The sequence below is a fragment of the Devosia sp. P3_B2 genome (genome assembly GCF_056402875.1).
Map to the genome: position 1 here is coordinate 1 of NZ_JBFUGO010000006.1, position 220518 is coordinate 220518.

Consider the following 220518-nt stretch of genomic DNA (forward strand, 5'->3'; position numbering starts at 1 on the left):
CGGCGAGGCGTGAGCCTCTTTCATCTGCGGACTACCGCTACGGGGCAAACGCCTCGCCGGTCCCGCTTCGTTCCCTACCGGGAACGGCTCTTTGAAACTCCGAAGCCCCTGGGGCTGTCGGACCTGTTCGCTTGTCGTGATCTCACCCCAATCCTGAGACGCTGCGGCCCCGTCACCGGCCACCCCACTCCGCTCCCGGTTAGCTCCGAGTTAACCCTAACCCCCTAGGATCAGCCTTCGATCGGCGCGCCGTCTGCCGCCGGTTCAGCGTTCCGTTTGTAGAGTGTACCAGACGATGCCGGCACAGCACCTGCTCGAAGACGCCCGTCGAGAAACCGCCCCCGCCATAGCGATTCGCATCCCCGTCCGATTGATGGGCGCGATCATCCTCAGCCTCGTGGCCATCGTGCTGGTGTCCCTCGCCACCTGGCAGGTGGATGATCCGAGCTTCTCCTATGCCTCGGGCGAGCCGGCGCGGAACTGGCTCGGCTTTCCCGGAGCCGTCATCGCCGACATGGCGTTCCAGGTCTTCGGCCTGGGCGTGCTGACCCTCCTTGTTCCGCCCTCACTCTGGGGTTGGGGGCTGATTCGTCATCGCGTTCCCTCGCGCATGGGCCTGCGCCTCCTCGCCTGGGTCGCGGCGACCCTCTTGAGCTGCGGCCTCTTCGCCTTCATCGTCGCGCCCGAAAGCTGGCCGCTGCCTACCGGCCTCGGCGGCCTCGTCGGCTCGAGCTTCACCAATCTCGCCATCCTCGCCACCGGCGCCACGCCGCAGCCGGTCACCGCAATCCTCTTCGCCATCATCATCGCCGCGCCGACGCTCGCCCTGTTCTGGATCGCCATGGGCCTTGGCAAGGTCACCCTGCCCGAGCTGCCCAAGGGCAAGGCCCGCGCCAAGACCGCCGGCGGCAAGGCTGCCGCCGCGGCCCCCGTCGACGATGACGGTCCCGACCGCGATTCGATCTTCGACGTCATGCTCGGCGCCGCAGTGCATCTCGGCTTCTCGGCCCGCACCGCCTTCCGCCGCGCCCGCGCTGGTATCGCCGAGCGCCGGGCCGCCGAGGCGGAAGCCGGAGCGTGGCGCGGCGAGGCGGTTGAGCCAAGCCTCCACGGTCGTGCCCCGTCCGCTGCACCGGCCGTTCGCGCCGAGCCCGCCCTCACTGTCGAGCGCCGCTCGATCGTCGCGGCGCACGAAGAGCCGCCGTTCGACGACTATCCGCCCGAGCCCGAAGAAGACGCCGATATCCCGCGCTGGGAGATGCAGACCCCGCTGCGTGGCCCGATGGCCGCTTCGCGCAGTCCCGCCCCGATGCCGCACGTCCCGGCCGCCCATCAGGCGGCCCCGGTGGTGTCGCCGCGCGTCGCTGCCCCCGCTCCCCGTCCGCAGCCCGGCACCCGCGCCGCCCGCGAAGCCCAGGGCTCCTTCCTCGACGAGCCGCACGGTTTCGAGCTGCCGGAGCTGAGCCTGCTCACCCCGCCCAAGCACAAGGGTCCGAGCCCCGAGCATGCGCCCGAGCGTCTCGAGGCGATGGCGCGCAAACTCGAATCCGTGCTGGCCGATTTCGGCGTCAAGGGCGACATCATCAATGTCCGCCCTGGCCCGGTCGTCACCCTCTACGAGCTCGAGCCCGCGCCCGGCATCAAGTCGAGCCGCGTCATCTCGCTCGCCGACGACATCGCCCGCTCGATGAGCGCCATTTCCGCCCGCGTCGCCGTCGTCCCTGGCCGCAACGCCATCGGCATCGAGCTACCCAACGAGCAGCGCGAGACTGTGTACCTGCGCGAAATGCTGGCCTCGACCGACTTCGAGAAGATGAAGGGCAAGCTCCCCATCTGCCTCGGCAAGACCATTGGCGGCGAGCCGATCATCGCCGATCTCGCCCGCATGCCCCACCTGCTCATCGCCGGCACCACCGGCTCGGGCAAGTCGGTAGGCATCAACACCTTCATCCTCAGCCTGCTCTACCAGATGACGCCAGAGCAGTGCCGCCTGATCATGATCGACCCCAAGATGCTGGAACTGTCGATCTACGACGGCATTCCGCACCTCCTCACTCCCGTGGTGACGGATCCCTCCAAGGCCGTGGTCGCCCTCAAATGGGCCGTCCGCGAGATGGAGGACCGCTACCGCAAGATGTCGAAGATCGGCGTCCGCAACATCGACGGCTTCAACCAGCGCGTCGGTGAGGCTGCCGCCAAGGGCGAAGTCATCACCCGCACCGTGCAGACCGGCTTCGACCGCGAAACCGGCGAGGCGATCTTCGAGAGCGAGGAGTTCAACCTCCAGCCGCTGCCGTTCATCGTCATCATCATCGATGAGATGGCCGACCTGATGATGGTCGCCGGCAAGGAAATCGAAGGCTCGGTGCAGCGTCTCGCGCAAATGGCCCGCGCCGCCGGCATCCACGTTATCACCGCCACCCAGCGCCCGTCGGTCGATGTCATCACCGGCACCATCAAGGCCAACTTCCCCACCCGCATCTCGTTCATGGTGACCTCGAAGATCGACAGCCGCACCATCCTCGGCGAGCAGGGTGCCGAGCAGCTGCTGGGCAATGGCGACATGCTCTACATGGCCGGCGGCGGCCGCATCCGGCGCCTCCACGGCCCATTCGTCGCCGATAGCGAAGTCGAAAGCGTCGTCAATCACCTGAAGTCGCAGGGCGCCCCGGACTATCTCGATGCCATCGTCGCCGACGAGGACGAGATGGACGAAGGCGGCACGGCCGGCGGTGATGGCGACGAGTACGGCGGCTCGGGCGACGAGCTCTACGACAAGGCGGTCAACGTCGTGCTGACCGACAAGAAGGTCTCGACCTCCTACATTCAGCGCCGCCTCGCCGTCGGCTACAACAAGGCCGCAACGCTGATCGAGCGCATGGAAAAGGAAGGCGTCATCTCCGCCCCCAACCACGCCGGCAAGCGCGAGATCCTCGTCGGCAACAACTCCGACGGCTACTGACGCGATCTCTCTCACCCTCCCCCGAACAGCGGGGGAGGGCCTCGCCATCGCCGATCAGGCCGAGGGCACCCGCCGCGTCTACAGCCTCGACACCACTCCGCTACGGGACATCGACGATTGGCTGGAGCGCTTCCGCGGCTTCTGGACCCAGAAGCTCGCCTCGCTCGCCACCGAGATCGCCCGTGGCAAGAAGGAACGCTCCGAGGGTTCCTGACCGGCCGGAACCTTCCACCTGTTGCCGCAATTCCTATCTAGAGGCATGCTCACAATTCGCGACCATGAAGGAACGTCACCAGGATGATCCGCCGCAGTTTTCTCGCCTTCGCCGCCGTGCTCGCCGCCTTCCCTGCCGGTTTTTCAGCCTTGGCGCAGGAACAAGGCGCCGCGCAGCCGCGCGCGCTCACCGATGCCGAGCGGCAGCTGATCACCGAGATCAACGAGCACAACTCCGCGATCAAGACCATGGTCGGCCGGTTCCTCCAGATCGATACCCGCGGCCAGCGCATCGAGGGCACCTTCTTCCTCGAGCGGCCAGGCAAGATCCTGTTCCGCTACAATCCGCCCTCCTACGAGCAGATCGTCTCCATCGGCCGCGGCTTCTATGTCGTCGATCGCAAGGAAAAGACCCAGTACGCCTACCCCCAGGACAAGGTACCGCTGCGCCAGTTCCTCGATTCTAAGATCGATCTGTTCAAGGCCAATATCGTCGCGGTCGCCCAGTCCGACGACTATTTCTCACTGACCCTGCAGGACGATACCCCGGCTGGCGTTGTCCGCGTCGCGCTGGTCTTCGATACCGAGAGCAAGGACATGAAGCAGTGGACGCTGACCGAGCCGTCCGGCGCCGAACTGACCTTCTCGCTCTACGATGTCGACAAGGACGTCGACATCCCAAAGTCCTATTTCTACATCGATCCGACCTTCCGCGCCGTCTCCGCGCCCAAGGAAAGCTGACCCGAAGCTGAGCTGAAACGAGGGAGGCAGCGGGCGCCGTTTCAGGCTTTACGCTGTCCCCTCCCCTCGGCATAAGAAGCGCCTCTCCCAAACCAAGGCGCCTTCCTCATGCCGACGAGCTTTGCCACCTGGAACATCAACTCGGTTCGCCTGCGGCTGCCGCTGGTGCTCGATTTCCTGCGCCAGTACCAGCCTGATGTCCTGTGCCTGCAGGAGATCAAGTGCCTCGACGACCAGTTCCCGCGCAAGGATTTCACCGCCGCCGGCTATCCCCACCATGCTGTCCATGGCCAGAAGGGCTATCACGGCGTCGCCATCGTCTCGAAATACCCGCTGACCGACATCTCGAGCCGCGTGTTCTGCGAAATCGAGGAGAGCCGCCACGTCTCGGCGCTGGTCGATCTCGGCCCCACCTCGCCGATCGGCAGCATGACCGTTCACAATTTCTACATCCCGGCCGGCGGCGATGAGCCCGATCCCGAGATCAACCCCAAGTTCAAGCACAAGCTCGGCTTCCTCGCCGAGCTGAAGGCCTGGTTCGGCGAGGACCATTTCAAGGAACGCCAGCTGATCTGCGGCGACTTCAACATCGCCCCGCTCGAGCATGACGTCTGGAGCCACAAGCAGCTGCTCAACGTCGTCAGCCACACCCCCGTCGAGACCGAGGCGCTCAACGCCCTGCTCACTGGCGGCCATGGCTGGGTCGACGTCGTGCGCAAGTACTTCCCCGCTGAGGAGAAACTCTATTCCTGGTGGAGCTACCGCGCCAAGGACTGGGAGGCGGCCAACAAGGGCCGTCGCCTCGACCACATCTGGACCACCGCCGATGTCGCCGCCCACACCGCTGGTGCCGAGATCGTCAAGCCGGCCCGCGGCTGGAGCGAAAAACCCTCCGACCACGTCCCCGTCATCGCCCGTTTCTCCTGAGGTAACCGAATGCCCCGCCAGCTCGTCAGCTCCGGCTCCTACCTCGAACCGGTGATCGGCTTCTCCCGCGCCGTCCGCGTCGGCAACATAGTCGTGGTCGGCGGCACCGCCCCGATCAAGGCGGAAGGCGGCACCGCAGCCGTCGGCGACGTTTACGGCCAGACCAGGCGCTGCCTCGAGATCGTCGCCAAGGCCTTCGCCGACGCCGGCGCTCGCCTCGAAGACGTCACCCGCACCCGCATCATCCTCACCGATATCGCGCTGTGGAAAGACGCCGCCCGCGCCCACGCCGAAGTCTTCGGCGTGATCCGCCCGGTCACCACGCTCATGCAGGTTGCCGCTTTCGTCGACCCCGACTGGCTGGTCGAAATCGAAGCTGAAGCCGTCATCGCTGACTGATTCACGTGGAACAAGAGTGGCGGCAGGTTCCGACGCCTACCCCTTGCGGAATCGCCCCCGCGTCTCCTCGATCGCTCCGAGATAGCTGGTCAGCTCCCGCCGGATCCGGTCTGCCGCGCGGGCCGCAAGCTCCGGATACTGGTTCGCCAGCTTCATGAACGCGGTGCGCGGCACGAACAGCGTCTCCACTGCATCGACCGCCTTGATGGTCACCGGCCGGGGCTTGGCCACCACCAGCGCCATCGTTCCCAGCACCGCGCCGACATCATGGATCAGGTACGGATTGTCCTCGGCCCCGTCCTGGGTGCTCGACACCGTGCCCGAGACCAGCACATGCGCGCCCTCCGGCTGGTCGCCGGACGCATAGATGACGCTGCCGGGGCGGAACTTCTTCCGTTCCGAGGCGAACGCGAGCAATCGCCGCTGTTCGGCGTCGCAGATTTCGAAGAAATCCGCGCGTCCCAGAATCGTCGCCGCGTCGTCGAGTTGCATCCCGCCCCATTCCCGGACCGTTGTCACACTCCGGACGCTTACGCGCCCGGTTGTGCCCCGGCCCCCGATATAGAGCATTTCTTGCCGCTGTCAGGAATCGATTTTGCCGCGTCCAAGGCGAGAGCAAAAGTTATGCACCGACGACGCCCACCCTCCAGCCGTCAGCTATTGCACCGCGCCCGCGACATCTCGCGCAGCTATCGGCATATCGAAGACCAGCGGCAGCTCCGCCACAACCTGGCCCTTCGGACTAAGCATAGCCGTGGGCCCCCACGCGACTCGTCCATCCCGCTCGCCGGTCACGTCTGCCGATACAAAGGCCCGTCTCCCGGCAGCGCTCGCACCGCACCGCATTGTGCACCGCCCTGAACGCCTCTGCCTTGGCCCGTGGCATCATGTTGTTGGCCGAGCAGACGATCAACTCCGCGCCGAGGTCGAGCAGCTTCCTCGCGGCCTCGGGAAAGTTCGTGTCGTTGCAGATGTTTATACCGAACCGCAGCCCATCGACCGTGAAGATCGGCGTCTCGGTTCCGGCCTCGAAGGCGGCCTCGCCAGCGAGCAGATGCACCTTCCGGTACCGCCCGACCAAGCGGCCTCGGTCGATCACCACGGCCGTGTTGAACAGCCGCCCCTCATCGACCTCGATCAGGCCGAGAACGATCATCGGCCCAGTCTTGGGCAGACGGTCGACGACAGCCCCGAACTCTGGCGAACGAAGGTCCAGCGCAACGCGTCGCGCCGCTGACTCGTCGGTGAGATACCCCTGCAGGAAGCCCTCCGGAAGGCACAGCAACCGCGCCCCCTCGGCCTCCGCCCGCACGGCGAAGTCGACCATCGACGCCACTGCAGCATCGATGTCTTCCCGATACTCCAGTGTCTGGGCGGCGGCGATTCGCACAGTCTTGATCATGCCGTTGCTAATGCACACGATTCCGCATCATTCGCCAGTTCGGCGGCGAGTGAACGGAATCGAGCACAAAGGCACGAGGCCGATGCAACGGCCCGTTCTGGGGGGATTTGTCGCCGGTGCCCCTACGGCACCAGCCGATAGCCGCCGTCTTCCGTCACCAGCAGCCGCGCATTTGACGGATCGCGCTCGATCTTCTGGCGCAACCGGTAGATATGCGTCTCCAGCGTGTGCGTTGTGACCCGGTTGTTGTAGCCCCACACTTCCTTGAGCAGTATCTCGCGGGTGATGGTCTTGGGGCCCTGCCGGTAGAGGTACTTGAGGATCGAGGTTTCCTTGTCGGTCAACCTCACCTTGGCCCCATCCGGCGCCTCGAGCAACTTCGCCGCCGGCTGGAAGCTGTAGGGCCCGATGGTGAACACCACGTCCTCGCTCTGATCGTGCTGGCGCAGCGAGGCGCGGATACGCGCCAGCAGCACCGAGAACCGGAACGGCTTCGTCACATAGTCGTTGGCGCCCGATTCCAGCCCTAGGATCTCATCGGAATCGCTGTCCTGCGCGGTGAGCATGATGATCGGGCTCTTGAAGCCCTCGCGGCGCATGATCTTGACCGCCTCGCGGCCATCCATGTCCGGCAGCCCCACATCGAGCAGCATCAGGTCGACATGCGCGCCGCGGACCTTGCCGAGCGCCTCGGACGCTGATTCCGCCTCCACCAGATCGAACTCGCGATAGTGCGTCAGTTGCTCGATCAGAGTCTTCCGAAGGTCGGCATCGTCGTCGACAATCAGGATGCGCCGTCTATTCATGATGTTACCCCAAGCCATAGGCTTTGAATTCCTGAGTTATTCTGGGGCCTTGTGACCGGCCAATCAAAACGGCGTGACACCGTCGTGAGGGGAGAAACGTGATTTGACATGACTAGGTTTCACCCCGTGCGCGCCTATGGTGAAATAATCTCTAGCCACGTCATCCTGACGGGAAGCTGACAATTCGCTGACAATGCGCAGAGGCTCGTGGACCGGTTTCCCGTCGCAAGAGCGTGGCCCCGATCAGCCCGGGAGCTAGACGGGCAGCAACAGCACCAGCAGCCCTAGTCCGCCGCAGATGGCGAGCGTCCTCAGGATGCCAAGCCGGAGCCGGAACAGGCAAGCGACAGCGACGAGGCAAAGCCCTACCGCGATCCAGTTGATCGATCCCCAGTCAGGGCTCGCTATCGTCACCGGGCCGGCGTGTAACACCCCTACGTCGCGGAAAATCACGTGTAGCCCGAACCAGATAGCGAGGTTCAGGATCACGCCAACCACGGCTGCGGTGATCGCGCTTAGCGCCCCCGACAGTGCTTTGTTCGAGCGCAGCCCTTCGACATAGGGCGCCCCGAGGAAGATCCAGAGAAAGCAAGGAACGAACGTCACCCAGGTGGTGAGCGCGCCGCCGAGCAGCCCGGCGAGCATCGGGCTGAGCCCACCGGGATCGCGGTATGCGGCCAGAAACCCGACAAAGCTCAGCACCATCACCAGCGGCCCCGGCGTGGTTTCCGCCAGCGCCAGGCCATCGACCATCTCGCCCGGCTGCAGCCAGCCGAAATTCTGCACCGCCTCCTGCGCCACGTAGGCCAGAACGGCATAAGCACCGCCAAAGGTCACCACCGCCATCTGCGAGAAGAACGTCCACAGCACCGCAAAGGTGCTGGACCAGCCAACTGCAGGGACTATCAGCGCCAGGGGCGCAACCCACAGCGCCACCCAGGCCACAACCGTGCCAGTCATCCTCGCCGGCGACGGATGGCCGGCAACGAAGCCGGCCCCGATGACCGAGGGGTGGTCCATCGCGGCCGCCCTATGCCCGGCGGGGGCGAAGATCGCCAGATTGGCGCGTGTCCCCACATATCCGACCAGCCCGGCGAGCAGGACCACGACCGGGAACGGCACGTTGAACGCAAACAGCGCCAGGAAGGCAACGATCGCGATGGTGAGCATCACCCGGTTCCTGATCGCCCGGCGGCCGACGCGGATGACCGCCTCGATGACGATCGCCAGCACCGCGGCCTTCAGGCCGAAGAACAGGCTCGCCAGCCAGCTCGTCTCGTGAAAAGCCGCATAGAGCGCCGATAGCGCCATGATGACGATGAAGCCCGGCAGCACGAACAGGACGCCAGCGATCACCCCACCCTTCGTGCCGTGCAGCAACCAGCCGATATAGGTCGCAAGCTGCTGCGCCTCGGGTCCGGGCAGCAACATGCAGAAGTTGAGCGCATGGAGAAACCGGCCCTCCGCGATCCAGCGGCGCTCCTCCACCAGTTCCTTGTGCATCAGCGCGATCTGCCCCGCCGGCCCACCGAAACTCAACAGGCCGATCCTGGCCCAGACGGCCGTAGCCTCGCCCAGCGTCGGGTGGCTCGGCGCGAGTTCGAGTTCGGTCGCGATGGTCATTTTGCGATCTTCCCGCTCTGGTGCGTTTCGTCACCGAACGCCGGTACTGCAAGGATATTACGGCGCCAAATCATCCCGCGCCCCGAACAGAGCGCTACCCACTCGCACATGCGTCGCTCCCATGGCGATCGCCGTCTCGAAGTCGCCGCTCATCCCCATCGACAGCTTCTCAACCCCGGCATCACGCGCCAGCGACGCCAGGTGGGCAAAGTACGGGCCCGGCGGATCGGCCTCCGGCGGAATGCACATCAGTCCCACCACATCGAGGCCATGCAGGTCCCGGCAGCGCCCCACGAAAGCCGCCGCGTCCGCCGGCGCAATGCCCGCCTTCTGCTCCTCCTGCCCGATATTGACCTGCACGAACACTGGCAGGCGCCGGCTGGCCCGCTTCATCTCCTCAGCCAGGATGCCCGCCAGCTTGTCGCGGTCAACCGTCTGGATCACGTCGAACAGCGCCACCGCCTCGCGCGCCTTATTGGTCTGCAGCGGCCCGATCAGGTGCAACTCTATGCCGTCATAGGAAGCCCGGAGTTCTGGCCACTTTTCCTTGGCCTCCTGCACACGGTTTTCCCCGAATACCCGCTGCCCCGCGTCAAGAAACGGCCGGATTGCTGCGGCATCGAAGGTCTTGGAGACGGCGACGAGTTCCACGCTATCCGGCGGCGGACCGAACCGCTGGTGCGCGCGCTCGATCCTGGACCTGATGTTTTCGAGCCTTTCAGCGGCGTTCTGCATAGCGCTTCTGTTGACCGGTTAACGGAATTCTGATGAAGGTCCGGTAGCCAAAAAACCCCACGAACGCAACGCAATCTGCGGCTTAAGGACTGTCCCGAAGTGACTGGTAGAACGACCGAACGCTACAATCCGCGTGTCGAAGAGCCACGCTGGCAGAAGGCCTGGGAGGACAACAAGTCCTTCGAGGTCAAGCACGACGACAGCCGCAAGCCCTACTACGTGCTCGAGATGTTCCCCTATCCGTCCGGGCGCATCCATATGGGTCACGTCCGCAACTATACCATGGGCGACGTCCTCGCGCGCTACATGCGTGCCATGGGCCGCAACGTGCTGCACCCGATGGGCTGGGACGCCTTCGGCCTGCCGGCCGAAAACGCCGCCATGCAGAACAAGGTTCATCCCAAGAGCTGGACCTACGCCAATATCGCCGCCATGCGGAAGCAGCTGAAGTCGATCGGGCTGGGCATCGACTGGAGTCGCGAGTTCGCCACCTGCGACGTCGAGTACTATTCCAAGCAGCAGAAGCTGTTCCTCGATTTCCTGCGCGAAGGCCTCGTCACCCGCAAGAAATCCAAGGTCAACTGGGACCCCGTCGACATGACCGTGCTCGCCAACGAGCAGGTGGTCGATGGCCGCGGCTGGCGCTCCGGCGCCGTCGTCGAGCAGCGCGAGCTGAACCAGTGGGCCTTCAAAGTCTCCGATTTCGCCGAGGACCTGCTGGAAGCGCTCGACACCCTCGACCACTGGCCCGAGAAGGTGCGCGTCATGCAGCGCAACTGGATCGGCAAGTCCGAGGGCTTGCGCCTGCTGTTCGAGCTGACGGCAGAGTTCCGGCAGCAGTTCACGTCCATCGAGGTGTTCACGACCCGGCCGGACACGATCTTCGGCGCCTCTTTCATCGCCATTTCGGCCGATCATCCTCTGGCCGCCGCCCTCTCGGATAGCCCCGAGATCGCGGCTTTCATCGCCGAAACCCGGCGCCACGGCACTGCCACCGAGACCATCGACAAGGCCGAAAAGCTGGGCATTTTCACCGGGTTGCACGTGAAGCACCCGACCAAGCCCGGTGCCACGCTGCCGGTCTATATCGCCAACTTCGTGCTGATGGACTACGGCACCGGCGCCATCTTCGGTTGCCCTGCCCACGACCAGCGCGACCTGGACTTCGCCCGCCGCTACGACCTGCCGGTGATCCCCGTGGTCCTGCCCGACGGCGCCGACGCCGATAATTTCGAAGTCGACTCAGAGGCTTACAACGGACCCGGCCGGATCTTCCATTCGGGCTTCCTCGATGGCCTCGAGATCGACGCCGCCAAGAAAGCGATCGCCGAGCATTTCGCCGCCCGCGTCGTCGACAACCGCCCGCAGGGCACCGTCGAGGTGAATTACCGCCTGCGCGACTGGGGCGTCTCGCGCCAGCGCTACTGGGGCTGCCCGATCCCGGTGATCCATTGCGAGAACTGCGGCGCCGTCCCGGTGCCCGACAAGGACCTGCCCGTCGTCCTCCCCGAGGACGTGAGCTTTGATCGCCCCGGCAATCCGCTCGATCACCACCCGACGTGGAAGCATGTCGCCTGCCCGCAATGCGCCGGCCCGGCGCAGCGCGAAACCGACACCATGGACACCTTCGTCGATAGCTCCTGGTATTTCGCCCGCTTCACCGATCCGCACGCCGCCACCCCGACGGTTCCGGGCATCGCCAACACCTGGCTGCCGGTCGACCAGTATATCGGCGGTGTCGAGCACGCGATCCTCCACCTGCTCTATTCGCGCTTCTTCACCCGCGCCATGAAGCAGACCGGCCACCTCAACATCGAGGAGCCGTTCAAGGGCCTGTTTACCCAGGGCATGGTGGTGCACGAGACCTATCAACTCGGTTCCGGTCCGAATGGCGAATGGGTTTCCCCCGCCGACATCCGGATCGAGCAGGTCGACGGCGAGCGCCGCGCCAGCATGCTGCAGACCGGCGAGACCGTTGTCATTGGCTCCATCGAAAAGATGAGCAAATCCAAGAAGAACGTCGTCGATCCCGACGAGATCGTCTCGACCTACGGCGCTGATACCGCCCGCTGGTTCATGCTGTCCGACTCCCCGCCGGAGCGCGATGTGCAGTGGACCGAGGCCGGCATCGAAGGCGCCAGCCGCTTCCTGCAGCGCGTCTGGAAGCTGGTCGGCGACTTCCTCGACCTCGAGGACGACATCGCGGCCCGCCTGACGGGTACTGGAGATGCCGGCGTGCTGGACCTGCGTAAGGTCGTCCATCGCGCCGTCAACAATGTCGGCGGCGAGATCGAAGGCCTGCGCTTCAACCGCGCCGTGGCCCAAATCTACGAGCTCTCCAACGCCATCGCCAAGTTCTCGCAATCGGTCGCCAGCAGCGTGTCGCCGGCACAGCGCGACGCCCTACGCGAGGCGGTGGAGCGCCTGGTACAGCTCGTCGCCCCGATGATGCCGCACCTCGCCGAGACCTGCTGGGCCGCGCTCGGCAAGACCGGCCTGGTCGTCGACGCCGGCTGGCCGGTGGCGGATCCGACGCTGTTGGTCGAGTCCACCGTCGTCCTCCCCGTCCAGGTCAACGGCAAGCGCCGCGGCGAGATCACTGTCCCTGTCGGCGCCGCCAAGGAACTGGTCGAGAAAGAGGTCTTGTCACTCGAGGCAGTTGCCCGCATGCTGGAAGGCAAGCCGCCCAAGAAGCTGGTGATCGTCCCCGACAGGATCGTCAATGTGGTCGTCTAAGTCGCTGCTGCGTCACGCGTTTGTCGCGCTGAGCCTGCTCGGCGCGACCGCGCTTGCCGGCTGCACCGGGCTGACCCCGGTCTATGGCGAGCGTGGCATCGGCACCGAACGGCATGCGCTGAACTATTCGAAGCCCAATAGCCGCGCCGAGCAGATCATCTACCAGGAACTGGCCCTGCGTTTCGGCCGCGCCACGGATCCGGCAAGCCCCACCGTCCGCATCACTACCTCGGATACGACGCGCAAGCTGACGCGGTCCGGCGTCACGCGCCCCGCCGAGCAACGCGAGGCGACGGTCACTGCCAAGATCGAGCTGGTCGCCGCTGACGGCTCCATCGTCCTGTCCACCACCCGCTCTGCCGCCGCGCTCTACACCACCGACAGCCAGGCGCTCGCCGCCTCCGAAGCCGAGCGCGAGGCCATCGAGCGCGCCGCGCGCGAGCTGGCGGAGACCGTGCGCCTCACCCTCCTCGGGGCGCTCGCCCAGTCGGCCACCTGATGGGGGCGCTGAAGGCGCACGAAGTCAGCCGCTTCGTCGACCGGCCGGACCTCGAGGCTGGGATAATCCTCGCCTACGGCCCCGATGCCGGCCTCGTCCGTGAAACCGGCCAGCGCCTCGCGCGACGCTACGCCGGCAACGATGCCGACAGCATGAACCTCGTCATCCTCGACGGCGCCGAGCTCGATGCCGACCCGTCGCGCCTCGCCGTCGAGGCCAAGACGACCTCGCTGTTCGGCGATCGCCGCGTCATTCGCGTCCGCAGCGCCGGCAAGTCGCTGGTTATGCCGCTCACCGAACTGCGCGACAATCCGGGCTCTATCATCATCCTCGAGGCGGGCAACCTCCCCCCCAAGGATCCGCTCCGTGCCCTGGTGGAGGCTGCGAAACTCGGCCGGGCGTTGCCCTGCTACCCCGACAATGACGAATCGCTCGGCCGCCTGATCTCCGAGACCTTCTCCAAGGCCGGCATCCGCGCTGACCAGGACACCGTCGCCGCTCTCCGCGACACGCTTGGCAACGACCGCGAGATCACTCGCCGCGAGCTCGAGAAGGTCGTTCTATTCGCCGCCGACTCCAAGCTATTGACACGCAACGACATTCTGACGCTCTGCGCCGACAATGCCGCCCTCGTCCTCGACGAAGTCGTCGACGCCACCGGCACCGGCCATGCCGCTGATCTGGACACCGCGCTCGAGCGCGCCATCGCCCAGAGCGTCAACTCGCAGCAGATACTCGCCAGCGCGCTGAGCCATTTCACCACGCTCCGCCGCTGGCGCGTCGAGGTCGACAGTGGCAAGTCCCCCGGCGCTGTGCTCGACAACGCCCGCCCCAAGCCGCACTTCTCGCGCCGCTCGTCGATCGAGCGCCAGCTGCGCCTCTGGACCGACGACGCGCTGAGCGCTGCGCTGGATCGCCTGCAGCTCGCCGTCGCCGACAGCCGCAAGCGCTACGGGCTCGCCGACACCGTCAGCCGCCGCGCGCTTCTGGCAATTTGTACAATGGCGGCAGAGCGTTAGCTCAATGTTTCACGTGGATCAGCGGTGCCAACGTCAGTGTAGCTGGCGTATTCCGTCATCCCGGATAGGCAGGAATGAACGACGTCTGAACGACGGAATCCGCTGGAAATCGATGGCTTCGACGCGCGAAGTTCCAACGATGGACCAGCGTTAGGCCATGAACTTCTGCCAGTCGACGGTGCTAAACCCCGTAGCCGGTCAGCTTCATGCAGATGCCGTCGAGCTGCTCCAGGGTCCGGTAGCGGATCTCCAGCCGCCCGCCCTGGTCCTTGTGGTCGATCGCGACGTGCAGCCCCAGCACATCGGACAGCCGCTTCTCGAGCGCCGCGGTGTCTGCGTCCTTCTGCTCGGCCGGTGCCGGCTTCTTCTTCGGCGCGTTGATCTCGCGCTGCGTCATGGCTTCCGCCTCGCGCACCGAAAGCCCGCCACCGACGATGCGCTTCGCCAGCGCCACCGGATCTTCCGCCGTGATCAGCGTACGGGCATGGCCGGCCGTGAGTTCGCCGCTCGCCAGCATGCCGCGCACGTCGTCTGGCAGCTTCATCAGGCGCAACGTGTTGGCGACGTGCGAGCGGGACTTGCCGATCACCTGCGCCAGGTCGTTCTGGGTGTAATCGAACTGCTCGATCAGCTGGGCGTAACCCATTGCTTCTTCGAGCGGATTTAAGTCGACGCGCTGCACGTTCTCGATGATCGCGAGCTCGAGCGCTTCCTTGTCGTCGACGTCGCGGATGATCACCGGCACGTCGTTGAGCCCGGCCCGCTGCGACGCGCGCCAGCGGCGCTCGCCGGCGATGATCTCGAACTGATTCGGATCGGTGGTCGGCCGCACCAGCAGCGGCTGCATCACGCCCTTCTCGCGGATCGAGCTGGTCAGCTCTTCCAGCTGGTCCGGATCGAAATCCCGCCGCGGGTTGGCGCGGTTGGCGATCAGGAAGTCGACCGGCAGGCGCTTGCTGCCGCTATCGGCGAGCCGCGCGCCTTCCATGGTCGCCATATCGCCGATCAGCGCCGCAAGGCCTCGCCCGAGCCGTGAAGGTTTCTCGTTCATTCCAACTTCCTCATGCGGCCATGAGCTGGCGCTCACGCCGGATAACTTCGGTAGCAAGGCGCAGATAGGCCTGGCTACCGGCACATTTCAGGTCATAGAGCAGGGCCGGCTTGCCATAGGACGGCGCCTCGGAAAGACGGACATTGCGCGGTATGACGGTGTCATAGACCAGCGACCCCATCTCGGAACGCACATCGGCCAGCACCTGCTCACTGAGGTTGTTGCGACGGTCGAACATCGTCATCACAACACCCTGTATCGACAGGCGCGGGTTCAGCGTGGTGCGAATTTGCTCAATGGTTTGAAGCAGTTGGCTCAGGCCTTCGAGCGCGAAGAACTCGCACTGCAGCGGCACCAGCACGGCATCCGCGGCCACCAGGGCGTTGATGGTCAAGAGGTTTAGCGACGGCGGGCAGTCGATCAGCACGTAGCTCACCGACTGGCCGTTGATCGTCAGGTCGCTCATTGCCCTGAAGGCGTCGCGGAGCCGGAACGCCCGGTCCGCCTGCTGCGCGATGGTCAGCTCGACGCCGAGCAGGTCCAGCGTCGAGGGCACGATGGCCACGTTGGGTACGCTGGTCATCACGGCCGCGGCCGCCACCTTGGCGTCGCCCATCAGCAGATCGTAGCTGGACACATCGCGGCCGGAACGCGAGATTCCGAGTCCCGTCGAGGCATTGCCCTGCGGATCGAGGTCGACGATCAGCACCCGCTCGCCGATCGCAGCGAGCGCGGTTGCCAGGTTGATCGCGGTAGTGGTCTTGCCGACCCCACCCTTCTGGTTGGCGAGGGTCAGGATTCGAGGAGCCAAGGCACGGCCTCCGAGCGTTTCCGCTAACTATATGGTTTTCCGTCGCAAATTGCTGATTTCCAGCAATACGCCGGCCTCGTCGGTGGCGCTCTTGGTTATTACCACGTCGAACTCCCACGCCAAACGACTTTCCGCGAGCTCCACAGCATGATCCCGCCCCTTGTGCAGGATCGCGCGGGTTTCGGGCCCAAAGAAGGGGTGGATAAGTTCCAGCAGCGTCGGCAACGCCGCGAGCGCGCGTGAGGTGATGACGTCGAAAGATGTTTCACGTGAATCAAAACTGTCGGTCCGCCCGGCGTGCACGTCGGCGGAAAGCCCCAGTTCGCGGGCAACTTGGCGCAGGAAGGCGACCTTCTTGCCGATCGGCTCGACCATGGTGATGTGGGCCTGCCCGCCCTTCAAGGCGATGGCCAGTGGCAGGGCGGGCAGGCCTCCGCCTGATCCCACGTCGAGGAAACGCTCATCCGTCGGCCGCAGGAGGGGCAGAACCTGCAGCGAATCCAGGATGTGGCGCGACCACAGGGCATTCTCTGTTTCACGTGAAACAAGATTCTGCACCGCGTTCCATTTCTTCAGCAGCGCAGCAAACGATTCCAGATCCTTGCGCACCACGGCTTCCGGCCTGACGAAGCCGCCGGAATAGGCGGTCAGATCGCCCATCAGCCGGCCTGGCGTAGGCTACCCCGGCGAACCACCGACAGGATGAGCGTGATGGCGGCGGGCGTGACACCCTCGATGGCCTGGGCCTGCGCAATGGTCGCCGGCCGCCTTTGCTCCAGCTTCTGCCGCATCTCCATCGACAGGCCCGGCAGGGCGGCATAGTCGAGCCAGTCAGGGATCTCCCGGCTTTCGTCGCGCTTAACTGCCGCAATGTCGGCCTGCTGACGCTGCAGGTAGACGGCGTATTGCGCATCGACCGTCAGCTGCTCCACGATGGACGGCGACAGGTCGGCAATCTCCGGCCAGAGCGGCACAAGGTTGGCTGCTTCGACGTCCGGATAGGACAACAGCTCGAATGCGCTGCGCTCGTGCCCGTCAGCATTCACCGCCAGGCCAGCCTTGCGGGCGGCTGTCGGCGTCGTCCGCAGCCGATCCAGCGTTGCACGGCCGGCGGTCAAGGCTGCCGAGCGCGTCTCAAAGTGCTGCTGGCGTTCTTCGCCGACCAACCCCGCCTCGGTCGCGATCCGTGTGAGGCGCTGGTCGGCGTTGTCGCTGCGGAGGTGCAGGCGGAACTCGGCGCGTGAGGTGAACATTCGGTAGGGCTCACTTACCCCCCGCGTCACCAGGTCGTCGACCATCACGCCGAGATAGCTTTCGGTCCGCGACAAGTGGAATGCGTCATCGCCGTTGCTGGCAAGGCCCGCGTTGGCGCCGGCGTACAGCCCTTGTGCTGCCGCCTCTTCATAGCCGGTGGTCCCGTTAATCTGTCCCGCGAGGAACAGACCCGGCAGACGCTTCAGCTCGAGAGTCGGGCGAAGTTCGCGGGGATCAACATAATCATACTCGATCGCATAGCCGGGCCGGATGATCCGGACATTCTCCAAGCCCGGCATCGACTTGAGGAAAGCCTCCTGGACCTCAGCGGGAAGGGAGGTCGACAACCCGTTGGGATAGATCGTGTTGTCGTCGAGGCCTTCGGGCTCGAGGAAGATCTGGTGGCTGTCGCGATCGGCGAAGCGGACAACCTTGTCTTCGATCGACGGGCAGTAGCGCGGACCGCGGCTCTGGATCCGGCCGGAGTACATCGCCGAACGATGCAGATTTTCTGAGATGATCCGATGCGTATCGGACGTCGTGCGGGTGATATAGCAGCTGATCTGCGGCGTGGTGATCGCCGTGGTCAGCGACGAGAACGGCTCCGGCGGATCGTCGCCGCGCTGCTCTTCAAGCCCGGAGAAGTCGATCGATGTCGCATCTAGACGCGCCGGGGTGCCGGTCTTCAGCCGCCCGAGGGTGAGGCCAAGCGCCTCGAGCCGGGTCGAAAGGCCGAGCACCGGCTTCTCGCCGACGCGGCCGGCAGGCGTGGCTTCTTCGCCTCGGTGGATAAGGCCACGGAGGAAGGTCCCGGTGGTGAGAACGACAGCCCTGGCGCCAAAGCGCCGGCCATCGAGCAGCACCGCACCGGCGATACGGCCGTCCGTAACAACGAGGTCGTCGACCTCACCTTCGATGACGGTCAGGTTGGGCTGCGACAGGATCGCCGCCTGCATCGCCTGCCGGTAAAGCTTGCGATCGGCCTGGGCCCTGGGGCCGCGGACAGCGGCACCCTTGCGGCGATTGAGGACGCGGAACTGGATGCCGGCAACGTCGGCCACCCGGCCCATCAGCCCGTCCATCGCGTCGATCTCGCGGACCAGATGGCCCTTGCCGAGGCCGCCGATCGCCGGATTGCAGCTCATTTCGCCGATGGTGGCGAACTTGTGGGTGATCAACGCAGTAGGAACGCCGAGACGAGCCGAAGCCGCCGCGGCTTCGCAGCCGGCGTGCCCGCCTCCAACAACAATGACGCCGAAGTCGCTCATCTCGCAGATCCCTGGAAGGCGGCGGTCTAGTCCAATGTTTCACGTGAATCAACAGCGCCGGGTGCAGGGCCGCGTTTCACGTGAATCATTTACCGATGCAGAAGGCCGCAAACAGATGGTCGAGGACGGACTCTGCGTCCATTCGGCCGAGCAATCGCTCCATGGCGGTGGAGGCTCGCCTCAGATCCTCCGCAGCCAGTTCAGGATCCTCAAGGCGCTCAGCGGCCTCAGCTAGGGCCGTCACGGCCGCGAGCAGCGCCTCGCGATCCCGCTCGTGGCTGACTATTAGTTCCGACGGCTGAACTGAACCGGCGCCTGAGGCCTCATAGAGCTTCTCCAGAAGAGTTTCGATGCCCTCGCCGGAGGCAACTGAGACGCTGAGCTCGGCGCCTTCGACTGTCCCCAGATCACTCTTGGTCCCAACGACCGCGATCGGAGGTCGCCGCCATGGCTGCTCTTCGAACTCCGGAAAGTCCGGGGGGTGGACGATCGCAACGTCCGGCGCCTGCAGCCATAGCACCTGGTCAGCCCCGATCAGTGCCTGCTTCGCGCGCTCGACCCCGATAGCTTCTGCCTTCGACGTCGTATCGCGAAGGCCAGCGCTATCGATGAGGATGATGAGCTGACCTTTGACGTCGAGCGGCACTTCCTTGAGGTCTCGCGTCGTGCCGGGCTCGTCTGATACGATAGCCACATCGGAGCGGGAGAGGGCGTTGAGAAGGCTCGACTTGCCGGCGTTTGGTGGGCCGGCGAGCACAACGCGAAAGCCGCTGCGGAGGATTCGACCCTGACCGCGAGTGGCGAGCACGCCGCCGATTTCACGGCCCAGGGCCTCAACATTGGAGCTGAAGCCTTCGGGAAGCGTTCCGACATCGCCTTCGTCGGAGAAGTCCAGTTGAGCCTCGATCTCGGCCCGAAGGTCGAGCAGGCGCTCTCGCCAGCCCTCCACTTGCCGCGTCAGACCGCCTTCCATGCGGGCGTAAGCGAGGGACCGCTGGTTCTCGGTCTCGGCCTGGATCAGATCGCCAAGCCCTTGAGCTTCAACGAGATCGAGCTTGCCGTTCTCGAAGGCTCGCCGGGTGAACTCGCCAGCGTCCGCGAGCCTGATACCGGGTTGTGAGGTCAGTCCCCGAAGGGTTGCCCGCACCACGGCGGGCGAGCCGTGTAGCTGGAGTTCGGCGCAGTCCTCCCCGGTGAAGCTGTGCGGGCCGGGCATCCAGGCGACAAGCCCTCGATCCAGCGTCTCTTCGCCGATCCGAATGTCAGCAAGCTTCAGGTGTCGCGGAGCGGGAAGGGCACCGAGCATGTCGATCAGGACGCTGCCGGCCAGTGGGCCGGAGAGACGGATGACCGCTACCCCGGACGGCAGGGCGCCGGAGGAGAGTGCGACGATGGTGTCATCGGTACGCATGACAACCACAGCGCATCGGGCGATGGGAGAGATGGATCCCGGCCTTCGCCGGGATGACGCCGGTGGGGAGGGGATACTCGGGTGAGATGGCTGGCATCCAAACGGAGATCCCCGCCTTCGCGGGGATGACATCGTGGATGTGGATCGTCCGGTGCGTGAACACCCGGCCCAGCTGTCTTAGGTGTTCATCGAGTCGAAGAAGTCGGAGTTCGTCTTCGTCTGACGGATCTTGTCCATCAGGAACTCCATCGCATCGACCGTGCCCATCGGGTTGAGGATACGGCGCAGGACGTACATCTTCCTGAGGATATCCGGCTCGACCAACAGCTCTTCCTTGCGGGTGCCGGACTTGGTGACGTCCATCGCCGGGAACACGCGCTTATCGGAGACCTTGCGGTCGAGGACGATTTCCGAGTTGCCGGTGCCCTTGAACTCTTCGAAGATCACTTCGTCCATGCGCGAACCGGTATCGATCAGCGCGGTCGAGATGATGGTCAGCGAGCCGCCGTCTTCGATGTTTCGAGCGGCGCCGAAAAAGCGCTTGGGGCGCTGCAGCGCGTTGGCATCCACGCCACCGGTCAGCACCTTGCCGGACGACGGCACCACGGTGTTGTAGGCGCGGCCGAGGCGAGTGATCGAATCGAGCAGAATCACCACGTCGCGCTTGTGTTCGACGAGGCGTTTCGCTTTCTCGATCACCATCTCAGCGACCTGGACGTGGCGGCTGGCCGGCTCGTCGAAGGTCGAGGAGATCACCTCGCCCTTCACCGAACGCTGCATGTCGGTGACTTCCTCCGGGCGCTCGTCGATGAGCAGCACGATGAGGTAGCACTCCGGGTGATTGATGGCGATCGACTGTGCAATATTCTGCAACAGTACGGTCTTACCGGTACGCGGCGGCGCAACGATCAGCGCGCGCTGGCCTTTGCCGAGCGGCGCCACCAAATCCATGATCCGGGCGCTCTTGTCCTTGACCGTCGGGTCGGGGAGCTCGAGACGCAGCCGCTCATCGGGATAAAGCGGCGTCAGGTTGTCGAAGTTGATCTTGTGACGGACCTTCTCGGGGTCCTCGAAATTGATGGTGTTGACCTTGAGCAGCGCAAAGTAGCGCTCGCCTTCCTTGGGAGACCGGATCTGGCCTTCAACCGTGTCGCCGGTGCGCAGCGAGAAGCGGCGGATCTGCGAGGGGGAGACGTAGATATCGTCCGGGCCCGGGAGGTAGTTCGCGTCCGGCGAGCGGAGGAACCCAAAACCGTCGGGCAGGACCTCCACCACGCCTTCGCCGGTGATGTCCACTTCACGTGCCGCCAGCTCCTTGAGGATGGCGAACATCAGTTCCTGCTTACGCATCGTCGAGGCGTTCTCGACCTCGTAAGTCTCGGCGAATTCAAGCAATTCGGCAGGCGTCTTGGCCTTGAGCTCGCTGAGCTTCATATTTTCCATTGCGCGGAAGACCCTTGGGCAAACGTAAGTGGCGGGGATGTACGGAGAGGGGGGTTCGCCCGGAAAGCGCCGGGGAGGCGCCCATCGATCAGGCAGTGCGCTTCAGATAGCTAAAACCTTCGCCACATTCAAGCGGAATGCGGATTCACGTGGAACAATGGCTGCTAAGCGGAGCGCATCAGAATGGCTTCACCACCACCGAAATGACGATGACGATGGCGATGACGAAAGGGATTTCGTTGATGGCGCGGAAGAACTTTGCCGGTCGGGTGTTGCGGTCATTGGCGAAGTCGCGCAGCAGCCGGCCGTAGAAACCGTGGATGCCGCTGAGCAGGATCACCATCACGGCCTTCAGCCACATCCAGCCCTGGCTGAAATCGACGATGCCGAAGCCGAAGGCCAGCCACAGGCCGAACACCCAGGCCGCAATCATCGCCGGCGTCGTGATGCCGCGATAGAGCCGCCGCTCCATCACCTTGAAGGTCTCGGACTGGACCGAGCCCTGCTCGGCGTCGGCGTGATAGACGAACAGCCGCGGCAGGTAGAGCATCCCGGCCATCCAGGCGATCACCGAGAGGATGTGCAGCGCCTTGACCCATGGATAGAAATCCATCGCCTATGCTCCCCGCGCCACTGCGATCAGCCGCTCGACATGCGCGATCGGCGTTTCCGGGACGATGCCGTGCCCGAGGTTGAAGATGTGCGGGCGATCGCGGAAGCCGGCGACGATTTCGCGGATGCGATTGTCCATCTGCTCGCCACCGGCGAGTAGGCGCAGCGGATCGAGATTGCCCTGCACGCCGAGACCGGCCGGGAGTTCAGCGGCAAAGCCGAGCGGTGTCGCATAGTCGAGGCCGAGGACGTTGACGCCGGTCGCCTTGGCATAGGCCGGCAAGTTCCCCGCAGCGCCGCGCGGAAAACCGATCACCGGTGCTCCCGGGATGAGTTTCCGCAGCCCTTCGACGATCCGGCGGTTCGGCTCGATTACCCAGTTGCGGAACGCTATCTCGTCGAGGTTCAGCGCCCAGCTCTCGAACAGCTGCACCACATCGGCACCGGCCTGGAGTTGCGCCGCGAGGTAGTCGATGCTGGCCTCGACTAGGATGTCGATCAGTTGCGCGAATGCCGCCGGTTGGGTCAGCGCGAACACCCGGGCCGCCGCCTGGTCGGAGGAACCGCGTCCGCCGATCATGTAGGTGGCAACCGTCCAGGGCGAGCCACAGAAGCCGATCAGGGTCTTGTCGGGGGTGAGGCCAGCTCGAACCCTCCTGACCGTCTCGATGATAGGGCTCAGCTTCTCCAAAGCCCCTTTGGGATCGAGCCGTGGGATCGAGTCTGCCGTCACGGGCTCAAGCAGGGGGCCTTCGCCAGCTTCGAAGCGGACGTATTGGCCCAGGGCATCCGGGATCACCAGGATATCGGAGAAGAGGATTGCTGCGTCGAGATCGAAGCGCCGCAGGGGCTGCAGCGTCACTTCCGAGGCCAGTTCCGGGTTGTAGCAGAGATCGAGAAAGCTGCCGGCTTTGGCTCGCAGCTCGCGATACTCGGGCAGATAGCGGCCGGCCTGGCGCATGATCCAGATCGGGAGCCGCTGCTGGCGCCGTCCGAGCACCGTCTCAAGCAGTGGTTTGAGCACCGGTGTCTGGGTCATCGTCCAACCAATCCTAAAGACTCTAGATTCTTAATCATCATTATCATGGCGGTGTTTTGCAGGAATTCACGGCCGCCCACAACGAGATACGCGGCGACAGAAGCGCGCGGCGGTGACACTGCCGGAGCCTGTGAATCATCGGCGGTGAAGAGAAGAGGGGTGCCTCGGGAGTCGCGCCGTTTACTAAGTCTTAACCATGTCACAATGGTTGACGATCCGTTAACGGGGCTGTGGATGGACGGTGCTTCACGCAACCGGTTATCCCCACAACTCACCTTAACCCTTTGTTAACTCTCCCGCGGGGTCGGCCTGTTGAGCGATCTCGTCCCAGCGGGGAGAACTCGGGCGTTGCGCCGCGGCGGCCCGTTGTCCACCGCCGCTGCACTTGAGCGAACAAGGACAGTGTGGAAAACCCGGACCATGCTGATCCTTGCTTCCCAGAGTTCTGCGCGAAAAGCCCTGCTGGCGGGCACCGGGCTCCGATTCGAAACGAGTCCAGCGCAAATCGACGAACGGGCGCTCGAAGCGGGTGTGCTGGGGAAAGGCGGTGACGCTCGATCCGTGGCGTGTCACCTCGCAGAGGCGAAGGCCATCGCGGTTTCAACGGCCCGGCAGGGGGCAGTCGTCATCGGTGCGGACCAGGTGCTGGCGCTTGATGGGGACCTTCTGCACAAGCCCGAGACCCTTGCCGTCGCGGCGAACCAGCTAGATCGGCTGGCAGGGCACACGCATTTCCTCCATGCCGGTGTCGCCCTGGCCCGCGGAGGCCGCCTGCTCTGGTCCGCGACGGACACGGCATCGCTCACCATGCGCCGCTTCGATGCGGTGGAAGGCGACGCGGTCCTCGCGCTTGAAGGGCCCGGAGTGCTCGGTTCGGTCGGTGGCTATCGGCTCGAGGGCCCGTCGATCCGGCTGTTCGAGCGGATCGAGGGTGACTATTTCACCATTCTGGGGCTGCCGCTGTTGCCCTTGCTGGCCGCGCTGCGTCAGCATGCCCCTGAAACCCTCGCTCAGTGATTCACGTGAAAAAAGCCTTCGTCATCGGCCACCCGATCAAGCATTCCCGCTCGCCGCTGATCCACGGCAGCTGGATCGCTGAGCATGGTATCGATGGCGGCTACGAGGCGATCGACGTCGCCCCCGAGGAGTTGCCGGCTTTCGTCGAGCGCCTGCGCCAGGGCGAGTTCGCCGGCGGCAACGTGACCATACCCCACAAGGAGGCGGTGTTTGCCCTCTGCGACAGCGTCGACCCACTGGCGACCACCATCGCGGCGGTGAACACGCTCGTCGCCCGCGACGGCAAGGTGCATGGCTTCAACACCGACTTCATGGGTTTTCTCGGCAATCTCGACCAGAACGCCCCGGGCTGGGCGGAGGGGCTGAACCGCGCCATCGTGCTCGGCGCCGGCGGTGCGGCCCGCGCTATTCTCGTCGCGCTGCGCGAACGCGGGGTTCCCGAGATCGTGCTGCTCAATCGCACGCCGGAGAAGGCTGAAGCCCTGGCGAGGGAGATTGCCGGCCCGTTCCTTCCCGGCAGCCTCGCGGACTACGCCCAATACGCACCCGGGGCCGGCCTCGTGGTGAACACCAGTTCCGTCGGCATGCACGACACCCGTTTCGACGATCTCGACCTCCGGCTGCTGCCCAAGACAGCGCTGGTCACCGACATCGTCTATGTCCCGCTCGTGACGCCGCTGCTGACCGACGCCCGCGCGCTCGGTCTCCGCACCGTCGACGGGCTCGGGATGCTGCTGCATCAGGCGGTCCCCGGCTTTGAGGCCTGGTTCGGCGTCCGCCCCGAGGTGACCCCGGCGCTGCGCGCCAGAATCGAGGCGACGCTCTGATGCTGAAGCTCGGGCTCACCGGATCGATCGCGACGGGCAAATCGACGGTGCTCAAGGCCTTCGCCGATCTCGGCATCCCGACCTTTTCGTCCGACGAGGCGGTGCATGACCTTTACCGCGGCGCGGCTGTCGCGCCGGTCGAGGCAGCTTTTCCCGGGGTTACGGTGGACGGGGTCATCGATCGCGAAAAGCTCAGTCGGCATCTGGTTGGCCATCCCGGGCGGTTGCAGCAGCTCGAGGCCATCGTGCATCCGCTGGTGCGGGCGAGGATAAGGTCGTTCCTCGCCGAGGCCGAAGCTCGTGGTGAAGCGATTGCGGTGGTCGATATCCCGCTGCTGTTCGAGAACGGCGTCGATTGGGGGCTCGATGCCGTCATCGTCACCATCGTCGATGCGGCCGAGCAACGCCGGCGTGCCCTGGCTCGTCCCGGGATGACGGTGGAAAAGCTTGAGGCCATCCTTGCCCGTCAGCTAACACAGGCTGAAAAGGTGAAACGCGCCACCTACATAATCGACACCGCCGACACCATCGAAGCGACCCGCCAATCGGTTGCCGACCTGGTGCAGAGGCTGCGTCAGGAAGCCAAAGCCCGCCAATGAGCCGCGAAATCGTCCTCGATACCGAAACCACCGGCCTATCGCCGGTGACGGGCGACCGCATCGTCGAAATCGGCTGCGTCGAGCTGATCAACCACATCCCGACCGGCCGGCATTTCCACGTCTATCTCAATCCCGAGCGTAACGTGCCGGATGAAGCATTCCGGGTGCATGGGCTGTCGACCGAGTTCCTGCGCGACAAGCCGCTGTTCAGCGCCGAGGCCGACGCCTTCCTCGAGTTCATCGGCGATGGCACGCTGGTGATCCACAACGCCCCGTTCGACATGGGCTTTCTCAACTTCGAGCTCGAAAAGCTCGGCAAGCCCAGCCTCACCAATGAGGTGATCGACACCGTGATGGTGGCGCGCGAGCGCCATCCGGGCGCGCGCGTCAGCCTCGACGCGCTCTGCAAGCACTATGGCATCGACAATTCGAAGCGCGTGTTGCACGGCGCGCTGCTCGACAGCGAGATCCTCGCCGATGTCTATCTGGAGCTGATCGGTGGCCGGCAGGTGGCGCTGGCGCTGGTGGCCGAGACGCATATCGAGAGCGGCATCACCGTGACGATGGCGCCGGCGCGCCAGCGGCCGGTGCCGCTGCCGTCACGGCTGACCGACATCGAATTCGCCGCCCACCTGAAGCTCGTCGGCACGCTCGGCGCCGACGCCTTGTGGAGCAATTATCCCACCGAACTCGCGGCGGCCGAGTAGGCCCGCTTAGTTGGTCGGCGTGCCCGGAGCGGCCTGCTGCGCCTGCAGGTTGCGGACGTTCTGGATGTAGAGCGCGTTGAAATCCACCGGCTCCATCATCAGCGGCGGGAAGCCGCCGAGCTGGACGATGGTGGCGAGCACATGGCGGGCGAACGGGAAGATCATTCGCGGGCACTCGACCATCAGCAGGGCCGGCAGCTGCTGCTCGGGCACGTTCCTCACCCGGAACACGCCGCCATAGACCAGCTCGACGTTGAACAGCACGGTCTTGTCGCGCTCGGCCTTGGCGTTGAGGTTGATTTCGACGGCGTAGAGATCGTCGGCCTGCTTCTTCACCCCGACATTGATGCCGACGGTGAAGTTGGGGTTCGAACCGCCCAACAGCACCGAACCGGGCGCGCCCGGGTTCTCGAAGCTCAGGTCGCGGGTGTACTGCCCGACGAGGCTGTAGCTGGGCGCCGTGCTGGCGTTCGCGGGTGCCGGCGCGGCCTCGGGCGGGGTCTGGTCAGCCATAGTCGAAAATCCTCGAGCTTTCGGTCGGCCGGGTGGCTAGCACCTTTGGCACTCAGCCACAAGCGCGGTGGCCTTCAGCGCGGCCGCCACTCGTCCGAATCGAGGTCGATCGTGCCATCGTCGACACGCCGTTGCGCAAAGCCGGGACCGGCCCCGGTGGTCGAGGTGACGACCGTCACCCGGGACTTGAGAAAGGCGTAGATTGCCGAGCGCACCGGCGGGATCAGCAGCAGGATGCCGATGAGGTCGGAGAAATAGCCCGGCAAAAGCAGCAGCAGTCCCGCGACCCCGACCATCATCGCGTCGGCCAATGCTCGCGCCGGCAACTGCCCGCGCCCCACCGTCGAGCGGATCTCGTTGAGCAGCGACAGTCCCTGCATGCGGATCACCAGCGAACCGATGATCGCCGTCACCACTACGCCCGCCAGCGTCGGCCACAAGCCGATGGCGTTGCCGATCACCACGAAGAACGCGATCTCGACCAGCGGCACCAGCAGAAAGATCAGGAACAATAGGCGGCCCAATGGGTAACCCTTTCGAAAGCGCTGCGTCATAAAGGCCCCGCCGGGCTCCTCAGCCAAACGTGAACTGGTTTCCGGCTGAGCGTTTCCCTATATATAGGTCACATTTTTGGCTCCGCGAGCCGGACGCCCCCTTTCCCCTGGCGCGAGTAGCACGTCCGATGGATGAATTCTTCGATATCCCCACGCTCATCGTCATTGGTCTGGCGATCGTTGTGCTGTTCCGCCTGCGTCAGGTCCTCGGCACCCGTACCGGTCGTGAGCGTTCCCCGCTGGAGCGCCAGCGTGAGGCGGCGCCGGTGAAGGCCGGCGACGACACGGTGGTGCAGATGCGCCCGCGTCCGGTTCCAGAGACCGACGAGGATCAGGCCCGGGCGGCGCGCAAGCTCGAGACCGAGATCACCCAGTTCTCGCATGGCGACGACAAGGTTGCGGCGGGCCTCAATGCGATCGCTGACGCCGACCCGAACTTCGGGCCCAAGAGCTTCATGGAAGGCGCCAAGTCCGCCTATGAGATGATCGTCACGGCGTTCGCCGCCGGGGACCGCCAGACCCTGAAGAACCTGCTCGAAAAGGACGTCTATGACGGCTTCGAGCGCGTCATCAAAGATCGCGAGGCCGCCGGCCACAAGATCGACTTCACCTTTGTCGGGCTGCCCAAGGTCGAGATTTCGGAAGCCGAAGTAGACAAGCGGGCCGCCAGCGTCACCATCCGCTTCCACGCTGAAGTGGTCTCGGCCACCCGCGACAAGGACGGCAACCTGCTCGAAGGCAATGCCGACCAGGTCACCAACATCGCCGACGAATGGACTTTTGCGCGCAACCCCAAGGCGCGCGATCCCAACTGGAAGCTCGTCGCCACCAGTCAGCTCGAATAAGAGGCCACGCTCGGGGGGCGATGCGATGGCCAAGCGCCGGTCGGATGGAAAGGGCCAGCTCCCCGACTGGCACCTTTGGCTCGAGGTGTCGCAGACGGTTTCGCCGCTGCGGCCGCCGCGGCAGATCGTGAACCTCGACACCGAACCGCTGCCCATACCTACGCCGCCGCCGCCCAAGCGCCACCGCCTGCTGCCGGCCATGCCGGCATATCAATCCGACGGCCGGCCGGCCAAGCAACCGCGCGCCGGGATCGAACCCAACCTGAAACAGCGGCTGCAGCGGGGGCGCGAAGAGATCGATGGGACGATCGACCTGCATGGCATGCGCCAGGTTGAGGCGCACGCAGCGCTCACCCGCTTCATCCAGGCTCGGGCAGCGCGCGGCGATCGAACCTTGCTGGTGATCACCGGCAAGGGGCTGAAGAAGCTCGGCGACGACGCAGCGGTGATCGTCGAACGCGGGGTGCTTCGCGCCATGCTGCCGGTATGGCTCAGTGCGCCAAACCTCGCGCCGCTGGTCGCGGGCTGGGATACGGCGGCGCAAGGCCATGGCGGCGATGGCGCCTTCTACGTGCGGTTACGACGGGAGCGGGATTATCGATGACTCCACTCGGGCTGAAGCTTCGCCAGATGCGTGACGAACGCGGCGTGACGCTGAAGGACATGGCCAAGGCGCTGCGCGTTTCCAGCGCCTATCTCAGCGCCCTCGAACATGGCCGCCGCGGCAAGCCGACCTTCGCGCTGATGCAAAGGATCATCGCCTATTTCAACGTCATCTGGGACGACGCCGAGGAACTGCAGCGCCTTGCGGAGATGAGCGACCCCAGGATCACCATCGACACTGCCGGAATGCCCCCCGAGGCCACCGAACTCTCCAACCGCCTCGCCCGCGATATTGCCAAGTTGGCGCCGGAAGATCTGGCTTATCTCAGCACCGAAGTCGCCCGTCGGGTGAAGTAGGCGACGCCTGCCTGGGTGCTTTGGGCCATGGCGACAGTTGCGCCGTGAAAGGTGCCGTGCGCTATAGTTTACGGCTTGCTGATTGACACTAAGTAGTTGGAGTAGCAGCCTTGGAGACAAACTAACGCAGGTCTTGCGGCGAAACGTTAAGGTTTGGTCCACACAATCGTCACCATCCGCTGGATGTTGGAAGAGGGTGGCATGCGCGTCTCGCAACTGTTCTGGGACAAGCAGTCCCAATGGTCGGAGGCAGACGTGTCTCTCGACCGGGCTGGTCTGGTCTTCTATTTCGGCACCCGCCAGATGCTCGCCGATGGCGGGCTTTACGACAGTCTTCGGTCGCGCTTTCCCGACGCGCACCTGCTGGGGTGCTCGACCGGCGGGCAACTCGCCGGGCTCGACGTCAGCGACGATACGGCCTGCGCCCTGGCACTGGACTTCGCGGCGACCGACCTGCGCGTCGCCCGCGCCGAGATAAAGGGCTCCGCCGACTCACGTGCGACCGGCGCCGCCATCGGCGCTGCGCTCAAGGGCGACCGCCTGGCCGGCGTGTTCATCCTGTCGGACGGACTGCGCGTCAATGGCAGCGCGCTGGTTGAAGGCGTCGTCAGCGAAGTCGGGCGCGACGTGCCGGTCAGCGGCGGCCTTGCCGGCGACGGCGCTGATTTTGCCCAGACCCTCGTGGGTTGTGACAGTCCCCCGGCGCCCAACACCATTGCAGCGGTTGGCTTTTATGGCGATGCCATCCGCATCGGTCACGGCAGCGCCGGCGGCTGGGATGTGTTCGGGCCGATGCGCCAGATCACTCGCTCCGACGGCAATGTGCTGTACGAGGTCGACGGCAAGCCGGCGCTCGATCTCTACAAGCTCTATCTCGGACCGGAGGAGAGCCAGAACCTGCCCGGCTCGGCGCTGCTGTTCCCGCTGCGCATCTTCGATCCCAAACACCCCGAACGCAGCGTCGTTCGCACCATCCTTGCCGTCGATCACGAGTCGGGCTCGATGACATTTGCCGGAGATATGCCCCAGGGCTGGTCGGCTCAGCTGATGCGCGGCAGCTTCAACCGGCTCTGCGCCGGCGCGGCGGAGGCGACGCAGCGCGCCGTGCTCAATGCGCATCCGCAGCCCGATGCACAAAGCGCCGCTATCTTCGTCAGCTGCATTGGGCGGCGCTTGCTCATGGGTCAACGCATCGACGAGGAGATCGAGGCGGCTACCGCTGAGCTGGCGGAGAGCTGTGTGCCGGTCGGCTTCTATTCCTACGGTGAGATATCGCCGCACGAGGTCTCCGGCTTCTGCCAGTTGCACAACCAGACGATGACCGTGACAGTACTGGCAGAGCAGGCGGCCTGATTTGCGTAAGCTGTTTGATCGGCAGCTGGAAAAATCGACGGACGCCGCCGGGCGTGTCGACCTGGCGGCGCTCGAACGGCTGGTGACGGCTGCCTACGAAGACGCCGAGCTGGACCGCACGCGCACCGATCGATCGATCGAGCTGATGGTGGGCGAGCTCACGGCGTTCCAGGTCGGGCTCGAGGCAGAGATCGAGAACCGGACCGCGCAGCTGCGCCAGAGCCAGAAGAAGCTGCGCACCCAGAACACCCGCTTCCTCACGGCGCTCGAGAACATGGCGCAAGGCCTCGCGATGTTCGACAGGCAGCGCCGACTGGTGGTCTGCAACCGACAATATCTCGACATCTACAATCTGCCGCGCCGGTTCGGCCGCGTCGGCACGTCGCTTGTTTCGATCCTCAGGGCCCGCATCGCCGCCGGAACTTCCGCTGGCAGCGATCCGGCCGCCTATCTGCGCGAGCGGCTGGTGACGGCGGCGGACGGCGTGAGTTCGACGACGACGCACCATCTCAACAATGGGCGGGTGCTGTCGGTCACCCACCGCGCCATGGGCGATGGCGGCTGGGTGACCATGCACCGTGACATCACCGAGCTGCACAACATGCAGGCCGAGCTCACGCACCAGGCCTATCACGACTCGCTCACCGAGCTGCCGAACCGCAACCTGCTCTACCAGCTGCTCGGGCAGGCCATCGATACACTGCCGACAGGCGGCAGCTTTGCGGTGCTCTGTCTCGATCTCGATGGCTTCAAGGCGATCAACGACTCGATGGGTCACGCCGCCGGCGACAAGCTGCTGAAACAGGTGGCGGCTCGCCTGCGCGAGTGTGTCGGAGACGCCGGAACCGTCGGCCGCATGGGTGGCGACGAATTCGCCGTGCTGCACCCCGACGGCACCCCCGAAAGCGCGCTGGTGCTGGCCAAGTCGATTCTCGAGGCGATCCGCCGGCCGTTCGATATCGACGATCACGCCGTGCTGGTCGGCGTGAGCATCGGCGTCGCCATGGCGCCGCGCGATGGCCAGAGCGCCGACAAATTGCTGAGGAACGGCGACCTGGCGCTCTACTCGATCAAGCGCGGACGACGCGGCGGATACCGCTTCTTCGAGCCGGACCTGCAGCGGACGCTCAGTGAGAGCAGCCGCATCGAGCGCGACCTCCGCCGTGCGCTGGCCAACGGGGAGTTCGAACTGTTCTACCAACCCATCCTCAACCTCGACTCGCAGACCATCGCCGGCTTCGAGGCATTGCTGCGCTGGCGCCACCCGATCGAGGGCATCATCCCGCCGGCCGAGTTCATTCCGCTGGCTGAGGAACTCGGGCTGATCGTGCCGATCGGGGAATGGGTCATCCGCCAGGCCTTCGCCGAGGCGGCCAGCTGGCCGGCAAGGATGCACGTTGCCGTCAATGTGTCGTCGGTGCAGTTCGGCCGTGGCGACCTGGTCGGCGTCGTGATGGATGCGCTGCGTGCCAGCGGCCTCGCCGCCGATCGGGTGGAGATCGAGATCACCGAGACGCTGTTCCTCGAGAACAGCCAGCAGAACCTCGATACCCTGCACCGGCTGCACGCCCTCGGGCTCAAGGTGGCGCTCGATGACTTCGGCACGGGCTACTCGGCGCTTAGCTATCTGCTGGCTTTCCCATTCGACAAGATCAAGCTCGACGGCTCGTTCGTCGGCGCGCTGGACAACCGGCAGGGTGCCCTGATCATCATGCGATCGGTCGCCGATATCGGCCAGCGCATGGGCATGGTCACCACTGCCGAAGGGGTCGAGACCCCCGAACAGCTCAAGGATGTCCAGCTCCTCGGCTACACCGAAGCACAGGGTTTCCTGATCTCGGAGCCGATGAGCCGCCAGGCGGTGCGCCAGCTGCTGCACCTCGCCTTCGACACCACGCCGGAATCGCCCGTGCAGCAGGAGCTCTCGCTCGCGGCCAAGACTGCGAGCAACGCCCGCCGGCCCTGACCGACGCTGCCACTTCGCGGATTCACGTGGAACACACCAGCGAGTGGACAGCCTCCGGCAACCGGACTATGCGCTAGCCGATATTTTGCTGACCTGTTCGGACGAGTTTCATGCTGCGCCGGTTCTTTGCCTATTACGCACCCTATAGGCACCTGTTCTTTCTCGATTTCGGCTGCGCCGTACTGGCCGGCGTTCTTGAGCTGGGCTTCCCACTGGCGGTGAAGCTGTTCGTCGATGACTTGTTGCCGGGCCAGAACTGGGGGCTGATCGCCGGCACGGCTGCGCTGCTGCTGGCGGTGTACGCGCTCAACACAGCGCTCATCGCTATCGTCAACTATTGGGGCCATGCGCTCGGCATCTCGATCGAGAGCGACATGCGCCGGCAGGCCTTCGATCACATCCAGAAGCTCAGCTTTCGTTATTTCGACAACAACAAGACCGGCCAGCTGATCACCCACGTCACCAAGGATCTCGAGGAGGTGGGCGAGGTTGCCCACCATGGCCCGGAAGACCTGTTCATCGCGGTGATGACCTTCATCGGCGCCTTCATCCTGATGTTCACGGTGCACTGGCAGCTGGCGCTGATGACCACCATCATCGTGCCGCTGATGACCTGGCTGGTGAGCCGCTACGGCTCTCGCATGACCCGCACCTGGCAGCAGCTGTTCCGCCAGGTCGGCGACTTCAACACCCGCGTGCAGGAGAGCGTCGGCGGCATCCGCGTGGTCAAGGCCTTCGCCAACGAGGACTATGAGCGCGGCCTGTTCGCCAAGAACAACGAGGGCTATCGCGCCACCAAGCTCAGCGCCTACGCCATCATGACCGCGTCGATCGCGCTCAGCTATTTCAGCACCCGCTTCGTGCAGCTGGTGGTGATGGTCGCCGGCACCTGGTTCGTCATCAAGGGCGACCTGAGCTATGGCGGCTTCATCGGCTTCCTGCTGCTGGTCAACGTCTTCTTCCGCCCGATCGACAAGATCACCTCGGTACCGGAGAGCTACCCCAAGGGCATCGCGGGGTTCCGCAGGTTCACCACGCTGATCGACACGGAGCCTGATACTGCAGATCGACCAGGGGCGAAGCCGGTCGAGAGCCTCAAGGGCGACATCGTCTACAGCAATGTGAGCTTTGCCTATTCGGGCGATCCGGCGTCAAAGGACAAGGTGCTCGACGGGCTGAACCTCACGATCGCCGCCGGTGAGACCGTGGCCTTTGTCGGCCCGTCCGGCGCCGGCAAGACCACCATCTGCTCGCTGCTGCCGCGTTTCTACGATGTCACCGCCGGCGCCATCAGTATCGACGGCGTCGACATCCGCGACATGACCCAGGCCTCGCTGCGCAGCCAGATCGGCATCGTGCAGCAGGATGTATTCCTGTTCGGCTCGACCATTCGTGAGAACGTCGCCTATGGCCGTCTCGGCGCCAGCGACGAGGAAATCATGGATGCACTGCGCCGCGCGGCGCTGGACGAGTTCGTGCTGTCACTGCCGGACGGGCTCGATACGCCGACCGGCGAGCGTGGCGTAAAGCTGTCCGGCGGCCAGAAGCAGCGCCTCGCCATCGCGCGCATCTTCTTGAAGAACCCGCCGATCCTCATTCTCGACGAAGCGACCTCGGCGCTGGACACCGCGACCGAGTACGCCATTCAGCAGGCGCTCGCCGCACTGTCGGAGGGGCGCACGACGCTCGTCGTAGCGCACCGGCTCGCCACCATCCGCAATGCCGATCGTATCGTGGTGGTGAGCAGCGAGGGTATCGTCGAGCAGGGGACGCATGCCGAGCTGATCGGCAGGGCGGGCGCTTATGCGCGGCTGCACGGCGCACAGTTCGGCGGCACCACCGCAGCAGAATAGCAAAGGCCGGGATCGCTCCCGGCCTTCTCAATTCGTCGTTCTGTAGCCTTACAGCACGAAGCGGCTGAGGTCGGTGTCGGCCGCCATCTTGCCGATGCGGTCCTGCACATAGGCAGCATCGATCCGAATCGTCTCGCCGGCCTTGTCGGGCGCGTCGAACGAGATGTCCTCGACCAGCCGCTCGAGGATAGTGGCGAGCCGGCGGGCGCCGATATTCTCGACCGTCGAGTTCACCTGCACCGCCGCGTCGGCGATCGCTTCGATCGCGTCCGGGGTGAAGTCGAGGGTCAGGCCCTCGGTCTTCATCAGCGCCACGTACTGCTTGATCAGGCTGGCATCGGTGTCGTTGAGAATGCCGATCAGGTCCTGCCGGGTCAGCGCCTTGAGCTCGACGCGGATCGGCAGGCGCCCCTGCAGCTCGGGCAACAGGTCCGAGGGTTTTGCGACGTGGAAGGCGCCCGAGGCGATGAACAGGATGTGGTCGGTTTTCACCGGTCCGTACTTGGTGGAGACCGTGGTGCCTTCGATCAACGGCAGCAGGTCGCGCTGTACGCCCTCGCGGGAGACGCCACCACCGTAGCCGCCTTCGCGGTTCACGATCTTGTCGATCTCGTCGATGAAGGCGATGCCGTGGTTCTCGACCAGGTCGACGGCCTCCTTGTTCAGCTGGTCCTGGTCGAGCAGCTTGTCGGCTTCCTCGGCGAGGAGCGGCTGATGCGCGTCCTTGACCTTCACCTTGCGCTTCACGCCGCGGCCGCCAAACGCCTTGCCCAGCATGTCCTGGATGTTGATCACGCCGATATTGGCGCCCGGCATGCCGGGGATGTCGAAGCCGCCGGGATTGCCGGTCGGCTGCATCTCGATCTCGATTTCCTTGTCGTCGAGCTCGTTGGTGCGGAGCTTCTGGCGGAAGCTGTCGCGGGTCGACGGCGAGGCGGACGAGCCGACCAGTGCGTCGAGCACCCGCTCTTCGGCATTGTGGTGAGCCTGCGCCTGCACCTCGCCGCGCTTCTTGTCGCGCAGCAGCGAAATGCCGGCCTCGACCAGGTCGCGGATGATCTGTTCGACGTCGCGGCCGACATAGCCGACTTCGGTGAACTTGGTGGCTTCGACCTTGATGAACGGCGCCTGGGCGAGCTTGGCCAGCCGGCGACTGATCTCGGTCTTGCCGACGCCGGTGGGCCCGATCATCAGGATGTTCTTGGGCGTCACCTCGGCGCGGAGGTCATCGGGCAGCTGCTGCCGGCGCCAGCGGTTGCGCAGCGCCACGGCGACGGCGCGCTTCGCGTCATGCTGGCCGACAATGTAGCGATCGAGCTCGGAGACGATCTCGCGCGGGGAGAAATTGGTGTCACTCATAATCCGTCACTTTCCGCTGCCCTCATCGAGGCGCAGCACCATGAGATAGTCATCGTAGAAGACGCCATCGACCTTCAGGCCGCGCGGGTCTTCGCCGTATGTCACAAAGCCGTGCCGCTCGTAGAGCCGGCGGGCCGTTGGGTTGTCCTGCGTCACCGCGAGGTGCAGCTGCAGGACGTGGTTGCGGGCTTCCGCGATCACCGCGGCGATCAACAGGTCCGCGCCGCCTTTGCCCCGTGAGCCGGGGCTGAGATAGACGCCAACCAGGTGGCCGCGATGCGCCGACTTCAGCATCGCCTCGCGATAGAAGCCGGCAGTGCCGACCAGCGCCTCCGCATCGAACAGGCCGAACACGAAGCCCTTGTCGAGGCGGTCGACCCAGGCCGAAGCCGGCTTGTCGATCTCCTCCGCGAGGCTCGAGCCGAACGAGGCGGGCGAGTTCTGCAGCCCTTCGATCCGGAGCGACCGGTAGGCTTCGGCGTCTGCAGCGGCGAGCCGGCGGGTGGTCCAGCTCACGCGAAATCTCCGTCGGCGTTCCGCGCCATCATCAGCGCCGGGCCGTATTCCGAGTGCCGCGTATCGAAGCTCTCGAACCCGGCTTTCTCGTATGCCCGGATCGCCGCCGCATTGGCCGGATCGGGATCGATGATCACCCGGATGGCGCCTTCCTCGAACAGTAGCTCGACGAACGCCTCGATCAGCCGCGGGCCGTGGCCTTTGCCGATCAGCTCGGGCACCCCAATGAACTGGTCGATCCCCAGCGTTCCGGTCGGCTGGTCCTGGTACGGGTGGCCATCTTCGAGATGCGGATCGTAGCTCTGGATGTAGCCGATCGGCTTGCCATTGAGCTCGACGATGAACGGCTCCACCGAGATGCTATCGATGTGGCCTTCGATCGACTTCAGCGCTTTGCCCAGGTCGTTGTCCCACCATTTCGCCACGTGCGGCTCCGCCAGCCAGCGCGCCAGGAGCGGCAGGTCGGCTTGCGTCACGGGCCGGAAGCCGTAGCGGTGGGCGTCAGACGGTTTCAATCGTTTCGACCGTCACGTTCTCGTTGGTGTAGATGCAGACCTCGGCCGCGATCTTCATCGCCTTGCGGGCGATCTCCTCGGCATCGAGCTCGGTGTTCTCGCTGAGCGCCAGGGCCGCGGAATAGGCGTAGTTGCCGCCTGAGCCGATGGCGATGGTGTTGTGGTCGGGGGTCAGCACGTCGCCGGTGCCGGTGAGCACCAGGGTGACGTCCTTGTCGGCGACGATCATCATCGCTTCGAGCCGGCGCAGGTAGCGGTCGGTGCGCCAGTCCTTGGCGAGCTCGACCGAGGCGCGCATCAGCTGGTCGGGGTACTGCACCAGCTTGGCTTCCAGCCGCTCGAACAGCGTGAACGCGTCGGCGGTGGCACCGGCAAAGCCGCCGATTACCTTGCCGTCGGCGAGGCGCCGGACCTTCTTGGCGGAATGCTTCATCACGGTGTTCCCGACCGAGACCTGTCCGTCACCGGCCACTACCACCTTGTTGCCCTTGCGGACGGCGACGATCGTCGTGCCGTGCCAGCCGGGGAACTCGTTGTCCTTCGACATGTTGGGAAAAACTCCAGAACTGTTGGACCCTATTTAGGCACGGGTCGAGGGAATGCAAACCTGGCTAGCCGGTTGGGTAGTTTCCCGGAGGTTACCTGGGTCGCGCCGCTCACGACGTGCGGCCCTCTTTCACCGCATCTTCACCCCTCAGGCGCTATCTGCTAAAGCCGCCGCGCCAGACAGGGACTGCAGCCATGCGCACCGCCGAGATCAAGAGGAAGACCAATGAGACCGACATCAAGGTGTCGGTGAACCTCGATGGGTCCGGTAAGCACGACATGCAGACCGGCATCGGCTTTCTCGATCACATGCTGGATCAGCTGTCCAAGCACTCGCTGATCGACATGAGCGTCGTCGCCAAGGGCGACCTGCACATCGATTTCCACCACACCGCCGAGGACGTCGGCATTGCACTGGGTGAAGCGATCAAGCAGGCGCTGGGCAACAAGCGCGGCATCCGTCGCTATGCCTCGTCCGACCTGCCGATGGATGGGACGCTGACCCGCGTCGCGCTCGACGTCTCGGGCCGGCCGTTCCTCGTCTGGAAGGTCGAGTTCACCCGCGACAAGGTGGGCGAGATGGACACCGAGCTGTTCCGCGAGTGGTTCCAGGCCTTCGCCATGAATGCCGGCATCACGCTGCACGTCGAGACCTTCTACGGCGACAACAACCACCATATCGCCGAGAGCGCCTTCAAGGCGCTGGCCCGGGCATTGCGCTCGGCCGTCGAGATCGACCCGCGCGCTGCGGATGCGATCCCTTCGACCAAGGGTACGCTCTAGCGCTTAGCCCTTCGGCCGACCCTCGTCGTCGGTCTCCATCCCGAGCAGCGGCATCACCTCCACCGCGTGGCAGGGAAAGATCGACATGTGCGGGTGGCCCTCGAACATTTGCGCCGCCGCCTCCAGCGACGGCGCCCGAACCACCACAAACACCGTTAGCTGGTTGACAGCGTCAGCCACGCCGTCGTCGGAGACGCGCTTGGTTTTGCCCAGCGGTCCGCCCTGGTAGACGATCGAATCCTTGTGCTTTTCGTCCCAGGCTTCGAGCGCCGGCAGGCCGATCGCGTCCTTGGCTCGCCGTTCCTCCTCGGATAGCGCGTACCAGGCCTGCCATTTCGGCCCGGCCTTGTCGCTGTAGAACACCGCGAGATACTTACCGTCGGCCATTTCGCGCCTCCCGGCGAGATCAGCTGAAGCCGTGCGTGGCGCCCGCGCCGATGAGGACCGCGGTGAAGACCGCCATCAGCACGAGCAGCCCGACGGCGAGCCAGCCGATGAAGATGCCCTGGCTGGGCTTGGAACCCATGGTTCCGTCGCCATGCGGATCGGGTGAATCGTGCGTCATGGAGCTCTCCTCGAAGCCTGTTGAACGAACGGCATGGCAGGCGGTCGGTTCCCTCATCTTCCAACCGTGCGGGTTTTGCTCTAAGGCGAACCCGCAACCACGCCGATCCAACGAGGATAACCGTGACCCTCTATTCCGTCTACGAGCGCCCGAACGATGCGCCCACTGCGGTGGCCGATCGCTTCTCCTGGTCCGCAGCCCTGCTGCCGCCGGTGCATGCGCTCGTCCACGGGCTCTGGCTGCTGCTCACGGTTTGGGTGGTCGGCACCGTGGCGATCATCGCTTCGAGCGTGGTGATCGGTGGTGAAGCGGCATTCTGGATCTACGCGCTGTTCGCCACCCTGATCGGTTTCGAGGCTTCGAGCTTCCGCCGGGTGAAGACCGGCAAACGTGGCGGCCTCTATCGCACCGAGATCGTCGCCGCCGGTGAAGACCTGGCACTGGTCGACTACCTGAAGCGGCAGACCCGATGAGCACGGTCACCATTATCGATTACGGCTCGGGCAACCTCCGCTCGGCCGCCAAGGCCTTCGAGCGCGCCGCGCGTGAGACAGGGACCGCCGACGAGATCCTCGTCACCGACGACGTCGAAGTCGTCCGCCGCGCCGATCGTATCGTCTTGCCCGGGGTCGGCGCCTTCGCCGATTGCCGCGCCGGGCTCGATGCCGTCACCGGCATGGTCGACGTGTTGGAAGAGCGGGTGATCAAGGGCGGCGTGCCGTTCCTCGGCATCTGCGTCGGCATGCAGCTGATGGCCACGGAAGGCCGCGAGAAGGCGATCACCAAGGGCCTCGGCTGGATCCCCGGCGCTGTCGTGCGGCTCGAGCCGAAAGGCGACCTCAAGGTGCCGCACATGGGGTGGAACACGCTGACCATCCGGCAGCCCCATCCGCTGCTATCGGGCATCCCCGACGGACCGGATGGGCTGCACGCCTATTTCGTCCACTCGTACCATCTGGCGGTGGACCGCCCCGAGACGTTGATCGCCACGGCTGACTACGGCCAGGACGTCACCGCCATCGTCGGGCGCGACAACATGCTGGGCACCCAGTTCCACCCCGAAAAGAGCCAGAGCCTCGGCCTGACCCTGATCGGCAACTTCCTGAGGTGGAAGCCATGATCCTGTTCCCGGCCATCGACCTGAAGGACGGCCAGTGCGTTCGCCTGAAGCTCGGCGATATGGACCAGGCCACGGTGTTCAACGACAACCCTGCAGCGCAGGCGAAGTCATTCGAGGACCAGGGTTTTGAGTACCTGCACGTCGTCGATCTCAACGGCGCGTTCGCGGGCAAGAGCGTCAATGGCGAGGCGGTGCAGGCCATCCTCGACACGGTGAGCTTTCCGGTGCAGCTCGGCGGTGGCATCCGCTCTATTGCGCATATCGAGGAGTGGCTCGACCGCGGCCTCTCTCGCGTCATCCTCGGCACCATCGCGGTGCGCGATCCGGCGCTGGTGCGCGAAGCAGCGCGGTTGTTCCCCGGCCAGGTGGCGGTCGGCATCGATGCGCGCGGCGGCAAGGTGGCGGTGGAGGGTTGGGCCGAGACGTCCGAGCTGACCGCGATTGAACTGGGGCAGCGCTTCGAGGGCGCTGGGGTCGCCGCGATCATTTACACCGACATCGACCGCGACGGCATTCTGAAGGGCATCAATTGGCCTTCGACGCTGGAGCTGGCGGAAGCCGTGTCGATCCCGGTGATCGCCTCAGGCGGGCTCGCCTCGATGGACGACATCCGCACCATGACCGAACCACGCTACCAGATCCTCGAAGGCGCCATCTCCGGCCGGGCGCTCTATGACGGGCGCATTGATTCACGTGAAGCAATAGCGCTGCTGAAGCAGCGGGCCGCCTGATGGCCGAGCTCAAGAACAAGCCGGTGCTGGTCGAGCGGGTGCGGCTCTGGTGGTATCCAGTGGCGCTGGTGCCCATATTGGCGCTGTTCTACGCCGGCTTCTCCGGCATCCTGCCTACGCTGTTCGGCCTTGCTGGACTGTTCGCATTCTTTTTCTGGGTGTTCTCCTTCGGCTTTGCGATCTACGCCCGGCTGAAGCGCCCGCCCTCGGATCCGCGCCAATGAGCCTCAAGACCCGCATCATTCCCTGCCTCGACGTGAAGGACGGCCGCGTCGTGAAGGGCGTGCAGTTTGTCGATCTGGTGGACGCCGGCGACCCGGTGGAAGCCGCCATCGCCTATGACGCCGCCGGCGCCGATGAACTCTGCTTTCTCGACATCACCGCCAGCTCCGACAACCGCGAGACCATCTTCGACGTGGTGGCGCGTACCGCCGAGCATTGCTTCATGCCGGTGACGGTGGGTGGTGGCGTCAGGAAGATCGAGGATATCCGCAAGCTTCTCCTGGCAGGCGCCGACAAGGTGGCGATCAACACCTCGGCGGTGAACGATCCCGACTTCGTCGCCCGGGCCGCCGACAAGTTCGGCGACCAGTGCATCGTCGTCTCGGTTGATGCCCGCCAGCGCCAGGTTCGCGCCCCCGGCCAGCACAACATGGACGAGTGGGAAGTCTTCACCCATGGCGGCCGTAACCCGACCGGCCTCGATGCAGTCGAGTTCGCCGCGCGGATGGTCGAGCGTGGCGCCGGGGAACTGCTGGTCACCTCGATGGATCGCGACGGCACCAAGTCCGGGTTCGACCTGAAACTCACCCGCGCCATCGCGGACGCTGTGCATGTGCCGGTGATTGCCTCGGGCGGCGTCGGCTCGCTCGATGACCTGGTGGATGGGGTGAAGGAGGGGCACGCGTCGGCGGTGCTCGCCGCCTCGATCTTCCACTTCGGCACCTACACGGTGGGCGAAGCCAAGGACTACATGGAGCGCCACGGCATCGCCATGCGTCACGACCTCAATCCGGGAGCCACGAAATGAGCTTCACCCTCGAAGCGCTGGACCAGCGCATCGCCGCCCGCGCCGGCGCCTCGCCGGAGGAGAGCTACACCGCAAAACTCCTCGCTGGCGGCGTCGAGCGCTGCGCCAAGAAGTTCGGCGAGGAAGCGGCCGAAATCATCATCGCCTCTGTGACCAAGGACAAGAAGGGCACCGAGGGCGAAGCGTCCGACGTGATCTATCACCTCCTGGTGCTGCTCCGCGCCGCCGGGGTACCGCTGGCCGACGTGATGGCGCAGCTCGAGCGCCGCACGGCGCAATCGGGCCTCGAGGAGAAGGCGTCGCGCGGGAAGGCCCAAAGCTAATGGGGGTCAAGAAGCTCGAGCTCGCCCCCTACCACTATTTCACCAAGGCCGAGTGGAGCGGCTTCCGCGCCGACGAGCCGATGACGCTCGACGCCGCTGACGTGAAGCGGCTGCGTGCTCTCACCGACCCGATCTCGTTCACCGAGGCCGAGGAGATCTACCTGCCGCTGAGCCGGCTGATCTCACTCTATGTGGAAGCGACCCAGGAACTACACCGGGCGTCGACCAAGTTCCTCGGCGCTGATGGCCGGAAGGTGCCCTACATCATCGGTGTTGCGGGTTCGGTAGCGGTGGGCAAGTCCACGACCTCGCGTATTTTGAAGGCGCTGCTCAGCCGCTGGCCGAGCTCCCCCAAGGTCGACCTCGTCACCACGGATGGGTTCTTGTATTCGAACAAGCAGCTGGACGAGCTGAAGCTCGCCGAGCGCAAGGGGTTTCCGGAGAGCTACGATCGCGGCGCGCTGATCCGGTTCCTCTCGGACATCAAGTCGGGCAAGCCCGACGTAAAGGTGCCGGTCTACTCGCACCTCGTCTACGACGTCATCGATGGCGAGTTCATCACCATCGACCGGCCCGACATCCTGATCGTCGAGGGGCTCAACATCCTGCAGCCGGGCGAAATGCCGAAATCCGGCAAGCCGATCCTCTTCGCCTCCGACTTCCTCGATTTCTCGATCTTTATCGATGCCGACGAGAACGACCTGACCACCTGGTTCATGGAGCGCTTCAGGCGCCTGCGCGAAACCGCGTTCGCCGACCCCAAGAGCTTCTTTCACCGCTTCACCAAGATGAGCACGGAGGAAGCCGAAGCCTTTGGCATGTGGGCGTGGAAAGAGATCAACCTCCCGAACCTACGCGACAACATTCAGCCGACGCGGAGCCGGGCGGATTTGGTGCTGACCAAAGGGCCGAGCCACGCGATTGAGCGGGTGGCGCTGCGGAAGGTTTAGTGTGCTTGGCTGCCCCTCACCCCGAGGGTTAGGGTGAGGGGCGCCCCGCGCGCCTAAATCCCAATCCCCTTCTCGGCCGCCAGCGCTTGCAGGTCCGCTACCGGCCGGGCGCCTATATGCGAAATCACTTCGCTGGCCGCGAGGCATCCGGCCTGCAGCGCAGTGCGGTAGTCGCGCTCGCGGGCGATGGCCAGGAGGAACCCTGAGGCGAACAGGTCGCCGGCGCCGGTGACGTCGACCACTTCGGGCACCGCATAGGCCGGCACGGTGATGATCTCGCCCTCATGCACCACCATTGCGCCGTCGGCGCCCATGGTGATGGCAGCCAGTTCGGCGTCCCTGGCGATCGCCTGGACGGCGCCGTGGAGGTCGGTCTGGTACAGCGACTTCAGCTCTTCGATATTGCCGAAGACGATGTCCATGGTCTTGGACCGGATCAGGTCGAGGAACTCGTCGCGGTAGCGGTTGACGCAGAACGGATCGCTGAGCGTGAACGACGCAGCGCGCTCATGCTTGTGGGCGTAGTGCGCGGCCATGACGAACGCCTTCTTGGCCTCGGTCGGGTCCCAGAGGAACCCTTCCATGTAGGTGACCGTGGCGCCGCCGATCTCGTCTTCCTTGATGTCGGCGGTGGTGAGCTGGTGGCAGGCGCCGAGATAGGTGTTCATGGTCCGCTCGCCGTCCGACGAGAGGAGGATCATCGAGCGGGCCGTCGCAGGACCATCCTTGAGGCGGGAGACGCCGTAGTGCACGCCTATCCGTGCGAGGTCATCGGCGAACACGTCGCCGAGCGGATCGTCAGCGACCTTGCCCACGAACGAGGCCTTGCCGCCCAGCGAGGCGACGCCGGCTGCCGTATTGGCGGAGCTGCCGCCCGAGATCTGCCGCTTGTTGTCTGGCATCCGGTCGTAGAGGTAGGCCGAACGGTCGGCATCGACCAGGTGCATGATGCCTTCCGACAGGCCCTCGCGTTCGAGGAAGCCGGGATCGATGGGCGCAATGACGTCGACGATGGCGTTGCCGATGGTGAGAACGTCGAACCGGGTCTCGGCCATCGGCGATCCTTCAATGAATGGTGCGAAAAGAACCGCGCCGGAAATAGAGGAGATTGCGCTCTGGCGCAACGCCAACCTCAGGCCGGGCGCGGCTTTCCGAAGCGCTGCGCGTGCCGGCGGGTCAGCGCCTTGACCAGCGGCTCGGCATTGGCAGCGGAGACGCCGAGCAATTGCTCATCGAGCAGCAGCATCGAGAGTCCATGGACAAAGGCCCAGGCGCTGATCGCTGCCTCGCCCGGGGCCTCCGGATCTTCCTTCGCCGCGGCAACTGCGAGGCTTTCGTAGGCCGCGTCGGCTGCGCGCCGCAAATCCTTGTCCTCGAACTTGCCCAGTTCTGACGAGAACATCAGCTTGTAGAGCCGCGGGTAGCGCAGCGCGAACTGCACGTAGGCTTCGGCCATCGCCCCAAACTGCTCGTCTTGCGGCAGGCCGGCCTTTGCCGCCTCCACGGATTCGAGGAACAGTGCGAACCCTGCGGCGGCGACTGCCTGGATCAATGCCTGCTTGTCGCGGAAATGCCGGTATGGCGCTGCCGCCGAGACGCCGACCCGCCGCGCCAGTTCGCGCATGCCCAAGGCTTCCGTGCCGCCTTCCAGCAGTAGTTCCAGTGCCGCCTCGACCAGCGCCCGGCGCAGGTCGCCATGATGATAGCGGTCGGAACTCTCGGATGTTGACATTGCTCACATGCAGGCTTATCTCGGTGCGAACAGTGTTAACATGCTGCCTCGCACAGGTCGAGGCGCGTTTGTCCGAACCGGGAGCGACATGATGACCGACCTGATCCTCGCCATTGCCCACCACCTCGCCGTCTTCACCCTGGTGGCGATCTTTGCCGCCGAGTTTGCGCTGTTGCGGCCCGGGATCGAGGGCAAGCGCCTCGGCCAGCTCGGCGCACTCGATGGCGCCTATGGCGCGACGGCCGGTCTCGTCATTATCGTCGGCATCATCCGGGTGATCTTCGGGCCGGCGGGGTGGGAGTACTATGTCGGCAACTGGGTGTTCTGGGCCAAGATGATCGCCTTCGCCGGCGTCGGCCTGGCGTCGATACCGCCGACTATGGCGATTGCACGGTGGCGGAAGGCGGCGAAGGCGGATGTGGGGTTCGCGCCGGTTGCGGCCGAGATATCGGCGGCACGCCGGTTCCTGTTCCTGCAGGCGGGGTTGCTGGTGTTCATCCCGAGCTTCGCCGCGGCGATGGCGCGGGGGTATGGGGTTTAGCGGGAACTCGACAGACTGGCTGTATCAATTGCCCTTCGGCGCGGGCGTCTTCGGCTCGAACCGGCACCACTCGCGAATGATGCAGCGCCAGCAATCGGGTTTTCGCGCCTTGCAGATGTAGCGGCCGTGGAGGATCAGCCAGTGGTGGGCGTGCAGCAGGTACTGGTCCGGCACCACCTTCAGCAACCCGGTCTCCACCGCCAGCGGGTTGTCGCCCGGCGCCAGCCCGGTGCGGTTGGCGACGCGGAACAGGTGCGTGTCCACCGCGATCGTGGGTTGCCGGAACGCGATGTTGAGCACCACGTTCGCCGTCTTCCGCCCGACGCCGGGCAGGGTTTCCAGCGCCTCGCGATCCTCGGGCACTTTTGAGTCGAACTTCTCGATCAGCTGCTGGCTCAGCGCGAAGACATTCTTTGCCTTGTTGCGAAAGAGGCCAATGGTCTTGATCTTGTCCTCGATCTCAGCGACGCCAAGCCCGACCATCTTCTCGGGCGTATCCGCCAGCTGGAACAACAGCTTGGTCGCCTTGTTCACGCCGGCGTCGGTCGCCTGGGCCGAAAGCACCACCGCTACCAGCAGCGTGAAGGGGTTGACGTAGTCAAGTTCGCCCTTCGGTTCGGGCTCGGCCGCCGCAAAAGCGCCGAAAATGGCTTCGACATCTGACGTTGGTAGGCCCTTTGGCAGTCGCTTCACTTTTTGCTGCGCCATTTCCGTCATCCCGATTCTGAGGCTATACTGATGCCCAAGATGACGACCCAAACGCAAGCGAGGCCGCTATTCGCGGCAAAGCTGACGCCCCATCGATCGCTGGGACGCAAGGGTGTTCGCGTTGTCGTGGTGCTCTTTGCGGTGCTGGCCACCATCCCCGGCATGGTCTTCTTTTCGATGGGCGCCTGGCCGATCGTCGGCTTTCTCGGCCTCGACATTGCGTTGATCTGGTGGGCGCTCAGCGCCTCGCAGCGCGATGGCAAGCGCTACGAGGAAGTGACGCTGTGGCCTGATCAGCTTGAGCTGAAGCAGGTCGACGGCACCGGCAAGGAAACCCTCAGCCGGTTCAACCCCTATTTCGTCAAGCTGGTGGTCGATCGCGATTTCAACGAGCGCACCGTCGCGTTGCATCTGAGGACCCGCGACCGCGACGTCGCGCTCGGTCAGTTCCTCAACCAGGACGAAAAGTCGAGCTTCGCCAAGGCTTTCGGCACCGCGCTGAAGCGCGCGCGGGTTTAGGCACAAGAGCGTCAAAACCGGGTCGCAACCGGCGGCGGGCGCGCCTATGTTCCGCTCATCATGAGCAAACACCAGAACATCATCGCCAACTCGGACTACGAGACTGTCCAGGCCGCGATTGCTTATCTCAGCGAGACGCTGCCGGACGAAACCGATCTGCCGCGTTTTGCCCGTGCCCTCGGGCTGACCGAGCGGCAGCTCACCGACCTGTTCCGCCGCTGGTGCGGGCTGAGCCCCAAGAGCTTCGCCCAGGCCGTGGCGCTCAATCACGCGAAAAAGTTGCTGGCCGACCAGCAGAGCGTTCTCGACACCACTTACGAGGTGGGCCTGTCGTCGACCTCGCGCCTGCATGACCTGTTCGTCACCCACGAGGCCATGCCGCCAGGCGCCTTCCGGGCGAAGGGCGGGGGCCTCGAGATGATCTGGGGCGCCGCGCCGTCGCCGTTCGGCACCGCGGTGCTGACCATGACGGAGTACGGGCTCTCGGGCATCGGTTTTGCCGACGAGAACATGTCGATCGAGGAAGCCTTCGAGGACCTCGCCAATCGCTGGCCCAACGCTCGCTATCGCCGCGACGACAAGGCCGTCGCGCCGATCGCCGCCCGGGTGTTCGACCCGAGCCGCTGGAACCCGGAAGAGCCAGTCCGCGTCGTCCTAATCGGCACCGATTTCGAGGTGCAGGTGTGGGAGACGCTGCTGCGCATCCCCGTGGGCAAGGCCACGACCTACCAGCGGGTCGCCAACCACATCGGCCGGCCGACTGCGGCGCGGGCGGTGGGGGCCGCGGTGGGAAAGAACCCGATCAGCTTCGTGGTGCCGTGCCACCGCGTGGTGGGCACCAGCGGTGCGCTGACCGGCTACCACTGGGGTGTGCCGCGGAAGCGCGCGATCCTGGGGTGGGAGTCGGGGGTTGTGGGGGCGTAGACCCCTCATCCGGAGCTTCGCGCCACCTTCTCCCCGACGGGGAGAAGAATATGCTGTGGTTCGATCTGGGCACCCATTCCTCTCCCCGTCGGGGAGAGGGTGCACCGGCGTAGCCGGGACGGGTGAGGGGTCTAGACCGTCACCTTCTCCGCCAGCTTCCCGTCCGCGCCGATCCGATAGACCACCGGCTCGCCCGTCGCCAGTTCCCGCTTCAGGATCTGCTCGGGCGTCAGCTCCTCGATCGCCATGACGATCGAGCGCAGCGAATTGCCGTGGGCGGCGACCAGCACGGTCTTGCCGGCCTTCAGCAGCGGCGCGATGCGGGCGTCGTAATAGGGCAGGGTGCGGGCCGCGGTGTCCTTGAGGCTTTCGCCGCCGGGCGGGGGGACGTCGTATGAGCGGCGCCAGATGTGCACCTGCTCCTCGCCCCACTTGGCCCGCGCGTCGTCCTTATTCAGCCCGTTCAGGTCGCCGTAGTCGCGCTCGTTGAGGAGCTTCGAGCGATTGATCGTCACCTCGGTGACGCCGGTCTCCTCGAGGATCAGGTCGAGCGTGTGCTGGGCGCGCTTCAGCGCCGAGGTGAAGTAGCTGTCCGGCACGTAACCGGCGGCCTTCAGGCGCTTTCCGGCGCTGCGGGCTTCCTCGATCCCCTTCTCGGTGAGATCGGGGTTGCGCCAGCCGGTGAACAGGTTCTTCAGGTTCCATTCGCTTTGGCCGTGGCGAACGAGGATCAGCGTTCCAGTCATCGTCAAAACCCTTGTCAGTTGAAGCCGAGCACGTCGGCCATGTTGTAAAAGCCCGGCTTCTGGCTGCGGGCCCAGAGCGCGGCGCGCACTGCGCCGTCGGCGAACAGCGCCCGGTTGTCGGCGATGTGGTTGAGTTCGATCCGCTCGCTGGGGCCGGCGAGGATCACGCGGTGCTCCCCGATGACGTTGCCGCCGCGCAGCGTCGCAAAGCCGATGCTGCCTTCCTCGCGCGGGCCAGTATGGCCGTCGCGTACGCGAACCGAATGCGTCTTGAGGTCGAGGTTCCGCCCACGGGCTGCGGCTTCACCGAGCATCAAGGCGGTGCCCGAGGGGGCGTCGACCTTCTTGTTGTGGTGCATCTCGAGGATTTCGATGTCGAAGCCCGGCAGCGCGGCCGCCGCCTGCTTCACGAGGCCCATCAGCAGGTTCACGCCGAGGGAAAAGTTGCCGGCCTTGACGATGCGCGCGCCCGAGGCTGCCTCGTGGATCGCCGCGTCGTCCGCTTCGCTGCAACCCGTTGTGCCGATGATGTGGACTAGGCCGCGCTTCGCCGCTTCCTTCGCCAGCGCCACGGAGTTGGCCGGCGCGGTGAAATCGACGATGGCATCGGCGCCGTTGAGCGCCGCTGCAATGTCGTCGACGACTGTGACGCCCAGCGCCTCGATGCCGGCCAGCTCGCCCGCATCCTTGCCGATCACCGGCGCCCCGGCGCGATCGAAGGCCGAGACTACGGTAATCCCGGGCGTCGAGGCGATGGCGCGGATATTGGCTGCGCCCATCTTGCCGCCTGCGCCGGCGATGGCGACCTTGAGGTCAGACATGCTTGCTCCTACGGAACTCGTGCCGACGCCTATAGCCCAGCCGCCGCGCTCATGCCAGCCGGGTGCCACCCGCCATCTCGGCGAGAATCGCCTGCGCCGCACTCAATGGATGGGCCGCGGCGGTGATCGGGCGCCCGACCACGAGGTGGCTTGCCCCGGCGGCCAACGCTTCTGCCGGGCCAGTGACCCGCTTCTGGTCGCCGTGCGCGCTGCCGGCCGGCCGGATGCCGGGGGTGACGATGGCCATCTTCGGCCCGACGATCGAGCGCACCATCTCGGCCTCATGCGGCGAGCTGACCAGCCCGCCAATACCGGCGTCACGCGCTTGTTGTGCTCGCAGCGCGACGAGCCCGGCCGTGTCGCGGGCAAAGCCGGCCTCGGCGAGGTCCGCGTCGTCCATCGAGGTCAGCACCGAAACGCCCAGCACGCAGAGGTCCGATCCGGCCGCGCCGCGCACGGCCGCGCGCATACATTGCGGATAGGCGTGGACGGTGACCATCGTCGCGCCGGTTTTCGCGATCGCCGCGACGCCCTTTTCGACCGTGTTGTCGATGTCGAGCATCTTGAGATCGAAGAACACGCGCTTGCCTGCGGCGAGCAGGGCCTTGCCGAGGTTCAGCCCGTCGCCGCCGTAGAACAGCTGGTATCCGATCTTGTAGAAATCGACGGAGTCGCCGAGTTGCGTGATCAAGCGTTCCGCCTCGTCTCGGGTGTCGAGATCGAGTGCGACGATCAGTGTGCCTGCCATCAGATGTCTCCGGATTTTCCGGTCAGTGCCACAGCCGGCCGAATCGGGCAAGTAGAAATGCCCGCTTGCGCGCGATGTTATGGCCCCATAGCGTCCGCCCAACTCAATGGAATCATTAGACCAATCATGCAGCAGCAGGCGTTTTCCGCCGTCGTCGCCTGGGTGCGACTCGAGCGTGCCACCGAGGCCTTCCACGCCGACCTGAAGAAGCGGTTCGGCATCACCGGGCTGCAGCTTTCGGTGCTCCGCATCTGCGCCGAGCGCCCGCAGCTGCCGCTCGCCGCGCTGCGCAAGGCGCTGGTGATGCATCCGGCGACACTCGGCCAATCGATCGACGAGCTGCGCCGCATGGACCTGGTGACGGTGAAGACCGACCCGCGCGATCGCCGCGCCCGGTTGGTGGGGCTGACCGAGGCAGGGACCGAGTTGCTGTCGAAGGCGCCGCTCGCCGGTCCGACCCGGCTGCGCGAGGTCGATCACGACGTGGCCCGGCTCGATCGGCTGAAGCTGGCGCTGGAGGATGCGGTGGAGCTGTTCGGGTTGGGCGAGTGGACGCCGGGGCGGAAGGATGGCCCGTAGGGAGGTAATCGTCGGGCACTGAACTCTCGGTGATCCTCCCCCGCGTGGCGGGGGAGGGGCCCAGCAAAGCTGGTGGAGGGGGCGGCCATAAACACCGGCGCTTCCCGTCGCCCCCTCCACCCGTTCCACGGGGGAGGATCACCGAGGTCCTGTGCGTGCGCGGAGTTCAGAGCCCGTCGATCGTCGCCGGCAGGTCTTCCATCGGGATCCAGTCGGTTAGCAGCTTCCGGTCGCTGAGCCGCACGACGAACACATTGCCGCCGCCCGGATTGCCGATCCGGCGCTGGTCTTCCGACCGTGCGATGGTGAGGTTGCCGAGGTGGCACTTCAGCAGCGTGCCGACGGCGCCATGTCCGGTTAAGGCGATTGGCAGCCGCGGATCGTGGCCGGCCAGCACCTCGTTGAACGCGCCGACCACACGCTTCTGTGCGGCCCGCGCGGTCTCCCAGCCCTCGACCGACTCATCGGGGCGCGCGAACAACGCGTCGGCCAGTTGCTCGAACCGGGCCGCGGGAACAAAACCAGTACTGCTGCGATCGTTCTCGCCGAACTTATCCCCGCTATCCACAAGCGCGCCACAGCCGGTGGCGAGAATCGCCGCCAGCTCGAGAGCCTTGGTTTCCGTGCTCGAGACGATCCGGGTCAGGTCATTCACCAGTGGATGGTTCGCAAAACGTTCTGCCCGCGACCGTCCCAGCGCCGAGAGCCCCCAGTGTGGCGTCGGCACCTTGGGGTCGATCACCACCTCGGGGTGAGTAACGTATAGTGCGTACACCGGTCAGATGCCGCCGCGCGAGAAGTGGGTGAGTTCGCGCACCATCTGTCCGACCTTCCACTTGATGTTGGCCTCGTTCGGCTCGCCGTTCTCGTCGAACACAGCGGGATAGGGCCCGAGGCCAAGCAGCGTCGGCACCACCAGTGCGCCGATCTTGCTCAGCGAGTCGCGCAAGTGCGACAGCGCGAAGATCGTGGCGTACTTGCCGTCGCTCATCCCGCCGATGCCGAACACCGCGTGCTTGAACGGGTTCGGCTTCTCCCGGCTCACCCAGGACACCACATTGGCGATCAGCGGGGTGATCCCGCCATTGTATTCGGGGCTGATGATGAGGACGATGTCGTGGCTGCGGAACATCTCCGCAAGGCGCTTCGCCGCCTCCGGCGTTTCGCCGGCATCCTCGATGTCCTGGTTGAAGATCGGCATCTCGAAATCGTGGAGATCGAGATCGGTGACGATCACGCCGGCTTCGCGGAGCTTTGCCGACATGTGCCGGCGGAGCGGCTCGTTGATGGCGTTCTTGCGGAGCGAGCCGCAGATGGTGATGGCGGTCTTGGGGGGAGAGGTATCGGTCATGGCGGCGGACGCTAGCGGGCGTTGGGCGTTGGTGGCAAGCGTGACCGAGGGCTCGAGCGTCAATTCTTGGGACGGGAGAAGATGTTGATGATGGCTCCGTCAGGATCGCGAAGCAGCATCGAGCGGTTGCCCCAGGGCATGGTGGTTGGCTGCTGAACGATCTCTGCCAGCGCCGCAGTCCGCGCCAGCAGGCCGTCCACGTCATCGACCTGCAGCTCGATCATCAGCGACCTGTTGGCCCTGGGAACGATCGCCCCGCCATTCACTCTTTCGATGATCTCGCGCGACGAGATGGTTAGCGTACAACCATCAAGCCGGATTTCGGCGAAGCCGGGAGCGAGCCTAGTCGGCTGCACACCGGTCAGCGCGGCATAAAAATCGACGAGCACATCGAACTGATCGGTGACGACCCGCACGGAGGCAAACTTCATCTGGAGCACCTTGGGCTGAGGAGAACGGCACCAGTCCTAGACCGGGCGGATGCCAGTTTCTGTCAGCAGCCAACGCGCGAAGCGTCGCCGGCGGTCCAGGTGTCAGTTCTCGAACAGGCTCTTCAGCTTGGCGAAGAAGCCTTCGCTGGTGGGGGAGTTCTCGCGGGTCGATTCGCGTTCGAACTCCTCGAGCAGCTCGCGCTGGCGCTTCGACAGGCTCTGCGGCGTCTCGACGTCGAGCTGCACGTAGAGATCGCCAAAATCCTTGGAGCGGAGGATCGGCATGCCCTTGCCCTTGAGGCGGACACGCTGGCCGGGCTGGGTGCCGGTCGAGACTTTCACCCGGGCGCGAGCCGCGTCGAGCGTCGGCACTTCGAACTCGCCGCCGAGCGCCGCGGTGGTCATGGCGATGGGCACGCGGGCGTAGAGGTCGGCGCCGTCGCGCTGGAACAGGTCGTGCGGCTTGATCGAGATGAAGATGTAGAGATCGCCCGGCGGTCCGCCGCGCAAGCCTGCCTCACCCTCGTTGGCGAGCCGGATGCGGGTGCCGTCCTCGATGCCCTTGGGGATATCGACGCTGAGCGTCCGGTTCTGCTGGCGGCGGCCCTGGCCACCGCAATCGGTGCAGGGCTGCTCGAGGATCTGGCCGCGGCCGTTGCAGATCGGGCAGGTTCGCTCGATGGTGAAAAAGCCCTGCGCCGCGCGCACCTTGCCCTGGCCGTTGCAGTGCCGGCAGGTCGACATGCCGGTGCCGGGTTTGGCGCCGGAGCCGTCACAGGTTTCGCAGGCGGCGAGCGTCGGCACGTCGATATCGACGGTGCGGCCGGCAAATGCCTCCTCGAGGCTGATTTCGAGGTTGTAGCGCAGGTCCGAGCCGCGCAAGCGGGACTGGCCGCCGCGGCCGCGGCCGCCCATGAAGTCGCCGAAGATGTCCTCGAAAATATCGGACATCGACGAGGTGAACTCGGGCCCGAACCCGGCCGGACCACGCCCGCCGTTCTCGAACGCCGCATGCCCGAAGCGGTCGTAGGCGGCGCGCTTCTGCGGGTCCTTCAGCGTGTCGTAGGCTTCGCTGATTTCCTTGAACTTGTGTTCGGCGTCGGCGTTGCCCGGATTCCGGTCGGGGTGGAACTGCATCGCAAGCTTGCGGTAGGCGCCCTTGAGCACCGCTTCGTCGGCGCCTTTCGGGACCCCGAGCACTTCATAAAAATCGCGTTTCGCCAATCGGCCTTGTCCTTGGTTGCCTGCGCCCCGCATCAGGCATCCGGCCTAGATAAGTACTCTGGTGCGAGACGGCAACACTATCGAGGCCTGCGGGCTCGACGCACGTGCCCGCTGTGGCTTTTCCACCAGTCCGATGTAGGTGAACTGCTAGCCGCCGAATGCCGCGACCAGGTTCCGGCTCAACTGGCCCTGCGCGAACATCGCCTTGTTGACGATGCGATAAAGCCCGAAGAAGCCGTGCGTCACCCCTTCGTAGAGCGTCATGTCCACCCAGACGCCGGAGCGGCGCAGCGCATCGGCCAGCGCCTCGCCTTCCGAGCGCAACGGATCGACTTCGGCGAGGATGATCGTCGCGGGCGGCAGACCGGCAAGGTCGACCCGCCCGGCAATGTTCATCCGCGCGTCATGCGCGTCGTCCTTCTTGCGGAACAGCTTTCGCGCCGCCCATTCGAGCGTCGCGGTGGAAAAGGGGAAGCTCTCGGCGTTCTGGAGGTGCGAGGGCAGGTCGAACAGCATAGCCGCCATCGGCGTCACGAGACCGAGGTGGATCGGCAGCGGCTTCTCCTCTGCCCGCGCCCTGAGCGCCACGTTGACCGCCAGGTTCCCGCCCGAGCCCTCGCCGACGATCGCCGCGCGCTTCGGATCGCCGCCCAGTGATTCGGCATGCTCGAGGAGCCAACTCCAGGCCGCATAGGCATCTTCGTGCGCCGCCGGGAAGCGGTGTTCCGGGGCCTGCCGGTAGTGCGCCGAGACCACGACCGCGCCGGTGCGGGCCGCGAGGGATCGCGGGGTCGCATCGTAGTTGTCCACATCGCCCAAGACGAACCCGCCGCCATGGAGGAACAGGATCATCGGCCTCAGGCCCATGACGATGTCGTTCTGCGGCACGTAAATGCGGGCGCGGATGTCGTCCGTAGGACCGGGGATCAGCCGCATCTCCATGCCGACGCCCATGTCGTCCACCTGATCGCGGAGGATCCGGCGCAGCGCCATGTCGAGCGTCGGGAGGGCCCGCGCTTCGGGCGAACGGCACTCATCGATGCGCTTGCCGCCCATCGATTGCAGGACCGTGAGCACATGCCGCATGTCGGCATCAAGCCGCTCGGCCGGCTCCATATCGGTCGCCGCCGCGTGAAGTCCGCCGTTCTCGGCGAACCTCCTCACCTCTACCGATGACATACAAAATCCTCTCGAGAGTCGCCGCCCAAACCTCGGAATCCCCGGCCCTGGGTAATCCTTGGTCCCTTACGGGCGCCCCGCTGCTGACGGTCGCGGCGCCCACTTTCGAACGGCAGCGAGTCTAGTTGCCGATGTGAAGACATTTAGGCGGGGGTGCGGCAGGATTTAGAAAAAGCCGGAATCGGGCGATGCCGGTCAAATAAAACAAAGACCCCGGATCGCTCCAGGGCCCTAAAAGATAAGCTGATTCACGTGAAACGCGAGGCCTATGCCACTCGCCGGAGTGGCTTATGCCACCTGTTCGCGGGTGATGCCGTGCGCGGCGAGCTTGGCGGCAGCGTTGGCCACCGCTTCCACCGAGAACTTGTCGGCATGGCGCACGACGATCGCTTCGCCGCTGAGTTCGGCCCGCTGGTGCTCGACGAGGCTGTCGAGGCCTTCGGTCGGGTTGGGGTCCATCGCCCAATCGCCGAGGCAGCGGATCGCGCCGTACTTCTTGTGCTTGGTGCGGGTACCGGCGAGCCGTGTGGTCTTGCCGCTGGCTTCGGTCTTCACCTCTTCGGCGTAACTGACCGCGGTCCAGAACTCGCGCTCGAGCGGGTCACGGAACGGCAGGCCGGCGAGTTCGGCGATCCGCATGCGGATCTGGAACGCGTAGTCGTCGTGCCCGAGCCGGCGGGCGTTGGCCATCAATTTCCGGAGCTTTTCCGGTTCGGAGAATTTGCTGAGATCTGGGAACATTCATATCCCTATCACATCGGCAAACAAAAAGGGCCCGGCAATCGCCGAGCCCTCGAATCAATCTTGCGGGGTCGTTAGGCCGACTTCTTGTCGTCCTTGACCTCTTCGAACTCGGCGTCGACGACATCGTCGTCGGCCGGGTTGTCGCCGCCTTCGGCCTTGGCCTCGGCTTCCGCCTGGCTCTGCTTGTACATCGCCTCGCCCAGCTTCATCGAAGCTTCGGCCAGCGTCGCGGATTTCTCCTTGATCGCATCGGCGTCGTCGCCCTCGAGCACGGCCCGCAGATCGGTGATCGCCGTCTCGATGGCAGTCTTTTCTTCGGCGGTGACCTTGTCGCCGTAGTCCTTCAGCGACTTCTCGGTCGAGTGGATCAGCGACTCGCCCTGATTTTTCGCCTCGACCGCCTCACGCTTCTTCTTGTCGGCGTCGGCGTTCTGCTCGGCTTCCTTGACCATGCGCTCGATATCGGCGTCCGAAAGGCCACCCGAGGCCTGGATGCGGATCTGCTGCTCCTTGCCGGTGCCCTTGTCCTTGGCCGACACGTTCACGATGCCGTTGGCGTCGATGTCGAACGTGACTTCGATCTGCGGCACGCCGCGCGGCGCCGGGGGAATGCCGGCGAGGTCGAAATTGCCGAGCAGCTTGTTGTTGGCGGCCATCTCGCGCTCGCCCTGGAATACGCGGATGGTCACCGCGTTCTGGTTGTCCTCGGCGGTCGAGAAGGTCTGGCTCTTCTTGGTCGGGATCGTGGTGTTGCGGTCGATCAGGCGGGTGAACACGCCACCCAGCGTCTCGATGCCGAGGCTGAGCGGGGTCACGTCGAGCAGCAGCACGTCCTTGACGTCGCCCTGCAGCACGCCGGCCTGGATGGCGGCACCCATCGCAACGACCTCGTCAGGGTTCACACCCTTGTGCGGCTCCTTGCCGAAGAACTGCTTCACCGTCTCGATGACCTTGGGCATACGGGTCATGCCGCCGACCAGCACCACTTCGTCGATCTGCGCAGCCGAAACGCCCGCATCCTTCAGCGCCTGCCGACAGGGGTCGACGGTCTTCTGGATCAGGTCGTCGACCAGGCTCTCGAGCTTGGCGCGCGTCAGCTTCAGCGTCAGGTGCTTCGGACCCGAGGCATCGGCGGTGATGAACGGCAGGTTGATTTCGGTCTGGGTCGAGCTGGAGAGCTCGATCTTGGCCTTCTCAGCCGCTTCCTTCAGGCGCTGCAGCGCAAGCTTGTCGCTCCTGAGGTCGATACCCTGGTCCTTCTTGAACTCGGCCGCGAGGTAATCGACGAGGCGCATGTCGAAGTCTTCGCCGCCGAGGAAGGTGTCGCCGTTGGTCGACTTCACCTCGAACACGCCGTCGCCGATTTCGAGCACGGAAATATCGAAGGTACCGCCGCCCAGGTCATAGACCGCGATGGTGCCGGTGTTCTTCTTGTCGAGCCCGTAGGCGAGCGCTGCCGCCGTCGGCTCGTTGATGATGCGGAGCACTTCCAGGCCGGCGATCTTGCCGGCGTCCTTGGTGGCCTGCCGCTGCGAATCGTTGAAGTACGCCGGAACGGTGATCACCGCCTGTGTGACGTTCTCGCCGAGATACGACTCGGCGGTTTCCTTCATCTTGGTGAGGATCATCGCCGAGACTTCCGAGGGAGAGTACTTCTTGCCCTCGACCTCGACCCAGGCATCGCCGTTGTCGGCGTTGACGATCTTGAAGGGCACGAGGCCCTTGTCCTTTTCCACCATCGGGTCGTTGTAGCGCCGGCCGATCAGGCGCTTTACCGCGAACAGCGTGCCTTCCGGGTTGGTGACCGCCTGGCGCTTGGCCGGCTGGCCGACGAGCCGCTCGCCGTCCTTGGTGAACGCAACCATGGAGGGCGTGGTGCGTGCGCCTTCCGCATTCTCGATGACCTTGGGGGTCGCGCCGTCCATGACTGCGACGCAGCTGTTGGTCGTACCCAGGTCGATTCCGATGACTTTACCCATTACCTACTGCCTCTTTCCTGGCGAACCCGGATGAAACCCCATCCGGCAGTTCCTGATCCCTCGTCGGGTGTCCGGGTTCCCGCGTTGAAACTGACCCGTCGCCGGGCCTTGAGCGCTATATAGGAGGGGGTTTTTGGGGGTGCAAGCGCAGTCCGGGCACAAAGTCCCGGCTTTCGGGTGGAACACACCACGTAGGAGGTGCTTCAGCGGCCCCGATTGTACAGAAACCAACGGTGGAGAGCGCAGCTACGCTACGCCCTCCGGCAGGCCTTACGTCGCGTCGCTCAGCGTGTATTCGCCCAGCTCGCAGAGGTCGACGCCCGGCTCGATGAACTCGGAATCGTCCTCCAGCACGAATTTCATGTCGTAGACGCACTGCTCGCGGCCATCGCCGATGGTGACGTCGACGAAGTTGCCGGCCGGCAGGTACTTGTCGGCGAACACGTCTTCTTCCCAGCTGTCGACATCGGCCGGGGAGGTGAAGAGGCTCTTCACCGCATAGGACGAGTTGTTGGTCAGCTTGAAGGTCAGGTCTTCGGCCAGCGCCGCGCCAGGCAGCGCGACCAGCAGCGCCACGGCGCCGCCCAGGATCGACAGTTTCAATTTAGCCCCCAGTTCTGGCGCGCGGGAGTCGCGGCGCCGGACTTTCGCTTAGCATTTTAGTCCGATAAGCCTCAAAGGCCTGATATTGCCGTGGTTAGAGAAATCTCACCATCGGCGGCGCGGTGGTGCGCCGACGCGGCTTGTCGTTGCGGCCCCGGTTATGGTCTAAGAAGCGCTCGTTGCCGCCTCTCGTTGCCGTCTTGGGGAACACGACCATGCTGAGGTTCCTTGTCATCGCCCCGCTCCTCGCGGCCGCATTGCTCCCCCTCGCCGCGATGGCGCAGGAGGTGCCGTCCGAGGCGCAGATGGACATGTGGTGCGGCACCGCATTCGAGTTGATGACCCGCGACGCACCGGCCGACGCCACGCCCGAGAAGCTGGCCTCGGCCAAGGTCTATGCCGATGGCGGCCAGTTGCTGCTGCAGCGCGCCATCCCGATCTACCTCGAAGCCGGCTATACCGATGAGGCACTGGCCGACTATCGCCAGGACCTCGAAAATTCCATCGGCCGCGTGGTCAACGGCTCGGCTCGCGCCAATGACGACGCTGCTTTTTCATTTCAGGATTGTTCGGCCCTGATCGGCCAATGAGATAGACAAGACCCGCATGGCCTTTACCCCGCGCTCCGACGACCTCTTCCTCGTGGTCGACCTGCAGTATGATTTCCTCCCCGGCGGCAAGCTTGCCGTTGCCGGCGGCGACGAGATCATCATCCCCATCAACCGGCTCGGCCGTCGCTTCGAAAACGTCGCGATGACCCAGGACTGGCACCCGCGCGGCCACATCTCGTTCGCCTCGACCCACCCCAGCGCCACGCCGTTCGAGGTGATGGAGCTGCCCTACGGCCCGCAGGTGCTGTGGCCCGACCACTGCGTCTGGGACACCCACGGTGCCGAATTCTCCGCCGATGTCGAGCTGCCCCACACCCAGCTGGTGATCCGCAAGGGCTACCACGAGGTGGTCGATTCCTATTCCGGCTTCCAGGAGGCCGACAGGAAGACCAAGACCGGCCTCGAGGGCTACCTGCGCGAGCGAAAATTCAAGCGGCTGTTCATTGCCGGTCTGGCCACCGATTTCTGCGTAAACTGGACGGCGGTCGATTCGGCCCATGCCGGCTTTGAGACCTATGTGATCGAGGATGCCTGCCGCGCCATCGATACCGGCGGCTCGCTGGCCCAGGCCTGGGCCGACATGACCGCCGCGGGGGTCAAGCGGATCGTCGCCGGGGACATCGCCTGAGGGTTGAGATGCGAAGGGTCGTTCTGGGGTTGCTGCTGATCGGACTGTGGAGCCTGCCGGCCATCGCCGCCGAGCCGTCACCTGCCGCCGACCGGCTGCTCTGGTGCGGCAGCGCCTTCTTCTGGCTCGCCACCGACGCCTACGATTCGGGCGAGGACGCCGAAGCCCAGCAATACGAGGCCTGGTCCGACGACCTCGCCGGCCGCGCCGACATGATGCTGGAAGCGGAAGGCAACGACGACAACGCCATCACCGCGCTGCGCGACGCCTATGACAGCCGCGTCGTCGACGAGATGGGCAAGCCCGGCGCGAAGTATGATGTGACGACGTGCCCGGACCTGGTGGTTTCGGCAGCGAACTGAACCATCGGGGGAATTCATATGCGCCTGGCCGTCCTAGCCGCCGTTTCCGTGGCTCTCCTGATTGCTGCCACTCCTTCACTTGCGAAGTCCGCGCCCAAGCAGACCGAACGCGCGCTCTATTGCGGTTACAGCTTCCTGCTCGAGGCCGCCGACCTGCGCGCAGCAGGCAAGAATGCGGCCGCCCGAAAGGTCAAGGAGGAGGGTGAGCTCGACATCAAGTTCGCGGTAGCGCGCCTCCACTGGGAGGATTTCTCTGAGGCGGAGATCAGCAAGCTGAAGCAGAAGTTCGAGACGCAGGTGGCCAAGGACCGAGCCAAGGGTAAGCTCAAGTTCCAGGGGGCCCAGTGCACCCCCGACGCAGTCATGAACGCCTGAGCCGCTACGCCCTACGCCGCTGTGCAAACACAGACCTGCCGCCGGCTGCCCGCCGTCAGTGCACCCCGGTTGAAATCCCCATACCGTTCCACTAGCCGCAGCCCGCCCGAGGCGAGCAGCAGCGGCAGCTCCTGCGGAAAGATCTGCCGTAGTTCGAGCGGGGTGTGGCGGAAATCCTTGCGGTCGACTGTGGACCAGTACCAGTCGGCGCGGCTCACCTGGGTGATCGGATCGTAGGCAATCGTCTCCTCAACGGTGACGTCACCTAGACGCGGGTGCGCGAACGTGCCCAGCAGCTCACGCCGCCCAGCCGGCAGGCTGAGCAGGCGCTGGCTCGGCACGAACACGTCGAATACCAGCCGCCCGCCCGGCGCAAGATGCTGGCGGATAGCCGAGAAGGCTCGGGCGAAGTCGGCGCGCGAGTGGAGGTGCATCAGCGAGTTGGCGGCAATAACGATCGCGTCGAAGTGCCGGCCGAGCACGAAATCACGCATGTCGAGCTGAAGGAACTCCGCCGACACACCGCGTTCGGTCGCGGCGGCTCGGGCCCGCGACAGCATGGTTTCGGACAGATCGCCCCCGGTCACCAGCGCTCCGCTTGCCGCCAGCGGCACTGTGAAGCGGCCCGACCCGCAGGCGAGTTCGAGCACGCGCTGCCCCGGTCCTCCTGCCGCTTCGACGTAGAAGCGCTCCATCGCGGCAACCGGCGGCGCCACGAGATCGTAGAGATCGGCGTCGTCGTAAAGGCTGTCCATCGCGCTCCTCCTTCGCAACCGGGCAACAAAAAAGGGCGCCGGAGCGCCCTTCTCGACATCACCAGAAAGGTGAGATCAAACGCTCTTGTCCACTGCGCCTTCGGCCGGGGCGCCGGTTGCGCCGCCGCCCTTGGCGACGCCGACCATGGCCGGGCGCAGCACGCGGTCGCCGATAGCGAAGCCGGCCTGCACCACCTGCACCACGGTGCCTTCCGGCCGCGACGGATCGGGGACCTCGAACATTGCCTGGTGCTTGTGCGGGTCGAACTTCTGGCCTTCCGCCTCGATCGGCTTGACGCCGTGCTTGGCGAGCAGCCGCTGCATCTCGCGCTCGGTCATCTCGATGCCTTCGATCAGCGAGCGGACCGTCGGGTCGGCGCTGTCGCGGGCCTCGGCCGGCAGCACCATCAGGGCGCGGCTCAGCGAATCGGTGGCCGTCAGCATATCGCGGGCGAACCCGGCGATGGCATAGGACCGCGTATCGCCGATCTCGCGCTCGGTGCGCTTACGCAAGTTCTCCATCTCCGCGATGGTGCGCAGCAGCTTGTCGCGCATGTCCTGGTTCTCGGCCTTCAGGGCCTCGATCGGATCGGGCGTCGCTGCCGTCTCGGCGGTCTTTTCGTCTGGCGTGTTGCCCTGGGTTTCGGTCGCGGTGGAAGCGGCCTTGTCGTCCTCGGGCTTGCTCGTATCGTCGTTCATTGGGACCTTGGATTTTGTCGCTGATCGCGTTTGCCCCGCATATCGGCCAATGAGCGATAAGATTCAAGCCTAGGAAAGGTTCCGGTACGGTCTCAGCCCTTCCGGGCCATCATGGCGGAGACGACATTGGCGGTATAATCCACCACCGGCACGATGCGCGCATAATTGAGCCGCGTCGGCCCGATGACGCCCAGGACGCCCACGACCTTCTGGTTTGCATCCTTGTACGGGCTGAGGATCACCGACGAGCCGGAGAGCGAGAACAGCTTGTTCTCCGAGCCGATGAAGATCTTCACCCCCTGCGCCGTCTCGGTATCGCCGAGCAGCTCGATCAGTCCATCGCGGCTTTCGAGTTCGTCGAACAGCTGGCGCACCCGGCTCAGTTCCTCGGACGCCATGGTGTCGTTGATGAGGTTGGCCCGGCCGCGCACGATCACCGTCGGTGGCGAAGCGCTGCCCGAGCCCGAGAGCGTCGCGAGCCCGGCATCCACCAGCTTGTGCGTCAGCTCGTCCAGCTCATGCACAGTGGCTTCGCGCTGCGCCTGCAGCGCCTTGCGGGTCTCGTTCAGCGTCTTGCCCACTGCAAAATGCGCCAGGTAGTTCGAGGCCTGCGTCAGCGCGCTTGCCGTCAGCCCCGGCGGCAGCGGCAGCACGCGGTTTTCCACCGAGCCATCCTCGCCCACCAGCACCACCATGGCGCGCTCGGCATCGAGCCGGATGAACTCGATGTGCTTCAGCACCAGGTCGGACTTTTGCGCGATCACCACGCCGGCGCCATGACTTAAGCCGCTGAGCAGCTGGCTCGCCTCGGTGAGCAGGTCCTCGACCTGCCCATGTACGGCCGGCCCCTGGAACTGCTTGGCGATCGCCGCCTTCTCGTCCTCGTTGACCGCGCCGACTTCCAGCATCGCGTCGACGAAGAACCGCAAGCCCTGCTGCGTCGGCAGCCGGCCGGCCGAGGTGTGCGGTGAGGCGATCAGCCCCAAATCCTCGAGATCGGCCATCACGTTGCGCACGGAAGCCGGGCTCAACCCGACGCTCAGCATCCGCGCCAGGTCGCGCGACGCCACCGGCGTGCCGGTGTCGAGATAGCGCTCCACCAACTTGCGGAAGATGTCCTGGCTGCGGGCGTTGAGCACTGCGAGCACGTCTTCGGGAGCTTTTGCGCGATCTGCCATGTTCACCATTTAGGCGGAAAGGCCTGTGTCGCCAAGCGACCGCTGCTTGTTCGGGGGGACGGTCAGGGTTAAGAGGCGGTTAACAGCATTTCCAAGAACGAGTGATTTGACCATATGCGCCCTTCCGGACGCCAGCCAGACCAGATGCGGGCCGTAACGCTCGAACGCAATGTCGCCCCCAAGGCCGAAGGCAGCTGCCTCGTCAGCTTCGGCTCGACCAAGGTGTTCGTCACCGCCTCGGTCGAAACCACGCTTCCCTCCTGGCGCCGCAGCTCCGGCATGGGCTGGGTCACCGCCGAGTACGGCATGCTGCCGCGCGCCACCGGCTCGCGCACCAAGCGCGAGGCTACTCAGGGCAAGCAGAGCGGGCGCACCCAGGAAATCCAGCGGCTGATCGGCCGCAGCCTCCGCGCCGTCGTCGACATGCAGGCACTGGGCGAGAATCAGATCACGCTGGACTGCGACGTGCTGGAGGCCGATGGCGGCACCCGCACCGCCTCGATCACCGGCGCCTATATCGCACTGGCCGACGCCATCAAGTGGCTCGAGGCCCGCGGTCTCACCAAGGGCCCGGTGCTGCGCGATTCGGTCGCCGCCATCTCCTGCGGCATCTATCGCGGCAGCCCGGTGCTCGATCTCGATTATCTCGAGGACGTCGAGGCCCACACCGACGCCAATTTCGTCATGACCGGCACCGGCAAGTTCGTCGAGATCCAGGGCACCGCCGAGCAGGCGCCGTTTAGCCGCGACGAGCTCAACAGCCTGATGGCGCTGGCCGAGCAGGGAATCGGCGAACTCACGGCCCTGCAGAAGGCGGCCCTTTCCTGATGGTGGCGAAGCTCACATTGCGGCGCGGCGACCGGCTGGTGCTGGCGACCCACAATGCGGGCAAGCTCGCCGAGTTCAAGGAACTGCTGGCGCCGTTCGGGCTCGACCTCGTGTCGGCCGGTGAACTCGGCCTGCCGGAACCGGAAGAGACTGGCACCACCTTCATCGAGAACGCCCGCATCAAGGCGCATGCCGCCGCGGCCGCTGCCAACAACATCGCGCTGGCCGACGATTCCGGCCTCTCGGTCAATGCCATCGGCGGTCAGCCCGGCGTCTACACCGCCAACTGGGCCGGCTCCAGCGCCCACGGCGGCCGCGACTACATGGTCGGCATGCGCCGCGTCGAGGACGCGCTGCAGGCCGTGGGCGCCACCACGCCGGGCGAACGCCGCGGTGCCTTCAACGCCACGCTCTGCCTCGCCCACCCGGATGGGCGCGAGGTGATCTACGAGGGCAAGGCCGAAGGCATGCTGGTCTGGCCGCCGCGTGGCGACAAGGGTTTCGGGTTCGATCCGGTCTTCATGCCCGACGGCTACGACATCACCTTCGGCGAGATGTCGTCCGAGGCCAAGCACTCCTGGTCGCCGGGCAAGGTTGGGTTGTCCCACCGCGCCCGCGCCTTCGCCAAGTTCGTCGACGATGCACTGGGAGGCGGCGTTGAGCACTGAAACCTTCGGCCACAACTCCGTCGATCCGCGCTCCAACGGCCTGTTCGGTGTGTACGTGCATTGGCCCTTCTGCGCCGCCAAGTGCCCCTACTGCGATTTCAACTCGCACGTGCACCGTGGTGAGTTCGACGAGCAGACCTACGTCGAGTCCTACGCGGCCGAACTGGCGCATTTCGCCAAGCAGACGCCCGGCCGTACGGTGCAGTCGATCTTCTTCGGTGGCGGCACCCCGTCGCTGATGGACCCGCGCTCGGTCGAAGGCATCCTCAACGCGATCTCCAAACATTGGGTCATCGACCCGCGCGCCGAGATCACGCTTGAAGCCAACCCGACCTCCGTCGAGGCCGATCGCTTCCGCGGCTATCGCTCCGCCGGCGTCAACCGCGTCTCGCTCGGGGTGCAGTCGCTGCGCGAGGGGCCGCTGGCCGAACTGGGCCGCCGCCACACCGTCGATGAAGCCATCGCCGCGGTGCGACTGGCGCAATCGATCTTCCCGCGTACCAGCTTCGACCTGATCTATTCCCGCCCGCGCCAGACGCTCGACGAGTGGCAGGACGAGCTGACCGAGGCGCTGTGGCTGGCGCAGGGGCACCTGTCGCTCTACCAGCTCACCATCGAGATGGGCACGCGCTACTACGACCTGTTCCGCGCCGGCAAGCTCAAGATGCCGAGCGAGGACCTGAGCGCAGATTTCTACGAGATGACGCAGGAATTGACCCACAATGCGGGCCTGCCAGCATATGAAATCTCAAACCATGCGCGCCCCGGCCAGGAGAGCCGCCACAACCTGATCTACTGGCGCTATGGCGAGTATGTCGGCGTCGGCCCCGGCGCCCATGGCCGGCTGTTGATCAACAACCAGCGCCATGCCACGGCGACCGAAAAGATGCCGTTCGACTGGCAGAAGCGGGTGCAGTCGCGCGGCCACGGCATGGTCACCGACGACATCCTGACCTGGGAAGAAGAGGGCGACGAGCTCTTGGTGATGGGCCTCCGCCTGCGCGAAGGGATCGATCCGCGGCGCTTCCAGAAAATCTCCGGTCGCGCCATTTCCGAGCGCCAGATCAACGAGTTGAAGTCGATCGGCTTCGTCGAGACCCTGCCCAACGGCTTCATCCGCGTCACCGACAAGGGCTGGCCGGTGCTCGACGCGGTGGTCGCCGACCTAGCGGCCTAGCACCCACTCAAAACTCTTCGTCCAGAGTTCGGGCGGGATCTCGGCTTCCAGCGTCTTCACCAGCTTCGAGATCGGCACGGCGCGGAGCGTGTCCCGCCACGCCTGGTCGGCTTCCCACATCACCCGCGAGACGGCGCAGGGCTTTGACTCGCAATAACCCTCCGGCCGGCACGGGTTGTTCTGGCGGATCTGGGTGCACACGAAGGTGGAGCCCGGTCCCTCCACCGCCTCAACCACTTCGAGGAAAGAGATATCGGCCGGCGCTTTCGCCAGTCGGTAGCCACCCGATGGTCCCAGCGTGCTCTCGACGATGCCGGCATTCGACATCGCCTGCAGGGCCTTCGAGAGATATTCCTTCGGCACGCCGTGGAACTCCGCCAGCACCTTGGTCGCGAGGTACCGGTTCGCCGGAAGACCGGCGAGGATGGCGCAACAGTGGAGCGCCCACTCTACCTGGCTCTTGAGCTGCATCTGGCTGGGCCTGCCTTTGTCGATACGAGTGCGGCACGGGGGGCCGGAACCTGTCTTAGAGCCGACTTCGTTCCAATTCCAACTCCCCGTGTGTGCACGTCAGGTTCGCGGCGCGAAAGCTGTCTTCAGCCAAGTTTCGAAGCCGGTCGGCGTCTTCTGATAGGCGCCCTGCGGCACGAGCGACTTTTCGCTGAGTTCGGTGCCGAAATACTTGGCGTGCGGATCGCCGACCACCGTGCGCTTGTCGCCGGCCGCCGCGAGGTAGCGCTGCACCAGCGTACTCAGCGGAAACGCCTCTGGCCCACCGATCTCGCTTGTGCCGTTGAGCGGCGCCCTGAGGGCGATCTCGGCCACCGCGACCGACAGGTCGATCGCCGCCACCGGCTGCACCAGCCCCGAAGACAGCGTGATGCTGTCGCCTTCGCCGGCGGAGTTGGCGATTCCCTTGAGGAACTCGAAGAACTGCGTCGAGCGGAGGATCGTGTACGGAACCCCGCCGGCCTTGATCACCGCTTCCTGCGCCACCTTGGCGCGCATGTATCCGCTCTCCGGCAGCAGGTCGGTGCCCACGATCGATAGCGCCACATGATGCTTCACGCCGGCGGCCAGTTCGGCGGCGACCAGGTTGCGGCCGGAGGTGGTGAAGAAATCCAGCACCGCCTGGTCCTCGAACGAGGGCGAGTTGGAGAGATCGACCAGCACGTCGGCGCCCTTGAGCACCTCGGCCAGGCCCTCGCCGGTCAGCGTGTTGACCCCCGACGCCGGCGAAGCGGCGATCGCCTCATGGCCCTTTGCCGCCAGCCCGCTCACCACCCGTGAGCCGATAAGCCCGGTTCCGCCGATCACCACAACCTTCATCGCTATCTCCTAATTGAGGACATTACGCATCCTTAAGGACAATAGATATCCGTAATCTGAGACGCTGTAAACCCATGATCCTGCGGCCGGTGTCAGTCCGGGTCTTGCTAAGCCCTGAGGCGGGTCACCGGCGCGGGCTGTTCCGCATGGAACAGTGTGCTCACCGATTCGCCGCTGTTGATCCGTCGCATCGCCTCGGCCAGCGCCGGGGCAATCGACAGCACGGTGAGCTTGGGCACCCGCCGCGCTTCGGCGATCGGTAGCGTGTCGGTGCAGACAATCTCCAGCACATCCGGCTCCGCCGCCAGCCGCGCGATCGCCGAGCCGGCAAAAATGCCGTGCGTGCAGGCGATGCGCACCGAGCGAGCGCCGTGCGCCCTGAGGTGCTTGAGCAGCTCGATCATCGAGCCGCCATTGGCGATCTCGTCGTCGAGGACGATCACGTCGCGGCCCGCGACGTCCCCGATCAGCGCGGTGATCCGCACCTCGGTGTCGCTGATCCGCTCCTTGGCGCCTGCCGCTACCGGAACGCCGAGTCGTTTGGCGAAGGCGGCGGCGTTCTTGGCGTTGCCGAGATCGGGCGATACCACCACCGCGTTGCTGATGTCGTAGCGCTGGAAATACTCGGCGAGCTCGCTCCGCGCATGCAGGTGATCGACCGGCACGCTGAAGAAGCCGTGCACCTGCGGGGAATGCAGCGTCATCGTCAGTACCCGATTGGCGCCGGCGGTCTGCAGCAGGTCGGCGACCAGCCGGCCGCCGATCGAGATGCGCGGCGCGTCCTTCTTGTCGGAGCGGGCATAGGCGTAGTGCGGTATCACCGCCGTGATGCGGGCCGCCGAAGCGCCGCGGGCGGCATCGAGCATCAGCAGCAGTTCGACCAGGTGGTCCTGCACTGGGGCGCTCAGCGTCTGGATCAGGAACACGTCCTGCTCGCGGCAATTGGCCTGCAGCTGCACTTCGATGCAGTCGTTCGAGAACCGCTTCACCCGGGTCGGCAGCAGTGGCACGCCGAGTTGCGCGCAAATCGCGGCCGCGAGTTCGGGATGAGAGCTACCACTGAAAATGGCAATCTGGCTCATCACGGCGCTCCTCGCAGGGTGGGGATCGAGGCCGGCAGCTTATGGCAAAACGGTGTGCCAGCGGCAAGCGATGATGGTCGGGCCTTCTTCGGCAAGCGGCCCGTCCGTTCAGGAAGCATTAAGCACCCGCGGGCTTGCCGCATCGCCCCCATTTCGGCACATTGCGCCCGACTTCGTAAACCGCTTTACTAAGGTGCTGCACCCCCGGATGACCCATTGATGCGCCAGCCTGATGACCTGATCCTCAATGCCGAGGACGAAGTCGCCATTCGCCAGCATTTGACCCTCGTGGCGCTGGCCAAGAGGCCGGCGGACCTGGTGATCGAGGTTGGCCGGCTGCTCTCGGTGCACTCGCGCCAGTGGCTGACGGATCAGGAAATCGTGGTGTCCGGTCGACGCATCGCCTTCATCGGGCAGCGCGGCAGCTACAAGGGCGAGGTAGCGGCGCGGGTCAGTTACGCCGACCTCTCGGCCGTGCCGGGGTTCGGCGAGGTGCACAAGCACATCGAATCGACCCACATCACCCCCGAGTTCGAGGCGGCGCTGGTGCTGCCGCGCGGCAATACCTGGACCTGCGAGGCGAGCCACGAGTTCGCTAACGTCAACGGCCCCAAGAACCAGGAGTTCTGGCAGAAGTCCCGCGTTGCCGGCTCGCCGCTGAAGATCTTCATCCAGCCCGGCTCGGCCGTGCCGCCCAGTGCCTGGGAAGAGTCGGGCGGCTATTACGGCTACGAGGAGCAGCGCGAATTCCTCGCCCACGACATGGGCACGGTCAGCCTCGACGAGGTGATGGACTGGCCCTCGGTGTGGAACCCCGAGAACCCCGGCTATATCCGCATGTGGGGGATGATCGGCGCCACCATGGAGATGCGCGGCGTGGTCGAGGGGCACGGTTCCGGGCTGATCGACCCGCATGATCTCTCGGCTTTCGCCGCCGCCGGCATCTCGTCGGACCATGAGGTCTGGGCGCTGGAGGAAGCGTGGGAACGGTTGAGCCACGGCATTTTCACCGAGCTGCGGCCGTTCTCCTATGACGTCATACTGCCTGGGCTGATCGAGCGGCTGGAGGACTGGTCGAACATCGCCTTCACCACCGACGACCGCTCGGCGTCGGAAACGCTGCAGCTCGGTGCCGCCGACTACAATGTGCGGCACGCCATTTCGTATGGCCTTGCGCCAGAGATCGCCATTCAGTGCGCCACCATCAATCCGGCGCGGCATATGCGGATCGACCAATGGGTCGGCTCGATCTCGCCGGGGCGCTATGCCGACATAGTATTGCTCGACGACGTGCAGACGCTGTCGATAAAGCACGTCTACGCCGATGGCCGGCTGGTGTCGGACGGCAAGTCGTTCCTTGGCGAGGCGGCCCCGATCGAATGGCCCGACTGGGCGCGGAAGACCATGAATATCGGGCGCACGCTGCACGCCCACGACTTTGCCATCAAGGCCGAGCCGGGCCGCCACACGATGCAGGCGGCGATCCTTCGCCCGTTCCACTGGAACGAGGACTTTCTGGTCGAGACCCTGCCGGTGGCCGATGGCCTGGTGCAGCGCGACACCGAGCGGATGATCACCAAGTGGGCGCTGGTCGATCGCTATCGCGGCGATGGCGCGGTAGCGAAGATGTTCTGGACCGGCTGCGGACCGGCCGACCCGGATACGGCGCTGGCCTCGTCGGTGGCGCATGACAGCCACAACGTCTGGTGCATCGGCTCGTCCGATGAGGCGATGGCCAAGGCGGTGAACCGGCTGCAGGAGATCGACGGCGGCTGGGTGCTGGTGCACAAGGGCGAGGTGGTCGCCGAGATGCGCTTCGAGATCGGCGGGCTGATGACGGCGCGCTCGGCCGAGGCGTTCGACAAGGACATGCAGGCGTTCTATCGCGCTGCCGAGGCGGTGGAGTGGATGTATAAGCCATCGGCTCTGAACCTCTGGAAGCCCGGTTTCCCGGAGTTTTTGAAGTTCGCGACGCTCACCTGCTCGCCCTGGCGCTGGGTGCTGGTGGCGCCGAGCGAGCTGGCGCCGGAGGGTTTTGTGAACGTGCAGAACGGCGAGCAGCACAAGGTGGTCTGGTGACGGGTCTGCGAGGCCGCTCGATCCGCGGGACGTTTGCCCATGCGCCGGTCCGTGGACAGCTGGAAGTGCTTGAGGATGCAGTGATTTCCATCGGAGCCGATGGGAAGATCGTTGCCATCGCGAGCGCCGAGGACGGGGTACCGGACGGGACGATCGAAGTGCCGGAGGGCCAGCTGATCCTCCCCGGCTTCGTCGATCTCCACATCCACGCGCCGCAATATCCGCAGCTCGGGCTGGCGCTGGATGAGCCGCTTGAGGTGTGGCTGGGCAAGTACACGTTTCCGCTGGAGGCGAAGTACGCGGACCTCGATTTCGCCCGCGAGCGCTACGAGACGCTGGTAGCCGATCTGCTCGCCTCGGGCACCACCACGGCGCTGTACTTTGCCACGGTGCACCGGCAAGCCACTGAATTGCTTGCGGAAATCTGCCTCGATCGGGGTCAGCGGGCGCTGGTTGGCAAGGTGGTGATGGACGACCCGGCGAGCTGCCCGGACTATTATCGGGATGCATCCGCGGAACAGGCCATCGACGAAACACGTAGCGTTATCAATTACATACGAGCAATGCCCGACAATGATCGGGTGCTGCCGGTGGTGACGCCGCGCTTCATTCCGTCATGCACCGACGTGGCGCTGGCTGGGCTCGGCGCGCTAGCGGCAGAGTGCGATTGTCACGTCCAGACCCATTGCTCGGAAAGCGACTGGGCCCATAACTATGCGCTTGATCGCTATGGCAGAACCGACACCGACGCACTCTCCCATTTCGGCCTGCTGACGCGCAAGACCGTGCTCGCCCACTCCGTGTTCCTGACCGACATGGACATGGAGGCGGTGCGCGCCGCCGGGGCAGGGGTGGCGCATTGTGCGCTGTCCAACATGTATTTCGGCAATGCCGTGTTCCCGCTGCGCCGGGCGCTGGAGAAGGGCCTGCATGTCGGGCTCGGCACCGACATTTCCGGCGGGCCCTCGGGCTCGATGCTGGAAGCCTGCCGCGCCACGGCGCAGGCGTCGCGGATGCTCGAAGATGGGGTGGACGCGAAGGATTCACGTGAAACGCGAGGCGTGCCGAACTCGCGGGTCGATATGCTCACCGCCTTCCACCTCGCCACCGCCGGCGGTGGTGTTGCGCTCGATCTGCCCATCGGTATTTTCCGCCCCGGTTATCACTTCGACGCGCTGATTATGGACCCGGCAGCGGAGGCGGGGACTATTCGGCTGTTTGGCGCCGAACCTGTTGAGCGGGTTGAGCAAATTCTCTACACCGCGAGCCGGCCGAACATCGCCGCGACCTTCGTCGGCGGCGATCTGGTCAGCGGAGCTGACATATATAGCCGCTAGTTTGCCCCAGACTTGAACGCATCCTGAACGAGAAATCATGCCGAAATCCGTCTATCTCGCCGGCCCTGAAGTGTTCCTGCCGAATGCGCGCGAGATCCTTGATCTGAAGATCGCGCTGACCCGCGAGGCGGGACTGGTTCCGGTGTCGCCCGGCGACCTCGAGTTTCCCCCGACCAACAGCAAGTGGGAGCTCGGGCTGGCGATCAGCGCCATCGACGAGAAGCTGATGCACTCGGCCGACGCGATCATCGCCAACCTGACGCCGTTCCGGGGGATTGCCGCTGACACCGGGACGTGCTTCGAGCTCGGGTTCATGTGCGCGCAGGGGAAGCCGGCGTTTGCCTATACCAACGTGAAGGCGGACCACGGCGAGCGGACGCGGGCGCACTTCAATGGCGAGTGGTACGCCGATGCCGATGGCAAGCCGCGGGGGCCGGATCACATCCTGATCGAGGATTTGGGGTTCATCGACAACCTGATGCTGCATGGCGGGGTGGTCAGCCGCGGCGGGGCGGTGGTGGTGGGCGACGCGCCGGTTGGGGCGGAGCTGACGGATATGACGGCGTTCAAGCGGGTGCTGGCTATTGCGGCGGAGCGGTTGGGCCACTGACCTTCGAGCGTGTGGCCACCCCCACCCTTGATCCCTCCCCACAAGGGGGAGGGAGACGACTGAGATATCGCTGCTTGCGCCTCCCTCCCCCTTGTGGGGAGGGACTGAGGGTGGGGGTGCCCCCACGCGCCGATCGAGCGCTACTTCAACCCCCGCAACGCCAGTGCCCGTTGCGCCCGCACCGAGAACAGCACCAGGGCTGCGATCGTCACGACGAACGGGATCATGCGGATCAGTTCGGCCGGGATGTCGTTGAACAAGCCCGGCATCACCACCGCTAGCGCCTCGAAGGCGCCGAACAGCAGGGCAGCGAGTAGCGCCCCAACCGGGTGGCGGGCGCCGAGCAGCACGGCGCCCAGCGCGATGAAGCCGCGGCCGGCGGTCATGTCGCGGGTGAAGCCGACATAGTTGAACATCGCGAGCTGCGCGCCGCCGATGCCGGCGAGGGCGCCGGAGACGACGAGGCTCAGGGTGCGCACCTTGTTGACCGGGATGCCGGCGGCCTCTGGCGCGGCCGGGTATTCGCCGACGCCGCGTAGCCACAGGCCCCAGGGCGTGCGGTAGAGGAAGTACCAGACCGCGAAGACGAGGAACGCCGCGAGCCAGCTCAGCACCGAGTGGCCGGAGAGGAACGATTTGAGGATCGGGCCGATACCGGGGATGGCGCTGAGGAAGCTGAGATCGACCGCCGGGACGGCCTTGCTCTGCAGGTTGATCGAGGTGCCCTTGTCGCCGCCCGTGGCGATGGCGAGGGCGAACACCGTGCCGCCTGCCGCGAGGATGTTGATGGCAAAGCCGACGAGGATGATGTCGGCCTTCAGCCGGTAGGCGAAGAACGCCATGACCAGCCCGAGCACGGCGCCAGCGCCGAGGCCGGCGGCGACCGCCACGTACCACGGGGCATAGACCGAGACGATCACCGCGGTTAGGCAGCCGATCAGCATCATGCCCTCGAGCGCCACGTTGAGCGCGCCCGAGAGATCGGCGATCAGCCCGCCTAGCGTCGCCAGCAGCAGCGGCGTGGTGGTGCGGATGACGGTGACGAAGAAGGTGGCCGAAAAGACCGTGATGATGAGTTCCATCATTTGGCGGCACCTCCGGCAGCGGCAGGCGCAACTGATGGCGACGGACTGCGCTTGAACAGCCGCGTGACAAAGTTGAGCGAGAAGGACGAGCTGACGAGCAGGATGATGATCGCGGTGACGACGCCGATCACCTCGGCCGGAACGTCGGTACGGATGTTCATCAGCTGCGCGCCTTGTCTCAGATAGCCGTAGAACAGTGCCACGATCGGCACGGCCAGCGGCCGGCTGCGGGCGACGATGGCGACGAGAATGCCCTCGAAGGCGAGGCCGCCCTCGAACAGCACGGTCAGCTTGCCGTAGCCCTGCCCCTGGACGAACATCGAGCCGAGCAGGCCACCCAGCGCGCCGGAGGCGGTCATCGCCGAGACCATGATGAAGGTCGCCTTGATGCCGGAATACTCGGCGAAGCGGGCGTTGTGCCCGACGAGCCGCAGCTTCAGGCCCCAGCTGGTGCGGTAGAGCGCGAACCACACCACGAACACCGCGACGAGCGCGAAGACCAGCCCGAGGTCGAGCCGGGTGACGTTGAGCCCGTCGAACTTGATCAGCTGCGGGAACACCGCGCTGTCGGGGAAGTCGTTGGTGGTCAGGACGCCAGGCTGCGGCTTGGGCAGGCTGACACGGACGAGGAAGTTGCAGAGCTCGACCGCGATGTAGTTGAGCATCAACGACGAGACGATCTCGTTGGCACCGAGCTTGGCCTTGGCGATGCCGGGGAGGAACCCGTAGATCGCGCCGGCCAGCATGGCGGCGGCGATGCCGAGCGGGATGCCGGCCCAGCTGGCGCCGAGCGGCGACAGCGCCACATAGCTGGCGGCGAGCGCGCCGATATAGACCTGGCCCTGCACGCCCATGGCGAACTGCCGGGCCTGGAACACTAGGCTGAACGCAAGGCCGGTGACGGTGAGCTTGGCGACATCGTCCAGCCACAGCCCGATAGTGCGGGGCTTCGATGCCGGGGCCGTGAGCAACTGGGTGATCGCGTCGATCGGCGCCTTGGAGGTGAGTAGCACGACGATGAAGGTGACGACGAGCGCGATGACCAGCGCGCCGACGGCGCGACCGACTTCGCGTCGTATCGTCTTCCAGCGCGACCGGCGATCGACGGCGGGGATATTGCTCATTTGAGGGCCGCCTTCATTTCGTCTGCGGTCTGGGTCGAGAGCCCGAGCATGTATGTGCCGAGCGTTTCCGGGGTCAGGTCGGGCGTGTTGAGGAAGGCCGCAACGATCTTGCCGCGATACAGCACCACCAGCCGGTCGCTGAGCGCCAGCAACTCGGAGAGATCGGCCGAACTCAACAGCACCGCAGCGCCCTTGTCGCGGGCGTCGGTAATGGTGCGCCAGATGAACTGCGTAGCCCCGAGATCGACGCCGCGGGTGGGCTGGTTGACCAGGAGGAGTTTCGGCTGCTCGCTGAGTTCGCGCGCCACCACCACCTTCTGCATGTTGCCGCCCGACAGCGTGCCGACGGCATAGCCGGGCCCGCCCACGCGGATCGAGAACTGCTCGATCAGCCGCTGCGCGTTGGCCTTGATCGCCCTGAGGTCGAGCAGGCCGTTACGCACGTAGCGCTTATCGTTGAGCCGGGTCGCAACGAGGTTCTCCGCTACCGTCGATCCGGTGGCGAGGCCTTCGGCGATGCGGTCTTCGGGGATCGAGGCGAGGCCGAGGCCGCGCCGTTCGAGCACGGTCAGCGGGTTGGCATTCTGGTTGGCGACGACGATGTCGCCGGCCGCCACGTGGCGGAGCCCGGAAATCGCCTCCAGCGTTTCGGCCTGCCCGTTGCCTTCGACGCCCACTAGCCCGACGATCTCGCCGGCATAGACGTTGAGATCGAGCCCGGCCACCACTTCGGTGCCGCGCGCGTTGACGACGCGGAGGCCACTGACCGAGGCGACGCGTTCGGTCTGGTCGGTGGGCTTGCGATCGACCCGGAGGCTCACTTCGCGGCCCACCATCAGGGCGGCGAGGCTCTTCTCGGTGACTTCCTTGGTCTTCACCTGGCCGACGGTCTTGCCCTGCCGCATCACCGTGATGGAGTTCGAGATCTCCAGCACTTCGGGCAGCTTGTGGGCGATGAAGATCACCGTCTTGCCCTGCGCCACCAGCGAGCGGATGGCGATGAACAGCTCCTGCACTTCCTGCGGCGCCAGCACGGCGGTCGGCTCGTCGAGGATCAGGATGCGGGCGTTGCGGTAGAGCGCCTTGAGGATTTCGACGCGCTGCTGCTGGCCGACCGGGAGCGACCCGACCGAGGGAAGCGGGTCGACCTTCAGGCGGAATTTGTCGCTGAGCGCCTGCACCTCGGCAATCGCTTTGGCGCGATCGAGCCGGATGCCGGCCTTGGGCTCGGAACCGAGCACCACGTTCTCGTAGACGGAAAAACTCGGGACTAGCGAGAAATGCTGGAACACCATGCCGATGCCCGCATCGATCGCCTCGCGCGGGTTGGCGAAATGCACCTGCTTGTTGTCGAGCAGCAAGGTGCCGGCGTTCGGCTGTTCGATACCGAACAGGATCTTCATCAGGGTGGATTTGCCCGCGCCGTTCTCGCCGACCACGGCATGAACTTCGCCCGGCTCGATAACGAGGTTCACCCCGTCATTGGCCACTACACCGCCGGGATAGGTCTTGCCGATCCCGATTGCTTCCAGAAGCGCCATGCTGCCCCGCTTTGCGCCAGATATTCAAAGAGTTGGGCCCCGCGTTGCCGCGGGGCCCGTTGCATCACTTCATGTCGGTGGCGACTTCGATCTCGCCGGCGACGATCTTGGCCTCGAGCGCATCGACTTCGGCGCGCACGTCGGCCGGCACGAGCTTCTCGTACCAGGCGTTCTTGGCGATCCCCACGGCGCCGTCCTTGATGCCGAGCAGCTCACGCGAGCCGTACGGCGCAGTGCCGTCGAGCGTGCCCTGCAGCGCCAGGAACAGCGAGTGGCCGACCTTCTTGAGGACCGAGGTGAAGATCACATCGGCCTGAGCCGGATCGGAGGTCGAGAAGATCGTCGCCTGGTCGCTGTCGACGCCGACGGCGAGCTTGCCCGAGTCCTTGACCGCCTGCAGCGAGCCGATGCCGGTACCGCCAGCGATCGGGAACACCACGTCGGCACCCTGGTTGATCTGGGCGAGCGCGATTTCCTTGCCCTTGGCAGGGTCGTTGAACGCACCGGCCACGGCATTGAGGATGTTGATCGACGGGTTGGCGGCCTTGGCGCCCTGGTCGAAACCGGTCTTGAAGTCGGTGACGGTCGGGAATTCCATGCCGATGATGGTGCCCAGGATCGCGGACTTCGAGAGCTTGGCGGCGGCGTAGCCGGCGAGATAGCCGGCGGCGGCAGTGGTGTACTGCACGCCGAGGACGTTCTTGCACTCGCACTTGGTGTAATCGGGCGAGTCGTCGAAATCGATGAACTTCACGTCCGGATATTCCGGCGACAGCTCGGCGATATAGCCGGTCATGTCGAAGGTGCCGGCGATGATCACGTCGTAGCCCGAGTCAGCGGCGTCGGCGAGGCCGGCCTGCCATTTCGAGCGGTCATAGCCCAGCTCGATGATCTTCACCGTCACCGGCAGCTCGGCCTCGGCCTGCTTCATGCCTTCGGCGGCGTCATCGAAGAAGCTCTTGTCGCCGAGCGTGCCGTGCAAGACGAGCGCGACCTTGAGCGGGTTGTCCTTGGTGTATTCTGCGGCGGCGACGGGCATTGCCGTCGACGCCATCATCGAGGCCGAAAGCAGGATACCTGCTGCGGCTTTACCGAGAGTCGAGATCAGAGACATGCGCACTCCTGTTTGCGTTTGTTCTAATTCTTGGGGGAATAGGCGGCGGATACGGCGTAGAGAGCGTCGACTTTAGCGATATCGACCTCCTCGACGAACGTAATCTTGGGGGTGCCGAGGCGCCCGGAAGGATCGACCAGCGTCATGCCGCGGGTGATCCCCGGCGCGAGCGCGACGCTCGACGAAGCGACGGTCGACTTGGTGACCATCGAGGGGTCGAGCACCACGGCGGCGGCCAGCGGATCGACATAGAGGAAGCGATCGGGCAGGCCCCGGCGGATGCCGTTCTCGCGGGCGTGCTTCTGCAGCGCTTCGTTGAAGGTCTTGAGCGGCGAGGCCGGGATGCCGGCGAACAGCGCGTCGATCTTTTCGCCCACCATGAAGTGGGTGAGGCAGGGCTCCCACGGGATCACCACCGTCTCGATGCCGGCGGTCAGCACCACATGCGCGCCCTCGGGGTCGGCATAGATGTTGAACTCGGCGGCCGGCGTGGTGTTGCCGCGGCCATAGACGTTGCCGCCCATGATGGTGAGCGTGCCGATGCCGGGAAGGATTGACGGATCGAGGCGGAGCGCCAGCGCCAGGTTGGTCAACGGCCCGATCATCAGGATATCGACCTTCTCGCCCTTGGCCGCGGCGGCGCGGAAGGTGCTGATGAGCACGGCGACGCCGTCGTCGGAGGTGTGGATGTCCTGCTTGGCGGGACGCGGCGCGCCTCCGAGGCCGTCATCGCCGTGGACGTATTTGGCATCGATGATCGGCTGGGTCAGCGGCCGGTCGGCGCCGCGATGCACCGGGATCGAGACACCCAGCTGCGCGCAGACGGCGAGGAGATTGGTGGTCGCCTGGTCGCGGCCGACATTGCCGAACACCGTGGTGATCAGGTCCGGCACCTTGCCGTTGGCAACGAGGAGGATCAGCGCCTGGGCGTCATCGACGCCGCCGTCGCTATCGAAAATGAACTTACGCTTGGTCAAGCCACTACTTTCTTGTTCTTGCTATCGCGGGCCGCTTCGACGCGGCCCCAGAAATCGGCATAGGTCGCCGAGTAGGTCTGTCGGATGTCGGCAAAGGGCCGGCGCGTCAAGCTCTTGTCGCTGACCAGCTGTTCCCCGGCCACCCACAGGTGGCGGAGGTCGCGGCCGCTGCCGGAATAGATCAGCAGCGTTTCCGGATCGGGCGTTTCCGAGTAGCCGGCTCCGCTGAGGTCGAACGCTGCGATATCGGCGGCCTTACCGACTTCGAGGCTGCCGATTTCGTGCTCGAGCCCAAGCGCCTTGGCGCCCTCGATCGTTGCCATGCGCACGAGGTCGCGGCTCGACAGCGGCTGCGCCACGCCTTCGCGGTGACTGGCGACGAGCCCCGCGACGCGCATTTCGGAGACCATGTCGTAGGAATTGTTGGCGGCGACGTTGTCGGTGCCCAGCGCAACGGTGACGCCGGCCGCACGCAACTCCACCGCCGGGCAGATGCCCTCACGGCCCGAGCGCAGGCCGGCCGAGGCATTGTAGGAGACCGACGCATGCGGGGCGCGGGCGAACACCGCGATGTCCTCGGGGCTGAGGTCGAGGCAGTGGGCAGCGTGGATGCGGCCGTTGAAGAAGCCGATCTTTTCGAGCGCCACGGCGGCGGTGGTGCCGTAGCGGCGTTCGGTTTCCTCGTTATCCTCCGGACCGCAGGCCATGTGCAGGTGGAGGCCGACGCCATATGCGTTGGCGACTTCCACCTCTGCCAGCAGCAGATCCTCGGAATTGTCGACATAGGGGGCGTGCGGGCCGAACCACGGGATGATCCGGCCATCGGCGGAGCGCTGCTGCTCGAGGAAGGCGGTGGCCTTGGCGAGTTCGGCTTCGCCGCGCGCCTTGTCGCCCAACTGCACGATGCCATAGGCGATGACCGAGCGGAGGCCGGCGGCCTTCACTGCGTCGGCAATCTCCTCGGCGAAGAAATACTGGTCGCAGAAGGTGGTGGTGCCCGAGAGCGCCATCTCGGCGCAGCTCAGCGCCACGGCGGGGCCGATATCGGATGACACCAGCGACAGCTCCGGCTCGCGGATCGAGTTGTACCAGCCATCCATGGTGAGGAGGCTCTGGCCCTCGGAGCGGCCGCGGAACAGCACCATCACCGAGTGGGTATGAGCGTTGACGAGGCCCGGCATGACGAGGTGCCCGGTCAGGTCGAACACCTCGTCGAAGCCGGACGGGTTGGGAGTGCCGTCGCGAGGCCCTACACCGCTGATCCGACCGTCGCGGATGGCGACGAAGCCACCCTCGAACACCCGATTTTCAGCGTCCACGGAAAGAACTGTCGCTCCGTGGATAAGCGTTGAACCCATTTGACCCCCGTCCGGTAAACCGGTTTACATGACGATCTAACGACACCTAAATCCCGCTTGTCAAATGCATTCGCGGGAGGAGCTATGCGCCAGAAGTGAGCCTCAATCCGTTCCAGGCGGACCCCGCCATCGCCGCCCGATTTGCCCTAGAGAGCGCCGAGATCGGCGACCGGCTCGCCGCAGAAGTCGCGGCGCTGGTCGCAGCAAAGGCGCGCCGGCCGGAAGATAACCTGGGCGGCATACTGCTCGCCTCCGAGGTGGCGATACTGCGCCAAAGCTTCGGGCTCGAAAGCGTCGAGGAACTGATGCTTCTGGCGCTTGCTCCGGCACGCGGCATCGCCCGGCCGCCGATTTCAAATTTCTTCGTCGGCGCGGTCGGCCTCGAGCGCGAAACCGGCAACTTGGTGCTCGGCGGCAATGTGGAATTCCCCGGCACGCATCTGGGCTTCACCATCCATGGCGAAGGGTTCGTCTTCACCCGCGCCGCCTCGCGCGGCACGACGATCGAGACCATCGCCATCGGCGAGGCGCACCCCTGCGCCCACTGCCGGCAATACATCTCGGAATTCGCGGGCAGCCGTGAACTGACGCTGATCGACCCGCTCGGGCATCGGCTGACCATGGCCGAGCTTTATCCATGGCCGTTCGATCCGGACTATCTCGGTGAACGCGGTGCTGCTGCTGGAGCCTTCGACGGTACGCTCGATCTTGCCGCCAACGACTGGCCGGCGACTGTCGCCGACCGGCTGCTTGATGCCGGCCGCCGCGCCCATGCGCCCTACAGCAAGTGCCCCGGCGCGGTGGTGCTGGCGCTGCGGGACGGGCAGATGGTCTCGGGCTTTTCGGTCGAGAGCGTCGCGTTCAACCCGACCATGGGGCCGCTGCAGGCGGCGATGATCAACCTCATTGCCCATGGGTACGAGGCGGCCGACATCGCCGAAGCGGCATTGGGTACGCGGCTCGGCGGCAATGTCGACTACAGCCTCAGCGTCACCGAACTGCTCGGCAAGATTGCGCCGACTGCCCCGCTCAACATTCTCGGATGGGCCTGATGCTCGACGCCGCAAGCGCCAGTTGGGAAGACGTCGCGGCCGCCATCGCCGAGGGGCTGATTGCGGTGCTGCCGGTGGGCGCGGTGGAGCAGCATGGTGCGCATCTGCCGCTGCTGACCGATACGGTGCTGGCGAGCGGCGTGGCGCGGCGGATCGCCGAGGGCTGCGATGCGCTGTTGTTGCCGGCCGTTGCCTATGGCGACGCATGGACTGCGGAGGATTGGGCTGGGACGCTGTCGCTTTCGCCGGAAACGCTGCGAGCCACCGTCACTGATATTGGCCGCGGGTTGCAGCGGATGGGCGTCAAAGGGCTGATTACGGTCAACGGCCATTTCGGCAATCGCGAGCCGATCAATCTGGCGGCGCGGGCGCTGAGCGAGGCGGGTTTCCCGGTGCTACATCTCGATTATCCGCGGCTCGAGGCGCTGGCCGCTGAGCTGATGGAGAGCGAGCCGGCCGGGCCGGGCTTCTATCATGCCGACGAGCTCGAGACCTCGATGATGCTGGCGCTGGCGCCGGACACGGTGCGGATGGAGCGGGCGGCGCCGGAATACCCGGAGTTCCCTGAGCTGTTCGGGAGTGAACCGATGAAGCTCTCGGCCTTCAACAAATCGGGCGTGTTTGGCGACCCGCGGCCGGCAACGGCGGAGAAGGGCGAGGCGATGATCGAGGGGATCGCGGCGGAGTCGCTACGGCTGATTGGCATTTGGAAGAAGAAGTACGGAATTTGATGCTCTTGCGCGTGTTGACCCCCACCCTTGGTCCCTCCCCCTCAGAACGGGGAGGGAGACGCTTGCCGCGGCGCTGGTGTGTGGGCCTCCCTCCCCCTTCTGAGGGGGAGGGGACAGGGGTGGGGGTCGGCACGCCATGACCGTGCAATTGCCCCCCGACCTCCTCATCACCGCCTCCGACGAAGTCAAAATCCGCCAGGACCTGCTGCTGGTGGCGCTGGGCAAGCGCCCCGCCGACCGGTCGTTGCGGGTTGGGAAACTGCTCGACGTGCATTCGCGGACCTGGATGCACGACCAGGAGATCGTGATGCGCGGCAAGCGCATCGCCTGGGTCGGGCCGGCGGGCGAGTATCAGGGGCAGGTCAAGGAGCGCTTCCACGAGCCCAAACTGGCCGCCGTCCCAGGCTTCGGTGAGGTGCACAAGCATATCGAGAGTTCGCACCTGACGCCGGAATGGGAAGCGGCGCTGGTGATGCCGCGCGGCAATACCTGGACCTGCGAGGCGAGCCACGAATTCTCCAATGTCGATGGCCCGCACAATCTCGAATTCTGGCTCAAGGCGCGGCTAGCGGGGTCGCCGCTTAAGATCTTCCCGCAGCCTGGTTCCGCCGTGCCGCCCACCGCCTACGAGTGGGGCGGCGGCTATTTCGACCATGACGAGCAGCAAAAGTTCATGGCGGCGAGCCCCATGGTCACCGGGCTCGACGAGGTGATGGACTGGCCGGCGGTGTGGAACCCGGAGAACCCGTCGCATGAGCGGCTGTGGGGGATGATCGAGGCGACCTTTGCCGCCCGTGGCGTGGTCGAAGGGCACGGTGCCGGGCTGCGCTCGCTCGGCGAGATCAACGCCTTCGCCGCGGCGGGGCTGGCCTCCGACCACGAGATGATGTCGGCCGATGAGGCGTGGGACAAGCTGCGGCACGGGCTGTTCATCGAGATCCGCATCCACTCGATGACCGAGATCGTCACCGGGTTGCTGCAGAGGGGACTGGTCGACTGGAGCCAGGTGGCGTTCGCCACCGACGACCGCAGCGCTACGCTGACGCTGGAGACCGGCGCTACCGACCACAATATCCGCACCGCTATCGCCGCCGGGCTGCCGGCCGAGATCGCCATCCAGTGCGCGACGATCAACCCGGCCCGGCACATGCGGCTGACGCCCTGGGTGGGCTCGATCTCGCCCGGCCGCTTTGCCGATCTGGTGCTGCTCGAGGACGTGACGGCGCTGAAGATCGCCAAGGTCTGGGCCGATGGGGCGCAGATCTCCGAGGGCACGAAGTTCATCGGCAAGGTGCCGGATATCGCCTGGCCGGAATGGGCGACCAGGACCATCAACATTAAGCGCGAGATCACGGCGGCGGACTTCGCCATCAAGGCGGCGCCGGGGCGGCAGACCATGCAGTCGGCGGTGATCCGGCCGTTCCACTGGCATCCGGATTTCTACACCATGGAGCTGCCGGTGGTGGACGGCGAGGTGCAGCGGCTGGAGAGCGAGAACCTCACCAAGTTCGCCATCGTCGACCGCTTCTCGGGTGAGGGGAAGGTTGCGAAGATGTTCTGGCGCGGCTGCGGGCCGCGCGATCCGGACACCGCCGTCGCGTGCTCGGTGGCGCACGACAAGCACAATATCTGGACCTGCGGCTCGTCCGACGCCGCCATGGCGCTGGCGGTCAACACGCTCAGGCAGACGCAAGGCGGCTGGGCGCTGGTGCACAAGGGCAAGGTCACGGCAACAGTGCGGTTCGAGATCGGCGGGCTTATGAGCAAGCGCCCGGCGGCGGAACTCGATGCCGAGATGCAGGCGCTCTACCGCGCGGCGGAACAGGTCGACTGGATGTACGAGCCGACCTTCCGCCCGCGCTGGAACCCCGGCTTCCCTGAACGGCTGATGTTTGCGACGCTGACCTGCGCGCCGTGGACCTGGGTGTTGGTGGCCCCGTCGCCGCTGGCGCCGGAGGGCTTCGTGAACGTCTCGACCGGAGAGGTGCATCCGATTGTATGGTGAAAACCGCAGAAAACGGGTTACGAAACCGCTTTACTAAAGCGCTTGCGCCGATCTAGCTTAAACGGGCGAGTGGGGGTGCAATGGCGACTATCCATGATGTAGCGCAGGATGCCGGGGTGTCGCCGACGACGGTGTCCCGCTATCTGAACAACCGTATCGAACTGCCGCCGTCGACCGCTGGCCGGATCGACGCGGCGATCGCCAAGCTCGATTATCGGCCCAACCTCCTCGCCAAGCGCCTCTCCACCGGCAAGACCGAAGCGGTTGGCCTCGTCACGCCGGAAATCCGCGAGCCGTTCTTTGCCGAACTCGCTTCGGCCTTCGAGGACGAGGCGGACCGGCACGGCTACACCGTGTTCATGAGCTCGACCCGCTCCGACCGCGACCGCGAGATCGCTTCGCTCGAGCGGCTGCACGACCGGCATGTCGATGGCCTGCTGATGATGACCAATACTGCCGATGACGGCACGCTGGCGGCGCTGATCGGCAAGCGCAAGAACGTGGTGATCGTCGACGAGGATATCCCCGGGGTGAGCGTGCCGCGGCTGTTCGTCGAGAACACCGAGGGCGCCTATGCGGCGACCAAGCACCTGATCGAAGCCGGCCATCGCCGCATCGCCTATCTCGGCGGCCCTCATGGGTTGCTGACGGTGACCGAGCGGCGCGAGGGCTTCATGCTGGCGATGAACGAGGCTGGGATCGCGGTGCGGCCCGAATATGTCGCCATCGGCAGTTTTGCGCCGGAGCTGGCGCGTGCCGCGACGCAGAAATTCCTCGAGCTGCCAATGCCGCCGACGGCGATCTTCGCCTCCTCCGACTACCTCGCCATCGGCGCGGTGATGGGGTTGAAGGAGGCCGGCGTCAGCGTCCCCGACCAGGTTTCGCTGATCGGCTTCGACGACATGGCGTTCGGCGCGCTGCTGACGCCGCCGCTGACCGCCATCCGCCAACCGGTGGAGCAGCTCGGCCGCCAGGGCTTTTTGACGCTACTGGCGCTGCTGAACGGCGAAGCGCCGCCGATGCTGACGCGGCTGCCGGTCGAACTCATCCGGCGCCAATCTGTCGCCGCACCAAGCACGAAGGACTTCATAGCGTGAGCAAGCGCGTACTGATCGCCGGGGAGTCATGGGTCACCCACTCGATCCACACCAAGGGCTTCGACAGCTTTACCACCACCGAATACAACGAGGGCGTCCGCTGGCTGAAGGCGGCGCTGGAGGGTGGCGGTTGGGAGGTGACGTTCCTCCCCAACCACCTCGCCGCCCGTGACTTCCCGCAGACCGCAGAGACGCTGGCCGCCTATGACGTGGTGATGCTCTCCGATATCGGCGCCAACACGCTGCTGCTGCACCCCGATACGTTCGTCCGCTCGGTGCCGCTGCCCAACCGGCTGACCTCGATCAAGGACTACGTGCTGAACGGCGGCGGGCTCGTAATGATCGGCGGCTATCTTACCTTCCAGGGCATCGACGCCAAGGGCCAGTACGCCGGCTCGGCGGTCGAGGACGTACTGCCCGTGACGATGTACCGCCACGACGACCGCAAGGAGAACCCGCAGGGCGTCGTCGCGCATGTTGGCGATGCCGGGCACCCGATCACCAAGGGGATCACCGGGGAATGGCCGGCGTTGCTCGGCTACAACGAGGTGGTGGCGAAGCCCGATGCCGAGGTGCTGGTGCGGGTCGGTGGCGACCCGCTGATCGCAGTGGGCGAGTTCGGCAAGGGCCGTTCCGCGGTGTTCACTTCGGATTGCGGGCCGCACTGGGCGCCGCCGCCCTTTGTCGATTGGGCCGGCTATGCGCCGCTGTGGAACAACATCGCGAACTGGGTGTCGGGCAAATGACGCAAGGGGGCATCAAGGTCAAGCAGGCGCCCGATCCGTGGCAGCGCACCACCACCGAGAACGGTTTTCCGGCCGATGAGGTGATCTCGGCGCTGCAGAAATCCATCCGCCGCGGGCTCACCGAGAACGCGCTGCTGCTCGGCTGGGAGATGTATCTCACCAGCCCCGAACTCGAGCAGAAGCTGTGGGACCGGCTGGCCGTGATCTCGGTCGAGGATGTCGGCTTCGGCAATCTTGATGCGCCGGTGCTGGTCGATACGCTTTATCGCACGCACCAGCGCTTCGACCGGCCGACGCATGACCGGTTCCTGTTCGCCGCGCATGCCATCCGCGTGCTGGCGACGGGCAAGAAGGATCGCACCACCGACGACATGGCCAACTGGGCCAAGCACGCCATGGCCTTCGGCGAGCGGATGCCGGAGATCCCGGATTTCGCCGTCGACATGCATACCGGCCGCGGCGAACAAATGGGCCGCGACTACCTTTACTTCATGACCGAAGCCAGCAAGGTTTCCCCCGAGATCGAGAACAAGGACCAGACCTACCGGGACTGGATCCTTGCGGCATTGAAGGCGGGCAAGCTCAGCTAAAGGGCGCGCGCTACTGGGAGGGGATGTCATGGCGCGTGCGGCTGTCGCAGTGCTCGGGATTTTCGTGGCGGATCTGGCGTTCCGGGCGCCGCGCCTGCCGTTGATGGGCGAGACCATCCTGGGCCAGGGCTTCAAGGACGGGCCGGGCGGCAAGGGCTCGAACCAGGCGATTGCCGCGGCGCGCGCCGGCGGCGACGCCCGGATGATCACTCGTATCGGCCGCGATACCTTTGGCGAGATGGCGCAGAAGACCTGGGCGGCGGATGGGATCGACACCTCGGCGGTAGCGATCGATGATGAGTTGCCCACCGGCGCAGCCTTCATTTTCGTCTCCAGCGAAACCGGCAACAACGCCATCATCGTCGAAAGCGGCGCAGCGGCGAAGCTGTCGCCCGCGGACGTGGCGGCAGCGGAGCCGGTGATTGTGGGCAGCAAAGTGCTGATGACGCAGTTCGAGCAGCCGATCGAGACGGCGATCGCCGGGCTGACCTTGGCGCGGAAGCACGGCGTCATCACCATTCTCAACCCGGCGCCAGCGGTGCAGGTCGACGACGCCATCTATGCGCTCTGCGATTACGTCACGCCGAACGAAACGGAAGCGGCGACGCTGACCGGGCTGAAGGTGGAGACCGAGGCCGATGCGCTGGCGGCGGCCAAGGAGTTCGTCCGTCGCGGGGCGAAGAATGCCCTCATCACGCTGGGCGAGAAAGGTGCGCTGCTGCATGGCGCTGATGGCACGCACATGGTGCCGGCGTTCAAGGTAGCGAAGGTGGTGGAGACCACCGGGGCCGGCGATGCGTTCAACGGCGGCTTTGCAGTGGCGCTGGCCGAGGGTATGTCGCCGGTAGATGCGGTGCGTTTCGGCTGCGCCACGGCTGGGCTGTCGGTACAGAAGCCGGGCACGGCGCCGTCGATGCCGACGCGGGCAGAGATCGAGGCGATGCTGAAGGGCGGCTGAGGCTCCTGAATCCAGCCGAATGCTTTCGGGTTCGTCTGGTCGAGCCCGGCGGCGCTTGACGCCGGGGCCGATGCGGAGTTGGCGTCGGGCTCCTGCAAACCGGACCGCCGATCATGACCCTACTCGCCCCGACCCCGCCGATGGGCTGGAACAGCTGGAACAGCTTTGCCACCACCATCACCGAAGCGCAGGCGCTCGAGACGGCCAAGATCATGGCCGAACAGCTGCTGCCCTTCGGCTACGACGTCTTTACCGTCGACATCCAGTGGTACGAGCCGGAAGCGCAGAGCTACAACTACAACACCAAGCCGGTGCCGACGATGGACGGCCATGGGCGGGTGACGCCGGCGCTGAACCGCTTCCCCTCGGCGGCGCACGGTGTCGGTTTCGCCGAGCTGGCGCGGCAGGTGCACGCACTCGGGCTGAAGTTCGGCATCCACATCATGCGCGGCATCCCGCGCCTCGCGGTCGAGCAGAACCTGCCGGTGCTGGGCACCTCGGTGCGCGCCGCGGACATCGCCGATACCGACAGCATCTGCAGCTGGAACCCCGACATGTACGGGGTGGATATGACCAAGCCCGGCGCGCAGGCTTACTATGACAGCATATTTGCGCTCTATGCGTCCTGGGGCGTCGACTTCATTAAGATGGACGACATGAGCCGCCCCTACGATGCGCGTGCCGCCGAGATCGAGGCGGCGCACCACGCCATCGCGCGAACGGGCCGGCCGATGGTGCTGTCGCTGTCGCCCGGCGAGACGCCGGTGTTGCGCGCCGAGCACGTGCGGCAGTACGCGCAGATGTGGCGGATCAGCGATGATTTCTGGGACGAGTGGGCGATGGTCGAGGCGCAGTTCGTCCGGCTCGAGAACTGGAACCCGTGGCGCCGGCCGGGCGCCTGGCCGGATGCCGACATGCTGCCGCTCGGGCGGCTGGCGCTGGGTGATCGCGACACCAACTTCACTTCGGCCGAGCAGAAGACGGTAATGACGCTCTGGGCCATCGCCCGTTCGCCGCTGATCATGGGCGGCGACCTGCGCCACCTCGATGCCCCGACCCTGGCGCTGCTCACCAACCGCGACGTACTGGCGGTGAACCAGCACAGCACCGACAACCAGCCGCATTTCGTCATGGACGGCACCCGCGTCTGGACCGCTCGCGCCGAGAACGGCGATGCCTACCTGGCGCTGTTCAACACCGGCAAGGCAGAGCGGGAGATCGGCTTCAAGCTGGCGCCGCTGGGGATCAAGAGTGCTGCCGTGACGGACCTGTGGACGGGCAAGCAGCTCGGCCAACACACGGGCAGCTTTGCCGCGACCCTGCCGAGCCACGGCGCCGGCCTCTACCGCTTGGCCTAGGGCTGCTGCCCGGCGAGCGGGGGCTCGCAGGCAACACGGGGAAGCGAGTATGCCACGCCGCAACCAGAGAGCGTCAGGCGTCCAGCTTCTCCAGCAACCCCAGCAGCACGTCGGCCGCCGGCATCGGCAGCACCGCGTCGATCTCGGTGGGAGCAGGCCTGCCAGCGCGCTGTTCGCCTCGCTCGTCGGGCTGCTGGCAACAGCTGAACGGTAGGTCCGCTCGCAAACGAAACCCCGACCTCTGGCGAGGCCGGGGTCCGGCACCCCTCCCTTACGAAATCCTTACGCCCCACCCCAGCCTTCGCAATCGAACGCTGACACGCTGAAGGTCCATACGGAACTCCCGTTTCAATCGTCGGAGTTCGACATGCTCGACCTTGTTTACCTGGCGCTCGGCGCCGGGGTCCTCGCGGCTCTCGGGTTTTATGCCCGCGCCATCGGCAAGCTTTGAGGCGGCCGATGTTTGAGCTTGTTCTCGGTCTCGCCGTGGTCGTGGGGCTCGCGATCTATCTGGTCGTGACGCTCGTCGCCCCTGAGCGGTTCTAGCGGAGTTTAGTGATGACCCTGATGGGATGGCTGCAGATCGGCCTGATGGTCGCTGCGGTCGCGCTGGTGGTGAAGCCGTTGGGCCTCTACATGGCGCGTGTGTTTTCCGGCGAGCGGACTTTCCTCTCGCCCGTGCTCGGGCCGGTGGAGCGCCTGTTCTACGGCGTTTCCGGTGTCGATCCTAAGAAGGAGCAGGGCTGGCTCGGCTACACCCTCGCCATGCTCGCCTTCTCGATTGCCGGCTTCGTTTCGCTCTACCTGATCCTCCGGTTCCAGGACCTGTTGCCGCTCAACCTGCAGGGTTTTGCGGGCGTCGGGCCGGACTTGGCCTTCAACACGGCCGTGAGCTTCGTCACCAACACCAACTGGCAGTCCTATATCGGCGAGGCGACGATGAGCAATTTCAGCCAGATGGCTGGGCTTGCCGTGCATAACTTCGTCTCCGCCGCCACCGGCATGGCCCTCGCCATGGCGCTGACGCGGGCCTTCATGCGCTCTGGCGCCACGACGGTGGGCAATTTCTGGGTCGATCTGACCCGGGCGACGCTCTACGTGCTGATGCCGATCGCCATCCCCACCACCATTGCATTCATGGCGCTCGGCCTGCCGCAGACGCTCGACGGCTCGGTGGTCGCGACCACCCTCGAGGGCGCGCAGCAGACCATCGCGCTGGGGCCGGTGGCGAGCCAGGAGGCGATCAAGCAGCTCGGCACCAACGGCGGCGGCTTCTTCAACGCCAATGCCGCGCACCCGTTCGAGAACCCCAGCGCCATCGCCAACTTCATCAACATCTTCGCGATGCTGATGGTCACCTCGGCGCTGGTCTACACGTTCGGCGAGATGGTGAAGAGCCGCCGCCAAGGCTGGGCCATCCTTTCCACCATCGCCATCCTGCTCATCGTCGGCGTCGGCCTCGTCTACTGGGCTGAAACGTTCGGCAACCCGATCCTACAGACGCTCGGCATCGATCCCGCCATGGGCAATATGGAGGGCAAGGAAGTCCGCTTCGGCCAGGCGCTGAGCGCCCTCTATGCCGCGGTCACCACCGGCATCTCCAATGGCGGCGTCAACGGTATGCTCGGCTCGTTCACCGCCCTCGGCGGGCTGGTGCCGCTGTTCCTGATCCAGTTGGGCGAAATCCTCCCCGGCGGCGTCGGCTCGGGTCTCTACGGCATGCTGGTGTTCTGTGTGCTGGCGGTGTTCGTCGCCGGCCTGATGGTCGGGCGCACGCCCGAGTTCCTCGGCAAGAAGATCGAGGCCCGCGAGATGAAATACGCCATGCTGGCGGTGCTCATCCTGCCGCTCTCCATCCTCGGCTTCACCGCTATCGCCGCGATCCTGCCCTTTGCTGTATCCTCGATCGGCACCGGCGGTCCGCACGGGCTGAGCGAGATCCTCTATGCCTACTCCTCGGCGACCGGCAACAACGGCTCGGCCTTCGGCGGGCTTTCGGCCAACACGCCATGGTTCAACACCACCCTTGGCATCGCCATGCTGCTTGGCCGCTTCGCCTACGTCGTGCCGGTGATGGCGATTGCCGGGTCACTGGTCACCAAGACCCGCGTGCCGGCATCCTCCGGCACATTCCCCACCGATCGACCGCTCTTCGTCGGGCTGCTCATCGGCATCATCCTCATCATGGGCGGGTTGCAGTTCTTCCCCGCGCTCGCCCTCGGCCCCATCGTCGAGCATTTCCTGATGCTCGCCGGCCAGTCCTTCTGAGGCGCCTCAAATGGCCACCAAAGCAAAAACGCTTTCAATCCTCGATCCGGCGCTGCTCGGCCCCGCCGCCATCGGCGCGGTCAGAAAGCTCGATCCGCGGCTACTGGTCCGCAACCCGGTGATCTTTGTCACCGAGATCGTGGCGCTCGTCGTCACCATCATGTTCGTCCGCGACCTGTTCGCGTCGCCCGGCGAAGCCCTGTTCTCCGGCCAGATCGCCGCCTGGTTGTGGTTCACCGTGTTGTTCGCGACCTTCGCCGAGGCCGTCGCCGAGGGCCGTGGCAAGGCCCAGGCCGACAGCCTCCGCCGCACCAAGTCGCAGCTCGTGGCGAAGCGCCTCAAGTCCGGCGACTCGATGGCCTACGACACGGTGCCGGCCAGCCAACTGCGCGTCGGCCATGTCGTTCTCGTCGAGGCCGGGGACATGATCCCCGGCGACGGCGAAGTGATCGAGGGCGTCGCCTCGGTCAACGAAAGCGCCATCACCGGCGAGTCCGCGCCGGTGATCCGCGAGTCGGGCGGCGATCGTTCGGCAGTGACCGGCGGCACCACGGTGCTATCCGACTGGATCAAGGTGCGCATCTCGACCATGCCGGGCGAGACCTTTGTCGACCGGATGATCGCGCTGATCGAAGGCGCCAAGCGCCAGAAAACGCCCAACGAGATCGCGCTCTCGATCTTGCTGTCCGGGCTGACGCTGATCTTCCTCATCGCCGTGGCGACGCTCTCGGGCCTCGCCGCCTATTCGGGCACCATCGTTGGCATCACCGTGCTCGCGGCCCTGCTGGTGACGCTGATCCCCACCACCATTGGCGGCCTGCTCTCGGCCATCGGCATTGCCGGCATGGATCGGCTCATCCGCTTCAACGTCATCGCCACCTCGGGCCGTGCAGTAGAGGCGGCGGGCGATGTCGATACGCTGCTGCTCGACAAGACCGGCACCATCACCTTCGGCAACCGCATGGCCACCGAGTTCTTGCCGGTGCCCGGCGTCACCGAGCAGGCGCTGGCCGAGGCGGCTCAGCTTGCCAGCCTTGCCGACGAGACGCCCGAGGGCCGCTCAATCGTCGCCCTTGCCAAGGCCGACTTCGGCCTCGCCGACAAGGACGTCGTCGCCCTGGGCGGGACGCCGATCCGGTTCACCGCCGAGACCCGCATCTCGGGCGTCGATCTCGGCGACCGCACCATCCGCAAGGGCGCGGTGGATGCGATCCTGCGCTTTGCCAACCTCACCGCCGCCTCGGCACCACAGGCTTTCACCGCCGCCGTCGAGGCCATCGCTCGCACTGGCGGTACGCCTCTTGCTGTCGCCAACGGTCATCAGTTGCTCGGCGTTGTGCATCTGAAGGACGTGGTGAAGCCCGGCATCAAGGAGCGCTTCGCGGCCTTGCGCGCCATGGGCATCAAGACGGTGATGGTCACCGGCGACAACCCGATCACCGCTGCGGCGATCGCCTCGGAGGCGGGGGTCGATACCTTCCTCGCCGAGGCGACGCCGGAGCAGAAGCTCGACTACATTCGCAACGAACAGAAGGGTGGCCGGCTGATCGCCATGTGCGGCGATGGCACCAACGACGCCCCGGCGCTCGCCCAGGCCGATGTCGGCGTCGCCATGCAGACTGGCACGCAGGCGGCCCGCGAGGCGGGCAACATGGTCGATCTCGACAGCAGTCCAACCAAGCTCATCGAGATCGTCGAGATCGGCAAGCAGATCCTGATGACGCGTGGCTCCCTCACCACCTTCTCGATCGCCAACGATGTGGCGAAGTACTTCGCCATCATCCCAGCGCTGTTCGTCGTGACCTACCCGCAGCTCAACGCGCTCAACATCATGGGCCTGAGCTCGCCCAGATCGGCGATCCTCTCGGCCATCATCTTCAACGCCCTGATCATCGTCGCGCTGATCCCGCTGGCGCTGCGTGGCGTCTCCTACAAGCCGGTCGGTGCCGCGGCGCTGCTGCGCCGGAACCTGCTGGTCTACGGGCTTGGCGGGCTGATCGTGCCGTTCCTCGGCATCAAACTGGTCGACATTCTCGTGTCGGCACTCCATCTGGTGTGAGGCAGAAAATGCTGCAGTTCATTCGTCCCGCAATCGTCATGACCGTGCTGTTTACGCTCCTTTGCGGCATCGCCTATCCGCTGGCGATGACCGGCATCGGCCAAGCCGCCTTCGCGGCCGCAGCCAATGGCAGCCTCATCACCCGCGACGGCGTGGTCGTTGGCTCCTCGCTGGTCGGCCAGAACTTCACCGACGCCAAGTACTTCTGGCCACGCCCCTCCGCTGCCGGTGCCGGCTATGATGGGCTTGCCTCGTCGGGCTCCAACCTCGGTCCCACCAGTCAGAAGCTTAGGGACCGGATCACCGAGACTGTCGCGAGGATTGAGGGCACCGGCGTCGTCGGCCCACTCCCCGGCGATGCGGGCACTGCCTCGGGTTCGGGACTCGATCCCGATATCTCTCCCGCCTATGCTCGGCTCCAGGTCGCGCGCGTCGCCGCGGCGCGTTCGCTCCCGGCGGACACCGTAGCCCAGTTGGTCGAGCAGCAGGTCGAAGCCCCTATGCTCGGCTTCATGGGCGAGGAAAGGGTCAACGTGCTGAAGCTCAACCTGGCGCTCGACGCGTTGGCCGCAGCCCCGGCGAGCTGATGTCTACCCCCGAGACCGAGCGGCGTCCGAACCCCGATGCGTTGCTGGCCCTTACGGCCGGCAGCGAGCGTGGCAAGCTGACCGTCTTCCTTGGTGCCGCGCCCGGTGTCGGCAAGACTTACTCCATGCTCAATCGTGCCCGGCGGCTGAAGACCGCCGGGATCGACATCGTGATCGGCCTCGTCGAGACGCATGGCCGCGCCGAGACGGCTGCGCTGCTCGAGGGCCTCGAAGTCCTGCCCCGCCGCAAGGTCGAGTATCGCGGGCATGTGCTCGAGGAGTTCGACATCGACGCGGGGCTCGCCCGCAAGCCGCAGATCCTCGTCGTCGACGAGATGGCGCACACCAATGCCGAGGGTAGTCGCCACCCCAAGCGCTACCAGGATATCGCCGAGCTGCTGCAGGCCGGCATCGATGTCTGGACCGCCCTCAACATCCAGCACCTCGAGAGCCTCTCCGATCTCGTCACGCGTATCACCGGCATCGAAGTGCGCGAGATCGTGCCCGACGTTGCACTGAAGAAGGCGGACGAAGTGATCCTCGTCGATCTGCCGCCGGCCGAGCTGATCGAACGGCTGAAGGAAGGCAAGGTCTACCTGCCTGAAAACGCCCAACGCGCTATCGAAGGTTTCTTCCGGCCGGCCAACCTCACCGCCCTGCGCGAGCTGGCGCTGCGCCGCACGGCCGACCGGGTCGACGACCAGATGGTCGATTTCCTGCGCCAGAATGCCATCGAGGGGCCATGGGCCACCGCCGAGCGGCTGCTGGTGCTGGTCGGCGGCGACGCGCTGTCGGAGCGTGTCGTCCGCACTGCAAGCCGGCTCGCCTCCGGCCTTAACGCGCCCTGGAGCGCGATCTCTCTGACGAGGCCCGATGCGGCACTCGATCTTGCCCAAGCCCAGCGTCTCGATGACACGATGCAGCTCGCCGAACGGCTGGGCGCCACGCTCTTGCGGGTTACGGCCGACGATTTCGTCACCGAGATCTTGCGCGTCGCGCGACGCGAGAACATCACCCAGATCGTCGTCGGCCGGCCGCGCCGCTCGCTGTTCCAGCGGCTGACGCGGCGCGCCCTGCCGGACGAACTGTTGCGCCGTTCCGGCGACATCAACGTCCACATTGTCTCGGGCGAAGAAGAGGATGAGGCAGCCGGCGATCTCGGCGGGTTCTCGTTCCGCAATCGCTCCAGCCGCCGCTGGGCCGAGACGCTGGCGTTGGCCGCTCTTGCCGTGATCGTCGCGACGCTGGTCGGCAAATCGCTCACCGCTTTCGTTCCGCTGCAGAACGTCTCGCTCCTCTACCTCGTGGCAGTGATCATCTGCGGCGTGCTGAACGGCCGCGTCTCGGCCATCGCTGCCGCCGCACTCTCCTCGCTTGCCTACAACTTCTTCTTCATCGAGCCGCTCTATACGTTCACCATCGCCCAGCCGCATGAGCTGTTCGGCCTCGTCGTGTTCCTTGCGGCCGCGATCCTCGCCGGCGAACTTGCCGGATGGATGCGTGAACAGACCGAGCGGGCGCGCCGCCAGGAACGGGCCACGCAGGCACTCAACGACTTCAGCCGCAAGCTATCCGGCTCCGCCCGGCTCGATACGGTCCTGGAAGCCACCGCCGCGCACCTCTACACCACCACCGGCATGGGCGCGGCGCTGCTGGTGCCGGAGGACGGCGAGCTGACCCTCGGCAGCATCTGGCCCCCGGACCTGGCGCTCGATCCCACCGACATGACCGCGGTCCGCTGGGCCTTCGACAAGCGCGAACCGGCCGGGCATTCGACCGGCACGCTGCCGCAGCTCGCCTGGCAGTTCCGCCCCGTCCTGCAGGGCCGCCTCGCCACCGGTGTGCTGGGCCTGTTGCGGGCCGATGGAGCGCTGCTGCCCCACGAGGAGCAGTTGGTGCGCGGCGTGCTGGAACAGACTGCGGTTGCCATCGATCGCGCCCGCCTCGCCCGGGAGAACGTCCGCACCGCCGCGCTCGAGGAAAGCGAAAGACTCAATACGGCGCTGTTCTCATCGCTGTCGCACGATCTCAAGACCCCGCTCGCGACGATTTCTGGTGCGGCCAGCAGCCTGCGCGAGCTCGGCGACAGGATGGAGCCCGCGACGCGGCAGGATTTGCTCGGTTCGATCGAGGAAGAAGCCTCGCGCCTCGGCCGCTTCGTCGCCAACCTCTTCGACATGACCCGCATCGAGGCCGGCACGCTGAAGCCCCGGCGCGACAGCATCGACGTCACCGACGCGGTGAACACGGCGGTCGATCGCGCGCGAAAACTCCATCCCGGCCACGATTTCGAGCTGAGCCTCGCATCCGACCTGCCGCCGGCACGTGGCGATGCCAATCTCCTCAGCCAGCTGCTCTTCAATCTCATCGACAATGCCTGCAAATATGGCGGAGAAGCACCAGTGGCGGTGTTCGCGCGGGGGGAAGGCGACGAGGTGACGATCTCGGTGACCGATCAAGGCAAGGGCATCCCGGAGGGTGAGCTCGAGCGCATCTTCGACAAGTTCTATCGGCGCACCAAGACCGACGGCCGCGCCGCCGGCACGGGCCTCGGGCTCTCGATCGCTCGCGGCTTCGTCGAGGCCATGGGAGGTACGCTCAAGGCCGAGAGCCCGGCAGTCAAGAAGCGCGGCACGCGCTTCACCATCCGGATTCCCGCCGACCGGGGAGCACGCGCGTGAGCGAAGGCCGCATCCTCATTGTCGACGACGAGCCGCAGATCCACCGGTTCCTCATGCCTGCGTTGACGGCCGCTGGCTATGATCCGATCGAGGCATTCACCGCAGCCGAGGCGGAACGGCTCACGGCGACCGCGGCGCCGGACCTGATGATCCTCGACCTGGGCCTGCCCGACAAGGACGGCAAGGACGTGATCCGGTCGTTGCGCGGCTGGTCGAAACTCCCCATCGTCGTGCTCTCCGCCCGCGACCGCGAGGCCGAAAAGATCGAGGCGCTCGATTTGGGTGCTGACGACTACGTCGAAAAGCCCTTCAGCATCGGCGAACTCCTCGCCCGCATCCGCACCGCCCTCCGCCGCCGCTCGCCTGGCACCGTGGCAGCAAGCCGCTACGACGGCGACGGCCTCAGCGTCGACTTCGCCCGTCGCCTGGTATCGCGCGATGGTGAGACGGTGCACCTGACACCTAAGGAATACGACCTCCTCACCCACATGGCCCGTCACGCCGGCCTGGTCCTGACCCACCGGCAGCTCCTCGCTACGGTCTGGGGTCCGGCGCATGTGGAAGACGTGCACTACCTGCGCGTCTTCATCGGCCAGTTGCGCACCAAGATCGAGCGCGACCCGACGCAACCCCGGCTGATCCGAACCGAGCCGGGCGTCGGCTATCGCTTTGCGGAAATACCGGCTGCCTAAGCTGGCCATCGCAACGAAAAACCCCGGCCTCTCGCGAGACCGGGGTTTGATTGGTCGGAGTAGAGTGATTCGAACACTCGACCCCCTGCTCCCGAAGCAGGTGCGCTACCAGGCTGCGCTATACTCCGTCAGATTGCCGTGGGGCCCATGCTGCCGAGACGCGGGAGTTTCGGCGGGCGGCCATCGGCTGCGGGCGCTTTATAGACTCGGTGCCTTGCGGGTTCAAGCGGCTAAACTGGGGGCTTGTTCGATTGGTTGCACCCCAATTGTGAACCGTGTAGGAACGCGCCCGTTGGGGCGTCGCCAAGTGGTAAGGCAGCGGTTTTTGGTACCGCCATTCCTAGGTTCGAATCCTAGCGCCCCAGCCAGACCCTCGTGCGCAAGAAACCAAGCGCGTCGGCGGGCCCCATTCAGCGACCTCTAACGACCTCGCCATCCTCCTTGGTGAACGGCCCGATATCGGGGTTTGGCAGGATGTCGAGGACGACCTCAGACGGACGGCAGAGCCGGACGCCCTTCGGGGTGACCACGAACGGCCGGTTGATGAGGATCGGGTGCGCCATCATGGCGTCGAGCAACTGCTCGTCGGTCAGCGCAGCGTCAGCCAATCCAAGGGCATCGTAGGGCGTGTCCTTCTGCCGGAGCGCCTGGCGTACTGACAAGCCCGCCTCGCGGATAAGCCAGATCAACTGCTCGCGGGTCGGCGGGGTGCGCAGGTACTCGATGATCTCGGGCTCCTCCCCGCTCTGCCGGATCATCTGAAGAGTGTTCCGGGACGTCCCGCAGTCGGGGTTGTGGTAGATGGTGACGGTCATGCTGTCGCCTCGGGTGCGGGTTGAAGCCATCTGGCGAGACCGACACCCAGCGCCGCACCGGCGAGTTGCGCCACGACGAACGCCGGCACGTCCACGAGGGCTATGCCGGAGAACGTGTCGGTGAATGCCCTCGCGAGGGTCACCGCCGGATTGGCGAAAGACGTCGACGAGGTGAACCAGTAGGCCGCACCGATGTAGAGCCCGACCAATGCGGGCACGGATGTCGGCTGTCGCTTCCCGGACAGGCAGATGACGAGCAGCAGCCCCGCCGTGGCCAAAACCTCGCCAAGCCACTGGCCTCCGCCTGTTCGCACATGCTGGGACAGCTGGGCTACGGGGAGGTCGAACATGAGGTGCGCCAGCGCAGTGCCGACCAGCGCCCCGGCGACCTGGGCGACGACATAGCCGGCGGCTACGGTCGGCTGGAGGTCGCGCTGCAGCGCCGCCGCGAGCGTGACGACGGGATTGAAATGCGCTCCGGAGATCGGGCGCAACACGCTGATCAACACCACCAGCGCCGCCGCTGTCGCCAGCGCGTTGGCGAGAAGGGCGAGGGCCGGGATGTCGGTCAGGCGCTCGGCCATGATGCCGGAGCCGACTACGGTGGCGAGGAGGATCGCGGATCCCAGGGTCTCGGCGGCGAAGCGCCGGGGAAGGTCAGTCATGCGGCCCCGGATGCCTTCGAGGTGCTACCGTCCATCGCTCCGATTCCCCGGAGTTTGCTTCCCAGCGCCATGCGGTCGATGCTTGCCAACGGCAGGTTGACGAAGGCCGCAACGCGGTTGCGCATGAAGCGGAGCGCGTCCTCGAAAGCACCTCGCTTGGCGAACTCCGGCCCGTCGACATCGGCGGGGTCTTCGATGCCCCAGTGGGCAGTCATTGGCTGGCCCGGCCAAACGGGACACGCCTCGCCGGCTGCGTTGTCGCAGACGGTGAACACGAAATCCATCTTCGGTGCGCCGGGTACCGCAAACTCGTCCCAGGCCTTGGAGCGAAGGCCCGCTGTCGAGATGCCGGCCTCGGTCAGAACCGAAAGGGTCATGGGGTGGACCTGGCCCTTGGGTGTGCTGCCAGCCGAGTAGGCGTGAAAGCGGTCACCGGCCACGTGGTTGAGCACGGCCTCGCCAAGGATGGACCTCGCGGAGTTGCCGGTGCAGAGGAAGAGGACGTTGTAGACGCGATCAGCAGGCATTCTTTCCAGCTCCGGGTGTGCAGCAGGGGGTGAACTCGGCGACGAGCGGTTCGCAAAGCTCGGGACGCCCGCCGCAGCAATCACTGACAAGGAAGCTCGCAACCTCCCTCACGCGGTCCATTTCAGCGCGGTAGATGATCGACCGGCTGTGTCGCTCCGCCGAGACAAGTCCGGCCCGGGCAAGCACTGCGAGATGGGTGGACATTGTGTTCTGCGGGACATCGAGCAGCCGCGCCACCTCTCCGGCGGGGAGGCCGTGTGGCTCGTGGCCAACGATCAGGCGAAAGGCGTCAAGCCGGGTGGCCTGGGCGAGCGCAGCGAAGACGTCGACGGCGTGGGTATTTTCCATGCATCGAGGATTATCGATATGACGATTGCCCGGCAAGTGAACCTTTTATGACGGTATTTCGGCAATCGTCGAAATAGACTTGACACATCGCGCACGCCGCATATGCTATTTCCATGAACATCGAAACAGCAGCATCGCAGCTTGAGGCGCTCGGCAACGCCACGCGGCTGAACATCTACCGGACTTTGGTGCGAGCCGGGGGCAACGGGTTGCCGGTTGGCAAGCTCCAGCTCAAGCTCGATATCGCCGCCTCCACGCTCTCGCACCACGTCAAGAAGCTGGTTGAAGTGAACCTGGTCAGCCAGGAGCGTCAGGCGACCACGCTGATCTGCCGGGCCAACTACACGAGCATGAATGGCCTGATCGGCTACCTGTCGGACGAGTGCTGCGCCGACGAGGCAAGCTGCGCCTCGACCGCCGAACAGACAGCGGCATGACGTCCTCTTTTTACTCCATTGTTCCAACCTTCTGGAAGGATCGAAATATGGTCAACTCACATCTCCCCATCGCTGTCATCGGCGCCGGACCGGTCGGATTGGCAGCTGCGTCGCAAATCATCAGCCGCGGCCTCAAGCCCATCATCTTCGAGCGTGGCTCGTCGGTAGGCGCATCGCTGCTGGAGTGGTCTCACGTGCGGGTGTTTTCTCCGTGGGAGTACAATATGGACGCGGCCGCCAAAGCCCTCCTCTCGGAGACACATTGGGATGAGCCGGACGCCACCGAATTGCCGACGGGCGGCGAGATCGTGGAGAGGTACCTGCGGCCGCTATCTGAACTGCCGTCCATCGGAACGGCCTTGCGGTTGGGCGCGACCGTCACCGCGATCACGCGACAGGGTCTGGACAAGCTCTCCAACCTTCGTCGCGATACCACGCCATTCGAGATCCGATGGATCGATGCCGACGGCTGCGAAAGGTCCACGCTGGCGCGAGCGGTGATCGATGCGTCGGGTACGTGGACCAGGCCAAACCCCATGGGCGTCGATGGACTGCCTGTTCCCGGCGAGAGGGCGCTGTCCGACCTCGTGTCCTACGGCATCCCCGACGTTGCGGGGTCGGACCGGGCCGCTTACGCCGGCCGCACGATCCTTGTCGTCGGCAGCGGTCACTCGGCGATCAATGCGGCCCTCGCGCTTGTCGCCCTGCAGGAACACGTCCCGGATACCAAAATCCTCTGGGCGCTTCGTCGCGACAACCGGCTCGACAAACTCCTGGGGGGTGGCCTGAACGATCAGTTGCCGGAGCGCGGGGCTCTCGGCCTCGCGGCCAAGAAGGCCATCGACGCCGGACGGCTCCAGATTCTTGCGCCGTTCGCCGCGACCAGCCTCCAGCGGTCCGACAAGGGCGTCACAGTCAGCGGCACTGTGGGACACGCGCCAATCACGCTCGAGGTGAACCGCGTCGTCGTCGCGACAGGGTTCAGGCCCGACCTGCAGATGCTGGCAGAGCTCCGTGTCGGCATTGATCCAGCCACGGAAGCGCCACCGGCCCTGTCGCCCCTGATCGATCCGAACTTCCACTCGTGCGGAACGGTACCGCCTCACGGGGTGCAAGAACTCAGCCATCCCGAAGCGGGGTTCTATATCGTGGGAGCCAAGTCCTACGGCCGCGCCCCGACCTTCCTGATGGCGACCGGCTACGAGCAGGCTCGCTCGGTGGTCGCCGAGATCGCCGGGGACCATGTCGCCGCGCGGCAGGTCCACCTGGTGCTGCCCGAGACGGGTGTGTGCAGTGTCACCCCGGCAGCGTCCGGCGGATCAAGCTGCTGCGGCGGGCCTGCCCTGGACGCCACCTCGTGTTGCGTCGCGGACGAGACCGCAAAGGCCGAAGGAGAAGCCGGTTGCGGGTGCGGTTCTTCGTCGGTCGCACGACCGGCGCTCGTCGAACTCGCGTAGGCATGATGACCGCAGCCACCAACCGAATGGCATCGATCGTATGGGCACTCGGGCTCACCCAGATCATCGGCTACGGCACGCTCTACTACAGTTTCGGAACGCTGGCCCCATCTATGGCGGCGGAATTCGGATGGTCAGAGGAGTGGGTGTTCGGCCTGCTGTCGGCGTCGCTGCTGGTCGGCGGGCTCGTGGCGCCCCTGTCGGGTCGCCTCGCAGACAAGTATGGGGCAGCCCAATTGATGACATCAGGCTCCGTGGCGGCCGCCCTGGCGCTTACGCTCTGCGCCATCGCGCCCAACGGCATCGTGTTCGCTGCCGGGCTGGCGGCGATGGAGGTCGCCTCGGCCTTCGTCCTCTACGCGACGGCGTTCACCGCCCTTGCCCAGGCATCGCCCACCGGGGCGCGGCGAAGTATCACCCACCTGACCCTCATCGCGGGCTTTGCCTCGACGATTTTCTGGCCGATCACCGCGGCGCTGCATGAGGTGTTTTCGTGGCGGGAGGTCTACCTGATCTACGCCGCGGTGAACCTGCTGGTCTGCGTGCCGGTTCACTTCTGGCTTGCCAGAGGGCATCGCCTGAGCGCGGGGGAGCGTCGCGAGACACCTGCCACGGCTGCGCTGGTGCCGGCCGAAAAGCAGCGCCTGGCATTGGTGCTGATGCTCGCGGGGTTCGCGCTGGTCGGCTTCGTGTCGTCCGCAGTGACCGTCCACATGGTGCCCATGCTGTCAGACCTTGGGGCCGGGGAGGCGGCGGTGATCGCGACCATGCTCTTCGGTCCCTCGCAGGTGCTGAGCCGGTTGATCAACATGCAGTTCGGACGGGGGCTGTCGCAGCCGGTGCTGGCGATCATCGCCGCGCTGGTCCTCCCGGCGGGCCTCGCGGTCCTGCTGCTGACGACCCCGTGGGTGCCCGGCGCGGCGGCCTTCGCGGTGCTGTTCGGTCTGGGCAACGGGCTCTACAGCATTGTCTCGGGCACCCTGCCGCTCGTGCTGTTCGGCTCGGCGGGCTATGGGCGGCGGCTGGGCATGATCAGCTCGTCGAGGCTGCTCGCCTCGGCCGCAGCGCCGTTCGCGTTCTCGCTCGTCGCGGGCGCGGCCACGACCGCGGCAAGCGTCGCCTTCTCGGCTGCGATAGGCGTAATCGCCGTCGCCGTCTTCGTTGCTTTGCGACTCGCAGCCGGAGAGCCCTCGACGGAAGAGCGGGAGCCGGTGCCGGCGGCTCCCCGCTAGGTCGGGGGTCAACAGATGCGGCCCTGGCCGAGCGCGGTGGCCCCGAGCCTGACGCCGTCACGCTCGAGACGTTCGGCAGGGTCATTCCCGAGGCGTGATCAGCAGCGAGGCGCACCCACCATGGACAGCGGCCACCGGGCTTTAGGCCGGCCCGGCTTCCGGTAGGCCGCCGGCGGTGTCGTCGTCATCGGGGCCGGCGGCGTAGGCGGCTGAGAGCTGGCGGTAGTATTTCGAGTTGAAGGCGATGATCGTCACCACGACGCCGAGGAGGCCGGCGAGGGTGAAGACGAGAGCGATGCCGCGTTCCGGCCCGGTGCCGAACCAGCTGCCGATCAGGTCGGCGCCGGCGCCATCGGTCATCAGCGGGATGAAGAAGAACTGCGTCAGCGGCCCGATCAGGAAGGCGGTGAGCGGCGATGCCGCGAGTTCGACCGACTGCGCGAAGCCGAACACCCGGCCCTGGCGCTCCACCGGCACGACCTTCTGCAGCGTCGTGTGCTCCGCCGCCTCGGCATAGGGGCTGAGCAGCATCCAGATGAACATGCCGGCGCCGAGCAGCCAGATCGAAGACTGGAGGGTGAACACACTGCACGCCGCCCAGGTGATGACGTTGACCAAGAGGAGCGTGCGCAGCGGCTGCTTGCCCAGACCGGTCCTCGCGATGACGATGCCGCTGATGATGAAGGCGGTGGAGAGCACGCCGAACAGCAGACCCCACGTCTCGACCGAGACCAGCGACAGCCCGTAGGCATCGAGCAGGGCCATGAAGATGCCAGCGAGGAAATTGTTGAAGCAGGCAAACAGGATCAGCGCGAACAGCCCTGGCACCGCGGCGATCACCCGGATGGTGCCGCGGATATCGACACGCTTGGGTTCGGCCGGCTCGCCGGCCACGGGCTCCACTCGTTTTTCGTCAATGCTGACGAAGGTCAGGTGGGCATAGGCCAACACCGTGAGCGCCAGGGCGAGGACCAGCACCGCCAGCATGCCGCCCCAGGCGACGAGGAAGCCTGATATTACCGAGGTGGTGAGAAAGCCGATGCCGCTCACCATGCCGACGAGGCCGTTGGCCTTGTCACGCCGGTCCTCGGGGATGAGGATCGTCACCAGCGTTGGCAACGCGATACTGCGGATATTGCCGGCGATGACGCCCAACATGATCAGCGCCACGAATACCCATAGCTGCCAGCCGTAGGGGTCGGTGAACGCCTCCTGCGGTACCAACAGCAGCAGCGCCAGCGACACTGCATAAAAGACCAGCGAGACGACGCTCGAGCCGAGCATCGCCAGCTTCTTGGGATTGTGGTCGACGATGCTGCCGAACCAGAAGCCGAACCCCGCCGTCAGCACCAGGTAGACGCCGGCGATCATGCCGGTGGCGAACACCGACTTGGTTTCGAGAAAGACCCAGAAGGTCAGCGCGAACCAGACGGTGAAGTTGGTGATGTTGGCAACGAGGTTGTTGCCGAGGATCTGGTGGAAGGGGTTCATCGTCGTAACCTGAGCGGTGAATCTGTCGACAGAGATGGAGCCTCGGGCCCCATGATGCAACGTCGATCGGTTCGTAACGGCCGCCGGTAACCCGCCATTAAGGGTAACCGCACTGGTCCTGCGCATATTTACCAAGCGGTATCCAAGCGCGCCCTAGCGTTCTGTCACTTAGGTCAAGGCTCGCGTCCGCGCGGGCCTCTCGATGGGGGCATTGAGGGATGGTTAGCTGCTTTGGCAGGCGTTTGCGGTATGGGCTGTTGGCCGCGGCGCTCGTGGCGCTGCCGTTGAGCGGCTGCAGTTCGGCCGGCCTCAGCACCTTCGGCAGCAACAAGCTGGCGGTCGCCGAGATCTCCAATATCGAGACCTATACGGCCGATGGCGCGCTGCGCGAGGCCAAGGCCCATTTCCGCAACAGCAATTTCGGCTACTCGGCTGCGTTCTACAAGCGGGCCGTGGAGCTGACGCCGAACAATGCCGAGGGCTATGTCGGGCTCAGCGCGTCGTATGACCGGCTCGGCCGCTTCGACCTGTCCGACCGGGTCTATGCCTCGCTCTACCAGATGTCGGGCGGCACGGCGCAGTACTTCAACAATGTGGGCTATTCCTACATGCTGCGCGGCAACCTCAGCGAGGCGATGAAGAACTTCCGCAAGGCGCAGAAGCTCGACCCGGACAATCTGGTGGTTGCCAACAACATCCAGATCCTGTCGCGGGCAGCGGCCGAGAGCCGCGCCTAAGGCGATCGAGCGTTTGAAACACTGACGGAGTGTCCTGCTTTCGCGGGAACAACGGCGGTGGAGGGCGTCTATTCCGCCGGTGCAGCGGGGGATGTGACGATCGCGCCGTCCTTGCCCAGGCCCTTGGTCGAGTACATCGAGCGCTTGCTGGGATTGGTGGTCTGCTGCGCGAGGTTCGCTTTCACCGCATCGCCGGCGCTGTAGCCCACCCGGTCGGTGCGCTGCATGTAATCGTAGGTGCAGCCGCCCAGCGCGGCGAGGAGCGCAATCGCGGCGGCGGTACGCATGGCGTGCCCGTTCAAGTGCCGCTCCCCAGGTCGATGATGTATCCATAGGGGCCCGCGACGCCGTCGCCGGTCTGGAAGTTCTTCAGCATCTTGGGCGTCACTTCCATCTTCCCGAGGGCGAAGAACTCGAGGTCGTTGGCCGGCTGCGTCGCGTCGAGCGGGGTTGCAACGACCTGGCCGGGCGTAGTCGGCTGCACCAGGCGCGGCGTGACGATCACCACCATTTCGGTGTCGTGCTTCTGGAAGCTCGAGGACTTGAACAGCGAGCCGAGGATCGGCACGTCACCCAGCCACGGCAGCTGGTTCTGGTTGAGTTCGGTATTGGCCTGCAACAGGCCCGCGACCGAAAAGCTCTGGCCGTCGCGCAGCTCCACCGTTGCGTCGAGGTTGCGGGTGTTGAACACCGGGTCGCCGGACGAGGTGAAGCCGTTGATGCCGCTGACTTCAGGCGTCAGGTGGATCTGGATGCGGTCGTCATCGAGCACCGTGGGCTGGAACACCAGCCGCACACCGAAGTCGCGATAGCTGAGCGCGGCATTGCCGCTCTCGTCCACCACCCGGATCGGCACCTGGCCGCCGGCGAGGAAGCTGGCACTCACGCCCGAGAGGGTCGTCAGGTTCGGCTCTGCCAGCGTGCGCACCAGCGCCTTGCCCTCGAGCGCATTGATGGTCGCCGTCAGGTTGATGCCGCCCGAGGCAATGATGCTGGTGACGAAGGAGGCGAAGGAACTGCTCACCGGATTGGCCGGGCCGCCGCCGATGGTGGCGTCGACGCCCCCGACATTGCCGCCCCACTGGATGCCGAGTTCACGGCCGGCGTCGCGCTGCGCTTCGAGGATGCGGACCTCGAGATTCACCTGCTGGCCGCCGCTCAGCGTCATGGTGTTGATCACCGCCGGGCTGCCGTACTGCGCGACGATATCGAGCACCTTCTGCATGGTGACCGAGTCGGTGACCGTGCCGCCGAGACGCACGCGGCCATTGACGCTGCTGACCTTGACGTTGGAGTTCGGCAGCGCCGAGTGGATCGAGCGCGCGATGTCGGCGGTATCGACACCGACTTCCACCGCCAGCAGCCCGACCGGGGCGCCTTCGGCGGAGAACAGGTTCACCGTGGTGGTGCCAAAGCCCTTGCCGACCAGATAGAGCGACTTGTCGGTGATCGGCTGTGCGTCGGCGATCAGCGGGTCGGCCGAGACGATCTTGAACACCGGATCGGAGATGGTGACGGTCACCGCCTGCGACACCGGCAGCTTGATCCGCATCACCGATGTGGTCTTGAGATCGTAATTGACGGTCTGCGCCAGCGCCGGGGCCAAACCCCCGACCAACAGCGCGCCGACCAGCATCGCCAGTCGCAGCGCCCACCTAAGTCCCTGGGACAGCAGCGTTCTGCCGTTGTCCCGGTTTCTGTTCAGTTCGTGCATCGTGCTAACGTTCTCAAGCAACCCGGCAAGTTCTAGCAAAGCCGGGTCAACGGCGATTTAACGGCGGTACGGTTTGGCACCTTCATAGGGGCGCCCAAACCGGTCATTTGGCCCAGAACGGGCTCGACATGCGGATCGCCTGGTTGGTGCTCCGCTCGGCGGCGGGAACCGCTTCGGCGGCATCGACGATCGGCCGCAACACCAGCGACAGCTTGCCCGCGCCGGTGGCATTGATGATCACCTCGGCCTGCGCGCTATCGAGCTGCAATGTCGCGGTCGCCTCGTTGGCGAAGATCTCGGCGCGCGGGTTCTCGGGATCGGCCGGCGCACCGGTGGTGCCCGTCTCGCCGAGCCGGGTGTTGATCGCCAGCACCCGCACGTTGCGCAGGATCGTGTCCGAGACCTGGCCGAGTTCGCTGCTGCGCGTCAGCACCACGTCGACCCGGTCATTGGGGACGATGAAGCCGCCCGAGGCGGAAGACGCAGAAATCACCACCGAGACGCCACGCGTACCGCTGTCGAGCACGGCGGAGAGATAGCCGTCGCCGGGCTGGGCCAGCTTGTCGGCGCGGATCGGCTCGCCGGGGAAGAACTCGAAACGCGCCACCGCGCCGTTCATCTGGGTCATCGCATCGGGCATCGCCGCCGCGGTGATGTACTCGGTACGGACCGCGCCCTCGGGCCAATCGATCCACTCGACCGATTCCGGCGTCAGCCGCTGGCCGAGGCCGATGCCGGTCTTGGCGGCGAGGACCTGCAGCCGCGGCTCCTGCACGACTTCGGTCACCGGCTGGACGACGGTCTGTGTCACCGGCTGGCTCGACTGCGTGGTGAGGTAGGCGGCCAGCCCGCCGGCAATCAGCGCCACGGCGAGCAGCGCAATGCGGGAGGGCGGGATCTTCCAGCGCCAGCCGAGATTCTGCGGCGGCGGGGCGGATTGGCGACGGTCGCCACCCTTGCGGCGATCGGTATTGGTGACCACCGTCTGCAGCGCCTCGGAGCGCCACGCATCGAGGTTGCGGCGTTCCGTCTGGGTCGGCGGCGGTGTCCAGGTAACTTCGGCCAGCACTTTGTCCAGCACCTGTGGGTCGGCCTTGAGTGCCGCGGTTCGCGGCAGTTCAGGGCGGAGGGCCTCTTTGACTTCGCTGTCATCCTTGAGAGCGACCGTTTGTGTACGCCGGAGCACGAATTCCTCGCTGTGCGGCCAGAAGAGCTGCCGGCATTCGGCCGACCCGTAGTTGTCTACGCGAAAAGGCTCACGGCTTCGTTCCAAAGACCGGTGACTTTGAACGACAGGGTTAAGCTTGGGCTAACCAAGAGCCGGCTGGGCTAGCGGCAGCCGGACTGTCGCCTGCAATCCGCCCTCTGCGGCGCGCGAAAACTGCACGGTGCCGGAGTTCAGTGCGACCACTTCGAGCGCGATGGCGAGCCCGAGGCCGGAGCCGCGCCGGCTCTCGTCATGGCGCTGGCCGCGCACGCCGAGTTGGGCGATCTGATCCTCGGGGAGTCCGGGCCCATCATCGGCAATCGTGAGGTCCGCGAACTCGCCATCGGACCGGGTTTCGACCCGCACCAGCGACTTGCCCCACTTGGCGGCGTTCTCGAGGATCACGCCGACCAGCTCGAGGAGGTCATGGCGGTCGATATCGACCTTGAGGTCCGGCGCCAGGGCGAGCTGCCAGTCGAGCACTTCGCCCTCATGCGTGCGGCCAAGCACGGCCACGGTGCGGGTGACGGCCTCGTTCAGCGAGGCGCTGAGCTGGTGTGCCCGGGTGCGCATTCTCAGCCGGGACAGCCGCAACTGGTACTCGACCCGGTCGTCCATCTCGCCGACGATCTCATCCACCTGCGCCCCCGCCTCGGCGTGACCGGTGCTTTGCATATCGGCGGCGAGATTGCGCAGCACCGAGAGCGGCGTCTTCAATCCATGCGCCAGATCGGCGGCGCGGGCTCGGGCGAAGTCCATCGATTTGCGCTGCTGCGCCAACAGTTCGTTGACCTCACCGACCAGCGGCAGCACTTCGGCCGGGTAGCGGGCAGGCAGCGTCTGGGTCTCGCCGCGGCGCACCGCGCCGATGCCTTCGCGCAGACTCTCAAGCGGCTTCAAGCCGAGCTGAACCTGCAGCCACGCCGCGAGGATCAGCGCCACGCCGAGCACCGCCAGCGCCCGCATCAGGTCACCGCCGAAGCGGCGGATCGACTCGTCGAGCACCGCCCGGTCTTCGGCCAGCGTGACCCGGAACAGCTTGGGGCCGGCATCGGACGCAAAGCTGACCTCGCGCACCATGCCGGAAAGCGACTGGTCACTCGGTCCAGCCAGCGTGCCGAAGCGCTCGGCGCCACCCGGCGCGGTAGCTCCGCTGGTATCGAGCACGTGGTCCCACAGCGAGCGCGAGCGCCACGTCTCGCCCGAGGCAATCGCCTCGACCTGCCAGTAGACGCCCGAGAATGGTGTGCCGTAGCGTGGGTCGGGCAGCGCGTCGGCGGGGACCGGGTCCGCGGCAGCTGGGTCGATCTGTGCCACCAGCCGGTTGAGGCTGGCGGTGAGCCCGTCGCGCATCGAGCGCTCGACATTGGCGGTGAACATCCAGCCGATGCCCAGCCCGGCGATCACCAGCGCCAGGACGATCCACAATGCCGCGCCGCCGAGCAGCCTCAGGCGCAGCGAGCGGGGGTTCATTCCTCAAGCGCCCCCAGATAGTAGCCGAAGCCTCGTCGGGTCTTGATGATATCGCTGCCGAGCCGCCGCCGCACCCGGCCGACCAGCACTTCGATCGAGTTGGATTCGCGTTCGAAGTCCTGCGCGTAGAGATGCTCGGTGATCTCCATCTGCGACACCACGCGGCCGCGCTGGTGCGCCAGGTATGCGAACAGCCGGTATTCCTGCGGGCTGAGGCTGATCGGGATGCCGTCCCGGGTCACCTGCATGGTCCGGGTATCGAGCACCAGGTCCTCGATCTCGACGCGCGAAGAGGCAAAGCCGCCGGAGCGGCGGACGATGGCGCGGATGCGGGCCACCACCTCTTCGACGCGGAACGGTTTCACCACATAATCGTCGGCGCCGGCCTCGATGCCTTCCACCCGCTCTTCCCAGTGGCCGCGGGCGGTGAGGATCAGCACCGGTCCGGTACGGCCGGCCTTGCGCCAGCGCTTCAGGATGGTGAGGCCGTCGAGCGTCGGCAACCCGAGGTCGAGGACGATGGCGTCGAATTCTTCGGTGTCGCCGCGGTACCAGATCTCTTCGCCGTCGGTTTCGATCTCAGCAACGAAACCGGCCGCCTGCAAGGCGGCGGCGAGAGCTTCGGCGATCCGTCGATCGTCTTCGGCGACCAGAACCCGCATGTGATGCTCAGTTCGTCTCCACGGGCAACCCGGAGCGAGCATAGAAGTAGAGTTCGCTCACGTCACCAGCCTTGCCCAGGACCTTGATCTCATAGAGCAGGATATCCTGCACCGAGACCAGCTGCGCGTCGATGATCTCGCCATCAGTCAACAGCCTCGCACGCAGCATGATGTCCTCGAGCGGCAGCGCCCGGTGGTTGCGCACCGCTTCGAGCGCCGAGTCCTGACCCAGCGGCGTCGCGCCGGATCCAAGCGACAGATCGAGCCCGCCTTCGCCGGAACCGCCGAGATCGAGGTCGAGGCCCAGCCCGCCTTCACCGCCCAGGTCCACATCGACATCGAGCCCGCTATCGCCGCCGACATCCACGTCGACACTCCCGAGGCCGCCCAGATCGAGGCCGAGCCCCTGCGCCATGGCGGCGGGGCTGAACAGCAGGCCGGCGGCACATACCAGTGCCAGCAGCAGCCGATGATTCGGTCGGATGGGGAGCATGGGCGACAGAATAGCTTCGCGACCCTGACCGTTGCCTGACAACGATCTCATCCGGGTGTCAGGCCGAATCCCCCAGACTCCGACTCGCACTAACGGCAAAGGAGCCATCATCGTGAAAACTCAAACCCTCGCCGCAGCGCTTGTCTGCCTCTGCATCCTCTCCACGCCCAGTCTGGCGCTCGATCTCAGCGTAGGCGCTTCGCTCGGCGGCGACGTTTCGGCCGGCGAAGGCACCGGCCTGTCGCTCGGCCTCGGCGCCGACGCCAATGTCGGCATCAATGCCGTCAATTCTACCGATAGCACGGCAGGGGGCCTCACCGCCAACGCCTCGGCGGCTGCGTCCTTAACATCCGATGACGAGCTCAGGGTGGTGATCGGACTGATCGAAACCAGCAACTGGACCGATCTCAGCCTCTCCGGCCTCACCGACGTCAACGCTACCGCCTATGACGTGAGCGGCTGGATCAACGCCGACAACGCGGCGGCGCTCGACCTGGCGCTGACCGACAACGCCGGCGAGATCGAAGATCTGCAGGCCGCCGTTTCGGGCAATGTCGCGCTCGATGCCTGGCTCGAGGCCAACAATGCCGAGGCCGAGGACGTCATCGCTATCGGCGTTGCGGCCGACGGTTCGCTGGCTGTGTTCACCAACTAGACCCTGTCCCTGCCCCGAATGGGGCGGTTCGAGAGGACCGCGTCGTTTGTGCAGGCGACCAAATCAACAAAAAGGGCCGGTCCTTCGACCGGCCCTTCGCAATTCGTAGCAAGGCAATCAGGCCTGCTTGGGCAGCAGCTTCCAGACGCCGACGACGCTGAGCGCCGCAAAGGCCATCTTCAGCAGGTCCCAGACGATGAACGGCGCCACGGCCCCGTTCCAGGCCGTGCCGATCAGGTTGGTCGCATCGAGCCAGGTCGGCAGCGCCGCACCGGACTGGACGATGACATTGGCGACAACCAGCAGCCAGGTGAAGCCGAAGGCGAACAGCACTGCGTCGCCAAGGACCATGGCGCCAAACAGCAGCACGATGCGGCCCGAAGCGCCGAGATCCGCCGCGCGGCCGATGATGTAGGCCATCGGCAGGTAGCCGAGGATGAAGCCGAAGGACGGGCGCATGACGTAGTCGAGGCCGCCGCCGGTGGCAAAGACCGGCAGGCCCGAGAGGCCCTGGACGATGTAGAGGGCCACGGTGGCAACCCCGATGCGCCAGCCGAAACCGGCGGCAAGCGCCGCGACCGCGAGAGTCTGGAGCGTCACCGGGATCGGCATGACCGGCACGCTGATCTTGGCCGAGAGCGCCAGCACCAGCGACCCGAGCACCACGGTGACCAGATTTGCCGCGAGGCGGGCCGACTGCGACTTGGGCGAGAGCACGCCGAGAACGGTGTTCGGCGTGGTGAGCGTCAAGGCCATTGCCAATCCTTCATCCTGAGGAGCATTTCTAGCCCGATTTCTAGTCGCTCGCTTGGGAGAGCGCAATGGCTGCCCCACCCCCCGCACTGCAGTTCAACACCGCGTTCGACCCGGAAACCGGGCGTGCGGTGCCGATGGCTCCGGGTCTCGCTCGCATCACGGCACCCAATGCCGGGCCCTATACGTTCAAGGGCACCAACAGCTTCCTGGTCGGTACCGACAGCGTCGCGGTGATCGATCCCGGCCCCGACGACAAGGCGCATCTCGAGGCGCTGTTGCGAGCGATCGGCGAGCGCAAGGTCGAGGCGATCGTCCTCACGCACACCCACCGCGACCATTCGGCGCTGGTGCCCAAGCTCAAGGCGGCGACCGGCGCGCCGGTGTGGTTCGGCGGCAGGCACCGGCTGAGTCGCGCGCCGCGGCTGTTCGAGATCAACGCTGTGGGTCGCGAAAGCGACTGGGCACTGGAGCCCGACCGGGTGCTGCGGGATGGCGACCAGCTCAATCTCGGCGGCGTCGCGCTCGAGGTGATCGCGACCCCCGGCCATTGCGCCAACCACCTGGCCTTCGGCCTCGCCGGTACGCCGTGGCTGCTGACCGGCGATCACATCATGGGCTGGAACTCGACGCTGGTCTCGGTGCCGGACGGCTCGATGGCCGATTACCTGCACGCGCTCGAACGGGTGGTCGGGCTCGGCTACGCCCACTACGTGCCGGCGCATGGCGGGGTGATCGAGGACGGTCCGGCCTATGCCAGGGCATTGCTGGCACATCGGCAGGAGCGCAACCGGCAGGTGCTCGCCGCGGTCGAGGGCGGAGCGCGCAAGGTGAGCGAGTTGCTGGCCCCGATCTATCCCAAGCTGCCGCTGCCGCTGCGCGGAGCGGCGTTGATGACGCTGAAGGCGCATGTCGAATACCTGGCCGACCGCGGGCTGATCGGCGCGACTTACGGCGTATTCGGCACGACGATCTTTCCGTCGCGGACCTGAGCGGTCTACTCCGGTTCCCCGCCGGCGGGCGGCGGCGGGGAGGCTTCGACATCCGGCGCCGTCGCGGCCTGCGGGGCATCGCGCAGCGTCAGGGTGATCTTCTCGTCGAGCGCGAGCAAGAATTCCTCGATCCGCTTGCCGTTCTCGCCGAAATCGTGGAAGCCGCTGAGCGGCACCGAGCGCATGTCGATGGTCGAACCCTGCGCCGTGCCGGTCACCCGGATCGCCACCTCGTCGCGCCAGCCGAACAGCGTCACCGCGATAGCGTTGATCTGGCCGATGTCGAGCGCGGTCGGTGGCGCGCGCCGGGTCCGCACGTCCCAGCCACGCGCCTCGACGAGGTCGTCGACGATGGTGAACATCTCGGTGGCTTCGATCGGGTAGGTGCGGGTCTGCACGTTGGGGAAGGTCGTGGCGATCAGCTCGCGCAGCGGTGTGCTGGTCGGCGCGACGCGCACCGGCGAGACCAGCGGCAACGGGTCGGTGACATCGGTGGTCACCTCGTTGACCATCGGAAAGCGCGTCGCCTCGTAGCCGAGATAGGCGAAGGGGAGGAGGCAGAGGATGCCGAAGAACAGGCCCCAGCCGCCCTTGCTCCAGCCCCGGTCGCCAGTGAGCCACAGCCGCCCGAACGCGCCGAGCGCGAGGAACACCGCCAGCGCCGCGACAGCGGCCGCCACCGCCTCGATGACGGCGAAGTCGGCACTGCTGATCAGCTGCTCACGGTGCAGCAGTATCGGGATGATGGTGAGCGGCAGCGCCAGGCTGCCGAAGCGCCGGGCCCAGATCGCCCATTTCGAGGTGCGGATGAGTATGCGCATCGTGCCGGCCGGAAATGCAGTTGAGCTAAGGGATAAGCACGGCAGGCCGCTTCATGCAAAGCCTCGCCGAATAAAGCTGTTAGGAGCCAGGCTGCGGTGGCCCGCACATCGCCTTGATCGCCGCCCATTCGTCGGGGCTGAACACCTGCCGGCCGGCCGGCGGCTGCGGCATCGCCTCCAGCGCGGCGTGCCGTTCGGCCGTCAGCGGGTGCGAGCTGAAGACGCTCAGCACGCGGCCGGTATCGTCGTCGGCGGCCACCCGTTCGAGCAGTGTCGCCAGCGCCGTCGGGTCGAACCCCAGCCGCTCGCCCGTCGCCCCGGCAAATGCATCGGCCTGCCGTTCCGCGTCGCGCGAGAACCGTGTGTCGATCAGCGCCGCGCCGAGACCGCCGGCGACCGAGAGCCCGGTCATGTCGCCGAGCACGAAGCCGACCAGCAGGCCGGTGGCGGAACTGGCGATCAGGCCTTCGAGGCCGTGCCGGTGGAGCACATGGCCGAGTTCATGCGCCATCACCCCGGCGAACTCGTCGGGGCTTTGCGTCTCCGCCAGGAGCGCCGAGAAATAGTAGCTGTGCCCGCCCGGTAGCGCGAAGGCGTTGGGGATTGCCGATCGCACCACCTTGATGTCGGGGGTGAACGGCGAGCCGGTGCCGGCCAGCACATCCCTCGCAAAGCTGTCGATGGCGCGGTTGGCGAGGCTGCCCGGATCGGCATCGCAGAGCTGCACCGAGCCGCTCTCGCTCACCAGCGAGTTGATCTGCTCGAGCGCCGTTTCGCCCAGTTGCGCCTCCCAGGCGGGCGGCACCAGTGGCACGATCCGGCTCGCCAGCAACGGCACGCCGACCACATAGGCGACGATGACGGACAGCAGCGCCCCGGTGGCGATGCCGATGATCTTCAGCTGTGCGCCGGTCTCGCCGCGCTGCTGCCGCTTCAGCGCCGGCAGCAATTGCCGCGTCGCGTCGATCCAGCCTTTGCCGGTGAGGCGCAGGCGCGCCCCATAGGGCCGTCCGGTGGCGCCAAGCCGCAGCTCGCCTTTGCGCGACGGCACTTCGAAGATGTCGTCGACCGACCAGCGGTCGATCTCGTCGAGTGTATCGATGTCGGCGATGATCATTTCGGGCGGCTCGGGCGCCCGGGTTATGGCGAAGGTGACGACACGCGTCGCGGCGACCAGGCCATCGTGATAGGTGGCAATGGGCTCCATCAGAACGACCCCACATTGAGCGCATCGGCCAGGCCTTCGCCGACCAGCGCCTTGTCCTCGTCGATGGCGCGGATCGCGGCGAGGCTCTCGACATTGCTGAGCGTGGCGCGTGATGCCACGGCCTTCCAGTAGCCGAAATCGAGGATCGTCTCGGCGAGGAGGCTGAAGCTGGCAAAGCCCACGAGATAGCCGCCGATCACCAGCGTCGCCCCGGCCCAGCCCGACATTGCCAGCTGGCGGAAGTCGCCCACCGGATCGATCTGGTGGGTGAGGTAAAGCTGCATGAACAGCATCGTGCCAACCAGCATCAGCGCAACCAGCACGCCGAATAGCGCTAGGCCGAATACGGTATACTGCCCGACCAATGTGCGGGCCCGCACGTGGACGCTGACCGCGACGTCGCCGAGCCGGATGGCCGAGAGCATGCGGCTCGCCTCGCGCGACCGCCAGTACGGGAAGACGAGACCGGCGACCAGCAAAACGGCGAGCAGGCTGATCCCGATCCACCCGCCGCCGCCGCGTGCCGCGATATTGAGCCCGATCGCCGCCGCCACGGTCACGGCCACTACGCCGTAGGCGCGGTAGAACGGGCCGGCTATCGTCTTCCAGCTGCCTGCGAAAGTGACCTGCCGATTGCCGTACCAGGTGTTGTTGTAGCGGTAGCGCCAGAGGTTGCCGACCATCAGCGGGTAGGTCAGCCCAAGTGTGACCAGCACCAGCAGCGACCAACCGAAGCGCCGCCAGGCATAGCCCCAGGCGCTGCCCTTCTGGTCGAAGCGGATGCCGCGCCACAGCGTGCGTGACAGCCGGAAATCGCGGCCGCGATATTGCGCATAGCCGGTGAGCAGCCAGAGCAGCGCCGCGACGCACCCGTAGCCGACCAGCGCAAAGGTGCCCGACTGGGTCGAGAATACGAAGAAGGCGACGTAGATCGGGAGGAAGAAGGCGACGGCGAACAGGAAGCCGATCAGCAACTGCCGCGCATTGCCGGTATATTCGAGCGGCTCGCCGGCGACCACGGTGTTCTGCCAGTAGAAGCGGCGCTTCGTGGTGGTGACCCAAAACCGATAGACGCCGAGCGTCGGCAGCATCAGCAGGTAGCCGCGTAGCAGCCTGCCGAACAGTTCCGAGCGGGTGCCGGTGAAAGCCACGGCGTCGTGGCTGGGCTGGGCGTCCTCGCCCAGTGTCCCATCAGTCAGCATCCCCGTCCGCGCCTCCGAGCCCCGCCGATTATCTTGCAGGCCACGGCAGAACTGGCAATCCGTTGGGAAACGATTGTTACGGATAGAGCCGCTGCCGGCTCCAGGCTCCGTCGGGCAGGGCGCGGGTAAAGCGCACCCGGTCGTGCAGCCGGTTGGCACCGTCCTTCCAGAACTCCATCACCTGCGGGATCACCCGGAAGCCGGACCAATGGGCAGGCCGGTTCACCGGCTCGTCCTCGCGAAAGCTCTTGTTCAGCGTTTCGACCCGTTCCAGCAGCGCGTAGCGGTTGGCCAGCGGCCGGGATTGCTTGGACGCGTGGGCGCCGATCTGGCTCACCCGAGCCCGGGTGGCGAAATAGGCGTCGGCCTCCTTGTCGGCCACCACCTCCACCGGTCCGCGCACCCGGATCTGCCGGCGCAACGTCTTCCAGTGCATCACGAACGCGGCCTTCGGATGCGCCAGCAGTTCGCGGCCCTTGTCGCTTTCAAAATTGGTGAAGAAGCAGAAGCCCCGCGCGTCCCGCTGGTTGAGCAGCACCATGCGCACGTCCGGCATGCCATCGGCGTCGACGCTGGCCAGTGCCATGGCGTGCGGATCGTTCGGTTCGCTTTCCTGCGCCGCCGCGAACCATTCCTCGAACAGCGAGCAGGGGTCGATCGGCGCGGTATCGGAATCGTCGAACAGGCGCTCGGTAAGTGTCGTTGCAGGCATGGCTTTACCCTCGTCGCGCGCCAGTCTGGACAAGCCCGGAGCGCATGGCCATATAGGATGGCGCGGGGCGCGAAAGCAAATCCCCGACCCGCTCGAATTGAAAGAACCCATGCGCGACCCGTATACCGTGCTCGGGGTGCCCAAGTCCGTCACCGAGAAGGACCTCAAGGCGGCCTATCGCAAGCTCGCCAAGGCGCATCACCCCGATCAGAACCAGGACGACCCCAAGGCCCACGCGAAATTCGCCGAGGTCTCATCTGCCTATGATTTCCTGTCCGACAAGGACAAGCGCGCCAGCTATGACCGCGGCGAGATCGACGCTGACGGCAACCCGCGCTTTGGCGGCTTTGGCCGCACCGGTGGCGGTGCCCGCCCCGGCGCCGGTGCTGGAGCGAGCGGGTTCTCAGCCGAGGACATCCTCAAGGAATTCATGTCGGGCTTCGGTGGCCAGCAGCGCGGGCCGACCCGTGGCGCCGGCGGCAGCCAGAGCTGGGACCCCTTCACCGGCGCCTCGAGCGGCGGCTTCAATACCGGCCGCACCGCCGGCATGGGCGGCGAAGACATCAACGCCACCGCAACGGTGACGCTGGAGGAGGCCAACGCCGCAGGGAGCGTGCCGTTGCGCATGCCGACCGGCAAGGTGCTGAACGTCAAGCTCCCCGAAAAGGTCGAGGAGGGCCAGCAGATCCGGCTCAAGGGCCAGGGCCATCCCTCGCCGCTTGGCGGCCCGCCCGGCGACGCCATCGTCACGGTGAAGTTCGAGCGCCACAAGCAGTTCCGCCGCGATGGCGCGGACCTGCGCGTCGACGTGCCGATCACGCTCTACGAGGCGGTGCTCGGCGGCAAGGTCCGCGTCCCGACCCTCGACGGTTCAGCCGAACTGAACCTGCCGGCTTCGGTCAATACCGCCAAGGCGCTGCGGCTGAAGGGCAAGGGCCTCCACGGCGCGGGCGACCTCTACGTCACGCTGCGGATCGTCCTGCCCGAGCAGGGCGACCCCGACCTCGAAAGCCTGATGCGCTTCTGGCGCGACCAGAAACCGTACAAGGTGCGGGACAACTAGGCCTCGAGGGCGTGGTGCTCATCCAGGGCACACCAACAGGTCCGACAGCCCTGCGGCTTCGGAGTTTTCAAAGAGCTCTGCCCTCTCGGACAGAACGAAGCGGGACCGGCGAGGCGTTTGCCCCGTAGCGGTAGTCCGCAGATGAAAGAGGCTCACGCCTCGCCGGCCGGCCGGGGTTTTGGGCCTATGCCACCAGTGCCGGGGCGCATCCCCTGCCGCATCGCGAGAAACGGGGGACCTCAGTCGGCGGCCGGATCACCTGCACCGCCTTCGTTGCTCCCGCCCGGCTCATGCGTGCCAGGCTTCGCCCCTTGGGCCACTCCGCATCGAGCTGCCCTCGCGTGATAGCGGCTTGACCGGCGAACCGGTCCTTGCCGTGATGGTTTCCGCCTGAACTGCAGCGACCCGCAGCCCACCCGGTCTCCCCCGCACCAACCACTCGTCATGATCTCGCTTCGGTGCAGCGGATGGGKGGAGAATCGCATGGGTGGGGAGCGGGGGGATAGATCGGCGCAAGATTCTTGCAACGCCTTGCTTCACCTCACGATTGTGGCTCCGCTCACCCCCATCCATCCCCCCGTCAGAGGGGGAGGTGCCGCATCGCGTTTGGGGGACCATCGAGCCAACCTCGCTGGCCGTCATCCCGGCGAAAGCCGGGACCCAGTGCACCGGCTGATCCACCCGCGCGAGCACGTCCGACCTTGCTGTGATGGACCGGATGGGGTCGTGCCCGGACCAACGGTCCGAGCAGTGGGTCCCGGCTTTCGCCGGGATGACGGTTGGCGGGTGGCGAGCCTACGTACCTTCCGAACACCTCTTGGAATTCTCCCCCGCCAGGGGGGAGACGGGGCCGGTGGAGGGGGAGCGAGTACGCGTGACCACCACCAGGGTTGCAGCCCGTGGGCCAGCTACTTGTTCTTGCTCTTGTTCTTGCCGTGCCCGGGATTGCCCTGCTCGTGGGGGCCTTCGGCGCCCTCGCCGCCGTTCCCGAGGCCGTTATTGTTCTTGCCTTCGGGGTCAGGGGAACTCGGAACGGGGATGACGGGAGGGATTGGCGTGATGAGGACGCCGATGGCCTGGCTGGAATGCTGCTCGGCGGTCCGGATTTCACCGGCGCATTCCGATGGCTTGCCGACGCGGAACTCCCGGCGCAACGAGGCCTGGGAGACGACGTAGGGGAAGGCGGTGCTGGCGATCTTGAGGCGATCCGCTTCGCGCTTGATCACCTTGGCTTCACGCCGCGACTTCATCTGCGCGACGCTGCAGCGCTCGGTGAGCGTGACGCACTTGCCGGTGATGGGGCAAAGGATGACCCCGCCCTCGTAGAGGACCACGCTGGTCTTGCCGGCGCCGTCGACGGTGAAGTCGAACTCGGTGCCGCGGACGCCCAGCGACCCGGTCGGTGTGTTGATCGCGTAGGCTTTCTTGTCGCCGCTGCCGGTGATGAAGCGGAAGGTGCCGGCCAGCGCGTTGACCGCGAACTTCTCCGGCGTGCCGTTGCTTCTAAGCAGGTAGCGCTCGATGACCAGGCTCGAGCCGCGACCGATCACCAGCTTGGTCTGGTCGGAAAACAGCACCTGCACCTCGCCGTCGAGGCCGGTGATGATGGTCTCGCCTTCGCGCAGTTCGCTGCCGCGAACGAGGCTGACGCGCGCATCGCCAAAACCACCCGTCGCCTGTGGCCGCACGGCAGCAACAGCGCCTAGTTGGTCCTCTGAAATCGCGGCACCGATCAAGAACAAGACGGCCGCAACTGCTAAAAACACCCGACGAAACGGCACCGTTGTCGCCCTGATTGCAGTAGATCAGCGCATTAACACTCTATTTACGAGTGATATCAACAGAGATTTCAAGACGTCGTTAGCGGCCCGGGGGGCGGCGCGTCGTGAAATGGCGGCTCAGGGGGGCGACGAGTGCTGCTGCGCGGCCGACGACGTCCTCGAACATTGCCGTGGTCAGCACGCCGGTATTCGTGTTGTACCTCGAGCAGTGGTAGCTATCGAAGAGTGTGGCGCCACCGGTAAGCCGGTGTTCGACACCGTGGCCGAAGGGATACTTCGAGCGCTTTTCGCCCAGCGTCGAGAGCAGCGAGTCGTGGGCGATGCGGCCGAGCGCCAGGAAGGCGCGGGGGCGATGCACCTCGATGGCGGCGCCGAGGAAGGGGCGGCAGGTCTTGATCTCGTCGCCGGTCGGCTTGTTCTGCGGTGGCACGCAGCGCACCGCGTTGGCGATCAGCACGTTCTGGAGCTCGAGCCCATCGTCCGGCCGCTGCTTGTAGTGGCCGGTGGCGAGGCCGAACTTTTCGAGCGTCGCGTAGAGCAGGTCGCCCGCATAGTCGCCGGTGAACGGCCGGCCGGTGCGGTTGGCGCCCTTGAGGCCCGGCGCAAGGCCGACGATCATCAGCCCCGGATGTTCGTCGCCCCAGGTCGGCACCGGACCATTGAAGTAGTCCGGATAGGACCGTTGGTTGTCGTGGCGAAAGGCCACGAGGCGCGGGCAACGCGGGCAATCGTGCGGCGGATTGGTCTCAGGCAATGTTAACCGTGGGGGGCTGGAGCGGCGTTCAGGAAAAGTTGCAGACTTTTCCGGTTCGAACGCGCGACAATCAAGAGATTCCTGCATTGCTCGTTTCGATGAACGGGAAATGCAGGAAGGACTCAGCTTCCCTTAGGGTCCACGGTCGCCATGGTCCGGTCGACCGGCGCAGTCCGGTCGGCGACCGCAGTGGTGCGATCGACCGGTGGGGTGCGGCCGACGATCTTGGCGAGATCGGCGACATCCATGAAGAAATCGGCCTGCCGGCGGAGATCGTCCGCGATCATCGGGGTCGGCGTGGTGAGCGTCGAGACGACGGTGACCCGCTTGCCCTTGCGCTGCAGCGCCGCAACCAGCGCGGTGAAATCGCCGTCGCCCGAGAACAGCACGAGGTGATCGTAGAAGGCGCTCATCTCGAGCGCATCGACGGTCAGCTCGATGTCCATGTTGCCCTTGATCTTCCGGCGCCCCGAGGCGTCGGTGAACTCCTTGGCCGGCTTCGTGACGACAGTGAAGCCGTTGTAATCGAGCCAGTCGATGAGCGGACGGATGGAGGAATATTCCTGATCCTCGACCAGGGCAGTGTAGTAGTACGCACGCAGCAAGTAGGATTTGGACTGAAACTCCGCGAGCAGCCGGCGATAGTCGATATCGACGCCGATGGCCTTGCTGGTCGCATAGAGATTCGCGCCATCGATGAAGAGTACTATCTTCTCGCGCGGATCAATTGACATGCCTGTTCTCCTGACCGGGGCCGCCGGCCTCTCAGGCTGCCCGGCATCAAATCATCTGTGGCGTACCGCCGGTTCGAGGAGGTAGCCGATTTACGACAGGTCCGCTCCCTAAGTTCGGAATACGCGCTTATTCCCGGGAATTTGCAAGACCGATAAGCGGCAGCGATCCGGTCGGGCTTTGGGGGTGTACAGGCAAGCCATTGTTCCATCATGCGAAACAGTTTGCGGCCGGGCTTCACTTGTCTGTGGTAAAACACGCTCTTGTGTCCGAGGACTGAAAACCTTGTGCCCATGGGCAGGCTCGTGTATGAGGGCCGCTTGATCCCACAATTTGGAGACGTACGTGGCCCGCGTCACCGTCGAAGACTGCATTGAGAAGATCGAGAACCGGTTCGACCTGGTTCTGATGTCCGCTCATCGCGCCCGCATGATCTCGGCCGGCTCGTCGATCACCGTCGACCGCGACAACGACAAGAACCCTGTCGTGGCGCTGCGCGAGATCGGCGACGGCACCATCTCTCCCGAAGACCTGCGCGAGGACCTGATCCATTCGCTGCAGAAGTATGTCGAGGTCGACGAGCCCGAAAAGCACGCCGCTCCGCTGCTCGACGCCAATGCCGACCAGGATGGCGACACCTTCGACACCATCAGCGAAGACGAGCTGCTCCGCGGCATCGAATCTCTGGCTCCGCCCGAGCGTCGCGACGATTGATCGGCGACTGATCTCGCATATATAGTCTTGAGGCGTCGGGCGTTTCCGCCCGGCGCTTTTTTGTTTGCATCGCCGCTAGAGCAACTTTGAGCCGCCGAGGCGGGGCCGCGTAGGAGTGCGGCAACCCAATGATGCGTCAGTATGAACTCGTCGAACGGGTGCAGGCCTATAACCCCCATACCGACGAGGCGCTGCTCAACAAGGCCTACGTCTACGCGATGCAGAAGCATGGCACGCAGAAGCGCGCCTCAGGCGACCCGTATTTTGCCCACCCGCTCGAAGTCGCCGCCATCCTCACCGACCTGAAGCTCGACGACGCCTCGATCGCGGTGGCGCTGCTGCACGACACCATCGAGGACACCGACGCGACGCGCGCCGAGATTGACCAGCTGTTCGGGCCGGAAATCGGCGCCATTGTCGACGGGCTGACCAAGATCGACCGGCTGCAGCTGGTGACGCGCGAGGAAGCGCAGGCCGAGAACCTGAGGAAGCTGCTGCTGGCCATTTCCGCCGATGTGCGGGTGCTGCTGGTGAAGCTCGCCGACCGGCTGCACAACATGCGCACGCTGGACTTCATGCCGGAAGCCAAGCGCAAGCGCATCGCCACCGAGACGATGGATATCTATGCGCCGCTGGCCGGCCGCATGGGCATGCAGGACATGCGCCAGGAGCTCGAGGACCTGGCGTTCAAGACGCTGCAGCCGGACCACTACAAGGCCATCACCGACCGTCTCGACGAGATGAAGTCGGAGTTTGCCGACACCATCAAGACCATCAAGACCGAGCTCAGCGAGAAGCTGAAGGGCGACGGCATCGATGCGCGGGTTTCGGCGCGGGTGAAATCGCCGTGGTCGATCTTCACCAAGATCGAGCGCAAGCAGATCGCCCTGGAGCAGCTCTCGGACATGATCGGGTTCCGGGTGATCGTGCCGACGGTGGAGGATTGCTACCGGGCGCTGGGGATCGTCCACACCAACTGGAAGGTCGTGCCGGGGCGGTTCAAGGACTACATCTCGGTCCCCAAGCACAATGATTATCGCTCGATCCACACCACGATCGTGGGCGTGGGGCGGCAGCGCGCCGAGCTGCAGATCCGCACCGAGGAGATGCACCGGATCGCCGAGTTCGGCATCGCGGCGCACGCGCTCTACAAGGAGGGCGCCACCGACATCCACAAGATCGAGAACGAGAGTAAGGCCTTCGTCTGGCTGCGCTCGACCATCAGCCACCTGACGGCGGGGTCGTCGACCGAGGATTTCCTCGAGTACACCAAGCTCGAGCTGTTCCAGGACCAGGTGTTCTGCTTCACCCCGCGCGGCCGGCTGATCGCGCTGCCGCGTGGCGCGACGCCCATCGATTTCGCCTATGCGCTGCACACCGATATCGGCGACACCTGCGTGGGCGCCAAGATCAACGGGCAGATCGTGCCGCTGGTGACGCAGCTGCGCTCGGGCGACGAAGTCGAGATCATCCGCGACCAGAACCACCTGCCGCCCTCGAACTGGGAAACCATCGCCGCCACCGGCAAGGCCCGCGCCGCGATCCGCCGTGCCGTGCGGCTACAGGCGCAGGCGCGAGCTTACGCCCTGGGCGAGCACATGGTCTCGATCCTCCTCGAACGCGAGGGTACCGGTTTCGACGAGGCGGAGTTCAAGCAGCTGGCAGAAGGGCTGGGGCAATCCAGCAAGCGCGAGCTGCTGATCGCGCTCGGCGAGGGCAAGATCAGCGGCGAGGATCTCGATACCCGCGTCATGGACGTCAAGGGCATCAAGCGGCGGCGCAAGAAGATCGACCTGCCGGTGCCCGACAAGGCCGAGGGCTGGTTCGCGCTGAAGGCCACGGAGCACTTCCGCTTCCGCGTGCCGGGCAACCCGCGGTCCGGCCCCCGCGCCAAGGCGGCGCTGACGCAGCTCGATTTCAACACCAAGGTCGAGGTGTCGCCGGAGGGCGTGGTGCCGGGCGACCGGCTCGTCGGCATCATGACACCGGACACCCCGATCATGATCTACCCGATCCACTCCGACGCGCTGTCCGAGCTCTATGACAGTGACGTCGCGTGGATCGACGTGCGCTGGGACACTAGCGGTCGCGAGGATCGCGACTATCCGTGCGTGATCTCGATGCAGGCACAGAACAAGCCGGGCTCGCTGGCGCAGATCGCCACGGTGATTGCCGCCTGCGAGGCCAACATCCATAATCTGGTGATGCGCATGGAATCGCCCGATTTTCATCGGTTCACTTTCCAGATCGAGGTCCGTGACCTTGCACAGCTCACCGACGTGCTGAACTCGCTGAAGCTGGCGGCCGGCATCTCGGACGTGCAGCGCGCCACGGTGGCCGAGGCGCTGGCGCTGGACCGGCTGGAATGGACTGCGCCCGAACGGCAAGAGGAGCCCGCGTGACCACTGACGAAGTACTGGACCTGTTCCGTGAGAGCGGCGCGCTGCTCGAGGGGCATTTCATCCTCTCCTCCGGCCTGCGCTCGCCGGTCTTCCTGCAGAAGGCGCGGGTGTTCATGCACCCGGCCAAGGCCGAAAAGCTCTGCCGGGCGCTGGCGGCGAAGATCCGCGCGGAAGGCTATGGCGATGTGAGCCAGATCGTCTCGCCGGCGGTGGGCGGGATCATCCCGGGCTACGAGACGGCGCGGCACATGGGCGTGCCGGCGATCTATACCGAGCGCGTCGAGGGCAAGTTCGAGCTGCGCCGTGGTTTCGAGCTCAAGCCGGGCGAGAAGGTGATCGTGGTCGAGGACATCGTCTCGACCGGGATTTCGATCCGCGAGTGCATCGAGGCGATCAAGAAGACTGGCGCGAATGTCGTCGCCGCTGCGTGCCTGATCGACCGATCCGCCGGCGAGGCTGACGTCGGCGTGCCGCTGGTGTCGCTGGTGCAGTACAAGGTGCCGGCCTATCCGGCCGACGCGCTGCCGCCGGAACTGGCGGCCATCCCGGCGGTGAAGCCGGGGAGCAGGGGATTGGCGTGATGGCTGCCGTGAGCGCCGGTTCGCCTTCTCCCCTTGCGGGAGAAGGTGCCCGTAGGGCGGATGAGGGGTATCTCTCCGCGCACGCCGTCGTTCGTCGCTTCGCTCCGATCGCGCAACACCACGTGTTGCGAACCCCTCATCCGGCCTTCGGCCACCTTCTCCCGCAAGGGGAGAAGGCGTTCGCGGAGACATCACGCCAATGATCATCGGGATCGGCAATGACCTCTGCGACATCCGCCGCGTCGAGAAGACGCTGGCGCGTTATGGCGAGCGCTTCACGCACCGCTGTTTCACCGAGATCGAGCGGCAGAAATCGGATCGGCGGGCGCAGCGCGCTGCGTCCTATGCCAAGCGCTTCGCGGCCAAGGAGGCCTGCTCGAAGGCCTTGGGTACCGGCCTTAGTTTCGGCGTTTATTGGCGCGACATGGGCGTCGTGAACCTCCCCTCGGGCAAGCCGACCATGAAGTTGACCAATGGTGCTGCCCGGATCCTGGAGCGGCTTGTTCCGGCTGGTCACAAGCCACATATCCACCTGACTATTACCGACGACGGCGGCATGGCCCAGGCGATCGTCATTATCGAGGCGCTGCCCGGTTGACCGGGTGCCAGCGCTCCCGTAACCACTTGGCCCGTTGGGGCAGAGGCGAGAAATGAGCCAGTCGATGTCGAAAGCCGAAGCCAAGGCCGGCAAGAAAAAGAATGAGCTGCTCGAGACGTTCATCGTCATCATCGAGGCGCTGGCGATCGCACTGATCTTCCGGACGTTCCTGTACCAGCCGTTCTCCATTCCCACGGCCTCCATGCAGCAGACGCTGATGATCGGCGACTACTTCATCGCCAACAAGTGGACCTGGGGCTTCGGCAAGTACTCGTTCCCTATCGCCGTGCCGTTCAACGGCCGCATCTTCGGCGGCACGCCGCAGCGCGGCGACATCGCGGTGTTCCGCAATGAGATCACCAACGAGGACTACATCAAGCGCGTCATCGGCATGCCGGGCGATCGCATCCAGATGAAAGAGGGTCGCCTCTACATCAACGGCACCATGGTTGAGCGCGAGCAGACCGGGACCGCCGAGGACACCGACAGCTACATGACGACGGTGCCGGTGATCGTTTACACCGAGACGCTGCCCAACGGCGTCAAGCACACCATCCAGGAAATCTCCGACGACCAGCCGCTCGACAACACGGCCGAGTATGTCGTGCCTTCGGGCCATTACTTCATGATGGGCGACAACCGTGACCGCTCCGCCGACAGCCGGGTGCTGAGCCAGGTCGGCTACGTGCCGCTCGACAACTTCATCGGCAAGGCGGAAGCGCGGTTCTTCTCGATCAAGAACAACATTGCTCCGTGGCAGCTGTGGGAATGGCCCGCCAACGTCCGCTGGGACCGGATGTTCCAGTCCGTGAACTGATGGGGAAGGGGCGCACGCACGAAAAGCTCGAGGCACGTCTGGGATATCGCTTTGCCGACCCCGACCTGCTCGACCGTGCGCTGACCCATTCGAGCGCCGTCTCGCCTGGCAAGCGCATCGAGCGCTCGTACCAGCGGCTGGAGTTCCTGGGCGACCGGGTGCTCGGCCTCGTCGTCGCCGACATGCTCTACCGCCGGCTGCCCAAGGCCAATGAGGGTGAGCTGTCGCGCTCGCTCAATACGCTGGTGCGCAAGGAAACTTGCGCCGCCATTGCCCGGCAGCTCGACCTCGGCTCCGAGATGAACCTCGGCGACAGCGAAGCGCGGACCGGCGGCGCCAACAAGGACGCCATTCTCGGCGACATCGCCGAGGCGGTGATCGGCGCCATCTTCTGCGATGGTGGGCTGGGGCAGGCCTACGAGATCGTCGAGCGGCTGTTCGGGGAACAGTTGGACCAGGCCGGCAACGTCCGCGCCGACCCCAAGACTACGCTGCAGGAATGGGCGCAGGGCAGGGGGCTCGAGCCCCCGCTTTACGCCGAGATCGAACGCACCGGCCCCGACCACGCGCCGGAATTCACCATTGCCGTGCGGCTGGGCAATTATCCCGCCATCACCGCCACCGGCCCCTCCAAGAAGCTCGCCGAGCACAAGGCCGCCGAGGCTTTCCTCATCCGAGAGAAAGTCTGGCGCGACACGATATGACCGACAAGAACGAAATGCCCGAGGCCACCGAACTGCCGCTGGCCGGCGAAAACACCCGCTGCGGCTTCGTCGCGCTGGTGGGCGCGCCCAATGCCGGCAAGTCGACGCTGCTCAACTCGCTGGTCGGCACCAAGGTGTCGATCGTCACGCACAAGGCGCAAACCACCCGCGCCCAGATCCGCGGTGTTGTCACGGAGGGCGAGGGGCAGATTATCTTCATCGATACGCCCGGCATCTTCGCACCCAAGCGCCGGCTCGACCGGGCGATGGTCGACGCGGCCTGGACCGGGGCGGGCGATGCCGATTTCGTGGCGCTGATCGTCGACGCCGAGCGGGGCATCACCCCCGAGCTCGAGGCACTGCTCGAAGGCCTTGAGAATATCCCGCACGACAAGATCCTGGTGCTCAACAAGGTCGACCTGATCAAGCGCGAGACGCTGCTGGGGCTGTCGGAGCGGCTCAACGGCATGGTGCGTTTCCAGCGCACCTTCATGATCTCGGCGCTGAAGGGCAGTGGCGTCAAGGACATGCTCGACTGGTGCCTGACCCGCATCCCGCTCGGCCCCTGGCACTTCCCCGAGGACCACCTGACAGACCTGACGCTGGCGATCACGGCCGCCGAGGTGACGCGCGAGAAGCTGTTCCTGAGGATCCACGACGAGATCCCCTACAACACGACGGTCGAGACCGAAAAGTTCACCATCCAGAAGGATGGGTCATATCGGATCGACCAGGTGATCTATGTCACTCGCGACACGCACAAGAAGATCATTCTGGGCGCCGGCGGGCAGACCATCAAGTCGATCGGCGCCGAGGCGCGGAAGGAACTGATGGAGATCTTCGAGACGCCGGTGCACCTGTTCATGTTCGTCAAGGTGCGCGAGAAATGGGGCGACGACCCCGAGCGCTACCGCGAGATGGGGCTGGAGTACCCGCACCAGAAGTGAGTGCGCCCTCTCACCACGTGACATCCGATGCAATGGGACGGTGAGGGCCTGATCGTCGGGGTTCGGCGTCACGGCGAATCGAGCGTCATCGCCGAGGTGATGGTCGAGGGCAGGGGGCGGCAGCTCGGGCTGATCCGGGGCGGACGATCCTCGAAACTCGCGGCGACGCTGCAGCCGGGGAACTCGGTGCAGGTCACCTGGCGGGCCCGGCTCGAGGAACATCTCGGCACCTTCACGCTCGAACTGCTCGAGGCCCGCGCCGCGGCGCTGATCGCCGACCGGCTACGACTCTATGCCAGCCAGCTTGTCTGCGAGCACCTGCGGCTGTTGCCGGAGCGCGATCCGCATGATCGCCTGCTCGGCCTCGCCATCCGCATCCTCGACCAGCAGGGCACGCCGCTCGAGCTCGGCGCCTCGGTGGCGCGGTTCGAGCTCATCCTGCTCGATGAACTGGGATATGGGCTCGACCTCAGCAGTTGCGCCGCCACCGGCACGACGCGCGATCTTACCCATGTCTCCCCCAAGTCCGGCCGGGCGGTGAGCCGCGCCGCGGCCGAGCCATACCTCGACCGGTTGCTGCGCCTGCCGCCGTTCCTCATCGGGCATGCCGAACCGACCCCCGAAGACGTGAGCGACGCCTTCGCGCTCACCGGGCGCTTTCTCGACATGCACGTCTGGACGGCGCGCCAACTGGAACCGCCGGCCATCCGGGAGACGTTTGTGGGGCTGGTGTCCGCAGCCTGAAGGTTGATCCAATCGGCTCGCCTGTGCGTTGATGCACGCCAACGGGAGACGAACATGCCGGAACACCTGCGCGTCGACACCGCATCGCTGATCGTCGCGGCACCGCCGGAGACGATCTACCAGGCCTTCGTTGATCGCGATGCACTCCTCGCCTGGCTGCCACCCGAGGGCATGACCGGCGAAATCCTCGATTTCGAGCCGCGCCCAGGCGGGGTCTTCCGGATGGCGCTGCACTACAGCGAGCCCGGCCGCGGCAAGTCCACCGAGGACACGGACGTGGTGCACTCCGAGTTCGCCGAGCTGGTTCCCGGCAAGCGGGTAGTGCAACTGGTGCGCTTCAAGAGCGACGACCCGGCGTTTGCCGGCACCATGCGGATGGTGTGGGACCTCGAACCGGCGCCCGGCGGGACACGCGTGATCTTTCTCGCCGAGGATGTACCGGAAGGGATCAGCATGCAGGACCACGACGCGGGGCTGAAGTCGTCGCTGGAGAACCTGGCGGCCTATGTGACCGGCGGCGCCTAAGGCACCATCAAGCGTACTTCGCCGGCTTCGGTCCGCTTGGTATCGGTGGGTCTTCGCCGGCGAGCTTGCGCTTGAGCTTGGCGAGGGCCAGCGATTGCATCTGGAAGGGGGTGGCGCTGAGGGGGGCGATCACCACCACTTCGGTGCCGGTGGCCTCATCGATTGCGGCGACGCGCATCTGCTGGCCGAGCTGGGTGAACTCGAAGAGGACGCGGCCGGACGGACGATTGTCATCGCGCCCGGCCATGTGATCAGGCGTCCCCGAAGCTGACGATGCCCTGCGCGTCGAACTGATAGACGTCGTCGCGGAAGCTCACCGTGCCCTGCCGGTTGGCCCAGGCAGTGATGTAGGTGGTGTGGATCGGGATCTGCACGTCGAGCTTGATGTCCTCGCGCATACCCTGTTCCCAGGCGGACATGACCGTTTCCGGGGTCCAGCCGCCGCCATTGTCGCGCAGCAGCCACGCGACCAGCTCTTCGATGTTCTCGCAGCGCATGCAGCCCGAGGAGTGGAAGCGGGCGTTCTCGCCGAACAGCGCCTTCTGCGGCGTGTCGTGCATGTAGACGTCGTACTTGTTGTAGAAGTCGATCTTGCAGTGACCCATCGAGTTCTCGCCGCCGGGGTCCTGCCGGAAGGTGTACTTCACCGCCTCGGTGGTCTGCCAGTTGATGGCGGAGGGTGGGATCTCGTTGCCGTTGCCGTCGAAGATACGGATGCGGAACTTGGTCAGGTACTCCGGATCCTCGTTCATGTACCGGATCATATCCTTCTCGATGATGCTCTTGGGCACCGTCCAGTAAGGATTGAACTTCACCTGGAAGATCTTGGAGTTGAGGATCGGCGTGGCGCGATCGACCTTGCCGACGACGGAATTGTGGCGCTGCACTACCTGCGCGCCCTCGACGGCCTCGACGGTCGCCGCCGGGATGTTCACCGCGACGTAGCGATCGGAGAGCGCCGAGGCCCACTGGTCGATGCGCTGCGCGTTGAGGCGGAGTTGGTTGAGGCGGTAATCGGCCGGAACGGAGAGCGCGTAGAACGTCGCTTCGTCCACCTGGCCGTTGATGACGAGGCCGTGGCGGGCCTGGAACAGGCGCACCGCGGCGTCGAGCCCGGCGTCGAACTCCTCGTTGACGCGCTTTTCGAGCGGCATGTCGCCGTTGATCATCAGGCGGCGCTTCAAGAGCGCAGCGGCGCGGCGGGATTCACCGAGCTTCAGTCCGAAGGTTTCGCGGCTCGGCGCTTCCCAGCTGCCGTTGGCGGAAACGAACGCCTCGTAGTTCTGGATAGCAAGCTGCAGATTGTACGAGGTGTCGTAGCTGAGGATCGGTTCGATCGTGTCGACGAGGCTCTTGGCGGTGGCCGTGTTGCCTTCCTGGTCGACATTCCGCATGGCGCGGTCCTTGCCGAACATGTCCCAGAAATTGTCTTCTTCGGCCCGCGCAATGGCGGGCATGGCCAACGCGGCGCCAGCAGTCGCCAGGGAGGTCACGAAGGAACGTCGAGTCAGCCGCATTCAGTCACCCACAGTCGGACGTCGGAGAGGAAATCCCTCATAGCATCGCCCCCAGATGTCACCAACGCGGTCAAGCAGCTGTGAACCGCCGGCCGTTCGGACGCACAAAACCAAGGAGCCTGCAGCGACAGAGGGATCAGCCTGCAATTGCTGCGATGCATAGCCGAATTCTGGGCATAAATAAGAAACGCCGGCTTAAGGCCGGCGTTTGCTGAACTCATTGTGGCAGCGATGCCACACTGGTCGTTGAGAGCCTGGGATCAGAGCTTGTAGAGGATCTGATCGACCCAGAAGCGCTCGAGACGGCCGAGTGCCTTGTTGAGGCCTTCGAAGGTCTCGCCATTGAGGCCGCCGACCTTTTCGATCGACTTCAGGTGACGATCGTAGAGCTCGTCGATCACCTCGGCCACTTCCTCACCCTTCGGGGTCAGCCGGATGCGGACCGAACGGCGGTCGGAACGCGAACGCTCCTGGAAGATGTAGCCGGTTTCGACCAGCTTCTTCAGATTATACGAGACGTTCGAGCCCAGATAGTAGCCACGCGAGCGCAGCTCGCCGGCGGTCATCTCGGCATCGCCGATGTTGAACATCAGCAGCGCCTGGACGGGGTTGATATCGTCCCAGCCCATCCGGTCGAACTCGTCCTTGATCAGATCGAGCAGCCGGCGATGGAGCCGTTCGACACGGCTGACGGCTTCTAGGTAGAGCGGCTTGAGCCCTGGGGCTTCTTCCGGAACCATTGCCTCTGCGGCGTTGGATTTGATTGCCATTTGTGCCTCACTGTCCTGTCGTCTTGCGCGATTTCTTCGCGTCTCATAGGACCCAAATTACGGGTGCCCAAATAAGATGGCCTTAAGCCGTAGACTTAAAACTATCTTACGGAAAAAGTTCAGGAATTTGGCTTTACGAGAGGTAACCAGAGGTCAGAAAATTGTAACCTGAATCGTCCGTTACCTGTGCCTCAGTCGTGCGCGCGGCGCAGCCGGAAGCTGAGGAAGAACAGCACCGCGATGCTCCCCACCAGCAGCAGCCTCAGGGCAAAACCGAAGGCGCCGATCTGCACGTCGCGCACCCCGCCGAGATAGAGCGCGAGTTCGATCACGGTGGCGCCGACCAGCAGCACGGCACCCCAGCTGGCGCGGATCCAGATGCCCACGGCGGCGAACAGCCGGGCGAGGCAGAACACAGTGAGATAGGCGAAGCCGGCGGGACCGAGGAGGGCGATCGGGCTCTGGGCACCGGACGATACGCCGAGCAACCGCGTCGCGTCGGAGAGCCCAAGCAGCAGCGCGATGATGGCGATGATCCTGAGGTAGCGGCCGGCGAGTTCGCTCTTGAAATCCATGCCCGTGGATAGCGCGGATGGGCCAGTGCGACAAGCGTGAGCCTTGGCGCGGCGCGGCGGCGCCTGCTAGAAGCGCGGCGACCGAGCGGAGCACACCGATGAGCACGAACTGGCCCAAGCACGACATGAGCTTTCTCGGCGGGCGCCGGCAGCGGCGGCTGCGCCGGACCGGGTGGATGCGCAATATGGTGCGCGAGACGGTGCTGACGCCGCACGACTTCATCCTGCCGGTATTCGTCATCGACGGGCAGAACGAGCGGACCGCGATCAAGACCATGCCTGGCGTCGAGCGGCTAAGCGTCGACCTGCTGGTACAGCTGGCCAAGGATGCTGCCGCCGAGGGCATTCCGGCGCTGGCGCTGTTCCCAAATACGCAGGACGATCGCCGCAACGTCGACGGCAGCGAGGCCTGGAACCCCGACAATCTCACCGCCAAAGCCCTACGTGCCATCAAGGATGCCGGCGTCGATATCGGCCTGATCACCGACGTCGCCCTCGACGAATATTCCTCCGACGGCCAGGATGGTCTGGTCCGCGACGGTGAGATCCTCAATGACGAGACCGTCGAGGCGATGGTCAAGGCGGCGCTGATGCAGGCGAGGGCCGGGGCCGACATCATCGCGCCATCGGACATGATGGACGGGCGCGTGGCTGCCATCCGGCAGGCGTTGGACGCCGAGGGCTTCGACCACGTCGCCATCATGGCCTACTCGGCCAAGTTCGCTTCGGTCTTCTATGGACCGTTCCGCGAGGCCGTAGGTTCGGGCAGCCGGCTCATCGGCGACAAACGCACCTATCAGCTCGACTATGCCAATTCCGACGAGGCGATGCGCGAGGTGGCGCAGGATATTGCCGAGGGCGCCGACATGGTGATGGTGAAGCCGGGGCTGCCCTACCTCGACATCGTGCAGCGCTGCCACGACGCGTTCGATGTGCCGCTGTTCGCCTACCAGGTGTCGGGCGAGTACGCGATGATCAAGCTGGCAGGCGCCGCCGGCGCGATCAACGGCGAGGGCGCCATGTTGGAGAGCCTAGTTGCCTTCAAGCGGGCGGGGTGCGACGGGGTGCTGACTTACTTTGCGCTCGAGGCGGCGCGGCTGCTGAACGCCTAGGTCCGATTTTCTGCCCCTGGCCACTTGTGTGGAACTGAGTGGTTCCCATCTTTTTGATCATGAACCAGGGCAACACCATGAACGATCATCTCCCCGACCCGTCCAACGCGCCGGAACTGTTCGATGGCGTGCTGCTCCGCCGCGCTGCGGCGTGGCTGATCGACTGCGTGATCATCACCTTCATCACCATTGCGGCGCTGCTGGTTGGCACCGTGTTCGGCATCGTGGCACTCGGCCTGGGCCTGATCGCGCTGCCGATCATCATTCCGCTGGCGATCCTCGGCTATTATGCCGCGACGCTCGGCTCGCCGATGCGCGCCACCGTCGGCATGCAGATGATGGACATCGTGCTGACTCCGGTGCGCGGCACGCCGCTCAATGGCTGGAGCATTCTCATCCACCCGATCCTATTCTGGGTGACGGTGTGGATTTCGTGGCCGTTCTCGATCCTGTTCGCGCTGTTCACGCCGCGCCAGCAGATGCTCCACGACCTGGTGGTCGGCACGCTGATGCTCCGTCGCTCTCCGATGCAGCGCTTCTGGCGCTCGGGGAACATGCACTCCGCCTGATCCGGTGCGCCGGGTGTGATCTGCCATTGCCCGGCTCCGTGCTCGCGTCTATCCTCTCGGTATCGCTCGAAGGACGACGATGACCGATCAGACGCCCGAGAACACCCAGCTCTTTCTCACGGCGGCCATGCCATGCCCGTATCTGCCGGGCCGTCAGGAGCGAAAGCTCTTTACCCATCTGACCGGCCGTCGGGCCGCGTCGCTCCATCACCTGTTGAGCGACAACGGCTTCCGCCGCAGCCAGAACCTGATCTACCGCCCCGCCTGTGACGGCTGTTCGGCCTGCCAGTCGGTCCGCATCGTGGCGCAGGAATTCCAACCCTCTGCCCGCTACCGCCGCATCCTCAAGGCCAACGTCGACGTGGCCGTGGAAGTGTGCCAGCCGCGCGCCACGGCCGAGCAGTTCGCGCTGTTCAAGCGCTACCTCGACGCCCGCCACGCCGGTGGCGGCATGACCCAGATGAGCTTCGTCGACTACGAGTACATGGTCGAGGACACCCCAGTGCAGACCGTGGTGGTCGAATACCGGCTGACCTCGCACCCGCAACGCCCGCTGGTCGCAGTGGCGCTGACCGACGTGATGCCCGACGGCCTATCGATGGTCTATAGCTTCTACGACCCGGCGCTCGATAAGCGCGGCCTCGGCAACCTGCTGATCCTCGACCATATCCAGCAGGTGAAGCTCGCCGCACTCACCTATGTCTACCTCGGCTACTGGGTGAAGGATTCGCCCAAGATGGCCTACAAGGGCCAGTTCCGCCCGCTGGAAGTGCAGCGTGGGCCACTGGGGTGGCGGCGGCTGGAGTCGCCTAGCGCAGCCGCTTCTTGAACGTCCGCCACTGGTGCTTTGAGCGCTCACGCAAAAGCCTGAGGCTTTGCCACAGTGACTGGTCGGTCTTCACCGGGTGGTAGAGCTGGTTCGGCTCCCGGAAGTTCTGCGGGGCTTCCCCGAAATAGTGGAAGCTTTGCACCGGCCGGTAGTTGAACGTCGTCTCGTAGGTCGACATCAGGTCGAACGGGCCCCGATAGAAGCGATTGCGCCGTTCGGGAGGCGTGAATGGCCCGTCGCCGCCAATCTCCTCGATTGCCAGACCGAGGTAGGCCGCGACCGAGGGCAGCACGATTTCGAAGTGCCCCTGCCAGTCCCGCGCCGCCAGCTCTGCCCGATAGGACTCGAGCAGCTTGCGGGTCAGCCGGGAGATCGGGAACAGCGCGATAACCGGATCCTGGACCGCCGGCTCCGGCATGCGGAAGTAGCCCAGGTGGCCATAGCGCGGGTCGTCGCTGCGGCGTCGCACTCGCGTCGCCAGCAGGTCTCCCGAGAAGGTTGCGGCTTCGGCAAAGAAGTCGCGCCAGTCACCGCTGAAATCGACGTCGTACTCGACCAGCCAGAACCGGTCGTAGCCCGACAGCAGGGGATCGAGAAAAGCGGTGCACCAAACGAGATCCACGTAGCCCCAGGGAGCTTCGCGACTGTCTTTCCTGTACGCAGCATAGCGCCTGGGGAGCAGCGACGCGCCTTGCTCCAGCCCGATGACGATGTCCGGATTCATGTCCGTGGGCACCGGAACACCCGACGAGGACGGTTGGAAGGCCAGGTAGACATCGAGAACGACACCCGCCTCGCGCTTCAACCGGCTGTAGTGATCGGAGACGGCCGGTGTCCAGACATGCGTCAGGAAGACGGCGCAATCGCGCGAAGATGGGGTGGCAAGGGGCGTGGTCAAGCTATTCTCTGCAGATCGTCACCACCCAGCAGAAGTCTGCATGCCGGGGAGCCGCGTGTCTACCCGCGCCGTAGCATCCGGTTGCGGAATGCCACCCAGTGGTGCCCGAACTTTCGCCAGCTGAGCGCGATCCGGTCACCGAGCGGCAAGTCCGTCTTGACCGGATGGTAGAGACGGTTGGGCTGCCGGAACGAGCGAGGCGCTTCGACAAAATAGCGGAAGGACCGAGGCGGGCGGAACAGGAACGTCGCGGCGGCATGGCCGACGAGGGCAGGGGTGCTGTAGTGGAGACCGCGTCGCTCGTTGGGGGTGAAGCCTGAATCGCCGCCGATTTCGCTGACGCTGAACCCCTTGGCTAGGGCCAGCGACGGAAGCACGATCTCGAAGTGTCCCTTCCAGCCTTCCGCTTCCAGCTCGTTCCTGTAGCTGTCGATGAGCCTGCGGCTGGCGCGGACGATCGGGAAGAACCCGATCACCGGCTCCGGCGGGGCATAGGCCGGCTGCTCGTAGTCTGTGGCGTTTGGCCACTTCGGGGTTTTGTGGCGATACCGCAGATCGAGCCCCAGCAGGTCGCCCTCGTAGCCAACCGCGGCCCCGAAGAATGTTGCCCAGTTGCCGCTGAAGTCCACATCATACTCGAGCGCCCATACCCGTTCGTAAGCGGAGAGGGGAGCCCTCCCGACCGCCGCCATCCACGCCAGTTCCCCGCTGTGAAAGGTCCAGGTCGTTCTGTACTGGGCGAAACGCTGCGGGAAGACCGAAGCGATATCCTCCAAAGTCACCACGACGTCAGGCGACACGCCCGCGGGGACCGCCTCGGGGCTACTGGCCTGGTAGACCAGGTAGACGTCGAACACCGTTCCGGCCTCGCGCTTCAGCCGCGCGTAGTGTGCCGCAACGCTGGGGCTCCACCGGTGGGTGACGAACAGGACGCAGTCGCGGCTCGGCACTATCCGACGAACCTGTTGTTGCGCGGGAACCCGGTCGGCGGCTGGCGGCCGGCGGAGGCGCGCTCGCCCAGCCATTCGGTCAACTCGCCCACCGTCTTGGTGTAGGTGCGGCCCGAGGAGTCGGTCCAGGTGAGGCCGGTGGCGGAGGGGAAGGTCTTGAGGTCCGAGAGCCCGCCATCCTTGTATTTCTGCAGGCGCACACCCTTGCCGCGACCCATTTCGGGTAGCTGGTCGAGCGGGAACACCAGCATCTTGCGGTTCTCGCCGATCACCGCGAGCATGTCACCTTCGACCGGCACCAGCAGCCGCGCTTCCTCGTTGTCGGCGACGTTGAGCACCTGCTTGCCCTTGCGGGTATTGGCGATGAGCTCGTCCTCGGCGACGATGAAACCGTCGCCCTTGCGCGACGCGATGACACGCTTGCGGCCGGGGCGGTAGACGAAGAGATCGACGAGGTCCTGGCCTTCCTCGATATCGACCATCAGCCGCACCGGCTCGCCCTGGCTGCGGCCTCCGGGCAGGCGGTCGCCGGCGAGGGTGAACACCTTGCCGCCGGTGGAGAGCAGCAGCAGTTTGTCGGTGGTCTGGCAGTGGAGATAGAGCTTCAGCCGGTCGCCGGTCTTGAAGCCCTTCTCGTCGATCTCGGTGGTGTGGCCCTTCATCGAGCGGATCCAGCCCTTTTCCGAGAGGATCACCGTGATCGGCTCGCGCTCGATCATCTGGGTCGCCACTTCGTCGTGGTCGATGTCCATTGCCTCGGAGAAATCGGTCTTGCGGCCCCACAGCGGATGCCGGGTCGTGCCGTCCTTCTCGAACTTCGGATAGGCCTTCTTGAGGTCGGCGATCTGCGTCGCGATCTCGCCCCATTGCCGCTTGTCAGAGGCGATGAGGGCGTTGAGGTGCGCCTGCTCCTCGGTGAGGTTCTTGTGCTCGGTGCGCAACTCGATTTCCTCGAGCTTGCGCAGCGAACGAAGCCGCATGTTGAGGATGGCTTCGGCCTGCACGTCAGTGAGGCTGAACGTCGCCATCAGCGAGGCCTTCGCGTCATCCTCCTCACGGATGATGCGGATCACCTCGTCGAGGTTGAGATACGCGACAATGTAGCCGTCGAGCACCTCGAGCCGCCGCGCGATGTCGGCGAGGCGGTTGTTGGTGCGGCGCACCAGCACATCCTTGCGGTGCTCGAGCCAGGCGACGATCGCCTCCTTGAGGCTCATCACCCGCGGCACGACGCCCCGATCGAGGACGTTCATGTTGAGCGGGATGCGCTGTTCGAGGTCGGAAAGCTTGAACAGCTGCTCCATCAGGATGGCAGGATCGACGGTGCCGGCGCGGGGCTCGATGACGAGGCGTACATCGTCGGCGCTCTCGTCGCGGATGTCCTTGAGCAGCGGCAGTTTCTTGGCCAGCAGCAGTTCGGCGATCTTTTCGACGAGCTTCGACTTCTGCACGCCGTACGGGATCTCGGTGACGACGATCTGGTAGACGCCGCGGCCTTTGTCCTCGCGGATCCAGCGCGCCCGCAGGCGGAACGAGCCGCGGCCAGTCTCATAGGAACTGTGGATAGAGGCCTGGCTCTCGACCAAGATGCCGCCGGTCGGGAAATCCGGGCCGGGGATGTAGTGCATCAGGTCGGCGGTGGTGGTGGCGTCGCGACCGTTGTTGATCAGGTGCAGGGCCGCGTCGCAGATCTCGGCGACGTTGTGCGGCGGGATCGAGGTCGCCATGCCGACGGCGATACCCTGCGAGCCGTTGGCGAGGAGGTTCGGGAAGTTGGCCGGGAGCACCGAGGGTTCCTCGGTGGCGCCATCATAGGTCGGCTTGAAGTCGACGGCGTCCTCGGTGATGCCCTCGAGCAGCCGGGAGGCGACGCCGGTCATGCGGGCTTCGGTGTAGCGGTAGGCCGCCGCGCCGTCGCCGTCGATATTGCCGAAGTTCCCCTGGCCGTCGACCAGCGGGTAGCGCATCGCGAAGTCCTGCGCCAGGCGGACCATGGCGTCATAGATCGACTGGTCGCCATGCGGATGGAAGCTACCGATCACGTCGCCGACGACCTTGGCCGACTTCTTGTAGGCGCCGTCCGGATCGAGCCGCAGCAGCCGCATGGCATGCAGAATCCGGCGGTGCACCGGCTTCAGGCCGTCGCGAGCGTCGGGCAGGGCGCGCTGGGTGATGGTCGAGAGCGCGTAGGACAGGTAGCGCTCTTCGAGCGCCTCGCGCAGATCGACGACCCGCTTGTCCTCGCCGTCGGGGGGGAGGGTCTTGTCGTCGCTCATCGTAGGGTCAGGCTCATGCGAATCATTGCCGCACTATAGCGACAAGCCTGGCTGCCGGGGGTGCAGCATGGCCGCATCCCCGGCGAAACGCATCGTTCAGAGGCGGCAGCGGTGCCAGCGGCCGTCGAAACCGAGGAATGCATCTCGCTCCAGGTCGAAGGACCGAAAGCGCGTCGAGCAGCGCTGGACATGGATGCTCACCAAGCCGCTGTTGGTCAGCGTGCGGCCGATGAACAACCCGGCGCCGAAGCCGAGAATGCCCGGTGCCCAGAAGAAGGGCGAATGCAGGCGCCGGACGATCCGGTGCCCGTGCCTATGCGACCAGCGCGGTCCGCAGTTGATGCAGCGCGCCTCGAGCATCCGGACCGGGCCTTGATAGATGAGCGGGCCGAATGGCGCGGCCGCGGCGGGCATGGGTATCGCCATCACGCTGGCGAGAACGGCCGCAACAGCGGCGCGAGCGAGATTGTTCATCATCAGAATTGCACTCCGATAACGTGCGTGACAACAAGCGTCGGGCCCGCGATTTGGTTGCAATCGCGGCTCGCGGTGGCTTTGTCGCAGCGCTACAATCCCCGCCATGCCGCGCCTCATCCTGATCCGTCACGCCAAGTCCGACTGGGCCGATACAAGTCTTACCGACATCGACCGGCCGCTTGCCGAGCGCGGTATCGTGGCTGCGGCGTGGATCGGGGATACGTTGGCAAAACGGGGCTGGCGTGCCGACCAGGTGCTTTGCTCGACCGCGAGACGGACGCGGGAGACCCTGGAGCTGGCCCTAGGGCGCATGCCCCCCGAAGCTCGTCCGGCCGAAATCGGCTTTAGCGACGCCGTCTATGCGCGGCGGGACGACGACTATATCGAGCTGATCCGCAGCCAGCACTACAACGGCGCGCTGATGCTGGTGGGGCACAACCCGGCCACCGAGGAAACGGCTGCGTTGCTCGTGGGGGAGGGCGACGCCGATCAGGTCTCGACGCTCATGGAACGGTTTCCGACCGGCGGGATTGCAGTGATCGACTTCGATGTGGAGCAATGGGCAGGGATCGGGCGCGGGACCGGCCGGCTGGTCGATTTCCTGAAGCCGCCGAAGGGGTAGGGCGCCGGTCCGGCGCCCCGCCTGCATCAGAGGTTGCAGCGGTGATAGTCGCCGTCATAGCCGAGGAACATGTCGGTCTCGGCGTTGTACGAGCGGTACTGCGCCTCGCAGGCCGCGACATGGTCGTCGAAGTCGTCGTCGTAACGATCGACGTTGCGGTTCATGCTGCCGACGATCGCGGCGCCCACGGCGAAGCCGAAGATGCCGGCGCCTATCGAGCCGAGATGGGGCCGGTTCCACAGATACCAGTTGTGGTAGTCGTTCTTGCCCCAGCGGTTGTGGTTACGGCGCCAGTCGTCGCAGCCACGCCAGTTCGGGTGCTCAAGACAGCGTTCGGAAACGTAGCGCTGCTGCTGCCCGATGCTGATGTTGACGGAAGCCGCGCTGGCCGGCGCCGGGATCATCATGAGGCCGGCAAGACCAGTGGCGACGATGGCGGAAGCGAGGTTCTTCATGTGAGACTCCTAGTCTTCTTGTTGTGCTGACGCTGCCTCCAAACGCGCCTCGGGGCTCATAGTTGCTCGGGGGCCCGGCGCGAGGGGCTTTCATCGATCGGCCAACTCTGCGATAAGAAGCAGGTTCGCGCGACTGGCGAGATCAGATGGGGCACCATCGGGGAACGCGAACTTCAAGCTGCCGCTCGCCTGGGCAACCCGTAGAAACATCATGGGAGCCCGCATGAACCCGAGAACCCGCACTCTTTGCCAAGCTGTCGCCAGCTTGGAATCGCCGCTGCCCGCGTGCTACACGCACGCCAGCAAAAACCCCCATTCCTTGTGCCCCGGGAGACGCTAAATGAGCGCCGCCACATCCCTTCCGCTCTTTCCTCGTTTCTTCACCAACACGCTCAGCGAAACCGATCCCGAGATCGCCGAAGCCATCAAGCTGGAGCTTGGCCGTCAGCAGCACGAAATCGAGCTGATCGCGTCCGAGAACATCGTGTCCAGGGCCGTGCTCGAGGCCCAGGGCTCGATCATGACCAACAAGTACGCCGAGGGTTACCCGGGCAAGCGCTACTACGGCGGCTGCCAGTACGTGGACATCGCCGAGAACCTGGCGATCGAGCGTGCCAAGCAACTGTTCGGCGCTAATTTCGCCAACGTGCAGCCCAACTCCGGCTCGCAGATGAACCAGGCCGTATTCCTGGCGCTGCTCGAGCCCGGCGACACCTTCATGGGCCTCGACCTCAACTCGGGCGGTCACCTGACGCACGGCTCGCCGGTCAACATGAGCGGCAAGTGGTTCAAGGTCGTGTCGTACGGCGTCCGCAAGGACGACCATCTGCTCGACATGGATGAGGTGGCGCGCCTCGCCCGCGAGAACAAGCCCAAGCTGATCCTTGCCGGCGGCACGGCCTATTCCCGCGTCTGGGACTGGGCCCGCTTCCGCGAGATCGCCGACGAAGTCGGCGCCTACCTGATGGTCGACATGGCCCATATCGCCGGCCTCGTCGCCGGCGGCGTGCACCCCTCGCCCGTGCCGCATGCGCATGTGACGACCACCACGACGCACAAGTCGCTCCGCGGCCCGCGCGGCGGCATGATCCTCTCCAACGACGAGGCGATCGCCAAGAAGATCAACTCGGCGGTGTTCCCGGGCCTGCAGGGCGGGCCGCTGATGCACGTCATCGCCGCCAAGGCCGTCGCCTTCAAGGAAGCGCTGCAGCCCGAGTTCAAGGCCTATGCCCGCCAGGTTGTCGCCAACGCCCGCGCGCTGGCCGCGACGCTGATCGAGAACGGTCTCGACGTGGTCTCGGGCGGCACCGACAACCACCTGATGCTGGTCGATCTTCGCAAGAAGAACGCCACCGGCAAGCGGGCGGAAGCTGGCCTCGGCCGCGCCTACATCACCTGCAACAAGAACGGCATCCCGTTCGATCCGGAAAAGCCCTTTGTGACCTCGGGCATTCGTCTCGGCACGCCGGCGGGCACCACCCGCGGCTTTGGCGAAGCCGAGTTCCGCGAGATCGGCAAGCTGATCGTCGAGGTGCTGGATGGGTTGCGCGAAGCCAATTCCGACGAGGGTAACGCTGCCGTCGAGGCGGCGGTGCGCGACAAGGTCGTGGCGCTGACGTCGCGCTTTCCTGTCTACGCCGACTGAGATGACGGGGCGCCACCCCTTATCCGGCGCTTCGCGCCACCTTCTCCCCGACGGGGAGAAGAACAGGGCGCCGACCGCGCAGGCTGGTTTCCTCTCCCCGTCGGGGAGAGGGCGGACCGGCGAAGCCGGGACGGGTGAGGGGCGCTGGCCCGAGACTGAAGAGGTACGCTGATGCGCTGTCCCTATTGCGGAAATGACGACACGCAGGTCAAGGACAGCCGGCCGACCGAGGATTCCAACGCCATTCGCCGTCGCAGGATCTGCAATGCCTGCGGCGGCCGCTTCACCACCTTCGAGCGCGTGCAGCTGCGCGAGCTGCTGGTGGTCAAGAAGTCCGGCCGCAAGGTGCCGTTCGATCGCGACAAGCTCGCGCGCTCGGTCAACACCGCGCTGCGCAAGCGCGATGTCGAGCCGGAGCGGGTAGAGCGGATGATCTCCGGGGTGGTTCGGCAGCTCGAAAGCCTCGGCGATGCCGAGATCAGCTCCGACCAGATCGGCGAGTTCGTGATGGAGGGGCTGAAGGGCCTCGACGACGTGGCATTCGTGCGGTTCGCCTCGGTCTACAAGAACTTCTCCGCCGCCGACGATTTCCGCTCGTTTCTCACCGAACTCGGCAATGACGAGCGTCACAAGCCCAACCACGACGACGATTGAGATTGCGGTTCTGCCGCCTAGTGGCTAAGCCAAAGGGCAGAACATTGCGCGTCTCACCGCGTACAACGAAATGACTTTCTAGATATGGCCCAGCCTAAGCCACGTGATCCTTCGACTCCTCGCACCGCCAACCAGCGCGGCGCGGCGCGGCTGGCCGCCGTCCAGGCCCTCTACCAGATGGATGTCGGTCGCCAGACGCTCGAGGATACCCTGAGCCAGTTCAGCACCGTGCATCTCGGTCGCGAGATCGAGGGCGAGGATTACCTGCCGGCAGATGCCGACTTCTTCCGCCAGATCGTCACCGGTGTGATCAAGGGCCAGCTGCAGATAGATCCCGCCGTCGACGATGCGCTGGTCGACAGCTGGCCGATGGGCCGCATCGATGCGACGCTTCGCGCCATCCTGCGTGCCGCGGCGTTCGAGCTGCTGAAGCGCAAGGACATCCCGTCGCGGGTGGTGATCACCGAGTATGTCGACGTCGCCAAGGCCTTCTATGAGGACGACGCGCCCAAGATGGTCAATGCCGTGCTCGACGAGGTGGCCCGCAAGGCCGGCCGCGACAGCGAGCAGGCCAGGTAGGGCGCGATGGACGAGCGCGCCAAACAGACGACTGGCACGCCTCTTCGCAATATCGGTCTGCTTGCCACGGCGCAGGCCATCGTCGGCTCAAATCAGGCAGTGCTGGGAGCGGTCGCGTCGTTGACGGCGATCGCCATGATCGAGAACAAGTCGCTTTCGACGGTGCCCGTGACTTTCATGATCATCGGCACCGCGCTGGCCACTGGGCCGTCGGCCTATATCATCCACTCCTGGGGCCGCCGGCAGGGCTTCATGCTCGGCGCCGCGCTGGCCATCCCCGGCGCGCTGCTTGCGGCGCTGGCCGCGTGGCTCGGCAACTTCTGGCTGTTCACCGTGGCCTTGGGGCTGCTCGGCGTCACCTCGGCTTTCGCCAATCAATACCGGTTCGCCGCGGCTGACAGCGTGCCCATGGCCCTGAAGGCGCGGGCGATTTCCTGGGTGCTGGCAGGTGGCGTCATTTCGGGATTCCTCGGGCCCTGGCTCAGCATCCTGACCAAGGACCTGATCCCCGGAGCGACCTTTGTCGGCACCTATGTTGCGATGGCGGTGTTGGCGTTGATCGCGGTCGCGGTGCTGGCTCTCACCCGGCTCGCGCCCACTGCGGCGCAAGCGGCGATCAAGAAATCCGGCAGGTCGTTCAAGGCCTTGCTGAGCAGCGTCGACATTCTCGTGCCGATGCTCGGCGCCTCGGCCAGCTTCGCGCTGATGGTCATGGTGATGGTCGCGGCGCCGCTGGCCATGGTCTATGTCTGCGGGCACACCACGGAGGAGGCGGCGTTCGCCATCCAGTGGCACATCGTCGCAATGTTCGCGCCCAGCTTCATCACCGGCTCGGTGATCAACCGCATCGGCGCGCACCTCACGGCGGCGCTGGGACTGCTGCTGATCCTCGCGTCGGCGATCGTCAACCTCACCGGAATCTCGGTGGCGCACTTCGTGATTTCGCTTGTGCTGCTGGGGGTTGGCTGGAACTTCGGATTCATCGCCTCAACCGCGCTGCTGTCCACGGCCTATCGGCCCGAAGAGGCGGCGCGGGTGCAGGGGCTGAACGAGCAGGTGGTGTTCGGCGTGATGGCGCTGGCGTCGATCGCCTCAGGCCTGCTGTTGCAGCTGATCGGCTGGCAGTCGATCAACATCCTGGTGATTCCGCTTGCCGCGGCAGCAATCCTGGCGCTGGCATGGAGCAGCATGCGCCCCAGGAATGCCCCGGGGCTGCCATCGGCATGAACGCCGTCTGAAGCCATTCTGAACGTCAGATCGACGAGATGATCGACTCGAGGAACGTGCGGTCCTGGCCGTAGGACGGAGTGCGGCGGCTCTCGATCGAGAACGACTTGCCGTCCTTGACGCCCAGCCGCTCGGTATCGACCACCTTGTTCTTCTTGTCGAAGTAGACGACCAGCAGGGTGCGCTCCTTGCTGAGCTCCATTCCGAAGGCCGTCTGCTGCACCTTTTCGCCCAGGTAGTACCAGGCGGTTTCGGTGGCGAAGGAGTTGGTGACCTGCGGCGAGCCGAGCACGGCGGTGACCAGCGCGGCGCTCTGGCCAACGCGAATCTGCGCCACGGCATCTTCGGAGATTTCGTAGCCGCGGGCCCGCGACTGGGTCAGGCTCATGCCGCTGCTGCAGGCCTCAAGCGACAGGCTGAGGAGCAGCACGGCGGTAATCGGGAGGAGGCGGTTAGTGACGGTGCGCAAAGGCATCAATTTGACTTTCCCGATCGCTGTCTACTATTAGCACGGCCTTGGCCGAGCGGGCACTGTGTAGCTGTCAAAGGCGCCCGCTGGCAAGCTAGGTTGCATCCTTGCCCGAACCCTTCCACACCGGCAGCACCTTGTCCCGCAAAACCGCGGAGCGCGACTGATGATATTGAACTTGTTCAGGAAAAACCCGGCCACGGACGCTGTTTATGCGATCTATACAGCTATTGTGGCGCAATCCCGGCAACCGGTGTTCTACGCCGAGTGGGGTATTCCGGACACGGTGACCGGCCGTTTCGACATGATCTCGCTGCACCTGTCGCTGCTGTTCCGGCGGCTGCGCGTCGAAAAGCAGGCCGGGGCGGAGTTCAGCCAGGCGCTGTTCGACTTGTTTTTCAAGGACATGGACCGTTCGCTGCGCGAGATGGGGGCAGGCGACATGGCCGTGCCCAAGAAGGTGCGGAAGATGAGCGAGCTCTTCTATGGCCTGATGACCAGCCTCAATGAGGCGATGGATCGCGACGACCGGCCGGGCGTCGAGGCCGTGCTGCGTCGCAACGTCTATGGCGAGGCCGACTCGAGCCATGCCGCCGCATTGGCGGGTTACCTCTTTACCCAGTACGACAAGCTGGCCGGGCAGCCGCTCGGCGATATCGCCGGCGGGCGCCTCGAACTGGCGGCTGCAGCATGAGCGGGGAGCTGAAGCAGGTGCGGATACCGGATGCCAGCATCCGCCTCGATTCGATGCCGACCGCCGGGCGCGACCTGGTGCTGTCGGTGGGGGCGGCCGACCGGCTGGCGATTGCCGACCAGCTGGGCATCACCGCCGTGGAAAAGCTCGACGTGAGGCTGCATGCCGTGCGCTTCAAGGGCGGCATCCGGGTGACCGGGCGGCTGATCGGCACCACGGTGCAACCGAGCGTGGTGTCGCTGGAGCCCGTGACGCAGGAGATCTCCGAGCCGATCGAGCGGGTGTTCCTGCCCGGCGGCGAGAAGGAGTACGCCGTCGCCGCCGATGCGGAAATCTTCGTCGACCTTGAAGGCGAGGACGTGCCGGACCATTTCGAGGGCAACGAAGCCGACCTTTCGGCGCTGATCATCGAAACCCTGGCCCTGGCCATGGATTCCTACCCGCGCTTGCCCGGTGAAACCCTGGGCGCGTTGGGCGATGATGGCGACATGGGAAGCGACTTGCCTTTCGCCGGCCTCAAAATCCTCAAGACTCCCGAGGACAAGGGGTAGGGTCCGGTTGCGTCCGGGTGATATCTTGCTTGGGGTAAGCGTTTGAGTATGTTGAAACCCGTCTCCGCTAGGGGACGCTGGACCAGGCGGCGATGAGCGACTCCATCCGTATCTCGGTTGACGCCATGGGCGGCGACAAAGGCCCGCGCGTGGCGGTCGAAGGCGCGCGCCTGTTCTGGCGCGAGCGCAAGAACACCAACTTCATCTTCCATGGCCGCGAGGCCGACCTGAAGCCGCTGCTCGACGAGTTTCCGGACCTCAAGAAGGTCTCGAAGATCGTCCATGCCGAGAACGTCATCTCGATGGACGAGAAGCCGTCGCAGGCCCTGCGCAAGGGCCGCGGCACATCCTCGATGTGGGCGGCGATCCAGTCGGTGAAGGACGGCGAGGCCGACGTCGCGATCTCCGGCGGCAATACCGGTGCGCTGATGGCGATGGCGACGTTCTGCCTGCGGCCCATCGAAGGCATTTCGCGTCCGGCAATCGCAGCGCTGTGGCCCACGCTGCGCACCGACATCATCGTGCTCGATGTCGGCGCCACGGTGGGCGGCGACGCCAAGCAGTTGACCGACTTCTCGATTCTCGGCGCGGCATTGGCTCGCGCGCTGTTCGACCAGGAGCTGCCGACGGTCGGCCTGCTCAATGTGGGCACCGAGGAAATGAAGGGCCACGACGAGGTGAAGGAAGCGGCGCGCATCCTCCAGGCGGCGAGCGGCGAGGGCTTCATCTATCACGGCTTCGTCGAGGGCGATGACATCGGCAAGGGCACTGTCGACGTGGTGGTGACCGAGGGCTTTGCCGGCAATATCGCGCTGAAGACGGCCGAGGGCACCGCCCGGCAGGTGGGCACCTATATCCGCGAGGCGCTGAAAGCCGATATCGTCTCGATGCTCGGCGCAGCCATTGCCGGGCAGGCGCTACAGGCGCTCAAGCGCAAGCTCGACCCCCGCAACATCAACGGCGGCGTGTTCCTCGGCCTCAATGGCGTCGTCATCAAGTCGCATGGCGGTACCGACGAGATCGGTTTCAAAGGCGCGCTGAGCCTTGCCTACGAAATGGCGCGCAGCCGTGTCATGGACAAGATTGGCGAAGGCATGCGCCGCTTCCCCACACTCAACGTGGCGCCCCAGGCAGAGGCGGCGCCCGCTCCCGAACCCGAGGCCAAACCCGCGTGACCGACAAGAAATCCATCATCCGCAGTGTTGGCGCTTACCTGCCGGCGCGTGTGGTGACCAATGACGAGCTGGCAAAGACCGTCGACACGTCCGACGAGTGGATCGTGCAGCGCACCGGCATCCGGCAGCGCCACATCGCGGCGGAAGGCGAGAACACCTCCGACCTCGCCGCGGCCGCCGGCCGCAAGGCACTGGAGAATGCCGGACTCACGATCGACGACATCGACCTGATCGTCGTCGCGACGACGACGCCGGACATGACCTTCCCGGCAACGGCTGCGGTGGTGCAGCAGAAGCTCGGCATGCACCATGGTGCGGCGTTCGACATCCAGGCGGTGTGCTCGGGCTTCGTCTACGCGGTGGCGACGGCCGACTCGTACCTCAAGAACGGGCTATCGAAGCGCACGCTGGTGATCGGCGCCGAAACCGCCTCGCGCATCCTCGACTGGAACGACCGCACCACCTGCGTGCTGTTCGGCGACGGGGCAGGGGCGGCGGTGATGGAGATCAGCAAGGGCGGCGAGGAGCGCGGCGTGCTGGCGACGTCGCTCCGCTCCGACGGACACTTCTGGAACAAGCTCTATACCGATGGCGGCCCGAGCTCGACGCAGTCGATGGGTCACGTCCGCATGGAGGGCAAGGAAGTCTTCAAGCACGCCGTCGGCATGATCACCGACGTGGTCTACAAGGTGCTCGAGGATACCGGCCACACCATCGACGATCTCGACTGGTTCGTGCCGCACCAGGCCAACAAGCGCATAATCGACGGCGCCGGCGTGAAGCTCGGCCTGCCGCCGGAAAAGGTGGTGGTGACCGTCGACCGCCACGCCAACACCTCCGCCGCCTCGGTGCCGCTGGCGCTGAACACGGCCGTCGCCGACGGCCGCATCAAGCGCGGCGACCTGGTGATGATCGAGGCCATGGGCGGCGGCTTCACCTGGGGCGCCTCGCTGATCCGCTGGTAGGCGGCTTAGCTTAGAAATACCCTTGGAACGGTGGCCGGAAACGGCCGCCGCTATTGCTGCGCCTTCCGGCCGGCGACATCCTGCACGCGATCACCGAATCTCACATCAGGTCGTGGCCGTGCAGCAGGTTGAACGCGAAGGCGTAGCGGACGCGACCGGGATCGACAGCCAGCTGTTGGTGCTGCTCGCGACAGTGGCCGTTTTCGCGATCTATGCCTGGTCGACCTGGGTCGGCACACTACCGCGGATCGCCTGGGACGAACTCGGTTTCATCGCACAGGCGCAACGGCTCGCTGGGGCGCCCGTGACCATCAACATGGGAACAGCGCCTTACTATCACGCCGGCTACTCGCTGTTGCTGGTGCCGGTGCTGTGGTTCACCCATGATCCGCTCGTGGCCTACAAGGGCTTCATGCTGGTCAACGCGGGGCTCGCGGCGCTGCTGGTGCCGCTGCTGGTCAGCATTGGCGCGGCATTCGGCTTCAAGCGGTCGCCGGCAATGGTGCTGGCGGCGGCCATTGTCGCGCTCTGGCCATCCAGCTTTTTCGTCTCCCACTACGCCTGGTCCGAGGCTCTGTTCCGGCTGGTATTCGTCCTGCAGGTCTGGTCGCTGACGAGGCTCGCGCTGAATCCACGGGCGCGATGGGCGCTATTGTTCGCCGCCACCGGCGCGGCGCTCTACGCGGTTCACCCCAAGGCGCTGCTGATCCTGCTGCTGACCCCGATTGTGCTGATCGCGCTGCGCGCGATGCGAACGGTCGACACGCGCGCCCTCGTCGCAGCGCTGGTGCTCTTCGTCGTTCTTGTGGCCGGCGAGATGGCTGCAATGGACTACCTGCACGCTGCGCTGTGGGGTGATGGAGCCTATTCGGCGGAACAAACGCTCATGGGCCGGTTGCTGCGGCCGGATGCTCTGCTTACCGGCCTGACCGTGATGCTTGGACAGTTCTGGTACCAGTTGGCGGCAAGCCTCGGCCTCGCCGGGTTGGGTCTGTGGTTCGCGGGCCGCCAGGCGTTGACACCCGGCGCTCCGACGCTCCGGCTGGTGGCGGGTTACGTGGTTGCGGCGGTACTTGCGGTTGCAGCCGCTTCAGTCGTGCAGATGCTGGAGCCGACGCGCGTCGATCACATCGCCTACGGGCGGTACATCGACAGCGCTTCGGTCGTGCTGATCTGGCTGGGCCTGTGCTGGCTCGTGCCGGGCGAGCGGAGCAGGGAGCAGCGGCTGGTTGGCATAGTCGGGGTCGTAGTGATCGTGGCGGCCGGCTGGCTGCTGGCGGTGCTGCCGTTGATGGCCGAGCTTGAGCCGGCGCATCCGGAGGCTGTCGCCGGAGTGGGCTGGCTCGCCGGGGTGGAGTCGACGCCGCTGCGCTTTTTCGGGGCAAGCTCGATATTCCTCGCCGTGCCTGCGGCGCTGCTGCTGCTTGCCGGCCGGATCGGCCGGATGATCGTGCTCGTGCTGTTCATCGGCCTCGCCGGAGCGGCGATCCATTGGCACGAGCTGCAGCATGCCGAGGTGCAGCTACTGTTTCTCAACGCCGATGTCGACGCGGTGCATAAGACGCAACTGGCGCCGCTGTACTGGTCGGAGGCGGTGCGCGACCAGTCGCCGTGGTCCTACTCGCTGCAGTACGCGCTCGATGCACCCTTCCTCGACATGGACGGGCCGCTGCCGGCCAAGGCCGGGTTGATCTCAATCGACCCGGCTTCGGACGGTCTCGCGTGCGCAGCGCGCCTGCCGCGGGGACTATACCTGTTGGCCAATCCGCCTGATGTGGGAACGGGCTGCTAGGGCTTCCGTCTCATAGCGAAGCCGATAAGGGCCAGCAGCACATCGCCGAATGTGGTGATCAACCGGTGGCCGAGCGCGATGGCGGTAGCGCCGGGGATACCGGCGGCGGTCAGGCCGGCGATCAGCACGGCGTCGCGCACGCCAAGGCCGCCTGGGGCGCCGGGGACGAGGAAGCCGATCAGCCAGGCGGCGGCGGTGATGCCGATGATCTGCGGCGAGGCCGCGCCGGGGCCGCCAAGGCTCCAGGCCAGCGCTAGCGCGAGGCCGCCGCTGCCGAGCATGAACAGCAGGTAGAGGCCGAATGCCAGTACGCCGCGACCGACGATACGGCCGGCGAGGCGCTGGACGTTGAGTCGTCGGGCAACGGCGGCGAAGAGCACGGTCACCACACCGGTGCATCCGATGACGATGGCGGGCAGCAGCCAGGCTTCGAGGCCGTGGAGACGCAGCTGATCGAGCAGCAGGGGCAGGGCAAGGAGCGACGCGATCACTCCACCAGCAGCCGAAAGCAGTGCCAGTTCGACGAGCTGGGCGATGCCGAGTGCGGTGTGGGAGGCACCGGCGGCGCGGGCCTCGACATAGCGGCCGACCATGTGGAGAACGTTACTCGGCAGGTACTTGTAGACCTGGGTGCGCGCGTAGATGGCCAGCGCCGGCAGGAGCGCGATGGCGGGGCGATCGATGGCCGCCAGCATGCCGTGCCATCCGAACGCGAGGATGAGCAGCAGCAGCGCGTAGGCGCCGCTGCCGCCGGCGATCGTCGCGAGGAACGTCGGTGAGGTGACATCGGCGCTGAGCTGGCCGAACGAGCGCTGGACGGCGAAGACCACGAACACCAGCGCGGCCAGCGTCACCGCAATGCCGGCTGCCTTGTGCCAGGGGCGGAGGCGCGAGGGCCTCGCGACGGTGTCTGGCTTCAGCTCATCCACTGCGGCACAGAATCATGGTCCAGGGCAGCGGGCGGCGGATCTCGACGATCTCAAAGCTCTGGGCGATCAGCGAGATGAAGGCCGACGAGGACCAGTGCTGGATGTGTCCTGGGGTGTTGCCAAGCTCGGCGATGTATTTGCCGCGCATCACGTTCAGCACGCGCCAGATCGGCTCGCGCGGCACGCTGACCAGCAGGTACGGGGCCGCGATCCTGTGTAGGGATGCAAGGGCGCGGGCGGTGTCGGGGATGTGTTCGAGCACCTCGCAGCAGATCGCGAGCGGGGCACTCTGCTCCGCCGTTAGGTCGTACAGTGAGCGAACCTCGAATGCAGCAGGTAGTGCGCGCTCGGCGCATTGCGCGTTGGCCTCGGCGACGCTGCTCGCCTCGAGGTCGGAGCCGTGCACGGTCCAGCCGCGATCGGCAAGCCGCATGCTGAGATTGCCCTCACCGCAGCCAACCTCATAGGCAGTGGTGGCGCCTGTCTTCGCCGTGAGCTCATCGAAGGCGGCGAGGAAGCCATCCATCAGCAGGCGCGCGACCGGGTTCCTGGTGTTGTACTTGTCATAGTGGTTGCCCGGGACGTTGACGTAGTCGTGCCCCACGTCGGTCGGCCCGCTCATGGGGCGTGCTCCCGGGATGGCGCGGTTCGCTGCAGTTCGGCCCGCAACTGCCGCTCGCGGATTTCCTCGAGCAGCCGCCGGTTGGTTGCGATGAGATCGGCGAGGATGCCGCCCACCGCGAGGATGCCCGACACCGCGAGGAGCCCCGCGCCGAGCACCAGTGACTGGATGTTGCCCGCGCCTTCGCCGATGGCGAAGTGGTAGAGGAAACGCACGAAGACGATGACAGCGGGCAGGGCGACGATGATCGCAAGGCCGAGGAAGAAGCGCAGCGGTTTGTAGAGCACGAAGATGCGGACCACCGTCAGGATCGACCTCGCCACGTAGCCACCGATGCTGCGGACCAGCCGCGAGGGGCGCAGGTCGCCGTTGACGCCCACCGGAACGGACGCGATGGCGATGCCGTTGCGGCCGGCCTGGATGATGGTCTCGAGCGTATAGGTATAGGAGTTGAACACGTTCATTCGCACCGCCGCATCGCGGTGAATGGCGCGGAAGCCGCTTGGCGCATCGGCGACCACCGTGCCGCTGGCCTGCTTCACCACCCACGAGCCGAGCCGCTGCAGCAGCTTCTTGATCGGCGAGAAATGCGCGATCTGCTCGATCGGTCGGGCGCCGACGACGATCAGCGCCTTGCGCGCGAGAATCGGCGCCACCAGATCGGGAATCGAGCGGGCGTCGTACTGGTTGTCGGCGTCGGTATTGACGATCACGTCGGCGCCAAGCCGGAGGCTGGCTTCGATGCCGGCCATGAATGCACGAGCCAGACCCTGGTTGGTCGGCAGCGATACGATGTGGTCGACGCCGTTCGCCCGCGCCACCTCGACCGTACGGTCGGTGGAGCCGTCATCGATCACCAGCCATTCGACGCGCTCGAATCCTGCCACGCTGCGCGGCAGGTCGGCGAGCGTGATCGCGAGGGTGGCTTCCTCGTTGAGGCACGGAATCTGGATGATCAGCTTTGGCAAGTTGGATCCGACGGTCGCGAGGGTCCACGACGTGTGGCGCCGGACCAAAACTCTCCACCAGAAGTCCGAATTCGCGGTTAACTCGGAGGGCGGGGCCGTCGCCCGGCCAGTTGGAGCGGTTGCGAAGTGGTCACGCCTTTGATTGGTAAGCCAGATTGCCAGTCACGTTACAGCGCGTTAATCTTTGACAAAATCCGTGGGTGGGGGCGCCTGACGGGGACCTGAAATGCAGGTAGGCGAAACGGAGGGGCGGCATATGACACAGAAGACGGTCACGCGAGCGGATTTGGCCGAGGCGGTCTACGAAGCGGTGGGCTTGTCGCGAACGGAATCGGCCGAGTTGGTCGAGCGCGTACTCGACCTGATCGGCGACGCGCTGGTCGAGGGCGCCAACGTCAAGCTCTCCTCGTTCGGCTCGTTCCAGGTGCGCTCGAAGAATCAGCGCATCGGCCGCAATCCCAAGACCGGCGAGGAAGTGCCGATCCTGCCGCGACAGGTTCTGGTGTTCAAACCCAGCAACGTGTTGAAATCCAAGATCAACAAATCTATGGTCCGGTCTGGAAAATAAGACTCTTTCCGGGCGGGTGAGTCCTTTTGGACAAGTCTCCAGACGCGTTTAGAACCATCTCCGAGGCGGCCGACGAGCTCGACCTGCCGCAGCACGTGCTGCGCTTTTGGGAAACGCGCTTTTCCACCATCAAGCCGCTGAAGCGCGGCGGCGGCCGGCGCTACTACCGGCCCGAAGACGTATTGCTGCTCAAGGGCATACGGCACCTGCTCTACGACCAGGGGTTCACTATCAAGGGGGTGCAGCGCATCCTCAAGGACCAGGGCATCCGCTACGTCATCGGCATCGGCGAGGGCCGCCCGGTGGAAGCGCTGGAGCACCAGCCGGCCGATACCGAGCCAGACGAGGACTTTGCATCGGAATCAGCGGTGCTCGTCGAGGACGACATGACCGAGGTTGCGCCCACGCCCGCTCGCCTGAAGCTGCCAAGCTTCAAGCCAAAGCCGGCTGGGCTGACCGCTGCCGACCGCGACAAGCTGTCGGATGTGCTGCGCGAGTTGCTCGACTGCAAGCGCCTATTGGAGCGGGCTCGCGAGGGCTAGGCCCCGTGGCCGCTATCGTCTGCGCCCGCGCCGTTGCCATCAAGCACGCCGAACGACTGCGAAGAACCATTTCCGTTGGCGTTGACCGCCCCGTCGACAGCGAGTCCACGCCGCAGCAATTCGCGCACCGCCGCGGCCCGGCTGGGCATTCGGTTGGCGAAACGAAAATCATCGAGCGCACGCAGTTCATCTGCCTCCAGCATGATCTGGAGGCGCTCGCCGCGGATCAGGTCGTTACCTTTGTAGGTCTTTTCGGACATCGCAGATCATGAGGTTATGAGGTCACTTACTCACTCAACTCATTAGACGCCGAATGGTTGCATGCAGCGCGTACTCATTCGCCCCAATGCGCTGCAAGGTGGCAACGCGCTAACTCCCATTTTCCTCGATTTTACGGGGTCGACGGCGCAAGCATGATCGCGAAGGAGACCGCAAGTGCTGTCAAATCCGCAGGTGGAAGGCTTTGGAATCGGAACCGTGCTGATCGTCGAGGACGAAGCATTGGTGTCGGTGATGATGGAAGATTTCCTGCTCGATCTCGGTGCGTCGGAGGTGATCGTCTGCGGCACGCCGGATGAGGCCCGGTCGCGGATTGGCAACCGTTCGGTGCACTGCGCGATCCTCGACGTCAAAGTCGGTGGCGCCGACAGCTTCGAGCTCGCCGACGAGCTGACCCACCGGAACGTTCCGTTCTTCTTCGCGACGGCAACGGGGCCGGAGGCAATCGTCGAGCGTCACCGCCATCGGCCCATTCTTGCCAAGCCCTTCTCGAACGCCCAGCTGCTCGAATTCCTCCACGCCACGATCTCCGAGCCGCGGCCGACGATTTGACGCCAGGCGCGCAGGCGCGAATGACAAAGGGGCCGGATGGCCCCCTTGTTCGTTTCTCGTTCCGGCCGTTACGCCCGCTTCGGGATCTGCACGTCCTTGAGCAGGATGGTGAAGCCCATGGCCAGCACATAGAGCGCGGCGACCCACAGGAACATCACGTTGATGCCGGCGCCGTAGTGGCTCAGCACCACATCGCGCGCCGCCTCCGGCAGGCCCGAAGCGATGTGCGGGCTGAGGCCGGTGAGGCCGTCGGGCAGTTGCGCCGAGACATCGGCGGGCAGGGCGGCGTTCTGCTGGGTCAAGGCGAAGGTCATCACCGCGCCGTTGATCGCGAGACCGATCGACGCCCCGATGGTACGGGCCTGGGTGATCAGCCCGGTGGCCGCGCCGATATCGCTCAGCGGCGCCGCGGCCTGGATGGCAACCATCAGCACCTGGAACTGCAGGCCCATCGAAATGCCGAACACCGCCATCATCAGCGCCAGAATCCACAGCGGCGTGTGGGCGTCGATAAAGGTGAAGGCGACCATCAGGGCAGCGCCCACGGCCATTGCCGCGACCGGCATCCACTTGTAGCGCCCAGTCGAGGCGATCACCCGGCCGGCGACCATCGAGATCACCATCGAGGTGGCCGATGCCGGCAGGAACAGGAAGCCGACCTCGGCCGGCCCCAGACCGGTGAGTGTCTGGAAGTAGAGCGCGAAGTAGAAGAACATCCCCAGCGTCACCGAACCGGCGATCAGCGAAACGATGGTGACGATGCTGATGGTGTGGTTGCCGAACAGCCGAAGCGGCACGATCGGCTCCTCGGCGCGGCGCTCGACCATGATGAACCAGAGAGCGGCGCCGACGCCGATCACCGGCAGCGCGAACGTCAAGAGGTCCGGGCCGGTGGGATCGAGCACGTGATCGCCCCAGTAGACGATGGCGGTGGTGGCGATAGCCAGCAGCACGCCGCCGAGATAGTCGACCTTGTGCTTCTTCTCGGTGAATTTCGACTTCATGGCGAAGCCGATCAGCGCCAGCACCACGAGGCCGACCGGCAGGTTGACGAGGAACACCCAGCGCCAGCCGAAGATATCGGTGATGTAGCCGCCGGCGACCGGCCCGAGGATCGAGCTCAACGCGAACACGGCGGACGAATAGCCCTGGTACTTGGCGCGGTCGCGCGGCCCGAACAGTTCGCCGATCATGGCGAAAGCCGAGACCATCAGCCCGCCGCCGCCAATGCCCTGGAGGATGCGGGCAGCGATCAGCGATTCCATCGACCAGGCCATGCCGCAGACCGCTGAGCCGACAAGGAAGAGGACGATGGCGGTCATCACCACGTTCTTGCGACCGTACATGTCGCCGAGCTTGCCGTAGAAGGGCGACACCGCAGCGGTGGAGAGGAGGTAGGCCGAGCCGACCCAGCCGAAGAGGTGCAGGTTGCCCAGTTCGCCGGCAATGGTGGGCAGCGCGGTGACGACGATCTGCATGTCGAGGGTCGCCATGAACATCGCGATCAACGCGCCGAAATAGACGAGCAGCGTCGTGCGGTCGGGGCGCGCTGGCGCCTCGGCGACCGGCGCGGCGCCGGAAATGGGATTCGTATCAACGCTCATTTGGAAATCTCCGAAACTCGGATGGCTTATGTGCCTCCCTCACATATGTGTCAACAGCAAATATGTGCACACAGCATGTAATTGACGTGAGCACATGAATCTGCTAGGCGCGGTGGCATGAAAGACAATCATGACATGCCGCTGCCGGTGCTGGCCTGCACGACGATCGGCGATCAGGAACTGGTTGCCCTGGCGCGAAGCCGCGGGCTCAGCGAGGCGGCGGCCCAGGCCGTTGGCGCGATCGATGGCGTGATGGCTAGAATCCGCCGCAACATGATGCGCCGCGAGTTCGGCCGGATCGTGCTGGCGCAGATCGCGCCAGATCTGGAAGTAGCCCACATGGACGTCATCAGCGCCATCGGCCATCGGATCGAGGGCGACGCGGAAGAGGTGACCGTCGGGCTGATCGCCGAGCGGCTCGGCATCGATCCATCGCGCGCCAGCCGGGTATCCGCCGACGTCGTCGACCGCGGCTTCGCCCGCCGCGTCGCCTCGCAGCAGGATGCGCGCCGCATCTGCCTCGAGTTGACGCCCAAGGGCCGGCGCTTCGTCGATGCTATCCGGCAGAGCAAGATGGGGATGTTCACCAGCGCACTGGGGCAGTGGGACGAATCCGAGCTGATCGTGTTCGCCAACCTGCTCGATCGCTTCAGCAGTTGGGCCACTGATCCCAAGGGGCTCACGGAGCGGGCGGCAGAGGTCAAGGCGTTGCTGGAGGAGCCCGAGGCTGGGCCCAAGCCGAAGCGGCAGCCTGCCAGGATCACCTGATATCCGCTTCCGCCGGCGGGCTGCTCGGCGTACAGCCGGCCACGATGCCGACATCGGCAGGCGGGCTGTTGCTCTGGGCCCCGGGCGGGCCACGCAGTAGACGGCGCGGTTTCCGCGCCGTAACACTTGGTGCTATGTCCAAGACCACCGCGGCCACGCTGGCGCTCGACAAGGCCGGCATCGCCTTCACCCATTTCCCCTACGATTACGATCCCGATGCGCCGCGTATCGGCCTGCAGGCGGCCGAGGCGCTGAACAAGGCGCCAGAGCAGGTGTTCAAGACGCTGATGGCGGAGGTCGACGGCAAGCCGGTCTGCGTCGTGGTGCCATCCGACTGCGAGGTGAGCATGAAGAAGCTCGCCGCGGCGTTCGGCGGTAAGTCCGCCAACATGATGAAGCCGGCGGACGCCGAGCGTCTCACCGGCTTCAAGGTCGGCGGCATCAGCCCCTTTGGGCAGCGCAAGCGCGTGCCCACGGCCATCGATGAGACCGCCGAACTATTCGACGAGGTGCTGATCAATGGCGGCCAGCGCGGCCTCCTGGTCGGGCTGAGCCCAACTGATGCGGCGCGCGCGGCCGAAGCGAAGCTGGTCGACCTGGTGGCTTAGAATACCGCCAGGTACTTCAGCAGCGAAACAATGCCGATGATGATCACGACGATCTGGATGATCTGCTTCACCCGGGCATCGACCGGCAGGCGCTGAACCAGCCAGAGGATGAGGACGACCACCAGGAAGGTGATGAGGATTCCGATAAGGACGGACATCTGTAATCTCCGTGACGCCGCGGAAATGCAGGCCCTTTCACAACGCGCGAGACGGCAAATCGTGACAGGCGCTCGCGAAATTCCTCTCCAGTGGCTTTCTTGAGTGGGGGGAGGGGAACCGGTCGCGCCGCATCGAGTTGCTGGTCGATGACCTCCCCGGCAGACCTCGTCGCACCTTCCGGCATTCACTTCGGTCCGCTTGGCGATAACTGGGTGCACCTCTGTGTCGACATGCAGCGCATGTTCGCCGAGCAGACCGAATGGCACGCGCCGTGGATGGAGAAGGTGCTGCCGGAGGTTGTGCGGCTGGTGGAGATGGGCCCAGAACGTACGGTCTTCACCCGCTTCGTTCCGCCCAGGTCAGCGGATGAGGTCGGCGGCACCTGGCGCCGCTACTACCAGCGCTGGGCGATGATGACACGTGAGCGGCTCGATCCCGCGCTGATCGACCTGATCCCCGACCTCGGACGATTTGCGCCACCCGCGCGGGTGTTCGACAAGCCGATCTACAGCCCCTGGCTGGGCAGCCGGCTCCACGCCGAACTGCTGGCCGACGGTGTCGACACGGTGGTGGTATCGGGCGCCGAAACCGAAGTCTGCGTGATGGCGGCCGTCATCGGCGCCATCGATCTCGGCTACCGCGTGATCATCGCCACCGACGCGATTTGCTCGTCCGCCGATTCCACCCACGACGCCATGGCGCACATCTACGACAGCCGCTTCGGCATGCAGGTGGAGACGGCGGAGGTGGCGGAGATCGTGGAGGCGAGGGGGCGGTAGCCCCGCTTCGATCGCATTGCCGCAAAAATGCCTCTTGCCTCAAAAGGCTGGTTTCTGTAGGCCTCCGCACCAGTCGGGGTGTAGCGCAGCCTGGTAGCGCATTTGTCTGGGGGACAAAGGGTCGTCGGTTCAAATCCGGCCACTCCGACCATTTCTTCTAAAGGCCTCAGAGGATAGCGGATTGGATATTGCCCCCAGCGATCCGCTCCCGGAGGAACTGTCGCTCGTCGCCGGCAGCCTCGAGCGCTGGCCGGTCGCCGATGGCGGCGCGCCGGTTCTGATCAATCTCTCCGAGAATCACACGTTCCGCATCGACGGGCCCAACGGCGCGCGCCATGTGCTGCGGCTGCATCGGCCGCGCTATCAATCGAAGACCGCGATCGGCAGCGAGCTGGCCTGGCTCGAGGCAATCACCGACGACACCGAGATACCGGTGCCGCGGCCGATTCCCGGAGCCGACGGCGAGATCGTGCAGGAGGTGGCGCCCGATCGGTTTGCGGCACTGTTCGCGTTCGAGAACGGCAGCGAGCCGCAGCCGGATGCCGACCTCGTGCCGCTGTTCGCGACGCTGGGGCGGTACGCAGCGACGCTGCACAATCACATCGCCACCTGGCAGCAGCCCGAGAAGTTCGTGCGGCCGATCTGGGACGCGGTGGGGATCCTCGAGGCGTCGGGACTGTGGGGCGATTGGCGCAAGGCGCCGCATGTCGAGGGCGAGGTGCTGGCCGACCTGACGGAGCTCGACGCGGCGCTCAGGACCGATCTCAGAGCCTATGGCACCGATATCGATCGCTTCGGGCTGATCCATGCCGACATGCGGCTCGGCAACCTCCTCGTCGATGGCGAGCAGACGATCCTGCTGGATTTCGACGATTCCGGCTTCGGCTGGTTCCTCTACGACCTGGCCGCCAGCCTCTCGTTCATCGAGACCTCGCCGCAGGTGCCGGCGCTGATCCGGGCGTGGCTCGGCGCCTATATGGAAATCCGGCCGCTGAAGCCAGAAGACCTCAGGATGATCGATACGTTGATCCTGCTCAGGCGCATGGCGTTGCTGGCCTGGATCGGCTCGCATGCAGAAACCGACCTTGCCAAGGCCCATGTGGAGCGGTTTGCGCTGGACACCGCGACAATGGCGCGGAAGTATCTCGCTCGCTGACGACCGGGGGAGGGCGCCATGCGCATCCTCGCCGTCGCCGATCTACACTACAGCCTGCCGCAGTTCGACTGGCTCGTCTCGGTCGCCGATCGCTATGACTTACTGATCATCGCCGGAGATTTGCTGGACGGCAGTTCCTTCGTCACCACGAGCGCCCAGATGGTGGTGGTGCTGAAGTATCTCGAGCGGCTGCGGGCGCTGGCGCCGCTCGTCGTATGCTCGGGCAATCATGACCTCAACCACGCCTACTCGACCGGGGAACGCTATGCGCGCTGGGTGCCCTATGCGCGTGGGAGCGGCGCGCATGCCGACAACGAGACCTTCGCGATCGGCGAGGATACGGTCACCGTCTGCCCGTGGTGGGATGGGGATATCGCCAAGCACGCGATCGGCAGGCAGCTGGCGGAAGCGGCGACGACGCGTGGGCGGAACTGGTTCTGGGTCTATCATGCGCCTCCGGCCGAGGCGCCGGTGAGTTGGTCGGGGTCGCGGCACTATGGCGATGTCGAGCTGGCGGCTTGGATTGTGCAGTACCGGCCGCAACTGGTGTTCAGCGGGCATGTGCATGAGGCGCCGTTCGCGCGCGGCGGCTCGTGGGCGTCGCGCATCGGGGATACCTGGGTCTTCAACCCTGGCAAGCAGGTGGGCGATGTGCCGACGCATATCGTGGTCGACTCCGAACTGAAGCAGGCGGCCTGGTTCTCTTTCGAGGGCGCGGGAACGCTCGACTGGGGCAACGGTAGCGCGCCCGAAGAGATGACCGAGTGGCCGGCCTGGCTGCCACGGGCTCCGGTGGCTGCCTAGAGGCGGGGATCGGGCTTGCCGTCACCGGCAGGAGCAGCAGGCTGCGAGGGGAGCTGCTGGTTGACCAGGGCTTCGAGCACCTCGTCGACCATGCCGAGATGGTCGCTGCGATCGCTGAATTGGTGCTTGAGGTCGGCGAGATAGGTCGTGGCGTCGATCAGCCGGCTGGCGAGGATGCGGGCGACGTGGAAGACGATCTCCGGCCGCATCTGCAGGAAGCTCTCGGCATCCTCGATGCGGTGGACGGTGACGGGCTCGATGGCGCGCACGGTGGCGCTGTGTGGGCGGCCGAGGAGGGCGGAGATTTCACCGAACACGGCGCCCGGCTCGTCGACCAGCGAGACGCGGACGTCGCCGCGCAGCACTTCGACGGCGCCGTCGACGAGGATGTAGAGCACGCCGCTGCTGGGACCTTCGGCGATGAGGATATCGCCGGTGTCGTAGCGCACCTTGGCGAGGTCCGCCGTGGTGGTGAGGACCGCCTGCATCGAGCTGCTCTGAGGTTCCATGCTGCCCCCGCTGTCGCGCTAGGGAGCAATCATGCCCTCAGGGAACGGGCGCCGCCAAGCCAAATCGCTTCTCGACATGCCGGTAGGCGGCGGTGACGCCCCAGATCAGCCCCGCGACGAGGAAGAAGTGGCGCCAGTGGTCGAGGTCGATGATCGCGGCTTCGCCCGCCAGCGGCACGAACACCGACACCAACGGGATCAGCAGCAGGCGGTTGGGGCCGGGGCGGGCGATGTAGGTGGCGCTGCGCCAGATGGTGACGGCAATGAACAAGATGAAGACGAAGCCACCGCCCCAGCCATAGGCGTGCAACACGTTGACGTATGTGTTGTGCGGCTCTTCCTTGACGCGGAGGTTGCGGAACTCGAGCGGGCCGAGGCCGAGCGGGTGCTGCAGCGCCAGGTCGAAGGCGTAGCCCTGGCGGCCGAAGCGGCCGCTCTCGCCGGTGTCATAGTTCTGCGACTGGGTGCGGAGCTCGATGAACGAGCGGAACTGCGGGATCGACAGGACGCCGGCCGCCGCCACGACGAGCAGCAGCAGGCCGAGCAGCGCGATCATCAGCATGCGCACCTTCTGGCGCGCGTGGGCTTCGAGCACGAACACCAGCAGGTAGACGATGGCGCTGGAGATGACGATGTGGCCCCAGGCGGCTCGGGAGAAGCTGGCGAAGATGCCCACCAGCAGGACGGCGTAGGCGAGTGCAGCCCAGGCGGCACGCTTGGGCGTGCCGATCAGCACACGCTGCAGCGCATACATGGCGGGCAGGATCAGGAACGGGCCGAAGACGTTGGGATCGTTGAAGAATGCCTTGGCCCGATCGTAGCGGGTGAACAGGTCGTGGCCGATGCCGAGGTAGCCGAGCGTGCCGAGGATGGCAGAGAGCAGCGCCGTCGCGAGGTAGGCGCCGACGATCAGGCGCATGCGGGCCCGCGGCGCGTCGGCGACGTAGTTGGCCACCCAGTAGGAGGTGAAGAACAGGAAGATCGTGACGGTCTGGTAGATCAGCGCGTCCGGGATCGAGCTGAACCTGACCTGGAAGGCGGCGATGATGGCGAACGGGATGAAGCTCGCGAACAGCACCAGCAGGCCCAGGGTCGAGCGGCGCAGCGTGAAGCCGGCGAGCATCGAGACGCCGAGGACGAGCAGGAAGGCGAGTTCGTACGGCGACGGTTCGGTGATCACCATGCCGCCGGCGAAGATCCAGAGGACGACGAGGGCGTCGAGCAGGGTGGTGGCGCGGGTGCGGAGCCAGGTGGCGCCGAGGGCCGAAACGGTGTGGACGCCGGCGGCGCTCACCTCAGAACGCGTTCTTGCGCTGGGTGAACAGCGAGATCGGGGTCATCGCGACGATCTTCACGTCGAGCCAGAGCGACCAGTTTTCAATGTAGTAGAGGTCGTGGTTGACTCGCTGCATGATCTTGTCGACCGTGTCGGTCTCGCCGCGCCAGCCGTGGATCTGGGCCCAGCCGGTCATCCCCGGCTTCACCCGGTGACGGGCGAAATAGCCTTCGACCGCATCGTAGTAGAGCTGGTTGTCGGCCTTGGCCGAGAGCGCGTGCGGACGCGGTCCGACGATCGAAAGTTCACCCAGAAGGACGTTGAAAAGCTGCGGAAGTTCATCGATGGAGGTCTTCCTGATGAACTTGCCGACCTTGGTGACCCGCGGGTCGTCCTTGGTGACCAGTTTCGTGGCGTTGGCATCGAGCATGTCGGTGCGCATCGAGCGGAACTTCCACATGTCGATGAGCTGGTTGTTGAAGCCGTGGCGCTTCTGCCGGAAGAACACGGGGCCCTTGCTCTCGAGCTTGATGGCGATCGCGGTGGCGATCATCACCGGCGAGAGCAGGATCAGGGCGGTGATCGCGACAAGCTTGTCGAACAGCCACTTGAAGACGAGGTTCCAGTCCGAGATCGGCCGGTCGGCCATGTCGAAGACCGGCACGCCGCCGACATAGGAATAGGCCTTCGAGGTGAAGCGCAGCTTGCTCATGTGGGCCGAGAGCCGGATATCGACCGGCAGCACCCAGAGCTGCTTCAGCATGTCGAGCACGCGGTGCTCGGCGAACAGGGGCATCGAAACGATGACGAGGTCGACCCGGGTCTGCCGGGCGAACTCGATGAGCTCGGCGACGCGGCCGAGCTTGGCGAGGCTGGCGACGGATTCGGGCGAGCGGTCGTCGTTGCGGTCGTCGAACAGGCCGAGCAGGTCGATGTCGTCGCTGGCACCGGTCTGGATGGATTCGATCAACGCCTCGGCATCCTTGCCGCCGCCGACGATAACGGTACGACGCCTCAGCTTGCCCTGCCGGGTCCAGCGGGTGACCAGCTCGTGCACGAAGGTGCGCGAGACGACCAGCACCACGAGGCCGGCGGCCCAGAATGTCACGACCCAGTTGCGCGACAGGGCATGGCCGCTGTCATAGAGCAACACCAGCGCGCCAAGTACGGCGAAGGCGGCGGTCCAGGCGAGCGCTGTCTTCCAGATCTGCGTGAAGCCCAGGCGATAGGCGGCGACGCTATGCATCCGGGCGAGGCTGATGAACAGTTGCGCCACGGCGACGACGCCGAGCGTGGTGATGACGCTGAGCAGCGTGTCACCGCCATTGAGCCCGAACAGCGTGAAGCCGGTGACCGTCAGGACACCGATCTCCGCGACCTGCGTGACGCCCGTCACCACCGCCGCCGAATAGGTCGGCTCGATCGGCTGGTCGGCGATCGCTGCGGCGAGGTCGCCCAGTCGCGGGGGGCCGGCCTTGGCCTTGGGCGGGTGGGCGACGTGCTCGAGGACGGCTTCTTTGGGATCGAGATGGAACATGGTGGGGGCGGCTCTTTGACTGGGCTCTTGTGGTTCAGCCGGACTTTAGGAAGATACCGATGAAGACTCGGTGAAACCCGTAGTTCGCCTGGTGTCGAGGACTCGCCGGTACAGCGCCTCGATCTGATCGGCCATGTGGGCGATGGAGAAGCCGGCGCGGATATGGGCGAGGCGCATCTCGGCCTCCTGCGTGGCCGCCGCGGGGTCGTCGAGGGCAAACTGCATCGCCCGACGGAGGGCCGGCGTATCGGCCGCGGGGAGCAGGCTCGACGCGGTGGGTCCGAAGATTTCCCTGACCCCGCCGACGTCGGTGGCGATCACGGGCCGGCCGGCGGCCGCGGCCTCGAGGATGACGTAGGGCAGCGACTCGGCGAGCGACGGAACCACGGCGATGCGGCCGAGGTGCAGGGTCGGGCGGGCCGGCTTGACGCCGAGCAGGGTAACGCGGTCGGCGAGGCCGAGCCGGGCGATCTGGGCTTTGACCGCATCGAGATCCGGGCCGCCGCCGGCCATGACGAGAGTGGCGGGGCGGCCGCCCGGCGCGCGAACAGGCGCCAGCGCATCGAGCAGGTAGGCGATGCCCTTCACGGCGCGGAACTCGCCGATGAAGACGAAATCGGCGGCATCGGGACCCGGCGTGATCGGCTCGAACTCCGAGGGCATCAAGCCATTGTGGATGACCGGGGCGGGGCAGGTGGGCTGGGCGATTTGCGAGACGTAGGCGGCCTGCGCAAAGGCGCTCTCGAACACGATGGCGTCGGTGGCCCCGATCAGAGCCCGCTCGATCAGGCGGAAGGCGAGGCCCGCCGGTGAGTGCGGCTTGTAGTTCAGTACGCCACCATGTGGGGTGTAAAGCGAGACCCGCTGCCTGGCGCCGATCCGCGCCAGCCGCGCGTTGAGGCCGCCTTTGGCGCCGTGGCCATGCAGCACATCGATCTGCAGCGCATCGGCAAGCTGCCTGACCTTTAGCGGCGTCATGAGGTCAGCGGCGCCGAAGACGCGCGGAATGGGGAGCGAATGGATGCCCAGCGGCGCGAGCGGCCGGAGCCTGCCGAGCCGCTCCTCGGTGAGGGCGTCGGTGTGGAGGCTATCGGCGACGATGCCGATCTGGTGGCCGCGGGCCGCCAATTCGTGCGTCAGGTCGTAGACATGCCGGAACAGGCCACCGACCGGGGCGCGGAGAATCTGGAGGATGCGGAGCGGCGCGGAATTACGGAACATGGCACGCAGTTTTGCGTACCGGGGTTTCCGAACCCTTTAGAGCCAGCGCTCCGACACCACGATGGTATCTCCGGGGTAAATGGGGAAGTCGAGGTCGACCGTCCCCTTGGCCATCTGGTTGCCCTGCCGGCGGTAGACGATCGCCCTGCCGCGGTCGGCCGTATCGGAGAATCCACCGGCTGTGCTGATCGCGGCGCGAACCGTCATGCCGTAGACATAGGGAAACTGGCCGCCGTTCTTGATCGCGCCCTGGATGAAGAATGGACGGTAAGTCTCGATTTCGACTGCAACACTCGGCTCGCGGATATAACCCTCAGCAAGTGCGGCAGTGATCGAGGCGGCGGCAAGCTGGGTGGTCTTGCCGCGCACCTTCACCGGACCGACCAGCGGCAGCGCCACAGCGCCCGAGTCGTCGACCTGGTAGCTCTTGGAGAGCTCGGCCTCGCCATAGACGCTGACCCGGACGACGTCGCCGGTATCGAGCGCGTAAGGGCCTTTCACGTCGACCAGGTAGGTCGAGGGACGGCCGTTCATGGCGCAGGCCGCGAGCGGCACGAGCAGCAAAATGAGGAGGAAACGCAGCCAGCGCATGGCCATCCCTGGAAACCCTGATCAGGGTGCCAGTGTCGGGGCGCTATGGTTAACATTCTGCTTAGAAAATCACGCAGCGGCTCTCACATTGCGAGGCCGCTTAACCGAATGCTTACCACGATGGGCCCATAGCTCGGGTGTAACAGTGAGGGCGGGCGAGTGAGTTCGGATTTCGAGCGCGCCGAAGATATGCGGATGGACGTGGGGGCACTCGTTGCTGCCGTGCTGTCGCGCGGGCTGCGGATCGTGCTCGTCACGGCTCTGCTGCTGGTGGCGACCGCCGCGGTCCTGCTGTTCATGCCCAAGACCTACGAATCCTCGGCGAGCCTCCTGGTCGAGGCGCGCGACAATATCTACACGCGCGCCGCCATGGAGGCGCCGACGAGCGGCAGTTCGGTGAACACCGAAGCGCTGATGTCGAGCCAGATCGAGCTGATCAAATCGCGCGACCTGCTGCTCGAGGTGGTCGATTCGCAGAACCTGCGTTCGGTGCCGGAGTTCTCCAATGCCGGCTTCTCGCCGATCGGCTTCGTCATGCGGCTGATCGGCCGTGTGCCTGAAGCGCGTAGCGTCGACGAGACGGTGCTCGGCAACCTGGCGGACCGGATGACAGTGATCCGCGAGCGCGACTCGGCCGTCATTTCGATCTTCGTGCGCTCGACCGACGCGGAACTGGCGGCTCGCGTCGCCAACGCCATCGCGGCAGCGCATGTGAAGCGCCGCGGGGCCCAATCGCTGACCGATACCGCGGATGCCACGGTGTGGCTGCAGGAAGAGATCGACAAGCTGCGTCCCAAGGTGAGCGCGGCGGAAACCGCGGTGGCCAATTACAAGGTCGACAACGACCTGTTCGTCGGGGCCAACAGTGTGCCGGTGACAGACCAGCAGCTGACCGTTGTCAGCACGCAGATCGCCGAAGCGCAGCAGCGCAAGAACGATGCCGAGGCGCGGGCACAGGTGATCCGCGGGCTGCTGGCGTCCGGGCAGTCGCTCGACGGCGTCAACGACGTCCGCAACTCGGTGGTGATCCAGAGCCTGTTGCAGACCAAGGCGAACCTGCAGGCAGATCTCGCGCAGAAGTCGACGACGCTGCTCGCCAACCACCCGACGATCAAGGCGCTGAAGGCGCAGATCGGCGAACTCGGCAAGCAGATCGTCGCCGAGGCCGATCGCGTGGCGGATTCGCTCGTTGCCGAGGCGAAGGTCGAGGCCGACCTCGAGCAGCGGCTGCGCGATGACCTGACCCGCGCCAAGCTCACGGCCGGCGACGCCACCAAGGGCAACGTGACGCTCGATAGCCTCGAGCGCGAAGCCAAGGCGCAGCGTGACCTGTTGGAAAACTACCTGGCGAAATACTCCGATGCCGTGTCGCGCACCGCGTCCAACTCGGCGCTACCCGATGTCCGCATCGTCAGCGAGGCCGCCCCGTCAGCAGAGCCGGCTTCGCCGAAGATCCCGCTGATCCTCGGTGCCGTCGGCTTCGTGGCGCTGGCGTTGCAGATCGGGGCGGTCCTGTTCGGCGAGCTGATGTCCGGACGTGCGCTGGTCGAGCGGGAGACGGTGGTGGTCTCGGAAGAGGAAGCGCTGCCCGAGGATGCCGAGGCGGTGGCTGTGGCCGACGCGATCGCCGACGAGCCGGGGGTCGCCGGGCAAGCGAGCCCTGCGGCCGCCTCCCGGCCTCCACTGGCTGATGACCTGACGCAACTGTCGGCCGCAGTCAGCTCGCATCAATTGCGTACGGTGCTGCTCGCGAGGCTCGACGATGGGCCTGAGGCCGTTATCGTGATCGACCGGTTGCTGGAGGACGCGCTGATGAGCGACCTGAGCGCCGTTGTCGTGGACGCCGGCAGCGGCGAAGCCGGCACCGCACTTGGCCTGACCGACCTCGCGGCGGAGCGGGCCGACTATGGCGACGTCATGCAGCGCGCCGGCGAGAATCTCGCGGAAGTGCCCTGGGGCCGGCTGTCGACGCTGGATCGCCGGTCGTCGCGGCCATTGACCCTGATCGAGGCGCTTGCCGACATCTATCACGTGGTGATCGTCGACACCGGGCGCGTTGGCGTGGCTTCGGGCCTGCCACTGTTCAGCGGAGCGCGCGCCACTGTGGTGCTGGTGGCAAGCGAGGCAAGCGGCCCGGTGGCGGTGTCTGCGGCACGGCGCGATATCGTGGCGCTCGGTTTCGAGGTTGGTCGCGTGGTGAGTCTCCCTGCCGTCAGGGCCGACGTGGCGTAAGCCCGATGGCCGAGTTCAAGTACAGGCTGATCGGCGCCGCCTTCGAGCTGTTGTGGGCGAGCCAGCTGACGCGCCTGATCCGCAGCCGCTCCAAATCGCGCGGTGTCATCTTTACCCTCCATCGAGTGCTGCCCGACGACCCAGCGGATTTCTCGCCCAACGCCATCCTGCAGGTGAAGCCGGACTTCCTCGAGTTCACCATCGGGCGGGTGCGCGAACTCGGCTTCGACATCGTCGACATGGACGAGGCGGCGCGCCGCATCGAGGCGGACGAGCCGGCAAAGCCCTTCGTGGTCTTCACCTTCGACGACGCCTACCGCGACAATCTGAGATACGCGTTGCCGATCCTGCGGCGCCAGCAGTGCCCGTTCACCCTCTATGTGCCGACGGCGCTGGTCGATGGGGTCGGCGAGGTGTGGTGGCAGGCGCTCGAGGATATCGTCGCAGGGCAGAATGCGCTGGCCGTGACCTATGCCGGCGACACCGAGTATTTCGTCACCGCGAGCCTTGAGGAAAAGCAGCGGGCCTTCGACAGCCTCTATCGGCGCATGCGCACCATGCCCGAAGCCGACCGCGTCAAGCTGATCCGCGACCTCGCCCGGCAGTACAATTTCGACCTGGCGCAGCATTGCCGCGAGCTGATCATGGATTGGTCCGAGCTGCGGAACTTCGCCGCCGAGCCGCTCTGCACTATCGGCGCGCACACGGTGCACCACTATGAGCTGGCAAAGCTCAGTCCGGCCGACGCGCGCAACGAGATCGAGCAATCGGTCCGCATCCTGAAGGCGCAGTTCGGCAAGACGCCGCTGCATCTCAGCTACCCGATTGGCGGGAGTGCCTCGGCCGGGCCGCGGGAGTATACCCTGGCTCGCGAACTGGGGTTGCGCACGGCGGTGACGACGCGGCCGGGCGGACTTTATGCCGGCCATCGGCATAGCCTCCACTCGCTGCCGCGGGTGTCACTCAACGGGCAGTTCCAGTCGCGGCGCTATGTCGATGTCTTCGCCACCCCGGCGGTGTTCTCAATGCTGCCGGGTTGATCGGTTCTATCCCTCGCCTTCTCTTTCGACTGATTCACTTTCGGAGCTTTCATGGCAGACCTCATCGTCGACGGCGCGCACCCGGTTTCGGGCACCATCCGTCCGTCCGGCAACAAGAACGCGGTGCTCCCCATGCTCTGCGCCACCTTGCTGACCGACGAGGAAGTGACGCTGAGCAACGTCCCCGAGATCAGCGATATCGACAAGCTGGTCGAGTATTTCCGCACCAAGGGCTCTCGTGTAGAGCGCAGCCTCGAGGCGCGGACGCTGACCATCCAGCACGACTTCAAGGCCTTCGCGACGAGCGACGCCGAGCTGCCGGTGGGCATCCGCGCCGCCGTGCTGCTGCTGGCGCCGGTGCTGCTGCGCAGCGACCACCTGATTTTCGACACCGAGGCCAAGGGCTGCGCACTCGGCGTACGTGAGATCGACCCGCATCTCGAGATCCTCGAGCGCTTCGGTGGCACTATCGCCGGCACGCATCCGTTCCGTGTCGAACGGCGCAACGAGATCCGCGGCACAGATATGTGGCCCGACTACGCGTCGGTAACCGCCACCGAGACCTTCGTCATGATCGCGGCGCTCGCCAAGGGCACCTCCACCATGAACAACGCGGCGTCGGAGCCGCATGTGCAGGCGCTGTGCGACATGCTGGCGGCGATGGGCGCCGATATTGACGGCATCGGCACCTCGCGGCTGACCGTGCGCGGTGTGGGCAAGCTGTCGGGCACGACGGCACGGGTTCCCGATGACCACCACGAAGTGGCGACCTTCCTCGCCATCGGCGCGGTTACCGGTGGCCGGCTGACGGTCGAGACCGACATGGGCCCGCAGCTGACGCTGATCCTCCGCCAGTTCGGCAAGCTCGGGCTGGAGTTCGAGGTGGGCGAGGGGAAGGTCACTGCGACCGGCTGGACCCGCAAGGTGACCGAGCCCTACACCGCCGAGATGCTGCCCAAGATCGAGGCGGCACCCTGGCCGTATTTCCCGGCGGACCTCCTGCCGCATGCCATCGGCATCTCGGTCGGTTGCACCGGCGACATCATGTTCTGGAACAAGGTCTATGAGGGGGCGCTGGGCTGGAGCGCGGAGCTGCTGAAATTCGGCGCCCGGGTGCACCTGTCCGACCCGCACCGGCTCGTTGTCTTCGGCGGCAATCCGCTGCGGCCGGCGACGGTCGAGGCGCCGTACATCATCCGGGTGGTGGTGGCGCTGCTCCTGGCGGCGATCCAGATCCCCGGCGAGTCGCGCATCAAGAACGCTGACCCGATCCGGCGGGCCTATCCGCACTTCGTCGAAAAGCTCAGCGCTCTCGGCGCCAAGGTGCGCTGGGAGTAAGCGAGGCGCTACCGACCCCTGGAGTATATCGTTGGAGACGGAACGTGGGATTTCTGTTCGGCCTGATGACGATAGTGCTTGTATCTAGATGGATATGGGGTCTGGTGGTCTATTTCACCCGCCGGGACGAGTACAAAGACATCATCAAGACCGGAATGTACCATGGCGAGGAGGGTGGATCCAAAGAGGTTAGCGTAGAGAACCAACTGTTCTTTTCGTATCCCCTTGGAATCCTAATTGCCGGTTTGTTGACCTACGGAGCGTTCTTCGGTCACGGGTGACGAGCCATGGTCAATCCGGCTTGGCCATCCAGCGGATGATCCAGGTCGCGGGGAAGAACCAGCCCATGCCCATTACGGCGAAGAAGCCGATGAGCAGCCACCATACGGCGGCGCCGAGGAGGCTCATGTAGATCCACATGCCGAGCACCGACCAGACGAGCAGCGAAAGCAGGATCAGGATGGTGCCGAGGAGCTTGCGGGTGGACTGGGTCATGGCTTTCCTGGGTCGGGATGCGGCATCGCGGCCATTGTCAGACGGCCGCCGCCGGGAGTAGTTCGGGGCGAAAGGAACCCATCTTGGCCCTCAGCGCAACCGAACAAACTGCCACAGCAGCAGTATCCACCCGCGATCGGCTGAAGCCGGTCCGGATCTGGCTCTACCTGGTGGCGCTCCTGGTGCTGACCATGGTGGTGGTGGGCGGCGCGACGCGGCTGACCGAGTCGGGGCTTTCGATCACCTCATGGAAGCCGGTTTCCGGCACCATTCCGCCGCTGTCCGATGCCGACTGGCAGGCCGAGTTCGAGGCCTACAAGCAGATCCCGCAGGGGGTCCAGAACTCCTGGATGGGGATCGAGGACTTCAAGTCGATCTTCTGGTGGGAGTGGGCGCACCGCTTCCTTGGCCGTTTCATCGGGCTGGCCTTCGCGGTGCCGTTCCTGGTGTTCCTGTTCCAGAAGCGCTTCACCTGGAGCCTCGCGGCCCCGCTCGCCGGGCTGTTCGTGCTTGGGGGCTTCCAGGGCTTTCTCGGCTGGTGGATGGTCTCGTCGGGCCTGTCGGAGCTGACCTCGGTTTCGCAGTACCGGCTGGCGGCGCACCTTAGCGCGGCGGCGCTGCTGTTCATCGCGCTGATCTGGGTGGCGCGGCGGCTTGAGCCTGCCAAGGCTGCCACCCCCACGGGTTGGCCGGTGTGGCTCCTGTTGCTGCTGATCCTGGTCCAGATCGCGGCGGGCGCCTTCGTGGCCGGGCTCGATGCCGGCATGGGCTACAACACCTGGCCGTTGATGGATGGAGCGCTGATCCCGCAGGGGTTGGACGCCATAGACCCGTTCTGGAAGAACCTGTTCGAGAACACGCTGACCGTGCAGTTCAGCCACCGGATGATCGCCTATGCGGTGGTGCTCTATGCCGGTTGGCTGCTGTGGCGGCAATCGCGGCGCGGCGGCTTCGGCGGCGTACACGGCTGGCTGCCCCGCATTTCGGCGCTGATCTTGCTGCAGGTGGCGCTCGGGATTGCGACGCTGCTCAACATGGTGCCGATCTCGCTGGCACTTGGCCACCAGGCGCTGGCCTTCATGCTGGCTGGGGCGGTGACGGCGTATCTCGCTGATGCGACGCCGCGGCGAGCTTAGTCCACTCGTAGTTGCCTCCCCACTGGCCGTCATCCCGGCGAAAGCCTGGACCCAGTGCTCGCCGGTCTCAGGCGGACAGGCCTCTCCGACCTTGCTGTGACAGACCGTAAAGGGCAGTGCCGTTCCGACTTTCGAGCAGTGGGTCCCGGCTTTCGCCGGGATGACGGCCAGTGGAGTGGTGTAGAGTGAGCAAAATCAATTACCTAGCATGTGGTATCATAATACCAACAGCGCAAACCATTGAAAATACAGCGCTAAATCTTTCCACTTGACGCTTTCCTGTCGCGTCCGTATATCCGCGCCACGAATACGGGGCAGGGGTCTCTCTGTCCGCTTTCAAGGAAAACGAAATGAGCACCTACACGGCGAAGCCGGACGAGATCCAGAAGAAGTGGATCCTGATCGACGCCAAGGATCTGGTGGTTGGCCGCGTCGCCTCCATCATCGCCATGCGTCTGCGCGGCAAGCACCTGCCGACCTACACCCCGCACATGGATACCGGCGACCACGTCGTCGTGATCAATGCCGACAAGGTGAAGCTGACCGGCAAGAAGCTCGATCAGCGCCGGTTCTTCTGGCACACCGGTTATCCCGGCGGTATCAAGGACCGTACGCAGCGCCAGCTGCTGGAAGGCCGTTTCCCCGAGCGCGTGCTCGAGAACGCCGTCCGCCGCATGATCCCGGAAGGCCCGCTCGGCCGCAAGCAGTACGGCAACCTGCGGGTTTATGCCGGTGAGACCCACCCGCATGAGGCTCAGGCGCCCGTGAAGCTCGACGTCGCTTCGTTCAACTCCAAGAATGTGAGGGCCAAGTAATGGCCGAGACCATCAATTCGCTCGAAGACCTGGGCACCGCTTCGGTCGCCGCCGTCGTCAACGACGCGCCGGTGCATGTCCAGAAGCTCGACGCGCAGGGCCGTGCCTATGCCACCGGCAAGCGCAAGAACGCCATTGCCCGCGTCTGGGTGAAGCCGGGTAACGGCAAGATCACCGTCAACGGCAAGGAGTTCAACGCCTTCTTCGCCCGTCCGGTGCTCCAGATGGTGCTGCAGCAGCCGATCGTCGCCGCGGCCCGCAAGGACCAGTACGACATCGTCGCCACGGTTTCCGGCGGCGGTCTCTCCGGCCAGGCCGGTGCGGTGCGTCACGGCATCTCCAAGGCGCTCACCTATTTCGAGCCCGAGCTGCGCGGCGTGCTGAAGGCCGGCGGTTTCCTCACCCGCGACAGCCGCGTGGTCGAGCGCAAGAAGTACGGCAAGGCCAAGGCCCGTCGTTCCTTCCAGTTCTCCAAGCGCTAAGCTTCGAGTTCTCAGAATTCCGGAAAGGCCCGCTTCGGCGGGCCTTTTCTTTTCTGGCTACCGCTTCAGCGGGTAGGGATCGAGCGCCGAGTAGACCTCGGCGTCGTAGGCGGCGGCGTGGTTGTTCGGTCGCTGTGCCCGTTCGCGCAGCAGCTCCCGCATCCGGTGCTTCCAGCTGTAGGGCCGAAGGGCAGGGCGATTGCCCCTGTTCTCGGGAATGACGATTCGGATATCGCCTGAGGTCTTCTCCCCTTCGATGACCCAGCCGAGTTCGGGCAGGTCCAGCCGGTAGTCCCCAACCTCGACCGGCAGCGGCTGCTCAGGAGCGGTCCAGTATGCTGAACCCGGCGGATGCAGCAGCGTCGGGATCACCGAGCGTAAGCCCCAATGGCTGCTACCCGGGCCGGAGTAGCTGTCGAGGAGCCGCGGATCGTCGCCGAAATAGCCCTGGGTCAGGGTGCCGTCGCGCGCCGCGCCATGGGCAAGGAAGTATCGCCAGACGCAGTCGTTGGCCCGACGCGACAGGCCGAGCCGGCGAGGGCTCGGATCAAGCAGCGTGGCGACCGACAGGGGAGCACTGGCGGCCGTGCGATAGCAGACGCTCCGTCCCATGATCGGGATGCCTTGCGAGCTGATCAGATGCGCTGTGAGGTCGGCCGAGGCGAGGACGGCGCTGCGCATGAACTCGGCGTCGTAGTCGGGGTGCATCAGATGCAGGAATGCCAGCTGATAGGTGATGCCCCAGACATTGTAGCAGTCGACCACCCGGTGGGTCGCCGAATCCGAGAACCAGCCATGGGCGAGATAGTGTGGCTTGAACCTCTCGTAGTCCGGGAGCGCCGTAACGGTCCGCCCTTCGAGCGCGGCGACGACGGCCTCGCAAGTGGCGCCGAACAGCAGCCAGTTGTTGACCGGCCGATCCGAGGCAGCCGCACGGCGCAGCCAGGTGAGGAGGTTGGATTGTGTCCGGGCATCGAGCATCGGCCAGATGGTGTCCCGCCCGATCCACAGCGTGATGGCGATGTCGCTGGCCTCGACCAGAACCTGGGCCCAGTCGTAGGGATCGCTCCAGTAGGCGGGATGCGCCGGATCGGCTCCGGCCGTGAGCCCGGAGGCGAGCATCTGGGCGAGGTCGACGCCGCGACCGCTCGGCAGGCCGGAAATCACCGGGCTGCGGCCGCCGGCAATCCAGGCAGCAAAGAGCGGGGCGGTTCGCGCAAACCCTTCGACTCCAGCGACGCGATAGCCGTGCCGGCTACCCCTGCCGCGATACTGGGCGCGCTCGAAATCGGGCGTCGCGGCGGCGAGGAAGCCATCGACGAAGTAGTGGAACAGCGTCTCGTAGCGTTGCTCCGCTTCGATGCCGCTCTCGAGGAAGTCGCGCACCAGCGCCGCATCCGCTTCGCTTGGGCGAGTGGGAGCCGGGCGGTAGCGCAACCAGCCCAGTCCAGTCGAGAAAGGCATACGCATGGATGCTCCGATCCGGACCAGCGTAGAGTGGCTTGGGCATGGACCGCAACTACGGCCGCTTGCGAGCACCGTCCGTCCAAGATACGCATTGCCGCGTTCAGACGAGCAGCCAATGCCGCAGCCCAAGACCGTTCTCATCGTCACCGACGCCTGGCACCCACAGATCAACGGGGTGGTGCGCTCGATCGAGCTGGTGGCGCGAGAGATGGAAAAGCGCGGCATCACCGTCAAACTGCTGACGCCGAACGAATTCAAGACCTTCCCGATGCCGGGCTATGGCGAGATTCGGCTGAGCCGGACGCTGATGAAGCCGGTCTACGCGCGGATCGAGGCGGCGGCACCGGATGCGATTCACATTGCGACCGAGGGGCCGCTCGGCATCATGGCGCGGCGCTGGTGCCGGCGGAACGGTTTCGCGTTCTCTTCCGCCTATCACACGCAGTTCCCTGAGTACCTGCGGGCCCGGCTGCCGGTGCCCCTGCGCTGGAGCTACCGGTTCCTGCGCTGGTTCCATGGCGCGGCGAAGTACTGTCTCGTGGGGACGCCGCATTTGAAGACGCTGCTTGAGCAGCGCGGCTTCACCAACGCGGTGATCTGGCAGAAGGGCGTCGACACCGAGCTGTTCAACCCCGCCCGCCGTGAGCCCCTGGCCTGGGATGGACCGGTGTTCCTCTATGTCGGGCGCGTGGCGGTGGAAAAGAACATCGAGGCCTTCGTGGCGCTCGACCTGCCTGGGACCAAACTGGTGGTAGGCGGCGGGCCCAGCCTCGAAAAGCTCAAGGCGGAATACCCCGATGTGGTGTTCGCGGGCCCCAAGCAGGGCGAGGAACTGGCGCGGCTGTTTGCTTCGGCCGACGTGTTCGTGTTTCCGTCCAAGACCGACACCTTCGGCCTCGTACTGCTCGAGGCGCTGGCCAGCGGCACGCCGGTCGCGGCGTTCCCGGTGACCGGCCCGATCGATGTGATCGGCGACGCGCCGGTTGGCGTGCTGGACCACGACCTCAAGGCGGCGGCGATCAAGGCGCTCGATATCCCTCGCGATGGCTGCCGGGACTACGCCGAGCAGTTCTCCTGGGGCGCCAGCACCGACCAGTTCCTGAGATACTTGCCGGTGAGGGGCATGGGGGCGTCAGAGCGCACTTGACCTCCGCCCGTCTCGGCCACTAAAGCTCCGCAATCCTCGCTCAGGGTTTTGGACATGACTCAGGGAGTAGCAGCGCTAATTGCAGCCGCCGGTTTTGCCGGTGCGGCCGCATGCGCTAGCGCCCCCGCTCGCTAGCTCTCCCCGAGCGCCGCAATGCGGCTGGGGAGAGCGGAACCGAACGAGCCTGCCGCACACGCGGCTTAACCGAGTCAAAACCATAATTCCGCGATAATCGGCGCCTCACTGAAGGCGTTGCGGGCACCACGGGTGCGTCGCGGGTCACCGAGGTTCCAATGAACGAAGATTTCCACCGCATCCGCCGCCTTCCGCCCTACGTCTTCGCGCACATCGATCCGATCAAGGCCCGGCTCCGCGCCAGCGGTGTGGACATCATCGACCTGGGCATGGGCAACCCCGACATGCCTACGCCGCAGCACATCGTTGAAAAGCTGCAGGAGACGGTAAAGGACCCGCGCACCCACCGCTATTCGTCGTCGAAGGGCATCCCGGGTCTTCGCAAGGCCCAGGCGAGCTATTATGGCCGCCGCTTCGGCGTGAAGGTGGACGCAAATACGCAGGTGGTGGCGACGCTGGGCTCGAAGGAAGGCTTCGCCAATATGGCGGCGGCGATCACCGCCCCGGGCGACGTGGTGCTGGTGCCGAACCCGACCTATCCGATCCACGCCTTCGGCTTCATCATGTCGGGCGGCGTGGTCCGCTCCATGCCGGCCGAGCCGGACGAGAATTTTATGCGCGCGCTCGATCGCGCCGTGCGGCACTCGATCCCAAAACCCATCGCGCTGATCCTCAACTACCCGGCCAACCCGACCGCCTACACGGCGTCGCTGGATTTCTACAAGGAAGTGGTCAAGTACTGCCGCGAGCACTCGATCTTCATCCTCTCCGATCTCGCCTACTCCGAAATCTATTTCGATGACGAAGTGCCGCCTTCGGTGCTGCAGGTCGAAGGCGCGATGGACATCACCGTCGAGTTCACCTCGATGTCCAAGACCTACTCGATGCCCGGCTGGCGCGTCGGCTTTGCCGTCGGCAACGAGCGGCTGATCGCAGCGCTGACCCGGGTGAAGTCGTATCTCGACTACGGCGCGTTCACCCCGATCCAGGTAGCGGCTGCCGCGGCGCTGAACGGCTCGGACGACGTCATCGATGAAGTGCGCAACGTCTATCGCACCCGCCGCGACGTGATGGTGGAGAGCTTCGGCCGCGCCGGCTGGAACATCCCGTCGCCCAAGGCGACGATGTTCGCCTGGGCCCCGATCCCCGACCAGTTCGCGCATCTGGGCTCGCTGGAGTTTGCGAAGCTCCTGATCCAGGAGACCGGCGTCGCCGTCGCCCCGGGCGTCGGCTTCGGCGAGTACGGCGACCAGTACATCCGCCTGGCGCTGGTCGAGAACGAGCAGCGCATCCGGCAGGCGGCGCGCAACATCAAGAAGTTCCTGTCGGGCCAGCCGACCCACGGCAACGTGGTGCCGATCACCGCTGCGAAGTAAGCGGACGGCAGAGAGTTTGCGGCGGCCCGGTCACTGACCGGGCCGCTTGTTTTTGTGCCGTCGTTTCCCCCACCACCGGCGTCATCCCCGCGAAAGCGGGGGATTTCCGTTTGCGATGGCGCCTCGGGTGCAAAACAGAGGTTTCGCTTTCGCGGGAATGACCTGGTGAGTCCGAGAGACACGCGTCGCCTTTACCCCTTGCTCATTAACATGACTATGATTATCAGCTTTTGGTTCTCACCAAAGGGTCCATCATGCTTCGCCACCTTCTCGCCGTCCTGACGCTGCTGGTCGTCGCCGTGGCGCCCGCCGCGGCCCAGTCCTTCCCCGTCACCATCAAGCACGCCTTCGGCGAGACAATGATCGAGAAAGCGCCGGAGCGCGTCGTCACCTGGGGCTGGGGCAACCATGATGCGTTGCTGGCGCTGGGCGTGGTGCCGGTCGCCATGCCGTTCTCCACCTATGGCGGCGGCGAGAACGGCCTGCATCCGTGGGTCGAGGAGCGGCTGAAGGAGCTCGGGGCTGCGACCCCGATCCAGCTGTCGGACACGCAGGAGATCCCGTTTGAGCAGATCGCCGCGGCCAAGCCCGACGTGATCGTCGCGGTGTTCTCCGGCATCAAGGCCGAAGACTATGCCCGCCTGAGCCAGATCGCGCCGACCGTGGCCTATCCGGACCAGCCGTGGAGCACGCCGTGGCAGGAGGTGACGCGCACCGTCGGCCGGATCGTCGGCAAGCCGGTGGAAGCTGAGCAGGTGGTCGCCGACACGTTGAAGTTCGTCGCCGACGAGGCGGCCAAGTATCCCGAGATCGCCGGCACCACCTTTGCCGGGGTGAACGATTTCGATGGCTCCATCGCCGTCTACGACGCGCTCGATGCGCGCATGAAGTTCCTCACCGATATCGGGCTGGTGCTGGCGCCAAGCGTCACCGAGCTCTCTCCCAAGGACGGTTCGTTCTACTACCCGCTGAGCTACGAGCTGTTCGACCAGCTGAAGAGCGACATCCTCATCACCTATTACGAGACGCAAGCGGCCTCGGACGAGTTCTTTTCGAAGCCCTATGCGCACAGCCAGCCGCAGTACCAGAAGGGCGCTTCCGCCTCGCTCATCGGCATCGAGTATGTCGCCGCCGTTTCACCCCCGAGCGCGCTGTCGCTGCGCTGGGGCTTCCCGCACTACGCCGAAATCATCGCTGCGGCCGCCCGCAACGCCAAGAAGTGAGATCGATCATGCCGAAACTGCTCAACCTCGCCGCGGCGCTGGTCATCGCGCTGCTGGCTTCGCCGGCCTTCGCTCAGGCCTTCCCGGTCACCATCAAGCATGCCCTCGGCGAGACCGTGATCCCCGCCGCGCCGCAGCGCATCGTGACGCTCGGCTGGTCCTCCACGGACGCGGCGATCGCACTGGGCACCGTGCCCGTGGGCTTCCCGAGTTTCCGCTCCGCTGGTTTCGACAAGGATATCGTGCCGTGGGTGGAAGAGGGGATCGCCAAGGCCGGAGGGGCGATGCCGACCACCTTCGACGACAGCGCCGGCGCGCCCATCGAGAAGATCGCGGCGCTGAAGCCCGACCTGATCCTCGCGGTCTACTCGGGGATCACCGAAGACGAGTACAAGCTGCTGAGCCAGATCGCGCCGGTGGTGCCGTATCCGGAGACACCGTGGACGGCGACCTGGCAACAGGTGATCACCATTTCCGGTGAGGCGATGGGCAAATCCGCCGAGGCGGCGACGCTGGTCGCCGAGCTTGAGCAGTTCATCCGCGACGAAGCGGCCAAGTACCCGGCCCTGGCGGGCAAGAGCGCCGTGACGCTCATCGACTACAACGGCGCCGCCGCCATCCACTCTGCCGACGATGCCCGCGCCAAGCTGCTGGCGCTGGCAGGCCTCGTGATCCCGCCGCGGCCGGACGCGGCGGGTGCTCCGCAAGGCTTCTGGTACCCCCTCAGCTACGAGAACTTCGACCAGATCCCAGCCGATATCCTCATCGGCTTCTTCAACTCACCAGAACTCGCCGACGAGTTCTTCGCCCGGCCGTACATCGACAGCGCGCCGCAGGTGAGGAGCGGCGCCTACGTGAAGATGGACGACCGCATCCTCAACATGGCGGTGATCTCGTCGAGCGCGCTGTCGATCAAATGGGGCATGCCGCGCTACTTCGAAAAGATCGCCGAGGCGGCCAGGCACGTTGGCAAGTGAGCTAGGTGATCAATCCTATTGACGGATAGGGTCTTTCCTATTCATAGCTCTCGGGTAACTCCGAGAGCGTCTTTGATGAGCGATATCCAGTCCTTCCGCCAGTCCGTTGAAGCCTTCATCGCTGCGCGCGATTGGACACCCACCCGCTTCGGGCGGACGATCGCGGGTGACCCGCTGTTCGTGTTCGACCTCAGGGAAGGCCGTGAGCCGCGCTCCGATACGCGCACCCGCATTCTCAAGGCGATGCAGGACCATGCGGACGCGGCGCTCGAGGCGCCGCTCAGGATCGGCGTTGCCGGGCTGGGCAATGTCGGTGCGACGCTCGTGCGGATCATCCAGAAAGACGGCGAAGAGCTGACGCGGAAGCTGGGGCGGAAGATCACCGTTACGGCCGTCTGCGCCCGCTCGCGCAGCCGCGACCGCGGCATCGATGCCTCCAACCTCGAGTGGTTCGACGATCCGGTGGCGCTCGCCAAATCCGACGGCATCGACCTGTTCGTCGAGCTGATCGGCGGCGAAGACGGGCCGGCTCTGGCAGCGGTGAAGGCGGCGCTGGAGATCGGGCGCCCGGTGGTGACGGCCAACAAGGCGCTGCTGGCGCGGCACGGCGTCAATCTGGCGAAGGCCGCCGAGGAATCGGGCGCGCAGCTCGGCTTCGAGGCCGCGGTGGCCGGCGGCATTCCGGTGATCAAGACGCTGCGCGAGGGGCTCGGCTCGGCCCGTATCGCCCGCGTCTACGGCATCATGAACGGCACTTGCAACTACATCCTGACCCGCATGGGCAATGAGGGCATCAGCTTTGCCGAGTGCCTCGCCGATGCACAGAAGCTCGGCTATGCCGAGGCCGATCCGAGTTTTGACGTCGACGGCTTCGATACCGCCCACAAGCTCGCCATCCTCGCCTCGCTCTGCTTCGGCTGCGAGATCGCGCCAGATGAGATCTTCGTCGAGGGTATCACCTCGATCAGCCAGGCCGACATCAAGGTGGCCGGCGATCTCGGCTACAAGATCAAGCTGCTCGGCATCGCGCAGCGTTCCGCCGACGGCATCGACCAGCGCGTGCACCCGACGCTGGTGCCCAAGACCTCGGCCATCGCCGGCGTCGATGGCGTGCTGAACGCCGTGGCGCTCGAGACCGACCACGTGCACGAGCTGCTGCTCGCCGGCCCCGGCGCCGGTGGCCCGCCGACCGCGTCGTCCGTGCTATCGGACATCCTCGACATTGCCCGCGGCACGCGAGTGCCGCCGCTCGGGGTGCCGGTGGCGGAACTGACGCCCTATCGCCGCGCGCCGATCCGCGAGCACGAGGGCGGTTACTACATCCGACTAAATGTCAGGGATGTGCCCGGCGCGTTTGCCGCTATTGCTACTCGCATGGGTGCCGCGGGCATTTCGCTCGAAAGCGTCATCCAGCGTCCGGATTTGCGTGTTAGCGAGCCGGGCGTGACGGGGACCGAATCCCGTACGGTGGTGCTGCTCACGCACTCCACCATGGAGCAGACCGTCCGTGACGCCTTGCAGGCGATCAAGGGCGATGGCTTCATCGTCGGCGATCCGCAGATGATCCGGATCGAACAACTCTAGTGAAGCCTCCCTGCGGCGGAGGCAGGGAGTGCTCATGAAGCTCAGCAAGTCCGATACCGACCGGCAGGCGGCGATCGACCGTTCGCTCACCCTCGAACTGGTGCGCGTCACCGAGGCCGCGGCGCTCGCCGCCGCCCAGTGGCGCGGCAAGGGCGACGAAAAGGCGGCCGATGCTGCTGCCGTCGAAGCGATGCGTGGCGAGATGGGCAACGTGCACATCCACGGCCGCATCGTCATCGGTGAGGGCGAGCGCGACGAAGCGCCGATGCTGTTCATCGGCGAGGAAGTGGGTGCCGGCGACGGCCCCGAGGTCGATATCGCCGTCGACCCGCTGGAAGGCACGACGCTGTGCGCCAAGAACCAGCCCGATTCGATCTGCGTGCTGGCCATGGCTGAGCGCGGCGGGCTGCTGAATGCTCCCGACGTCTACATGCACAAGATCGCCATCGGCGCCGGTTACCCCGAGGGCGTGGTCGACCTCGACCAGAGCGCCATGGTCAACGTGAAGGCGCTGGCCAAGGCCAAGGGCGTACCGGTCAGCGAAATCACGGCCTGCGTGCTGGATCGTCCGCGCCATGCCGGGCTGATCGATGACCTGCGCACCGCGGGGGTCGCCATCAAGCTGATCTCCGACGGCGACATCGCCGGCATCATCCATGCGGTGAACACCGAGGATACCGGCATCGACATCTATCTCGGGTCCGGCGGCGCACCTGAAGGCGTACTGGCGGCGGCGGCACTCCGCTGCATCGGCGGCCAGATGCAGGGGAAACTGATCCTCGACACCGACGAGAAGCGGGCCCGGGCGCTGAAGATGGGGATCACCGATCCGAACCGGAAATATCGCACCAACGAGCTGGCCTCGGGCGACGTGCTGTTCGCCGCAACTGGCGTCACCGACGGCAGCCTCTTGAGCGGCGTCCGCTATGGCAAGAACTCAGTGCGCACCAACACGGTCGTGATGCGCTCGTGGAGCCAGACGGTGCGTTGGATCACTGCGGAACACCACCGGTGAAACCCGCCGACGCGGAACAGGTCGTGGCGCTGATGGCAGCGCTCGACCATCCGCTGAAGGCCGAGATCGACGCGCTGCGCCGCATCGTCAGGGCGGCGGGGCCGGAACTGGGCGAGCGGGTCAAGTGGAACGCGCCGAGCTATTACCTCGGCAGGCACGACATGGCGGCGTTCAACCTGCGGCAGACCGGCTTCGTTCAGCTGGTGCTGGTGTTCCCTGGCGGGCTGATGATCGACGATCGGCGCGGCTTGCTTGAGGGTGACTACAAGGATCGCCGCCTGGCACGGTTCGACACGATGGCCGATGTCGAGGCCAAGCGCACGGCGCTGGCGGCGGTGGTCAGCGAGTGGGTGGCGCTGGTCGCCGCGCTGCCCTGATACGAGAACGGGCCGCCCACCGGGCGGCCCGCGTACATTTCGGTAATCGGCAGCTTACGCTTCCTGGATGGCGCTGATCAGCCAGCCACCGCCATTCTGGCGCACGAAGGTCCAGATTTCGGCGGTCTCGGTCACCCGGTCGTCGCCGGAGACGATCTCGCCTGTGGCGCGGTTGCGGGTGACGTCGCGGGATTCGTAGCGCATCGCCACGGTCGCGTAGTCGGTGTTGCCCTCGCGCCAGGCCTCGGCCACGTCGCCGGCCAGCAGTTTGACGTCATAGACCTCATTCCTGAGGCCGTTGGTGGCGTTCTCGGCCAGCTCTTCGGCCAGGTAGCCCATGACTTCCGGGGTCGAGATCCGGCGCAAGGCGGCGTAGTCCTCGCGCGAGTAGGCGTCCTGCAGTTCCTTGAGGTGGCCCTCGAAAGTGTTGAGGTCGGCATCGGTGATACCGATCTGGTCACGGTTGCCGGCGCGGCGCGATGCGCCCGAGCGCTGGCCCTGCGAGTTGGTGCCGCTGCTGCCGTAGGTCTGCGCGGCGCGCGGCGCCTCGTAGTTGAGCGGTCCACCGCCGGCCATCGCCGGGCGCTGCTGGCGGCGGCGCAGGAAGAAGCTGACGATCAGGCCGATGATCACCACCTGGAACAGCAGGGCGAGCATGCCGCCGAAGCCGCCAAAGCCGAACCCGAACAGCATGCCGAACAGGCCGCTGAACAGGAAGCCGCCGAGCAGCGCGCCGCCGAAGCCGCCGAAAATGCTCGGGCGCGCCGGCGTCGTGGCGTTGCCGACCGTGTTATTGCGGGTCGTGCTGTTGGTCATCGTGTTCTGCACCGGCGCGGTCGTCTTCGGCGAAACCTGCGTCGCCGGTGCGCTGCGCTGAGTGAACGTGCCGCGGCTGCCGAAGCTGCCGCCCCGCCGCGCCTCGGCGGTATCCACCGCGACGAGCGAGAAGGCCATGATCAGGGTGGCGAGAAGGGCCGAAAGTCGAAAGCCCCGCGAAGCGAACATTGTGGTTCCCCATGAAAAACTGTCGTTCATATGGGGGCGGTCGGGGGTGAGTTTTAGACCTTGCAAGTCCTGCATGTCCGATTTTGGTCGCGACCGGCGCATCACTAGAGAGGGCGAAGCAGAGGAAAACCATCCTCGCCCCTCGACTAGGACGCCTATTCTGCTTACCTCCGCCGGTGATGGACGAGCCGCGCCCCTATTTCCTTGATGTGTCGAAATCCGCGCTGGGCCGCTCCTGGGTGGATCGGCTCGATGCGGCGGCGCTGCGCACCGCCTCGGCCATCGGGCAGCGCACTGATCTGTCGGAAATCCTTGCGCGCATCGTGGCTGGGCGGGGCGTCGATGTCGACGGCGCCGCGACGTACCTGCAGCCGACCATTCGCGAGCTGATGCCCGACCCGTCGACGCTGGCGGGGATGGACGCTCTGGCCGAGCGGCTGGCGCGCGCCATCACCGACAACGAGCCGGTGGCGCTGTTCGGCGACTACGACGTCGACGGCGCTTGTTCCTGCGCGCTGATGGCGCGGTACCTGCGGCATTTCGGGCTCGATCCGCAGATCCACATTCCGGATCGCATCTTCGAGGGCTATGGGCCCAACACCACCGCAATCGACAAGCTGGTGGATGGCGGGGCCAAGCTGCTGATCACGCTCGATTGCGGCACCACCAGCGACAAGCCGATCGCCCATGCCCGCGAGCGCGGGCTCGATGTGCTGGTGATCGACCACCACCTGTCCGACGCCGAGCTGCCACCGGCCAACGCGCTGGTGAACCCCAATCGTCCGGACGACATTTCCGGTCTCGGCTATCTCTGCGCCGCCGGCGTCACCTTCATGGTGCTGGTGGCGACCAACCGGCTGCTGAAGCAGCGTGGCGATACCGGCCTGCCCAACCTGATGACCATGATCGATCTCGTGGCGCTGGCGACGGTGTGCGACGTGGTGCCGTTGAAGGGCCTGAACCGGGCCTTCGTGGCACGCGGCCTCGAAGTTGCGCGCACCGGCTCCAATCGCGGTATCAGCGCGCTGGCGCTGGCGGCGCGGCTGTCAGGACCCTTGAACGCGTATCACCTCGGTTACCTGATCGGGCCGCGCATCAATGCGGGCGGCCGCATCGGTGACGCGGCGTTGGGCACGCGGCTGCTGTCGCTCAACGACGAGCAGCAGGCGCTGCAGATCGCGGCGCAGCTCAACGAGCTCAATGTGGAACGCCAGCGCATCGAAGTCGAGGCGGTGGAGGAAGCGACCCGCGCCGCCGAGGTCGAGATCGGCAGCGGGGAGGGCCCGCCGGTGCTGGTTCTGGCTTCCGCCAACTGGCACCCCGGCGTCGCTGGCCTGATCGCGGCGCGCCTGCGCGAGCGCTTCGAGCGGCCCACCTTTGCCATCGCCCTGCAGCCCGACGGCACCGGCACCGGTTCCGGCCGCTCGATGCCGGGGGTCGATCTCGGCAGCGCCGTGATCGAGGCGGTGGAACTGGGCCTTGCGGCCAAGGGCGGAGGCCACGCCATGGCGGCGGGCGTGACATTGAAGCCCGGGCAACTCGGACCGTTCCGTGCCCATGTGGTGGAGCGGCTGGGCACCAGCGTTGGCGCGGCGCGGGCGCTCACCGCGCTCTCCATCGACGCGGCGATGACGGCGCGCGGGGCGACCCCGCAGTTCGTCCACGAGATCGAGCGGGCAGGGCCGTTCGGCGCGGGCAGTCCGCAGCCGGTTTTCGCGTTCCCGTCGCACAAGGCGCGGTTCGCTGAAATCGTCGGCACGGGCGGGCACGTGAAGTTCACCCTGACCTCCGACGACGGCGCGCGACTCAAGGCCATCGCCTTCCGCGCCGCCACGACGGCGCTGGGCGAGGCGCTGCTCAGCGCCGGCAACGATACCCCGCTACACATGGCCGGAACGTTGTCGATCGATCACTGGCAGGGCCGGGAAGAGGTGCAGTTTCGCCTGCTGGATGCGGCGCGGCCGGGTGGTCGTTAGCGGACTGAAAGCACCGCTTGCGGCTTGAAAGTCATGCTTGCATATCCACTTATGGCGGCTAAAGTGCTGCCCTAATTCGCGGGGAACGCCGCTGCTGCTGCTTCTGGCACTGACGCGGCGGCGTTGGTTTGACCGCTCGGCGGAGCGGACCATAGTCTGGAATGTTGCGTCATGGATAAGCTTGCGGTTGAAACGAGGGCGGTGTCGCCCACGCCGTGGACCCATCTGCTGTCGACCGTTGCGGCATGGCTGGGAAAGCGCCTTATCGGGCGTCCCAAGCATGGTGCAGTGACCATCACCTTCCCCAACGGCCGCTCCCGCACCTTCGGCGATCCGGCGACTGGCGTGCATGCCCGGCTGACCCTGCACAACTTCAAGGTGCTGCAGAAGACGCTGCAGCGCGGCACCGTGGGCTTTGCGCAGGCGTACATCGATGGCGATGTCGAGATCGAGGACCTGACGGGGCTGTTCCGCTACTTCCTGCAGAACCGCGACGTGCTCGATAGCGGTGAGGACTCCTGGTATGGCCGCGCCGCCCAGGACATCACGTACCACCTGAGCCGCCACAACTCGAAAGAGGGGTCCAAGAAGAACATTTCCGAGCACTATGACCTCGGCAATGACTTCTACGCCGAGTGGCTCGACCCTTCGATGACCTACTCCTCGGCCATCTTCACCTCCGACGACCAGTCGCTCACCGACGCGCAGCACACCAAATACCGCCGCGTCGCCGAGATGGCGGGGGTGAAGGCGGGCCACCGCGTGCTGGAGATCGGCTGCGGCTGGGGCGGCTTCGCCGAGACCGCGGCGAAGGATTTCGCCGCCGAGGTCTATGGCATTACGCTGTCGGCCGAACAGCTGAAATATGCCAACGAGCGGCTGCAGCGGCAGGGGCTGGATGGCCTAGCCGCCATGCACTTCGAGGACTATCGCGACACCCGCGGCGAGTTCGACCACGTCGCTTCGATCGAGATGATCGAAGCGGTGGGCGAGGAGCACTGGCCGAGCTATTTCAAGACCGTGCACGACCGGCTGAAGCCGGGTGGCACCGCGGCGATCCAGGCGATCACCATCGGCGAGCAGGATTTCCATGACTACCGGGCGCGCCCGGATTTCATCCAGCGCTTCATCTTCCCCGGCGGCATGTTGCTGACCAAGACGGCGATGAAGGAGCAGGGCGACAAGGTCGGCCTGATCCTCGAGAATGTCGACACCTTCCGCCTGAGCTACGCCAAGACCCTGAAGCTATGGCGCGAGCGCTTCCTCGAGCGCTGGAACGACATCAAGAAGCTCGGCTACACCGAGGAATTCCGTCGCAAGTGGGTGTACTACCTGAGCTATTGCGAAGCCGGCTTCGCCGAAGGCTCGATCGACGTCGGGATTTACCAGTACCGCCGCCCGGCTTGAAGCTGAGCGCCTAGAGACCGATCCCGCCCACCGGTTTAGTGACGGCGATCGTCTCGAAGCTGGCAATGAGTGGCCGCCCCTTGGCGATAGCCTCCTTCACCTCGGGCAGCGCCAGCGACGCCTGATGCGCCTCACTGCTCACCCACACCTCAGTGACGTAGATCGCATCGGCGTCCTGCGGGTCATGGGCGACCACATAGCTCAGGCACCCCGGCATGCCGCCCTCGCGCGTGAGCAGCGCAACCAGCGTCGCGCGCTGGCCGGGGGCAGCGGTGATCTTGCCGATCAGCCCATACATCAGGCGCCTCCCACCAGTGTATCCCGATATAGCTTCAGCACCGCATCCGCATCGACCCCGACTGCTATGCTCTGGCTCGGGCGGCCGTCCCACGGACCCGGCGGATAGTTGCGGCCATCCGGCTTGATGATCGTCTGGCCGATGGCGATGCCCTCGGTGACGACCCGGATCGCCCCGGTCTCAACCTTGTAGAACTCGGGGTGCAGGGCGAGGGCCACCGCGCTCGAGTCGTGGACATAGAAGCCGTCGAGGCCGGCGCTCTCTCGATGGAAGTTCTGGTAGAAGGCCGAGATGGCGCGAACGAACGCCCCGTCGCTGCCGGCGGCGTCCGCGAGCTCCTCGAGATAGGGCTCGGTCATGATTGTCGCCTGCGTCACGTCGAGCCCGGCGATCGACACCGGCCAGGCGGCACCGAAGACGATGTCGGCGGCATCCGGGTCGCCCCAGATATTGGCCTCGGCGACCGGCGTGACATTGCCGGTGTGCCCATTGCGGCCAAACGCGCCGCCCATCACCACAACCTGCTTGACCAGCCCGACGATCTCCGGCGCCTCGCGCATGGCACGCGCGAGGTTGGTCATCCGGCCGACGGCGATGATCGTCACCTCGTGCGGGCTGGCGCGGACGAGATCGATGATCAGCTGATGCGCCGGGCGCGGGTCGGCAGTCTCGGTGACCGCTGGCAGCCAGATGTCGCCGAGACCGTTCACGCCATGGACGAACGTCGGCGGCGCATCGGGCTCGCCCACCAGCGGTGCGCCCGCGCCCTGCGCGACGGGCGCACTGAAGCCGAGCTTCTGCTTGAGGTACAGCGCGTTGCGCGTGGTCGTCGCGATGTCCGCATTGCCGAACACCGTAGTGACGCCGATCAATTCGATCCGCGGATGACGGGCGAGCAGCAGCAGGGCCATGGCGTCGTCGACGCCGGGGTCGGTATCGTAGATGACTTTGAGTGTTTGCATGCCGGACATCATGCATGCCGCGGCGCAGCGCGCCAGCCTGACGGGCGGTGCAGCCAATACTTCGGCTGCCTCAGCTTTCCGATGTAGTTTGCGCCGCGGCCGTTACTGCGCCCGCAACGATAGATAGCGCCTCCAAGCTTGCCCGCTCGGGCAAGCAAGCTCTCGCCCCGGCTGTCGTCCGCCTAAGCTTGCTTTCACGCAAATTTGGCGCATCATTTCATAAAACCCGCGACGCTTCGTACTCTCGCTCGAACTACGCACTTGTGCGAAACTCGTTCCAGATGACGGAACGGCACCAGAATCGGTGATAACGGTTCCGCTAACAGCAGGGGTGACCTCTCGAATGGCCAAGGCGCTCTACCTCGTGATCCAGAGCCGCGACAATTGGTGGGTCGATTTCGAGGGCAAGGCGCACGGGCCTTACGCGTCGCGCTCCAATGCGGCGCTCGAGGCGCAGTCGCTGGCCCGCTTCCAGGCCCATAGCGGCCGCGAGGCCGAAGTGCTGGTGCCGGACGAGCAGGGCAAATACTGGGTGGTCTGGTCGAGCCTCTCCGATCGCGGCGACGGCCGCAACTTCAGCCCGTACCGCGTGGCCAGCTGACTTTCAGGATATTGCCATACAATACCGGGTCATCCCCGCGAAAGCGGGAACCCCTGTTTCTCGCCTGCGAACGGAAATCCCAGTTTTCGCGGGGATGACATCGGGTGTGTAGCGAGGTCAGCGGATCAGCTTGCTCGGCACCTTGCGCACCAAGATCTCCTCATGCCCGTCCTCATGCGCCCGCGTCAGCCGGTGCACGCCGTCGAGGATCAGCCAGCGCCCCTTGAAGCGGGTGATCTCGATCGGGAACATCAGGTTCGCCGCGCGTACCCGCCGGTATTCCTTTTCGTAGCGAAACGGCGCGCGCAGCACCTGGCGCGGCGTCAGCACGTACCGGTCGTCGCCGAGCCCCCACACCGGCACGTCGAGGTGCCAGAGCAGCCTGTCGATCGGGAATGTTTCGGCCGGCAGGTCCAACGCCCACAGCGCCTCGACGTCCCAATCGAAGGCATACCAGTACTCCTGGATGGTCGCCGGCAGCTCGATCACGCTCAGCCCGTCTCCCGTTGGCGACTAAATCGTAGCACCGATTGGTGAAAGCCGGATGACCTGCGGGATCGAGGCGGAAACATGACTTGACTAATCAGCTTAGCACCTTGATAGGTGACCCCCATAATCAACATATTTTCGGGTCCCTGTTATGTCCCTCAAAGCTCTTGCCGCCACTGCTTTTGCGACGCTTCTGCTGGCTTTGCCCGGCGCCGCGCTCGCGCAGGCCTGGAGCTATGTCGATGGCTCGGGCGCTACCGTGACGCTGGACCATGTGCCCACTCGCATCATCGCCAGCCAGGACGCCGCAGCCGGCCTGATCCCGCTCGGCATTCGTCCGGTCGGCATCTACGCCGACAGCGCCGTCGCCGACGCCAAGGCGCTCGAGGGGCTCGACCTGACGGGCATCGCGATCATCGGCGAGGCCTGGGGCGAAGTCAGCATCGAGAAGGCCGCGGCGCTGAAGCCGGACCTGATCGTCGGCGAGTGGTGGCCACTCGACAGCGCCTGGAGCGGCGGTGCGGACGTGGTCAATGCGCTGAAGCCCCTGGCCCCGATCACCGGCCCCAGGCAGGGTGCCTCGATCGTCACCCTGATCGAAGACTACGAGAAGCTCGCCGAGAGCTTCGGCGCCGATCTGGCTGCTCCGCAGGTCGCCGCGGACAAGGCCGCGTTCGTTGCCTCGCGTGACAAGTTCAAGGCGGCCGTGGCCGCCAAGCCCGACCTCTCCGCCCTCGCGGTGTGGGCCGGCACGGATGCGCTCTACGTCGCTGCTACCGCCGGCTCGTCCGAACTGATGGACTTTGCCTCCTGGGGCCTCAGGCTGATCGATCCTCCTGTGGCCGATGATCGCGGCTACTGGGAGACCTTGAGCTGGGAGCAGATCGACAAGTACCAGCCCGACCTGATCCTGGTGGACAATCGTTCCAGAACCACGATCGAGACGGCCAAGGCGCAGGCCACCTGGACCACCTTGCGTGCCGCCGCAGCGGGGCAGGTGACCGACTGGCCGGCATTCTGGCTGCGCAACTACGCCGCCTATGCCCGTGAGCTCGACAAGCTCACCGCGGCTATTGACGCTGCCGACGCGACCGTCGGCGACTAAGTGCCGGCCTCCGCCACATCGGCGACAGGGCTGCCAGCAGCGGCACGTGCCGGCGGCTTCGTGCTGCTGGCGCTGCTGCTTGTCGTGGTGCTGGTGCTCTCGATCACCGTGGGCGCCCGGCCGATCGCGCTGGGCGACATCTGGAACGCGCTGACGGCGTTGGACGCGACGCAAACCAACCACAAGATCATCCTCGACCTCAGGCTGCCGCGCACGCTGGTGGGCCTGCTGGTCGGGGCGGCGCTGGGGCTCTCGGGCGCTATCCTGCAAGGCGCGACCCGTAACCCGCTGGCCGATCCCGGCATCCTCGGCATCAATGCCGGCGCGACGCTCTGTGTGGTGCTTGGCATCTCGGTGTTCGGCATTACGCAGCTCTCGGGCTATGTCTGGCTTGCCTTCCTCGGGGCAGGGGCGGCGATGCTGGTGGTCTACCTCGTCGCATCGCTCGGTCGCGAAGGCGCGACGCCGGTGAAGCTGGCGCTGGCCGGCGCGGCGGTCACCGCGGCGCTCACCTCGGTCACCAGCGCCATCCTCATTACCAATGTCGAAACGCTCGATCAGATCCGCTTCTGGCAGGTCGGCGCGCTCACCGGGCGCACCACCGACATCCTGATGCAGGTGACGCCGTTCATCCTCGCCGGCATCGTCCTGGCGCTGCTGACCTCGCGTATACTCGACGGGCTGGCGCTGGGTGACGACGTCGCCCGCGGCCTCGGCCTCAAGGTGCAGCGTTCCCGCGCGCTGGTTGGTTTCGCGGCGGTGATCCTCGCCGGAGCTGCAACTGCCGCGGCTGGGCCGATCGCCTTCGTCGGCCTCACCGTGCCGCATCTCGCCCGTGCCTTCACCGGCCCGAACTACCGCTGGATCCTGCCGTACTCGATGCTGCTGGCGCCCATCCTGCTGCTCGGCGCCGATATCATCGGCCGGGTGATCGTACCGCCGGGCGAGTTGCAGGTCGGCATCGTCACGGCCGCGCTGGGTGCGCCGTTCTTCATCGCGCTGGTCAGGCGCAGGAAGCTGGCGGAGTTATGAGCGCCACGTCCAGCCTCAACCCCGTCGGCGCAGTCGTTGCGGCGCGCAAGCGCCTGCAGCGGCGCTATGGCCTCGTGGTGCTCGCCCTCGCGCTCCTGTCGCTGGCGGTGGCGAGCCTCTCGATGTCGGTGGGCGACTATCCGCTGCCGCTCGCCGACGTGGCGCGCTCGCTGCTTTCACCGCTCACGGGCAACGCTGACGCGGCGAACGACTTCATCGTGCTCGGCGTCCGCCTGCCGCGCGTCATGGCCGGACTGCTGTCCGGCGCGGCGTTCGGACTTTCCGGCGTCATCTTCCAGACCATCCTCCGCAACCCGCTCGCCAGCCCCGACATCGTCGGCATCACGACCGGCGCCAGCGCCGCGGCGGTGCTGGCGATCATCGTGTTCAAGTGGTCGGGGCTCGGTGTCTCGGTCATGGCCTGCGGCGGCGCGGTGCTGACGGCGCTGCTGATCTACGGGCTCGCCTGGCGCAATGGCGTCACGCCCTACCGGCTGGTGCTGATCGGCATCGGCATGGCGGCGCTGGCGGGGGCGGTGGTCTCGTACCTGTTCACCCGCGCCCGCATCATGGAAGTGCAGGAGGCGCTGAGCTGGCTGACCGGCAGCCTCAACGGCGCGAGCTTCGAGGCGTTGACGCCGCTGGCCGTCGCGCTATTGGTTCTCGGCCTGCTGGCAGCCCTGTTGTCGCGGCCACTGCAATCGCTGCAACTGGGCGACGACGCGGCTATTGCGCTCGGCACCAGGGTGGAGTTCTCCCGCCTCGGCCTGATCCTCGTCGCCGTATTGCTGGCCGCCTTCGCCACGGCGGCTGTCGGCCCGGTATCGTTCGTCGCCTTCATCGCCGGCCCGATCGCGCGGCGCCTGCTCGGCCCGTCGGGCAACGCATTGCTGCCCGCCGCGCTGGTCGGCGGCCTCGTCACCAACGGCTCCGATTTCGTCGCCCAGCACATGCTTGGCCGAAACCAGTTGCCGGTCGGCGTCGTCACCGGCGCGCTCGGCGCCGCGTTCCTCATCTACCTGCTCGCCGACGCCCATCGTTCCGGTCGCGGCGGTTGATCCGGAGGCGTTTGATGTCAGTGAACCACCAGCTCTCGGCCGCCGACCTGACGCTCGGCTATGGCGATCGCACCATCGTGGAGAAGCTCAGCCTCGACATCCCGCCCGGCAAGTTCACAGTGATCGTCGGCGCCAATGCCTGCGGCAAGTCCACGCTGCTGCGCGGGCTGGCGCGGCTGCTGACACCAACCGCCGGCACGGTCTATCTCGACGGCCGCGCCATCCACCAGATGCCCACCCGCGAGGTGGCAAGGCTACTCGGCGTCCTGCCGCAGACCCCTGTGACGCCGGACGGAATCACCGTCGCCGACCTCGTCGGTCGCGGCCGCTACCCGCACCAGGGGTGGTTCCGCCAATGGATGGCCGCGGACGATGCGGCTGTGGCCACGGCGCTGCAGGCGACCGACACGCTCGACCTGGCCGGTCGGGTGGTGGACGAACTCTCCGGCGGGCAGCGCCAGCGCGTCTGGATCGCCATGGCGCTGGCGCAGGAAACCGAGCTGCTGCTGCTCGACGAGCCGACGACGTTCCTCGACATCAACCACCAGGTCGAGGTGCTCGACCTGCTCACCGACCTGGTGCAACAGCGCGGCCGTACCGTGGTCGCCGTGCTGCACGACCTGAACCTCGCCTGCCGCTACGCCGACCACATCGTCGCCATGCGAGACGGCAAGATCGCGGCATCGGGCGCGCCGGGCGAAGTGGTGACAGCGGAGCTGGTGAAATCGGTGTTCGGTATGGAAGCCGAGGTGTGCCCGGATCCGGTGTCGCGCACGCCGATGATCGTGCCGGTGGGACGGCACCGGGTGCAGCCGAGGCTGAAGGCGGCGGCGGAGTAGGGGCTTAGTTCAGTCCCGCTCGTCATGCCGGGCGAGAAACTCGCGCACCGCATCCCAGAACAGCGGCTTGTTGACCGCCTCGTGGCCGACATTGGCGATAATCGACAGCTCTCCGGCGCCAAGGTGCCGATAGAGCCGATTGGCTTCCTCAATCCCGCCCAACTGGTCTCGGTCTCCCATGATCACCAGTGCCGGCACCGAAATCGAGGCGAGGTGCCGTTCGGTGTAGCGGGGCAGGGTGAACCAAAGCTCGGAGATCTGGCGCAGGAACGACTTCCAGTAGTCGGGGCCATAGTGGTGCGCGTGCGCCACCTTGATTTGCTCGAAATACGGACCGAACTCGCGCGCCAGCCGGTCGAAATCCACCTCGCCGGGCGATGGAAACCCCCAGCCGTGCAGCCCCTCGATATAGGCATCCGTGGGCTCGCTGAGCGTGCCGCCCAGCACCAGCGCGCCGGCCTTGCCGGGATGGCGGAGCCCGAACTCCAGCGCCGTCTGCCCGCCATCGCTGTATCCGACGATCAGCGGCCGCTTCAGCCCGAGCGCCGCGATGAACCCGGCGACGTCGTCGGCGAACTGGGCGTAGCTCATCTTCTGCGCCGGGTTGCTGGTCTTGCCGTGCCCGCGGGTATCGAGGGCGAAGACGCGGTAGCGGTCGGCCATCCGCGGCATCGCCTCGCCCCACGAACTGGCAGTCGCTGTTCCTCCGTGGAGGAGCAGCAGCGGCTGCCCGCGGCCTTCCTCGAGGTAGTGCACCTCGAGGTCGCCGACGCGGACGGCCTTGCTGATGGGGCTCACTGCTTGTCGAGCCAGATGCCGATCTGGTCCATCAGGAAGTTGGTGCCGGCCTCGCGCTGGGCCGAGGTGTCGAGCCCGTCGAGGAAGGCGCCGTCTTCGCGCAGCACCATCCGCGTGCCGCCGTCCTGGGCGGTGAACTCGACGGTCGCGACGCTGACCGAGATGCGCTGCCCATTCATGTGCATCTCGTAGGTGTAGATGATGCGGTTGTCCGGCACGATGTCGCGATAGGTGACGTCGAAGACGAAGTCGGTGTCGCCCATCTTCTCGGCATTGTACTCGCGGCCCCCCTCCTTGAACTCGAAGATGCTGTTGGGCTTTGCCGGATCGGGCGAGCCGAACCACTGGCGCTTGAACTCGGGATTGGACCAGGCCGAGAACACCTTGGACACCGGATGCTTGTACTTGCGCTCGATGGTGAAGCTGCCGTGGGCGATGGAACGTTCGGTCATTTGCATTTCCTCATTCTAGGCTTGGTTGATGATGTTGAATTCGAAGTGGGTCACATCAGGCGAGGCCGCCACGACGCGGGTGCGGACGAGCTCGATGTGAGCGTCGCCAATCTTGTCGAAGAGCCGCGTGCCGCCGGCGAGCAGCACGCTGACCACCTGGATCTGCAGCGCGTCGGCAAGGCCGGCCCTGAGAATCTGCTGGGCAGCCTCGGCTCCCATTACGATCACGTCCTTGCCGTCTGCCGCGTTCTTCGCCTGCCGCACGACGCTTTCGACGCCATCGGTGACAAAGCGGAAGCTGGCGCTCTTGGTCGGCAGGTCCGGCCGCGGGTTGTGCGTCAGGACAAAGGACGGAGCCGGGTAGGGCGTGTCGTCGTCCCAGTGCACGAAGCCGAGATCGAAGGTCCGCCGGCCGACGATCACGGCGCCGAAGGCGTTGACCGACGCGGCGGCCTCGGCAGCGTCAGCGGGGTCCTTGTCCTGCTTGTCTGCAGGAAACATCCACTCGTGCAGGCGGTCGCCGCCGATACCCATGGGGTCACGCGCTGAGACTTCCGGCCCCGTGACGTAGCCATCGAGGGACATGGAAAAGCGCAATACAACTCTGGCCATCTGACCCTCCTGTGGGTGTAGGCATAGCTCGCCCGTCGCCGGAAACGGTGCTTCCGGCCGATTAGTTCTGCTCTGTCGTCGTTACGGCGTTACTTGCCGGGCTTGTCCGGGCCGCTGGGCAGCGCGTCGAGGAACGCTCCCAGCCGGTCCAGCCGGTGCTCCCAGCCGACACGTCGATCATTGATCCACTTCTCGGCCATGCTGAGCGCTCCCGTGTCGATGGTGCAGGTCCGCACCCGTCCGACCTTCTGCGTCGTCACCAGCCCACTCTGTTCCAGCACCTGGAGGTGCTGCACGATGGCGGGCAGGCTCATCTTGAACGGTTCGGCCAGCTCGCTGACCGATGCCGACCCTCGGCTCAACCGTTCCACCATGCGCCGCCTTGTGGGGTCGGCCAGGGCCTGGAACATGAGGTCGAGGGGTTCTGTCTCTTGGTTAAGCATGATCTTAAGTATCGCGACGCTGAGCGGCTGTCAATACGTAAGTGAATGCTTAAGTGATTTTCTCAAGGCGTCGAGAGGCTGACGGCGTCGGTGGTCCATTCGGGCTCCGGCTCGGGGTTGAGCCGCTGCACGGTGATCGTCTTGGGCGGGCCGCCGAGTTGGCCGAAATAGGTGGCAAAGGCGGAGTCGGCCGCGTCGCGTCCCACAGCGATGCGCATGATGCCATCGAGCGGGCAGAGGCGGGTTGCGTCGAAGAGGTACCAACGCCCGCCCAGATAGGCTTCGAACACCGCGTGAAAATCCTGCGGCACGAGATCCAGCGCATAAGCCGAGACGAACCGGGCAGGGATCCCGAGGGCCCGCGCGAAGGTGATCCCCAGGTGCGCGAAATCGCGGCAGACGCCGGCGCGCAGCGTGAACGTGTCGTAGGCCGAGGTGCTGATGTCGCTGGAGCCTTCGAGATAGTCGACGTTCTCGAAGATCCAGTTGCAGATCGCCGTCACCTTGTCGTAGCCGCCGCGGATATCGCCGAACTGCCGCCAGGCGAAGCGCCCGAGCCTGTCGGATTGGCAATAGCGGCTCGGTGACAGGTGCCCGATCACCTCGAACGGCAGTTCGGCTACCGGTACCTGCGCGATGGCTCCGGGGTCGCTGATGAATGGGTGCGCGTCGATCTGTGCGGTGTAGCCGATCAGGTGCTGGCCGACCGGCAGCACCATCCGCCGGTAGCGGTTGCCGGTTTCAGGCACGACATGCGACTCGGTAGCTATTCCGGTCGAGATGCTGAATTGCTCGCTGAGGATCTCCTGGCCCTCGCCGCGCTGCGCCTCGATGTTGAGGATCAGCGTCGTGTCCGCCGCCACATCGTATTGCAGGCTGCAACTCACCGAGAACTTCATCGCGTCATCCCGTTCGATGTGCCTCAATTCGGCACGCGCCTGGAAAGTTCCGCGGAACCGCCGTGACAGCTCGGCGGTTGTGATCCGGGGCAGGGAACGGGATCGGTTGCGATGACAGTGATACGGGTACGCCACGTCACGACGTACAGCTATCGGCGGCCAGTGCGCTTCGGCGAGCACCGACTGATTTTCCGCCCGCGGGACAGCCACGACCAGCGCCTGATGAGCTCAGCCATATCGATCTCGCCCAACGCCGAGATCCACTGGATCCACGACGTCTTTGGCAACTGCATCACCATCGCGGAGATTGCCGGTGCCGCCACCGAACTGCGCTTCGAGACGGACATCGTGCTCGATCACACACCACAGATGGGCCCGCGCTTCAGGACCGAGGAGCGCGCCAAGCTCTGGCCATTCGAATACGACGAGGAATGCCTGCCCGATCTCGCCCCTTACCTGCGTCCGCACCACCCGGCGCCCGAGGTCGAGGCGTTTGCCCGCCGGTTCGTGCGCCCCGAACTCGAGACCGAGACCGGGCGCCTGCTGATGACGATGACGGTGGGGATCCGTGAGAGCTTCAAATACTCGCGCCGCACCGATCCCGGCACGCAGTCGCCGGTCGAGACGCTGGCCACGCGAGCGGGCACCTGCCGCGACTTCGCTCTGCTGATGATCGAGGCCTGCCGCAGCCTCGGCCTCGCCGCCCGGTTCGTCACCGGCTACATCTACGTGCCGCTGCGCGACACCGGTCCGACGCCGCGCGGTGGCGGAGCCACGCATGCCTGGGTGCAGGTCTTCCTGCCGGGCGCCGGCTGGGTCGAGTTCGATCCCACCAACGGCATCGTCGGCAGCAAGGACCTGATCCGCGTCGGCGTGGCACGCGAACCGCGACAGGCCAAGCCGCTCAGCGGCAGCTTCATCGGCGACCGCAAGGACTATCTCGGCATGACCGTCCAGGTGAACGTGACCGCCGATATCGGGCGCCAGAAAGAGCAGGCCGAGGCGGCGGCAGCAGGCCGGCGTCTGCGAGATGCCAATGCCGAGAGCATCGCGGAACGCCCGCGGCAGTGACTTCCAGTCACGGCACCTGACCGCCCTTCGACCGAAGCACAACTTTACGCGCGCCGGATTTCCCTATTCGATCCGCCCCGCGGCTTTGCCGTCTATTCGGAGGAAATAATGAAGTATCGCTATCTCGGCCGTAGCGGCCTGCTCGTGTCGCGGCTTTGCCTCGGCACCATGACGTTCGGCAATTCGCAGTGGGGCTGCGACCAGGAGACATCGAGCGCCATCGTCAAACGCTTCGTCGAGGGCGGCGGCAACTTCATCGACACCGCCAACGGCTATTCCGGCGGGGCCTCGGAGACCATGCTCGGCGTGGCGCTGAAGGACCACAGCCGCGACCAGCTGGTGATCGCCACCAAGTGCTGGTTCCCGGCCGATCCGGCGGTGACCTCGCGCGGCCTCAGCCGCAAGCACATCGTCGAAGCCGCCGAGAAGAGCCTGAAGCGGCTCGATACCGACTACATCGACCTCTACCAGTTCCACGGGCCCGACCCGTACACGCCGATCGAGGAGAGCCTCCGCGCCGCCGACGACCTGATCCGCGCCGGCAAGATCCGCTATCTCGGCTGCTCGAACTTCTATGGCTGGCAGATTGCCAAGACCAATGGCGTCGCGGCGCTCAAGGGCTATGAGCCGCTGGTCTCGGCGCAGCACCTCTACAACCTCGTCCGCCGCGACATCGAGCGCGAAATCCTGCCAGCCTGCGACGACCAGGGCCTCGGCATGATCTGCTGGAGCCCGCTGGCCGCCGGCATGCTCACCGGCAAGTACCGCGGTGAGGACAAGCCCGACGAGAAGTCCCGCATCGGCCAGCAGGCCGCGATCACCCTGCCGCGCTACTGGTTCGAGGATTCGCTGAAGATGATCGACAAGGTCGTCGAGGTGGCGGGCCAACTGGGGCGCACCCCGAGCCAGGTGGCGCTGAGCTGGCTGCTCGGCGATAGCCGCGTCACCGCCGCAATCATCGGTGCCCGTCGCGTGGAGCAGGTGGCGGAGAACCTCGAGGCCGGCGATTTCGACCTGCCGGTGGACCTGCGCCAGGAGCTGACCGACGCCATGCCGCTCAAGCTCGGCTATCCGTACGAGTGGATGGACACGAACCTCCCGGGCACGTTCGGCAAGGCCGAGCTGGAGCCCACCCACACCCAGCGGCTGCCATAAGCCGAGCCACCGGCCTCTCCATGATCCTCCCCCGCGTGGCGGGGGAGGGGGACCACCCGAAGGGTGGTGGAGGGGGCGGCCAAGTCCGCCGTCTTGCCTTCTCCCCTTGTGGGAGAAGGTGCCCGAAGGGCGGATGAGGGGTTCTCTCCGCCAACTCAGCCGCTCGTCGCATGCGCGTCGATCGCGCAGCCTGTGGCTGTGGACCCCTCATCCGGCGCCACGCGCCACCTTCTCCCACAAGGGGAGAAGGCAAGAGGGGAGCCTCCCTCAGTTCCAGTCCGGCTCCCCAGCAAACCGGTGCCCGCTGATCCAGTCCTGGTCCAGCTCCACCCCAAGCCCCGGCGCAGTCGACACCTGCATCTTGCCGTCCCTGATCTGCAGTGGATTGGGCGACGCCCACGCAATGCTGTCCGCCCGCCGCGTGCACTCAATCCGCGGGCAGTTGAACACCGAAGCCGCCAGCTGCTGGCTCGCCGCGTCCATCAGCAGCCCGCTGACATTGTGCAGCGTGATCGGAGTGCGATACAGCGCCGCCAGATCGGCGATCGCCTTGGTGCCGGTGATGCCGCCCGAGCTGATGATGTCGGGCTGTAGGCAATCCACCGCCTGCGATTGTAGGAACGGCAACGCCCCCTCGGCCAGCTCGATATTCTCGCCGGTCATGATCGGAATGTTGGTGGCGCGGCGGAGCGCCAGCCAGTTCTCGGAAAAGCCCGGCTGCAGCGGGTCTTCGTAGTAGATCGGCTTGATCTCCTCAACCGCCTCGGCCACCGCGATTGCGCTCGTGGGATCAAGCTCGTTGTGGCAGTGGACGATGATGTCGATGTCCTCTCCCAAGTGCTCGCGCGCCAGCTCGTAGGAACGGCGAATCTTGCGGATGTCGCCCGGCGACAGGCTTGGCACGTATTCCTGCATCTCGATGCCAATGGCGTCGTGGATGTCGACCTTGAAGGTCTTGAAGCCGTGCGGGTCGGACTTGAGGTCGGCCGCCGCCTCGGCCCAGGCACCGGCATCCGTCAGATCGAAATGCGGGCAGTGCGAATAGAGCTCGAGCTCGGTGTGGAACGCTCCGCCGAGCAGCTTGTGCACCGGCTGTTTGAGCAGTTTCCCCGCGAGGTCCCACAGCGCCATGTCGATCCCCGAGCAGATCATGATGTGCGCCGGGCGTTGGCGATAGGCGTAGAACATGTAGTGGTGGTGGACGCCGATATCGAGCGGGTCCTTGCCGATCAGCTTGAGATGCGGCAACCGCGCGCCACCCTCGGCATGGGTGAGGATCGCGGCCCGCACCAGGTCACCATCGAGATCGCCGCACTCGCCATACCCGGAAATGCCGGCATCGGTGTCGATCCGGATCAGGCAGAACCCGCTATCGAGCCGCAACGCCCTGATCGCGGTAATCCGCGCCTGTCCCCGATCCCCCTGTGACAGGTGCCCAATAGTCGACATGAATGCTCTCCCCCCGTTTTGCCGCCCTCTATAGCGGGGAGTTCGGTAGCGAAGCCAGATGCCCAAAATGATGTATTTCGCTCTCGGCCGGCGGATGCGAGTACTGAACGACGAGCAGGAGGAGCCCGCCATGGACACGATCGACGACAGCCGCGCAGCCAGCCCCGAGGCGCCGGACGCCGTCGGCGTTCACACGATCTGGCCGGGCAACGGCGTCCCTCCTGGCTCCGAGGATTGGACCTGGCGCCAGAGCACGATGCAGATCCCGTGGGCCGAGACCACGCGCCGCCTGAGCCGCAACGTCGTCGTCCCGACGGTCACCGTGTTCCTACCCAAGCCGGGACAGGCCAACGGCACGTCGATGGTGATCGCGCCCGGCGGCGCGTTCCACTTCCTGATGGTCGACCACGAGGGCTACGACATGGCCCGCTGGCTGGCCGATCTCGGCGTCACCTCGTTCGTGCTGAAATACCGGCTGGCCCGCACTCCGGACGCCGATGCCGACCTGCTGGAGTTTCGCACCAACCTGCAGCGTCGGCTGGGCGAGGCCCGCACCTCGGACTCCGAACCGCCAGCGCGAGATTTCCTCCACGACGTACGGCTGATGGGCGAGGAAGACGGTCGCCAGGCCATCCGCTTCGTCCGCCAGCACGCCGCCGAATGGGGCCTCGATCCGCAGCGGATCGGCATCTCCGGCTATTCGGCTGGCGGCGGCGTCTCGATGGGGGCCACGCTGCAATATGACGCCGCGAGCCGCCCGGACTACTCCGTCGCCATCTATCCAGCCTACCGCGCCGGCCTGCCTGTCCCCGAGGACGCGCCGCCCCTGTTCCTCGCCATCTCCGACGACGACAAATCCATCCCCCCGGTCTCCGCCGCCCGGCTCTACGAGGCCTGGCACAAGGCCGGCAGACCCGCCGAGCTCCACATCTTCGGCAACGGCGCCCACGGCTTCGGTATGGGCGCGAACGGCCTGCTGTCCGACCCCTGGACCGATTTGCTTAAGAACTGGATGGCGTCGCAGGGGCTGCTGGAGCGGGCGCGCTAGCGCGCGACCTCGCGTTGGCGAGGCGCATACAACCGGCAATTTGTGGAGAATTGGCGCGCCCAAGGGGAATCGAACCCCTGTTCCCGCCGTGAGAGGGCGGTGTCCTGACCGCTAGACGATGGGCGCGGAGGAACTCGTTTATCGGCGATGATCGCCTTACCGTCAACCACCGGCCCATGAGGGGAAAGTGGCGCGCCCTAGGGGAGTCGAACCCCTCTCTGCACCGTGAAAGGGTGCCGTCCTAACCGATAGACGAAGGGCGCCGCGGTGGCGTCCGTATAGGGAGGTTCATTCGGGCTGGCAAGTGCAAATTCCGCTCTTTTCGGAGCTTTCAGCAACCCGAGAAGGTGACGGGCTTCCTCCAGCCGCGCGGCCGGTCGCGCACATCCACGTGGATGAAGCCGTGCCCCGGGTAGCAGCCGAGACCGCCCACCTGGTCGTTACGCATGGCGAAGGCGATGAGGCTGCCCTTGCTGACGCCCGGGATGAAGAAGTCCACCGCCATGCAGCGCATGTGGTAGCTCGAGTCCTGGCCCCCGCCGATGATGTTGCGGATCGGATCGCGATAGCCGGAGTTGACGACGATCTTCTTGCCGAACCTGCGCTCGAACGAGGAAATCACCGATCGGAGCTTGGGCGAGATGCAGGAATTGTCGACGTCATCGGAGGAGAGGAACATCCCGGCGCGCTGCACGTAGCCGTTGTAGGAGGCGCTGCCACCGCCACCCAGAAAGAAGCAGCCGCTCAGCAGCAGGGCGCTCGCGAGCACCGCAATCAGTCGTATCATCGTCACTTCCCCGGCCGCCGACGGGCGGTAAGAGAACGCCGACCCTTGCCCGGCCGGCGCTCGCGAGGAAGCTACAAAGTCTTGGCTAACCGTCAGCTAACTCAACTGGTTAGCAGCCGGTTACCTCAGGGGTTGCCGAAGGGTAACCCCGAAGCGACTACCAGGCGCCGGTGTTCGGCATCGACAGCCACGGCTCGGCCGGCGGGAGCGCGGCGCCTTCCTGCAGGATCTCGACCGAGATGTTGTCGGGAGAGCGGACGAACGCCATGCGGCCGTCGCGGGGAGGGCGGTTGATGGTGTAGCCGAGGTCCTGCATATGCTTGCAGAAGGCGTAGATGTCCGGGACCTCGTAGGCGAGGTGGCCGAAATTGCGCCCGCCGGTATAGACCTCGGGATCCCAGTTATAGGTGAGCTCGACCGGCGTCTCGTGCTGGCCCTTGGCGGCGAGGAAGATCAGCGTGTAGCGGCCTTTCTCGTTCTCGCTGCGCCGCACTTCCTCGAGCCCGAGCCCGTCGCGATAGAACCGGAGGCTGGCGTCGATGTCGGTGACCCGCACCATGGTGTGGAGATATTTCAACTCTGGTCCTCCCGGAAATGTCGTGGTTGCGGCTGCGCAACGGGCAGTAGGCATATGCGAGTTCGGAGTCTCCCGTCCACTTTTCGCCGCGCATCGAAACAAACTTGAGTGCAACACTCATATAATGTAGCACATCGGTCGCTGACGCATTTCAGAGTCTGGACCCGAACCATGCATACCCTATTCCGTCTGCCGGTAATCGCCGCTGGCTTGGCCCTCGCTGCCATGAGCCCGGCCTACGCGCAGGTGAGTTTCCTCGATCATCGCGGTGTGAAGATCGAGCTCGACAAGCCCGCTGAGCGGATCGTCACCACCCACACCACCGGCGCCATCTCCGTGCTGGCAGCAGACGGCTCCGCGGCGCACCTCGCGGCCATGGCGGCCAAGACCAAAGACTCGCTGACCTCAGCGGTCTATGGCGAGATCATCCCCGGGCTGGCCGATATCCCGGCCTCCGCCGTGACCGAGGGCTTTGCCCCGAACGTCGAGGCGATCCTCGCGCTCAACCCGGACCTGGTGATCCAGTGGACGTCGGATCCCGAGCTGATCGAGCCGCTCGAGCGCGTCGGCCTCAAGGTCATGGGCTGGGATTGCTGCACCGAGCAGCAGCGCCGCGACTACCTGATGATGGCCGGTTATGCCACGGGCAAGATCGACCGGGCGCAGTCGATGCTGGCGATCCAGGACGCCTCTAACGCTGCGCTCAAGGAGAAGTTCGCGGCCACCGCTGCGGCTGACTACGTCAAAATCCTCGAAGTCGACCAACTCGGCGACCAGATCCGCGTCGTCGCCAACTCGTCGCAGGACTACGCGCTATCGGGCGTGCAGAACCTCGCGGCCGATGGCACCGGCGAGTGGTGGCGCACCATCGATGCCGAGCAGTTCCTCGTCTGGAACCCCTCGGTCATCATCATCCCGGCCTGGGAACCAGACCTGAAGCCGCAGGCCTTCTACGACAACCCGCTGCTCGCCAGCGTCGATGCCATCAAGAACAAGCGCGTCTACAAGGTGCCGGCCTTCAATGCCTCGCCTGACGCGCCGGAAGTCTACCTGACCGCCGTCTGGCTCGCCGCCATCACCCATCCGGAGGCCGCCGCCAGCCACTTCCGTGATGAAGTGGCCAAGGGCTACAAGGCGATCTACAGCGCCGACCTGACCGCCGCGCAGATCGACAAGCTGCTCGAACTCGAGGCCAATGCCGGGTCCGAAGGCTACAGCACCAAGTTCGGCGGCTAAGAGATGACCGACACCGCCCACGCGGTGGTCGTTGCGGGGCGCGGCAGGACGATTCCTGTCGCGCTCATCTGCCTGGCCCTGCTGATCCTGTTCGTCCTCTATTCGGTGACCATCGGCCGCTACGGCCTTACCGTGCCCGACGTGGCTGCCATCCTGATCGACAATGTCGTTCCTGTCGGGACCCCGAACTGGACCGACGTGCAGGAGAGCGTGGTCGAGATGATCCGGCTGCCGCGCATCCTCGCCGCGGTTCTGGTCGGCTTCGGGCTCTCGGTTTCCGGCGCCGCGCTGCAGGGGCTGTTCCGCAATCCGCTGGTCGATCCGGGCATCGTCGGGGTCACGGCCGGCGCCGGCTTTGGCGGCACGCTGGCGATCCTCCTCGATATCGACGGGGCAGGGCTGCTGGCGCTGTCGTTCTTCTGCGGCATCGGCAGCGTCATCGCGGTGCGGGCGCTAGCGACGGTGAGGGGGCGAACCTCGATCCTCACCCTCGTTCTCGCCGGTGTCGTCGTTTCTGCCTTCTTCGAAGCCGCTATCTCGATCGCCAAGCTCCTCGCCGATCCGCATCAGAAGCTGCCGGCGATCACCTACTGGCTGATGGGCAGCCTCGCCTCCACCAGCTACTGGGATCTGTTGCTGCTCGGCATCGCCATCATCCCGGCGGCGCTGGTGATCTATCTGCTGCGCTTCCAGATCAACATCGTCTCGCTCGGCGAGGACAAGGCCCGCGCGCTCGGCTCTCCCGTGGCGCTGGTACAGTGGACCGTGCTCGTCGGCACCGCCTGCATCTCCGCCGGCGTTGTCGCCACCTCCGGCATGATTGGCTGGGTCGGACTCATCGTCCCACACGTGGCACGGGTGCTGGTCGGCGCCGACCATCGCCGGCTGCTGCCGCTGGCCGGGCTGATCGGCGGCATCTACATGCTCGGGGTCGACAATGTCGCCCGCACCGCCAGCGTCGCGGAAATCCCCATCGGCATCATCACCGCCCTGGTCGGCGTCCCGGTGTTCGCCGTGATCCTCCGCCGCGTCCACAGCAAGGGCGGGTGGCGCGATGATTGAGGTCAAAGACCTGGCGCTGCGGCGCGGCCCGAATCTCGTCGTCGACCGGCTGGGCTTCAGCATCGCCGGCGGCCGTATCCTCGGCATCCTTGGTCCCAACGGCGTCGGCAAGACCACGCTGCTGAACGCGCTGATCGGTACGCTGCGTCCGTCGCGCGGCACCGTCACTGTCGCCGCGCTCATCGGCTACGTGCCGCAACTGTTCGATCTCGCTTTCGACTACACCGTCGCCGACGTGGTGCTGATGGGGCGGGCGCGGCAGATCGGCCTGCTCGGATCGCCGCGCAAGGCCGACTTCGAGGCGGTGTCGCTGGAACTCGACCGGCTCGGCATCGCCGACCTCGCCGATCGCAAGTTCAACTCGCTTTCCGGCGGCCAGCGGCAACTTGCGATCATCGCCCAGGCGCTGGTGTCGGAGTGCAGCGTGCTGATCCTAGATGAGCCCTGCGCCGCGCTCGACTACCGCAACCAGGCGATCGTCATTCAGCTGCTGGCCCAGCTGCGAGCCGAGCGTGGCCTGACCATCGTCTTCTCCACCCACGCCCCGCAACACGCCCTCGACGTCGCCGACGACGTGCTGCTGCTGCGCGGACCGGGGCGGTACGACTTCGGCCCGGCCGCCGACATGCTCACCGCTCCGCGCCTCTCCGAGCTCTACGGGCTGCCCGTGCTCGATGCGCACTTCGCCGATAGCGGCGCCCGCACCTTCGTGCCGCGCTTCCTCGACCCAACCAACGGACTTTCACCGTGACGCACAAGAAGATCGCCTACCTGACCTGGGGCAATGCCTGCCAGATGCGCAGCTTCCAGGACTTTTCGGCGCTGCTCGACGACATGATCTATCTGGGCGATCTGCCGCGCCACGACCTGTCGAAATACGCAGCAGTCGTGGTGCCCGATGCGATGGACGACGTAGCGCTGAGGGCGCATGCAAAGCAGCTCGACGACTACGTCCGGAAGGGCGGCTTCCTGATCATCTTCGGCGGTGAGGCCACGGCCGAGATGATCGACGTGGTCCAGCTCAAATGGCAGCCGACCTTCGTCAAGGACTGGCTGTGGTGGCAGAAGCCGGGCACGAAGCTCGAGCTGCACCAGCCCGAACCGCATCACCCGATCTGCGAGTCCATCCCGCTGCGCGACATGGGGTGGCACTGGAACGGCGTGTACGAGCTCAACGACAAGGCGACCTCGGCGCTGAACCTCACCGACGACAGCGGCAGCCTCTTCCTCGATTTTCGCGACCTCCCCAACGGTGGGCGACTGATCGTCTCGACGCTCGATCCGCACCTCCACAATGGCGAGCGCTTCATGCCCGCCACCAAACGCTTCCTCGATGGCTTCTATCCCTGGCTGAACCGCGAGCTCGGCATCGTGCGGGAGCGCAATTTCCGCGTCACCTACCTCCAGTGCTTCCACCACGAGACCGAGTGGGAGCCGGAAGGGCTGGCCGATAGCATCGCCAACCAGGGCGGGACGCTCAGCTATCTGCCGGCCACCGAGCTCACTCCGGAGGCGCTCGAGGAAACCGACATCCTCTATATCCCCAACAACCAGGACCAGTTCCTGCTCCGAACCAAGCAGGACATCCTGCTGGCGTTCCTCGCCAGCGGGCGCCACCTCGTCATCAACTCGGAACCGTCGATAGCGTGGCTGCCATTCCTCACGCCGTTCACGGCCGTGCCGGGGCGTCCCTTCACCAACCTGCATGTACGGGTGCGGAACGACCCGCTCGGATTCTTCGCCGAAATGGACGAGCAGTTCGATGCCTGGTGCGGGGTGGTGGGCCAATATGCGCGCGGTTGGACCGAGGTGCCGCCGGGCGGCATCTGGCTGACCGATGTCGGCCCAGCCGAGGACCCGAAGCCAGCCGACTGGCTGTGGCGCTACCCCACCGACGACGGTCAGGGCGGCTATGTCTTCATGCACAACGGCGACAATATGATTCGCTACCCCGACCACGGCCCGCACACATTCGCGCTGGTGGCGCATATCTGCGCCAAACTGGCCGGGCGTTCGGTGATCAACCCGACGGTGCGACCCGGGCAGTTACCCATTCTTGCAACACTTGTTGGCAGTAATTCTTCACTTCCGGAGCCCGTTGCGAAAAACCCCTGACAAAATCGTAAACGCTTCTTAACTTCCCAAGCTGAATCGGACACAGTGTTTGCTGTGTGGCGTACCCCGACTAGCGGCGGGGCGAGTACGAAAAGGCTTGAGGGCATGGGGGCCAAATTTACAGCCGACGGTGACGAACCCGGGTACCGGTCCGACGAGACCAGCCCGCTCGGTCAGCACCCGGCGTCCGAACACGGCGGGGATACCAGCCTCGATGTTATTGAGGTGGTGGGCTCGATCAAGTGGTTCGACGTCGCCAAGGGTTTTGGCTTCATCGTCCCGGACGATGGGCGCCCGGACGTTCTCCTGCATGTGACCTGCCTGCGGCGCGATGGCTACCAGACCGCCTACGAAGGCTCCCGCATCGTCGTTGAAGCGCTGGCCCGCCCCGGTGGGCTGCAGGCCTTCCGCATCCTCTCGATGGACGACTCGACCGCCAAGCACCCGGCCCAGATGCCGGCGCCGCGCACCCACGTCACCGTGGAGCCGAGCAGCCGCCTCGAGCGGCTCGAGGTGAAGTGGTTCAACCGCATCCGTGGCTTCGGTTTCCTTTCCGCCGGCGACGGCGCTCCGGACATCTTCGTCCACATGGAAACCCTGCGCCGCTTCGGCATCACCGAACTGCGCCCCGGCCAGCACGTGCTGGTGCGCTACGGGCAGGGCCCCAAGGGCCTGATGGTTGCGGAGATCCGTCCCGACGGCTGGGGCGACGCTCCGTCCTCGCACTGACTTCTTGATCCTCCCCCGCGGGGCGGGGGAGGGGCTGCCTTACTTCTCACTTTCGCCGGGCACCGTTTGCCTTCTCCCACAAGGGGAGAAGGCGATCATCTGCACCGCCGGTGTTTGCGAACCGCGGCCGGTCCGCTAAGCTGCGGGCAACTCAGACCAACCCCATGCTCTCCATGAACATCCTCCGGGCCCTGCACGGCGCATTTGTCGCCTTATTGCTTCTCACGCTCACCGCCTGTGCCGATGACAACCGGCTGGTGATCAAGTCGAAGAACGGCGATCACCCCTTCACCGTCGAGGTGGTGGATACGCCCGAGACGCGCGCCAAAGGGCTGATGTTCCGCGAATCTCTCGCACCCGATGCCGGCATGCTGTTCGACTTCAAGGAGACGCGCGAGGTCAGCTTCTGGATGAGCAATACGCTGATCCCGCTCGACATGGTGTTCATCACGCCCGAGGGGCTGGTTGCCAACATCCACGCCAACGCCCGCCCGCGCGACCTCACCTCGATCCCGTCGGACGGCCCGGTGATGTTCGTCCTCGAAATCCCCGGCGGTCGCGCCAAGGAACTCGGGATCACGGCCGGAGACCTCGTCGTCCACGACCGGATCAAGAATGGCGCTAAAGCCGGCTGATCACCATGCAGTCGAGCACAGCGATGAGGTGCAGGCTGGCGCCGGCAACGACGAAGCTGTGCCACACCGCGTTGTGGAAGGTCAGCCGTTCCCACAGGTGGAAGATCAGCCCGACGCTGTAGCAGAGACCGCCCGCCACCAGCAGCCACAGGGCGGTGGAGGGCAGGTGCGAGGCCAGCGCCTGGAACACGAACACGCCGCTCCAGCCGATCCCGAGATAGAGCACGATCGCGCCGCGCCCGAAGCGGTGCGGCACGAACAGCTTCAGCGCCATTCCGGTCAGCGCCGCGCCCCAGATCAGCAGCCCGACCAGAATGCTCGACGGCGTCGCCCCCAGCAGCACCAGGAACGGCGTGTAGGTACCGGCAATGAACAGGAAGATCGCCGCCTGATCGAGCCGAGCCAGCGTGCGCTTGGCGGGCGAGGCGATCGGACAGAGGTTGAAGGCGAGCGAGATGCTGAGCACCAGCAGCAGGCTGCCGACATAAAGCACCAGCGCCGGCAACTCGTTCGGCGCCGTCTCGTAGCCGGCGAACGCCAGCAGCACCGCCCCGAGCGCCACCGCCACGACGATGCCGATGCCATGCACCACCCCGTCGGCGATTAGCTCGGGCAGGGTGAAGGGGCGACCTCTGGTCCACCAGGTTCGGGCAATTGTCGTCTCGGTCGTCACGGCTCGTCGGGTCTCTCGCGCAAATAAGCTGTGACAATCCCGTCATCGGACTGTCACAGTCAACCTATTCCTTACCCTGTCGGCTTGACACGTAACGCAGTTGTTACAACTGTCCGCGCACCTCGTTGTTTCGGAAGACAAAATGAGTCTCGCCGGCCTCTTTTCAGCTCTCGCCGACCCGACCCGCCTGCGCGTGCTCGAGCTGCTGCACGACAAGCCGCGGCCCGTCCATGAGCTTGCCGGCGCCTTCGACATCAGCCGTCCGGCCATCTCGCGGCACCTCAGGGTGCTGAAGGAAGCGGGCCTTGTGAGGGAAGTGAAGCAGGGCCGCGAGAACCTCTATTCGTTCCAGCGCGACGAACTGAAAGCCGGCATTGCCTGGCTGGAGACGCACCAGCGCAAGGCGGGCAAGGGCAAGAAGGCCGTCGTGGCTGAAGTCGCCGCTGCCGTGGCCGAGGCTCCGGCCGCGATCGAAGTTCCCGTCATTGTCGCCGAGCCAATCGTACTACTGGAACCGGCACCAGTCGTGCCGGAGCCCGCGGCCGAGCCGATCGTCTTGGCTGAGCCGAAGGCTCCGGCCAAGCGGCGCACGGCCAAGCCGAAGGTCGCGGCCGAACCCGTCGCACCGCCACCGCCAAAGCAGGCCCCGCAGCTGTCGTTCTTCGACCTGTAGTCTGGGCCTACGGCCCGGGCACCAATTCGTCGATTCGCCCGGTCATGTAGTACCCGAGCAGCCCCGCCCACTCGCGCAGCGCCAGGTTGCTGACCGAGATGTTCTCGGTCGACTGATCCGGCTTGATCCGCACCCCCTCGGCGCCGCTGGCGAGATAGTCCGCGGGCCATGGCACGACGGCAAAATCGGCCCTGCGGAACAGCCCGACAGCGCGCGGCATGTGGAAGGCGGAGGTGACCAGCAGCCAGGTCTGGCCCTCGGTCACCCCGGCGAGTTCCTTGGCATACTGGGCGTTTTCCTCGGTGTTCCGCGACTTGTCGTCCATCACGATGCGCTGGGGAGCAATCCCGAACGCCTCGAAGAATCGCTTGCCCGCCAGCGCCTCCGGTTCCTGCTGCACCAGCGCCGCCGGCCCGCCCGCGATGACGATCCTGGCATCCGGATGCCGTAGCGCCAGCCGCAACGTCTCGACGAAGCGGTCGCCCGAGCGGTTGAGTTCGTATCCGCCGCGCACCGAGTTCACCTCGCCATCCATGCCACCGCCCAGCACCACGATGCCATCGATCCGCGCTGGCTCCGCCGGCCGCACGAAGCGCTGCTCGAGCGGCGTGACCAGCAGGTAGCCGAAGGTGGTGAAGCTGAACACGAACAGCAGCAGCGCCGCCAATCCGACCAGCACCCGAGCAGGCCACCGCCGCTTCAGCCAGCTCAGCAGCAACCCGGCGACGAGCAGCAGCATGACTAGCGACAACGGCTGCACCAGCAGCCAGAAGATGCGCGTGATATAAGGAAACAGGGCAGGGTCCTCGCGTGTTGGCGCACCCTGCCACCGCGCCCGGGAGTCGGCAAACCCGAGGCCTGACAATCCGGCCCGATTGCGCTACACCCGCGCCACGGCCTCGTAGCTCAGGGGATAGAGCAGCAGCCTTCTAAGCTGTTGGTCGCAGGTTCGAATCCTGCCGAGGTCGCCACCAGGGATTATCCGACCCACCGCTGAGTTCGCGGTCGTCCCGGCCGCGGCATGCGTCGCCTTGTCCGCTTTACCTTCCAGCAGTTTTTACCAGCGGAAACAGTGGCGTACGGACTTTAGTCCCCATTGTGACAGGCACGCAGGTTGCCTCTTATTGCTCTACCCCGGTCACGCGTCCACCACCCGCGGCCCGGGCGGGTCGGATGCTGTTCCCTCTCGAGGGACGGCATCCGGCTCGGTCTATCAGTGCTTGCGCCAGACCTGCACGTCCTCGTCGGCCACCAGCCGCAATCCGTCGCTGTTCTCGACATAGACCGAGGCGTCCTCCCCGAGCGCGCGCAGCATTCTTGCCGCAAACAATGCGTCGGAAATCGCCTCGTCACGCTGCGTGTAAGGGCGGGGGCCGGCTGAGCTATCGAGATCGTGTCCGGGGCTGGCGATCCGCCMGCCCGCGCCGTCATGCCGCACAAGTATCCTGACCGTCGTCATGCAACGCCTCCGCTCGGCCCTGAACGCGCGAATCCCCGCACGGGTTGCTACGCCGCGATCACGGCAGCAACAGGACCGGACATAAGCACAGCTCGAGTGAGGCCCGCGTTACGGCTTGAACCCGCGCCCCAACAGCAGTTGGTAGGTCGAGAGCGGATAGCCGAACCGTGTGGTGGTCACCGGTCCCAGGTCCTCGACGCTGTCGAAACGGTGGGCGAAACGCTCGGGAGACGCCTTGCCCGGCACCACGATGATCGCAGTCTTGCCCGCGTCCGCGTGGCCTTCGCGCCAGAGCCGCAGCTGGCTGTGGCCGCCTTCGAACGAGACGAGGTTGTCATCCGTACCCAGCCCGAAGGCGAGCCGTGACGAGTGGGTGTAGCCGGTCGACCCGATCAGTTCGGCGCCATACTGCTCGGCTGCGCGCCTTGCCGCGGCGGCCACCTGATCCTGGCCGAAGGTGATCGTCGCCTCGCCGTCGCTCATGTGCACCAGCTGGGTCGGAACTGGCGCGCCCAGATAGTAGACGGTGGCCAGAACGGCAAACAGCGCTCCCCATCCCAGGTGCAACCGGATGGTCCAGCGCGAGCGAACATAGAGCGGCGCAACCAACAGGAACGGCAGGAAGCTGAGCACCATCCAGTGCGGGCTCACCTGCCGGCTGATCGCACCCCAACCCGCCATCGGCAGGAAGCACAGCGTTGAAATCAGCGCCGTACCCCGCGCGATCAGCAGATACCCCTTCTGCGGCCCATCCGGCAGCTTGCCGAAGAGGAAGCGGCTGAAGGCGGGGATCAGGAACGGCGAGAAGATGAGCACGCAGAAGATGATCAGCCGTACCAGCGTAAACGGGGTGAAAAGCTCGGCGTCGGTCTGCATCCGATCGACGGCGTGGAGCTCGAGGCTGGCGAAGCGGTGCTGCCAGTTCCAGAGCAGCACCGGCAGCGTCATCACCACCGTCAGGGCGCCGGCCAGGTACAGATGCGGGGAGCGGAAGACGCGCCGAAGTCCCGGTTCGGCGATCAGCACCGCCAGCATACCGGCCGCAACGATCACCGCATTGTACTTGCTCAGCGCGGCGAGGCCCATGAACAGCGCCCCAAGATAGAGGTGCAGCACGCGTTCGTTGCCCTGCAGGACGCCGCCGAGATACCGCCCCATCTGGAACAGGCTGAGGGCGGAAAAGCAGATCAGCAGGTGGTCGGGATAGTTGAGGGTGCTGAGCACGTCGAGCAGCGGCGAAGCGCTGTAGATCGCCAGCGTCAGCCAGAAGAAGCGCTGCGGATCCTCGGGCGCCAGCCAGCGCGAGGCGCGGTGGATGCCGTAGGCCAGCACGAACGACGTGACGACCGGAGCGAAATGGAGACCGGCGGGCGTCCAGCCCAGCAACAGCCTGCCGATAGCCGAGGTCCAGCCGACCATCGGGGCGTGGTCGAAATACGACAACTGCAGGTGGCCGCCCCACAGCCAGTAGTACGCCTCGTCGCCATTGGGCGGAACGACCACGGCGTAAGCCAGCCTCAACAGCAGGAAGCCGGCGACAGCGAGCTGCAGCAACAGTAAATCACGGCGCGGCATGCTTGTTGCCGTTGCCCCAATGTCGGTATTCGCGTCCAGAACCACGTTGCGCCTCAAGCTGCTCCGGGCCTGTACTATACGGTACATTGAAAAAGAAAAGCCGTGGCGGCAGTCGCGGCCCTAGATCGCCCGGGTGCTCTCCCGCACCACCAGATCGGACGTGAGCACCACGTGGATCGGCTCGTCCTCCGGCACCACTCCCTCGATGATGTCGATCAGCGAGCGGGTCGCCATCCGCCCGATATCCTCGCGCGGCTGGCGCATGGTGGTCAGCGGCGGGTCGAAGAAGCGTGCCACCGCGATATCGTCGAAGCCGATCACCGAGACGTCGCGCGGGCAGTCGATGCCGTCGAGGCGCAGCCGATGGATCAGCCCAAGCGCCATCTCGTCGTTGCCGCAGAACACCGCCGTCGGCAGTTCCCCGCTGGCGAGGAAGTGCTCGGCCGCCTCGGTGCCCGATTCCATGTTGTAGGTGCCCGGGAACAGCCATTCCTCGCGGACCGCTAGCCCAGCCTCCTGCATCGCCTCGGTGAAGCCGATGAAGCGCTCGTTGGTCGATTGGTTGCGCGACGGGCCGATCACGTGGCCGATGCGCGTATGGCCGAGCTCGAGCAGGTACTTGAGCGCCCGTTTGGCGGCGAGCCGGTTGTCGGTGATCACCGAGTGGACCTTCGGGTCCGGAATCTCATCATAAGCGGCGACCAGGGGTAGGGCGACGCCATCGTCGCGCAGCCCGTGCAGCCGGTTGGTGTCGAGCGAGCCGTCGAACAGCAGCAACCCGTCGGCGCGGTTGGAAAGCAGGTAGTCGCTGAGCCAGCGGTTGGGATCATCGCCGATCCGGCTCGCCACCAGCACGCTGTAGCCGCGTGCCGACGCCTCGCGGATCACCGCGTCCACGATCGTCGAATAGAATGGGTTGCCGATATTGGGGGCCGCCATCAGAATCGTCCGCGCCGCCTTCAGGCGCAGCGAACGGGCTGCCTGGTTCATCGTGTAGCCAGTCTCGCGCACTGCGGCATGCACCCGCTCGCGCGTCGTTTCAGACACCCGCTCGGGCGAACTGAGGACACGGCTCACGGTTGCCGCCGACACGCTTGCGTGACGGGCAACATCTTGAATTGTCGGTGTTCTTCTTGTCGGAACCATTGGTTCGCAGCGCTCCCTCACCGCTGCTCACACGTCCTGTCTAGATCGACCTTGACAGCCGCGCAAGGAATGTCTGAAACTCCTGAAATCGATTGCATTGATCTTCAGTAACAGATTGTGTAATCGATTACACGCAGTCAGCTCCTGAGGCTACCCGGAAGAGGGGCCCCTGTGCGGCTGGCGCAAATTTCGCGAGGGGCGTTTCGCTCCTGGGTGAACGTTGGGAGGACTACATTATGAAGTCAGTCGTGTCGGTGGTGGCCCTGGTGGCTGCCGCCCTGCTTGGCAGCACCGCGGTGCGCGCTGCGGACGTCGAAGTCATTCACTGGTGGACGTCGGGCGGCGAACAGGCCGCTGTGTCGGTGTTCGCTCGTGAGTTCGACGCTCTCGGTGGCGACAAGTGGGTCGATACTGCTATCGCCGGCGGCGAAAACGCCCGCTCGGCCACGCTGCAGCGCATTCTCGGTGGCGATCCCCCGGGTGCGGCGCAGTTCAACCCCGGCCGTCAGTACGAAGAACTGATCGCCGGCAACATGCTGCTGGATCTCACCGATCTTGCAACCAAGGAAAACTGGGCTGGCTTCATCCGTCCGGCGTCCATCTCCGAGGCTTGCCTCGTTGACGGCCACTGGTGGTGCGTGCCGGTGAACATCCACTCCTGGAACTGGGCCTGGGCCTCGATCCCGGCGTTCGAGAAGGCCGGCGTGCCGCTCCCGACCAGCTTCGACGACTTCCTCGCGGAAGCCCCGAAGCTCAAGGAAGCCGGCATCATCCCGTTCGCCATCGGCGGCGAAAGCTGGCAGATCAACGGCGCGTTCGGCGTGCTGCAGACCTCGCTCCTCGGCCTCGACAAGCGTGAGAAGATCCTGAAGGACAAAGACCTCGAGCTGGCCAAGGCAGAGATGCCCGCCGTGTTCGAGAAGTTCCGTCAGTTCAAGCAGTTCTCCGATGAAGGCTCGGCAAACCGCAACTGGAACGACACGACCAATCTCGTCGTGACCGACCAGGCGGCCCTGCAGGTCATGGGCGACTGGGCTCGTGGCGAGTTCGGCGTCGCCGGCGAGAAGGCCGGCGTCGACTACGCTTGCCTCGCGCTCCCGATCGACCACCCGACGGTGTCCACCGGCGGCGACATCTTCCTGTTCCCCAAGCAGGCCGATCCGGCTGTTGAAGCGGCGCAGCTGAAGATGGCGTCCATGATGGTCAACCCGCAGGTCCAGGCGCTGTTCAACAACGCCAAGGGCTCCATGCCGATCCGCGACGACGTCGATATGTCGCTCGCTGACGATTGCATGAAGAAGGGCCTCGAGATCATCAAGGATCCGGCCAACATTGCCCCGGATGCGGGTCGCTGGCAGTCGAACGACACCACCGGCCAGATGAACGACCTCGTTGCCCAGTTCTGGGCCGACGACTCGATGACCGTCGACGCTGCCGTTGAGCAGTACGTGACGATCCTTCAGAACGCCGACTAACTAGTCTATGATGTCCGGGCGGTGCCAAAAGCACCGCCCGGCTCTTTTTTCGGCGTATCCGGGTGGGCGGGGATCCGGGGCCGGTTGTCTCAACAACGCGGGGAGTAACCATGACCCAGATCGCCGAACCAGGCGAACGCGCGGCCACTGGTTTTGCCGGTACGGCAGCGGAGCGCAAACCGCGCACGCGCAGGAAATTCAACATTCAGTCAGTGCTGGGCACGACACCGATGATCGTTACGGCGGTCGGTGTGTTCGTGATCTGCATCATCTTTTCAATCATCTGGTCGTTCACGAACTCCAAGGTCTTCCCGAACTTCAATTTCGTCGGGCTGGCCCAGTATGAGCGCCTGTGGCGCACCGACCGGTGGATCATCTCGGTCCAGAACGTCCTCATCTTCGGCGTGCTGTCGATCGGCGTCGGTATGGTGGTGGGCTACCTGCTCGCGGTCTTCATGGACCAGCGCATCAAGCAGGAAGACCTGTTCCGCTCGATCTTCCTCTATCCGTTCGCCATGTCGCTGGTGGTTACCGGCCTCGTCTGGCAGTGGATGTTCGACCCCAACCTCGGCATCCAGGAGTCGGTCCGCCAGCTCGGCTGGACCAGTTTCGAGTTTGCCCCGCTGGTGAAGCAGGAGACGGCACTCTACGGCATCGTGCTCGGCGGCCTGTGGAACGGCGTCGGCGTCACCATGGCGATCATGCTGGCGGGCCTCCGCGGCGTTGACTCCGAGATCTGGAAAGCCGCCAAGGTCGACGGCATCCCGACCTGGAAGACCTACCTGTTCATCGTATTGCCGATGATGCGGGGCGCCATCGCCACCGCCTTCATCCTGCAGTGTACCGGCGTGGTGCGTGTCTTCGACATCGTCATCGCCATGACCCAGGGCGGTCCGGGCGTCTCGACCCAGATGCCTGCCATCTATGTCATCCAGCACATCACCGATCGCGCCAATGTGGGGCAGGGCATGGCCGCTGCCACCATGATGCTCGTGCCCGTCGTCGTGCTCATCGGCGCCCAGTACTTCCTGCAATGGAACGCCGGCCGCAAGTCGAGGAAGGCCGCATGACTACCGAAGCCATCTCCGGCGGTATCTCCGCCAGCCCCGCTGCCGTCACCGGTCCGCGTGGCCCCAAGCCCAAGCACCTCACCATCGGCCGTGTCGGCGTCTATGCCTTCCTGATCATGGCGGCCATCTTCTTCCTGCTGCCGCTCTGGGTGATGATCGTCACCTCGCTGAAGACGCTGCCGGAAATCCGTCAGGGGCACCTGTTCAACTGGCCGGCGCTGCTGAGCTTCGATCCCTGGCTGAAGGCCTGGGATACCGCCTGTACCGGCCGCGATTGCGATGGCCTGAAGCCGGGCTTCTGGAACTCGGTGAAGATCACCGCGCTCTCGGTGCCGGTGTCGATCGTCATTGCCATGATCAACGGCTATGCCCTGAGCTTCTGGAAGTACAAGGGTTCCGAACTGCTGTTCGGCATCCTGATCTTCGGCGCCTTCGTGCCATATCAGGTGGTGATCTACCCGCTGATCATCGGGCTGCGCGAAATGCATCTGTTCGCCACGCTCCCGGGCATCGTGATCGTCCACACCATCTTCGGCATGCCGATCCTGACGCTGCTCTACCGCAACTTCTTCGCCTCGCTGCCGATCGAGCTGTTCAAGGCCGGCCGAGTCGACGGGGCAGGGTTCTGGGGCATCTTCTTGCGCATCATGCTGCCGATGTCGGTGCCGATCACCATCGTCGCCGTCATCCTGCAGGTCACCGGCATCTGGAACGACTTCCTGTTCGGCACCGTCTTCGCCGGCCGCGAGAACATGCCGATGACGGTGCAGCTCAACAACATCGTCACCACGACGACCGGCGTCCGCGAGTACAACGTGAACATGGCAGCGACCATTCTCACGGCAGCGGTTCCGCTGGTGGTCTATTTCATCTCGGGTAAATGGTTCGTCCGCGGCATCGCCGCCGGTGCGGTGAAGGGGTAAAGCTCCATGTCGTCTAGCGTTTCCATCAAGGATCTCAGCCTCAACTTCGGCAACGTGAAGGTCCTCGAATCTCTCGATCTCGAAGTCGCACAGGGTGAGTTCATCGTTCTGCTCGGGCCCTCGGGCTGCGGCAAGTCCACGCTGCTGAACTGCATCGCCGGTCTGCTCGACGTCTCCGATGGGCAGATCTTCATCTCGGGCAAGAACGTCACCTGGGACGAGCCCAAGGACCGCGGCATCGGCATGGTGTTCCAGTCCTATGCGCTCTACCCGCAGATGACGGTGGAGAAGAACCTCAGCTTCGGCCTCCGCGTCGCGCGTATGCCGAAGGCCGAGGTCGATGCCCGCGTGAAGCGTGCGTCGGAAATCCTGCAGATCGAGCCGCTGCTGCAGCGGAAGCCCGTCGAACTGTCCGGCGGCCAGCGTCAGCGCGTCGCCATCGGCCGCGCCCTGGTGCGTGACGTCGACGTGTTCCTGTTCGACGAACCGCTGTCGAACCTCGACGCCAAGCTCCGCAACGACCTGCGCGTCGAGATCAAGCGGCTGCATCAGCGGCTGAAGAACACCATGATCTACGTGACCCACGACCAGATCGAGGCAATGACCCTCGCCGATCGCATCGCCATCATGAAGAACGGCGTGATCCAGCAGCTGGCCGACCCGCACACCATCTACAACAAGCCGGTCAACCTGTTCGTCGCCGGCTTCATCGGCTCCCCTTCGATGAACTTCATCAAGGGTGACCTGCAGGGCGCGACGCTCAGCGTCGACGGCCAGGCCAACATCCCGCTGACCAACTACCAGTTCGCCAACCAGACCAATGGTGCGTCGGTCCTGGGTATTCGGCCCGAACACATCGCGGTGGGCGAAGAGGCGCGGAAGATGCCGGTGCAGATGGAGTCGGAGATCGAGATCGTCGAGCCGATGGGCGCCGACACCGTCGCCTGGACCAAGATCGCCGGTCAGTCGCTCACCTTCCGCGCCGCCGCCGAAGTGCATCTCGAGCCGGGCCAGAAGGTCCTGATCGGCTTCGATCCGGGCCGTGGTTCCGTCTTCAACGCAGCGAGCGGCAACCGCATCTGACCATTCGGCTCATCCACCTTACCGACCGCGTAGCCGCGCGCCGGTCAGGATGTTACGAGCCCATCAAGAAGCAGCACTGCGCCGCCCCGGCAACGACGGGGGCGGAGGCTTTACTGGAGGAGATTACTGTTGGACTTTTCATTCCAGCTCTATAGCGCGCGGAATTTCCCGCCGCTGGACGGCGTGCTCGGCCGCCTCGCCAAGCTCGGCTACAGGCAGGTCGAGGGCTTTGGCGGCCTCTATGCCGAGGCCGAGAGCCTCGCCGCCTCGCTCAAGCAGCACGGGCTCACCATGCCGACCGGCCATTTCGGCCTCGCGCAGCTCAAGGACACCGAGGCCGCGCTGAAGACCGCCGAGACGCTTGGCATGAAGTTCCTCTACTGCCCGGCCATCCCCAAGGAAGAGCGCGACGGCCAGCCCGACAGCAAGTGGGTCGAGCTCGGTGAAACCCTCGCCAAGCTCGGCGAGACCTTCCGCAAGCGCGGCTTCGGCTTTGGCTGGCACAACCACGATTTCGAGTTCCGCCCCACCGCGAGCGGCAAGCTGCCGATGGATATCATCCTCGACACCGCCGGGAACAACGATTGGGAAATGGACGTCGCCTGGGTGGTGAAGGGCGGCCAGGATCCGATCGAGTGGATCAAGAAACACGGCCGCCGCATCAACGCCGTGCACGTCAAGGACGTCGCTCCCGCCGGCGAAAACGCCAACGAGGACGGCTGGGCCGATGTCGGCCACGGCACCCTCGACTGGCAGGCACTTTCGGCCGCCGTCAAAGCCCACACCAACGCCCGCTACTGGGTGATGGAACACGACAACCCCGCCGACGTCGACCGCTTCGCATCCCGTTCGATCGCCGCCGTCAACGCCTGGAAGTGAAAGAGGCCATAATGAATATCGGTTTTCAGCTGTTCAGCGCCCGCAACTACCCGCTCGCGGACGTGCTCAAGAAGGTGGCCGCGCTCGGCTACTCCCATGTCGAGGGCTACGGTTCGCTCTATACCGACCCGGCCGCGCTGAAGGCGCAGCTCGACGCTAACGGCCTCACCATGCCGACCGCCCATATCAGCCTTGGCGACCTCGAGGATACCTCGAAGACCCTGAAGCTCGCCGAGACGCTGGGCATCAAGGTCGTGGTCTGCCCCTGGCTCGCCCAGGCTGACCGCCCGACCTCGGCCGATGGCTGGAAGACCTTCGGCGACAAGTTGCAGAAGATCGGCAAGCCGTTCCAGGATGCCGGCCTCACCTTCGGCTACCACAACCACGACTTCGAGTTCGCCACCTACGACGGCCAGTACGCCATGGACCTGCTGCTCGAAGCCGCCCCGGCCGTGAACGTCGAAGCCGACGTCGCTTGGATCGTCCGCGGCAAGGCCGACCCCGCGACCTGGCTGCCGAAGTTCGGCGACCGGATCGTCGCCATCCACGTCAAGGACATCGCCCCCGCCGGCCAGAACGCCGATGAAGATGGCTGGGCCGATGCCGGCCAGGGCGTTGTGCCGTGGAAGACCCTGTGGCCGATCGTCCGTAACCAGACCAAGGCGGCCTACTTCATCGCCGAACACGACAATCCCAACGACATCGACCGCTTCGCCTCGCGCTCGATCGCGTTCATCAAGTCCCTCGGAGCCTAAGATCATGGCAAAGACCTATGGCGTCGGCATCATGGGTGCCGGCAACATCTCGGCCGCCTATCTCCGCCTCGCGCCGCTGTTCAAGAACCTCGAAGTCCGCGCCATCGCCGACATCCTCCCCGAGGCCGCCAAAAAGCGCGCGGAGGAGTACAAGGTCGCGGCGCAGACCCCGGACCAGCTGCTGAAGAACTCGGAAATCGACGTGGTCGTGAACCTCACGATCCCGGCGACCCACTTCTCGATCACCAAGGACATCCTCTCGGCCGGCAAGCACGCCTATTCCGAGAAACCGTTCGTCCTGAGCGTCGAAGAGGGCATCCAGATCAAGGCGCTTGCCGAAGAGCACAAGCTCAAGGTCGGCTCGGCGCCGGATACCTTCCTCGGTGGTTCGCACCAGCAGGCGCGCTCGATCATCGACAGCGGCAAGGTCGGCAAGATCGCGTCGGGCACCATGCACGTGATGAGCCGCGGCATGGAGCACTGGCACCCCAATCCGGACTTCTTCTTCCAGCCCGGCGGCGGTCCCATCCTTGACATGGGCCCATACTACATCACCGATCTGATCAGCCTCATCGGGCCGATCAAGCGCGTCACCGCCTTCACCAGCAAGGCGCGCGAAGAGCGTGAGGTCACCACCGAGGGCTCGCCGTTCAAGGGCACCAAGGTCAAGGTCAACACCCCGACCACGATCAACGCCATCCTCGAGTTCCACTCGGGCGCCCAGGTTACGCTCGGCGCCAGCTGGGACGTCTCGAGCCATGGCCACCACAATATCGAGCTCTACGGCACTGAAGGCTCGGTCTACGTGCCCGACCCGAACTTCTTCAACGGCGACGTCACGATCACCGATCGCGCCGGCACCAAGGAGAAGGTCACTCCCTGGGACCATCCCTTCGGCGTCGCCAACCAGGATCTCGACAAGCCCAACCCGCGCGCCAACTACCGCAATGCCGGCCTCGCCGACATGATGGACTCGATCGATACCGGCAAGGCCGCCCGCTGCGGCCTCGACGTGGCGCTGCACGCCATCGACGTCATGACCTCGATCCTGCGCGCCGGCGAAACCGGCCAGGTCATTACCCTGCAGACCACCTGCGAACGCCCGGCCGCCCTCGGCATCGAAGAGGCCCGCGCCCTGCTGCGCTGAGGCCAGAGCAAAGGATAAGGCAGGGGCCCGGGCAAATGCTCGGGCCCCTGCCATTTTGACAGCGTGGGTATCTTGGTTCTGCGTATTGCACCGGGCATCTGCCTCTGGTGTTCTCAACGCGTCTGTCGCGAGGAGGACTGGATGGCGCTCTGCAAATTGACCGACACGCACAACAACAACAAGCCGATCTACATCAATCCGCTCGAGGTCATCGCCGTGCAGGATGTTTCCGGCCAGACCTGGGTGATCACGACCGGGCGCATGCCCAACGGAGCCAGCAGGCACGCGGTGGTGGCGCAGTCCGTTGAGGACACGGTCAAGCTGCTCGACGGGATGATGCCGCGTATGACCTAGACCTCACGGTCCCGGCGCTAGCGCTTCGCCGGCCCCGCGTCTCGATCGCATAGCCCGAAGTCTATGGGCGGTCGGGCATTTCCACTCGCCATCACCTTGACAGTTCCGAGCCGAGCATGAAGGTACCTTCCCGACATGTCAGTGGCGGCTCGGCAAAATACCCCGTGGAATTCCAATCGGGCCGAGACGCAGCGCTGACCTGAGGTACGTGCACAATCGGTGGCCGAACCGGGCTACCCAAGGGAGGTATTCATGCGCACCATCAAGGGGCCGGCCATTTTCCTGGCCCAGTTCGCAGGCGATCAGGCGCCGTTCGACACCCTCGACAATCTGTGCGGCTGGGCCGCTGACCTGGGCTACAAGGGCGTGCAGATCCCGACCTGGGCCAGCCATCTGGTCGATGTCGAGAAGGCAGCAACGTCGAAGACCTACGCCGACGAGCTCAAGGGCAAGGTGAACAGCCACGGGCTCGAGATCGCCGAACTCGCGAGCCACATCATCGGCCAGCTGGTCGCCGTGCATCCGGCTTACGACACCCTGTCCGATGGCTTCGCCATTCCCGCTGTGCGCGGCAATCCGAAGGCCCGGCAGGAATGGGCCGTGCAGCACCTCAAGCATTGCGCCGCGGCCTCGAAGAATCTCGGCCTCAAGGCCCACGCCACTTTCTCGGGCGCACTCGCCTGGCCTTACCTCTACCCGTTCCCGCAGCGCCCGGCCGGCCTCGTCGAAGAGGCCTTCGACGAACTGGCCCGCCGCTGGACCCCGATTCTCGACGAGTTCGATCGCAACGGCGTCGACGTCTGCTACGAGATTCACCCCAGCGAAGACCTGCACGATGGCGTCACCTACGAGATGTTCCTCGAGCGGGTGAACAATCACCCGCGGGCGAACCTGCTCTACGATCCCAGCCACTTCGTGCTGCAGCAGCTCAACTATCTGGAATACATCGACTTTTACCACGAACGCATCCGCATGTTCCACGTCAAGGACGCCGAGTTCAACCCGACCGGCAAGCAGGGCGTCTATGGCGGCTTCCAGTCTTGGGTGAACCGGGCAGGGCGCTTCCGCTCGCTCGGCGATGGCCAGGTCGATTTCGCCGGCATCTTTTCGAAGCTCAGCCAGTACGGCTTCGACGGCTGGGCCGTGCTCGAATGGGAGTGCGCCATCAAGTCGCCGCAGCAGGGTGCCGAGGAAGGGGCTCCGTTCATCCAGAGCCACATCATCAACGTCACCGAGAA

Annotated in this window: 235 protein-coding genes, 6 tRNA genes, 1 pseudogene and 1 riboswitch (1 of these 243 only partly in view); of the genes and pseudogenes, 132 read left to right on the top strand and 110 right to left on the bottom strand. The window is 65.5% G+C overall.

Annotated features, from left to right (window positions below; translation table 11 throughout):
• Positions 1 to 295: 295 nt before the first annotated feature.
• The 4 genes from AC1DV8_RS10140 to AC1DV8_RS10155 all read left to right on the top strand — a co-directional run bounded on the left by AC1DV8_RS10140 (position 296) and on the right by AC1DV8_RS10155 (position 5242).
• Positions 296 to 2962 (top strand): DNA translocase FtsK, encoded by a 2667-nt coding sequence (locus tag AC1DV8_RS10140; protein ID WP_477157381.1) that lies wholly within the window; start codon positions 296 to 298, stop codon positions 2960 to 2962.
• A 297-nt stretch (positions 2963 to 3259) separates the two neighbouring features.
• Positions 3260 to 3916 (top strand): LolA family protein, encoded by a 657-nt coding sequence (locus tag AC1DV8_RS10145; RefSeq protein ID WP_477157382.1) that lies wholly within the window; start codon positions 3260 to 3262, stop codon positions 3914 to 3916.
• A gap of 108 nt (positions 3917 to 4024) precedes the next feature.
• Positions 4025 to 4843 (top strand): exodeoxyribonuclease III, encoded by an 819-nt coding sequence (gene xth, locus AC1DV8_RS10150; RefSeq protein WP_477157383.1) that lies wholly within the window; start codon positions 4025 to 4027, stop codon positions 4841 to 4843.
• A gap of 9 nt (positions 4844 to 4852) precedes the next feature.
• Positions 4853 to 5242, top strand: a complete 390-nt coding sequence (locus AC1DV8_RS10155) for a RidA family protein (protein ID WP_477151853.1) — start codon at positions 4853 to 4855, stop codon at positions 5240 to 5242.
• A 36-nt stretch (positions 5243 to 5278) separates the two neighbouring features.
• On the opposite strand, the gene AC1DV8_RS10160 is transcribed toward AC1DV8_RS10155, so the two are convergent.
• From AC1DV8_RS10160 to AC1DV8_RS10180, 5 genes and pseudogenes are all read right to left on the bottom strand, one after another.
• On the bottom strand, positions 5279 to 5734 hold the full coding sequence (locus AC1DV8_RS10160; protein ID WP_477157384.1) for a cyclic nucleotide-binding domain-containing protein: 456 nt from the start codon (positions 5732 to 5734) through the stop codon (positions 5279 to 5281).
• Positions 5735 to 5899: 165 nt separating this feature from the next.
• Positions 5900 to 6641: pseudogene (locus AC1DV8_RS10165) on the bottom strand (carbon-nitrogen hydrolase family protein).
• A gap of 125 nt (positions 6642 to 6766) precedes the next feature.
• The gene (locus AC1DV8_RS10170; protein ID WP_477151851.1) at positions 6767 to 7450 is read right to left on the bottom strand and encodes a response regulator transcription factor; all 684 of its coding nucleotides are present in this window, start codon (positions 7448 to 7450) and stop codon (positions 6767 to 6769) included.
• Positions 7451 to 7705: 255 nt separating this feature from the next.
• Entirely contained in the window at positions 7706 to 9073 is a 1368-nt protein-coding gene (gene chrA, locus AC1DV8_RS10175; protein ID WP_477157385.1) for a chromate efflux transporter, read from the bottom strand.
• 57 nt (positions 9074 to 9130) lie between these two features.
• The gene (locus AC1DV8_RS10180) at positions 9131 to 9808 is read right to left on the bottom strand and encodes a YggS family pyridoxal phosphate-dependent enzyme (protein WP_477157386.1); all 678 of its coding nucleotides are present in this window, start codon (positions 9806 to 9808) and stop codon (positions 9131 to 9133) included.
• 99 nt (positions 9809 to 9907) lie between these two features.
• Here AC1DV8_RS10180 and leuS point away from each other — a divergent pair, with 99 nt between their 5' ends.
• From leuS to holA, 3 genes are read left to right on the top strand one after another with little or no spacing between them, the layout of a single operon-like run.
• Complete coding sequence (gene leuS, locus AC1DV8_RS10185) at positions 9908 to 12544, top strand: leucine--tRNA ligase (protein ID WP_477157387.1); 2637 nt, start codon at positions 9908 to 9910, stop codon at positions 12542 to 12544.
• On the top strand, positions 12531 to 13043 hold the full coding sequence (gene lptE, locus AC1DV8_RS10190) for an LPS assembly lipoprotein LptE (RefSeq protein ID WP_477157388.1): 513 nt from the start codon (positions 12531 to 12533) through the stop codon (positions 13041 to 13043). The genes leuS and lptE overlap by 14 nt, the downstream gene beginning before the upstream one ends.
• A complete protein-coding gene (gene holA / locus AC1DV8_RS10195; RefSeq protein WP_477157389.1) occupies positions 13043 to 14062 on the top strand; it encodes a DNA polymerase III subunit delta in 1020 nt (339 codons plus the stop codon). The genes lptE and holA overlap by 1 nt, the downstream gene beginning before the upstream one ends.
• Positions 14063 to 14243: 181 nt before the next feature.
• Here the strand turns inward: holA and AC1DV8_RS10200 are convergent, their stop codons facing one another.
• The 8 genes from AC1DV8_RS10200 to hemE form a co-directional block, all read right to left on the bottom strand.
• Positions 14244 to 15113, bottom strand: coding sequence for a ParB/RepB/Spo0J family partition protein (locus AC1DV8_RS10200; protein ID WP_477151845.1), 870 nt, complete (start codon positions 15111 to 15113; stop codon positions 14244 to 14246).
• Between the two features lie 10 nt (positions 15114 to 15123).
• A complete protein-coding gene (locus tag AC1DV8_RS10205; RefSeq protein WP_477151844.1) occupies positions 15124 to 15924 on the bottom strand; it encodes a ParA family protein in 801 nt (266 codons plus the stop codon).
• 27 nt (positions 15925 to 15951) lie between these two features.
• The gene (gene rsmG, locus AC1DV8_RS10210; RefSeq protein WP_477151843.1) at positions 15952 to 16584 is read right to left on the bottom strand and encodes a 16S rRNA (guanine(527)-N(7))-methyltransferase RsmG; all 633 of its coding nucleotides are present in this window, start codon (positions 16582 to 16584) and stop codon (positions 15952 to 15954) included.
• Complete coding sequence (gene mnmG, locus AC1DV8_RS10215) at positions 16584 to 18446, bottom strand: tRNA uridine-5-carboxymethylaminomethyl(34) synthesis enzyme MnmG (RefSeq protein WP_477151842.1); 1863 nt, start codon at positions 18444 to 18446, stop codon at positions 16584 to 16586. Before mnmG ends, rsmG begins: the two co-directional genes overlap by 1 nt.
• Before the next feature lie 85 nt (positions 18447 to 18531).
• A complete protein-coding gene (gene mnmE / locus AC1DV8_RS10220) occupies positions 18532 to 19857 on the bottom strand; it encodes a tRNA uridine-5-carboxymethylaminomethyl(34) synthesis GTPase MnmE (RefSeq protein ID WP_477157390.1) in 1326 nt (441 codons plus the stop codon).
• Between the two features lie 177 nt (positions 19858 to 20034).
• Entirely contained in the window at positions 20035 to 21300 is a 1266-nt protein-coding gene (rho, locus tag AC1DV8_RS10225) for a transcription termination factor Rho (RefSeq protein ID WP_055047046.1), read from the bottom strand.
• A 178-nt stretch (positions 21301 to 21478) separates the two neighbouring features.
• Positions 21479 to 21913 (bottom strand): protoporphyrinogen oxidase HemJ, encoded by a 435-nt coding sequence (gene hemJ, locus AC1DV8_RS10230; RefSeq protein ID WP_477157391.1) that lies wholly within the window; start codon positions 21911 to 21913, stop codon positions 21479 to 21481.
• Between the two features lie 3 nt (positions 21914 to 21916).
• The gene (hemE, locus tag AC1DV8_RS10235) at positions 21917 to 22951 is read right to left on the bottom strand and encodes a uroporphyrinogen decarboxylase (RefSeq protein WP_477157392.1); all 1035 of its coding nucleotides are present in this window, start codon (positions 22949 to 22951) and stop codon (positions 21917 to 21919) included.
• A gap of 420 nt (positions 22952 to 23371) precedes the next feature.
• On the opposite strand from hemE, the gene AC1DV8_RS10240 reads away from it, so the two are divergent.
• Genes AC1DV8_RS10240 through dnaQ form a run of 4 tightly spaced genes read left to right on the top strand, consistent with a single transcriptional unit; the run spans position 23372 to position 26101 of the window.
• Positions 23372 to 23968, top strand: a complete 597-nt coding sequence (locus AC1DV8_RS10240) for a Maf family protein (protein WP_477157393.1) — start codon at positions 23372 to 23374, stop codon at positions 23966 to 23968.
• 5 nt (positions 23969 to 23973) lie between these two features.
• Positions 23974 to 24795, top strand: a complete 822-nt coding sequence (locus tag AC1DV8_RS10245) for a shikimate dehydrogenase (RefSeq protein WP_477157394.1) — start codon at positions 23974 to 23976, stop codon at positions 24793 to 24795.
• Positions 24795 to 25394, top strand: a complete 600-nt coding sequence (gene coaE, locus AC1DV8_RS10250) for a dephospho-CoA kinase (protein ID WP_477157395.1) — start codon at positions 24795 to 24797, stop codon at positions 25392 to 25394. The genes AC1DV8_RS10245 and coaE overlap by 1 nt, the downstream gene beginning before the upstream one ends.
• Positions 25391 to 26101, top strand: a complete 711-nt coding sequence (dnaQ, locus tag AC1DV8_RS10255; protein WP_477157396.1) for a DNA polymerase III subunit epsilon — start codon at positions 25391 to 25393, stop codon at positions 26099 to 26101. Before coaE ends, dnaQ begins: the two co-directional genes overlap by 4 nt.
• A gap of 6 nt (positions 26102 to 26107) precedes the next feature.
• Here the strand turns inward: dnaQ and secB are convergent, their stop codons facing one another.
• Together secB and AC1DV8_RS10265 are read right to left on the bottom strand one after the other, a co-directional pair.
• Positions 26108 to 26614, bottom strand: a complete 507-nt coding sequence (gene secB / locus AC1DV8_RS10260) for a protein-export chaperone SecB (protein ID WP_477157397.1) — start codon at positions 26612 to 26614, stop codon at positions 26108 to 26110.
• 74 nt (positions 26615 to 26688) lie between these two features.
• Entirely contained in the window at positions 26689 to 27138 is a 450-nt protein-coding gene (locus AC1DV8_RS10265; RefSeq protein ID WP_477151833.1) for an FxsA family protein, read from the bottom strand.
• A 158-nt stretch (positions 27139 to 27296) separates the two neighbouring features.
• On the opposite strand from AC1DV8_RS10265, the gene AC1DV8_RS10270 reads away from it, so the two are divergent.
• The 6 genes from AC1DV8_RS10270 (at position 27297) to AC1DV8_RS10295 (ending at position 34145) form a co-directional block, all read left to right on the top strand.
• A complete protein-coding gene (locus tag AC1DV8_RS10270) occupies positions 27297 to 28013 on the top strand; it encodes a Tim44/TimA family putative adaptor protein (protein ID WP_477157398.1) in 717 nt (238 codons plus the stop codon).
• 25 nt (positions 28014 to 28038) lie between these two features.
• Positions 28039 to 28617, top strand: a complete 579-nt coding sequence (locus AC1DV8_RS10275) for a Smr/MutS family protein (protein ID WP_477157399.1) — start codon at positions 28039 to 28041, stop codon at positions 28615 to 28617.
• Complete coding sequence (locus AC1DV8_RS10280; protein WP_477151830.1) at positions 28614 to 28973, top strand: helix-turn-helix domain-containing protein; 360 nt, start codon at positions 28614 to 28616, stop codon at positions 28971 to 28973. The genes AC1DV8_RS10275 and AC1DV8_RS10280 overlap by 4 nt, the downstream gene beginning before the upstream one ends.
• 201 nt (positions 28974 to 29174) lie before the next feature.
• A complete protein-coding gene (locus tag AC1DV8_RS10285; RefSeq protein WP_477157400.1) occupies positions 29175 to 30326 on the top strand; it encodes an FIST signal transduction protein in 1152 nt (383 codons plus the stop codon).
• 1 nt (position 30327) lies between these two features.
• Positions 30328 to 32292 (top strand): putative bifunctional diguanylate cyclase/phosphodiesterase, encoded by a 1965-nt coding sequence (locus tag AC1DV8_RS10290; RefSeq protein WP_477157401.1) that lies wholly within the window; start codon positions 30328 to 30330, stop codon positions 32290 to 32292.
• Between the two features lie 110 nt (positions 32293 to 32402).
• A complete protein-coding gene (locus AC1DV8_RS10295; RefSeq protein WP_477157402.1) occupies positions 32403 to 34145 on the top strand; it encodes an ABC transporter ATP-binding protein in 1743 nt (580 codons plus the stop codon).
• Positions 34146 to 34193: 48 nt separating this feature from the next.
• Here the strand turns inward: AC1DV8_RS10295 and hslU are convergent, their stop codons facing one another.
• Genes hslU through hslV form a run of 4 tightly spaced genes read right to left on the bottom strand, consistent with a single transcriptional unit; the run spans position 34194 to position 37082 of the window.
• Positions 34194 to 35504 carry an ATP-dependent protease ATPase subunit HslU gene (gene hslU, locus AC1DV8_RS10300; protein ID WP_477157403.1) on the bottom strand — a complete coding sequence of 437 codons (1311 nt, stop codon included), beginning with the start codon at positions 35502 to 35504 and terminating at the stop codon, positions 34194 to 34196.
• Between the two features lie 6 nt (positions 35505 to 35510).
• Positions 35511 to 36020 (bottom strand): N-acetyltransferase family protein, encoded by a 510-nt coding sequence (locus tag AC1DV8_RS10305; RefSeq protein ID WP_477151825.1) that lies wholly within the window; start codon positions 36018 to 36020, stop codon positions 35511 to 35513.
• On the bottom strand, positions 36017 to 36535 hold the full coding sequence (locus AC1DV8_RS10310) for a GNAT family N-acetyltransferase (RefSeq protein ID WP_477157404.1): 519 nt from the start codon (positions 36533 to 36535) through the stop codon (positions 36017 to 36019). Before AC1DV8_RS10310 ends, AC1DV8_RS10305 begins: the two co-directional genes overlap by 4 nt.
• A complete protein-coding gene (gene hslV / locus AC1DV8_RS10315; RefSeq protein ID WP_477151823.1) occupies positions 36522 to 37082 on the bottom strand; it encodes an ATP-dependent protease subunit HslV in 561 nt (186 codons plus the stop codon). Before hslV ends, AC1DV8_RS10310 begins: the two co-directional genes overlap by 14 nt.
• Before the next feature lie 194 nt (positions 37083 to 37276).
• Here hslV and hisB point away from each other — a divergent pair, with 194 nt between their 5' ends.
• Positions 37277 to 37864 (top strand): imidazoleglycerol-phosphate dehydratase HisB, encoded by a 588-nt coding sequence (hisB, locus tag AC1DV8_RS10320; RefSeq protein ID WP_477157405.1) that lies wholly within the window; start codon positions 37277 to 37279, stop codon positions 37862 to 37864.
• 3 nt (positions 37865 to 37867) lie between these two features.
• Here hisB and AC1DV8_RS10325 read toward each other — a convergent pair whose 3' ends face one another.
• Positions 37868 to 38251, bottom strand: a complete 384-nt coding sequence (locus AC1DV8_RS10325; RefSeq protein WP_477151821.1) for a YciI family protein — start codon at positions 38249 to 38251, stop codon at positions 37868 to 37870.
• Positions 38252 to 38270: 19 nt separating this feature from the next.
• Entirely contained in the window at positions 38271 to 38429 is a 159-nt protein-coding gene (locus AC1DV8_RS10330; RefSeq protein WP_477151820.1) for a hypothetical protein, read from the bottom strand.
• Between the two features lie 122 nt (positions 38430 to 38551).
• Here AC1DV8_RS10330 and AC1DV8_RS10335 point away from each other — a divergent pair, with 122 nt between their 5' ends.
• From AC1DV8_RS10335 to coaA, 7 genes are read left to right on the top strand one after another with little or no spacing between them, the layout of a single operon-like run.
• Positions 38552 to 38902, top strand: coding sequence for a DUF2628 domain-containing protein (locus tag AC1DV8_RS10335; RefSeq protein WP_477157406.1), 351 nt, complete (start codon positions 38552 to 38554; stop codon positions 38900 to 38902).
• Complete coding sequence (gene hisH, locus AC1DV8_RS10340) at positions 38899 to 39549, top strand: imidazole glycerol phosphate synthase subunit HisH (RefSeq protein WP_477157407.1); 651 nt, start codon at positions 38899 to 38901, stop codon at positions 39547 to 39549. Before AC1DV8_RS10335 ends, hisH begins: the two co-directional genes overlap by 4 nt.
• Positions 39546 to 40280: a 1-(5-phosphoribosyl)-5-[(5-phosphoribosylamino)methylideneamino]imidazole-4-carboxamide isomerase gene (gene hisA, locus AC1DV8_RS10345; RefSeq protein ID WP_477157408.1), complete on the top strand. Its 735-nt coding sequence runs from the start codon at positions 39546 to 39548 to the stop codon at positions 40278 to 40280. The genes hisH and hisA overlap by 4 nt, the downstream gene beginning before the upstream one ends.
• Positions 40280 to 40504 (top strand): hypothetical protein, encoded by a 225-nt coding sequence (locus AC1DV8_RS10350; RefSeq protein ID WP_477151816.1) that lies wholly within the window; start codon positions 40280 to 40282, stop codon positions 40502 to 40504. The genes hisA and AC1DV8_RS10350 overlap by 1 nt, the downstream gene beginning before the upstream one ends.
• Positions 40501 to 41310, top strand: a complete 810-nt coding sequence (hisF, locus tag AC1DV8_RS10355; protein ID WP_477157409.1) for an imidazole glycerol phosphate synthase subunit HisF — start codon at positions 40501 to 40503, stop codon at positions 41308 to 41310. The genes AC1DV8_RS10350 and hisF overlap by 4 nt, the downstream gene beginning before the upstream one ends.
• Positions 41307 to 41633 (top strand): phosphoribosyl-ATP diphosphatase, encoded by a 327-nt coding sequence (locus AC1DV8_RS10360; protein WP_477157410.1) that lies wholly within the window; start codon positions 41307 to 41309, stop codon positions 41631 to 41633. The genes hisF and AC1DV8_RS10360 overlap by 4 nt, the downstream gene beginning before the upstream one ends.
• Entirely contained in the window at positions 41633 to 42583 is a 951-nt protein-coding gene (gene coaA, locus AC1DV8_RS10365) for a type I pantothenate kinase (protein ID WP_477157411.1), read from the top strand. Before AC1DV8_RS10360 ends, coaA begins: the two co-directional genes overlap by 1 nt.
• A gap of 53 nt (positions 42584 to 42636) precedes the next feature.
• On the opposite strand, the gene AC1DV8_RS10370 is transcribed toward coaA, so the two are convergent.
• Positions 42637 to 43638: an adenosine kinase gene (locus AC1DV8_RS10370; RefSeq protein ID WP_477157412.1), complete on the bottom strand. Its 1002-nt coding sequence runs from the start codon at positions 43636 to 43638 to the stop codon at positions 42637 to 42639.
• A gap of 77 nt (positions 43639 to 43715) precedes the next feature.
• Entirely contained in the window at positions 43716 to 44315 is a 600-nt protein-coding gene (locus AC1DV8_RS10375) for a TetR/AcrR family transcriptional regulator (RefSeq protein WP_477151811.1), read from the bottom strand.
• Between the two features lie 91 nt (positions 44316 to 44406).
• Here AC1DV8_RS10375 and AC1DV8_RS10380 point away from each other — a divergent pair, with 91 nt between their 5' ends.
• On the top strand, positions 44407 to 44856 hold the full coding sequence (locus AC1DV8_RS10380; RefSeq protein ID WP_477157413.1) for a DUF2214 family protein: 450 nt from the start codon (positions 44407 to 44409) through the stop codon (positions 44854 to 44856).
• A gap of 24 nt (positions 44857 to 44880) precedes the next feature.
• Here AC1DV8_RS10380 and nth read toward each other — a convergent pair whose 3' ends face one another.
• Positions 44881 to 45564 (bottom strand): endonuclease III, encoded by a 684-nt coding sequence (gene nth, locus AC1DV8_RS10385; RefSeq protein WP_477157414.1) that lies wholly within the window; start codon positions 45562 to 45564, stop codon positions 44881 to 44883.
• 30 nt (positions 45565 to 45594) lie between these two features.
• Between nth and AC1DV8_RS10390 the strand changes: the two genes are divergently transcribed.
• On the top strand, positions 45595 to 46083 hold the full coding sequence (locus AC1DV8_RS10390; RefSeq protein WP_477151808.1) for a DUF2244 domain-containing protein: 489 nt from the start codon (positions 45595 to 45597) through the stop codon (positions 46081 to 46083).
• Positions 46084 to 46143: 60 nt separating this feature from the next.
• Positions 46144 to 47007 (top strand): methylated-DNA--[protein]-cysteine S-methyltransferase, encoded by an 864-nt coding sequence (locus AC1DV8_RS10395; RefSeq protein ID WP_477157415.1) that lies wholly within the window; start codon positions 46144 to 46146, stop codon positions 47005 to 47007.
• A gap of 131 nt (positions 47008 to 47138) precedes the next feature.
• On the opposite strand, the gene AC1DV8_RS10400 is transcribed toward AC1DV8_RS10395, so the two are convergent.
• Genes AC1DV8_RS10400 through pyrF form a run of 3 tightly spaced genes read right to left on the bottom strand, consistent with a single transcriptional unit; the run spans position 47139 to position 49322 of the window.
• The gene (locus AC1DV8_RS10400) at positions 47139 to 47753 is read right to left on the bottom strand and encodes a 2,3-bisphosphoglycerate-dependent phosphoglycerate mutase (protein WP_477157416.1); all 615 of its coding nucleotides are present in this window, start codon (positions 47751 to 47753) and stop codon (positions 47139 to 47141) included.
• 14 nt (positions 47754 to 47767) lie between these two features.
• The gene (gene dapB, locus AC1DV8_RS10405) at positions 47768 to 48574 is read right to left on the bottom strand and encodes a 4-hydroxy-tetrahydrodipicolinate reductase (RefSeq protein WP_477157417.1); all 807 of its coding nucleotides are present in this window, start codon (positions 48572 to 48574) and stop codon (positions 47768 to 47770) included.
• 49 nt (positions 48575 to 48623) lie between these two features.
• The gene (gene pyrF, locus AC1DV8_RS10410; RefSeq protein WP_477157418.1) at positions 48624 to 49322 is read right to left on the bottom strand and encodes an orotidine-5'-phosphate decarboxylase; all 699 of its coding nucleotides are present in this window, start codon (positions 49320 to 49322) and stop codon (positions 48624 to 48626) included.
• A 126-nt stretch (positions 49323 to 49448) separates the two neighbouring features.
• On the opposite strand from pyrF, the gene AC1DV8_RS10415 reads away from it, so the two are divergent.
• Positions 49449 to 49901, top strand: coding sequence for a MarR family transcriptional regulator (locus tag AC1DV8_RS10415; protein WP_477151803.1), 453 nt, complete (start codon positions 49449 to 49451; stop codon positions 49899 to 49901).
• A 166-nt stretch (positions 49902 to 50067) separates the two neighbouring features.
• Here the strand turns inward: AC1DV8_RS10415 and AC1DV8_RS10420 are convergent, their stop codons facing one another.
• The 8 genes from AC1DV8_RS10420 to AC1DV8_RS10455 form a co-directional block, all read right to left on the bottom strand.
• Positions 50068 to 50643 (bottom strand): histidine phosphatase family protein, encoded by a 576-nt coding sequence (locus tag AC1DV8_RS10420; RefSeq protein WP_477151802.1) that lies wholly within the window; start codon positions 50641 to 50643, stop codon positions 50068 to 50070.
• A 36-nt stretch (positions 50644 to 50679) separates the two neighbouring features.
• Positions 50680 to 51252, bottom strand: a complete 573-nt coding sequence (locus AC1DV8_RS10425) for an NADPH-dependent FMN reductase (RefSeq protein ID WP_477157419.1) — start codon at positions 51250 to 51252, stop codon at positions 50680 to 50682.
• A gap of 59 nt (positions 51253 to 51311) precedes the next feature.
• Positions 51312 to 51683 carry a VOC family protein gene (locus AC1DV8_RS10430; protein WP_477157420.1) on the bottom strand — a complete coding sequence of 124 codons (372 nt, stop codon included), beginning with the start codon at positions 51681 to 51683 and terminating at the stop codon, positions 51312 to 51314.
• Positions 51684 to 51785: 102 nt separating this feature from the next.
• Positions 51786 to 52907, bottom strand: coding sequence for a molecular chaperone DnaJ (dnaJ, locus tag AC1DV8_RS10435; protein ID WP_477151799.1), 1122 nt, complete (start codon positions 52905 to 52907; stop codon positions 51786 to 51788).
• A gap of 147 nt (positions 52908 to 53054) precedes the next feature.
• Positions 53055 to 54086 (bottom strand): alpha/beta hydrolase, encoded by a 1032-nt coding sequence (locus AC1DV8_RS10440; protein WP_477157421.1) that lies wholly within the window; start codon positions 54084 to 54086, stop codon positions 53055 to 53057.
• Between the two features lie 288 nt (positions 54087 to 54374).
• A complete protein-coding gene (locus AC1DV8_RS10445) occupies positions 54375 to 54827 on the bottom strand; it encodes a hypothetical protein (protein ID WP_477151797.1) in 453 nt (150 codons plus the stop codon).
• Between the two features lie 74 nt (positions 54828 to 54901).
• Entirely contained in the window at positions 54902 to 56809 is a 1908-nt protein-coding gene (gene dnaK, locus AC1DV8_RS10450; RefSeq protein ID WP_477151796.1) for a molecular chaperone DnaK, read from the bottom strand.
• 270 nt (positions 56810 to 57079) lie between these two features.
• A complete protein-coding gene (locus tag AC1DV8_RS10455; protein ID WP_477157422.1) occupies positions 57080 to 57412 on the bottom strand; it encodes a hypothetical protein in 333 nt (110 codons plus the stop codon).
• Between the two features lie 215 nt (positions 57413 to 57627).
• On the opposite strand from AC1DV8_RS10455, the gene AC1DV8_RS10460 reads away from it, so the two are divergent.
• From AC1DV8_RS10460 to AC1DV8_RS10475, 4 genes are read left to right on the top strand one after another with little or no spacing between them, the layout of a single operon-like run.
• A complete protein-coding gene (locus AC1DV8_RS10460) occupies positions 57628 to 58002 on the top strand; it encodes a hypothetical protein (RefSeq protein ID WP_477157423.1) in 375 nt (124 codons plus the stop codon).
• Between the two features lie 16 nt (positions 58003 to 58018).
• Positions 58019 to 58651 (top strand): bifunctional nicotinamidase/pyrazinamidase, encoded by a 633-nt coding sequence (pncA, locus tag AC1DV8_RS10465; RefSeq protein ID WP_477157424.1) that lies wholly within the window; start codon positions 58019 to 58021, stop codon positions 58649 to 58651.
• An 8-nt stretch (positions 58652 to 58659) separates the two neighbouring features.
• Positions 58660 to 59013, top strand: coding sequence for a hypothetical protein (locus AC1DV8_RS10470; protein ID WP_477157425.1), 354 nt, complete (start codon positions 58660 to 58662; stop codon positions 59011 to 59013).
• 18 nt (positions 59014 to 59031) lie between these two features.
• Positions 59032 to 59388: a hypothetical protein gene (locus AC1DV8_RS10475; protein ID WP_477157426.1), complete on the top strand. Its 357-nt coding sequence runs from the start codon at positions 59032 to 59034 to the stop codon at positions 59386 to 59388.
• An 11-nt stretch (positions 59389 to 59399) separates the two neighbouring features.
• Here AC1DV8_RS10475 and AC1DV8_RS10480 read toward each other — a convergent pair whose 3' ends face one another.
• From AC1DV8_RS10480 to hrcA, 3 genes are all read right to left on the bottom strand, one after another.
• On the bottom strand, positions 59400 to 60143 hold the full coding sequence (locus AC1DV8_RS10480; RefSeq protein ID WP_477157427.1) for a class I SAM-dependent DNA methyltransferase: 744 nt from the start codon (positions 60141 to 60143) through the stop codon (positions 59400 to 59402).
• A 75-nt stretch (positions 60144 to 60218) separates the two neighbouring features.
• A complete protein-coding gene (gene grpE, locus AC1DV8_RS10485; RefSeq protein WP_477151790.1) occupies positions 60219 to 60842 on the bottom strand; it encodes a nucleotide exchange factor GrpE in 624 nt (207 codons plus the stop codon).
• 92 nt (positions 60843 to 60934) lie between these two features.
• Complete coding sequence (gene hrcA, locus AC1DV8_RS10490) at positions 60935 to 62029, bottom strand: heat-inducible transcriptional repressor HrcA (protein WP_477151789.1); 1095 nt, start codon at positions 62027 to 62029, stop codon at positions 60935 to 60937.
• 105 nt (positions 62030 to 62134) lie between these two features.
• Here hrcA and rph point away from each other — a divergent pair, with 105 nt between their 5' ends.
• From rph to hemW, 3 genes are read left to right on the top strand one after another with little or no spacing between them, the layout of a single operon-like run.
• Complete coding sequence (rph, locus tag AC1DV8_RS10495; RefSeq protein ID WP_477157428.1) at positions 62135 to 62848, top strand: ribonuclease PH; 714 nt, start codon at positions 62135 to 62137, stop codon at positions 62846 to 62848.
• On the top strand, positions 62848 to 63516 hold the full coding sequence (locus tag AC1DV8_RS10500; protein WP_477157429.1) for a non-canonical purine NTP pyrophosphatase: 669 nt from the start codon (positions 62848 to 62850) through the stop codon (positions 63514 to 63516). The genes rph and AC1DV8_RS10500 overlap by 1 nt, the downstream gene beginning before the upstream one ends.
• Positions 63506 to 64693 carry a radical SAM family heme chaperone HemW gene (hemW, locus tag AC1DV8_RS10505; RefSeq protein WP_477157430.1) on the top strand — a complete coding sequence of 396 codons (1188 nt, stop codon included), beginning with the start codon at positions 63506 to 63508 and terminating at the stop codon, positions 64691 to 64693. The genes AC1DV8_RS10500 and hemW overlap by 11 nt, the downstream gene beginning before the upstream one ends.
• Here hemW and AC1DV8_RS10510 read toward each other — a convergent pair.
• The 3 genes from AC1DV8_RS10510 to AC1DV8_RS10520 all read right to left on the bottom strand — a co-directional run bounded on the left by AC1DV8_RS10510 (position 64682) and on the right by AC1DV8_RS10520 (position 67104).
• On the bottom strand, positions 64682 to 65164 hold the full coding sequence (locus AC1DV8_RS10510) for an RrF2 family transcriptional regulator (protein WP_477151785.1): 483 nt from the start codon (positions 65162 to 65164) through the stop codon (positions 64682 to 64684). The two genes, hemW and AC1DV8_RS10510, sit on opposite strands and share 12 nt — an antisense overlap.
• Before the next feature lie 99 nt (positions 65165 to 65263).
• Positions 65264 to 66022 carry an SDR family oxidoreductase gene (locus AC1DV8_RS10515; protein ID WP_477157431.1) on the bottom strand — a complete coding sequence of 253 codons (759 nt, stop codon included), beginning with the start codon at positions 66020 to 66022 and terminating at the stop codon, positions 65264 to 65266.
• Positions 66023 to 66129: 107 nt separating this feature from the next.
• Positions 66130 to 67104, bottom strand: a complete 975-nt coding sequence (locus AC1DV8_RS10520) for a ribose-phosphate diphosphokinase (protein ID WP_477157432.1) — start codon at positions 67102 to 67104, stop codon at positions 66130 to 66132.
• A gap of 219 nt (positions 67105 to 67323) precedes the next feature.
• Here AC1DV8_RS10520 and AC1DV8_RS10525 point away from each other — a divergent pair, with 219 nt between their 5' ends.
• From AC1DV8_RS10525 to AC1DV8_RS10535, 3 genes are read left to right on the top strand one after another with little or no spacing between them, the layout of a single operon-like run.
• Positions 67324 to 69183, top strand: coding sequence for an adenine deaminase (locus tag AC1DV8_RS10525; protein ID WP_477157433.1), 1860 nt, complete (start codon positions 67324 to 67326; stop codon positions 69181 to 69183).
• Positions 69180 to 70520, top strand: a complete 1341-nt coding sequence (gene guaD, locus AC1DV8_RS10530) for a guanine deaminase (RefSeq protein ID WP_477157434.1) — start codon at positions 69180 to 69182, stop codon at positions 70518 to 70520. The genes AC1DV8_RS10525 and guaD overlap by 4 nt, the downstream gene beginning before the upstream one ends.
• Positions 70521 to 70557: 37 nt before the next feature.
• A complete protein-coding gene (locus tag AC1DV8_RS10535) occupies positions 70558 to 71130 on the top strand; it encodes a nucleoside 2-deoxyribosyltransferase (protein ID WP_477157435.1) in 573 nt (190 codons plus the stop codon).
• A 140-nt stretch (positions 71131 to 71270) separates the two neighbouring features.
• On the opposite strand, the gene AC1DV8_RS10540 is transcribed toward AC1DV8_RS10535, so the two are convergent.
• From AC1DV8_RS10540 to AC1DV8_RS10565, 6 genes are all read right to left on the bottom strand, one after another.
• Entirely contained in the window at positions 71271 to 72215 is a 945-nt protein-coding gene (locus AC1DV8_RS10540) for an ABC transporter permease (protein WP_477151779.1), read from the bottom strand.
• Complete coding sequence (locus AC1DV8_RS10545) at positions 72212 to 73339, bottom strand: ABC transporter permease (protein WP_477157436.1); 1128 nt, start codon at positions 73337 to 73339, stop codon at positions 72212 to 72214. Before AC1DV8_RS10545 ends, AC1DV8_RS10540 begins: the two co-directional genes overlap by 4 nt.
• Positions 73336 to 74880 (bottom strand): ABC transporter ATP-binding protein, encoded by a 1545-nt coding sequence (locus AC1DV8_RS10550; RefSeq protein ID WP_477157437.1) that lies wholly within the window; start codon positions 74878 to 74880, stop codon positions 73336 to 73338. Before AC1DV8_RS10550 ends, AC1DV8_RS10545 begins: the two co-directional genes overlap by 4 nt.
• Before the next feature lie 64 nt (positions 74881 to 74944).
• Positions 74945 to 75994 (bottom strand): BMP family lipoprotein, encoded by a 1050-nt coding sequence (locus tag AC1DV8_RS10555; RefSeq protein ID WP_477157438.1) that lies wholly within the window; start codon positions 75992 to 75994, stop codon positions 74945 to 74947.
• A 23-nt stretch (positions 75995 to 76017) separates the two neighbouring features.
• Positions 76018 to 76971 (bottom strand): nucleoside hydrolase, encoded by a 954-nt coding sequence (locus AC1DV8_RS10560; protein ID WP_477157439.1) that lies wholly within the window; start codon positions 76969 to 76971, stop codon positions 76018 to 76020.
• On the bottom strand, positions 76968 to 78290 hold the full coding sequence (locus AC1DV8_RS10565) for an amidohydrolase family protein (protein WP_477157440.1): 1323 nt from the start codon (positions 78288 to 78290) through the stop codon (positions 76968 to 76970). The genes AC1DV8_RS10560 and AC1DV8_RS10565 overlap by 4 nt, the downstream gene beginning before the upstream one ends.
• A gap of 134 nt (positions 78291 to 78424) precedes the next feature.
• On the opposite strand from AC1DV8_RS10565, the gene AC1DV8_RS10570 reads away from it, so the two are divergent.
• The 8 genes from AC1DV8_RS10570 to AC1DV8_RS10605 all read left to right on the top strand — a co-directional run bounded on the left by AC1DV8_RS10570 (position 78425) and on the right by AC1DV8_RS10605 (position 86866).
• On the top strand, positions 78425 to 79381 hold the full coding sequence (locus AC1DV8_RS10570) for a hypothetical protein (RefSeq protein ID WP_477157441.1): 957 nt from the start codon (positions 78425 to 78427) through the stop codon (positions 79379 to 79381).
• The gene (locus AC1DV8_RS10575) at positions 79381 to 80112 is read left to right on the top strand and encodes a creatininase family protein (RefSeq protein WP_477157442.1); all 732 of its coding nucleotides are present in this window, start codon (positions 79381 to 79383) and stop codon (positions 80110 to 80112) included. The genes AC1DV8_RS10570 and AC1DV8_RS10575 overlap by 1 nt, the downstream gene beginning before the upstream one ends.
• Before the next feature lie 136 nt (positions 80113 to 80248).
• On the top strand, positions 80249 to 82117 hold the full coding sequence (locus AC1DV8_RS10580; protein ID WP_477157443.1) for an adenine deaminase: 1869 nt from the start codon (positions 80249 to 80251) through the stop codon (positions 82115 to 82117).
• Between the two features lie 80 nt (positions 82118 to 82197).
• Positions 82198 to 83214: a LacI family DNA-binding transcriptional regulator gene (locus tag AC1DV8_RS10585; RefSeq protein WP_477157444.1), complete on the top strand. Its 1017-nt coding sequence runs from the start codon at positions 82198 to 82200 to the stop codon at positions 83212 to 83214.
• Positions 83211 to 83960, top strand: coding sequence for a glutamine amidotransferase (locus tag AC1DV8_RS10590; RefSeq protein WP_477151769.1), 750 nt, complete (start codon positions 83211 to 83213; stop codon positions 83958 to 83960). Before AC1DV8_RS10585 ends, AC1DV8_RS10590 begins: the two co-directional genes overlap by 4 nt.
• A complete protein-coding gene (locus AC1DV8_RS10595) occupies positions 83957 to 84550 on the top strand; it encodes an AAA family ATPase (RefSeq protein ID WP_477157445.1) in 594 nt (197 codons plus the stop codon). Before AC1DV8_RS10590 ends, AC1DV8_RS10595 begins: the two co-directional genes overlap by 4 nt.
• A gap of 28 nt (positions 84551 to 84578) precedes the next feature.
• Entirely contained in the window at positions 84579 to 85508 is a 930-nt protein-coding gene (gene rbsK / locus AC1DV8_RS10600) for a ribokinase (RefSeq protein WP_477157446.1), read from the top strand.
• A gap of 113 nt (positions 85509 to 85621) precedes the next feature.
• Positions 85622 to 86866, top strand: coding sequence for a glycoside hydrolase family 27 protein (locus tag AC1DV8_RS10605; protein ID WP_477157447.1), 1245 nt, complete (start codon positions 85622 to 85624; stop codon positions 86864 to 86866).
• Between the two features lie 73 nt (positions 86867 to 86939).
• On the opposite strand, the gene AC1DV8_RS10610 is transcribed toward AC1DV8_RS10605, so the two are convergent.
• Positions 86940 to 87092: a hypothetical protein gene (locus tag AC1DV8_RS10610; RefSeq protein WP_477157448.1), complete on the bottom strand. Its 153-nt coding sequence runs from the start codon at positions 87090 to 87092 to the stop codon at positions 86940 to 86942.
• Positions 87093 to 87325: 233 nt separating this feature from the next.
• Here AC1DV8_RS10610 and kdpF point away from each other — a divergent pair, with 233 nt between their 5' ends.
• From kdpF to AC1DV8_RS10640, 6 genes are read left to right on the top strand one after another with little or no spacing between them, the layout of a single operon-like run.
• Positions 87326 to 87412, top strand: a complete 87-nt coding sequence (gene kdpF, locus AC1DV8_RS10615; protein ID WP_477151859.1) for a K(+)-transporting ATPase subunit F — start codon at positions 87326 to 87328, stop codon at positions 87410 to 87412.
• 12 nt (positions 87413 to 87424) lie between these two features.
• Positions 87425 to 89134 (top strand): potassium-transporting ATPase subunit KdpA, encoded by a 1710-nt coding sequence (kdpA, locus tag AC1DV8_RS10620; RefSeq protein ID WP_477157449.1) that lies wholly within the window; start codon positions 87425 to 87427, stop codon positions 89132 to 89134.
• 10 nt (positions 89135 to 89144) lie between these two features.
• Entirely contained in the window at positions 89145 to 91193 is a 2049-nt protein-coding gene (gene kdpB / locus AC1DV8_RS10625) for a potassium-transporting ATPase subunit KdpB (protein ID WP_477157450.1), read from the top strand.
• A gap of 8 nt (positions 91194 to 91201) precedes the next feature.
• Entirely contained in the window at positions 91202 to 91780 is a 579-nt protein-coding gene (kdpC, locus tag AC1DV8_RS10630; RefSeq protein ID WP_477157451.1) for a potassium-transporting ATPase subunit KdpC, read from the top strand.
• Entirely contained in the window at positions 91780 to 94461 is a 2682-nt protein-coding gene (locus AC1DV8_RS10635) for an ATP-binding protein (RefSeq protein ID WP_477157452.1), read from the top strand. Before kdpC ends, AC1DV8_RS10635 begins: the two co-directional genes overlap by 1 nt.
• Positions 94458 to 95153, top strand: a complete 696-nt coding sequence (locus AC1DV8_RS10640) for a response regulator (RefSeq protein WP_477157453.1) — start codon at positions 94458 to 94460, stop codon at positions 95151 to 95153. Before AC1DV8_RS10635 ends, AC1DV8_RS10640 begins: the two co-directional genes overlap by 4 nt.
• 51 nt (positions 95154 to 95204) lie before the next feature.
• On the opposite strand, the gene AC1DV8_RS10645 is transcribed toward AC1DV8_RS10640, so the two are convergent.
• Positions 95205 to 95281: transfer RNA gene (locus AC1DV8_RS10645), tRNA-Pro, on the bottom strand.
• Positions 95282 to 95446: 165 nt separating this feature from the next.
• Here AC1DV8_RS10645 and AC1DV8_RS10650 point away from each other — a divergent pair.
• Positions 95447 to 95521, top strand: a tRNA-Gln gene (locus AC1DV8_RS10650).
• A 42-nt stretch (positions 95522 to 95563) separates the two neighbouring features.
• Here the strand turns inward: AC1DV8_RS10650 and arsC are convergent.
• From arsC to AC1DV8_RS10670, 4 genes are read right to left on the bottom strand one after another with little or no spacing between them, the layout of a single operon-like run.
• On the bottom strand, positions 95564 to 95968 hold the full coding sequence (gene arsC, locus AC1DV8_RS10655; RefSeq protein WP_477157454.1) for an arsenate reductase (glutaredoxin): 405 nt from the start codon (positions 95966 to 95968) through the stop codon (positions 95564 to 95566).
• A complete protein-coding gene (locus AC1DV8_RS10660; protein WP_477157455.1) occupies positions 95965 to 96633 on the bottom strand; it encodes an aquaporin in 669 nt (222 codons plus the stop codon). Before AC1DV8_RS10660 ends, arsC begins: the two co-directional genes overlap by 4 nt.
• Positions 96630 to 97160, bottom strand: coding sequence for an arsenate reductase ArsC (locus AC1DV8_RS10665; protein WP_477151757.1), 531 nt, complete (start codon positions 97158 to 97160; stop codon positions 96630 to 96632). Before AC1DV8_RS10665 ends, AC1DV8_RS10660 begins: the two co-directional genes overlap by 4 nt.
• Positions 97150 to 97509 carry an ArsR/SmtB family transcription factor gene (locus tag AC1DV8_RS10670; RefSeq protein WP_477151756.1) on the bottom strand — a complete coding sequence of 120 codons (360 nt, stop codon included), beginning with the start codon at positions 97507 to 97509 and terminating at the stop codon, positions 97150 to 97152. The genes AC1DV8_RS10665 and AC1DV8_RS10670 overlap by 11 nt, the downstream gene beginning before the upstream one ends.
• Positions 97510 to 97622: 113 nt before the next feature.
• Here AC1DV8_RS10670 and AC1DV8_RS10675 point away from each other — a divergent pair, with 113 nt between their 5' ends.
• Genes AC1DV8_RS10675 through arsK form a run of 3 tightly spaced genes read left to right on the top strand, consistent with a single transcriptional unit; the run spans position 97623 to position 100635 of the window.
• A complete protein-coding gene (locus AC1DV8_RS10675) occupies positions 97623 to 97946 on the top strand; it encodes an ArsR/SmtB family transcription factor (protein ID WP_477151755.1) in 324 nt (107 codons plus the stop codon).
• Positions 97947 to 97993: 47 nt separating this feature from the next.
• Complete coding sequence (locus AC1DV8_RS10680; RefSeq protein ID WP_477157456.1) at positions 97994 to 99403, top strand: NAD(P)-binding domain-containing protein; 1410 nt, start codon at positions 97994 to 97996, stop codon at positions 99401 to 99403.
• Positions 99404 to 99429: 26 nt separating this feature from the next.
• A complete protein-coding gene (gene arsK, locus AC1DV8_RS10685) occupies positions 99430 to 100635 on the top strand; it encodes an arsenite efflux MFS transporter ArsK (RefSeq protein ID WP_477157457.1) in 1206 nt (401 codons plus the stop codon).
• A 141-nt stretch (positions 100636 to 100776) separates the two neighbouring features.
• On the opposite strand, the gene AC1DV8_RS10690 is transcribed toward arsK, so the two are convergent.
• A complete protein-coding gene (locus AC1DV8_RS10690; protein WP_477157458.1) occupies positions 100777 to 102126 on the bottom strand; it encodes an MFS transporter in 1350 nt (449 codons plus the stop codon).
• A 257-nt stretch (positions 102127 to 102383) separates the two neighbouring features.
• Between AC1DV8_RS10690 and AC1DV8_RS10695 the strand changes: the two genes are divergently transcribed.
• A complete protein-coding gene (locus tag AC1DV8_RS10695) occupies positions 102384 to 102863 on the top strand; it encodes a tetratricopeptide repeat protein (protein ID WP_477151751.1) in 480 nt (159 codons plus the stop codon).
• A 68-nt stretch (positions 102864 to 102931) separates the two neighbouring features.
• Here AC1DV8_RS10695 and AC1DV8_RS10700 read toward each other — a convergent pair whose 3' ends face one another.
• The 6 genes from AC1DV8_RS10700 to AC1DV8_RS10725 all read right to left on the bottom strand — a co-directional run bounded on the left by AC1DV8_RS10700 (position 102932) and on the right by AC1DV8_RS10725 (position 108454).
• Complete coding sequence (locus AC1DV8_RS10700) at positions 102932 to 103150, bottom strand: hypothetical protein (protein WP_477157459.1); 219 nt, start codon at positions 103148 to 103150, stop codon at positions 102932 to 102934.
• Between the two features lie 11 nt (positions 103151 to 103161).
• Positions 103162 to 104577: a type II and III secretion system protein family protein gene (locus AC1DV8_RS10705; RefSeq protein ID WP_477151749.1), complete on the bottom strand. Its 1416-nt coding sequence runs from the start codon at positions 104575 to 104577 to the stop codon at positions 103162 to 103164.
• A gap of 103 nt (positions 104578 to 104680) precedes the next feature.
• Positions 104681 to 105763, bottom strand: coding sequence for a Flp pilus assembly protein CpaB (gene cpaB, locus AC1DV8_RS10710; RefSeq protein WP_477157460.1), 1083 nt, complete (start codon positions 105761 to 105763; stop codon positions 104681 to 104683).
• A 123-nt stretch (positions 105764 to 105886) separates the two neighbouring features.
• Positions 105887 to 107257: a sensor histidine kinase gene (locus tag AC1DV8_RS10715; protein ID WP_477157461.1), complete on the bottom strand. Its 1371-nt coding sequence runs from the start codon at positions 107255 to 107257 to the stop codon at positions 105887 to 105889.
• Positions 107254 to 107919: a response regulator transcription factor gene (locus AC1DV8_RS10720; RefSeq protein ID WP_477151746.1), complete on the bottom strand. Its 666-nt coding sequence runs from the start codon at positions 107917 to 107919 to the stop codon at positions 107254 to 107256. The genes AC1DV8_RS10715 and AC1DV8_RS10720 overlap by 4 nt, the downstream gene beginning before the upstream one ends.
• Positions 107920 to 107926: 7 nt before the next feature.
• Entirely contained in the window at positions 107927 to 108454 is a 528-nt protein-coding gene (locus AC1DV8_RS10725; protein WP_477157462.1) for a PepSY domain-containing protein, read from the bottom strand.
• Positions 108455 to 108524: 70 nt separating this feature from the next.
• Here AC1DV8_RS10725 and AC1DV8_RS10730 point away from each other — a divergent pair, with 70 nt between their 5' ends.
• Positions 108525 to 109067: a hypothetical protein gene (locus AC1DV8_RS10730; RefSeq protein ID WP_477151744.1), complete on the top strand. Its 543-nt coding sequence runs from the start codon at positions 108525 to 108527 to the stop codon at positions 109065 to 109067.
• Between the two features lie 117 nt (positions 109068 to 109184).
• Here AC1DV8_RS10730 and AC1DV8_RS10735 read toward each other — a convergent pair whose 3' ends face one another.
• Positions 109185 to 109823, bottom strand: a complete 639-nt coding sequence (locus AC1DV8_RS10735; protein ID WP_477157463.1) for a biotin transporter BioY — start codon at positions 109821 to 109823, stop codon at positions 109185 to 109187.
• 65 nt (positions 109824 to 109888) lie between these two features.
• Between AC1DV8_RS10735 and AC1DV8_RS10740 the strand changes: the two genes are divergently transcribed.
• Positions 109889 to 110812, top strand: coding sequence for an MBL fold metallo-hydrolase (locus AC1DV8_RS10740; protein WP_477157464.1), 924 nt, complete (start codon positions 109889 to 109891; stop codon positions 110810 to 110812).
• Positions 110813 to 110817: 5 nt separating this feature from the next.
• On the opposite strand, the gene AC1DV8_RS10745 is transcribed toward AC1DV8_RS10740, so the two are convergent.
• The 4 genes from AC1DV8_RS10745 to pdxH all read right to left on the bottom strand — a co-directional run bounded on the left by AC1DV8_RS10745 (position 110818) and on the right by pdxH (position 114754).
• Entirely contained in the window at positions 110818 to 111633 is an 816-nt protein-coding gene (locus AC1DV8_RS10745; protein ID WP_477157465.1) for a DUF1499 domain-containing protein, read from the bottom strand.
• A gap of 79 nt (positions 111634 to 111712) precedes the next feature.
• Positions 111713 to 112840, bottom strand: coding sequence for a M48 family metallopeptidase (locus tag AC1DV8_RS10750; protein WP_477157466.1), 1128 nt, complete (start codon positions 112838 to 112840; stop codon positions 111713 to 111715).
• Entirely contained in the window at positions 112840 to 114042 is a 1203-nt protein-coding gene (locus tag AC1DV8_RS10755; protein WP_477157467.1) for a DUF898 family protein, read from the bottom strand. The genes AC1DV8_RS10750 and AC1DV8_RS10755 overlap by 1 nt, the downstream gene beginning before the upstream one ends.
• Positions 114043 to 114118: 76 nt before the next feature.
• Complete coding sequence (pdxH, locus tag AC1DV8_RS10760) at positions 114119 to 114754, bottom strand: pyridoxamine 5'-phosphate oxidase (protein WP_477151738.1); 636 nt, start codon at positions 114752 to 114754, stop codon at positions 114119 to 114121.
• A gap of 109 nt (positions 114755 to 114863) precedes the next feature.
• Between pdxH and AC1DV8_RS10765 the strand changes: the two genes are divergently transcribed.
• Positions 114864 to 115817 (top strand): DnaJ C-terminal domain-containing protein, encoded by a 954-nt coding sequence (locus AC1DV8_RS10765; RefSeq protein WP_477157468.1) that lies wholly within the window; start codon positions 114864 to 114866, stop codon positions 115815 to 115817.
• 908 nt (positions 115818 to 116725) lie between these two features.
• Here AC1DV8_RS10765 and AC1DV8_RS10770 read toward each other — a convergent pair.
• The 3 genes from AC1DV8_RS10770 to AC1DV8_RS10780 form a co-directional block, all read right to left on the bottom strand.
• Positions 116726 to 117559 carry a FecR family protein gene (locus AC1DV8_RS10770; RefSeq protein ID WP_477157469.1) on the bottom strand — a complete coding sequence of 278 codons (834 nt, stop codon included), beginning with the start codon at positions 117557 to 117559 and terminating at the stop codon, positions 116726 to 116728.
• Between the two features lie 118 nt (positions 117560 to 117677).
• The gene (locus AC1DV8_RS10775) at positions 117678 to 118352 is read right to left on the bottom strand and encodes a uracil-DNA glycosylase (RefSeq protein WP_477151204.1); all 675 of its coding nucleotides are present in this window, start codon (positions 118350 to 118352) and stop codon (positions 117678 to 117680) included.
• Between the two features lie 122 nt (positions 118353 to 118474).
• Positions 118475 to 119086, bottom strand: a complete 612-nt coding sequence (locus AC1DV8_RS10780; protein WP_477151203.1) for a LabA-like NYN domain-containing protein — start codon at positions 119084 to 119086, stop codon at positions 118475 to 118477.
• A 343-nt stretch (positions 119087 to 119429) separates the two neighbouring features.
• Between AC1DV8_RS10780 and rpoZ the strand changes: the two genes are divergently transcribed.
• The 9 genes from rpoZ to AC1DV8_RS10825 all read left to right on the top strand — a co-directional run bounded on the left by rpoZ (position 119430) and on the right by AC1DV8_RS10825 (position 127116).
• Positions 119430 to 119798, top strand: a complete 369-nt coding sequence (gene rpoZ / locus AC1DV8_RS10785; RefSeq protein WP_477151202.1) for a DNA-directed RNA polymerase subunit omega — start codon at positions 119430 to 119432, stop codon at positions 119796 to 119798.
• 128 nt (positions 119799 to 119926) lie between these two features.
• Entirely contained in the window at positions 119927 to 122200 is a 2274-nt protein-coding gene (locus tag AC1DV8_RS10790) for a RelA/SpoT family protein (protein WP_477151201.1), read from the top strand.
• On the top strand, positions 122197 to 122781 hold the full coding sequence (gene pyrE, locus AC1DV8_RS10795; RefSeq protein ID WP_477151200.1) for an orotate phosphoribosyltransferase: 585 nt from the start codon (positions 122197 to 122199) through the stop codon (positions 122779 to 122781). Before AC1DV8_RS10790 ends, pyrE begins: the two co-directional genes overlap by 4 nt.
• A gap of 199 nt (positions 122782 to 122980) precedes the next feature.
• Positions 122981 to 123379 carry a holo-ACP synthase gene (gene acpS / locus AC1DV8_RS10800; protein WP_477151199.1) on the top strand — a complete coding sequence of 133 codons (399 nt, stop codon included), beginning with the start codon at positions 122981 to 122983 and terminating at the stop codon, positions 123377 to 123379.
• Positions 123380 to 123431: 52 nt separating this feature from the next.
• Positions 123432 to 124196: a signal peptidase I gene (lepB, locus tag AC1DV8_RS10805; protein ID WP_477151198.1), complete on the top strand. Its 765-nt coding sequence runs from the start codon at positions 123432 to 123434 to the stop codon at positions 124194 to 124196.
• Entirely contained in the window at positions 124196 to 124900 is a 705-nt protein-coding gene (gene rnc, locus AC1DV8_RS10810; protein WP_477151197.1) for a ribonuclease III, read from the top strand. Before lepB ends, rnc begins: the two co-directional genes overlap by 1 nt.
• Positions 124897 to 125847, top strand: a complete 951-nt coding sequence (era, locus tag AC1DV8_RS10815; protein ID WP_477157470.1) for a GTPase Era — start codon at positions 124897 to 124899, stop codon at positions 125845 to 125847. Before rnc ends, era begins: the two co-directional genes overlap by 4 nt.
• Positions 125848 to 125874: 27 nt before the next feature.
• The gene (gene recO, locus AC1DV8_RS10820; RefSeq protein WP_477157471.1) at positions 125875 to 126591 is read left to right on the top strand and encodes a DNA repair protein RecO; all 717 of its coding nucleotides are present in this window, start codon (positions 125875 to 125877) and stop codon (positions 126589 to 126591) included.
• 54 nt (positions 126592 to 126645) lie between these two features.
• The gene (locus AC1DV8_RS10825) at positions 126646 to 127116 is read left to right on the top strand and encodes an SRPBCC family protein (RefSeq protein ID WP_477151194.1); all 471 of its coding nucleotides are present in this window, start codon (positions 126646 to 126648) and stop codon (positions 127114 to 127116) included.
• 7 nt (positions 127117 to 127123) lie between these two features.
• On the opposite strand, the gene AC1DV8_RS10830 is transcribed toward AC1DV8_RS10825, so the two are convergent.
• From AC1DV8_RS10830 to AC1DV8_RS10845, 4 genes are all read right to left on the bottom strand, one after another.
• Positions 127124 to 127363 (bottom strand): DUF6898 family protein, encoded by a 240-nt coding sequence (locus AC1DV8_RS10830; RefSeq protein WP_477157472.1) that lies wholly within the window; start codon positions 127361 to 127363, stop codon positions 127124 to 127126.
• A gap of 4 nt (positions 127364 to 127367) precedes the next feature.
• Positions 127368 to 128633 carry a L,D-transpeptidase family protein gene (locus AC1DV8_RS10835; RefSeq protein ID WP_477157473.1) on the bottom strand — a complete coding sequence of 422 codons (1266 nt, stop codon included), beginning with the start codon at positions 128631 to 128633 and terminating at the stop codon, positions 127368 to 127370.
• A gap of 260 nt (positions 128634 to 128893) precedes the next feature.
• Positions 128894 to 129403 carry a transcriptional regulator LdtR gene (gene ldtR, locus AC1DV8_RS10840; RefSeq protein ID WP_299640485.1) on the bottom strand — a complete coding sequence of 170 codons (510 nt, stop codon included), beginning with the start codon at positions 129401 to 129403 and terminating at the stop codon, positions 128894 to 128896.
• A gap of 191 nt (positions 129404 to 129594) precedes the next feature.
• Positions 129595 to 129978, bottom strand: a complete 384-nt coding sequence (locus AC1DV8_RS10845; RefSeq protein ID WP_477151191.1) for a DUF6163 family protein — start codon at positions 129976 to 129978, stop codon at positions 129595 to 129597.
• A 98-nt stretch (positions 129979 to 130076) separates the two neighbouring features.
• Here AC1DV8_RS10845 and hemB point away from each other — a divergent pair, with 98 nt between their 5' ends.
• From hemB to AC1DV8_RS10860, 3 genes are all read left to right on the top strand, one after another.
• Positions 130077 to 131090 carry a porphobilinogen synthase gene (gene hemB / locus AC1DV8_RS10850; protein ID WP_477157474.1) on the top strand — a complete coding sequence of 338 codons (1014 nt, stop codon included), beginning with the start codon at positions 130077 to 130079 and terminating at the stop codon, positions 131088 to 131090.
• A 77-nt stretch (positions 131091 to 131167) separates the two neighbouring features.
• Complete coding sequence (locus AC1DV8_RS10855) at positions 131168 to 131659, top strand: RDD family protein (RefSeq protein ID WP_477157475.1); 492 nt, start codon at positions 131168 to 131170, stop codon at positions 131657 to 131659.
• 79 nt (positions 131660 to 131738) lie between these two features.
• Positions 131739 to 132488: an arginyltransferase gene (locus AC1DV8_RS10860; RefSeq protein ID WP_477157476.1), complete on the top strand. Its 750-nt coding sequence runs from the start codon at positions 131739 to 131741 to the stop codon at positions 132486 to 132488.
• Here AC1DV8_RS10860 and AC1DV8_RS10865 read toward each other — a convergent pair.
• From AC1DV8_RS10865 to AC1DV8_RS10880, 4 genes are all read right to left on the bottom strand, one after another.
• Positions 132469 to 133386: a hypothetical protein gene (locus AC1DV8_RS10865; RefSeq protein WP_477157477.1), complete on the bottom strand. Its 918-nt coding sequence runs from the start codon at positions 133384 to 133386 to the stop codon at positions 132469 to 132471. The genes AC1DV8_RS10860 and AC1DV8_RS10865 overlap by 20 nt on opposite strands.
• Before the next feature lie 59 nt (positions 133387 to 133445).
• Complete coding sequence (locus AC1DV8_RS10870; protein ID WP_477157478.1) at positions 133446 to 134336, bottom strand: hypothetical protein; 891 nt, start codon at positions 134334 to 134336, stop codon at positions 133446 to 133448.
• A complete protein-coding gene (gene parC / locus AC1DV8_RS10875) occupies positions 134336 to 136612 on the bottom strand; it encodes a DNA topoisomerase IV subunit A (protein WP_477157479.1) in 2277 nt (758 codons plus the stop codon). Before parC ends, AC1DV8_RS10870 begins: the two co-directional genes overlap by 1 nt.
• A gap of 96 nt (positions 136613 to 136708) precedes the next feature.
• On the bottom strand, positions 136709 to 137089 hold the full coding sequence (locus AC1DV8_RS10880) for a BA14K family protein (protein WP_477157480.1): 381 nt from the start codon (positions 137087 to 137089) through the stop codon (positions 136709 to 136711).
• 103 nt (positions 137090 to 137192) lie between these two features.
• Here AC1DV8_RS10880 and AC1DV8_RS10885 point away from each other — a divergent pair, with 103 nt between their 5' ends.
• On the top strand, positions 137193 to 137711 hold the full coding sequence (locus AC1DV8_RS10885) for a SixA phosphatase family protein (protein WP_477157481.1): 519 nt from the start codon (positions 137193 to 137195) through the stop codon (positions 137709 to 137711).
• A 26-nt stretch (positions 137712 to 137737) separates the two neighbouring features.
• On the opposite strand, the gene AC1DV8_RS10890 is transcribed toward AC1DV8_RS10885, so the two are convergent.
• On the bottom strand, positions 137738 to 138166 hold the full coding sequence (locus AC1DV8_RS10890) for a BA14K family protein (RefSeq protein ID WP_477151182.1): 429 nt from the start codon (positions 138164 to 138166) through the stop codon (positions 137738 to 137740).
• Between the two features lie 119 nt (positions 138167 to 138285).
• Positions 138286 to 138368: riboswitch (ZMP/ZTP riboswitch) on the top strand.
• Positions 138369 to 138506: 138 nt separating this feature from the next.
• Here AC1DV8_RS10890 and glyA point away from each other — a divergent pair.
• The 4 genes from glyA to AC1DV8_RS10910 all read left to right on the top strand — a co-directional run bounded on the left by glyA (position 138507) and on the right by AC1DV8_RS10910 (position 142271).
• Positions 138507 to 139811 carry a serine hydroxymethyltransferase gene (glyA, locus tag AC1DV8_RS10895; RefSeq protein ID WP_477151181.1) on the top strand — a complete coding sequence of 435 codons (1305 nt, stop codon included), beginning with the start codon at positions 138507 to 138509 and terminating at the stop codon, positions 139809 to 139811.
• 171 nt (positions 139812 to 139982) lie between these two features.
• Positions 139983 to 140465, top strand: a complete 483-nt coding sequence (gene nrdR / locus AC1DV8_RS10900) for a transcriptional regulator NrdR (RefSeq protein WP_477157482.1) — start codon at positions 139983 to 139985, stop codon at positions 140463 to 140465.
• Between the two features lie 84 nt (positions 140466 to 140549).
• Positions 140550 to 141044 carry a transcription antitermination factor NusB gene (gene nusB / locus AC1DV8_RS10905; protein WP_477151179.1) on the top strand — a complete coding sequence of 165 codons (495 nt, stop codon included), beginning with the start codon at positions 140550 to 140552 and terminating at the stop codon, positions 141042 to 141044.
• A gap of 6 nt (positions 141045 to 141050) precedes the next feature.
• Positions 141051 to 142271, top strand: coding sequence for an MFS transporter (locus AC1DV8_RS10910; RefSeq protein WP_477157483.1), 1221 nt, complete (start codon positions 141051 to 141053; stop codon positions 142269 to 142271).
• Positions 142272 to 142296: 25 nt separating this feature from the next.
• On the opposite strand, the gene AC1DV8_RS10915 is transcribed toward AC1DV8_RS10910, so the two are convergent.
• A complete protein-coding gene (locus AC1DV8_RS10915) occupies positions 142297 to 142746 on the bottom strand; it encodes an outer membrane protein assembly factor BamE (protein WP_477151177.1) in 450 nt (149 codons plus the stop codon).
• Between the two features lie 160 nt (positions 142747 to 142906).
• Between AC1DV8_RS10915 and AC1DV8_RS10920 the strand changes: the two genes are divergently transcribed.
• The 5 genes from AC1DV8_RS10920 (at position 142907) to AC1DV8_RS10940 (ending at position 147917) form a co-directional block, all read left to right on the top strand.
• Complete coding sequence (locus AC1DV8_RS10920; protein WP_477157484.1) at positions 142907 to 143434, top strand: ubiquinol-cytochrome C chaperone family protein; 528 nt, start codon at positions 142907 to 142909, stop codon at positions 143432 to 143434.
• A complete protein-coding gene (locus tag AC1DV8_RS10925) occupies positions 143431 to 143985 on the top strand; it encodes a YceD family protein (protein ID WP_477151175.1) in 555 nt (184 codons plus the stop codon). The genes AC1DV8_RS10920 and AC1DV8_RS10925 overlap by 4 nt, the downstream gene beginning before the upstream one ends.
• 92 nt (positions 143986 to 144077) lie before the next feature.
• Complete coding sequence (plsX, locus tag AC1DV8_RS10930) at positions 144078 to 145160, top strand: phosphate acyltransferase PlsX (protein WP_477151174.1); 1083 nt, start codon at positions 144078 to 144080, stop codon at positions 145158 to 145160.
• Positions 145157 to 146125: a beta-ketoacyl-ACP synthase III gene (locus tag AC1DV8_RS10935; protein WP_477157485.1), complete on the top strand. Its 969-nt coding sequence runs from the start codon at positions 145157 to 145159 to the stop codon at positions 146123 to 146125. Before plsX ends, AC1DV8_RS10935 begins: the two co-directional genes overlap by 4 nt.
• Before the next feature lie 118 nt (positions 146126 to 146243).
• The gene (locus AC1DV8_RS10940) at positions 146244 to 147917 is read left to right on the top strand and encodes a hypothetical protein (protein WP_477157486.1); all 1674 of its coding nucleotides are present in this window, start codon (positions 146244 to 146246) and stop codon (positions 147915 to 147917) included.
• Here AC1DV8_RS10940 and AC1DV8_RS10945 read toward each other — a convergent pair.
• Genes AC1DV8_RS10945 through AC1DV8_RS10955 form a run of 3 tightly spaced genes read right to left on the bottom strand, consistent with a single transcriptional unit; the run spans position 147914 to position 150436 of the window.
• The gene (locus AC1DV8_RS10945; protein ID WP_477157487.1) at positions 147914 to 148846 is read right to left on the bottom strand and encodes a hypothetical protein; all 933 of its coding nucleotides are present in this window, start codon (positions 148844 to 148846) and stop codon (positions 147914 to 147916) included. The two genes, AC1DV8_RS10940 and AC1DV8_RS10945, sit on opposite strands and share 4 nt — an antisense overlap.
• Positions 148839 to 149468 (bottom strand): class I SAM-dependent methyltransferase, encoded by a 630-nt coding sequence (locus AC1DV8_RS10950; RefSeq protein ID WP_477157488.1) that lies wholly within the window; start codon positions 149466 to 149468, stop codon positions 148839 to 148841. Before AC1DV8_RS10950 ends, AC1DV8_RS10945 begins: the two co-directional genes overlap by 8 nt.
• The gene (locus AC1DV8_RS10955) at positions 149465 to 150436 is read right to left on the bottom strand and encodes a glycosyltransferase family 2 protein (protein ID WP_477157489.1); all 972 of its coding nucleotides are present in this window, start codon (positions 150434 to 150436) and stop codon (positions 149465 to 149467) included. Before AC1DV8_RS10955 ends, AC1DV8_RS10950 begins: the two co-directional genes overlap by 4 nt.
• A 256-nt stretch (positions 150437 to 150692) precedes the next feature.
• Here AC1DV8_RS10955 and AC1DV8_RS10960 point away from each other — a divergent pair, with 256 nt between their 5' ends.
• Both AC1DV8_RS10960 and AC1DV8_RS10965 read left to right on the top strand, forming a co-directional pair.
• Positions 150693 to 151004, top strand: a complete 312-nt coding sequence (locus AC1DV8_RS10960; RefSeq protein ID WP_477151168.1) for an integration host factor subunit alpha — start codon at positions 150693 to 150695, stop codon at positions 151002 to 151004.
• Between the two features lie 26 nt (positions 151005 to 151030).
• Positions 151031 to 151546, top strand: a complete 516-nt coding sequence (locus AC1DV8_RS10965) for a MerR family transcriptional regulator (protein WP_477157490.1) — start codon at positions 151031 to 151033, stop codon at positions 151544 to 151546.
• Here the strand turns inward: AC1DV8_RS10965 and AC1DV8_RS10970 are convergent.
• Positions 151543 to 151806, bottom strand: a complete 264-nt coding sequence (locus tag AC1DV8_RS10970; protein ID WP_477157491.1) for a hypothetical protein — start codon at positions 151804 to 151806, stop codon at positions 151543 to 151545. The two genes, AC1DV8_RS10965 and AC1DV8_RS10970, sit on opposite strands and share 4 nt — an antisense overlap.
• Before the next feature lie 175 nt (positions 151807 to 151981).
• On the opposite strand from AC1DV8_RS10970, the gene AC1DV8_RS10975 reads away from it, so the two are divergent.
• Positions 151982 to 152377: a response regulator gene (locus AC1DV8_RS10975; RefSeq protein ID WP_477157492.1), complete on the top strand. Its 396-nt coding sequence runs from the start codon at positions 151982 to 151984 to the stop codon at positions 152375 to 152377.
• A gap of 68 nt (positions 152378 to 152445) precedes the next feature.
• Here AC1DV8_RS10975 and AC1DV8_RS10980 read toward each other — a convergent pair whose 3' ends face one another.
• Positions 152446 to 153981: an MDR family MFS transporter gene (locus tag AC1DV8_RS10980; protein WP_477157493.1), complete on the bottom strand. Its 1536-nt coding sequence runs from the start codon at positions 153979 to 153981 to the stop codon at positions 152446 to 152448.
• Between the two features lie 117 nt (positions 153982 to 154098).
• Here AC1DV8_RS10980 and AC1DV8_RS10985 point away from each other — a divergent pair, with 117 nt between their 5' ends.
• Together AC1DV8_RS10985 and ybaK are read left to right on the top strand one after the other, a co-directional pair.
• Entirely contained in the window at positions 154099 to 154749 is a 651-nt protein-coding gene (locus AC1DV8_RS10985) for a MarR family winged helix-turn-helix transcriptional regulator (protein WP_477157494.1), read from the top strand.
• A gap of 134 nt (positions 154750 to 154883) precedes the next feature.
• The gene (ybaK, locus tag AC1DV8_RS10990) at positions 154884 to 155357 is read left to right on the top strand and encodes a Cys-tRNA(Pro) deacylase (protein ID WP_477157495.1); all 474 of its coding nucleotides are present in this window, start codon (positions 154884 to 154886) and stop codon (positions 155355 to 155357) included.
• Here ybaK and AC1DV8_RS10995 read toward each other — a convergent pair.
• A complete protein-coding gene (locus AC1DV8_RS10995) occupies positions 155354 to 155515 on the bottom strand; it encodes a Thivi_2564 family membrane protein (protein WP_141728495.1) in 162 nt (53 codons plus the stop codon). The genes ybaK and AC1DV8_RS10995 overlap by 4 nt on opposite strands.
• A 147-nt stretch (positions 155516 to 155662) precedes the next feature.
• Here AC1DV8_RS10995 and AC1DV8_RS11000 point away from each other — a divergent pair, with 147 nt between their 5' ends.
• The 4 genes from AC1DV8_RS11000 (at position 155663) to AC1DV8_RS11015 (ending at position 158255) form a co-directional block, all read left to right on the top strand.
• Positions 155663 to 156295: a cysteine hydrolase family protein gene (locus AC1DV8_RS11000; protein WP_477157496.1), complete on the top strand. Its 633-nt coding sequence runs from the start codon at positions 155663 to 155665 to the stop codon at positions 156293 to 156295.
• Between the two features lie 74 nt (positions 156296 to 156369).
• A tRNA-Pro gene (locus AC1DV8_RS11005) sits at positions 156370 to 156446 on the top strand.
• Positions 156447 to 156476: 30 nt separating this feature from the next.
• Positions 156477 to 157451 (top strand): phosphotransferase enzyme family protein, encoded by a 975-nt coding sequence (locus tag AC1DV8_RS11010; RefSeq protein WP_477157497.1) that lies wholly within the window; start codon positions 156477 to 156479, stop codon positions 157449 to 157451.
• A gap of 18 nt (positions 157452 to 157469) precedes the next feature.
• Positions 157470 to 158255, top strand: a complete 786-nt coding sequence (locus AC1DV8_RS11015) for a metallophosphoesterase family protein (protein WP_477157498.1) — start codon at positions 157470 to 157472, stop codon at positions 158253 to 158255.
• Here the strand turns inward: AC1DV8_RS11015 and AC1DV8_RS11020 are convergent.
• From AC1DV8_RS11020 to AC1DV8_RS11040, 5 genes are read right to left on the bottom strand one after another with little or no spacing between them, the layout of a single operon-like run.
• On the bottom strand, positions 158252 to 158764 hold the full coding sequence (locus AC1DV8_RS11020) for a cyclic nucleotide-binding domain-containing protein (RefSeq protein WP_477151158.1): 513 nt from the start codon (positions 158762 to 158764) through the stop codon (positions 158252 to 158254). The genes AC1DV8_RS11015 and AC1DV8_RS11020 overlap by 4 nt on opposite strands.
• Positions 158765 to 158801: 37 nt before the next feature.
• Positions 158802 to 160058, bottom strand: coding sequence for an O-antigen ligase family protein (locus AC1DV8_RS11025; RefSeq protein WP_477157499.1), 1257 nt, complete (start codon positions 160056 to 160058; stop codon positions 158802 to 158804).
• A 1-nt stretch (position 160059) separates the two neighbouring features.
• A complete protein-coding gene (locus AC1DV8_RS11030) occupies positions 160060 to 161577 on the bottom strand; it encodes an undecaprenyl-phosphate glucose phosphotransferase (RefSeq protein ID WP_477157500.1) in 1518 nt (505 codons plus the stop codon).
• A 45-nt stretch (positions 161578 to 161622) separates the two neighbouring features.
• A complete protein-coding gene (locus AC1DV8_RS11035) occupies positions 161623 to 162798 on the bottom strand; it encodes a glycosyltransferase family 4 protein (protein WP_477157501.1) in 1176 nt (391 codons plus the stop codon).
• Positions 162799 to 162834: 36 nt separating this feature from the next.
• Positions 162835 to 163389: a polysaccharide biosynthesis/export family protein gene (locus AC1DV8_RS11040; RefSeq protein ID WP_477151154.1), complete on the bottom strand. Its 555-nt coding sequence runs from the start codon at positions 163387 to 163389 to the stop codon at positions 162835 to 162837.
• A 159-nt stretch (positions 163390 to 163548) separates the two neighbouring features.
• On the opposite strand from AC1DV8_RS11040, the gene AC1DV8_RS11045 reads away from it, so the two are divergent.
• From AC1DV8_RS11045 to AC1DV8_RS11055, 3 genes are read left to right on the top strand one after another with little or no spacing between them, the layout of a single operon-like run.
• On the top strand, positions 163549 to 165621 hold the full coding sequence (locus AC1DV8_RS11045) for a GumC family protein (RefSeq protein ID WP_477157502.1): 2073 nt from the start codon (positions 163549 to 163551) through the stop codon (positions 165619 to 165621).
• A 5-nt stretch (positions 165622 to 165626) separates the two neighbouring features.
• Positions 165627 to 166661: a polysaccharide deacetylase family protein gene (locus tag AC1DV8_RS11050; protein ID WP_477157503.1), complete on the top strand. Its 1035-nt coding sequence runs from the start codon at positions 165627 to 165629 to the stop codon at positions 166659 to 166661.
• Positions 166662 to 166712: 51 nt separating this feature from the next.
• Positions 166713 to 167999: a UDP-N-acetylglucosamine 1-carboxyvinyltransferase gene (locus tag AC1DV8_RS11055; RefSeq protein ID WP_477151151.1), complete on the top strand. Its 1287-nt coding sequence runs from the start codon at positions 166713 to 166715 to the stop codon at positions 167997 to 167999.
• 291 nt (positions 168000 to 168290) lie between these two features.
• Here AC1DV8_RS11055 and AC1DV8_RS11060 read toward each other — a convergent pair whose 3' ends face one another.
• On the bottom strand, positions 168291 to 168494 hold the full coding sequence (locus tag AC1DV8_RS11060; protein ID WP_477157504.1) for a DUF2842 domain-containing protein: 204 nt from the start codon (positions 168492 to 168494) through the stop codon (positions 168291 to 168293).
• Positions 168495 to 168577: 83 nt separating this feature from the next.
• On the opposite strand from AC1DV8_RS11060, the gene AC1DV8_RS11065 reads away from it, so the two are divergent.
• The 3 genes from AC1DV8_RS11065 to rpsI all read left to right on the top strand — a co-directional run bounded on the left by AC1DV8_RS11065 (position 168578) and on the right by rpsI (position 170927).
• On the top strand, positions 168578 to 169630 hold the full coding sequence (locus tag AC1DV8_RS11065) for a COX15/CtaA family protein (RefSeq protein ID WP_477157505.1): 1053 nt from the start codon (positions 168578 to 168580) through the stop codon (positions 169628 to 169630).
• 350 nt (positions 169631 to 169980) lie between these two features.
• The gene (rplM, locus tag AC1DV8_RS11070; RefSeq protein WP_477151148.1) at positions 169981 to 170445 is read left to right on the top strand and encodes a 50S ribosomal protein L13; all 465 of its coding nucleotides are present in this window, start codon (positions 169981 to 169983) and stop codon (positions 170443 to 170445) included.
• Entirely contained in the window at positions 170445 to 170927 is a 483-nt protein-coding gene (gene rpsI, locus AC1DV8_RS11075; protein ID WP_477151147.1) for a 30S ribosomal protein S9, read from the top strand. Before rplM ends, rpsI begins: the two co-directional genes overlap by 1 nt.
• Positions 170928 to 170984: 57 nt before the next feature.
• On the opposite strand, the gene AC1DV8_RS11080 is transcribed toward rpsI, so the two are convergent.
• Positions 170985 to 172397, bottom strand: a complete 1413-nt coding sequence (locus AC1DV8_RS11080; RefSeq protein WP_477157506.1) for a DUF2264 domain-containing protein — start codon at positions 172395 to 172397, stop codon at positions 170985 to 170987.
• A 112-nt stretch (positions 172398 to 172509) separates the two neighbouring features.
• On the opposite strand from AC1DV8_RS11080, the gene AC1DV8_RS11085 reads away from it, so the two are divergent.
• From AC1DV8_RS11085 to AC1DV8_RS11115, 7 genes are all read left to right on the top strand, one after another.
• Complete coding sequence (locus AC1DV8_RS11085) at positions 172510 to 173541, top strand: glycosyltransferase family 4 protein (protein WP_477157507.1); 1032 nt, start codon at positions 172510 to 172512, stop codon at positions 173539 to 173541.
• Between the two features lie 293 nt (positions 173542 to 173834).
• Entirely contained in the window at positions 173835 to 175052 is a 1218-nt protein-coding gene (locus tag AC1DV8_RS11090) for an LL-diaminopimelate aminotransferase (RefSeq protein ID WP_477151144.1), read from the top strand.
• A 254-nt stretch (positions 175053 to 175306) separates the two neighbouring features.
• Positions 175307 to 176275 (top strand): iron-siderophore ABC transporter substrate-binding protein, encoded by a 969-nt coding sequence (locus AC1DV8_RS11095; protein WP_477157508.1) that lies wholly within the window; start codon positions 175307 to 175309, stop codon positions 176273 to 176275.
• A gap of 8 nt (positions 176276 to 176283) precedes the next feature.
• Positions 176284 to 177252: an iron-siderophore ABC transporter substrate-binding protein gene (locus AC1DV8_RS11100; RefSeq protein ID WP_477157509.1), complete on the top strand. Its 969-nt coding sequence runs from the start codon at positions 176284 to 176286 to the stop codon at positions 177250 to 177252.
• Between the two features lie 243 nt (positions 177253 to 177495).
• Complete coding sequence (locus tag AC1DV8_RS11105) at positions 177496 to 178836, top strand: homoserine dehydrogenase (RefSeq protein ID WP_477151213.1); 1341 nt, start codon at positions 177496 to 177498, stop codon at positions 178834 to 178836.
• A gap of 34 nt (positions 178837 to 178870) precedes the next feature.
• Positions 178871 to 179851 carry a class II fructose-bisphosphatase gene (gene glpX, locus AC1DV8_RS11110; RefSeq protein WP_477151141.1) on the top strand — a complete coding sequence of 327 codons (981 nt, stop codon included), beginning with the start codon at positions 178871 to 178873 and terminating at the stop codon, positions 179849 to 179851.
• Positions 179848 to 180228: a DUF1801 domain-containing protein gene (locus tag AC1DV8_RS11115; protein WP_477157510.1), complete on the top strand. Its 381-nt coding sequence runs from the start codon at positions 179848 to 179850 to the stop codon at positions 180226 to 180228. Before glpX ends, AC1DV8_RS11115 begins: the two co-directional genes overlap by 4 nt.
• Before the next feature lie 54 nt (positions 180229 to 180282).
• On the opposite strand, the gene AC1DV8_RS11120 is transcribed toward AC1DV8_RS11115, so the two are convergent.
• Entirely contained in the window at positions 180283 to 181233 is a 951-nt protein-coding gene (locus tag AC1DV8_RS11120) for a Tim44 domain-containing protein (protein ID WP_477157511.1), read from the bottom strand.
• 179 nt (positions 181234 to 181412) lie between these two features.
• Between AC1DV8_RS11120 and recJ the strand changes: the two genes are divergently transcribed.
• Both recJ and AC1DV8_RS11130 read left to right on the top strand, forming a co-directional pair.
• The gene (gene recJ / locus AC1DV8_RS11125) at positions 181413 to 183209 is read left to right on the top strand and encodes a single-stranded-DNA-specific exonuclease RecJ (protein ID WP_477157512.1); all 1797 of its coding nucleotides are present in this window, start codon (positions 181413 to 181415) and stop codon (positions 183207 to 183209) included.
• A gap of 171 nt (positions 183210 to 183380) precedes the next feature.
• Positions 183381 to 184616 carry a class I SAM-dependent methyltransferase gene (locus AC1DV8_RS11130; protein WP_477151137.1) on the top strand — a complete coding sequence of 412 codons (1236 nt, stop codon included), beginning with the start codon at positions 183381 to 183383 and terminating at the stop codon, positions 184614 to 184616.
• Between the two features lie 10 nt (positions 184617 to 184626).
• Here the strand turns inward: AC1DV8_RS11130 and AC1DV8_RS11135 are convergent, their stop codons facing one another.
• The gene (locus AC1DV8_RS11135; RefSeq protein ID WP_477151136.1) at positions 184627 to 184914 is read right to left on the bottom strand and encodes a putative quinol monooxygenase; all 288 of its coding nucleotides are present in this window, start codon (positions 184912 to 184914) and stop codon (positions 184627 to 184629) included.
• Positions 184914 to 185876: a nucleoside hydrolase gene (locus tag AC1DV8_RS11140; protein WP_477157513.1), complete on the bottom strand. Its 963-nt coding sequence runs from the start codon at positions 185874 to 185876 to the stop codon at positions 184914 to 184916. The genes AC1DV8_RS11135 and AC1DV8_RS11140 overlap by 1 nt, the downstream gene beginning before the upstream one ends.
• A gap of 343 nt (positions 185877 to 186219) precedes the next feature.
• Here AC1DV8_RS11140 and AC1DV8_RS11145 point away from each other — a divergent pair, with 343 nt between their 5' ends.
• A complete protein-coding gene (locus AC1DV8_RS11145) occupies positions 186220 to 186477 on the top strand; it encodes a hypothetical protein (RefSeq protein WP_477151134.1) in 258 nt (85 codons plus the stop codon).
• 117 nt (positions 186478 to 186594) lie between these two features.
• Here AC1DV8_RS11145 and AC1DV8_RS11150 read toward each other — a convergent pair whose 3' ends face one another.
• Entirely contained in the window at positions 186595 to 186966 is a 372-nt protein-coding gene (locus AC1DV8_RS11150; RefSeq protein ID WP_477151133.1) for a hypothetical protein, read from the bottom strand.
• 151 nt (positions 186967 to 187117) lie between these two features.
• Between AC1DV8_RS11150 and AC1DV8_RS11155 the strand changes: the two genes are divergently transcribed.
• Genes AC1DV8_RS11155 through AC1DV8_RS11170 form a run of 4 tightly spaced genes read left to right on the top strand, consistent with a single transcriptional unit; the run spans position 187118 to position 191000 of the window.
• The gene (locus AC1DV8_RS11155; protein ID WP_477157514.1) at positions 187118 to 188071 is read left to right on the top strand and encodes an ABC transporter substrate-binding protein; all 954 of its coding nucleotides are present in this window, start codon (positions 187118 to 187120) and stop codon (positions 188069 to 188071) included.
• The gene (locus AC1DV8_RS11160) at positions 188072 to 189103 is read left to right on the top strand and encodes a FecCD family ABC transporter permease (protein WP_477157515.1); all 1032 of its coding nucleotides are present in this window, start codon (positions 188072 to 188074) and stop codon (positions 189101 to 189103) included.
• Positions 189100 to 190161 carry a FecCD family ABC transporter permease gene (locus AC1DV8_RS11165; protein WP_477157516.1) on the top strand — a complete coding sequence of 354 codons (1062 nt, stop codon included), beginning with the start codon at positions 189100 to 189102 and terminating at the stop codon, positions 190159 to 190161. Before AC1DV8_RS11160 ends, AC1DV8_RS11165 begins: the two co-directional genes overlap by 4 nt.
• Positions 190162 to 190175: 14 nt before the next feature.
• A complete protein-coding gene (locus AC1DV8_RS11170) occupies positions 190176 to 191000 on the top strand; it encodes an ABC transporter ATP-binding protein (protein WP_477157517.1) in 825 nt (274 codons plus the stop codon).
• Between the two features lie 9 nt (positions 191001 to 191009).
• On the opposite strand, the gene AC1DV8_RS11175 is transcribed toward AC1DV8_RS11170, so the two are convergent.
• The 5 genes from AC1DV8_RS11175 to AC1DV8_RS11195 all read right to left on the bottom strand — a co-directional run bounded on the left by AC1DV8_RS11175 (position 191010) and on the right by AC1DV8_RS11195 (position 194204).
• Positions 191010 to 191798: an alpha/beta fold hydrolase gene (locus AC1DV8_RS11175; protein ID WP_477157518.1), complete on the bottom strand. Its 789-nt coding sequence runs from the start codon at positions 191796 to 191798 to the stop codon at positions 191010 to 191012.
• Positions 191795 to 192250: an SRPBCC family protein gene (locus AC1DV8_RS11180; protein ID WP_477151127.1), complete on the bottom strand. Its 456-nt coding sequence runs from the start codon at positions 192248 to 192250 to the stop codon at positions 191795 to 191797. The genes AC1DV8_RS11175 and AC1DV8_RS11180 overlap by 4 nt, the downstream gene beginning before the upstream one ends.
• Positions 192251 to 192265: 15 nt before the next feature.
• Positions 192266 to 192862, bottom strand: coding sequence for a dihydrofolate reductase family protein (locus tag AC1DV8_RS11185; RefSeq protein WP_477157519.1), 597 nt, complete (start codon positions 192860 to 192862; stop codon positions 192266 to 192268).
• An 89-nt stretch (positions 192863 to 192951) separates the two neighbouring features.
• Positions 192952 to 193305 (bottom strand): ArsR/SmtB family transcription factor, encoded by a 354-nt coding sequence (locus tag AC1DV8_RS11190; protein WP_477157520.1) that lies wholly within the window; start codon positions 193303 to 193305, stop codon positions 192952 to 192954.
• A gap of 62 nt (positions 193306 to 193367) precedes the next feature.
• Positions 193368 to 194204: a transglutaminase-like domain-containing protein gene (locus AC1DV8_RS11195; protein WP_477151124.1), complete on the bottom strand. Its 837-nt coding sequence runs from the start codon at positions 194202 to 194204 to the stop codon at positions 193368 to 193370.
• A 111-nt stretch (positions 194205 to 194315) separates the two neighbouring features.
• On the opposite strand from AC1DV8_RS11195, the gene AC1DV8_RS11200 reads away from it, so the two are divergent.
• Together AC1DV8_RS11200 and AC1DV8_RS11205 are read left to right on the top strand one after the other, a co-directional pair.
• The gene (locus AC1DV8_RS11200; RefSeq protein ID WP_477157521.1) at positions 194316 to 195275 is read left to right on the top strand and encodes a transglutaminase family protein; all 960 of its coding nucleotides are present in this window, start codon (positions 194316 to 194318) and stop codon (positions 195273 to 195275) included.
• Between the two features lie 108 nt (positions 195276 to 195383).
• A complete protein-coding gene (locus AC1DV8_RS11205; protein WP_477157522.1) occupies positions 195384 to 196430 on the top strand; it encodes an aldo/keto reductase in 1047 nt (348 codons plus the stop codon).
• 267 nt (positions 196431 to 196697) lie between these two features.
• On the opposite strand, the gene AC1DV8_RS11210 is transcribed toward AC1DV8_RS11205, so the two are convergent.
• Positions 196698 to 197879 carry a mandelate racemase/muconate lactonizing enzyme family protein gene (locus tag AC1DV8_RS11210; RefSeq protein WP_477157523.1) on the bottom strand — a complete coding sequence of 394 codons (1182 nt, stop codon included), beginning with the start codon at positions 197877 to 197879 and terminating at the stop codon, positions 196698 to 196700.
• Positions 197880 to 197946: 67 nt separating this feature from the next.
• On the opposite strand from AC1DV8_RS11210, the gene AC1DV8_RS11215 reads away from it, so the two are divergent.
• Positions 197947 to 198927 (top strand): alpha/beta hydrolase, encoded by a 981-nt coding sequence (locus tag AC1DV8_RS11215; protein ID WP_477157524.1) that lies wholly within the window; start codon positions 197947 to 197949, stop codon positions 198925 to 198927.
• Between the two features lie 51 nt (positions 198928 to 198978).
• Here AC1DV8_RS11215 and AC1DV8_RS11220 read toward each other — a convergent pair.
• From AC1DV8_RS11220 to AC1DV8_RS11235, 4 genes are all read right to left on the bottom strand, one after another.
• Positions 198979 to 199053: transfer RNA gene (locus tag AC1DV8_RS11220), tRNA-Glu, on the bottom strand.
• A gap of 62 nt (positions 199054 to 199115) precedes the next feature.
• A tRNA-Glu gene (locus AC1DV8_RS11225) sits at positions 199116 to 199190 on the bottom strand.
• A gap of 68 nt (positions 199191 to 199258) precedes the next feature.
• A complete protein-coding gene (locus AC1DV8_RS11230) occupies positions 199259 to 199714 on the bottom strand; it encodes a YcbK family protein (protein ID WP_477157525.1) in 456 nt (151 codons plus the stop codon).
• 157 nt (positions 199715 to 199871) lie between these two features.
• A complete protein-coding gene (locus AC1DV8_RS11235; RefSeq protein ID WP_477157526.1) occupies positions 199872 to 200291 on the bottom strand; it encodes a VOC family protein in 420 nt (139 codons plus the stop codon).
• A 171-nt stretch (positions 200292 to 200462) separates the two neighbouring features.
• Here AC1DV8_RS11235 and AC1DV8_RS11240 point away from each other — a divergent pair, with 171 nt between their 5' ends.
• The 6 genes from AC1DV8_RS11240 to AC1DV8_RS11265 all read left to right on the top strand — a co-directional run bounded on the left by AC1DV8_RS11240 (position 200463) and on the right by AC1DV8_RS11265 (position 206068).
• A complete protein-coding gene (locus tag AC1DV8_RS11240) occupies positions 200463 to 201527 on the top strand; it encodes an ABC transporter substrate-binding protein (protein WP_477157527.1) in 1065 nt (354 codons plus the stop codon).
• A 3-nt stretch (positions 201528 to 201530) separates the two neighbouring features.
• A complete protein-coding gene (locus tag AC1DV8_RS11245) occupies positions 201531 to 202589 on the top strand; it encodes a FecCD family ABC transporter permease (protein WP_477157528.1) in 1059 nt (352 codons plus the stop codon).
• The gene (locus tag AC1DV8_RS11250; protein WP_477157529.1) at positions 202582 to 203340 is read left to right on the top strand and encodes an ABC transporter ATP-binding protein; all 759 of its coding nucleotides are present in this window, start codon (positions 202582 to 202584) and stop codon (positions 203338 to 203340) included. The genes AC1DV8_RS11245 and AC1DV8_RS11250 overlap by 8 nt, the downstream gene beginning before the upstream one ends.
• Positions 203337 to 204704: a hypothetical protein gene (locus AC1DV8_RS11255; protein ID WP_477157530.1), complete on the top strand. Its 1368-nt coding sequence runs from the start codon at positions 203337 to 203339 to the stop codon at positions 204702 to 204704. Before AC1DV8_RS11250 ends, AC1DV8_RS11255 begins: the two co-directional genes overlap by 4 nt.
• A 105-nt stretch (positions 204705 to 204809) precedes the next feature.
• Positions 204810 to 205433: a cold-shock protein gene (locus AC1DV8_RS11260; protein WP_477151113.1), complete on the top strand. Its 624-nt coding sequence runs from the start codon at positions 204810 to 204812 to the stop codon at positions 205431 to 205433.
• 164 nt (positions 205434 to 205597) lie between these two features.
• Positions 205598 to 206068 (top strand): DUF192 domain-containing protein, encoded by a 471-nt coding sequence (locus AC1DV8_RS11265; protein ID WP_477151112.1) that lies wholly within the window; start codon positions 205598 to 205600, stop codon positions 206066 to 206068.
• Here the strand turns inward: AC1DV8_RS11265 and trhA are convergent.
• Positions 206055 to 206741, bottom strand: a complete 687-nt coding sequence (gene trhA, locus AC1DV8_RS11270) for a PAQR family membrane homeostasis protein TrhA (RefSeq protein WP_477151111.1) — start codon at positions 206739 to 206741, stop codon at positions 206055 to 206057. The genes AC1DV8_RS11265 and trhA overlap by 14 nt on opposite strands.
• Before the next feature lie 142 nt (positions 206742 to 206883).
• Here trhA and AC1DV8_RS11275 point away from each other — a divergent pair, with 142 nt between their 5' ends.
• Positions 206884 to 207414 (top strand): ArsR/SmtB family transcription factor, encoded by a 531-nt coding sequence (locus AC1DV8_RS11275; RefSeq protein WP_477157531.1) that lies wholly within the window; start codon positions 206884 to 206886, stop codon positions 207412 to 207414.
• A gap of 7 nt (positions 207415 to 207421) precedes the next feature.
• Here AC1DV8_RS11275 and AC1DV8_RS11280 read toward each other — a convergent pair whose 3' ends face one another.
• Entirely contained in the window at positions 207422 to 208174 is a 753-nt protein-coding gene (locus AC1DV8_RS11280; protein ID WP_477157564.1) for a YdcF family protein, read from the bottom strand.
• 135 nt (positions 208175 to 208309) lie between these two features.
• Here AC1DV8_RS11280 and AC1DV8_RS11285 point away from each other — a divergent pair.
• A tRNA-Arg gene (locus AC1DV8_RS11285) sits at positions 208310 to 208385 on the top strand.
• 242 nt (positions 208386 to 208627) lie between these two features.
• On the opposite strand, the gene AC1DV8_RS11290 is transcribed toward AC1DV8_RS11285, so the two are convergent.
• The 3 genes from AC1DV8_RS11290 to AC1DV8_RS11300 form a co-directional block, all read right to left on the bottom strand.
• A complete protein-coding gene (locus AC1DV8_RS11290) occupies positions 208628 to 208873 on the bottom strand; it encodes a hypothetical protein (RefSeq protein ID WP_477157532.1) in 246 nt (81 codons plus the stop codon).
• 108 nt (positions 208874 to 208981) lie between these two features.
• The gene (locus AC1DV8_RS11295; protein ID WP_477157533.1) at positions 208982 to 210427 is read right to left on the bottom strand and encodes an ArnT family glycosyltransferase; all 1446 of its coding nucleotides are present in this window, start codon (positions 210425 to 210427) and stop codon (positions 208982 to 208984) included.
• Positions 210428 to 210568: 141 nt separating this feature from the next.
• Positions 210569 to 211594, bottom strand: a complete 1026-nt coding sequence (locus AC1DV8_RS11300) for a LacI family DNA-binding transcriptional regulator (RefSeq protein WP_477157534.1) — start codon at positions 211592 to 211594, stop codon at positions 210569 to 210571.
• 236 nt (positions 211595 to 211830) lie between these two features.
• Here AC1DV8_RS11300 and AC1DV8_RS11305 point away from each other — a divergent pair, with 236 nt between their 5' ends.
• The 9 genes from AC1DV8_RS11305 to AC1DV8_RS11345 form a co-directional block, all read left to right on the top strand.
• Positions 211831 to 213069, top strand: a complete 1239-nt coding sequence (locus tag AC1DV8_RS11305; RefSeq protein WP_477151106.1) for an ABC transporter substrate-binding protein — start codon at positions 211831 to 211833, stop codon at positions 213067 to 213069.
• 110 nt (positions 213070 to 213179) lie between these two features.
• Entirely contained in the window at positions 213180 to 214139 is a 960-nt protein-coding gene (locus AC1DV8_RS11310) for a carbohydrate ABC transporter permease (RefSeq protein ID WP_477151105.1), read from the top strand.
• Positions 214136 to 215062, top strand: coding sequence for a carbohydrate ABC transporter permease (locus tag AC1DV8_RS11315; RefSeq protein WP_477151104.1), 927 nt, complete (start codon positions 214136 to 214138; stop codon positions 215060 to 215062). Before AC1DV8_RS11310 ends, AC1DV8_RS11315 begins: the two co-directional genes overlap by 4 nt.
• A gap of 6 nt (positions 215063 to 215068) precedes the next feature.
• Positions 215069 to 216145 (top strand): ABC transporter ATP-binding protein, encoded by a 1077-nt coding sequence (locus tag AC1DV8_RS11320; protein WP_477151103.1) that lies wholly within the window; start codon positions 215069 to 215071, stop codon positions 216143 to 216145.
• A gap of 126 nt (positions 216146 to 216271) precedes the next feature.
• Positions 216272 to 217024, top strand: coding sequence for a sugar phosphate isomerase/epimerase family protein (locus tag AC1DV8_RS11325; protein WP_477157565.1), 753 nt, complete (start codon positions 216272 to 216274; stop codon positions 217022 to 217024).
• Between the two features lie 8 nt (positions 217025 to 217032).
• Positions 217033 to 217779, top strand: a complete 747-nt coding sequence (locus tag AC1DV8_RS11330) for a sugar phosphate isomerase/epimerase family protein (protein ID WP_477157566.1) — start codon at positions 217033 to 217035, stop codon at positions 217777 to 217779.
• A 4-nt stretch (positions 217780 to 217783) separates the two neighbouring features.
• On the top strand, positions 217784 to 218926 hold the full coding sequence (locus tag AC1DV8_RS11335; RefSeq protein WP_477157535.1) for a Gfo/Idh/MocA family protein: 1143 nt from the start codon (positions 217784 to 217786) through the stop codon (positions 218924 to 218926).
• Between the two features lie 141 nt (positions 218927 to 219067).
• A complete protein-coding gene (locus tag AC1DV8_RS11340; RefSeq protein WP_477151101.1) occupies positions 219068 to 219280 on the top strand; it encodes a hypothetical protein in 213 nt (70 codons plus the stop codon).
• A gap of 252 nt (positions 219281 to 219532) precedes the next feature.
• Positions 219533 to 220518, top strand: the 5' portion of a protein-coding gene (locus AC1DV8_RS11345) for a sugar phosphate isomerase/epimerase family protein (protein ID WP_477157536.1). 70 nt of this gene lie beyond the right edge of the window; the window shows 986 of its 1056 coding nt (coding positions 1–986); its start codon is at positions 219533 to 219535; its stop codon lies beyond the right edge, outside the window.

Excerpts from the sequence above, each read along its gene's own strand:
- AC1DV8_RS10140 (WP_477157381.1), top strand. The coding sequence starts at position 296 with ATGCCGGCACAGCACCTGCTCGAAGACGCCCGTCGAGAAACCGCCCCC.
- AC1DV8_RS10145 (WP_477157382.1), top strand. The coding sequence starts at position 3,260 with ATGATCCGCCGCAGTTTTCTCGCCTTCGCCGCCGTGCTCGCCGCCTTC.
- xth (WP_477157383.1), top strand. The coding sequence starts at position 4,025 with ATGCCGACGAGCTTTGCCACCTGGAACATCAACTCGGTTCGCCTGCGG.
- AC1DV8_RS10155 (WP_477151853.1), top strand. The coding sequence starts at position 4,853 with ATGCCCCGCCAGCTCGTCAGCTCCGGCTCCTACCTCGAACCGGTGATC.
- AC1DV8_RS10160 (WP_477157384.1), bottom strand. The coding sequence starts at position 5,734 with ATGCAACTCGACGACGCGGCGACGATTCTGGGACGCGCGGATTTCTTC.
- AC1DV8_RS10170 (WP_477151851.1), bottom strand. The coding sequence starts at position 7,450 with ATGAATAGACGGCGCATCCTGATTGTCGACGACGATGCCGACCTTCGG.
- chrA (WP_477157385.1), bottom strand. The coding sequence starts at position 9,073 with ATGACCATCGCGACCGAACTCGAACTCGCGCCGAGCCACCCGACGCTG.
- AC1DV8_RS10180 (WP_477157386.1), bottom strand. The coding sequence starts at position 9,808 with ATGCAGAACGCCGCTGAAAGGCTCGAAAACATCAGGTCCAGGATCGAG.
- lptE (WP_477157388.1), top strand. The coding sequence starts at position 12,531 with ATGTGGTCGTCTAAGTCGCTGCTGCGTCACGCGTTTGTCGCGCTGAGC.
- holA (WP_477157389.1), top strand. The coding sequence starts at position 13,043 with ATGGGGGCGCTGAAGGCGCACGAAGTCAGCCGCTTCGTCGACCGGCCG.
- AC1DV8_RS10200 (WP_477151845.1), bottom strand. The coding sequence starts at position 15,113 with ATGAACGAGAAACCTTCACGGCTCGGGCGAGGCCTTGCGGCGCTGATC.
- rsmG (WP_477151843.1), bottom strand. The coding sequence starts at position 16,584 with ATGGGCGATCTGACCGCCTATTCCGGCGGCTTCGTCAGGCCGGAAGCC.
- mnmG (WP_477151842.1), bottom strand. The coding sequence starts at position 18,446 with ATGAGCGACTTCGGCGTCATTGTTGTTGGAGGCGGGCACGCCGGCTGC.
- mnmE (WP_477157390.1), bottom strand. The coding sequence starts at position 19,857 with ATGCGTACCGATGACACCATCGTCGCACTCTCCTCCGGCGCCCTGCCG.
- rho (WP_055047046.1), bottom strand. The coding sequence starts at position 21,300 with ATGGAAAATATGAAGCTCAGCGAGCTCAAGGCCAAGACGCCTGCCGAA.
- hemJ (WP_477157391.1), bottom strand. The coding sequence starts at position 21,913 with ATGGATTTCTATCCATGGGTCAAGGCGCTGCACATCCTCTCGGTGATC.
- hemE (WP_477157392.1), bottom strand. The coding sequence starts at position 22,951 with ATGACCCAGACACCGGTGCTCAAACCACTGCTTGAGACGGTGCTCGGA.
- AC1DV8_RS10240 (WP_477157393.1), top strand. The coding sequence starts at position 23,372 with ATGCTGATCCTTGCTTCCCAGAGTTCTGCGCGAAAAGCCCTGCTGGCG.
- coaE (WP_477157395.1), top strand. The coding sequence starts at position 24,795 with ATGCTGAAGCTCGGGCTCACCGGATCGATCGCGACGGGCAAATCGACG.
- dnaQ (WP_477157396.1), top strand. The coding sequence starts at position 25,391 with ATGAGCCGCGAAATCGTCCTCGATACCGAAACCACCGGCCTATCGCCG.
- secB (WP_477157397.1), bottom strand. The coding sequence starts at position 26,614 with ATGGCTGACCAGACCCCGCCCGAGGCCGCGCCGGCACCCGCGAACGCC.
- AC1DV8_RS10270 (WP_477157398.1), top strand. The coding sequence starts at position 27,297 with ATGGATGAATTCTTCGATATCCCCACGCTCATCGTCATTGGTCTGGCG.
- AC1DV8_RS10275 (WP_477157399.1), top strand. The coding sequence starts at position 28,039 with ATGGCCAAGCGCCGGTCGGATGGAAAGGGCCAGCTCCCCGACTGGCAC.
- AC1DV8_RS10280 (WP_477151830.1), top strand. The coding sequence starts at position 28,614 with ATGACTCCACTCGGGCTGAAGCTTCGCCAGATGCGTGACGAACGCGGC.
- AC1DV8_RS10285 (WP_477157400.1), top strand. The coding sequence starts at position 29,175 with ATGCGCGTCTCGCAACTGTTCTGGGACAAGCAGTCCCAATGGTCGGAG.
- AC1DV8_RS10295 (WP_477157402.1), top strand. The coding sequence starts at position 32,403 with ATGCTGCGCCGGTTCTTTGCCTATTACGCACCCTATAGGCACCTGTTC.
- hslU (WP_477157403.1), bottom strand. The coding sequence starts at position 35,504 with ATGAGTGACACCAATTTCTCCCCGCGCGAGATCGTCTCCGAGCTCGAT.
- hslV (WP_477151823.1), bottom strand. The coding sequence starts at position 37,082 with ATGTCGAAGGACAACGAGTTCCCCGGCTGGCACGGCACGACGATCGTC.
- hisB (WP_477157405.1), top strand. The coding sequence starts at position 37,277 with ATGCGCACCGCCGAGATCAAGAGGAAGACCAATGAGACCGACATCAAG.
- AC1DV8_RS10325 (WP_477151821.1), bottom strand. The coding sequence starts at position 38,251 with ATGGCCGACGGTAAGTATCTCGCGGTGTTCTACAGCGACAAGGCCGGG.
- AC1DV8_RS10330 (WP_477151820.1), bottom strand. The coding sequence starts at position 38,429 with ATGACGCACGATTCACCCGATCCGCATGGCGACGGAACCATGGGTTCC.
- hisH (WP_477157407.1), top strand. The coding sequence starts at position 38,899 with ATGAGCACGGTCACCATTATCGATTACGGCTCGGGCAACCTCCGCTCG.
- hisA (WP_477157408.1), top strand. The coding sequence starts at position 39,546 with ATGATCCTGTTCCCGGCCATCGACCTGAAGGACGGCCAGTGCGTTCGC.
- AC1DV8_RS10350 (WP_477151816.1), top strand. The coding sequence starts at position 40,280 with ATGGCCGAGCTCAAGAACAAGCCGGTGCTGGTCGAGCGGGTGCGGCTC.
- hisF (WP_477157409.1), top strand. The coding sequence starts at position 40,501 with ATGAGCCTCAAGACCCGCATCATTCCCTGCCTCGACGTGAAGGACGGC.
- AC1DV8_RS10360 (WP_477157410.1), top strand. The coding sequence starts at position 41,307 with ATGAGCTTCACCCTCGAAGCGCTGGACCAGCGCATCGCCGCCCGCGCC.
- coaA (WP_477157411.1), top strand. The coding sequence starts at position 41,633 with ATGGGGGTCAAGAAGCTCGAGCTCGCCCCCTACCACTATTTCACCAAG.
- AC1DV8_RS10370 (WP_477157412.1), bottom strand. The coding sequence starts at position 43,638 with ATGGCCGAGACCCGGTTCGACGTTCTCACCATCGGCAACGCCATCGTC.
- AC1DV8_RS10375 (WP_477151811.1), bottom strand. The coding sequence starts at position 44,315 with ATGTCAACATCCGAGAGTTCCGACCGCTATCATCATGGCGACCTGCGC.
- AC1DV8_RS10380 (WP_477157413.1), top strand. The coding sequence starts at position 44,407 with ATGACCGACCTGATCCTCGCCATTGCCCACCACCTCGCCGTCTTCACC.
- nth (WP_477157414.1), bottom strand. The coding sequence starts at position 45,564 with ATGGCGCAGCAAAAAGTGAAGCGACTGCCAAAGGGCCTACCAACGTCA.
- AC1DV8_RS10390 (WP_477151808.1), top strand. The coding sequence starts at position 45,595 with ATGCCCAAGATGACGACCCAAACGCAAGCGAGGCCGCTATTCGCGGCA.
- AC1DV8_RS10395 (WP_477157415.1), top strand. The coding sequence starts at position 46,144 with ATGAGCAAACACCAGAACATCATCGCCAACTCGGACTACGAGACTGTC.
- AC1DV8_RS10400 (WP_477157416.1), bottom strand. The coding sequence starts at position 47,753 with ATGACTGGAACGCTGATCCTCGTTCGCCACGGCCAAAGCGAATGGAAC.
- dapB (WP_477157417.1), bottom strand. The coding sequence starts at position 48,574 with ATGTCTGACCTCAAGGTCGCCATCGCCGGCGCAGGCGGCAAGATGGGC.
- pyrF (WP_477157418.1), bottom strand. The coding sequence starts at position 49,322 with ATGGCAGGCACACTGATCGTCGCACTCGATCTCGACACCCGAGACGAG.
- AC1DV8_RS10415 (WP_477151803.1), top strand. The coding sequence starts at position 49,449 with ATGCAGCAGCAGGCGTTTTCCGCCGTCGTCGCCTGGGTGCGACTCGAG.
- AC1DV8_RS10425 (WP_477157419.1), bottom strand. The coding sequence starts at position 51,252 with ATGACCGATACCTCTCCCCCCAAGACCGCCATCACCATCTGCGGCTCG.
- AC1DV8_RS10430 (WP_477157420.1), bottom strand. The coding sequence starts at position 51,683 with ATGAAGTTTGCCTCCGTGCGGGTCGTCACCGATCAGTTCGATGTGCTC.
- AC1DV8_RS10440 (WP_477157421.1), bottom strand. The coding sequence starts at position 54,086 with ATGTCATCGGTAGAGGTGAGGAGGTTCGCCGAGAACGGCGGACTTCAC.
- AC1DV8_RS10445 (WP_477151797.1), bottom strand. The coding sequence starts at position 54,827 with ATGTTCCCAGATCTCAGCAAATTCTCCGAACCGGAAAAGCTCCGGAAA.
- dnaK (WP_477151796.1), bottom strand. The coding sequence starts at position 56,809 with ATGGGTAAAGTCATCGGAATCGACCTGGGTACGACCAACAGCTGCGTC.
- AC1DV8_RS10460 (WP_477157423.1), top strand. The coding sequence starts at position 57,628 with ATGCTGAGGTTCCTTGTCATCGCCCCGCTCCTCGCGGCCGCATTGCTC.
- pncA (WP_477157424.1), top strand. The coding sequence starts at position 58,019 with ATGGCCTTTACCCCGCGCTCCGACGACCTCTTCCTCGTGGTCGACCTG.
- AC1DV8_RS10470 (WP_477157425.1), top strand. The coding sequence starts at position 58,660 with ATGCGAAGGGTCGTTCTGGGGTTGCTGCTGATCGGACTGTGGAGCCTG.
- AC1DV8_RS10475 (WP_477157426.1), top strand. The coding sequence starts at position 59,032 with ATGCGCCTGGCCGTCCTAGCCGCCGTTTCCGTGGCTCTCCTGATTGCT.
- AC1DV8_RS10480 (WP_477157427.1), bottom strand. The coding sequence starts at position 60,143 with ATGGACAGCCTTTACGACGACGCCGATCTCTACGATCTCGTGGCGCCG.
- grpE (WP_477151790.1), bottom strand. The coding sequence starts at position 60,842 with ATGAACGACGATACGAGCAAGCCCGAGGACGACAAGGCCGCTTCCACC.
- hrcA (WP_477151789.1), bottom strand. The coding sequence starts at position 62,029 with ATGGTGAACATGGCAGATCGCGCAAAAGCTCCCGAAGACGTGCTCGCA.
- rph (WP_477157428.1), top strand. The coding sequence starts at position 62,135 with ATGCGCCCTTCCGGACGCCAGCCAGACCAGATGCGGGCCGTAACGCTC.
- AC1DV8_RS10500 (WP_477157429.1), top strand. The coding sequence starts at position 62,848 with ATGGTGGCGAAGCTCACATTGCGGCGCGGCGACCGGCTGGTGCTGGCG.
- AC1DV8_RS10510 (WP_477151785.1), bottom strand. The coding sequence starts at position 65,164 with ATGCAGCTCAAGAGCCAGGTAGAGTGGGCGCTCCACTGTTGCGCCATC.
- AC1DV8_RS10515 (WP_477157431.1), bottom strand. The coding sequence starts at position 66,022 with ATGAAGGTTGTGGTGATCGGCGGAACCGGGCTTATCGGCTCACGGGTG.
- AC1DV8_RS10520 (WP_477157432.1), bottom strand. The coding sequence starts at position 67,104 with ATGAGCCAGATTGCCATTTTCAGTGGTAGCTCTCATCCCGAACTCGCG.
- AC1DV8_RS10525 (WP_477157433.1), top strand. The coding sequence starts at position 67,324 with ATGCGCCAGCCTGATGACCTGATCCTCAATGCCGAGGACGAAGTCGCC.
- AC1DV8_RS10535 (WP_477157435.1), top strand. The coding sequence starts at position 70,558 with ATGCCGAAATCCGTCTATCTCGCCGGCCCTGAAGTGTTCCTGCCGAAT.
- AC1DV8_RS10540 (WP_477151779.1), bottom strand. The coding sequence starts at position 72,215 with ATGATGGAACTCATCATCACGGTCTTTTCGGCCACCTTCTTCGTCACC.
- AC1DV8_RS10545 (WP_477157436.1), bottom strand. The coding sequence starts at position 73,339 with ATGAGCAATATCCCCGCCGTCGATCGCCGGTCGCGCTGGAAGACGATA.
- AC1DV8_RS10550 (WP_477157437.1), bottom strand. The coding sequence starts at position 74,880 with ATGGCGCTTCTGGAAGCAATCGGGATCGGCAAGACCTATCCCGGCGGT.
- AC1DV8_RS10555 (WP_477157438.1), bottom strand. The coding sequence starts at position 75,994 with ATGTCTCTGATCTCGACTCTCGGTAAAGCCGCAGCAGGTATCCTGCTT.
- AC1DV8_RS10575 (WP_477157442.1), top strand. The coding sequence starts at position 79,381 with ATGCTCGACGCCGCAAGCGCCAGTTGGGAAGACGTCGCGGCCGCCATC.
- AC1DV8_RS10580 (WP_477157443.1), top strand. The coding sequence starts at position 80,249 with ATGACCGTGCAATTGCCCCCCGACCTCCTCATCACCGCCTCCGACGAA.
- AC1DV8_RS10585 (WP_477157444.1), top strand. The coding sequence starts at position 82,198 with ATGGCGACTATCCATGATGTAGCGCAGGATGCCGGGGTGTCGCCGACG.
- AC1DV8_RS10595 (WP_477157445.1), top strand. The coding sequence starts at position 83,957 with ATGACGCAAGGGGGCATCAAGGTCAAGCAGGCGCCCGATCCGTGGCAG.
- rbsK (WP_477157446.1), top strand. The coding sequence starts at position 84,579 with ATGGCGCGTGCGGCTGTCGCAGTGCTCGGGATTTTCGTGGCGGATCTG.
- AC1DV8_RS10605 (WP_477157447.1), top strand. The coding sequence starts at position 85,622 with ATGACCCTACTCGCCCCGACCCCGCCGATGGGCTGGAACAGCTGGAAC.
- kdpF (WP_477151859.1), top strand. The coding sequence starts at position 87,326 with ATGTTTGAGCTTGTTCTCGGTCTCGCCGTGGTCGTGGGGCTCGCGATC.
- kdpA (WP_477157449.1), top strand. The coding sequence starts at position 87,425 with ATGACCCTGATGGGATGGCTGCAGATCGGCCTGATGGTCGCTGCGGTC.
- kdpB (WP_477157450.1), top strand. The coding sequence starts at position 89,145 with ATGGCCACCAAAGCAAAAACGCTTTCAATCCTCGATCCGGCGCTGCTC.
- kdpC (WP_477157451.1), top strand. The coding sequence starts at position 91,202 with ATGCTGCAGTTCATTCGTCCCGCAATCGTCATGACCGTGCTGTTTACG.
- AC1DV8_RS10635 (WP_477157452.1), top strand. The coding sequence starts at position 91,780 with ATGTCTACCCCCGAGACCGAGCGGCGTCCGAACCCCGATGCGTTGCTG.
- arsC (WP_477157454.1), bottom strand. The coding sequence starts at position 95,968 with ATGACCGTCACCATCTACCACAACCCCGACTGCGGGACGTCCCGGAAC.
- AC1DV8_RS10660 (WP_477157455.1), bottom strand. The coding sequence starts at position 96,633 with ATGACTGACCTTCCCCGGCGCTTCGCCGCCGAGACCCTGGGATCCGCG.
- AC1DV8_RS10665 (WP_477151757.1), bottom strand. The coding sequence starts at position 97,160 with ATGCCTGCTGATCGCGTCTACAACGTCCTCTTCCTCTGCACCGGCAAC.
- AC1DV8_RS10670 (WP_477151756.1), bottom strand. The coding sequence starts at position 97,509 with ATGGAAAATACCCACGCCGTCGACGTCTTCGCTGCGCTCGCCCAGGCC.
- AC1DV8_RS10675 (WP_477151755.1), top strand. The coding sequence starts at position 97,623 with ATGAACATCGAAACAGCAGCATCGCAGCTTGAGGCGCTCGGCAACGCC.
- AC1DV8_RS10680 (WP_477157456.1), top strand. The coding sequence starts at position 97,994 with ATGGTCAACTCACATCTCCCCATCGCTGTCATCGGCGCCGGACCGGTC.
- arsK (WP_477157457.1), top strand. The coding sequence starts at position 99,430 with ATGGCATCGATCGTATGGGCACTCGGGCTCACCCAGATCATCGGCTAC.
- AC1DV8_RS10690 (WP_477157458.1), bottom strand. The coding sequence starts at position 102,126 with ATGAACCCCTTCCACCAGATCCTCGGCAACAACCTCGTTGCCAACATC.
- AC1DV8_RS10700 (WP_477157459.1), bottom strand. The coding sequence starts at position 103,150 with ATGCGTACCGCCGCCGCGATTGCGCTCCTCGCCGCGCTGGGCGGCTGC.
- AC1DV8_RS10705 (WP_477151749.1), bottom strand. The coding sequence starts at position 104,577 with ATGCACGAACTGAACAGAAACCGGGACAACGGCAGAACGCTGCTGTCC.
- AC1DV8_RS10715 (WP_477157461.1), bottom strand. The coding sequence starts at position 107,257 with ATGAACCCCCGCTCGCTGCGCCTGAGGCTGCTCGGCGGCGCGGCATTG.
- AC1DV8_RS10720 (WP_477151746.1), bottom strand. The coding sequence starts at position 107,919 with ATGCGGGTTCTGGTCGCCGAAGACGATCGACGGATCGCCGAAGCTCTC.
- AC1DV8_RS10735 (WP_477157463.1), bottom strand. The coding sequence starts at position 109,823 with ATGGCCTTGACGCTCACCACGCCGAACACCGTTCTCGGCGTGCTCTCG.
- AC1DV8_RS10740 (WP_477157464.1), top strand. The coding sequence starts at position 109,889 with ATGGCTGCCCCACCCCCCGCACTGCAGTTCAACACCGCGTTCGACCCG.
- AC1DV8_RS10745 (WP_477157465.1), bottom strand. The coding sequence starts at position 111,633 with ATGCGCATACTCATCCGCACCTCGAAATGGGCGATCTGGGCCCGGCGC.
- AC1DV8_RS10750 (WP_477157466.1), bottom strand. The coding sequence starts at position 112,840 with ATGGAGCCCATTGCCACCTATCACGATGGCCTGGTCGCCGCGACGCGT.
- AC1DV8_RS10755 (WP_477157467.1), bottom strand. The coding sequence starts at position 114,042 with ATGCTGACTGATGGGACACTGGGCGAGGACGCCCAGCCCAGCCACGAC.
- pdxH (WP_477151738.1), bottom strand. The coding sequence starts at position 114,754 with ATGCCTGCAACGACACTTACCGAGCGCCTGTTCGACGATTCCGATACC.
- AC1DV8_RS10765 (WP_477157468.1), top strand. The coding sequence starts at position 114,864 with ATGCGCGACCCGTATACCGTGCTCGGGGTGCCCAAGTCCGTCACCGAG.
- AC1DV8_RS10780 (WP_477151203.1), bottom strand. The coding sequence starts at position 119,086 with ATGTCAATTGATCCGCGCGAGAAGATAGTACTCTTCATCGATGGCGCG.
- AC1DV8_RS10790 (WP_477151201.1), top strand. The coding sequence starts at position 119,927 with ATGATGCGTCAGTATGAACTCGTCGAACGGGTGCAGGCCTATAACCCC.
- acpS (WP_477151199.1), top strand. The coding sequence starts at position 122,981 with ATGATCATCGGGATCGGCAATGACCTCTGCGACATCCGCCGCGTCGAG.
- lepB (WP_477151198.1), top strand. The coding sequence starts at position 123,432 with ATGAGCCAGTCGATGTCGAAAGCCGAAGCCAAGGCCGGCAAGAAAAAG.
- rnc (WP_477151197.1), top strand. The coding sequence starts at position 124,196 with ATGGGGAAGGGGCGCACGCACGAAAAGCTCGAGGCACGTCTGGGATAT.
- era (WP_477157470.1), top strand. The coding sequence starts at position 124,897 with ATGACCGACAAGAACGAAATGCCCGAGGCCACCGAACTGCCGCTGGCC.
- recO (WP_477157471.1), top strand. The coding sequence starts at position 125,875 with ATGCAATGGGACGGTGAGGGCCTGATCGTCGGGGTTCGGCGTCACGGC.
- AC1DV8_RS10825 (WP_477151194.1), top strand. The coding sequence starts at position 126,646 with ATGCCGGAACACCTGCGCGTCGACACCGCATCGCTGATCGTCGCGGCA.
- AC1DV8_RS10830 (WP_477157472.1), bottom strand. The coding sequence starts at position 127,363 with ATGGCCGGGCGCGATGACAATCGTCCGTCCGGCCGCGTCCTCTTCGAG.
- AC1DV8_RS10835 (WP_477157473.1), bottom strand. The coding sequence starts at position 128,633 with ATGCGGCTGACTCGACGTTCCTTCGTGACCTCCCTGGCGACTGCTGGC.
- ldtR (WP_299640485.1), bottom strand. The coding sequence starts at position 129,403 with ATGGCAATCAAATCCAACGCCGCAGAGGCAATGGTTCCGGAAGAAGCC.
- AC1DV8_RS10845 (WP_477151191.1), bottom strand. The coding sequence starts at position 129,978 with ATGGATTTCAAGAGCGAACTCGCCGGCCGCTACCTCAGGATCATCGCC.
- hemB (WP_477157474.1), top strand. The coding sequence starts at position 130,077 with ATGAGCACGAACTGGCCCAAGCACGACATGAGCTTTCTCGGCGGGCGC.
- AC1DV8_RS10855 (WP_477157475.1), top strand. The coding sequence starts at position 131,168 with ATGAACGATCATCTCCCCGACCCGTCCAACGCGCCGGAACTGTTCGAT.
- AC1DV8_RS10860 (WP_477157476.1), top strand. The coding sequence starts at position 131,739 with ATGACCGATCAGACGCCCGAGAACACCCAGCTCTTTCTCACGGCGGCC.
- parC (WP_477157479.1), bottom strand. The coding sequence starts at position 136,612 with ATGAGCGACGACAAGACCCTCCCCCCCGACGGCGAGGACAAGCGGGTC.
- AC1DV8_RS10880 (WP_477157480.1), bottom strand. The coding sequence starts at position 137,089 with ATGATGAACAATCTCGCTCGCGCCGCTGTTGCGGCCGTTCTCGCCAGC.
- AC1DV8_RS10885 (WP_477157481.1), top strand. The coding sequence starts at position 137,193 with ATGCCGCGCCTCATCCTGATCCGTCACGCCAAGTCCGACTGGGCCGAT.
- AC1DV8_RS10890 (WP_477151182.1), bottom strand. The coding sequence starts at position 138,166 with ATGAAGAACCTCGCTTCCGCCATCGTCGCCACTGGTCTTGCCGGCCTC.
- glyA (WP_477151181.1), top strand. The coding sequence starts at position 138,507 with ATGAGCGCCGCCACATCCCTTCCGCTCTTTCCTCGTTTCTTCACCAAC.
- nrdR (WP_477157482.1), top strand. The coding sequence starts at position 139,983 with ATGCGCTGTCCCTATTGCGGAAATGACGACACGCAGGTCAAGGACAGC.
- nusB (WP_477151179.1), top strand. The coding sequence starts at position 140,550 with ATGGCCCAGCCTAAGCCACGTGATCCTTCGACTCCTCGCACCGCCAAC.
- AC1DV8_RS10910 (WP_477157483.1), top strand. The coding sequence starts at position 141,051 with ATGGACGAGCGCGCCAAACAGACGACTGGCACGCCTCTTCGCAATATC.
- AC1DV8_RS10915 (WP_477151177.1), bottom strand. The coding sequence starts at position 142,746 with ATGCCTTTGCGCACCGTCACTAACCGCCTCCTCCCGATTACCGCCGTG.
- AC1DV8_RS10920 (WP_477157484.1), top strand. The coding sequence starts at position 142,907 with ATGATATTGAACTTGTTCAGGAAAAACCCGGCCACGGACGCTGTTTAT.
- AC1DV8_RS10925 (WP_477151175.1), top strand. The coding sequence starts at position 143,431 with ATGAGCGGGGAGCTGAAGCAGGTGCGGATACCGGATGCCAGCATCCGC.
- plsX (WP_477151174.1), top strand. The coding sequence starts at position 144,078 with ATGAGCGACTCCATCCGTATCTCGGTTGACGCCATGGGCGGCGACAAA.
- AC1DV8_RS10950 (WP_477157488.1), bottom strand. The coding sequence starts at position 149,468 with ATGAGCGGGCCGACCGACGTGGGGCACGACTACGTCAACGTCCCGGGC.
- AC1DV8_RS10960 (WP_477151168.1), top strand. The coding sequence starts at position 150,693 with ATGACACAGAAGACGGTCACGCGAGCGGATTTGGCCGAGGCGGTCTAC.
- AC1DV8_RS10970 (WP_477157491.1), bottom strand. The coding sequence starts at position 151,806 with ATGTCCGAAAAGACCTACAAAGGTAACGACCTGATCCGCGGCGAGCGC.
- AC1DV8_RS10980 (WP_477157493.1), bottom strand. The coding sequence starts at position 153,981 with ATGAGCGTTGATACGAATCCCATTTCCGGCGCCGCGCCGGTCGCCGAG.
- AC1DV8_RS10985 (WP_477157494.1), top strand. The coding sequence starts at position 154,099 with ATGAAAGACAATCATGACATGCCGCTGCCGGTGCTGGCCTGCACGACG.
- ybaK (WP_477157495.1), top strand. The coding sequence starts at position 154,884 with ATGTCCAAGACCACCGCGGCCACGCTGGCGCTCGACAAGGCCGGCATC.
- AC1DV8_RS10995 (WP_141728495.1), bottom strand. The coding sequence starts at position 155,515 with ATGTCCGTCCTTATCGGAATCCTCATCACCTTCCTGGTGGTCGTCCTC.
- AC1DV8_RS11000 (WP_477157496.1), top strand. The coding sequence starts at position 155,663 with ATGACCTCCCCGGCAGACCTCGTCGCACCTTCCGGCATTCACTTCGGT.
- AC1DV8_RS11015 (WP_477157498.1), top strand. The coding sequence starts at position 157,470 with ATGCGCATCCTCGCCGTCGCCGATCTACACTACAGCCTGCCGCAGTTC.
- AC1DV8_RS11020 (WP_477151158.1), bottom strand. The coding sequence starts at position 158,764 with ATGGAACCTCAGAGCAGCTCGATGCAGGCGGTCCTCACCACCACGGCG.
- AC1DV8_RS11030 (WP_477157500.1), bottom strand. The coding sequence starts at position 161,577 with ATGTTCCATCTCGATCCCAAAGAAGCCGTCCTCGAGCACGTCGCCCAC.
- AC1DV8_RS11035 (WP_477157501.1), bottom strand. The coding sequence starts at position 162,798 with ATGTTCCGTAATTCCGCGCCGCTCCGCATCCTCCAGATTCTCCGCGCC.
- AC1DV8_RS11040 (WP_477151154.1), bottom strand. The coding sequence starts at position 163,389 with ATGCGCTGGCTGCGTTTCCTCCTCATTTTGCTGCTCGTGCCGCTCGCG.
- AC1DV8_RS11050 (WP_477157503.1), top strand. The coding sequence starts at position 165,627 with ATGGCCGAGTTCAAGTACAGGCTGATCGGCGCCGCCTTCGAGCTGTTG.
- AC1DV8_RS11055 (WP_477151151.1), top strand. The coding sequence starts at position 166,713 with ATGGCAGACCTCATCGTCGACGGCGCGCACCCGGTTTCGGGCACCATC.
- AC1DV8_RS11060 (WP_477157504.1), bottom strand. The coding sequence starts at position 168,494 with ATGACCCAGTCCACCCGCAAGCTCCTCGGCACCATCCTGATCCTGCTT.
- rplM (WP_477151148.1), top strand. The coding sequence starts at position 169,981 with ATGAGCACCTACACGGCGAAGCCGGACGAGATCCAGAAGAAGTGGATC.
- rpsI (WP_477151147.1), top strand. The coding sequence starts at position 170,445 with ATGGCCGAGACCATCAATTCGCTCGAAGACCTGGGCACCGCTTCGGTC.
- AC1DV8_RS11080 (WP_477157506.1), bottom strand. The coding sequence starts at position 172,397 with ATGCGTATGCCTTTCTCGACTGGACTGGGCTGGTTGCGCTACCGCCCG.
- AC1DV8_RS11085 (WP_477157507.1), top strand. The coding sequence starts at position 172,510 with ATGCCGCAGCCCAAGACCGTTCTCATCGTCACCGACGCCTGGCACCCA.
- AC1DV8_RS11090 (WP_477151144.1), top strand. The coding sequence starts at position 173,835 with ATGAACGAAGATTTCCACCGCATCCGCCGCCTTCCGCCCTACGTCTTC.
- AC1DV8_RS11095 (WP_477157508.1), top strand. The coding sequence starts at position 175,307 with ATGCTTCGCCACCTTCTCGCCGTCCTGACGCTGCTGGTCGTCGCCGTG.
- AC1DV8_RS11100 (WP_477157509.1), top strand. The coding sequence starts at position 176,284 with ATGCCGAAACTGCTCAACCTCGCCGCGGCGCTGGTCATCGCGCTGCTG.
- AC1DV8_RS11105 (WP_477151213.1), top strand. The coding sequence starts at position 177,496 with ATGCAGGACCATGCGGACGCGGCGCTCGAGGCGCCGCTCAGGATCGGC.
- glpX (WP_477151141.1), top strand. The coding sequence starts at position 178,871 with ATGAAGCTCAGCAAGTCCGATACCGACCGGCAGGCGGCGATCGACCGT.
- AC1DV8_RS11120 (WP_477157511.1), bottom strand. The coding sequence starts at position 181,233 with ATGTTCGCTTCGCGGGGCTTTCGACTTTCGGCCCTTCTCGCCACCCTG.
- recJ (WP_477157512.1), top strand. The coding sequence starts at position 181,413 with ATGGACGAGCCGCGCCCCTATTTCCTTGATGTGTCGAAATCCGCGCTG.
- AC1DV8_RS11130 (WP_477151137.1), top strand. The coding sequence starts at position 183,381 with ATGGATAAGCTTGCGGTTGAAACGAGGGCGGTGTCGCCCACGCCGTGG.
- AC1DV8_RS11135 (WP_477151136.1), bottom strand. The coding sequence starts at position 184,914 with ATGTATGGGCTGATCGGCAAGATCACCGCTGCCCCCGGCCAGCGCGCG.
- AC1DV8_RS11140 (WP_477157513.1), bottom strand. The coding sequence starts at position 185,876 with ATGCAAACACTCAAAGTCATCTACGATACCGACCCCGGCGTCGACGAC.
- AC1DV8_RS11145 (WP_477151134.1), top strand. The coding sequence starts at position 186,220 with ATGGCCAAGGCGCTCTACCTCGTGATCCAGAGCCGCGACAATTGGTGG.
- AC1DV8_RS11155 (WP_477157514.1), top strand. The coding sequence starts at position 187,118 with ATGTCCCTCAAAGCTCTTGCCGCCACTGCTTTTGCGACGCTTCTGCTG.
- AC1DV8_RS11165 (WP_477157516.1), top strand. The coding sequence starts at position 189,100 with ATGAGCGCCACGTCCAGCCTCAACCCCGTCGGCGCAGTCGTTGCGGCG.
- AC1DV8_RS11170 (WP_477157517.1), top strand. The coding sequence starts at position 190,176 with ATGTCAGTGAACCACCAGCTCTCGGCCGCCGACCTGACGCTCGGCTAT.
- AC1DV8_RS11180 (WP_477151127.1), bottom strand. The coding sequence starts at position 192,250 with ATGACCGAACGTTCCATCGCCCACGGCAGCTTCACCATCGAGCGCAAG.
- AC1DV8_RS11185 (WP_477157519.1), bottom strand. The coding sequence starts at position 192,862 with ATGGCCAGAGTTGTATTGCGCTTTTCCATGTCCCTCGATGGCTACGTC.
- AC1DV8_RS11190 (WP_477157520.1), bottom strand. The coding sequence starts at position 193,305 with ATGCTTAACCAAGAGACAGAACCCCTCGACCTCATGTTCCAGGCCCTG.
- AC1DV8_RS11195 (WP_477151124.1), bottom strand. The coding sequence starts at position 194,204 with ATGAAGTTCTCGGTGAGTTGCAGCCTGCAATACGATGTGGCGGCGGAC.
- AC1DV8_RS11200 (WP_477157521.1), top strand. The coding sequence starts at position 194,316 with ATGACAGTGATACGGGTACGCCACGTCACGACGTACAGCTATCGGCGG.
- AC1DV8_RS11205 (WP_477157522.1), top strand. The coding sequence starts at position 195,384 with ATGAAGTATCGCTATCTCGGCCGTAGCGGCCTGCTCGTGTCGCGGCTT.
- AC1DV8_RS11210 (WP_477157523.1), bottom strand. The coding sequence starts at position 197,879 with ATGTCGACTATTGGGCACCTGTCACAGGGGGATCGGGGACAGGCGCGG.
- AC1DV8_RS11215 (WP_477157524.1), top strand. The coding sequence starts at position 197,947 with ATGATGTATTTCGCTCTCGGCCGGCGGATGCGAGTACTGAACGACGAG.
- AC1DV8_RS11230 (WP_477157525.1), bottom strand. The coding sequence starts at position 199,714 with ATGATACGACTGATTGCGGTGCTCGCGAGCGCCCTGCTGCTGAGCGGC.
- AC1DV8_RS11240 (WP_477157527.1), top strand. The coding sequence starts at position 200,463 with ATGCATACCCTATTCCGTCTGCCGGTAATCGCCGCTGGCTTGGCCCTC.
- AC1DV8_RS11245 (WP_477157528.1), top strand. The coding sequence starts at position 201,531 with ATGACCGACACCGCCCACGCGGTGGTCGTTGCGGGGCGCGGCAGGACG.
- AC1DV8_RS11250 (WP_477157529.1), top strand. The coding sequence starts at position 202,582 with ATGATTGAGGTCAAAGACCTGGCGCTGCGGCGCGGCCCGAATCTCGTC.
- AC1DV8_RS11260 (WP_477151113.1), top strand. The coding sequence starts at position 204,810 with ATGGGGGCCAAATTTACAGCCGACGGTGACGAACCCGGGTACCGGTCC.
- AC1DV8_RS11265 (WP_477151112.1), top strand. The coding sequence starts at position 205,598 with ATGCTCTCCATGAACATCCTCCGGGCCCTGCACGGCGCATTTGTCGCC.
- AC1DV8_RS11275 (WP_477157531.1), top strand. The coding sequence starts at position 206,884 with ATGAGTCTCGCCGGCCTCTTTTCAGCTCTCGCCGACCCGACCCGCCTG.
- AC1DV8_RS11300 (WP_477157534.1), bottom strand. The coding sequence starts at position 211,594 with ATGGTTCCGACAAGAAGAACACCGACAATTCAAGATGTTGCCCGTCAC.
- AC1DV8_RS11305 (WP_477151106.1), top strand. The coding sequence starts at position 211,831 with ATGAAGTCAGTCGTGTCGGTGGTGGCCCTGGTGGCTGCCGCCCTGCTT.
- AC1DV8_RS11310 (WP_477151105.1), top strand. The coding sequence starts at position 213,180 with ATGACCCAGATCGCCGAACCAGGCGAACGCGCGGCCACTGGTTTTGCC.
- AC1DV8_RS11315 (WP_477151104.1), top strand. The coding sequence starts at position 214,136 with ATGACTACCGAAGCCATCTCCGGCGGTATCTCCGCCAGCCCCGCTGCC.
- AC1DV8_RS11320 (WP_477151103.1), top strand. The coding sequence starts at position 215,069 with ATGTCGTCTAGCGTTTCCATCAAGGATCTCAGCCTCAACTTCGGCAAC.
- AC1DV8_RS11335 (WP_477157535.1), top strand. The coding sequence starts at position 217,784 with ATGGCAAAGACCTATGGCGTCGGCATCATGGGTGCCGGCAACATCTCG.
- AC1DV8_RS11340 (WP_477151101.1), top strand. The coding sequence starts at position 219,068 with ATGGCGCTCTGCAAATTGACCGACACGCACAACAACAACAAGCCGATC.